Raw genomic sequence first — 171,516 nt, 5'->3', positions numbered from 1 at the left:
GGTCCCGGCTCAATCCTCGTAGAGGGCGCGGCTCACTCGTGGAAGGGGGTTCGGCGCAATCAGCAACGCCTAGTGGGTGGTTGAGCCGATGAGGAGTGTAGCGACGAGGCGTGTCGAAATCTCTGTCGGCCGGGTTGCTGAGGTGGCCACCTCTGAGGTGGTCGCCGCCTGACGTTGGCTGCGGAGATTTCGACTCGGGTCCTCGCGATGCTCGGTCCCGGCTCAATCCTCGTAGAGGGCGCGGCTCACTCGTGGAAGGGGGTTCGGCGCAATCAGCAACGCCTAGTGGGTGGTTGAGCCGATGAGGAGCGTAGCGACGAGGCGTGTCGAAATCTCCGCCGGTCGCGCTGCTCGGCCGGGTTGTGGTACTACCTCTTCTGCAGCACCACAACGAGATTCGTGGCAACGACTTCGCGTAACACTGGGACCCGCAGCACCCACCATGCCCATGCGGGCACGTACCGGGGGAAGGTGGCGACGACGTTGGCGACATCGGTGCGCGACCTCGCCCACCGGAGGCCCCCGGTGGCGGTGACCTTGAACAGTGAAGTGCCGTAGAGGTTCTTGGGTGGATGGCCGTGGCGTCGGGTGTACCAGCGAGCCGCACGATGGCCGCCCGCGTAGTGGGTCAGCCCCATCTCGTGACCACCGAACGGCCCCCACCACAACGTGTAGCTGACGATCACGATCCCGCCCGGGCGTGTCACACGGATCATCTCGTCGGCCATCTCCCATGGCCGTGAGGTGTGCTCGAGGACGTTGGACGACAGGGTGATGTCCATCGACCCGTCGGCGAACGGCAGATGCTGACCCGACGCCCGCACGGTACCGCGGTGCTCGAGACCACCGGCGTGCATCTCGGCGGGATCGGGCTCGGCCGCCAGATAGCGGGCACCCCGCGCATCGAAGGCGTCGGCGAAGTAGCCGGGCCCGCCACCCACGTCGAGGATCACCGCGCCATCGAGACCGCCGGTCGCGTCGTCGGCGGCGAAGGCCTCGACCATCCGGGCGGTGTCCTCGGCGAGCGCGCCGTAGAACCGGGCCGGGTCGGTCTGCTCGAATCGGAAGTCGGAGAGGAGGCCGACGGCCCGGCGGAAGGTGGCGATCTGCGCGAACCGTCGCGTCGAGGTCTGGGCTCTGGACACCCGGTCGAGTCTAGGGCGTGGCCGGCGACCGCCCGACACCCCACACTATCGAAAACAGTTGTCAAAAAGGTTAGGCTGCGAACAGGCCGATCACATCCGGACCAGAGGAGCGTCACCCATGACGATCGTTTCCCTGACCACCGACCTTCCGCTCTCCGCCGCGCGCGTGCGTGAACTCGCAGCCGTCCCCGAGGTCATGCAGTTCGTGCTGGCCCCCGTACTGAGCTTCTCGATGGAGCAGGCGCCGCCGCCCGACGTCGCCGTCACGCCGGGGTTCCGGGCACGCGGACGGGTGCGCTGGCTGGGGGTGATCCCGTCCTGGACACATCAGATCGAGATCGTCCGCCTCGACGACCTCGAGATCTACACCCGCGCGAACGCGGTGGTCCGGTCCGCGTGTGGAACCACCGGTTGACCTTCGAACCGACATCGGCGACCACCGGCCGCTACACCGACGAGGTGGAGGTGGAATCCGGGGCCCGGGGTCTGGTGGCCGTGACATTCGTGCGGCTGATGTTCCGGCACCGCCATCGCCGGTGGCGGCTGCCGGCCTCGGTGCTGGCTGCCGAGCGCGATCGAACCGGGGCCGGTCATCCCGGCTGACCGCCGCCCGGTTCAGTCGCGATGCGGGGGCCGGACAGGCTCGACCTGATACCGGATGAGACGAGAGCTGTTGAGCACCACCGCAACCGACGACGCATTGTGCAGCACCGCTGCCAACACCGGCGACAATGCGCCACCCGCGCCGATCGCCAGCCCGAGCCCGTTGACCGCGATCGACATGCCGTAGTTCTGCCGGATCACCTCGACGGTGTGTGCACCGAGGTCCCGGATGTCGAGCAGCTTGCGCAGATCGTCGCCGGCCAGCGCGATGTCGGCGGTCTCCACCGCGACGTCGGTACCGGCGAGACCCATCGCGATGCCGATGTCCGCGGCGGCCAGGGCGGGGGCGTCGTTGACGCCGTCGCCGACCATCGCCACCACATGCCCCAGCGACTGGAGCTCGCGCACCACGGCCAGCTTGTCGTCGGGGGTCACCTCCGCCGCCCACCGGTCGATGCCCAGTTGCACGGCGATGGTGGCGGCGGTGACCGGATGGTCGCCGGTCAGCATCGCGATCTCGGTGACACCGCTCGCACGCAGCGCATCGATCACCTCCCGCGCCTCGGGCCGCACCTCGTCGGACAGGCTGACCAGCCCCACCAGCGTGCCGTCCACGGCGAGCAGCAGCGGTGTCTCACCGGCGCGTCGCAACCGCTCCACCCAGCCCAGGGCGTCGTCGGAGATCGCCACACCATGCCGGTCGAGCAGGGACGGATTGCCGAGCAGCAACACCCGGCCGTCGTCGGCCCGGGTGCGCATACCCAGCCCGACGATGACCTCGCAGTCGGCATGGGTGGGGATCTCGATCCGCCGTTCCTCGGTCGACCGGATGACCGCCTCGGCCAGCGGGTGACGCGAGTGGATCTCCGAACTCGCCGCATACGCGAGGATCTGCTCGGGCTGCCAGTCGCCGGAGAACGACACCACATTGGTGACCACCGGACGTCCCACGGTCAGCGTGCCCGTCTTGTCAAAGACCATCGCCGAGATCCGCCCCGACGCCTCCAGATGCGAACCGCCCTTGATCAGGATGCCGCGGCGGGCGCCGTTGCCGATCGCACCGCTGATGGCGGTCGGGGTGGACAGCCCCACCGCGCACGGGCACGCGATGAGCAGCATCGTCATCGCACGACGCAGATCCCGGGTGACCAGCAATGTCAGCGCCGACAACGCGAACGAGGCGGGGACGAAGCGCCGGGAGAAGTTCTCGCCGACGGTCTGGATGGGTGCCCGGTCGCGCTGCGCCTCCTCGACCCGGCCGATGATGCGGCCGATCGACGTGTCGTCGCCGACGGCGTCGGCGGTGATCACAATCCGTCCGGTGAGCACCACCGAACCGGCCTGTACGCGGTCGCCGACATCCTTGGTGACCGGCAGGTTCTCGCCGGTGAGGGCGGACTGGTCGACCACCGCCTGACCGTCGACCACCACCCCGTCGACGGCGACGGCGACCTGCTCGTGCACGATCACCGCGTCGCCGACACGCAGCGAGTCGACCGGCACCTGGATCTCGGTGCCGTCGTCGAGCCGCATCCACGCGGTGTCCTGGGTGCCGCGCAACAGGTCGGAGATGGCGCGGCGGGTGCGGCGCAGGGTGAGATCCTGCAGGAACTCGCCGATGTTGAGTAGCCACAACACGGTCAGCGCGACGACGTTCTCGCGTAGCAGCAGGCTCGCGATGGTGGCCGCCGACACCAGGGCGTCGGTGCCGGCCCGTCCACCGCGCAACGAGCGCAGCGCGCCGCGGAGGAACGGATACCCGGCGAAGATCGTGACCCCGGTGGCGGCCGTGCGTGAGGCCGGACCGAGCAGCGGCGGGCGGCGGAAGCCGTAGCGGCGGAATCCCAGCAGGACCAGGGCGCCGGCACCGATTCCCATGCGAATCAGATCGGCGTTGGTGACATCGGCCGAGTGCGGTGCGCGGTCGGGCAGCCCGGCCCGGTCGACGACGGTGGCCGCGCCGATCGCCTGGTCGATGGCAGCCCGGTCGGTGTCGGCCCGCAACCACACGATCACCGATGCGGTGCGCGGATAGGCGTGGACGGCGCGCACCCCGGCGACGTGCGCGACGCTCTCCTCGATCGCCACCGCACGCCGGTCGGCGTCGAATCGGCTGGTCACGCGCAGCCATGGGACGGTCAGGCGTATCCGTCCGGCGGCCGCGGACCGGACCGTGATGCCCAGCTCGGCGATGTCGACCGCCGCTGATGGGGCGGGCACGGGTCAGTGATCGTGGTCGTGGGAATGGGTGATGGCGGTTCCCGGTGGGGTGGACTCCTCGCCGATCCGGTCCTTGGCCTCGGCGACGATGTCGGCGGTGTTGAGTCGCACCGACTCCGCGACCTCCTCGGCCTTGCGCGTCCCGCGCAGCCCCCACGCCGTGGCCACCACGGCCCCCTCGCGCAGCGGTGTCCGGCGCACGACGGTGCGAACCGCGTCATAGGCGACGGCGCCGACCAACCCGGTGGCGACCGCCGTACCCGCCCTGCCGATCCATGCGTGAATTGCCATGTGTGTCCTCGAATCCTTAAGGCGTACAACGGAGTTCTCGATTCTCCACGCTACTACAGGCCGCTGCCGGAACGCACCCTTCCGGTCACGTCGGATGGATCCGGGCGACGCCGGCATCCCGGTCCGCGCCGCGCGGTCCACCCGGGTGGCTACCCTGTACCCCGATGACTCCTCCGTCCCGCGTGCTGCTGCTGTGCTGGCGCGACACCGGCCACCCGCAGGGTGGCGGCAGCGAGCGCTACCTCGAGAGCGTCGGCCGCGAGCTCGCCGCCCGCGGCTCCGACGTCACCCTCGTGACCGCGCAGTACCCCGGGGCGCCACGCACCGAACACCGCGACGGCGTGCGCATCCTCCGCGCAGGCGGACGCCTGGGCGTCTACCCGCGTGCGCTGCTGACGATCCTCGCCGGACGTCTCGGCCGGGGTCCGTTGGCCGGATACACCCCCGACGTCGTGATCGACACCCAGAACGGGATGCCGTTCTTCGCCACCCTCGTCACCCGCGCGCCGACCATCCTGCTGGTGCACCACTGCCATCGCGAACAGTGGCCGGTCGCCGGCCGTGCGCTCGGGCACCTCGGCTGGTTCCTCGAATCCCGGGTGTCACCATGGGTGCATCGCCGCAACCACTACGTCACCGTGTCGGCCCCGTCCAAACGCGAACTCGTCGACCTCGGCGTCGACGACGGCCGGATCACCGTGATCCGCAACGGACTCGACCCCGTGCCCGCGGGCGTACCCCCGCGACCCGCCGAGCCCGATGGCCCGGTCCGGATGTGTGTGCTGTCCCGGCTGGTGCCGCACAAACAGGTCGAACACGCCCTGATCGCCCTGGCCGACCTGCGCCGCGCCGGTGTCGACGTGGAACTCGACGTGATCGGCGGCGGATGGTGGTCGGACGAATTGATCTCCCGTGCACACGATCTCGGCGTCGATGAGGCGGTGGACTTCCACGGCCACGTCACCGAGGCCGTCAAACACCAGATCCTGGCCCGAGCGCGTGTACACCTCATGCCCTCACGCAAGGAAGGCTGGGGGCTCGCGGTGATGGAGGCCGCCCAGCACGGTGTGCCGACCGTCGGTTACCGCAGTTCGGTGGGTCTGATGGATTCCGTCGAGGACGGCAAGACCGGTCTACTCGTCGACGGGATCGACGAATTCACCAGCGCCGCCAGAAAACTCATCGACAACCCGGATGAGGCGAGCCGGCTCGGTGACGCCGCACACCGCAAGTCGCAGTGCTACTCGTGGGGTGCGACCGCCGACGAGATGCTGTCGGTGTTCGCGCGCTTGCGGCGCTAGAAGATGCTGCGGCGCCAGGAGATGCTGCGGCGCCAGGAGATGCTGCGGCGCTGAGGATTCTTGCGGTATCGGTCCAGTGCCGCTCCGAGTACCGCACCTGCGCCGGCCACGATGAGGGTGAGCCAGACGATGTGTGCTGCCCACGCGGCGGCACGTGCGGTGCTCGACGCGCGCTCGGTCCGGGCGCCGTCGATCTGGAACAGGAGGAGATCGTCCCCGGCGAAAACCGGTGCCCGCGTGGCGAGATCGTCCGGAACATCGATGCCCTCGGAGCCCATGCGTTCCACCAGGACCCACCCGACACCGAGCCGGGCCAGCTCGGCCGGATCGCCACCGGTGGCCAGAACCGCATCCACCCGTTGCGCATGGGGGGCGGCCGGGTCGACCACCACACCGTCGACGCGGAGCTCGCCCGACTCGATCACCGGGGCGGCCAGCATCCGGGCTGCCGGATCGAGGGACACCGTGTCGGTGAATCGATAGCGGCGCACCGTATCCGACGGCCACAACGCCACCGCACCTCGATCGGCGGGGACCATCGCGGCGACCGTCGACCAGTCCGCCGGATAGCGCACCGGCGTCACCTTGCCGCCGACACCCCAGGCCAGATCGGGCAGCGGGGCGATCACCAGCAGGCCGACCGCGGCGAGGGCGAAACCGGAAGGGACATGGCGTCGGAAGACGGCGATCGCCCCGGCCGCACCCACCGCGAACGCCGGGGTGACCAGCGCCAGCCACTTCTGCGCATCACGCAGCAGACCGGCGCCCGGGATCGTGTCGATCACCGCGCCCACCACGGCACGGCCGGCTCCGGTGGCCGACAGCGACACCAGGATCACCGTCGCCACCGCCAGAACGCCCAGCGCACACAGCGCTCGACGGTGCGCCACGTCCATCGACACCCGGCCGCGCCACAACCCGACGATCCCGAGTGCGACCACCACGAGCAGGCATGCGGTGGCCACCGCGGCCCACCACATGGTGCGGCTGGTCGGGACGGCGTCGGCGTTCCAGATCCCGCCCGATCCCAGTGCGGTCCCGACCGGTCCCAGGCCCGGCTCGGATCGCAACCCGAACGCGCGGGCGCCCGCGGTGCCGTCGGAGGTCACCGACCCCGACCCTGCCGCCGCCGCGACCAACCACGGCGACGCCGAGATCAGCCACACCACAGCACAACCCGGGAGCACTCGAGGCGCCACCGCGACAGCGATCACCGCGGCCACGATCAGTGCCAGCACGGACCCGGTAGGCGTCAGCCCGGCCACCGCGAGCAGCCCCGCGAGCTGCGCCCACCGCACCCACCGCGGCGGCGGATGCCGATCCGGCGAACGCAGGCCCAGATCGAGAATTCCCACGACGATCCAGCCGAGCGTCGCCCACCCGACCAGCAGGCTCCAGTGTCCCTGCAGGAGTCGTTCGGCCACAAAGGGGTTCCACACCGACACCACCGCCGCGGCCACCGCACCGGTGCGCCCGGCCTGCGGGACGAGCCGAAAGGCCAACCGGCCGAACCCGACCGCCGCGAACACCAGCGTGACCACCAGGATCACAACCACCACGACCGCGCCGTCGACCACCGAACTCGTGACCGCCACGAACCAATCCTGCGGCACCGCACGGGGTGCCAGGTCGCCGACGCCCAGCGCGGCGTCGGTCACGAACGACCGCGGCGTCGACACCGCATCCCGGTACAGCAGGTGACCGGGGGCGGTGAGCGGCGCGAGGATCACCGCGGCCAGCACGAATCCGGTCAGGTACAGCACCGGCAGGACGCGCACGCGGGTCACGGTCGTCGATCCCTCACCGTGGCACCGCGACTCACCGATCAGTAGTGATAGGTGTCCGACGGCGGCGGGACATGCCCCGGGTCGACGTCGTAGTCGGACTCGACCACGGCGTAGGCGCGGGCCAGATCCAGGATCTTGGTGGCACGGGCGATACGCGGCAGATCCGAGCCGTTGCGGATCTCGCCGCCGGCACGCTCGAACTCGGCGAAGAACTCACGCGCCCAGGTGATGTCGTCCGGCGACGGTGAGAGACCCTCGTTGACCGGGGCGCACTGATCCGGGGTGAGGCAGATCTTGCCGGTCATGCCGAACTCCACGCTCACCGCCGTGGCCTCCGACAGCTTCAGGGCACCCGACCCGACCGTCGGTCCGTCGATCGCGCTCGGCAGGTGAGCCGCCTTGGCCGCGATGGTGAACCGGGACCGTGCGTACGCCAGGGTCATCGGGTTGTCGCCGAAGCCGGTGTCGCGGCGGAAGTCGCCGATGCCGAATGCCAGCCGGAAGGTGCCCTTGGCGGTGGCGATCTCGCTGATCCGCTCCAGCCCGCGGGCGGTCTCGACCAGCGCGACGATCGGTACGTTCGGCAGTCGCTTGGCGGTCTCGGTGACGTGGTCCATCGACTCGACCATCGCCAGCATCACGCCGCCGATCGAGGTCTTCGACAACGCCTCGAGGTCGTCGGCCCACCACGGGGTGCCGAAACCGTTGACGCGCACCCAGTCCCCGGCGCCACCGGGATGGTCGTCGGACTTCTCGGCGAGCCACCGCACGACGTTGTCGCGGGCGGTCTCCTTGTCCTTGGGGGCGACGGCGTCCTCGATGTCGAGGACGACGATGTCGGCGCGCGAGCGTGCGGCCGGCGCGAATCGCGCGTACTGCGCACCATTCACCAGCAGCCAGCTACGCGCGAGTACCGGATCGATCCGGAACCCGATGTCCGATGGATCGGTCTCGGTGGTGACGTTCTGGTCGTACATCCCTGGCCTTACCTCGTACCGTCGCCTGCCGACGATGAACCACCTTCCATGGTTCCACACCCACCTCGTGCGACGATCCCTACCCGGCGACCCGCTGCGGGGGGTCGGGCAGACTTGAGACCATGGTCGGTCCGGGGCGGGTGCGTGGTGTGATCGGCGCCCTCGGCTGGGTCGCGGTGGGGTCGATGGTCGCCAACGTCGCGGCCTACCTCGTCTATGTCGGGGCCGGACGATGGTTGCCGCCCGGCGACTACGGACAGTTCGCCCGGTTGCTGTCGGCGATGCTGATCCTCGGGGTTCCCGCCCTCGCCCTGCAGTCGGTGGTGGCCCGCGAGGTGGTCCGTGGCCGCGCGGGCAACCTGCGTCGGATGTCGGTCACCACCACCCTCGGGGTCCTCGTCACCGCTGCGATCGCGGTCCCGATCGTGGCCGCCGTCGCGCACACCGGCATTCCCGCCACCGTCGCCGCGCTGGCCGCCGCGCCGCTGCTGGTGATCATCGCGGCCGGTCAGGGCGTGCTGCAGGGCCGCCAGGAGTTCCGGGCACTCGCCTGGGTGCTCGCCGTCGTCGGTGCCCTGCGCTCGGTGCCGATGCTCGTGACGTTCGCCGCGGGTGCCGGGCCGGCGGGTGGTCTGCTCGCCGGGACGATCGGTGCCGTGGTGGCCGCGCTCGTCGTCGGCGTGACCGTCCGGGCGACGGGCGACGGGATCGGCCCCGGTCGGGTCACGGGGACCGGCGACGACGACGCCGTCGCGCGCCGACCGGTGTCACCGCTCAGCGTGCTGCGGGCCTCCCAGGTGCAGTTGGTGCTGATCGTCGCGGTGTCGATCGACCTGCTGCTCTCGCGCACTGCTCTCGACGAGGTCGACGCCGGGATCTACGGTCTGGGCGCGGTGGCCACCAAGGCGGCGTTCTGGTTGCCGCAGGCCATCGGCGTGGTGCTCTATCCGCGGCTCGCCGACCCGGCCCGCTCGCGCACGTCGCTGCGACAGGCGGTCGCGGTGGTGGCCGGGATCGGGGTGCTGGTCACCGCGGGTGCCGGGGTGGCGGCACCGCTGGTGCCGATCGTGATCGGGGAGGAGTACCGGCTGCTCGTGGGCATCCTGTGGCTGTTCGCCTACACCGGTGCGGCGATGGCGGTGCTGCAGGTGGTGCTGCTCGCGGCGATCGCCGCCGACCGCACCCGGGTCGCCGTCGGCACCTGGGTGGCGGTGGTGATCGAGGCCGTCGTCATCGTGACCGCGGTGCATTCGATCGTCGCGCTTGCGGCGACCGCAGCGATCACCGTGACCGTCGCCGCGGTGGGCACCGGGATCTACTGCCTGCGCGTCATGGCCCCGACACCGGTACCGCCGTCTGAACCGGAGACGTCAGACCTCTGACCCGGCCCGGGATTCGTCGGCGTCGGTCCCGGTCCCGTCGGTCCCGGTCCCGTCGGTCTCGGTCTGGTCGGTCTGATGGTCGGGCGCATCGCCCCGGCCCCGCACCGTCAGCACCGCCCCGCCGGCGATGGCCAGCACCCCCAGCACCCCGGCGGCGATCGGCACCACACGTCCCCAGATCACCAGTGGGTTCCCGAGTCCTTGCGCCTGGTCGGCGAGCTGGGCTCGGGTCTGCCGGTCGTAGGCGAAGGTCGCGGTGAGGCTGGTGAGCCGGTAGTCGGCGAGCGTCGGGTCGGCGATCCGGTAGGCCTGGTCGACGTCGACCCGCTCGTCGAGGATCACGCCGGTCGCCTCGTCGACGGCGATCTCCCAGCGGGAGGTCTGATGCAATGTGGCGGTCAGCGGGCGGGCCGGGTCACCGGCGACGCCGAACCACGACGCGGGCCGGGTGATCCGGGTGGCCGGGACACCGCTGTCGGGGACGCCGGCGCCGATCGCGTCGAGATCGGCGTCGGGAACGTCGGCCACGAAGCGCTGCGCCGTGCGTCCGTCCACGAGGGTCTCGCCGGTGTGGATCAGCGGCACCGACCGCCGGCTCACCGGGTCGAAGAACCGCAGACCGTCGGTGCCTGTGCCGAACGGCAGCACGTAGGTGTACCCGGCCCGGTCGGGAACCCGCACCGGCGCGGCGTGGCTGTCGTACTGGATCTCCGAATTGCCCTGTACCCCAGACGAATTAGCTCCGAGGTCGGGGAGTGCGGTCCGACGGCCGAGGGTGACGCGGTCCTTGATCGCCGACAGCGTCGCATCCGTACACGGCGGCTCGCCGTCGGCGGCCGCCTGCTCGGATCCGGGGCGCGCGGTGCCGGCGTCGACGCTGCGCCCGTCGAGCCAGATGCGTTCGGCCTGTACCGATGTCCCCGCCTGCAAGGTCACCACCCGCTTGTCCGACGGCTGCACCGCCACCACCCGCTGCTGGCGCACCAGCTCCGCGCCCACGGTGCGGGCGGTCGGCGAGTTCAGCGAGCAGCGGTCGAGGATCGTCGCATTCGGTTCGGGGCTGCCGACGCTCGTCGCGACCGTCGTCACGTCGGTGCTGAGCGGGATCAGCCGCATCTGGCCGACCAGCAGCGTCGGCAGTGCGAGGGCGGCGGCGATCAGGAAACCGCCGACGAAGATCACGGTGGGGCCGATCAGATCGCGCGTCGACCATCGGCTCGATGCGGGTGGTGCGCTCGCGGAAACGGGGCGGTCACCGGAATCGGGCATACGGCGAGGGTAGCGGCAGACGAATCGGACACTCGCTACCCTGTGACCCAGCATGACCGCAGAACAGGCCGCCACCGCAGCAACCGCCGACACCGTCGAGGAGCAGACCCCGGAGTACCGGAGGTTCTTCCCGCAGCTCGAGGGGATGCGTGCGGTGGCCGCGATCGGCGTGCTCACCACCCACGTCGCCTTCCAGACCGGCGCGGTCGGCATCCCCGTGCTCGGCCCCGTCCTGGGCCGGCTCGACCTCGCGGTGGCGGTGTTCTTCGCGCTGTCGGGGTTTCTGCTGTGGCGCAACTGGGTGGCTGCCGCGCACCGGCAGGCGCAGCGCCCCGCGGTACGCCGCTATCTGCGTCACCGCGTGGTCCGGATCTGGCCCGCCTACGTGGTCGTGGTGGTGGCGGTGCTCACCCTGTTGCCGGAGGCGCGGGGCGCCGACCTCACCGTCTGGCTCGCCAATCTCACCCTCACCCAGGTGTACGTGCCGCTGTCGCTGACCGCCGGACTCACCCAGATGTGGAGTCTGTCGGTGGAGGTCGGCTTCTATCTGCTGTTGCCGCTCCTGGGCGTGGGGCTGTTCCGGCTGCGCGGCAGCCGTATGGGTCTGCGGGTCCCGGTGCTCCTCGGGCTCGGGGTGATCAGCCTGGGCTGGGCGTGGGTGGGGCGCGCACTGCCGCTGCCCGACGGGATGGAACCCACCAACTGGGTGTTCGGGCATCTGCCGTGGTTCATCGCGGGACTGCTGCTCGCCGAGGTCTCCGGTGCCGCCGAACTCGGTGGCTCGACGCGCCTGACCCGGTCGCTCGAGCGGATCGGAGCCCGGCGGGGCGCGATGGGTGCACTGTTCGTCGTCGCCTACGCCGCGGCATGCACCCCGATCGCCGGGCCGACCGGCCTCGGTGACCTCGCGCCGTGGCAGTTCGCGGTCAAGATGGTGCTCGGCGCCCTGTGCGGATTCGCATTGCTGGCCCCGCTGGTGTGCGACGCCCCGTCCGGTCACCGCTCGACCGCCGCCCGCCGACGGTTCCGGGTGCTCACCTCGCCGTGGATGCTGGCCCTGGGACGCTGGTCGTACGGCATCTTCATCTGGCATGTCGCCGTACTCGCGGTGGTCTTCGGGCTGTTCGGGATCATCCCGTTCGCCGGCGACACACTGCTCGTGTGGTGCCTCACCCTGGCACTGAGCATCGGGGTGTCGGCGGCGAGCTATGCCTTCATCGAGGAACCGGCCCGGGACCGGTTGCGGCGCCGCGAGAGTGCCCGGATCCGGTCCCGCCAGGCGGCTGCGGATCCGTCGGGCGCAGGCGCGTCGACGACCGGGGCGAGCAGCGCCGAGACCATCACCGACGACACCGCGACCAGCGCGGGCAACTGAACCCACCAGGAGAAGCCGTGATAGCCGGTCGGTGACTGCCACGGACCCGACGCCAGGCCGACGGTGGCGAGCACCATCGCGACGAACACCGTCACCACCACCGCGGGTGGCCGGAGCACGAGTACGACGACGCCGCAGACGACGGCGACCCCGAGCCCCCACCATCCGGCGAGCAGCCAGCACGCACCCAGCCACCCGACGGCACCGACGACCAGGGACGCCGTGCCGGGAACGGTCGCCGACCCCGCGGCCGGGATCGTGTGATCGGCGGCGTCCGGCGCATCATCGGACGGCTCGGATCGACCACCGCCGACGTGGTCCCGGGATCGCCTGGGCCCGAATGCGAGGACGAACAACACTGCGAGGAGCATGAATCCGGCGACCAGCGACCAGCGGTAGAGGCTGTCGTAGCGGAACGACAGGGTCACGGTGCCGGCCTCGCCGGCCTCGACGACCCAGCCCTGCTGCCAGCCGTCGACCACCACCGGTTCCAGGGCGTGCCCGCCGAGTTCGGCCACCCAGCCCGGGTTGGTGCTCTCGGGCACCGACAGGATGCGTTGCACGGCAGCGGAATCCACGGTGACGGTACGGGCGGTGGCCGCCCAGGTGCGGACCTCGGGATGCTGCGTCCCGGCCCCGCCGGTACCGCGCCCGGACACGGGCAACCACACGGCATCGACGGTGAACGCCGACCCCGGGTTCGCCGACAGTTCCTGTTCTCCCGCACCGAGACCCACCGATGTCGGGGTGCACGGGCGGGCCACCACCGGCTCTCCGGCCCGCAGGGCCGCGGCCGTCGTGTGCACCGACATCCCGATCACCTGGCCCGACACGGTGATCCCGATGCCGGCGTCGCAACCGATGCCGATCGGCCGGTCGGCGTCGGGCGCGGGCGGCGGTGACGGGGTGATCTGCACCTCGGCGATGCCGACCGGTGCAGGACTGGCGAATCCGAGGCTGTTGACGTCGAGCAGGTCGGTGCGGTCGAGCAACCGGATGGTGATGTGGTCGGTGACCGCCGGGGTCAGGGTGACCACTCCGTCCTCGCCGACGGTGTGCTTCTGCGGTCCGGTGCCGAGATCCACCGACACCCGGGTGGGCGCCGCCGGATATCCCTCGGGCGCGACGATCCGCAGTGACTCGACGTCCTGCGGCGCCGGCAAGCGCAGCGTGAGCGTGGGCGACGCCCCCTTCTTCTCGGGTTCTGCTGCGGTCCACACGGTTCCGGGGTCACCGTCCACCGCGGCCTGCGCCGATGCCCGCGGATCGTTGACCGTCGACGCGCCGGATGCCCGGATGCCGCCCGCCGCCGACAGCAGGGCGTCGAGTCCGTCGCCGGGGTCCGGGCGCAGCACCATCGCCGGCTCCACCGTCGTCGCCGACGGCACCGACAGTGCCCGGGTCAGCACACCCGGGTTCTCCGGTGAGAGGCCGAGACCGGCGGCGCAGTGCTCGCGGGTGGTACCGTCCCCGCGGGCGGGTTCGGTCGCACATGCCGAACGCCCCGAGAGTTCCTGGGTGAGAAGCCATCCCGACACCTGGGTGTCGGCAGGCAACCCGGGCAGCACCACGCGATGGCGGATGGTGAGTGGCATCCCGGACGCGAGGTCGATCACGCCGACCTCGCCGAGCGCGAACTGGTTACCCGCGGTGCCGTCGTCGGTGGCGATCGCCGCGATCTGAACCCAGCGGGTCGGGCCGCTCGGGGCGGTGACCGTCAACGGTGTGCCCGGCTCCAGGCCGGAGGCCACCGTCGAGCCGGCCTCGGTGGTCACCAGCACCGACGTCACATCCGGTCCGAGTGCCTTGGCGGTGGTCAGACGAAGGGCCAGATCCCTTTGCGGAGAGTCGAAGTCGAGTCGCAGCCACTGGCCGACGGCGGAGGAGAGTCCACTGCTCGCCCAGGCCGTGGACGGATCGCCGTCGAACGCCGCAGCCGCCGAACTCGCCGGTGAGGTCTGTCCGGGCTGGGTGGCATCGGCCGCGGACCCCGACGTCGACACCCGCACCTCGCCGGCCCGGTTGTCGAGCAGCCATTGACCTTCGGTGAGTGGCTGACCGTCGACCGGGTAGTCCGGTGCGGCATTCTGGGTTCGCCGTGCGTCGTCGGGGGATCGGATCGCCGAACTGTGGTCGTCGACCCGGCCGAAGTCCACCTCGCGGTCGGCCGGGGTGTCGGTCACCACGACCGGGCCGGCCGACAGCCCGGCCCGGCGGGCATCGGACTCCAGCAGGACCGGGCCGAGTGCGGGCTCACCCAGTCGTGCCCGCACATCCTGCAGTGCGGCAACCGCTTCCGGTCCTCCGGCGACGCGGGTCATCTGATCGGTCGCCGCGAGGCGCGGCCCGGTGCCGGCGTCGCCGTCGACGGCATAGATCTGGACGGCGGGCATCGGCGGCCGTAACCCGTTGTCGCGCACCACGCCCTCGACCGACGCCTGGCTGACCTCGGGGCCGAACGTCGCGACCGGGTGCAGTCCCGGTGATCCGTCGAGGGCCTGCTGAGCCGCCAGCGGCCGGGCCGATCGTGACGTCTCCGGGTCGAGATCGGCGCGCAGCACCACATATCCGATCCCCTGCCCGCCCAGGGTGGCGGCCAGTCCGGGGGACGTCCGGCCGTTCGCGAGATCGCGCTGCACCGCGTCCAGTGCGCGGATCGCGCCGGGCGGGGTGAGCGGGATCGCGTCACGCACTGCCCACGGCGTCGCCGACAGCGGCTGGAGGACCTCGTCGCGGGTCAGCCCCCACAGCTGGTCGGCGAAGGGCGAACCCGGAACCACCAGAGCACGTTTCGGTGCGCCCGAGTCGGTGTCGGAGTGCGCGTCGAGCCACTGCGCGGTCTGCCGCCAGTATCCCGGCAGCGCCTGGTAGGCCCCGTGGGGGGTGAGCTGTCCGGTCCACATCAGTGAGCCGGCACCCACCAGCGCGACGACGATGACCACCGCGGCGGCGACCGGCCGGGACCGTTGCGGATGTGCGAACGCCGACAGCCATTCCCGTCGGGGTGAGGTGCCCGGGAACGGGACCCGCGCCAGCAGATGTGCCAGGCCGAGCACCAGGGGCAACCGCAGGAAGGGCTCGAATTTGTGGATGTTGCGCAGGAAGGCGCCGGGACCGTCGAGGAAGACGCGCACCGGTTCGGCGATCGGGGAGCCGAGCGTGCCGGCGTATCCGCTGCACATGAGCACCAGGCCGAACCCGAGGATCACCACCCAGCGGCGTCGGAACGGCATGTGCCGCATACACAGTCCGGCCAGTCCGGCTGCGGCGAGGGTCCCGGTCGCGAGGACCGCGGCGGGCTGCGTCACGAGCACCGCGCCGGCCACCCGCTCGGGTGAGACGAACGGCGTCCACGACGACGTACCGCGCAGCACCTCGGTCAGCGATGCCCATCGGGTGGTGACCCGCGACGACTCGATGAAGTCCAGGAACGGCGGCGACACGCGCGACAGGATCAGCAGTGGTGCCACCCACCACGTGCACGCCAGGACCGCTGCACCCGCCCAGGTGAGCCCGAACCGCCACCAGCGCCGAAGGTCCCCGCGTGCGCAGAGTACGAACCACACCACCGACACCCCGACCGCGGCGATGGTGGCGACGGCGTTGACCGCACCCATCAGCGCCACCGCCACGGCCGATCGAGCGGCATGTCGCCACAGCGGCGTGTCGTCGTCGGGGTGGTCGAGCGCCCGGACCACCGGCAGCAGCACCCAGGGCGCCAGCATCATCGGCAGTGTCTCCGACGAGATGGACCCGAGGGTGGTCAGCACGCGCGGGGAGAGGACGAACACGATGCCGGCGAGCACCCGCGAGCCGGGTGAGCCGATCCGCAGCGCCTCGGCCAGCCGCACCACACCGACGAAGCCGACGGTCAGCAGCAGCGCCCACCACAGTCGTTGGGTCACCCAGGGCGGCAGCGCGAGGAGGTCGCCGAGCGCGAAGAACGCGCCGTGCGGGAAGAAATAGCCGTACGCCTGGTTCTGCACCTGTCCGAGCGGGGCCTGCGGTGTCCAGAGGTGTGTGGCGCGCGCCAGGAAGCCGAGCGGATCGGCGGTGAGGTCGAGTTTGGTGTCGGCGGCGATCAGCCCGGGGGACTGCAGGAAGGAGACCAGCAGTGCGACGACGGCCGCGACCGTGACGCCGCGCGGCCCCAGCCGGCGGGTCACCGCGGCGGTGGATGCGCCGACGGCAGCGGTCGTGGTGACACCGGGGCGGACGGGCCGGTCACTGGGTGTCGCCGGAGCCGCCCCGTGAGCCGTAGTCGACCGAACCCTGGACAAAACCGTTGGTGGGGTTGATGTTGTTGAGGTCGGTGGACGGGCTGTTCTCCGCCGACAGGAAGCCACCGAGGAACACCGCACCGAGTCCGACGACGATGCCGGCGACTCCGGCGACGGCTCCGGCGATCAGGCGGTTGTTGCGCATGGGCTAGAAACTACCATCGCGGCACGGCGGGGCCGGCAGGTCACGCGAACACCGGTGGGTCGGCCACCTACGGCGTCACGCTGGGCTGTTGGTCGCAGGAGGCCGGGACGATGAACACCGGGCGGTGGCAGTGCCGCAGGACCCGCTCGGCCACGCTCGAGTGCAACAGTGCCTTCAGGCCGGTGTCGCCGCGGGTGCCGGTCACCAGCAGATCCACGGCGAGCGCGTCGGCGGCGGCGACCAGCGCACCCCACACCGTGGACTCCACCTCCACCAGCGTGCCGGTGGCGTCGAGTCCGGCGTCGCGGGCCATCGCCACGCCGCGGGCGTTGATCTCGGCGGCCTCGTCACGCAGCGAGTCGTCGACGTCGATCTCGAGCGGGGTGGTGTCGACGAACGGCTGGATTCCGGCCGAGAGGGTGGACATCCGGGTGGGGCCGAGCGCGCCGGGCTGCCAGGCGGTGACCACGTGGGCGATCGGGGCGCGGAGGAAATGTCCGGCGTAGGCGATGGCGCGTTCGGAGTTCGGGCTGCCGTCGAAGGCGATCATCAAGGCCTGGGCGCGCTGGGCGTCGGCGCGACCGGAGCCGGGCCGGGAAGCTGCGGAAACGGACCGCGAGTCCATGTTCCGAGGGTACATGCCAGACTCGTGCCATGGGCTCAACTCGACGACGCCGGACCCGGACCGTCCGCGACCTGCTGTGCCTGGTCACCGCGCTCGGCACGGTGACGGCGGTCCTGACCGCCTGTGACTCGGACCCGACGCCGACCGCCGGGGGGGCCTCGTCGGCGACGGCGACCGCGTCCTCGCGTCCGTCGTCGTCGATCGCCTCGGCGAGCACCCCGGCCTCGGTGGTGCCGGTGGGTTGTGGCGCCGACGAACTCGCGACGATGACGCTGCGGCAGAAACTCGGGCAGTCGATCGTGGTCGGGGTGACCGGCACCGCCGATGCGCTCTCGCTGGTCTCGAACGAGCCGGTCGGCGGCATCTTTGTCGGCAGCTGGACCGACAAGTCGATCCTCACCGATCCCGCCGCGCTGAAGAAGGTCCAGGCGCAGTCGAAGATTCCGCTGATGGTCACCGTCGACCAGGAGGGGGGCCGGGTGTCGCGGCTGTCGTCGCTCGGTATCGACAGCCCGTCGGCGCGGGAGCTCGCCCAGACGCAGAGCCCCGAGCAGGTGCGTGCCCTGGCGACCCGGCTCGGCCGGCAGATGAAGGCCAAGGGCATCACCGTGGACTTCGCGCCCGATGTCGACGTCAGTGACGAGGCCGCCGACGAGGTGATCGGCGACCGCTCGTTCTCCGACGACCCGGACACCGTCACCCGGTACGGGCAGGCCTTCGCCGAGGGACTGCAGGCCGCCGGGATCATGCCGGTGTTCAAGCACTTCCCGGGCCACGGCCACGGGTCGGGCGACTCGCACCTGGGCGTGGTGCGCACCCCGCCGCTGGATCAGCTGATCGGCTCCGATCTGGTGCCATACAAGACCCTGCTGCAGAATCCGGGCGACGCCGGGGTGATGGTCGGTCATCTCATCGTGCCGGGACTGACCGTCGGTGACACCCCGGCGAGCCTGAGCGCCAAGGCGATCGGGATGCTGCGTACCGGAAGGCCCTATGGTGGACCGGCGTTCGACGGGGTCGTGTTCTCCGACGACCTGTCCGGGATGGGGGCCATCACCCAGCGGTACCCGCTGCCCGAGGCAGTGCAGCGATTCCTGGTGGCCGGCGGCGACATCGCGCTGTGGATCACCACCGATGCGGTGCCGACGGTGCTCGACCGGCTCGAGACCGCCGTGCGGTCCGGCGCGCTGAGCGAGCAGCGGGTCAACGCGTCGGTGGTGCGCATCCTGCGTGCCAAGGGGCAGCTGACCTGCTGATAGAGTCGGACGATCGGCCTCCGGACGAAGCATGAACTTACTGCTTGGTAAGTTTGCGGGTAGGGTAGCTCGATACCCTGCGAAGAGATGTCTGGAGGCGACGGGAATGGTCGGCGGAACCAAGCGACTGCCACGTGCGGTGCGCGAGCAGCAGATGCTCGACGCCGCGGTCACGGTGTTCGCGGAGAACGGTTTCCGAGACGCGTCGATGGATTCCATCGCCGCACAGGCGCAGATCTCCAAGCCGATGCTGTACCTGTACTACGGCTCCAAGGAAGAGCTGTTCAGCGCGTGCATCGCCCGCGAGTCCGGAAGGTTCATCGACGCGATGGCGGCGGGATTCGACCCGAGCCTGCGGCAGAGCGAGCAGGCCCGCACCGTGGTCCGCGAGTTCCTCCGCTACGTCCACGAGCACCGCGAATCCTGGCGGGTGCTCTACCGCGTCGCCGTCGGCACCACGAACTTCGCCGGCATCGTCACCGAGAGTCGTGAGCGTGTCGTCGAATCCGTCGCCGGGCTGATCCGCCGCGGCACCACCGTCGAGAGCGCCCGCGACATCGACTTCGAACTGACCGCCGTCGCGCTGGTCGGTGCCGGCGAGGCCGTCGCCGACCGGATCAGCGAAGGCGACGTCGACCTGGAGACCGCCACGGACCTGCTGGTGGGCATCACCTGGCGCGGCCTGAAGGGCGTCGGCGTCCACACCCCCTGAGCACGTCACTCGCCCGGCCCGGGGCTCGCGCCGGTGGGGTCCACTCCCGCAGCGTGAGCTCGACCATCGGCGGTGCGCCGGTCCCCTCCTCGGCCATCGTGCGCAGGCGCTCCGCCCGCCGGGGATGGGCACGACCGATGCCGTCGAGGACGGCGGTGGACTCGTCGTCGGACAGCACACGTGCGTGGGCCCGAATGCCGCCACGCCGTGCGGTGGTCACCCGACAGTCGGGGTGGGCGAGCAGGTTTCGGTACCACTGGGCGGTGGTGCCGTGGCCGCTGATCACCACGAGGGACCCGGGTGAGCGGCGGACGGCGACCTGAAGGCACGCCTGGCGGGGGCGGCCCGAGATCCGGCCGGTGTGCTCGAGCATGAGCATGCCGGGCCCGAACACCCGTCCCCAGCCGTGCCGGTAGAACCAGATCGGCGCCCGCACGAGGCGGTGGTGGTGCCGAAGCCGACCGAACCGGTCGTCGACGGTCGATCGGATCGATGTCATCAGCGACGTCACCGCTGCCGGGGCCTTCATCGGATCTCCCTCTCGCACCCGCTGTGATCGGGGCCGTTCGTGTTGCCGATGGGCTCCAGGAGAGCCGGACACCCTCCGCCTGCACGTAGGCGCCGGGAGGGGTGTCCGGTCGGGTCATCCTGCTCGGGTGGTTGCGGTCAGGTGCGGATAACCCTTGCGCCGGTTCAGGATCGAGATATCGAAGCCGCCAGGTCCGCCGGTGCGGTGGGTGTACACGTTCACCTTGGCGGGCAACAGGATCGGCTTGCCCCACCGGGTGGCATAGACGACGTTGCCGGGCAGTTGGGCCTCGACGTTCGCGACAGCCGCTGCGGCACTCCACATTCCGTGTGCGATGGCCTTCGGGAAGCCGAACGCCTTGGCCGGCAGGTCGCCCATGTGGATCGGGTTGCGGTCACCCGATGCGGCCGCATACTCGCGGATGCGGTGGAGATCCACGGCCAGAACCGAATCCGGCGGGGGCGGGGTCTTCTCCCGCGGCTGCGGGCCACGCGGCGCGTCGGACAGGCTGGTGCGCTGCTGGGTGAGGAAGGTGGCCACCTGCCGGGTCACCGGCTCGGAGCCGACGGTGAACTCGCTGATCATGTCGACCACCATGCCCTTGCGATGCTCACGCAGGTTCTCCGCGTGCGTCTCGATGGTCAGCGGCTCGTCCACACCGATCGGCCGGAGCCGATGGACCGTGTTCTCCAGGTGTACCGAACCGACTGCGCCGAAAGGGAAGTCGTCGTCGGTCATGACCTTCATCGCGAGCGGGAACTGCAGCACGAACGGATAGGTGATCGGCAGTGTCGCGCCGAACCGCTGGCCGGTCGCGCGGGTGTAGGCCAGCAGCGCGTCGGGATCCACCCGGACGTTCTCCAGGCGGTAGCGCGTGTCGGGCAGCGGTGTGTCCGGGCGCACCGGACCCGACTTGCCGATCACCGGAAGCATGGCGGCGACGGCCTTGCCGTAGACCTGGACGGTCGACGGCGGGCCGTCGAGAACGATGGTCTTGCTCATCACGCCCCCAGGAAGCCCTGGCCGCACACGCGTACCACGTTGCCGGTGATCGCGTTGCTGGCCGGACTGGCGAAATAGGCGACGGTCTCGGCGACGTCGACGGTCTGGCCGCCCTGCTGCAGCGAACTCATCAGGCGGCCCGCCTCCCGGGTGGCCAGCGGGATGGCCGCGGTCATCGTGGTCTCGATGAAGCCGGGGGCGACGGCGTTGATGGTGATGCCCTTCTCGGCGAGGATCGGGGCGTAGGCGTCCACCAGGCCGATGACGCCGGCCTTGGAGGCGCCGTAGTTGGTCTGGCCGCGGTTGCCCGCGATGCCGGCGATCGACGACACGTCCACGACGGCGCCGCCCGCGCGTAGCGCGTCCTTGGCGACGAGCGTGTCGACCAGCTGCTGCGGGGCGATCAGGTTCACCGAGATCACCGAGTTCCAGCGGGCGTCGTCCATGTTGGCGAGCAGCTTGTCACGGGTGATACCGGCGTTGTTGACGATGATGTCGATGCCGCCATGACGCTCGAGGGCGTGCTCGGCGAGCTTGTCACCGGCGTCGGGGGCGGACACGTCCAGCGGGAAGGCGGTGCCGCCGACCTTGTTGGCGGTCTCGGCGAGTGCCTCACCGGCGGCGGGGATGTCGGCGCAGATGACGTGCGCGCCGTCACGGGAGAGGACCTCGGCGATGGTCGCGCCGATACCGCGCGCGGCGCCGGTGACCACGGCGACCTTGCCCTCGAGCGGACGATCCCAGCTGGCCGGGGCGGTCGCGTCGGCCGCGCCCACCCGGATCACCTGGGCGTCGACGAATGCCGACTTCGCCGACAGCACGAAGCGGAGCGTCGACTCCAGGCCGGTCAGGCCGGTCCTGGCGTCGGGGGAGACATACACCAGCTGCACGGTGGACCCCTTGAGCAATTCCTTGCCGAGCGACCGGGTGAAGCCCTCGAGGGCGCGCTGGGCGACGTGCTCGTCGGGGTCGGTGACCAGCTCCGGGGTGGTGCCGATGACCACGAACCGCGCGCACGCGGCGGTGGACCGCATGACGGGCGCGAAGAACTCGAACAGCTGCTCCAGTTCGGCCGGCTTCGTGATGCCGGTGGCGTCGAAGACCAGTCCGCCGTATTTGTCGGCGCTGCGGCCGGTGGTGGCGTTCTGGATCAGGGTGTAGTCGTCGGCGGCGAGGATCTCGCGCAGCGGCTCGACCAGCCGGCCCTGTCCGCCGAGCAGTACGGGACCGGGCAGGGGTGGCTCGGACGGCTTGTAGCGGCGCAGTCTCGGCGGCACGGGCAGACCGGCCTGCTTGGCGATGAACGCGCCGGGTCCGGAGTGGACGAAGCTCGAGTACAGGCCGGGGTTGGCGTTGGCAGCCACGTGGATCTCCTCTGTCTGATTCGCACGTCTCGTGCTGGATTGTCGGCGTCCACCCGGGTGGGCGCCGTTCGACAACGAACTTACTCTGGAGTAAGAATACGCTATAGACACCAACCGACACCCCTGGGAGTTCTCTCGTGGCCAACACACCCAAGACCCGCGCCGAGCGTCCGGTCGCGATCCTCGGCGGCAACCGCATCCCGTTCGCGCGGCAGGACAAGGCATACGCCAAGGTCGGCAACCAAGACATGTTCACCGCGGCCCTCGACGGACTGATCGGGCGCTTCGGCCTGCAGGGCGAACAGCTCGGCATGGTGGCCGGTGGTGCCGTACTCAAGCATGCCCGTGATTTCAATCTCATCCGCGAATGCGTCCTGGGTTCCGCCCTCTCGCCGTACACCCCCGCATTCGACATCCAGCAGGCCTGTGGGACCGGACTGCAGGCGATCACCGCGGTGGCCGACGGCATCGCTCGCGGCCGCTACGACGTCGCCGTCGGCGGCGGCGTGGACACCACCTCCGACGCCCCGATCGGTGTCTCGGAGGGCATGCGTCGTCAGCTCCTCGAGGTCAACCGGGCCCGCTCCACCAAGGACCAGTTGCTCGGCGTGCTGAAGGTGCTGCCGACGCTCGGTATCGAGATCCCGCGCAACGGCGAGCCACGCACCGGCATGTCGATGGGCGAGCATGCCGCGATCACGGCCAAGGAGTTCGGCATCAAGCGGGCCGATCAGGACCAACTCGCTGCCGCCAGCCACCAGAAGATGGCCGCCGCCTACGACTCCGGGTTCTTCGACGATCTGATCACCCCGTTCCTCGGCCTGATCCGCGACCAGAATCTGCGCGGCGACTCCACCGCGGAGAAACTCGCCGGGCTCAAGCCGGTCTTCGGGGTCTCCCTCGGCGACGCCACCATGACCGCGGGCAATTCCACCCCGCTCACCGACGGCGCGTCGACGGTGCTGCTGTCGAGTGACGAGTGGGCGCAGGCGAAGGGGCTGCCGGTGCTCGCCTACTTCGTCGACTCCGAGACCGCCGCCGTCGACTACGTCAACGGACCCGACGGTCTGCTGATGGCGCCGACCTACGCGGTGCCGCGACTGCTGGCCCGCAACGGGCTGACCTTGCAGGACTTCGACTTCTACGAGATCCACGAGGCGTTCGCGTCGGTCGTGCTCGCCACCCTCCAGGCCTGGGAGTCCGAGGAGTACTGCAAGGAGCGTCTCGGTCTGGACTCGGCGCTCGGCTCGATCGACCGCGCCAAGCTCAACGTCAACGGCTCCTCGCTCGCGGCCGGTCACCCGTTCGCCGCGACCGGCGGCCGGATCGTCGCGCAGGCCGCCAAGCAGATCAAGGAGAACGGCGGCGGTCGCGCGCTGATCTCGATCTGTGCCGCCGGCGGCCAGGGCGTCACCGCGATCATCGAGGGCTGAGTCCCGTCGACATGGTTCGACCGGCCCCAGCTCCTGGTAAGTCAGCTCCTGGTATGTCAGCTCCTGGTATGTCACCGCCCGGTATGTCACCGCCCGGTATGTCACCGCCCGGTATGTCACCGGAGGTGGGGTCGCCTCGTCGTTCGCCCCCGGACACCCGGTGTGATCCAGATCTCACAATACACCCGGTCGATCGTGTATGACCGCTCTGACCTGCGTAGACGCGGAGTCCTTCCGTGGGCGTCGAAGGATCGTCAATCGTTGGATATCGATTTGCAAACAGTTGTGCGTGGGGGGCTGTAACGCGTCGGGGGACCGGGTAGATATACGGGTTAGCTTCGGTTGAGCTGTCAGACCCCCGACCCGACAGCTCAGCCGGGGCGCCAACCCATCGAGGGCTTGGCCTGCGGATGGTCCGCACGCCAGGCCCTCGATCGCAATCCGGCATCAGAAGGCCGGGTCGCATTTGCCATCTTTGTTCGGTATGAGTGACATGGTGAGATCCGCGCCGCGACGCCGCATCACGACAGTGCTCCGCGTCGGCATCTGTGTGACCTCCGTCATAACCCTGATCCTCGCCGCCGACCTGCTCGTCACCGACGGGCACACCGCGCGCGGCGCGGTGACCGCCGGTCGTGACACCGGGAATCTGTCGGCCGCAGAGCTGACACCGGAACTCGCGGCGATGACCGATCGGACCGAGTCGCCCGTCTCGGTGCGCACCACCTCCGGATCCGCACGGATCGACCCCGATGAACTGGGCCTGACGTTCGACGCCGACGCCACCGCGGACCGGCTCCGGGATCAGCCGCGGAATCCGTTCAGCCGGTTGCTCGCACTCTTCGGGCGCTCCCACGACGTCGACCCGGTGGTCGCCGTGGACGCCACGGCGCTCGCGTCGGCGATCGATACCCGGCGCGGCGATCTCGAACGCGCCGCGGTCGAGGGCGGTGTGCACTACGACGGGACCGAGCCGGTCGCCGACAGCCCTCGCGGTGGATTGCGGGTCGATCGTGATGCCGCGGCGGTGGTCCTGGCCCGCGAGTGGCTGACCGGCAACACCGTCGACCTCCCGATGGAGCCGTTCTCGCCGACGGTGAGCGCCGCAGTGGTCGCCGCCACCGTCGACGGCGCAGCCGAACGCGCGGTCTCCGCCGGCGTGGTGGTGACCGGCCGTGACCGTGTGTCGGTGCGGCTGACCCCCGAACAGGTCGGCATGGTGCTCACCTTCGTCCCAGACGGTCGCGGCGGACTGGTCCCGCACATCGACCGCACCCGGGGCAAGAAGGTGCTCGCCGGGTTGGTGCGGTCGGAGTCCACACCGGTGAACGCGCGGTTCTCGCTCGCCTCCGGGGCGCCGACGGTCGTGCCGGCCCGCGACGGTGCGGCGATCGACTGGGAGCAGACCTTCACCGCGGTCGAGCGCGCACTCGTCACCACGGGCCCGCGGACCGCCGAGGTCGCGTACCGTCCATTGCTGCCCGCCCTGACCACGGCGAAGGCGAGGGGTCTCGGTGTGCGCGAACTGGTCTCGGAGTTCACCACCGGGGGTTTCTCGTCGGCGTCGGGGGAGAACATCCGGCTGACCGCCGAGGCGGTCGACGGCGCGCTGATCCTGCCCGGACGCACCTTCAGCCTGAACGGACACACCGGCCCGCGCGGCTCTGCACAGGGATATGTGACCTCCACCGTGATCGACCACGGCCGCGCCACCAACGCTGTCGGTGGGGGCATCTCGCAGTTCGCGACCACGCTGTACAACGCCGCCTACTTCGCCGGGCTGACCGACGTCGACCACACCGAGCACTCCTACTACATCTCCCGCTACCCGGAGGCGCGCGAGGCGACCGTCTACGACGGCGCGATCGACCTGGTGATCGGCAACGACACCCGGCACGGCGTCCTGATCGAGACCAGCTGGAGCCCGTCGGCGGTGACCGTGCGGATGTGGAGCACCAAGACCGTCGACGTGGAGTCGATCACCGGCACGCGGTACGCCCACACCTCCCCGGAGCTCAGGAAGGTCCCGCGCGGCGACGACTGCATCGCCGGCGGTGGCGGGCGCGGATTCACCACGTCGAACACCCGGGTGATCACCGATGCGAAGACCGGCGCCGAGATCGTCCGGCACACCCGAACGGTCCGCTACGAGCCCGAACCGAGGATTCGCTGCGTCTGAGTCGGCCGCAGACGACTCGGGAACCATCTGCACGACGCCGACGGTGGCGGGTGCACAGGGTGCGCCCGCCACCGTCCGGGATCGGATGTCAGGTCTCGGTCATCCGGTGGCCAGCGCCGGTCCGGCATCACGGTGGTGATCGCCGGCGACGGGTGCCGGTGCGGTGCCCCGGCGCGGCACCAGCAGCGTGGCGGCGGCACCGAGCAGGGCGATCCCGGCGAACAGGTAGAACGCCGAGTCCGCCGACACCCCGGCACCGATCAGCATGCCGCCGATCATCGGGCCGACGATGCCGCCGAGCCGGCCGAATCCGGCGCACCACGCCACACCCGCCGCGCGCGCCCGGGTCGGGTAGTAGTTCGACACGTAGCCGTAGATCAGCACCTGGGTGCCGATGGTGCCGGTTCCGGCCACCGCGACCGCGATCAGCAGGATGGGCAGCGGCAGACCCAGGGTCAGCCCGGTCAGGGCGAAGGTGGCCAGACAGAACGAGGTGGCGACGAGGCGCTGTGGTCCGCGCGAGTCGGCGAGCCGGGCGGCGATCAGTCCGCCCACGATCGCGCCGCCGTTGAGTACCAGCAGGAATCCCAGCGATCCCTTCGCGTCGAAGCCGGACGCCTTCATGATCTGCGGCAGCCAGGTGTTGAGCCCGTAGGTCAGCAGCAGCCCGGCGAAGCTCATCAGGCCGAGCAGCGAGGTGGGGCCGAGCAGCGGACGGCGGGCCAGGGCGGAGAACCCGATCCGCTCGGTGGCCCCGGTCTGTGCCGGGGACGCCGGTGTCAGGTCCACCGGGATGCCGGTGCGCGCGCTGATCTGGCGGGCGTCCTCGGTGCGCTCCCGGGCCACCAGCCACTGCGGCGACTCGGGCATCCTGAGCATCGCGAGGGGTAGCAGGGCGACGATCGGCAGGGCGCCCACCAGGAACAGGCCGCGCCAGCCGATGTGGTCGGCGAGCAGCATCGCCAGGACGGCGGCGAGCACGCCGCCGGCCGGGACGCCGCTGTAGACGATTGCGTTGAACAGGTTGCGTTTCGCCGGGGGCGCGAACTCGGCGACCATCGCGCCGACGGTGGCGACCAGACCACCGATACCGATGCCGGTGAGACAGCGGAGCAGACCGAAGGTCACCAGGTCGTGGGCGAATGAGGTGGCGGCCATGCCGAGGGAGAACCAGATGATGTTGGCGAGCATCAGGGTGCGGCGGCCGAGCCGGTCGCCGAGCGCGCCGGCGACGAATGCCCCGATCATGACGCCGGCCAGGGCGTAGGACCCGAGGGCGCCTGCGGTGGCCGGGGTCAGCTCACCGATCTGGGTGGGATCGTCGAGCAGCGTCGGCAGGACGGTGCCGTAGACGACGAGGTCGTAGCCGTCGAAGACGATGGCGATCGTCGCGAGGGCGACGATCCAGATCACGCTGCGGCGGTGTTCGGGGCTCGACCAGGCGGCGGGTGGTGCTGACATGGGCTGCCTCTCGGTAGACGTGTGGTAGAACACGATGATTCGCGAAACGTGGTAGGAGTCACATCCGGGCTTTGCCCGGTTCTGACCAAGGGTGTGATTGATCAGCGGGATCGCAGGATTCGTAAGCCGGGGCGCGGGGGGCGGATCACCCCACTTCAGGAGCACTGAGCGACCGCTAGCTCGGGTGGGCGTGTTGTGCAGGACACACCCGTCGTAGTCTGTCGACGTGGATATCAACGGAGCAAGTGCAATCGTGACGGGTGGGGCGTCCGGTATCGGCGCCGCGGTGGTCCGCCTGCTGGCGGCCAAGGGCGCGAAGGTCGTCATCGCCGACCTCAACGCCGACAAGGGTGCCGAGCTGGCCAAGGAGGTGGGCGGCGAGTTCGTGCCGGTGGATGTCACCGACACCTCGTCGATCGAGGCCGCGGTCAACGCGGCAGGTGAACTCGGCCCCCTGCGTGTGCTGGTCAACTCGGCCGGTATCGGTTCGGCGCAGCGCACCATCGGTCGCGACGGTGAGTTCGCGTCGGCGCACAACCTGGATGTGTACAAGAAGGTCATCGCGATCAACCTGGTCGGCACCTTCGACGCGATCCGGCTGGCCGCCACGGCGATGAGCCGCAACGAGGCCGCCGCGTCAGGCGAGAAGGGTGCCATCGTCAACATGGCCAGCGTCGCCGCCTTCGACGGTCAGATCGGTCAGGCCGCCTACTCGTCCTCCAAGGGCGGTGTCGTCGGCATGACCCTGCCGGTCGCACGCGACCTGGCCGCCGCCGGAATCCGGGTCAACACCGTGGCCCCCGGCCTGATCGACACCCCGATCTACGGTGAGGGTGAGGCGTCCGAGGCGTTCAAGGCGAAGCTGGGTGAGTCGGTGCTGTTCCCGCACCGACTCGGCGAACCGGACGAGCTGGCCTCCATGGTCGTCGAACTGGTCACCAACTCGTACATGAACGCCGAGGTCGTGCGCGTCGACGGCGGCATCCGGATGCCACCGAAGTAGTCTGGCGTCCACCACTTCTCGACGATCACATCGGCCCTCCTGGGATCTCCCGGGAGGGCCGATGCGTGTTGCGGTCGACCGTCCTCGAACATCCGGGGTCAGCCGACGGCCGTGTCATGGCGTCGTCCGACCGGGTGAACCTGAGCGGTATCGCAACCGCTCCGCCCACACCGCGGTACCGCGGCGAATAGGTTTGGGCGGATGGAGCCCCATGTGCTGGTCAAGGGTGGGAACGTCACCGTCGGTGAGGTCGCGGGCGAACCCGATCCCCGACTCGTGGTCGTCATCGAGACCGAGTCGACGGACGGCGTCGATGCCGGTATCGATGCCGGAATCCTGGTCCTCGGCGACGACGGACGCGTGCGGTCCAACGACGACCTGATCTTCTACAACCAGCCGAGCGGCGTGGGTGGGGCGGTGCAGTTGGTGTCGGGGCAGTTGGTGTCGGGGCAGTCGGTGTCGGGGCAATCGGTGTCGGGGCAGCCGGTCTCCGACGCATCGCCGGCCGGAGACTCCGATGATGGTGACGGCATCGGGGATTCGTCCGGTCACCGCGATGCTGTCGAGGTCGATCTGGCACGTATCCCGGATTCGGTGTCGCGCATCGTGATCACGGCCAGTACCGATCCCCGGAGCGAGTCGAGTTTCGGTGACACCTCCCTGGTGAGGATGTCGGTGGGGTGTGCCGATCGGCCCGATGAACCCCTGGTCGTGCATGTCATCGACGGATTGGTCACCGAACGCGCGGTGATCTTCGGTGAGATCTACCGGCGCGGTGATGCCTGGAAGATCCGTGCCGTGGGCCAGGGTTATGACGGCGGACTCGAGGCGCTGGTGTCCGACCACGGAGTGGAGGTCGACGACACCGCCGAAAACCCGGCAGACGACGACCCGGCAGACGACGACCCGGCAGACGACGACCCGGCAGACGACGACCCGGCGCACGACGACCCGGCGCACGACAAACCGGCCGACGACGACGTCCTCGTCAGGGGCGATGAACACCTCGAATCCGGGACCGTTCCGGAGGACTCGGCTCCACCGGCCGAGCAGGCCGATGCTCCACCGATCGCGGAGTCCGAGGTCGGCGACACCCGTGGCCCGGAGACCAAGGTGTCCATCGCCCGGAAGCGGCGTGCTGCACCGCTGCCCAAGGACTGGGCGCAGCGGACGTCGGCGTACCTGCCCCGCGCCGGTGGATCCGAGTGGAGACGGGCCCGGCTGTTCCCATCGGTGGGGGTCAGGTCGAACGCCGAGCAGGAGATGCGGACCACCTCGATCCTGCTCGCGACGATGGAGACGGTTCCGGAGTTCGGACGAGCGATCGTGAGCCAGATCGGCGCGCCACGGGGGCGGATCGAGACGTTCACCGAAGTCCGTTTCACGCTGTCCGGCGAGGAGGTCCGCCCCGATGGCCTGATCCGGGTCAGCCGCGGCGGACGTATCTGGCAGGCACTCGTCGAGGTGAAGACCGGACGGGCCGAGCTGAACGGCGAGCAGATCGCCACCTATCTCAAGCTGGCCCGGGCCAAATCGATCGATGCCGTGCTCACCGTCAGCCGGGACCTGATGGCCTCGCCCGACCAGCATCCCTTCAAGGTCGACGCCCGGGCGCTGAAAAGTGTCTCGCTCAAGCATCTCTCGTGGGAGGAGATCGTCGCGGAGGCGACGATCGTGCACGAGCACGTCGGTGTCGACGACCGGGTGCGCGCCCGGGTTCTCGAGGAGATGCTCTGCTACGCCGCCGACACCCAGTCCGGTATGTGGGCGTTCGACGACATGGGCAAGCAGTGGGTCACGATCCGCGAGGCGGTCAAGAACCGGACGGTCGGGGCCGCGGACGCATCGACATCGGAGGTGTGTGAGCGATTCGACCGGTTGGCCCGTCACGTGTCGCTGCACCTGAGTGCCCTCACCGGTCAGAAGGTGACGGCGCAGGCGCCGGCCAGTCGGGTCGACACGGTCAGTCGGGCACGGCAGCTGGCCGATTCGGGTGAGTTGTTCGCGCTCTTGCGGGTATCGGGTGCAGCGGGTCCGGTGGCCGTCAATGCCGATCTGGGCCGCGGTCGTATCGGCTGCTCGATGAAGTCGGCGGCGCCCCGTACCGGTAGGACCCAGACCAAGATCAACTGGCTGATCAGACAACTCGCGACCGCCCCGGACGGCCTACGGGTAACCGCACATCACGCGGGGAGTCGGGTCGAGTCGACCTCGGCTCTGCTCAAGGACATTCGTGAGGACTCCGGTGTACTGGTGCCCCCGGACGGTCGTGACATCCGGGAGTTCACGGTGACGATGGAGTCGTCGATGGGGTCCAAGCGGTCCGGTAGTGAGGGCGGGTTCATCGCTGCGGTGGTCGTGCTGGCCACCGCCTTCTATGCCGAGGTCGTCGAACGGGTCCGGTCGGGACGCGACGCGTGACGTCACGGCCCGACCGTTCGGGCGAGGTGTGCCCGTCCGACGTCAGGCGTTCAGGATCACCTTGAGCGCCTTGGTTTCCGCGGCACGTCCGAACACATCGTAGGCGTCGATGATGTCGGCGAGGTCGAAACGATGACTGATGAAGGGGTCGGGATCGATCCGTCGCTGTGCCACCAGCTTGAGCAGGGTGTCGAGGGTGTTGGTGTTGACCAGCCCCATCGTCATCACGATGTTGGTGATCCACAGATCCTGTAGCGGGAGGTCGACGGAGGATCCGTGCACCCCGACATTCGCGACATGTCCTGCGGGACGGACGATGTCGAGACACATCTGGAAGGTGGCGGGGATGCCGACCGCCTCGATGGCGACGTCCACGCCGAGGCCGTCGGTCATCGCCATCACCTGGTCGCGCCAGTCCTTCGCCGACGACACCACCCCGTCGGTGGCCCCGAAGCGGCGTGCCTGCTCGACGCGGTTGGCGTCGAGGTCGACGGCGATGACGCGACTGGGACCGTACAGTCCGGCGGTCGCGATGGCGGCCAATCCCACTGGGCCCGTGCCGATCACGGCCACCACGTCGCCGGGCTTGACGGCACCGTGACGTACCCCGATCTCATGGCCGGTGGGCAGGATGTCCGACAGCAGCGTGCCTTGTTCGGGACTCACCGTCGCGGGCAGCTTGTACACCGACGTCTCCGCGTAGGGGACGCGGACATACTCGGCCTGCGTTCCGTCGATGAGATGGCCGAAGATCCAGCCGATCCCCGAACTCCCCTCGCTGCCCAGACAATGCGAGAACACACCTTGCTTGCAGTATGAACACTTCCCACATGCCGATATGCACGACAGGATCACCTGATCGCCGACCGCGAGCGTGGTGACGGCGTCGCCGATCTCGGTGACGGTGCCGACGCCCTCGTGGCCGAGGATGCGTCCCGGTGTGACGGCGGGGACGTCGCCCTTGAGGATGTGCAGGTCGGTCCCGCAGATCGTCGTGGTGTCCATCTTGACGATGATGTCGGTGGGCTCGCTGAGCTTGGGATCGGGAACGTCCTCCCATGCCTTCTGCCCGGGGCCATGGAATACAAGAGCTTTCATCGCTACACCTACGTCTTCGTCATCGTGTGGATCGAGATGGTGGTGGATGGCCGATCCGTTTCCACGCTACGTCGCCGGTTCGGTCGCCCGGAAGGGTTGGGACACCGCCGGGCCGTCTCAACATGAGACATCGGTGGCGTTCATCCGGACACGGTCGCGTCACGCGCGGCGATCTCGGCGAGACGCCGGATCAGACCACGTCGCCCGGACCTCATCATGTGGGCGTGATTGGCACGCAGGAAAGGTCGAAGCGGCCAGAGTGGTCCCACGGCAATATGTTTGGTGAAGTCCACCTGCTGCAGGAAGTGGACGACGGTGTGCTCGGCATCCGTGTCGGCATCGGGGCGGACTGTCCATTGACTCCAGCCGACCAGGTCACCGTCGAGCCGGGCGCGGAGGACCCCGGTGGCCGGGTCGACGAGATCCCGGCGCAGCCGGACGGTGAGGGAGACCGGCAGCAGCGACCGGAAGCGTGCGCGGCCGGAGTCGGCGTCGATGCGTTGTGCATCGTGCACCTGGGGCCACCAGGATTCGTAGCCGTCGGCGTCGGCGAGAACGGCGAACACGTCGTCATGGCGGAACGGAATCCGCCACCGACTGCTCATCTGGAAGGTCCGTGACCCCACGGACCCCAGTATGCGCCGTCCGTCGCCCACAGGTGCCGAAGTCGCGGACCGCGGGTGCAGCGAACACGACACCGGCCGGGACCCGTGGGGTCCCGGCCGGTGTCGTGTGTGGATCAGATCGTCAGATCAGAACGCGGCCTCGTCGAGTTCCATCAGATCGTTGTCGACGTTCTCCACGGTGGTGCGCACCGAGGTGAGCAGCGGCAGCATGTTCTTGGCGAAGAAGCTTGCCACGGCCACCTTGCCCTCGTAGAACGACTGGTCGTCGCCGGCGCCCTCGTCGAGCTTGGCGATGGCGATCTCGGCCTGACGCAGCAGCAGCCAGCCGATGAGCAGGTCGCCCACCGACATCAGGAACCGCACCGAGCCGGTGCCGACCTTGTAGAGCTCCTTCGGGTTCTCCTGCGCACCCATCAGGAAGCCGGTGAGGGCGGCGGCCATCGCCTGGACGTCCTGCAGAGCGGTCTGCAGCAGGGCGCGCTCGGTCTTGAGGCGACCGTTGCCCGCCTCGGAGTCGATGAACGACTGGATCTGGCCGGCGACGTGTGCGAGGGCCTGACCCTTGTCGCGGATGATCTTGCGGAAGAAGAAGTCCTGCGCCTGGATGGCGGTGGTGCCCTCGTACAGCGAGTCGATCTTCGAGTCACGGATGTACTGCTCGATCGGGTAGTCCTGCAGGAAGCCCGAACCACCGAAGGTCTGCAGCGACTCGTGACCGAGGTTGGCGTAGGCCCGCTCGGAACCCACGCCCTTGACGATCGGGAGCAGCAGGTCGTTGACGCGGTGGGCCAGCGCCGCGTCGGCGCCCGAGACGATCTGGGCGGCAACCGGATCCTGGTGTGAGGCGGTGTAGAGGTACACCGCGCGCAGACCCTCGGCGTAGGCCTTCTGGGTGAGCAGCGAACGACGCACGTCCGGGTGATGGGTGATGGTCACGCGCGGCGCGGCCTTGTCGGTCATCTGGGTCATGTCGGCGCCCTGCACGCGCTCCTTGGCGTAGTCGAGGGCGTTCAGGTAGCCGGTCGACAGGGTGGAGATGGCCTTGGTGCCCACCATCATCCGGGCGTGCTCGATGACGTCGAACATCTGCGCGATGCCCTTGTGGACCTCGCCGACGAGCCAGCCCTTGGCCGGGACGCCGTGCTGGCCGAAGGTGACCTCACAGGTGGCGGAGGCCTTGATGCCCATCTTGTGCTCGACGTTGGTGACGAAGGCGCCGTTGCGCTCACCCAGCTCACCGGTCTCGGGATCGAAGTGGAACTTGGGGACGAAGAACAGCGACAGGCCCTTGGTGCCGGGGCCGGCGCCTTCGGGGCGGGCCAGCACCAGGTGGAAGATGTTCTCGGTCATGTCCTGGTCGGCGGAGGTGATGAAGCGCTTCACGCCGTCGATATGCCAGGAGCCGTCCTCCTGCAGGGTGGCCTTGGTGCGGCCGGCGCCGACGTCCGAACCGGCGTCGGGCTCGGTGAGCACCATGGTGGCGCCCCAGCCACGCTCGGAGCAGATGGCGGCCCACTTCTTCTGCTCATCGGTGCCGTTGTCGTAGAAGATGTTCGCGAAGCCCGAGCCGGCGGCGTACATGAACACCGGCGGGTTGGCGCCGAGGATCATCTCGCCGATGGCCCAGTAGAGCGACCGCGGTGCGGGCAGGCCGCCGAGCTCCTCGGCGACACCGATCTTGTCCCAGCCGCCCTCGACGATCGCGTTGTAGGACTTCTTGAAGCCCTCCGGGATGGTGACGCTGTGCTCGTCGGGATCGAAGGTCGGGGGATTGCGGTCCGCATCCGCGAAGGACTCGGCGATGACGCCCTCGGCGAGGTTCTTGACCTCGCGGAGCATGTCGACGGCGGTCTCGTGATCGAGATCGCCGAACTCGCCCGACTCGAGAACCTTGTCCAGCTCGAAGACCTCGAAGAGGTTGAACTGGAGGTCGCGCATGTTGCTCTTGTAGTGGCCCATCTGGAGTTCCTATCTGACTGCGGGCTGATGTCCCTGCGGTTGGCGTCGCCGGAAATCGTCGGTGGCGATCGGTGCGTGCCCGAGGCAGCCGGTGGTGGCAGCATTCGGTGCGCATAAGTTACTCGCCGGTAACCACAAGAATACCGCGACTGCCCGTGACGGACAACCCACGCGGGAGTGTGACCTCGGGCAAGACCGTCCGGACCGGATCCGGTCCGTCGGGTATGACGAACGGGCGCACCCCGCTCGAGGGGCGCGCCCGTTGGTCGGACGACGGGTGGGTGGGACCTCAGAGCGCCGAGCGCAGAAACTCCAGGTCGGCCGGGATTCCCTCGGCCGGGGTCTCCAGGATCACCGGGGCACCGGCGGCGCGCGCGACCGCGGCCAGTACCTCGGGATCGATGTGCCCGGCCCCGAGGTTTGCGTGACGGTCGCGACCCGAGTCGAACTCGTCGCGCGAGTTGTTCAGGTGCACCAGGTCGATCCGCCCGGTGATCTCCTTGACCCGCTCCACCAGGCCGACCAGATCCTCGCCGCCGGCCCAGGCGTGGCAGGTGTCGAGGCAGAACCCGGCCTGCTCGAAGTCGCCGACGGCCTCCCAGAGGCGGTCGATCGACTCGAGGGTGCGGGCCATCGCGTGATCGCCGCCCGCGGTGTTCTCGATCAGGATCGGGACGCCGAAGCCGCCCTTCTCGGCCTGGCGGTCGAACAGCTTGCGCCAGTTGGCGAATCCCTCTGCGGAGTCCTCGCCGTCACGCAGGTGCCCACCATGGACGACGAGGCCGAAGGCGTCGAGCTCGGCGGCCGCGGCGGCCTGCTCCACGACGGCCTTGCGGGACGGCATGCGCAGCCGATTGTTCAGGCTTGCGACGTTGATCTGATAGCTCGAATGCACCACCACGTCGACCGGCGACTCACGGATCGCTGCCCCATGCGGATGGGGTTTGGGCTTGTTCCACTTCTGTGGATCGGTGACGAACATCTGGAAGACGTCGATACCGAGTTCGTCGGCGGAGGCGAGGGGATCGGCATCCTCGCGCAGGTGTGCTCCGATGCGCATGCCTGCCACCTTAGACCCGCCCTGGCCACGGCCGGCGTCTGCCGTGGGGGCACTGCCGCCAGCACGATGACACTTGCGAAATGTGTCATATCCGGCGTGTCGCCGCTGATCAGCAACCGATCCGACCGGTGATCCGGCCTCGTGAGCGGATACCTGGCCGAGTTGGGCGGCCCCTACGACGTGGGCGCCGTCGAGGTCGGGGTGATCGTCCACGACACGCGGGTCGAGGCGGTTCCGGCGGCGGCTTCGTCCCCTGCGAGCGCGAGGATCGCGCGACGGCTACGAGACGATCGAGTGGCGGTGTCGCCGGACCGGAGCACCTGGCCGACCCGGACACTCCGGACCACGTCTACCGGTCGGCCCCGCCGCGGTCGTGGCGATCAGCGGCTCATCATGATCTGGGGCCGTGGGCGCATCTGCTGCCCTACGGTCAGCGTCGTCGGGCGGTACCGGTGACGTGGACTTCGGCGACCATGCCACCGCCCCGGTCGTGCTGACGCGACTGGTTCGACCACCATCCCAAGCATCGGCCCGCGGACTGCATGTCCACGCGTCCAGATCTTCGTCATGGGCGAGAACCGTTGGCGCGCCGAGCGGGGGTGGCCACCGGGCGACGCCGTCGAGATGCGCTGGTTCCTCCTCGGTGACCGGACCGCCGAGGGCGGTGCGTCGCTCGCGACGTCACCTCCACTCTGACGGCTTCGTGCAGATTCTGCTCGAGGGAGTCGTGCGTGCGCGGTTCCGCGCGTCGTGGAAACACCCGGAGCCGGTCGAACCCGGTCGCGTCCACCGGTACACGATCCTGACACCGATCGACCATCCGATCATCGCCGGGAACGGCTGCGGGAGAGTGTGGTTCAGTCTTCAGCGAGGGCGAACCGGTGAATGTCGGCGACGGTGAACCGGTAGAACTGCGACGCACCGTCCTTGAAGATCGAATCGGCACCGTGGGTGAGGCCGGGATTGATCCGCGAAACGACCGGGACGCCGGCGGCGTCGAGCGCACGCGCGTACGCCAAGCCCTCATCGCGCAACGGATCGAGTTCGTTGACCGACACCACGTGTGGAGGGAGTCCGGTCAGGTCGTCGGATGTGGCGAAGTAGGGCCACGCCAACGGGTTCCGTGCGTTCAGCCCATCGGGATCATAGGCATGCACCAGCAGGTCGAGCATCTCGCACTTGATGAAATAGCCGTCGTTCTCCACCAGCGACGGCAGTGCTGCCAACTTGTCGGTCTCCGACCAGTTGTATGCCCCGCTGATGTACGGCACGAGCGCGTACACCCCGTCGATCAGGTCGGTCCGGCCCTGTCGTCTGGCGCTGAGTGCCACCGCGATCGCGAGGTTGGCGCCACCGGACTCGCCCTGCAGGACGAGGCGTGAGATCCCGAGCTCCGTCCGATGCGCGTCGATCCATCGTGTGGCCGCGAGGCAGTCGTTCAACCCGGCCGGGAACGGGTTCTTCACCGGCCCATGCGCATTCCGGAAATCGACCGCGATCACGATCGCCCCGAACGAGGCGATGTCGCCACACCAGGTCCGGTGCACGTTGTTGTCCGTGTCGAGGATCGTCATGCCCCCACCGTGGATGTAGACGACTGCCGGTAGGGGCCCGGTGGCACCGGCCGGACTGAACACGTGGAGGGTGAGCTCGTTGCCGTCGTCTCCCTCGATCGCGAGGGTACGGCGGTCGATCTGCTTGTGTGGGCCGGAGGGCTGCCCGGCCGGCACCGCAGCGTAGAGCGCCTCGAACCCGGCATGTGCTCCGTCGAGGAACTCATCGATGTCGGCCGGGTCCGAGCCCCGCCCCACGGGGGGTACGCCGCTCGGCGCATCGAGATCGAACTGCGCCAGCGTGGCGAGCAGTCGGCGGTTGGTACGAGGGTCGGTCCGCAGATCGGGGATGCGACCGTCCGCGGTCCCCGGGTTGTCGAGCTCCTGATGTGCTGTCGAGGTCATCTGTGCTCCCGCTGTGGTCTAGGTCACGACAGATGTAACATATTATGAATATGTATCAGGCGTCAATCGCCGCGGTCTCCGGGCGCCCGGTGTCCAGAAAGGCGGTCAACACCCGCTCGGCGGTCTCCGGATCGGCCTCCTCGCCTGCGATCGTCGGCAGATAGTGATAGGACTCGGCGATCCGGACCGTGGCATAGGCCAACTCGTCGAGGGACAGGATCGTCGACGTCCGTCCGGACTCGACGTCGAGCGCGAGCAGATCGCGGATGGCGGCGACGAACCTGGGCTGGAACCCATGTGCGGCCAGTGTGAAGATCTTCATCGCGCGCTCGTTCTCCTCGACCAGGAATCGGCGCGCGCCCGGTTGAGCCATCACCGCACGCAGATAGCCGCCGATGACCCGGGGCACCCGGGCTCCGGGGAGGTCCTGGGCCTTCTGCCACTCCTGCTCGAGAGTGACTGCGGTCAGCGGCCAGATGACCTCGACGAGGAGGGCGTCGCGCGTACCGACCCACCTGTGCAGGGTGACGCGGCTGACGCCTGCCTCCTGGGCGATCTGGTTGAGGTCGATCCGCTCGCCGGACAGGTACTTGCTGCGAGCGAGCCGTAGGACATCCTCTCGATGGACGCGCTCCCGATGGTCACGGACTGCTGACATAGGCGCCAGCATAGGGCGTCGGCCATGCTCGATCGGCGACTCGGTCACCGGGCGGGGTCGCCGCGCCGCCGAGGGCGTCGGTGGGCGTTCGACGTCGGCCACCGGCGCCCGCGCCCGGGCTGTCGCTCGTTGGTAGGCAACGAAATCGATTGACATGCAGTGGAATCAGGGATAGAAGTCCTCGCGCAGGTGTATTCCGAGGCGCATGCCGGCACCTCGGCGGTCAGTCATTGGGCTCGGTTTCGATGGTGATCGGGACCCCGGAGGCGATCAGGAGTCGGCACGGCGCCTCGGTGCCGTGGTAGAGATTCAGCCACTGATGTCCGGCACCTTTCGCATAGACGGCGTCGAGGGCGCGGTCGAGACGCGCCTCGGCCTCCTTGTTGATGATGTAGCGCTGATCGCCGTAGCGCAGGAATCTGTTGGGCATCGTGACCTCCGGGCGCCGTACTCCGGCCCATGCGACCGGTTTTGCGGGACTTTCACAGTGTGACCGAGACCACCTCCGAGTGGGGGAGTTCGGGATGATCGGCGACCCGTAACCTGTGCCCGAACGGGACACCAACAACAGATGTTCATTAGGCTGACTTCTGGTTACGGCTTGACGGAAAGACGCAAGCCACGGCGAGGGGTGAGCGTTGAGCGTTGACGAGACGACGTCCGGCCGCTTCCCGGACCCGGATCCACCGGGTCTGGAGCCGATCCTCGACGACATCGCGGCGGCCGCCGAGATGGAGGCGGAACCGGAGACGCGTCGTGATCTCACCATGGTGCGCCGGGTGGCGATCATCGCGTGGGTCGTCTTCATGGGGCTCGAGTTCTGGCAGCACGGACTCGCCTTCGACCGCACCCGCCTGATCCTGCTGCTGTGTCTGGGTCTGATCGCCGCGAGCATCGGCCGCCGTAAGGTGATCACGGTCTTCCTCGACTGGGCGCCGTTCGCGCTGATCCTCATCCTCTACGACTGGACCCGCAACGTCGCCCAGATCATCCAGGTCCCGGTGGCGTGGCACCTCGCGCCCGACGCCGACCAGGCGATGTTCGGGGTGGTCCCCACGACCTGGCTGCAGGAACACCTCAAGCAGGCGCAGGCGCCGTGGTGGGAGGTCATCACCAGCCTCGTCTACATGTCGTACTTCATCGTCCCCTACGCGGTCGCCGCGGTGCTGTGGCTGCGTGATCGCGGCGCCTGGCGCCGGTTCGCGGCCTGCTTCGTCGCCACCACGTTCCTCGGACTGGTGGGCTACACCCTCGTGCCCGCCGCCCCGCCCTGGGCCGCGGCGCGCTGCACCACCGCCGAGGTGGCCGACGGTCCGCGCGAGGCGATCTGCATGACCACACCGGAGGCCTCCACCCCCGGCGGCATCCTCGGTCCGATCGACCCGGTGCACCACGACGCCGCACCGTATGTGGAGCGGATCTCGGCCCGGGGCTGGGAGTACCTGCACATCCACGTCGCGTCCAACCTGATCGAGATCGGACAGGGCAAGTCGAATCTCGTGGCCGCGATACCGTCGCTGCATGCGGGCCTGACCATGTTGTTGGCCCTGTTCATGTGGCCGCGCGTCAAGGCGCTGGGCAAGACGCTGTTCATGGGGTACGCGGTGGCGATGGCCTTCACCCTCGTCTACACGGCCGAGCACTATGTCTTCGACATCATCCTCGGCTGGGGCCTGGCCGCGGTGGTGATCGTGGTCTATCAGGTCATCGACCGCTCGATCGTGCAGCCGCGCAACCGGCGTCGGGAGGAGCGACGGCTCGCCGAGTCGGCGGATGCGGACCCCCGTGATGTCACGGATCCGGACGCGCCGGTTGCCTCACCAGCGAGTGGCTAATCTGGGAACATGCACTTGCGCCGTACCCGCCACCTGCCGTGGTGGGTGCGCGTCGCAGTGATCCTGACCGTCGCGCTCGCGTTGGCGCTCATGCACGCACTGGTCGCCGGACCGGCGATGCCGATGCACGACACGCAGAACGCACACGGATCGCATTCCGCGCCGGGTTCGGCCCCCACGATGACTTCGGAGTCGAAGGCCACCGACACCCACATGGGTAGCGGGGACCACTGCGACCTCGGCCACCAGTGCCACCTCGTCCGAGGCGACGACGTGCCGTTGCCGCCGGTGATCCTGGTGATCCTGATCTGGGTTCTGGCGGCGCCACCGGTGCTCGCGGGAACGTGGTCGGGGGCGGTTCGCCTCCTGGGACGACCACCACCGTGGGCCGTGCCCACTCATCTGGAACTCGCGGTGATCCGCTGCTGATCGGCAGGTTGTGCCCACACCACCGATCAACAGTCGAATTCACCTCCCAGACAGGAGTTCACGATGAACCACCTCTCCACCCGGGCCCTCGTCGCCGCGGCCGGCGCAGTCACCGCCGTCGCACTCGTCACCGGATGCTCATCCGATGACAACACCAGCGGCGATGGGCACGGCGATCACGCGCACATGACGATGATGTCGGCGACGCCGTCGGGCACCGTGGCGTCGACCGCGGGCCAGAGTGCCCACAACCAGGCCGACGTGATGTTCAACCAGATGATGATCCCGCACCACGAGCAGGCGGTGGCGATGGCCGACCTGGTTCCCACCCGAACCGACAACGCCGAACTACGGACCCTGGCGACGCAGATCCGTAGCGCCCAGCAACCCGAGATCGACCAGATGAACGCCCGATTGGCGTCGTGGGGTGTCGGTTCGGGGATGGGCTCGGGCAGCGGGGGCTCGGGCACCGGGGATATGGGCCACGAGAACATGGGACACGGAACGATGAACGGCATGATGACGCAGGCGCAGATGACCGCACTCGAGCAGGCGAACGGTGCGGAGTTCGACAAGCTGTGGCTCACCGGGATGATCGCCCACCACGAGGGTGCGATCAGCATGGCCGACACCGAGCTCGCCGGCGGCGTCAACCCTGAATCCCGGGCCCTGGCAACGCAGATCAAGACCAGCCAGCAGGCCGAGATCGATCAGATGAAGACGATGCTCGGACGGTGACGCGGCGGGCGGGTACGCCCGGTGATCCCGCCGGTCACCGGGCGTACCCGTCGCCGACCCGCGCCGTCATCGGTGAGCGCGCAGCTGCCGGTGCCGACCATCAGTGGTTCAGCCGCGCTGCAGGGGAAGTCGCATCAGGTACACCTGGTAGCCGTACGAGATCGAATACGTGAAGTACAGCATCGGTCCCGACGTCGACCACGGGTGGATGTACGGTGCGTAGCCGGAGTACGGGTCGTTCTTGGACACCACGACCCGGCCCGAACTCCATGGCCCGGCCGGGTTGTCGGCGGTCCGGAGTTTGACGCCCTCCGCGGTGGTCGACAGCGAGATGAACCTACCCAGATAGGAATTCCACGCCACCGACAGTTCCCCGGTGGGCGCGGGCATCACCGGGGTGGCGGCGCCGGGATCGTCGCGGACCCACCGGCCATACGAGAAGTACTCGTACGCACCGAGATTCTCGATCGCATGCTCGGGGACCCGGGCGAGATAGACCGCGCCGTACCGGCCGTCGGGGGTGCCATAGGTGTAGACGGTGTCACCGACCTTGAGGAACGCCGACATCTGGAACTTCTTGTTGCCGCCACCGTTGGGTCGGAATGCGTTGACCGAGTGCCAGTTCGTGCCGTTGTCGGTGGAGGCCACCAGGCCCGACCAGTTGGTCACCCAGCTGCTCGGATTGCCCCAGTGCTTGACCGACATGACACTCATGTACTGCTTGCCGTTGGCGGCGATGCCCGCGGTCGGGATGATCGTCACCTCGCGTCGCAGGTTCGGCTTGAGCAGGCGTTTGGCGTGGCCCGGCGGACCGGCGTGGCCGGTGAAGGTCATGCCGTCGGCGAGATCGTGGTCGGTGCTGCGCAACAACACATTCGAACGCCAGTAGAACAGCTGGCCGTACAGCAACGACCAGCCGTTGAGTGATTGTGTGTCGCCGAAGGCGGTGAGGATCTCGCCGTGGCCGTTGTCCCACATGACGCCGAGGTCGGTACCGATGATGTCGTGGCGGCCGACGGTGTCGTTGATCGCGCCAGGACCGGTGAGGCGGGCCACGATCGAACCCATCCCGGCGGCTGCGGGAGCTCCGGTCGCCGGTGCCTGGAGTACCAGTCCCGCGGTCAGCGCAGCGGTCGTGGCGGTGACGGCGAGGGCAGTGCGGAATCGTACGGACGATCGGCGCATGCGGTGGACCCTAGCAAACCCCGACAACGGCTGTGTGGTCGAGAACACATATCCAGGGTGTGGCGCTCGTCACGCCTCGCGATACCGTGCGCCGGAATCCACCGTGGTGAAGTCGATCTCGGCGGCGGCATTGTTCACCGCGGTGACCATCCCGGTGCCGAACATGCCGTCGACGTCGTACAAACCGGCGGTCGACACCGAGATCCCGTCGTGTTCGGTGTGTGTATCGGCCTCGACGCCGATCCGTGGTCCACGCGGCAGGCGTGAAAGTGCCATGGTCAGATCGCAATTGATGAACCCGATGCCGGTCGAACCCCAATTGCAGACCAGGCTGGTCGATTCCGCGCTGATCGCGGCCTGGACGAACGGAGTCAGCGGCTGTCCGGCGACCGCCGGTGCGGCCGAAGCCCACAGACGCTTGCGGGTGGCGGTCTGATGGGCACCGATGTCACGGCTCCAGTCACCCACCGGGCCGCCGAACGGGGCGTCGGCCGGGTCGGTCGCGAAGAAGGGCCGCCGATCGTCGGTCGTCTCCGCCGGCGGGACGAAGCTGACGGCGGAGTCCGGCCGGGTCCACCGCCGGCCCGGAGGATTCTGCGATTCGCGCAGGTACACGGTGGTGGCACGGGCTGCGAGTACCTCCTCGCCGTCGGCCGCATGTTGGAACACATCCACCTCGGCCACGCGGATCCGCCCACCCGAGCGCACCAGCCGGGATCGCATCGACGTGGGCAGGTCGCGGGCCGCCCTGAACATGTCGATGGTGAACCGTGCGGGGCGGAACCCGGTCTCGGTGAACTCGACCTCGGTGTGGTGGGCTGCGATGGCACACACGGCCGGTCCGTTGAGCGTGCCGGGCGCCCACAGGCTGTGGGAGAAGGCCGTCGGCAACACACGTCCGTCGGACTCCGGACGGAAGAAGGCGAGCTCGGTCATCGTTCCTGTCTACCGGCCGCGGTGGTGCCGTTCTCATCCGGGAGGGGTGAAACCCCACGACATCTGGGCCGAAAGCCTGCGAGCGGGATACGCTTCGACCATGACTTTCGCCGTGTACAACAAGCAGTTCCCTGATGAACTCATCGGCGCGGTGCGCACCGCACTCATCGCTTCCGCGATCGCGGGAATCGTCCTGGGCCTGATCGCGGTCATCTGGCCCGGCGTCACCGTCGTGATCCTGGGTGTCCTGTTCGGTATCGCCCTGATCGTGGGCGGCATCTTCCGTGTCTCCCAGGCGTTCGCGGCGTCGTTCCTGTCCACCGGCATCCGGGTGCTGCTCGGCCTGCTCGGCGTCCTGACCATCGTCGTCGGTGTGTTCGCGCTCTTCAGTCCGGCCAGTGACGCCGTGTGGCTGCTCGCGCTGTTCATCGGCATCGGCTGGATCTTCCAGGGCGTCAACGACCTGTTCGCCGCGGCCAGCAAGTCGGCGCACGTGCCCACCTGGTACCTCGTGTTCTCCGGCATCATCTCGGTGCTCGCCGGCATCGTGATGATCATCGCCGGGCAGTTCGCACTCACCGTCTTCGTCTGGGTCGGCGGCATCATGCTCATCGTGCTCAGCATCGCCACCCTGTTCACCCTGCCGAAGAAGGTGGACGCCCCCGCCGTCTGAGTTGTTCCGTTCGGTGTCACATCCGTGATCTCCGAATTCACGCCTCCTGGGTGTCGGGACCGTCCCGGCACCCAGTCCAGGAGGCGACCATCATGCCCAGCGCCAACAAGGCCACCACGCCCGTCACGGTCGACGCACCGAACATCGAAGGACGTTATGCCGAACTCGACGACCTGACGGTGGCGTTCGAGACATTCCCCGTCGACGTCGACGCCGCGCCCTATTTCGCCGGCCTGCCCGACGACCGCTGCCAGTGCGATCACTGGGGATACGTCGTCAGCGGTCAGGTCACCTTCCGGTGGGCCGACCACGAGGAGACCTATGTGGCCGGCGACGCCTACGTCGCCTCACCCGGACACGTCCCGCTGATCACCGGTGGCACCGAGATCATCGAGTTCACCCGGACCTCCGAGCTCGCCGCGCTCCAGGAGGTGCTCGGGGCCAACATGGAACGGATGGCCCGGCAGTAGGCCAATTCATCCCGCCTGTAGGCCAGGCCACCCCGCCGGAAACCCGCGTCCGCGCTCATCGACGGGCCTATCGTCGAATCATGGTGCCCACCGCACCGGTGAACCCCGGACGAGGGGAGACACGACGGCGACGCGCAGCGGAGGTCCACCCGATCCGGACGTGACCGACGCCCCGGCCATGCTGGCCCGCGCCCGCGCCTGTTCCGACAGCGCGCAGGCGGAGGAGACCGTGGCCTGGTTCGATGCGGCCGCGGTCCGGGCACGGGAGACCGGCGATGTCGCGACCTGGACCGCTGCGCTACTGGGTCTGGGCGCCGCGCAACGTTTCGAGACCGAGGCCGGTGTCCTGCCCGCACGCCTCTACGAGGTGTTCCTGCGGGTCCAGGACGACCCGCCGCGCCGCATCGCGGTGGCGGCCGCGATCGCCCGGAGCTGGGCGTACGCCAACGTCGCCGGCCGGGGCGTCCCGTTCGCCCAGCTGGCGGTGACCGCCGCGCAGGAGGCCGGGGTGGCCGACTGGCTGGTCGACGCCCTCGACGCCGCACTGGTGGTGCACTGGGGTCCCGACGACTTCGAGATCCGCCGCCACCTGGCCCGCGAGATCGACGATGCCGCAGCCCACGTCGCCGACGTCGACGCCCACATCACCGCACACTTGTGGACCCTCACCGTCGGCTGCGAGCGCCTCGATCTGCCGCTGATCCACCGCCAGATCCGGGCGTTGGAACTGCTCGGTGAGTCCTCGCCGCGCGCACAGTTCTTCGCCGCGTCCCGCCGACTGATGCTCGATCTGCTGCGCGGACGCACCGACACCGCGCCCTACCTGCGTGAGCGGGCGGCGGGCGCGGCCACCGAGGTGTTCATCGCCGACGCCTTTGCGATCTCGCATGCGATGACCGCCTATCCGGCCGTGATCGCCGGGGACCGGGCGACCTGCGCCGTGGAGGCCGAGCTCTACGAGGAGTTCGCCCTGACCGAGGGAGCTCGCACCATTCTCGCCGAGGCCGCGTTCGTGTGGTCGGCGGCCGGTGACACCGGCCGGGTGGCGGCGGTGGTCGGCCAGCTGGGAAGCGACCTGCATTCGGTCCCACGCGATCACGACTGGCTGCTGGTCATGCAGTGCACGCTGGAGGCGGCACTGTTCATCGACGACCGGGACGTGATCGCCACCATCGCCGAACTCCTCACGCCCTACGCCCACCGGGCGGTGATCAACGCGGGCGCGGTGGCCTTCCACGGCGTCACCGACGACACCCTGACCCGTGCACATGCGCGGATCGGCAACGATGATGCCGCACGGTCATTCCGCCGCGGTGCACTGGCCACCTACCGGAGGATCGGGGCGCGCTGGTGGTATCGGCGACTGGCGGATCGACCCGAACCCTGCTTCACCACAACCACTTTCGTGCTCCGCCCGGTGGGTGACCAGCTGTGGGAGGTGGGGTCATCCGGTTCGGTGTCGACGGTCCGGGCGATGCGCGGCCTCGACCACCTGCGGCGCCTCGTGCGCGCGCCCGGCACGCCGATCGCCGCCGCCGACCTCGTCGCCGCCGGCACCGGCATGCGGGTCGATCAGTCGGGGATCGAAACCCTTGACGCACAGGCACGCTCGGCCTACCGCCGGCGCATCGTCGAGCTCGATGCCCTCGACGCGCGTGGCCGGCTGACCGAGGCGCTCGCCACCGAACGTGCCGCCCTGCACCACCAACTCGACTCCGCCACCGGACTGTCCGGGCGGATGCGGATCACCGGCACGCACACCGAGCGTGCGCGGGTGGCCGTCCGCAAGGCGATCGTCGGCGCACTCGCCCACATCACCGAGGTCCAGCCCGAACTCGGCAAGCACCTGTACGCCGCGGTCAACACGGGCGCGTCATGTGACTACACGCCCGGCGCCGACCCGCCCCGCTGGATCACCGACGACGCGGTGAGGTGACCGACGGGAGGGGCCTCACCCGTCGCGTCAGCGTTTCTTCCACGGGGCGATCGGGTTGCCCTGCCAGCGGGTGTGCGCGGGCACGACGTCCCCGCGCATCACCAGCGAGGCCGGTCCGACGGTCGCCGACTCGCCCAGACCCGATGCGGGCAATGCCACACAGTGTGGGCCGAGGGTGGCACCCGCACCCAGGGTCACCCGGTCGATCGCCATCACGCGATCGTGGAACAGGTGGGTCTGCACGACGCAGCCGCGCTGCACGTTCGCGCCGTCGCCGAGGGTCACCAGGTCGGCCTCGGGCAGCCAGTAGGTCTCACACCAGACACCGCGGCCGATCTCGGCGCCCAGCATGCGCAACCACAGGTTGAGGATCGGGGTGCCGGTGGCCGCGTTGGCGAACCAGGGGGCGGCGACGGTCTCCACGAACGCATCCGACAGCTCGTTGCGCCACACGAACGAACTCCACAGCGGATGCTCGGAGACCCGGATCGGCCCGACGACCAGCCATTTCGCGGCCGCCGCGATGCAGCAGGCCGCGGCACCGGCAACCAGCAGGAGCAGTCCGCTGACCAGGCCGGCGACCACGAAGTTCGACTGCGAGGCGATGTACTGCAAGCCCAGCAGCATGAAGACGCCCAGTCCGAACGACACCATCACCGGGATCAGGCGCAGGGTCTCGATGATCGCGCGCGCCACCTTCAATCCGGTGGAGGGATCGAAGGTACGTGAGGTGTCGGTCTCGGCGGCGGTCCGGCGCAGGCGGACCGGTGGGCTGCCCAGCCAACTCGATCCCGACTTCGCACGGTCCGGGGCCGCCGACAACACCGCCACCAGACCGTTCTTCGGGACCTTGCGTCCCGGGCCGGTGATGCCGGAGTTGCCCAGGAACGAGCGCTTACCGATCTTGGCATCGTCGATGTGCAGCCAGCCGCCGCCGAGCTCGTAGGAGGCCACCATGGTGTCGTCGGCGAGGAACGACCCGTCGTCGATGGTGGTGAACTTCGGCAGGATCAGCGCGGTGGAGATCTCGGTGCCCTTGCCGACCTTGGCGCCCAGGATGCGGAACCAGACCGGCGTCAGCAGGCTCGCATACAGCGGGAACAGGTAGGTGCGGGCCGCGTCGAGGAGTCGTTCGGTCAGCCAGACCTGCCACCCCACGCGCGACCGCACCGGGTGATAGCCCTTGGTCAGGCCCAGCGACAGGAGACGCACCAGCACCGCGGTGATCAGCGCGAACACGAACAGACTGGCGATCGCGGCCGGCGGGATCAGGGCGAGTGCGCGCAGGCCGACGTCGCGCAGGCGATCCGCGCGCAGCGCCCACGACCCGATCACGACGAGCCCGACGGCCAGCGAGATCAGCGGGATCGCGGCCAGCAGCAGCGACGACAGCCCGTAGATCGGCACCCACATGCTGTGCCGGGCCGGACGGTGCTGGGGCCAGGGGTGTTCGGCCTTGCCGACCTTGACCGCCGGTGACCCCGCCCAGTGCTGTTCCTTCTTGACGTGTCCGAAGACCGCCGATCCGGGGGAGACCTCGGCATCGCGGCCGATCACCGCACCCGGCGCGAGGGTCGAACGTGCCCCCACCGTCGCGCCACGTTTGATCACGACCTCACCGATGTGGACGATGTCGCCGTCGATCCACCAGCCCGACAGATCCACCTCGGGTTCCACCGAGGCGCCCTCGCCGACGGTCAGCATGCCCGTGACCGGGGGGATGGTGTGCAGGTCCACCCCCTTGCCGACCGAGGCGCCGAGCGCGCGGGCCAGGTAGATCATCCACGGAGCGCCGGAGATGTTGGCCGCACCGGAGGCGTCGAGCAGACGCTCGGCCACCCACAACCGCAGGTGCACCGACCCGCCGCGCGGATGATCACCGGGCGTCACGCCGCGCAACAGCAGGCGGGCGCCGACCGCGGCGATGGCCATCCGGCCGGGCGGGGTGATGAACACGAGGAATGCGGCCAGCACGATCCACCAGTCGACCTCGATCAGCCACGGCACCGACACGTCGAGACCGTCGGCGGCCCAGGCCCCGACGTTGTTGGCCACGCCGAGCCAGGTGGCCCACTGCAAGCCGGTGAGCGTGGTCAGCGGCACCGACAGCAGGATCTGGGTCAGTCCGGCCCGGGCCGGGGTGGGGGCGACGACGCGTTCCTCGATCACCGCCGTCGGGGCCGCCGCGTCGAGCATCTCGGCGAGCGATCCCAGCCGGGGGTGATCGTAGAGGTCGGCCACGGTGATCTGCGGGTACCGCTCGCGCAGTGCGGTGACCAGCTGTGCGGCGGCGAGCGAGCCGCCGCCCTCGGTGAAGAAGTCGGCCTCGTCGCTGCCGACCGTGACGCCCAGGACATCGGTCCATCGCTGCGCCAGCCACTGCTCGGTGCCGGTCAGGTCGTCGGCCGCCTCGACGGTGGACGCCGAGCCGGGCAGCGGCCACGGCAGCGCGTTGCGGTCGACCTTGCCGGAGGTGCGTGTGGGCAGCTCGTCGACCAGTGCCAACCGCGGCACCATCGGTGCCGGCAGTTGCTGGGTCAGGGTGTGATGGGCGGCGTCGACGTCGAAGGCGGGGTCGGCGGACACCAGGTAACCGACCAGCAGGCTGTTGCCCGCGGCGGACTTGCGGACCGCGGCGGCCGCCCCGGACACCCCGGGAAGGTGCTGCAGGGCGTTGTCGATCTCCCCGAGTTCGATCCGCCGCCCGCCGACCTTCACCTGGTCGTCGGCGCGACCCTGGAAGACCAGGCCCGCCGATTCCAGGCGCACCAGGTCGCCGCTGCGATAGGCACGATCCCAGCCGAGGGTGGGCATCGGGGCGTACTTCTCGGCGTCCTTGGCCGGGTCGAGGTAGTGGGCAAGGCCGACACCGCCGATGATCAGCTCGCCGACGCCGCCCTCGGCGACCGGGTGGCCCTCACCGTCGACGACGGCCAGGTCCCAGCCGACCAGCGGCAGACCGATCCGCACCGGTCCTGGGCCGCCGAGCGGGGCGGCGCAGGCGACGACGGTGGCCTCGGTGGGGCCGTAGGTGTTCCACACCTCGCGGTCCTCGACGGCCAGGCGTTCGGCGAGCTCCGGTGGGCAGGCCTCGCCGCCGAAGATGAGCAGCCGGACCGCCTCGAGGGCCTCCGACGGCCAGAGCGAGGCCAGGGTCGGGACGGTGGACACCACCGAGATGTCGCGCTGCACCAGCCACGGACCCAGGTCCATGCCGCTACGCACCAGCGAGCGCGGGGCGGGGACCAGGCAGGCGCCGTTGCGCCAGGCCAGCCACATCTCCTCACACGAGGCGTCGAAGGCCACCGACAGCCCGGCCAACACGCGGTCACCGGGGCCGATCGGGTCGTTCTGCAGGAACATCAGTGCTTCGGCGTCGACGAATGCGGCGGCGTTGCGGTGGGTCACCGCCACCCCCTTGGGGGTGCCGGTGGACCCGGAGGTGAAGATGATCCACGCGTCCTCGGCGATCGTCGGACGTGACCCCGCCCCGCCTGATGCGTCGGGGGCGGTCTCGGTCTCGGGTTTCGGCCCGGTCGGGTGAATTCCGTCGGCGTCGATCAGGGCGTCGATGTCGGCCTCGCCGAACACCAGCTCGGCACGTTCGTCGGGGTCGTCGGCGTCCACCGGCACGTAGGCGGCACCGGCGTAGATCGTCGACAGGATCGCGGTGTAGAGATGCCGCGTCCCCGACGGCATACGGATGCCGACGCGGCTGCCGCGTCGGACGCCGATCTCGGTGAGGTTGTCGGCGCCGCGGCGGATCACCGCGAGCAGCTGCGCATAGCTCAGGACCACATCGCCGTCGTCGATGGCCGGCGCGTCGGGATGTCGGGCGGCGGTGTCATCGAGAATGTCACACAACGTGCGTGGCGCACTGGCCTGCGCCGACCGCAAGAACTGTGCTGGAATCTCCACACTCACCACCGTTTTCTCGACATAGGAACGTGAAATATATCCCGCCGTGCTCACCAGTCGGCCATGGCACGGGTGAACGTCAGGTGTCGTACTCGTCTAGTTTTCGTCGTGCGGTGACATCGCGCGCGTTGATCGCGGTACAGGCCGTCGGCCTCGGCCGCCCGGTGTAGGTTCACTTACACCGAAAGCTCGTGTGAGGTGACGAGATCAGGGAGGGGGCGATCATGCCCGTCGTTCACCACCGCAAGCCCAGCCTCGGCTCGTATCCGATATGGGTCGGGAGCAGGCTGTTCCTCAAGCCGCTGCTGTCGCTGTGGCCGCTCAACCGGCCCGGAATGGCCGGATTGTTCCTGATCGACCGGATGTTCGCGGTCGGCTCCAAACCCCGCGGGGTGGTGCGCGAGCAGATCGAACTCGCCGATCGTCCGGCCGAACTGATCCAGCCCACGGGGCCGTCGCGTCGCGACCCCGACACGGCGATCCTCTACCTGCACGGCGGTGCCTTCGTCGTCGGTGGGGTCGGCACGCACCGGTCGATCGCCGCCCGGATGGCACAGAAGTGCGAAGTCCCGGTGTTCTCGCTGGTCTATCGGCAGCTCCCGGCCGCGGGCGTGGGCACCTCGGTGGTCGATGCGGTGTCGGCGTACCGGGAACTGCTCGTCGAGCGCGGATACCGTCGCGTGGTGGTCGCCGGCGATTCGGCCGGCGGGTTCCTCGCCGCGAAGGTGATCGAAGGGGCGATCGCGCAGGGGTTCCCCGCGCCGGTGGCCTTTGTCGGATTCTCGCCGCTGCTCGATCTCGACCTGGGAACGCATCCGGACCGGTGTAGCCGTTCCGACGCCTACCTGCCCAAGGCCAAGATGGCCCAGCTCGCGCCGGCCTTCGATCGTGGCCCGCTGCAGCTGGCCGGGGTGCGCCGGATCGGTGACCTCGAGCCTACGATCTTCCCGCCCACCATCCTGATCACCGCCGAGAACGAGATGCTCGAACCGGACGTGATCGCGCTGGTCGAGGAGCTCGACGAGGCGGGGGTCGACGCTGTCGCCCACAGCTATTCTTGGCAGGTCCACGCGTTCCCCGTCTTCGGGTCGCATCACCGCGAGACGATGGAGGCGATCGAGGTATCGGCGGCCTTCGCCGGTCGCGCGATTCGAGAGGCCAAGGACACTGATGAGCGAAAGAGCCAGTGGGCAGGCTGACCCCGACGCTGCCCCGATGGTGCCCGGCGCCCCCGATGCCCGCTTCACCCTGGCCAACGAGCGGACCTTCCTGGCCTGGATTCGCACCGCGTTGGGCTTCATCGCCGGTGGCGTCGCCGTGGTCTACATCGCCCCCGACATCACCAGCACGCTGTTGGAGAGCACCCTCGGCCTGATCATGGTCGCGGTCGGGTGCGCGGTGGCCGTCCTGGGGGTGCTGCGGTGGCGCCGAACCGACCGGGTCCTGCGTGAGGGTGGTCCGATGCCGGGGCCGTCGCCCGTCCTGTTCGTGGTCGCTGCCATAGTGATGGTGTCGATCGCGTTGGCGATCTCGATCGTTGTCCAGAACTGAGGCGGTGACGAAGTGTTCGCGGCGAGTGGTCCGGGGGCCCGACGAGAGGTGATCCGATGACCAGCCATGATTTCCAGCGCACCGCCCAGGGGTTCTCCCGGATGATGGTGACCGTCGGCGCGATCATCCTGATGGTCTGCGTCGGATTCCTCACCTACACCTGGTGGCGGGACGGTCGGTGGCTGTGGGTTGCCCTCGGCATCGCTCTCATCGTCGTCAACATCGCGATGCTGGTGATGACCTACCGCAAGGCCAAGCTCGCGCCGCCGCGACCGCTCGACGACGAGGACGACGACCGGTAGATGGTGCGGTGGACGGCGTCATAATCCCGCCGTCACCAGCAGTTTCCGAACCGATTCGAGGTACGCGTCCGAGTCGAGGTCGCCGACGACGGCCTGCTGGAACACCACGCCCTGCAGCATCGCCAGCATCACCGGTGCCATCTCCTCGGGTTCCATGGGGAGTGGATGGCCGTCGTCGCCCCAGTGGCGAAGCACGGTCGTGAAGAACGCGCGCAGTCCGCTGATGATCTCGGTGGCGATCTCCCGGAACGCCGGATTGGCCGCTGCCTCACCCCACACGGTGAGCAGCAACCTGAAGTCGTCCACGCCGGGTGCGAGCCGCGCGACAATGCGCCCACCGAGTGCGGAGAGTGTCTCCGCGGGGGACAGCGCCGGGTTCACGGGGTCGCCGTCGAGGGTCTGCGACGTCGTCTCGGCGTACCCGAGCAGAATCGAGCGGGCGACCGCGGCGATGAGTTCCTCTTTGGAGGAGTAGTACGAGTACACCGCACCAGCCGACAGACCCGACTCGGCGATCACATCTGCAATCGACGTCTTGTGGAAACCTTTGCGGTGAAAGCAGATCCGTGCGGCTTCGAGGATCTGCTCGCGGCGTTCCTGTTTGCGTTCGTCGGAGATCCGGGGCATCACCCCATCCTAAAACGAAAATCCGTTCTTGATAATCGGCGTGTGGGGGCGCACACTCTAAAACGAAAACTCGTTCTTTTTGGAGGTGTGTCATGTCGACGTCCATCACGTCACCATCACCCGGCGCCACCGACGTCGGGGACACGACGCCGTCGGCGTCCGCTGCCGTCTGGGGGCGGGCGAGCGCCCTGGCAATTCTGATTCCGGTGGTGTTCGCCCTGGTCGCGGCCGGGTTTGTGGCACTGGCCGTGAAAGCCGGGCCACACGATCTCCCGGTCGGCGTGGTCGCACCGGCTCCGATCACCGAGCAGGTGGTCGCCGGGATCGAGCAGAACGCCGGTGACCAGGCGGTCGCCGTGCGCACCTACGACACCCGCGCCGACGCCCGTGCCGCGATCGCCGACCGCAGTGTCTCCGGTGCCCTCGTGATCGATCGGACCGGGGTCACAGCGCTCACCGCCGACGCGGGATCGAGCGCCGTCTCGACCGCGATCACCGCGATGGGTAAGGGGCTCGCCGAGGCCCAGGGCGTGGACTTCCACGTCGACGGGGTGGTACCCGCTCCGTCCGGAGACCCGAGGGGGACCGGTGTCGCGGCGGGGCTGTTCCCGATGATCATCGTCGGTCTCGCCCTGGGTATTTCGATCTGCCTGACCCTGCGTGGGCGGCTCACGGTGCAACTGTCCGCCCTGGTACTCGGTCCGCTCGCCGCAGGTCTCGGTTTCGCACTGGTCTGGCAGTGGCTCGGCGTGATCGACGCCCGCATGGTGGCGGTGTGGTCGGTGCTGTCGCTGGCGGTGGCGGCGATCGCCTGGTTCGCCTTCGGGGTCGGGTATCTGTTCGGCGTCCCCGGGATCGCCGTCGGCGCCGTCGTGATGATGCTGCTGGCCAACCCGCTGTCGGGCGCGGCGTCGTCGCCGTATCTGCTGCCCGCACCGTGGGGTGCGATCGGCCAGTGGTTCCCGCCGGGGGCCGGCGCGACCCTGGCACGGTCGGTCGCCTTCTTCCCCACGGCCGGGATCGGTGGTCAGGTCGCCGTGCTCGTCGGGTGGGTCGTCGTGGGTGCGGTGTGCATCGGCGCAGGGCGGCTGCGGCGGCGGTGATCGCTGCGGAGGGGCGGTGGTCCGGCTCCCACGGTCGGGCGCCTCACGCGGTCAGTTCCTCCGGGTCGCGTGGATCGTCGTCGGCGGCGCCGAACTGGGTGCGGTAGAGCTCCGCGTAGCGTCCACAGCGTGCCAGCAGGGCGGCGTGATCACCGCGTTCGACGACGCGACCGGCCTCGATCACCGCGATCTCGTCGGCGGCGCGGATCGTCGAGAGGCGGTGCGCGATCACGATCGACGTACGCCCCGACAACGCCTCGGCCAGGGCCTCTTGTACAGCGGCCTCCGACGTCGAATCCAGATGTGCGGTGGCCTCGTCCAGGATCACCACCGCCGGATGGGCGAGCAGCAGCCGGGCGATCGTCATGCGCTGACGTTCACCGCCGGACAATCGGTAGCCACGTTCGCCGACGACGGTGTCGAGTCCGTCCGGCAGGGATACGACCAGGTCCGCGAGACGCGCGCGGCGCAACGCATCCCAGATCTGGTCGTCGGTGGCATCCGGGGCGGCCAGCGCCAGGTTGGCGCGCACGGTGTCGTGGAAGAGGTGGCCGTCCTGGGTGACCAGCCCGACGGTGCGGTGTACCGACGCCGATGTGAGGTCGCGGACGTCGATGCCGTTGAGCCGCACCGTACCCGAGTCGACGTCGTAGAGACGGGTGGCGAGTGAGGCGATCGTGGACTTGCCGGCACCGGAGCTGCCCACCAGGGCCACCATGTGCCCGGCCGGAACATCGAGGTCGATGTGGTGCAACACCTGCTGCCCACCCCGGCTGTCCAGTTGCGCAACCTCTTCCAGCGAGGCCAGCGAGACCTTGTCGGCCGACGGGTAGGCGAAGTCGACGTCGTCGAATCGCACCGACACCCCGTTCTCCGGGTGCGGGACGTCGACGGCGTCGGGGGCGTCGGCGATCAGGGGTTCGAGATCGAGTACTTCGAAGACCCGCTCGAACGACACCAGCGCACTCATGATCTCGACGCGGGCATTGGCCAGGGCGGTCAGCGGTGCGTACATCCGGGTCAGCAACAGGGCCAGCGAGACGACCGCGCCGGCGGACAGGTGCTGATGCACGGCCAGCCAGCCGCCGAGCCCGTAGACCAGCGCCAGCGCGAGCGCCGACACCAAGGTCAGCGCCGTCATGAAGACCGTCTCGAGCATCGCCCGGCGAACCCCGATGTCGCGCACTCGGTCCGCGCGCGAGGTGAACTCGGCGGACTCGATCTCGGGACGCCCGAACAGCTTCACCAGCGTGGCGCCGGGTGCCGAGAACCGTTCGGTCATCTGCGTCGACATCCGCGCGTTGTGTTCGGCGGCCTCCCGGGACAAGGCGGCCATCCGACGACCCAGACGACGCGCGGGCAGCACGAACACCGGCAGCAGGACCAGGGCGAGGATGGTGATCTGCCAGCTGATCGCGATCATCACGCCGAGGGTCAGCGCCAGGGTCACCGCATTCGACACCACCCCCGACAACGTGTCGCTGAAAGCTCGTTGGGCACCGATCACGTCGTTGTTGAGCCGGCTCACCAGCGCACCTGTGCGGGTGCGGGTGAAGAAGGCGACCGGCATCCGCTGGACGTGGTCGAACACCGCGCGGCGCAGGTCGAGGATCAGCCCCTCGCCGATGTTCGCCGAGAGCCACCGTGTCACGATCGACGCCGCGGCCTCGGCGACGGCGATCACGGCGATCAGTGCGGCGAACCCGGCGATCGCCCCTGCAGCGGCGGAATCCTGCTCGGTGATCAGGTTGACCACATGTCCGGCCAGCAAGGGAGTGACCACCGTGAGAACCGCGGTGGTCACCGACAACGCGAGGAAGACGACGATCCGCCGCACGTGCGGCCGGGCGAATCCTGCGATCCTGCGCAGGGTGACGCGCCGGTCCTGCTGGCCGTGCGCGGTGCCGTCCGGGGAGGTCATCGACTTGTACATGACGTCCCAGGCCACCGATTCCATGCTCATGTGACCAGCGTAGGACTTCAAGTGAACTTGAGGTCCAATCGAGAACGGTGCTGGCATCCTCCCTCAGGCCGGGCCTGACGTCCGGTGACCTCGGTGAGTAGGTTGGACGGAGGCGTAAGAGTGCATGAACGTGAACGGTGACGGCCGGTGGCCCGGCAGTGAGGTGGCGAGATGTCTCAGGAGTTGAAGCTCGGTTTCAAGGCGTCGGCGGAGCAGTTCGATCCGCGCGAGTTGGTGGAGATCGCGGTGGCCGCCGAGGAACACGGTATGGATTCGGTGGCGGTGAGTGATCATTTCCAGCCGTGGCGGCACAACGGTGGGCATGCGCCGTTCTCGTTGGCGTGGATGGCGGCGGTCGGGGAGCGCACGTCGCGGGTGCAGATGGGGACGTCGGTGATGACTCCGACGTTCCGGTACAACCCGGCGGTGATCGCGCAGGCGTTCGCGACGATGGGGTGTCTGTATCCGGGGCGGGTGATACTCGGTGTGGGCTCGGGTGAGGCGCTCAACGAGTATGCGACGGGTTTTCAGGGTGAGTGGCCGGAGTTCAAGGAGCGGTTCGCCCGGTTGCGTGAGTCGATCGCGTTGATGCGTGAGCTGTGGACCGGCGAGGAGGTGAACTTCGACGGCGAGTACTACCACACGCAGGGCGCGTACATGTATGACGTTCCGGAGCAGCCGATTCCGGTGTATGTGGCTGCGGGTGGTCCGGTGGTGGCGCGGTATGCCGGTCGTGCGGGTGATGGGTTCATCTGTACGTCGGGTAAGGGTGCGGAGCTGTATCAGGAGAAGTTGATCCCGGCGGTCAAGGAGGGTGCGGACAAGGCGGGCCGTGATTTCGGTGCGATCGATCGGATGATCGAGATCAAGATCTCGTATGATCCGAATCCGCAGTTGGCGCTGGAGAATACGCGGTTCTGGGCGCCGTTGTCGTTGACGCCGGAGCAGAAGCATTCGGTGAACAGTTCGGTGGAGATGGAGCGGTTGGCCGATGAGTTGCCGATCGAGCAGGTGGCCAAGCGGTGGATCGTGGCCTCGGATCCGGATGAGGCGGTGGAGAAGGTGAAGTTCTATACCGATGCGGGTCTGAATCATCTGGTGTTCCATGCGCCGGGGCACGATCAGCGTCGTTTCCTGGATAATTTCGAGTCGGATCTGGCGCCGCGGCTGCGCAAGCTGATCCCGGCCTCGTAGGCGCTCGGTCCCGGCTCAATCGGCAACGGGCGGTTGGTGGTTGAGCCGATGAGGAGCGGAGGGCGGCTCGGTCTCTACTCAATCAGCAAGAGGCGGTTGGTGGTTGAGCCGATGAGGAGCGGAGCGACGAGGCGTGTCGAAACCTCTGTCGGCCGAGGTTGTGAGGTGGCTGCGATCGGAGGTTGGTTGCGGGGATTTCGACTCGGGTCCTCGCTTCGCTCGGTCCCGGCTCAATCACCGTTTGGGGGTCCTCGCGCTGCTCGGTTCCGGCTCAATCGGCAACGGGCGGTTGGTGGTTGAGCCGATGAGGAGCGGAGCGACGAGTCGTGTCGAAACCTCTGTCGGCCGATCTCGTCAACGCGACCACTTTGGTGGTGGTCACGCATCCGATGTTGGCTGCGGGGATTTCGACTCGGGTCCTCGCTTCGCTCGGTCCCGGCTCAATCATCGTTCGGGGGTCCTCGCTCAATCAGCAACGGGCTGTTGGTGGTTGAGCCGATGAGGAGCGGAGCGACGAGTCGTGTCGAAACCTCTGTCGGCCGAGTTCGTCAACGTGGCCACTTTGGTGGTGGTCACGCATCCGATGTTGGCTGCTGGGATTTCGACTCGGGTCCTCGCTTCGCTCGGTCCCGGTTCAATCGGCAACGGGCGGTTGGTGGTTGAGCCGATGAGGAGCGGAGCGACGAGTCGTGTCGAAACCTCTGTCGGCCGAGGTTGTGAGGTGGCTGCGATCGGAGGTTGGCTGCTGGGATTTCGACTCGGGTCCTCGCTTCGCTCGGTCCCGGCTCAATCAGCGGGTGGAGAGCCCTCGCTTCGCTCGGTCCCGGCTCAATCGGCGACGGGCGGTTGGTGGTTGAGCCGATGAGGAGCGGAGCGACGAGGCGTGTCGAAACCTCTGTCGGCCGGGCTCGCCGACGTGACCACCTCAGAGGTGATTGCTATTCGACGCACGCTGCGGAGATTTCGACTCGGGTCCTCGCTTCGCTCGGTCCCGGCTCAATCACCGTTTGGTGGTCCTCGCGCTGCTCGGTCCCGGTTCAATCGGCAACGGGCGGTTGGTGGTTGAGCCGATGAGGAGCGGAGCGACGAGTCGTGTCGAAACCTCTGTCGGCCGAGGTTGTGAGGTGGCTGCGATCGGAGGTTGGTTGCGGGGATTTCGACTCGGGTCCTCGCTTCGCTCGGTCCCGGCTCAATCACCGTTTGGGGGTCCTCGCTTCGCTCGGTCCCGGCTCAATCACCGTTTGGGGGTCCTCGCGCTGCTCGGTCCCGGCTCAATCGGCGACGGGCGGTTGGTGGTTGAGCCGATGAGGAGCGGAGCGACGAGGCGTGTCGAAACCTCTGTCGGCCGAGTTCGTCAACGTGGCCACTTTGGTGGTGGTCACGTATCCGACGTGGGCTGCGGGGATTTCGACTCGGGTCCTCGCTTCGCTCGGTCCCGGCTCAATCACCGTTTGGGGGTCCTCGCTTCGCTCGGTCCCGGCTCAACGGAAGATGTCAAGGTGTTTGAGACAGGTCATGGTTAGGCGCTTTGTATCAGGGCCTCCGGTTGGGGTTGGTTGATCCAGGCCGCTGTGGGGAGTTTCGGTGGGACCGGTCGCTGGTTCGCGAAGCGTTCGGGGTGGGCCTGGTACGCGGCGTCGAGGGTCGCTTGTCGTTGCCTGCGGATCTCGGTGACGGTCCCGTAGTGCACTGAGGCCGGGGTGTGCAGGCCGATCCCGCTGTGATGGTGTTCGTGGTTGTAGTAGGCAAAGAATCCTTCGCAGAACGCTCGCGCGTCGGCGAGCGAACCGAAGTGGTCAGGGAACACCGGCGCGTATTTGAGGGTTTTGAACGCGGCCTCGCTGTAGGGGTTGTCGTTGGAGACGTGCGGGCGTGAGTGGGACCGGTCTACACCCAGGTCCAGCAGCAACGCCGCCACTGTTTTCGAGGTCATCGAGGTACCGCGGTCGGCGTGCAGCGAATCGGGTTGCCCGTGCACGCTGATCGCGGCGGCGATCATGTCAGCGGCGATGGTGGAGTCTTCGCGGTTCTGGAGGGTCCAGCCCACGATGTAGCGGGAGTAGATGTCGATGATGACGTACAGGTGATACCAGGTGCCCTTAACCGGTCCGCGGATCTTGGTGATGTCCCAGGACCACACCTGCCCCGGGCCGGTGGCCAGCAGTTCGGGTTTCTTCTTCGCCGGATGGCGGGCCTGGGCACGTCGTTCCCCGGACATGTTGTGTGCTGCGAGGATGCGGTGCATGGTCGACATCGAGCACAGGTAGGTGCCCTCGTCCAGGAGCGTCGCCCAGGCTTGAGCGACGGCCTTGTCGCAGAACCGTTCGCTGGTCACAACTGCCACGACCGTGGCCCGTTCAGCTGCCGAGAGCGCGTTCAACGGCGTCGGTCGTGGCCGCCGGGGTCCCTGGACCGGGGGCAGTTTGCTGCGGTAATGCGAGGACCGCGGGCGGCCCAGCAACTCACATGCCCTGTTGGCCGGGACATGCTCGGCCAGCTCATCGACCAACGGGTTGATCACCGTGGTGACTGCTTCGGAGTGTCCGCGCTCTCGGAGAGCATCTCCAAGAGCGCGTGTGCTTTTCCCACCAGGTCTAACGCGGCCTGAGTACGGGCCAGCTCCGCTTCAGCGCGGGCCGCGCGGGCCCGTAGCTGCTCGAGTTCCCTATCGCGCGCCCGGCCACCGGCAGCAGCCGCCGGCGGGGTGGCTGCGGCTGCTTTGCGCCACTCAACGATATGGGAGGAGTACAAGTTCTCCCGCCGCAAGATCGCGCCGCGCTCGCTACGGTCGGCCTGGTCGTACTCGGCCAGGATCTGCGCCTTGTACTCCTGGGTGAAGCTGCGTCGTTTCGGGTTCTGCGCTCGCGGTCCCATCCCTGCATCATGGTCGATATCGGCTACGGTCATCGTCATCGGAACATTCCTACAATCCCCGCCCCGTGCTACGGATCAGTCGAGCTCAACGTTATGAGCCGGTGTCTCACTCAACCTTGACCCACAGGGCAATCACCGTTTGGGGGCCTCCGCTCAATCTGCCACCCGCCGTTGGTGGTTGAGCCGTGCCGAAATCCTGGCGCCGGGACGTCGGACCTTGTGAAATCGCTTGCGCACCGCGACCATGGACCGATGACCCGACAGCCGGTGAATCTCTCGGCCCTCGCGGCGACGGTGACCGTTGCGCTGTGGGCACTGGCCTTCATCGCGATCCGGTCGGCCGGGCATGCCTTCACGCCCGGAGTGATGGCACTCGGCCGGCTCGCGGTGGCCGTGATCGCCCTGCTCGTGATCGTGATCCTTCTGCGTCACAAACGCTTACGGGTGGCGTTCGTCCCACCGCGCGGTCGTGCGCTCGCGCTCGTGGTCGCCTACGGTGTTGCGTGGTTCGGGGCCTACACCGTGGTGCTCAATTGGGCCGAACAGCACATCGATGCCGGTACCGCCGCGCTGCTGGTCAACTTCGCGCCCATCCTCGTCGCGGTGTTCGCGGGGTTCTTCTTGGGCGAAGGATTCTCGCCGCGTCTCGTGGTCGGCATCGCGGTCGGATTCGCCGGCGTCGCCCTGATCACCTTCGGTGGCGGCGGCGCCCACGCCGATTGGCTCGGGGTGGGGTTGGGGCTGCTCGCCGCGGTCCTCTACGCGGCCGGGGTCTTGCTGCAGAAGGTGGCCCTCGGTGCTGTGGATTCGGTGTCGGCGACGTTCTGGGGAGCGGTCGCGGGCCTCGTCGTCACCCTGCCGTTCGTCCCCGCCGCGATCACCGAGGTCGGGCGGGCCTCCGCGGCAGATCTGGGCTGGGTGGTGTTCCTCGGTGTCGGGCCCACGGCCATCGCCTTCACCACCTGGGCGTATGCGCTGGCCCGTACCGACGCGGGCACGATGGCCGCGACGACGCTCGTCGTGCCGGCGCTGGTGATCATGCTGTCGTGGCTGCTGCTCGACGAGGTGCCGACCGGTCTGCGCATCGCCGGCGGTGCGCTGAGCCTGGCGGGTGTCGCCCTGGCTCGGGGTCTCATCGCGGTGCCGCGACGACGTTCAGGCGCCCCGCGGGCCGTCACCCGGGGCACCCGTGTCGAGAGTGAGCTGAAGGAATACGAGATCGAGCCATGACCCGAACTTGGTGCCGACCTCGCCGAGTGCGCCGACGCGGCTGAACCCGAGGCGCTCGTGCAGGCGGATCGAGCCGGAGTTCGCGCCGTCGATCGCCGCCACCATCACATGCACCCCGGCGCCCCGGGCACGCACGATCAGCGCCTGCATCAGTGACGTGCCCAGCCCCCGGCCACGCGCATCGGCGTGCAGATACACCGAGTGCTCCACCGAATACCGGAATCCGTCATGGGGACGGAACGGGCCGTAGGTCGCGTAACCGAGCACCGAGCCGCTGTCGACGGCGACGAGCACCGGGAACCCGGACCGCTGCCGCTCGGCCAGCCAGGCACGCCGGTCGTCGGCGTCGACGAGGCGGTCGTTCCAGATCGCGGTGGAGTGGGTGACGGCGTCGTTGTAGATGACGCGGATCGCGTCGGCATCGGCGGGCAGGGCGTCTCGGATCTCCATCTACCCGGCCTCCCGGCGGCGGACCATCTCGGTGATCCAGATCGGCGCGAAGGGTGAGACACAGCCACGGGCCGTCGGATAGTCCTTCAACACCTCGATGCGCTCACCGATATCTATTGCCCGAGAACGGTGTTCGGGATGGTCGATCCCGATCCGGGCGAGGCAGCCGTTCATCGCCCACTGCAATCGATCGGGTGCGCCGCCCATCTGTACTTCGATCCGGGTGAGCAGGTCGGGCAGATCGAGGCCGTCGGCACCGGCACCGATCCGATCACCGGTCAGTGCCCAGCCCGCGCTCGCGACCACCGGATCCGGGTCGTCGAACCATGCCACCCGCAGGGCATCGCCGTGCGTGCTCTTCTTGACGGCGTAGCCGACCAGCCAGGCGTGCACCTTGGGCGTCCGGGCCTCACGCAGCATGGTGTCGAGCTCCTCGGCGGTGAACAGCCGGGGCCGGCAGATCAGCAGGGCGAGCAGTCGGGCGGCGGAATCGTCGGTCGCCCACAGTTCACACGCAAGGTCGTGGTCGGTGCGCACGCGTGTGGCGACGGCCCGAAGCCGGGTGAGGTTGACCGCGTGGTCGTCACCATGGCGCTCGTTGACCGCCAGGATCGCGGGATCTGCGAGGTCGGTCAGCTCGGCCATCAGGGAGTCGACGGTGTCGGCCCGGACTTCGGTGCCCACGTGGTGTGTCTCCGTTCTGTCGGTCGGCGGTCGTGTGCCCCAAGCGTAGGCGCCGGGACCGACCGTCGTGATCGCCGTCGGCTACCGTCTTCTCCCATGGATCGCGATCGCATGGTGGATGTGGGTGTCGGCCTGGTCTCGCGGTTCGGGGCAAAGGCGCTGAGCCTGACGTCGGTCGCCCGGCACGCCGGGGTCGCCCGCGCGACGGCCTACCGGATGTTCGGCGGCCGGGATGCCCTGGTCGCCGCGATCGTCGACCGTGAGGTCGTCACCCTGCGCGTGTTGCTGCGCGAGTGGGCCGACCCCGAACCGGACGCGGCGGGCAAGATCCGCGCCCAGATCCGCAACGTGCTGCCCTACATCCGTGAGCACGAGGCGCTGCAGTACGTGCTCCGCAAGGAACCCGAGGAGATCGTCCGGGCGCTGATCACCACCGACCAGACCGAGGGGCCGTCGTTGGTGTCGCGGATCGTCGATCAGGCATTGCCGGATCTGGAGCCCGAGATCGGTGAACAGCTGGTGCCCGATCCGCGTGCGGCGGCGGAATTCCTGGTGCGGATGATCTACTCGGTGATGCTGGAACCGGAGAGTTCGCTGACCGACGAGCAGATCGCCGACCTGGTGGTGCGGGCGATCGTCCGGACCGATCCGGGCAGTGACGATCCGGGCAGTGACGGGCAGGACTGAGACGGTTCCCACCGGATCAGGCCGGCGCAGCCGCCCTGTCGGCCGCGTCCACACACTAGGCTGACGGTCATGGGCGACGACGCAGCGACCTCGACCAGTATCTACATCGCCTCCGCCGAGGGAGGCACCGGAAAGTCGACGATCGCCCTCGGCATCCTCTCGTTCCTGTCCGCCACCGGCGGTCGCGTGGGCGTGTTCCGTCCCATCTCCCGGGCGGCCGCCGGCGAGCAGGACTATCTGCTCGAGATGCTCATCGAGCACACCTCCGCCGACATCACCTACGACGACTGCATCGGCGTCACCTACGACCAGGTACACGCCGCACCCGACGCGGCGATCGCCGAGATCGTCGCCCGCTATCACGCCGTCGAGTCCCGCTGCGACTCCGTGGTGATCATCGGTTCGGACTACACAGACATCGGCAACCCGTCGGAACTCAGCTACAACGCGCGGATCGCCGCCAACCTGTCGGCGCCGATCATCTTGGCGCTCAAAGCCGCCGGACGCACTCCCGCAGAGCTCCGCGACATCGCCGATCATCTGCTCGCCGAGATCGCCGCGATGCACGCGACCACCGCCGCCGTCGTCGCCAACCGTTGCGATCCGGCCCAGATGGCGGCCGTCCAGGCGGCGTTCCTGACCCTGGATGTACCCACCTGGTGCCTGCCGGAAGACCCGGTGCTGGTGGCCCCCACCATGGCCGAGCTCAAGGAAGCACTGGACGCCAGCCTGTTCAGCGGCGATCCGGAACTGCTCGACCGGGAGGCGTTGCGGGTGATGGTCGGCGGCATGACCGTCGAACACATCCTGGAGCGATTGTCGGAGGGAACCGTGGTGATCGCCCCGGCCGACCGCTCCGACGTCCTCCTCGCCCTGGTCACAGCCAATGCCGCACAAGGCTTTCCGCGGTTGTCCGGGATCATCCTCAACGGCGGGCTACGACCACATCCGATGATCGATGCACTCGTCGGCGGGCTGGAGTCGACCCTGCCGATCATCCTGTGCCAGCACGGAACCTACGACACCGCCCGCACCGCTGCCAACACCCGCGGCCGGGTGGCGGCCGGATCGGCACGCAAGATCGAGGCGGCCCTGGAGCTGATGGACCGTCACATCGACGCCGAGACCCTCACCCGTGTCCTCAAGGTGCCGACCACCGAGGTCATGACCCCACAGATGTTCGAATACGGACTGATCGCGCGGGCACGCGCCGACCGCAAGACCATTGTGTTGCCGGAGGGCGACGACGACCGCATCCTGCGGGCCGCCGGACGCCTGCTCCGACGCGGCGTGGTCAACCTGATCATCCTGGGTGATCCGAGTCGGATCGCCCGTCGCGCACAGGATCTCGGTCTCGATCTCGATGGTGTCGAGTTGATCGATCCGGCGAACTCGCCGCTCATCGACGAGTTCGCGAAGATCTACGCCGAACTGCGCAGGCACAAGGGTGTCGATGTCGACCGGGCCCGCGAACGTATGCTCGACGTCTCCTACTTCGGGACGATGCTGGTCTACACCGGACGCGCCGACGGTATGGTGTCGGGCGCCGCGCACACCACCGCGCACACGATCCGCCCCGCCTTCGAGGTGATCAAGACCGCGCCCGGGGTGTCGACGGTGTCCAGCGTGTTCTTCATGTGCCTGGCCGACAAGGTCCTCGCCTACGGTGACTGTGCGGTGGTGCCCGATCCCACCGCCGAGCAACTCGCCGACATCGCGGTCTCGTCGGCGGCCACCGCCGCCGGGTTCGGGATCGAACCGCGGGTCGCGTTGCTCTCGTACTCCACCGGCAGTTCCGGCTCCGGTGTCGACGTCGAAAAGGTCCGTGTGGCCACCGAACTCGTGCGGGAACGGGCGCCGGAACTCCTCGTGGAGGGGCCCATCCAGTACGACGCCGCGGTCGATCCGTCGGTGGCGGCCACCAAGATGCCGGACTCGCCGGTGGCCGGTCGTGCCACGGTGCTGATCTTCCCCGACCTCAACACCGGCAACAACACCTACAAGGCGGTACAGCGCAGCGCCGGTGCGGTCGCGATCGGCCCGGTGCTGCAGGGCATCGCGCGGCCGATCAACGACCTGTCCCGCGGCGCCCTCGTCGACGACATCGTGAACACCGTGGCGATCACCGCGATCCAGGCCCAGAACATCACCGAGCCGGGTGGTCCCGAACCGGACGGTGCCGAGCACAGTGGCAACGAGTCGACGGGTACCGAGGCGGGGGAGTCGAACGGTGAGTGACGGTATCGCGGGCTCGGTCCTGGTGTTCAACGCCGGGTCGTCGTCGCTGAAATATCAACTGGTCCACCCTGAGTCGGGAGACGTCGCCGCCGAGGGCATCGCCGAGCGAATCGGTGACCACGGTGGGTCGATCACCCACTCCCAGAGGGAGGTGGAGGTGACCGAGCAGATCGAACTGCCCGATCACACCGCCGCGATCCGCCGGGTGATGACACTGTTCGCCGACGGGGGGATCGACCTGGCCGCAGCAGGTCTGAGTGCGGTGGGACACCGCGTGGTGCACGGCGGGCGCTCGTTCTTCCGGCCCACCCTGATCACCACCGAGGTGATCAGCGAGATCGACCGCATCTCCACCCTTGCGCCCCTGCACAATCCGGCCAATCTCGCCGGGATCCAGGCAGTCCGGGAACTGTTGCCGGATGTGCCGTCGGTGGCGGTCTTCGACACCGCGTTCTTCCATTCGCTGCCCGAGGCGGCCGCCACCTATGCGATCGACCGCGGAGTCGCGAAGCTCCACGCCATCCGTCGCTACGGTTTTCACGGCACCAGCCACGAGTACGTCAGTGGACAGGTTCCCGGACTGCTCGGCAGACCAGCTGGCGAGGTCAACCAGATCGTGCTGCACCTCGGCAACGGCGCGTCGGCGTCGGCGATCGCCGGCGGCGCCCCGATCGACACCAGCATGGGGATGACGCCGCTGGAAGGGCTCGTGATGGGAACCCGCAGCGGCGACATCGATCCCGGCGCCGTGCTGCACCTTCATCGGGTGGTCAAGCTCGGCGCCGACCAGATCGACACCCTGCTGAACAAGAACTCCGGACTCAAGGGTCTGTGCGGTGACAACGACTTCCGTTCGGTCACGGAGAAACTCGCCGCGGGCGATGCGTCGGCACAGTTGGCCTACGACGTCTACATCCATCGGCTGCGTCGCTACATCGGCGCCTACATGATCGAGCTCGGCCGTGTCGACGCGATCACCTTCACCGCCGGGGTGGGGGAGAACGCGACCACCGTGCGCGCCGACTCGCTGGCCGGTCTGGAGCACTACGGGATCGTCATCGATCCCGAGCGTAACGCGGTGCGCAGCAAGCAACCGCGCACGATCTCCACCGACGATTCGGCGGTGTCGGTGTTCGTCGTGCCCACCAACGAGGAACTCGCGATCGCCCAGCAGGCGGCAGAGGTGGTGGCCTCATGATCGGCGTGGCCCGCATCGGCTGATCCGGTCGACCTCATCCGGCCGGGCGGTGCAGGCACGCGGGCAAAGTTACAAGCAGTCTGGACTGTTTGTGAACTTGTGGCTACCATCACAATCATGCTCGACACCGAGACCCCGCCGACCTCGACGGCCGGCCGGACCCAAGCGCAACGTTCCGCCCTGACCAGGGAAAAGGTCCTGGATGCGGCGGTCGGCGCCCTCATCGAGCTCGGCTACGCCGGCACCACGACGCAGGAGGTCAACCGGCGTGCGGGTGTGTCCCGCGGTGCGCTGCTGCATCAGTTCCCGACCAGGGATGCCCTCGTCGTGGCAGCCGTCGCGCACCTCGTCGACCGCCGCAAGGCGGAGATCCTGTCCCGTCCCCGCACCGGTCGTGAGGATCTGAACATCCTGATCGAGGTCTTCGACGGCCCGTTGTTCTATGCCGCGCTCGAACTGTGGGTGGCCGCCCGCACCGACCCGGCGCTACGGACGGCGATCGTCCCGCTCGAACGCCGGATCGCCGACGAACTGATGGACACCGGCGCCACCCTGTTCGGCGATCGGTACACAACGGCCGAACTCGAGGTCGCCGCCGAACTCGCCCGCGGCCTCGCCATCTCCCGAATACTCCGCGATCCCGACACCGATCGGGAATTCTGCGACCACATCTTCACCACCTGGACGGAGGGACGACGTCGATGACGACCACACCCACAACCCCGGAAACCCGGTCGGCCATCGCCGCCGACGGACTGCCCGCCGAGATCGACGTACTCGTCGTCGGTGCCGGATTCGGCGGACTGGCCGCCCTGCACCGGCTGCGCACCGATCATCCGGACCTGTCGGTGCTGGCCGTCGAACGTGCCGCCGAGGCGGGCGGGGTGTGGCTGGCCAACACCTATCCCGGTGCGGCATGCGATGTCCCGACCGCCCTCTACTCACTCTCCTTCGCCGACAACCCGAACTGGTCACACACCTTCGGACGCCAGTGGGAGATCAGGCAATACGCCACCAACGTCGCCGCCGACCACGCCGACGTCATCCGCTACGACTGCGAGATGCGTTCGGCGGCATGGGACGACGCCGACAAGCGCTGGGTGGTCGACACCGCCCACGGTACCGTCCGCGCCCGGTTCCTGATCACCGCGCCCGGCGCGTTGTCGGAGCCGGTGATCCCCGACATCCCCGGTCTCGACGAGTTCGCCGGCGCGGTCTTCCACACCGCGGCATGGGATCACTCGCGGGATCTGACGGGCCGCAAGGTCGCCGTGGTCGGCAGTGGTGCGTCGGCCGTCCAGGTGGTCCCGGAGATCGTCGACAAGGTCGAGACACTGGTGTCCTTCCAGCGCACCCCGTCGTGGGTGATCCCCCGCCTGGACCGCAGGATCGGTCCGCTGGAACGAGCGATCTACCGCCGATTCCCCAAGGCGCACCGTGCCGTTCGCATGCTGAACTGGTTCACCCACGAGTTCCACGTGGTCGGGATGGCACATCAGCCGGCGGTACTCCGGGCGTTCTCCCACATCGCGAACCGGCACCGTGCCCGACAGATCTCCGACCCGGCACTGCGCCGCCGGTTGACCCCACACTTCACCATGGGATGCAAACGGATCCTGATCAGCAACAAGTGGTATCCGGCGCTCGATCACCCGTCGACCACGGTGACCGGCGCGCTGCAGCGCCTCACCGCCACCGGTGCGGTCAGCGCCGACGGCACCGAGTTCGAGGTCGACACAGTCGTCTTCGCCACCGGATTCGAGCCCACCAGCCCGCCGCTGGCCCATGTGATCACCGGCCGCGACGGCCGCCATCTCGCGGAGATGTGGAACGGCTCGCCCAGCGCCTACCGGGGTGTGTCGGTCCCGGACTTCCCCAATCTCTTTCTGCTCTACGGTCCCAACACCAATCTCGGGCACAGCTCCATCCTGCTGATGCTGGAGTCGCAGGCCTACTACATCGGTGCCGCCCTGGCGCACATGAAGGCCCGCCGGGTGCGGACCGTCGAGGTCACCCGCGATGCCCACGTCGCCTACAACGAACACCTCGACACCCGGCTGGCCCACACGGTCTGGAACACCGGCGGTTGCCGGAGCTGGTACATCGACGCCACCGGCCGCAACTCGGTGATGTGGCCGACGTTCACCTCGACATACCGAAAGATGATGTCGCACTTCGCTCCTACCGACCATGTCTTCGATGCGGTCGACGCCGCCACCGATCGCCCGCGGGACACCGGACAGACGCGTCAGAACAGGCTGTCCGGCCGGACATAGTTCGCGAGGTCGACCAGCAGGAACCGGTGATCGCGGTTGCTGCGGGTCTGGCGGGCCAGGGCCCGTAGGCACCGTTCGGTGCCCGCGCGCAGTCCACGTTCGGTGAAGGGCACCTCCAACAGACGGTCCGGACCGCCGGTGTTGTCGGGGTGCGCCAGAATCCAGCCCAGTGCGGTGCCCAGGACGATCAGCTGTAGCCGCGCCTTGCGGGGCTCGGTGTCGGGCATCACCTCCAGACGCTGTGCGGCCTCGACGATCTGGCGCCTCTCCACGTCCTTCGGATCCCGGCCGTGGACCAGGGTGAGCACGGCGGTGGCGCGCGCGGTGTTGTAGTGCCGGCTGGTCGGCGGGACCTCGTCGAGCGGTCTGATCGCCGCGTCGAAGTCGCCGCGGGACACGGCGAGTCGGGCCAGACCGAAGGCTGCGGTCACGATCGCGTGGTCGGTCAGCCACAGGTCGTGATAGTGGTGGGTGGCGACGTCGTACAGCTCCGCGACCTTGCCGTCGATGCCGTGTGTACCGTCCTCGCCGCCGTGCTCCGCCGACAACCAGCGGCCGATCAGTTCGGCGGTTCCCGCGGTGGCGAGCTTCGGGGCCACCTCGCCGGGCATCGCCTGCAGGACGTCGGTGAATCGCTGATACGCCAGTTCGGGTTCGGCGTTCATCAGCGCGCACATCCCCACGTACCATTGCACCCGCCACGAATCACCATGTTGCGCAGACACATTCCGAAGTATCTCGAGGGCGGTGTCGACGTCGTCGAGTTCGAGATGGGCACGGGCCTCCGCCAGGTCGATCTCCAGCGACGGATGGGCGCTGGTGGACCGCCGTCCCAGCAGGGATGCGAACCCCTCGGCGCGCACCGCCGTGATGGAGTCCAGGGTCTGCCGCGGATCCGAGAGCGCCGCCGAGTTCAGCAGTCCCGCAGCCGGATCGTTCGGATTGACCAGCGGCACCGGCAATGCCCGGGCGATGTCCACCGGATCGTGGAACGACCCTTCCTGTGGATCGAAGAAGCCGTCCACCGGGGCGAGCATCAGATCGGTGCCGAATGTCGACCGCTGCGGGGTGAACACCGTCGAGAGCGACGGCCGGGGCACGCCGGTGTGCACGGCGACGGTCTCCCGCAAGACGTTCAGCAGCTGGGTGGTCATCTCCTCCGCCGAGGCGAACCGGTCGGCCGGATCGGGTGCCGTCGCGCGCTGGAGTAGGAGGTAGTACGACGGATTGTCCCGGAACACCGGGGTGGTCTCGGGATCGGGGAGACCATCGACGTAGCGGCCCTTGGTCATCGGCATGTCGACGGTCAGCACGGCCAGGGTACGGCCGATGCTGTAGATGTCGGTGACCACCTGCGGTCCGGTGTGGACGATTTCCGGGGCCTGGAAACCCGGTGTGCCGTACAGATGTCCGTAACCGTTGATCGCCGACACCGCACCCAGGTCGATCAGTTTGACCTCGTCGCTGGACACCATGATGTTCTCGGGTTTGACGTCGTTGTAGACCAGACCCACCGAATGCAGGTATCCGACGGCGGGAAGCACCTCGAGCATGTACGCCATCGCCTGTTCGATCGGCATCAGGCGCGACGGCCCGTCGGTGGTGATCTGCTTGAGCGTCTGACCGCCGATGTACTCCATCACGATGTAGCCGAAGGTCTGCTCGTCGGCGGTGATGTGTTCGACGAAGTTGTAGATCTTCACGATGCCGGGATGGTTCACCGACGCCAGGAACTGCCGCTCGGCCAGGGCGACCTGCTGGGCCTCCGAATCGGAGGAGTTCAGCAGGCCCTTGAGTACCACCGGCCGGTCCGACACGTTGCGGTCGATGGCCAGATAGATCCAGCCGAGCCCGCCGTGGGCGATGGCGCCGGCGATCTCGTACTGTCCGGCGACGAGCGTGCCCGGTGCCAATCCCGGGACAAACGAGTAGCGTGCCCCGCAGTGCGGACAGGTCCCGGTGAGATCGCCGGTGTCGGAGCCGGATTCGCGTCCGACAGGGCGTCCGCAGCGCCAGCAGTTGCGTTTGCGTTCGGCGATCACCGGCACATCGAGTACGGCGTCGGCCGGTTCGATGTCGGTGACCTTGGGCAGCTCGACGAGTCCGCTGCCGAGCCTGCGGTCGTGCACGGCCGACGTCCGGCTGGGTACCAGGCGGCGGGTCTGTCCCACCGAGGCCAGGGCCTCGGTGGGGATGAGTGGACGCGACCGGATGACCGGGTCGGTCGACGCGGTCGCGGGCGTGGCCTGCGTCCCGAGCAGGTCGGTGGGATCCGATCGTTGCGTCCCGAGATCGAGGTCCGGATCGGCGGGATCCACCCGCTGCGTCCCGGGGCCGACGTCGAGATCGGGCGGGTCGACCCGCTGGGTCCCGACGTCGAGATCGAGGTCCGCCGGATTCGCTCGTTGCGTGCCCACCTCGGGCTCCCGATCCGCACTCCCGACCGGCCCGGTGCCCACGGCTTCCGGGGTGTCCTCGTCGCCGTCGACACCCGCAGGTGTGACGTCGGTCGGTTCGTGTCGGCGCACCATCGTTCTCAATCCCGGTAGACAGCTTGTGGCGGGCCGTATCCCGGTCCCAGGTTGGCCAGCCATCGGCTGTAGATCTCATACCACCGACCGCTGCTGCGCGTCTGGGCCAGGACCCCGTTGACGAACCGGACCATGTCGTCGTGGCCCTTCGGGATGCCCACGCCGTAGTACTCGGCGCCGAGTCCCGGTCCGATCATCTCCACCCACGGATCCTGCGCGGCCAGTCCGGCGAGGATCGCGTCGTCGGTGGACACCGCATCGGCCTGCCCCTGCTGCAGCATCACCAGGCAGTCGGCCCAGGTGGTGGTGGTCACCATGGTCGCCTTGGGCTGTTCGGCCTGGATACGCCCGATCGACGTCGAACCGCGGGCGGCGCACACGCGCTTACCCGCCAGCCCGTCGACGTCGGCGATCCCGGAATTGCGTGGCACCAGAATCCTCTGTGATGCAACGTAATACGGAGACGAGAAGCTCACCGATCGCAGACGGTCGCAGGTGATCGACATGGTCTTGACCACGACGTCGACGTCGCCGTGCTCCAACGCCTCACTGCGTTCGGCCGAGGTCAGCACCCGGTATTCGATCCGGTTGGGGTCGCCGAAGATGGCGGCGGCGATCTCCCGGGCGATGTCGACGTCGAAACCCTGGATGTCGCCGGTGAGCGGGTCCCGGAAACTGAACGGGTTCGAGCCGATGTCGGTGCCCACGATCAGCCGACCGCGTCGCTGGATCGCGGCCATGGTCGAGCCGGCGGGCATCTGCCCGGGTTCGGGCATCTGGGCCGGCGGCCGGAGGCTCACCGTGGCATCACAGGAGTCGGCGTTGGGGGTGGTCTCCCGGGGCACGTTGGTCTCGGCGCCCTGCGGCGACGGCATCACCGCGGTGGCGCTCGGCGGCGACGACTCGGGCGCGGTGAACCGTACACACCCGGTCGACGCCAGGACCGAGGTCAGCACCACGATCAGCCACAGCACGGATCGGGTCGCCGCGGGGTCACGACGACGCACTGCTCCCCGCGCGGCCGTCATCGGTACTCCCGGATCCTCGGGATCAGACCGAGCACGAGCGCGGCGGTCGCGAAGATGGTCAGCAGCAGCACACCGGTGCCGGTGAAGCCCAGCACGCGTTGCGCGGTGTTGATGTCGTCGCGGAAACCGGTGCGGGTGGTGGTGATGGCGTCGACGAGCGCGGAGTCGACTGCGGCGTAACTGCTCGCGGTGCTCGACGGCTGGGAGCCGACGGTGAGGGTGCGTGCCATCGCGAAGTCGCCGGTGTCCATGGCACTGCGCGTCTTCTCGTCCGACTTCTGCCACTGGCCCAGCGCCGAGGACACCGCGTCGATCTGTCGGGTGGCCAACGGCCGGTCGGAGCGGGTGGAGGTCTGCGATTGCAGGTCGTCGAGGATCGAGGTGATCCGCTGGGTGGAGGCGGCGAAGGTCCGCTCGAGATCGGTCTGGTCGCCGCGTCGGATCAGGGCGAGGGTCTCCGCCGACCGTGCCTGCTGGGTGAGGATGCGGGCCTCGGTCAGCTGGCGGAGTGGGTCGACGCCGTCGGATTTGGCCGACGACGTCGCCGCCACCGACATCAGGCCGGACGCCAGCAACCACACCAGTCCGCCGATGATCGCGATGAGCGCGAGGACGACCCCGATGTTGAATCGGCGTCGTGTGCGTCTGGCGAGATACCGTGACGTCCCGATCAGTGCCAGGGCGACGAACAACAGGCCCGCGTACACGCCGTACGGCGGGATGGTCAGCGCCTGCTGGGGGTCGGCGATGGCGGCGTAGCGCCGCTCGTAGAGGCGTTGCGCGGCGGGCAGGATCTGGCTCTGCATCATCCCCGACGCCTGCGTCAGGTAGGAGCTGCCGACCGGGTTGCCGAGTCGGTTGTTGGTGCGGGCGGTCTCGATCAGACCGCTGTAGACGGGGATCGTGGTGGCCAGGGTGGTCAGGTCGGCGGTGACCGCACGGTCGTCGGCGTCCGGATCGGTGCCGGGGACACCGGATGTGCCTGCCGCCCGGATCAGCGCGGCCGACGCCGTGGCCAGCGAATCGGAGTACCGGGCGCGTAGTTCCGGGGATTCGAGTCCGCCGGAGATGAATGCGGAGTTCGCGGCCGCGTCCGCGATCGACAGCGAGCTGTAGAGCACCTGGGATGCCTCGGCGAGGGGTTCGGCCCGGTCGACGATGGTGCGCAGGGTCGCCGTGCGGTTCTCCAGCACCATCGAGCCGTACCACCCGGTGATCAGCATCGCCGTCGACAGGGCGGCGACGATCATGATGAGTTTGCCCGGGGTGGTCCCGGCGTAGTGGCGCAGCGTGGTGAGTGGGGTGCGGCCCGGATCGCGGCCGAGGGAGACCTGCTCGCGCCGGTCGGCGAGGACCTCGCGGATGGGTGGCGCGGTGAGATCGGATCGCAGCGATCGCCCGGCACGGGTGAGCACCGTGCGCACAGGGGATGCGTCGCCGGTCACCACTGTCCCTTCCGACCGCTCGCGGTCGCTCGCGCGCCGGGTGGCGTCCACGTCATCCGGCGTTGCGATGTGCCGCGGTCCTACTCGGTCCATCGTCTTCGGCCGTCGATCTGTTTCTCAGCCTAAGACGATCTGTGCGCGCAGGTGCGTCTGGCGCGCGGAACCCGGCCATTCGGCACGCGACGGTCGGGTTCATCCCTGGCCCGCGTGGCCCTCCTCACATACGGTAGGGGCGGGGCCGGGACGGTCGGGTGTCAGGAGGCGGGTGTGCGTGGTGACGGAGACGGTTGGGTCATCGATCCGGATGGATCGCGGTACTGGGGTGTGCACGGCGCGGCCGGTCTGCTGCTGCGTGCGGCGGCCCCGGAGGGCGAGACGCTGATCCTGCTGCAGCATCGCGCGGCGTGGTCGCATCAGGGCGGCACGTGGGGACTACCGGGCGGCGCCCGGGACTCGCACGAGAGTGCCGTCGACACCGCGCTCCGCGAGGCCTGGGAAGAGGCCGGCATCGACGCCGACGACATCCGGGTGATCGCCGCGGTGGTCACCCATCAGGCGACATCCGGGTGGGCGTACACCACCGTGATCGCCGAGGCCTCCGAACCGGTCCGGACCGTGGCCAACGGCGAATCCGCCGAGTTGCGCTGGGTGGACGAGGCCGCCGTGGGCGATCTCCCACTGCATCCGGCGTTCGGTGAGGCCTGGCCCGGCCTGCGCAGCCGGATGGACTCGCTCGACCTGCCCGGATGACCCTCACCGATCGCGCCCGCGACTGGCTCGGCCACGATCCCGACCCCACCACCCGCGACGAGCTGGCCGGGCTGATCGGAGACGTCGATCGCAGTCGTCCCGGTGCACTGGCCGTCCTGGCCGACCGTTTCGCCGGCCCTCTCGAATTCGGCACCGCGGGTCTACGCGGACCGGTCGGCGCCGGTCAGTCACGGATGAACGTCGCGGTGGTGACGCGAGCCACCGCCGGTGTGGCCCGCCACCTGCTCGACACCGTCGGACCGGGCGCCCGGGTGGTGGTCGGCTGCGATGCCCGCCATGGTTCGGCGGCCTTCCGTGACGCCGCCCTCGAGGTGCTGTCGGGGGCGGGTCTGTGCGCACTCGCGCTACCACCGCGATTGCCGACCCCGGTCACCGCCTACGCCGTGCGCGCCCTCGAGGCCGACGCCGGCATCATGATCACCGCGTCACACAATCCGCCCGCCGACAACGGCTACAAGGTGTACCTCGGTGGCCGTGCCGCCGACCCCGACGCCCGCGGCGTCCAGATCGTCCCGCCCGCCGACGCGCAGATCGCCGCTCGGATCGCCGCCGCCCCGCCCGCCGACGCCGTACCCCGCAGCACCGATCACGTCGAACCGGTGTCCGACGCGGTGGTCGGCGCCTACGTCACCCGGATGGCCGCACACCGGCGCGACCCCGAACCCAGCCGGGTGCGCGTGGTGCTCACCGCGATGCACGGGGTCGGCGGGGCCACCGCCCTGCGCGTGTTCGACGCCGCACGGATCACCGATGTGCACGTCGTCGCCGCCCAGGCCGACCCCGACCCGGAGTTCCCGACCGTCGCCTTCCCCAATCCGGAGGAGCCCGGTGCCCTGGACCTCGCGCTGGGTCTGGCCGCCGAGGTCGACGCCGACGTGGTGATCGCGCTCGACCCGGACGCCGACCGCTGCTCGGTGGCCATCGGACAGGCCGGCGGGACGTGGCGGCAGCTCACCGGCGACGAGCTCGGCGCCCTGCTCGGCGATCAGGCCGCCCGCGACGACTCCCGTCCCGGTTCCACCCTGGCCTGCTCGATCGTGTCCAGCCGACTGCTCGGGCGGATCGCGCGGGCCCACGGGCTGCGCGGGGTGACCACCCTGACCGGGTTCAAGTGGATCGCCCGTGCACCGGACCTGCGGTTCGGTTACGAGGAGGCGATCGGGTACTGCACCGACCCGGAGGCGGTCCGCGACAAGGACGGGATCGGCGCCGCGGTCCGCGTGGTGACCCTGATCGAGGAACTCGCCGCGCAGGGCGCGACGCTCGGGGATCGTCTCGACGAGCTCGCGCGGCGGTACGGGCTGCATGCGACGGCGCAATTGAGCATCCGCGTCGACGATCTGTCCCGGATTCGTGACGCGATGACGCGGTTGCGGGCGCGGCCGCTCACCACCCTGGCCGGGTCGGCGGTGATCGAATCGGTCGATCTGTCGGTCGGGTCACCCGATCTGCCGCCCACCGACGGGCTGATGTTCCGGACGGCCGCCGACGACCGGGTGATCATCCGGCCGTCGGGTACCGAACCGAAACTCAAGTGCTACCTCGAAGTGGTGTTCCGGTGCGACGAGGAGGTGCCGCGTGCCGCCGCGGCGGCACGACTGGACCGGATCACCGAGGACCTGTCGGCTGCGATCCGGTTGTGACGCGGGCAGATCGCGTGCCGCAGGGTGTTCGGGTGGGGACGGTTCAGGCGTCGGTCTCGAGCAACCGATTGGCACCGGCGACGAGCGCGTTGATGTTGGCCTCGTCGGCGGTCGAACCGTCGCCGTAGACCCAGCACTGCCGATGGTTGTGCTCGCACAGCATGAACGCGGTGATGCCGTTCTCGGTCTGGCGCTGATGCACCGAGACGACCTGAACGGGCGCGCCCATGTCGTGCAGGATCGACGTCATCGCGCCGACCGGGCCGGTCGCCGTCGCCGACAGCGACATGATGCGGTCGGCGTAGGCGATGGTGGCGCGACACTCGATCATGTCGGCCGGCGCCGGGTTCACCGACCACGACCCCAGGCGGATCGCGCCCGTGCTGCCGAAGGAATCGTCGAATTCTTGCCAGGTCATGCCGTGTGCCTCCTCGCGAATGCCTCGGGGGAGCGGAGAGCCGAACCGAGCCATGAGCTCGTCGTGGACATCGGCGTCACGCTCGCCACACGAACAGGATGACTCCGAAAAGTGAAGGCTACGCATCGGGAGAACTCGTTTCGGTCGAAGAAAAGGTGACCGACGAGAACGTGCGACGACCCCGCAGCGGGGGGCCGGTCGAAGTCAGGCCCCGCTGCGGCGGGATACGAGCACGTTGTGGGTACGCATGATCGGACCACCATAGCCCTCGACCTGCGGCTGCGGCAACCATGCTCCGGGGCCCGGCACGTGTCGGGGCGGGTCGGATGCGCGGTCAGGGTTGTCCGGTACCCGAACGCAGACGCGTGGCCGCGGCGGCCGGGTCGTCGGCCGCGGTCAGGGCCCGCACCACCACGATCCGGGACGCCCCGGCGTCGACGACCTCCGGCAACCGCTGCTCGTCGATGCCACCGATCGCGAACCACGGCGTCGACGGCGCGCCGGCCGCCACCTCACGGACCAGGCCCAGACCGGGGGCGTGGCGGTCGGGTTTGGTCGGTGTCGGCCAGCACGGTCCGACGCAGAAGTAGTCCACCGCCGGGTCGGCGTCGGCGGACCGGGCCTGCTCGGGGTCATGTGTCGAGAGCCCGACGATCATCGCATCGCCGACCACCTCGCGTGCCCGGGCCGGCGGCAGGTCGCCCTGTCCGAGGTGCAGGATGTCCGCGCCGGCGAGTGCGGCGACATCGGCGCGATCGTTCACCGCGAGCAGCGCGCCGTGGGCGTCGACCCGCTCGCGCAACCGGGCGAGCAGGTCCAGCTCGTCGCGCGCCTCCAGGCTGCCGAACTGCCGCTCACCGGCAGATCCCTTGTCGCGCAACTGGACGACATCCACGCCACCGGCGAGTGCGGCGTCCACGAAGTCGATCAGATCGCTGCGTTCGCGGCGCGCATCGGTGCACAGGTACAGCCGGGCCCGGGCGAGGCGAGCGCGGGTGTCGGGGCGGGCGGAGGCGGAGGGGTGATCGGTGACCATGACCGAGAGGTTAGGCTGGACACGACAACACGGGAGTCCGGGGTTCGCCGGGCTGAGAGTGCGGGACGCCCCCGCTGACCGTCACACCTGATCCGGATCATGCCGGCGAAGGAAGGATGCGACCGACCCATGTCGTCGAGCGAAGAACATCGCACACCCCGCCATCTCGTCGTGGTCGGCGGTGGTGTGATCGGCCTGACCTGCGCACTCCGGGCCGGCGACGAGGGATGGCAGGTCACCGTCGTCGACGCCGGCGAGCATCTGCGGGCCGCCTGGGTGGCCGGCGGCATGCTCGGTTCGCTCGGCGAGGGCCATCCCGGCGAGGACGCCCTGCTCGACCTCTCCGAACGCTCCGTCGCGCGCTGGCCGGACCTCGTCGCGCGGCTCGGCGACCCGGCCGTCGTCACCGCACACGACTCGCTGTTCGTGGCGGCCGGCGCTGCCGACGCCGGATATCTCGCGCAACTCGCCGACTTCGTCTGGTCGCGACGCCCGCGCAGTACCGACCGGCTCGCCCCGGTCGACGCCGCGGCGATCCGAGAGCGTGAACCCGCGATCGGATCCCGTTTGCGCGGCGGCTATCTCGCCCGCGGTGAGGGTGCGGTCGACAACCGCCGGTTGCTGGCCGCGTTACGCGGCGCCCTGACCGCGGCCGGTGCACGGCTCGAGTCGGGCCGGATCGCCGACCTCGCCGACCTCGACCGATACCGCCCCGACCGGATCCTGCTCGCCGCCGGCGCCGGGATCGCCGATCTCTGGCCCGACGCGCCGGTGTATCTGGCCAAAGGGGAGGTACTGCGGCTGCGGGCCGATCGCTGGACCGTGCCCCCGCCCCGGCATGTGATCCGCGCGCGGGTCGACGGCCGGACGGTCTACCTGGTACCCCGGTCCGACGGGATCGTCGTCGGCGCAACACAATACGAGGGAGATGCGCACGAGTGGCGCAGCGGTACGCCGGGCGCCCGGGCCGGTGGGGTCGCCGATCTGTTGGCCGACGCCGTCGAGGTCTATCCCGGGCTCCGCGAGTACACCCTCACCGAGGTCGGCGTCGGCTTCCGGCCGTGTTCACCCGATGGGCTGCCCATCATCCGCCGCCTCGACGAGCGGGTGCTGATCGCGTGCGGTCACGGCCGCAACGGAATCATGCTGGCGCCCTACACCGCCGACGTGTTCGCCGCGCTCCTCGCCGATTCGGATGACGAAACGTATTCCACCACAACTACTTCCGATCAATCGACCACCACCGGAGGGTTAGGATGACCATCACCGTCAACGGGGATGCCACGGAGCTCGACGCCGGCGGCACCGTCCGCACCCTGCTCACCGCACTGGGCCTGCCCGACACCGGGATCGCGGTCGCCGTCGACGGCGCGGTGCTGCCGCGGCGGCACTGGGACGAGGCACTGTCCGACGGTGCCGAGGTCGAGGTGGTCACGGCGGTGCAGGGTGGCTAGTCCCGTGACCGGAGCAGGCGACGTCTTCCGGATCGCCGACCGCGACATCGCATCCCGGCTGATCATGGGTACCGGTGGGGCGGCCAACCTCGACGTCCTCGAACGTGCCCTGGTGGCCTCCGGAACCGCCCTGACCACGGTGGCGATGCGCCGGGTGAGCGGGTCGTCGACCACCGGCGTGCTGGATCTGTTGCGGCGCTTGGACATCGCACCGTTGCCCAACACCGCGGGTAGTCACACCGCGGCCGAGGCGGTCCTCACCGCGCAGCTCGCGCGGGAGGCGCTGGCCACCGACTGGGTCAAACTCGAGGTGGTCGCCGACGAGAAGACCCTGCTGCCCGATCCCGTGGAACTGCTCGACGGCGCCCGGCGCCTCGTCGACGACGGATTCGTCGTGCTGGCCTACACCAACGACGACCCGGTCCTCGCCCGTCGCCTCGCCGATCTCGGTGTGGCCGCGGTGATGCCGCTCGGCTCGCCGATCGGCACCGGCCTCGGGATCCGCAACCCGCACAACATCGAGATGATCGTCGCGGCCGCCCAGGTGCCGATCATCCTCGACGCCGGCATCGGCACCGCCAGCGACGCCGCCCTCGCGATGGAGTTGGGTTGTGATGCGGTGCTTCTGGCCACGGCGGTGACCCGTGCGGAGGATCCGGAACAGATGGCACACGCCATGCGGCACGCGGTGACCGCGGGCCGGCTGGCCGCCGGGGCGGGACGGATTCCCCAGCGTTTCTGGGCCCTGGCCTCGTCACCGGGTGTGTAGTGTCGGCCGTGTGCTGATGGTCGAGAACCTCACCAAGGACTACGGGAGCGTCCGCGCCGTCGACGATCTCTCGTTCGTCGTGGAACCGGGTCGGGTCACCGGATTCCTGGGCCCGAACGGGGCCGGGAAGTCCACCACGATGCGCATGATGCTCGGACTCGACCGTCCGACATCGGGCCGCGCGACCATCGACGGTCATCCCTACGCGGAACTGGAGAACCCGTTGCGGCAGGTCGGTGCCCTGCTCGACGCCCGCTGGGTCCATCCCAACCGCAGCGCACGCTCGCATCTGCGATGGCTCGCGGTGAGCAACGGCCTCCCGGCGCGCCGCGTCGACGAGGTCCTCGAGATGGTGGGCCTGACATCGGTGGCCAAGAAGCGGGCGGGCGGGTTCTCGCTCGGTATGTCGCAGCGTCTCGGGCTGGCCGGGGCGATGCTCGGTGACCCGCACACCCTGATGTTCGACGAGCCGGTCAACGGTCTCGACCCCGAGGGCATCGTCTGGATCCGCAACTTCATGCGGCAACTGGCCCGCGAGGGCCGCACCGTGCTGGTGTCGAGCCACCTGCTCACCGAGATGTCCCTGACCGCCGACCATCTCGTCGTCATCGGGCAGGGCAGGCTGATCACGAGCTGCTCGGTCGCCGAGTTCACCGCGTCGGCCCGCACCACGGTCCGGGTCCGCACCCCGGAACCACAGCGCCTGCACGACGCCCTGGTCGCCGTCGGTCTGACGCCGAGGCCGGAAGCCGACGCACAGGGCCGCCCGGTGGTGGCGATCGACGACGTCACCACCGACCGCGTCGGCGACGTCGCCGGGGACGCCGGTATCCGCCTGCACGAGCTGGCCGCCCACACGGCCTCGCTCGAGGAGGCGTTCATGGCGATCACCGCCGGGTCGGTGCAATACCACGGCGGGACGCCGACCACCCCGCCCCTCGGTGGACCCCCGCCGCCCTCCCCCGGACCCCCGCCGCCCTCCCCCGGACCCCCGCCACCATCGGGGCAGATTCCCCGGCAGCCACCGCACGCCGGGTCACCCCAGACGCCGGCGACACCGTTCGACGGAGGTCCCCGATGATCGGCGCACTGCGGGCCGAGCAGATCAAACTCACCACGATCCGATCTCCCTACTGGTGTGTGGGACTCGCGGTGATCTTGTCGCTGGGTGTCACCGGATTGTTCGCCGGGCTCGCCGAGAACACCGACGGGAGGCCGGTCGACGGCGAGACGCTGTTCGTCGCACTGATCGGGTTGCACCAGTTCGCCGTCATCGTGTTGATGATCATGGCGATTCTCGGCATCACCAGCGAACACCGGTTCGGCACCATCCGCTCGACGTTCCTGGCCGTCCCGAAGCGGCCGGTCGCGCTGGTCGCCAAGGCCATCGTCTACGTGGGCCTGGCCTTTCTCACCATGCTGATCCTCACCGTGATCTGCGTGCTGATGCTCAAGGCCGGGATCACCGGCATCGACCTGGGCAGTTCCGGCGTGATCCGGCAGATCTGGGGCATCCCGGTGTTCGCCGCGCTGTGCGTGTTGCTGTCGATCGGTGTGGGCGCGCTGGTCCGGCAGACCGCCGGCGCGATCTCCCTGGTGCTGGTGTGGATGCTCGTGATCGAGACGATCCTGGGCGCGGTGCCCAAGGTCCGCGACTGGGCGGCGCCGCTGCTGCCGTTCGGCAACGGAACCCGGTTCCTGTCAGGTGTGGAGGGCTCGGACTACCACTGGGGGCCGACGGTCTCGCTGGTCTATTTCGCGGCCTGGGCGATCGTGATCTTCGTGGTCGGTGTGATCGTCACCGACCGACGCGACGCATAGATCCACAGCCAACGCACAGCCGGTGTACAGCCTGATCGGCAACCGGTGTCCGTGGGCGCGGGGACACGACGTATCGAACTCCTGATCAACCGACTAAAATCCATCGCATGCCGGCGAACTGGCCTCTGGTCGAGCGCGAGAATGAGTACCGGGCGATCTCCGCGGCACTACGCGGGGAGACCTCGGTGTGCGGTGTGGTGTTGACGGGGGATTCCGGGGTCGGGAAGACCACCTTGGCCCGTCACGTCACGGCGGGAATCGAAGGTGGCGTGCGGTGGGTCGCCGGAACGGAATCGGCGCGGTCGATCCCCTTGGGCGTGTTCGCACATCTGGTGGGACCGGCGACGTCGAGCGATCCGGTCACCTACCTGGCCGCCGCCCGTGAGTCACTGCTGTCGGGGGGCAACGTGGTGATCGGCGTCGACGACGCCCACCTGCTCGACGAACTGTCGGCGACGCTGCTGCATCAGCTGGCGATCGACCGGGCGGTGCACATCGTCGCCACCGTGCGCAGTGGGGAGACCGTGCCGGATGCGGTGACGTCGCTGTGGAAGGACAATCACCTCCTGCGGATCACCTTGTCGCCGTTCACCAAGGAACAGAGCGTCGAACTGGTCGAATCGGTGCTCGGCGGGCAGCTCGAGGAGCATTCGGCCGACCGGATGTGGGCAGCATCCGGCGGCAACGCCCTGTTCCTGCGCCACCTGGTCGAGGGGGCGCGGCAGGCCAACACCCTGCGGCAGGTCAACGGGGTGTGGCAGCTCCGCGGACGCGCCGCCATCACCTCCGAACTGGCGTCGCTGCTGGAGGGGCGGATCGAGCAGCTCGACGAGTCGGTGCTCACCTCGCTGAAGTACGTGAGTCTGTGTGAGCCGCTGAATCTCGACGTCCTGGCCGAACTCGCCGGTGAGGAGGCCATCGAGCACGCCGAGATCGACGGCCTGGTGCGGATCGAGCGTGCCGGCCGCGACCTCAACGTCGGCTTCCAGCATCCCCTGTTCGGCGAGGTCATCCGCCGTCGCCTGGGTTTCGCGTCGTCGCGCCGACTCCGCGGGAACCTGGTGCGCGCGTTGAAGGGCCGCAGCCTCGACACCCCACTCGACCGGATCCGACTGGCCGAGCTGGCGTTGGAGAGCGATGCGTCGGCGGTGGATCTGAGCCTGTTGTCGTCGGCGGCCGACGATGCGCTGAACCTCGCGCAGACCCCGATGGGGGAGCGGTTCGCACGGGCCGCCCTCGAGGAGGGCGGTGGACCCGCCGAGGCGGAGCTGCTCTCACGCGCACTGATGTGGCAGGGGCATCCCGACCAGGCCGAGGAGATCCTCACCGACATCGACACCGCCGGCCTGGATTCGGCGCTGACCCTGCGGATCGGGCTGCAGCGTGTGGGCAACATGTTCTGGGTGATGAACGACGCCGAACGCGCCGCGAAGATCCTCGACGACGTCCGCACCCGCGTCGACGACGCGAACCTCATGCGCATCGTCGACGGGATCGCCTCGGCCTGTGCGCTTTTCGAGAATCGCATCGGTGACGCCATCTCCATGGCCGATTCGGTCCTCGCCGAGAAGTCGGCGCTGCCGTGGGCGGTCGAGTGGGGTGTGTTCGGCGGGATGCTCTCGCGTGCGGTCGCCGGCCGCGGCTCGGAGCTGGGTCCCATGGCCGACCGTGCCCGCAAGGCCGAGCGTTTCACCGACGGACTGCTGCGCTACCCGGCCGGCATCGGCGAGGTGCTCGGGCTCACCCTGACCGGGCGGCTCGACGACGCCGACGCGGCCGTCCAGCGGTACGTCGCCTTCGCCAACACCGCGCAATACCTGAGTTGGGCGATGTCGGGGGTCTTGGTCTCGACCATCGAACTGGCACGTGGCGACTGTGCGGCGGTGGTCCGCCGGATCGAGCAGACCCTCGCCACGCTGGACGGCGAGCAGTACTCGGCGTCCTGGAACCACCCCGCGTATGTCTTTCTCGCACAAGCACTCAGTGCACTCGGTGAGCCAGACAGGGCCGAGGCGATCCTCGACCGTGCGCGGGCCCGCGGCGGCCGGCATGTCGCCGTGTTCGACCCGATGCTCGGGATCGCCGAGGCATGGCAGGCGGCTGCCGCCGGGGTGGTGTCCAAGGGAATCGAACTCGCCCACACCGCAGCCCGATCCGCTGCGGAGACCGGCCAGCTCGCGATCGAGGCGGAGGCATGGCATTCCGCGGCCCGCTTCGGTGACACCACCGGTGCCCCGCGACTGGCCGAACTCGCCGAGCTGATCGACGGTCCGCTCGCGGGGATCTATGCCCGGCATGCGGCCGCGCTGGCCGACGGTGAAAGTGTCGAACTCGATGTCTGCGCAGCCGAACTCGAAGAACTCGGGTTCAAACTGTCGGCGGCCGACATCGCCGCCCAGGCCAGCAGCATCCACGACGCCGCGGGTAAACGGTCGGCGACGGTCGCGTCGTCGTCGATGGCCAACCGGCTGGCCGCGGCCTGCGGTGGCCTGCGTACCCCGGCGCTGCTGGAGGCGGCACAACCGCTGCCGCTCACCTCGCGGGAACGCGAGATCGCCAACCTGGTGGCATCCGGTCTGAGCAACAAGCAGATCGCCGAACGCCTGACGGTGTCGGTGCGCACCGTCGAAGGTCACATCTACCGGGCGTGCGCCAAACTCGACGTCACCGATCGGGATGGAATCGCCGCACTCATCATGCGGGAGAGGTGATCTCGCGGCGATCCGGAGTCGGCCCGGGGGATCGGGTCAGCCCTTGCGCCGCGTCCCGGGCAGCACTCCGGCGTCGATGAGGGTCTTGACGAACGGACGGAGCTGCGCGACGACATCATCGAGACCTGTTGCCGCCCAAAGTGGTTCGGTCAACGCGTCGGTGGTCGCCTCGATGTCGTCATACCGGGCTGCGCCCTCGGCGGTGAGCCGGTGCCCGGTGTCGATGCGTTCGGCCAGACCGCGGTCGATCAGCCGGTCGACGCTGTCCTCCCACTGCCGTTCCGACCACTGCCGGGTGAGCAGGGTCATGTCGCGGCCGAGGACGCGGCGCCGGACCGTCGGGTCGGGCAGCTGCGCTTCGTGGAAGGTACACGCCTCGATCCCGTTGATCCCCTCGACGACCAACGCCGCGATGTGGTTGTCGCCGCGCCATTCCCGTGCAACGGCCAGCGCATGCCACAGGCGTACGGCGGGTTCGTGGGGTGGTTCGGCGGCGAGCCAGGCCGCCCCGAGCGGCCGTCCCGATGTCGGCAGGCCGGCGGCTGCGGTCAGGATGCGGTCGGCGGCCTCGGTGAGGAATGGGTGGTCGGCGGCATCACCGAGGATCGCGTGATACTGCTCGTCGAGCATCCGGTAGCGCACCTCCGACAGCCGGTCCAGGCCGACGGCGCGGGCGCTGTCCCAACTCGCGCGCAGAGGTTCCGGATTGAAGTTCACGAAGGCGGCGGCGACCACAGCCGACGAGCAGTCCCCGAGCGGTGCCCCGCGCGTGCCGGTGTAGAAGGCGAACTGGTCGAGACCGGTCTCCCGGGTGGCGGCGCCCAGCCCGCGGTTGAAATACGCCAGGACGTGGAACGGCTCGAGGGCGTCGTAGGCACGGCGCGCCCGAGACGGCGCAGTCGAGGTCATGCCCCCACCTTGTCGGTGGGCATCGAGACCTGTCAAGGACGGGCGCGGGGCCTGCCGGTATCGATCGGCAGCACCGGATCGGTCAGCGGGAGCGGCGGCGGCCGAGGCCGTTGCGCACCGGACCCCGGTCGGTCTCGTCCTCGGTCTCGTCATCGGGCCGAGCGTCGGGATCGGGGCGGGACCCGAGGTCGCGACCGGCGCCGAGATCCGATACGAGGTCGCAGCTGAGTGCGGCGGCGTCGTCGGGGACCGGCGGAATGCGCGGCACGTCGGGAGCCGTCTCGTCGATGGTCTCGAGCTCGTCGAACTCCACCTCGTCGTCGGGTTCCTCACGTCCGCGACGCCAGCCGCCCTTCATCGGCGGGGCCTCACCGAAGTGATCGGGATCGCCCGAGCCATACCAGGCGACGAGTACCGCGCCGACGAATGCGCCGATGAAGCCGACCACCGCCAGCCAGCCGAGACCGGCCTTCGCGGTGTCGCCGAGAAAGACCACACCCACCAGGCTCGGGCCGGCCGTCTCGCCGACCACGAGGGCGGCGGTCACACCGTTGACCGCACCGAGCTGGAGTGCGACGGTCTGCACGAAGAAGCCGACCGCACCGGCCACCGCGATGGTCCAGGCGGCGGGGTCGAGGAGCAGCGTCGTCGGCTGGAAGGGGTGGACGCCGTCGAGGATGCGCACCGAGATCGCGATGATGCCGAACAGCAGACCCGACATCGCGCCGCCGACGATGGCCCCGTGCCTGCCGAGCTTGTAGACGGCGGCGAGTGCCAGTCCGGCCACGACGAGCGTGGTCATGAACAGGCCCCAGTGGATCGAGGCCTCCTCACCCTCGCCGGTGGTGGTGGACGAGGAGAAACCGAGCAGGCACAGCGACAGCACCACCAGCCAGATCGCCACCCAGTCGCGGGTGTGCAGGGCGATGTTCAGCATGATCGTGCCGAGCAGGGCGGTGACGATGAGGTTCGCCGACACGATGGTCTGCGACAGGAACAGCGGCAGGAATCGTGCGGCGATGGCGCCGCCGGCGAAGCCGATCACCACCATCACCGTGCCGAGGATGAACGACGGGTCGACCAGCGTCGACATCGTCGAGGTGAGGGTCGGGCCTCCGGCGGCATTGGTGTCGTCGACGCCGCGTTCACGGTCGGCCTGGGCCACTCGGCGTGCACCGAGGGCACGCAACACCGTCGACATTCCGTAGGCAACCGCGGCAAGACATGCGGACACCACTCCGATGAGAAAGAGCATCCGTGCCTCCCGAAGACCTCGTGCCGCCCGGTCCACCCCAGTCGGCCCGTTCGGCGCCGGTCCTCCTGTGCGACCGGCAACCACAACCTAACAATCAGCTAAGACGAACACCGATTGCCGCCCGGCTATTCCGACACTGCCATCGTGTCGGGGCCGGAGTCGGCCGGTGTGCTGCGTCGGCGGTGGCCGGTGGCCGGAGCACTACACTCACCGGGGTGACCTCTTCCGGCAAACACGTGCTCATCACTTTCGGACGGTCGTTTCTCTCCCTGAACCTGGCACGACTGCTGGCGGCCGGCGGGCATCGGGTGACCACTGTCGACAGCATCCCGGTGGCGATCACCCGGGTGTCGAATGCGGTCACCGGGTTCCACAAGGTGCCGCCACCCAAGTTCGCACCGCAGGAATACTGCCGTGAGCTGGCTCGGATCGTCCGGGCCGAGGCCGTCGACATGGTCATCCCGATCCATGAGGAGACCGACGTGCTGTCGATGATGCAGGGGCTGTTCCCGGCGGAATGTCAGCTGTTCCTCTCCGACTTCGAGCTGGAGAACCGGCTGCACAACAAGTTCGAGTTCCAGGCGATGCTCGAGGAGCAGGGTGTCCCGACGCTGAAGTACGCACAGTTCGCGTCGCGTGCGGAGATCGCCGCGCTGGACTTCGACGGCCCGTTCGCGGTCAAGCAGGTCTATTCGCGTGGATCGCAGAAGGTGCACAAGGTGTACCCGGGCGATCCGATGGACTGGTTGGAGTTCGACGCCGACAACCCGTGGCTCGCGCAGCAGTGGTTGCACGGTGACCGGTACTGCACGTACTCGGTGGTGCGGGACGGCAGGATCTTCGCCCATGCCACCTATCCGGTGGGCTACGCCATCGGCGGCAGCTCATGCCTGTCGTTCACCAACGTCCACCACCAGGGCATCTTCGACTGGGTGTCGGACATCCTGGCCGGGACCGGCTTCACCGGGCAGGTCGGGTTCGACTTCATCGATCACCCCGACGACGGGCTGTACAGCATCGAATGCAACCCGCGCGCGACCAGCGGGATCATGATGTTCCGGCCACACAATCGCGTCGACCGGGCGTTCTTCGGCACCAACGACGAGCTGATCACCCCCGACGACGACGTCGAACGCATGATCAAGGTGGGGATGGCGCTCTACGGGTGGAGGGCAGACGCCCGCCAGGGCCGCACCATGGGGCAGTACTTCCACGACATGCGGACCTTCGACGACGTGATCGGCGTGCCCGGGGATCGCAAGCCGGGGGTGTTGCTGCCCGCCGCCTACGCGGGAATCCTGCGCAGTTGTGTGAAGTACCGGGTGGGACTCGCGGAGGGTTTCATGCACGACCACGAGTGGGACGGTCACACCATCTGAGTGTGGCGTCGGGTGCTGGGCGTGCCGAAACGCCGAAGTTGTGCTTCGGTTGTGTAGGTGAGTACTCATGTTCACCTCGGGCACATCATCCACATCGCGGGCAGCCCGGCTGTCGGCGAGGCCGCCGCCGCACTCGTCGACATCCCGACCGGCGCGCTGGCCTACGACAACGAGACCGGTGTCATCGAGTTCTGCGGTCCGCGTACCGAACTCCCGTTCCCGCTGACCGATGTGCCGGACCGCGACGTCCACGATCACGGTTCCGCCTACATCATCCCGGGGTTCGTCGACGCCCACATCCACTTCCCGCAGACCTACTCGCTGGACGCCTACGGCGGCGGCCAGCTGCTGGAATGGCTCAACACGTGCATCTTTCCCGCCGAGGCGCGACTGGCCGACGCCGGTTTCGCCGAGATGGTCGCCCGCGACTTCACCGCCCGCCGGGTATCGACCGGTACCACCGCGGCGATGGTGTTCGGGTCGGCGTTCCCCGGTGCGCAGGACGCATTGTTCGGCGAGAGTCTGACGGCCGGTCTTCGCACCGTGAGTGGCCGTGGCATCCAGACGGTCGGCCCCGAATCGGCTGCACCGCTGCTCACCTCGGAGGCCGACGCGATAGCGCTGACCCGCGCGGAGATCGCGACCTGGCACGGAAAGGGTGAGCGCCGCGGGCGGAGTGCTCTGCTGCACACCGCGATCGTGCCCCGGTTCACGTTGTCGGTCACCACGCAGACGCTGACCTCGCTCGGCGAGCTGTACGGCGAGGTCGCCGACGCCGGTGTGTACGTGCACACCCATCTCAACGAGAACAATCGGCCGGGAACCGGCGAGATCGACACGGTGAAACAGCTTTTCGAGGTCGACTCGTACCTCGACACCTACGACGGCAAGTTCCTGCCCGGATCGGCGACCGGTGGCAAGAGTCTGCTCGGCCGGCGCACCGTGCTGGCGCATGCCGTGCACTGCACCGACACCGAACTCGCCCGGATGGCCGAGACCGGAACTTCGATCGCACACTGCCCGACCTCTCAGCTGTTCCTGGGGTCGGGCACCATGCCCTGGCTTCGCACGGTCGCCTCCGGGGTGACCGTCGCCGCCGGAACCGATTGCGGTGCGGGTGATGAGTGGTTGATCTCGCGTGTTCTGTCCGACGCGTTCAAGGTGCACATCTCCGAGCCGGGTGACGCCGGTTACTCGATGAATCCGGCGGAGTTGCTGTTCACCGGCACCCTGGCCGGTGCCCGTGCCCTCGACGCCGAGGACCGGTTCGGCAACTTCGACGTCGGCAAAGAGGCCGACTTCCTGGTGATCGAGCCCGACCGCTGGCTGCCGCTGGCGAGATCTCTCGACTGCGGAATCCGTTCCGACGACGAGCAACTCGCCCGGGATCAGGAGCTGTTCACCTTGCTGATGGGTCTGCGTGAGCCCGCTATCGCCGAGGTCTACGTCCAGGGTCGTCTGGTCGACTACGAGGGCCTCGAGTCGACGTAGTCACCCGTCGAGATCGGCCGGCAGAGGTTTCGACACGTCTCGTCGCTGCGCTCCTCATCGGCTCAACCACCATGTGCCCCAACGTCGATCGGTGGTTGAGCCGGGACCGAGCCGCTCCGGTTGGTGGTTGAGCCGGGACCGAGCCGCTGGGCGAGGACCCGTGTCGAAGCCTGGTGAGAGGGGGATGTTCGTAACCGCTGTGCTGGTGGGCGTTGTTGGGTGCCGGTCGACCGGGGTTTGTCTCGCTTTGTTGCGTTTGTCGTCGGTTCAATCACGCTGTGCTGGTGGGTGGTTGGGTGAGGTACTCCGGTTGGTGGTCGATCCGCGACGTGGGTCAAGCTGGGCGCACAACGGTTTGTGTCAGACCTGCAACTTATGATGGAACACAAGATCGAGCCACTCCGGGGGAGGAACACATGGCCGCCGATACCGCCGCAACCGCCGACGTCGTGTTGATGTTCACTCTCACCGATCCGGTCACCGATTACGCTCGACTCCAGCACCTTTCATCGACCGAGGTGGGAGCGGTGGCGGAATCGCTGCAGCGTGATGAGTATCGTTTGATGGCGCGTAAGGTGTTCGCCGCGAATCGGATCGCCGAGCACACGCTGGACCAGATGCTCGTCACCGCGCCGATCGGCACGCCACACATCGCGCGGCAGGTGGACAAGACCGCGGCGTCCCAGATGGCCATCGCGCTGAGTGTGCCGGTGAAGGTCGCGCGTGAATGGATGTGGCTGGCGCTCACCCTGGCCGACTGGCCGAGCGTGCGTGTGGCATTCTTGGACGGTCGGTGGAGTTTCTCCCGCACCTCGGTCATGGTGTCCGAACTCGCCGTGTTGACCGACCCGGAGGTACGGGCCTTCGCCGAGATCAGGGCGATCGCATTGGCGGATCGGCCGACCGCCGACCGCACCCTGCGTAACCAGATCGCGGAGATGGTCATCGCCTTGGATCCCGATGCCGCGGCCGACCGTCGGAAGGATTTCGCGGAGGCAGAACAGAACGTCACGGTCACCGACGAGGCGCACGGTCACGTGAACGTGCATGCGACGGTGCCGGCCGAGGTCGGCCTGTTTCTGGCCGGCCGCATCCGTGATCTGATCACCGAGCGCGTGTGCTCCCGCGACCCGCGACCGTTGGGACGGCTGCGCGTCGCGGCGCTCAAGGAGATCCAGGGCATGCCGGGTGAGATTCTGGAGTGCGCGTGCGGAGACGAGTTCTGCAATCGGGGGATTCCGCTGCCCCCGGTCCCTCAACGGGATCCCGAACTGGATCTGGACCATGTACCCCGGTCCGATGTCCAGACCGAGAACGAGTCGGAATCAGGGCAGGAAGCCGCCGCCGACACCGACGACGATCCGCCGGTGGAGCCCGAATCCGATCCGGATCGGGCGCCGGAGGACGAGGAGCCGTCGCCGCGGCTCCCGGTCGCACTCATCCCGCCGCACCCGCCACTGCCTCCCCAGTCGTCCCTCACGGTGATCACCGATCCGGCGGGCATCGCGTCGCCCCGGTTGGTCGGGTACGGGGCGATCGATCCGCAGCACTGGCACGACATCGCGGACGGGCAGCTGGTGACGAGAATGGATGTGCCCGAGCTCGATCTGCCCGAACTCGGGGACCCCGGTATCGGTCTCGTCGCGATCGGCCGGAATCTCGCTGCCTGGCAGACCGTCGACCTGGCCTCCGATCGCGGCCCTGCACCACCGGCCGATCCATCGGGACACGGCGGGTACAGGGTCCCGCCGAAGTGGGCGCTGAGGTATCGGCCACCGGAGTGGCTGCGAGACAAGGTCGTGGCGCTGGACAAGATCTGCCGCTATCCCGGCTGTGGCCGGGATGCCTCGGACTGCGAGCTCGACCATGTCGTGAAGTTCGACCATGCCGACCCGATGAGCGGTGGATGGACCGTCGAGTTCAACCTGATGCCGTTGTGTCGTGCCGATCATCATCGCAAGCATCTGGGGTTGTGGATTCCGACGATGCTCATCGACCGGGCGATCGTCTGGCGCGACCCACTCACCGGGAAGACGGTCACCACATATCCCGGGTAGTGCGGTCCGAGATCGACCGGTCCGAGTTCCGTCGATTCGAGGATCGCCGAGAACCCCCACTCGTGCCGGAAGGCATGGCACTGGGGTCGGAACCCCACAAAACCCGCGCGAACACGCTGGTCAACGTACGCTCAGCGGGTGACCACCACGGACACCCGGACCAATGACGATCGGGCCCCGGCCCGCGCCAAGCTGGTACTGGCGGCACTGATCCTCGTCGCCGGCGTCGCCAACATCAACCTGGCCGTCGCCAATGTCGCCCTGCCCGACATCGGTCGTGCCCTTGACGCCAGCTCCACCCAGCTGAACCTGATCGCCGTCGGATACTCGCTCGGTCTGGCGGCGTCGGTGCTGTACTTCGGTGTGCTCGGCGACCGGTACGGCCGCAAGCGGCTGCTGGTCGCGGGCATGCTGCTCACCCTCCCGGCGTCGCTGATCGCCGGGTTCGCGGGTGACCCGAACGTGCTCTTCGGCGCCCGTGTCCTCGGTGGCGTGGCCGCCGGTCTGGCATATCCGACGACGCTGGCGATCATCACCGCGCTGTGGGGTGGCGCCAAACGAACGTCCGCGATCGCGGCGTGGTCGGCGATCGGCGGCGCCATCTCGGCGATGGGCCCGGTGCTGTCGGGTGCGTTGCTGGAGCAGTTCGACTGGAAGTCGGTCTTTCTGGTCACCATTCCGCTCGCGGTGATCGCCTTGGCCGCGGCGTGGTTCCTGGTTCCGAAAGACGGCGGCGACACCGCGGTCGGCGTGGACAACTTCTCCGGCGTGCTGTCCATCGTGCTCGTCGGTGCGACCGTCCTGGCCATCAACTTCGCCCCACTCGGCGACATGGGTACGGCGGTCTGGACCCTCACCGCTGTCGCGGTGATCTCGACACTGGTCTTCGTGTGGCGCCAGCTACGGATTCGCGTACCCCTCTACGACTTCCGTATCGCATCCCGACCGACGTTCTGGGTGGCCGCGCTCGGCGGCATCATCATCTTCGGCACACTCATGGGCGCCATGTTCATCGGCCAGCAGTACCTGCAGAACGTGCTCGGTTACTCCACGCTCGCAGCCGGTGCGCTCGCATTGCCGGCTGCGGCCGCCATGGTGATCGTGGCCCCGCAGTCGGCCAAGATGGTCGAGTCGATCGGATCGCGGTACACGCTGATCATCGGCTATGCCTTCATCATCGCGGGACTGGTGGTGGCACAGGTCTTCTGGCGTGACTCGGCGTCACTGTGGGCGGTGATCGGCACCTACATGCTGATCGGTGTGGGTGTGGGGTTCGCGGGAACGCCGGCGTCGCATTCGCTGACCGGATCGGTGCCGGTGTCACGTGCGGGTATGGCGTCGAGTACGTCGGATCTGCAGCGCGACCTCGGTGGGGCGATCATGCAGTCGGTGCTCGGCGCCATCCTGACCGCCGGGTACGCCAAGGCGCTCACCGAGACCATCCATGATTCGCCGAACGCAGCCCAGGTGAGCTCCGAGACCCAGGCGGCGTTGACGAAGTCGTTCGCCAGTGCCGCCGACCTGGCGGAACGCTATCCCCAGTACAGCGAACAGATCATCAGTGCCGCACGGGATGCCTTCGTGCAGGGGGATACTCGCGCCTACACGGCGGCGATCGTCATCGTGGCGACCGGAGCGTTGCTGGTGTGGCTGTTCTATCCGAACGCGGCCGGCGAGCGTGAGGACATGGCGCGGTACGCTGCCGAGCGTGAGGACACTGAAGTCGGTGATACACCAGCCTGATTCGCGGAGGTCACGGTGGCGTCGCCGACAATGGACGGCGACCTTCGCGGTGGTCGGTGCGGCAGTGGTCGCCGTCGGCGGAGTCGCCGGGTGCTCACGCCCCATATCCGGTGAACCGATCGCCACCAACGCGGGTGTCGGCTATGCGAACCCGGCGGAGCACGGCGCTTCCACCACAACAGCGTCTGGCCCCACCACATCCGCCCCGTCGAACACGCCGCGGAGCTTTCCGACGCGGACGACGCCGGGCACTCCCCGTCCCCAGCTGCGTGACCACGTCCTGCCCAGCGACTGCCTGCTCACCGGCGCCCAGATGTCCGCGCTGGCCGGGGTGACCCTCGACGACGGGGACGACACCCGGCTGATCAACCCGGGCCGACCCGACTCGTACAACTGCAGCTACTACCTCACCGCCGGTGGCATCCTGTCGTTCACCGGGACCATCAAAGTGCAACAGCCACAGTCGGGTCCGATCACCGACAACCTCATCGCAGGCTTGAGCGAGCCGGGATCGACGACGGTGCCCGGGATCGCCCGCGAGGTGATCATCACCCCGCCCGACGACTACCCGCAGATGTGGGTGGTCACCGACGACCATGTGGTCAGCGTGGTGCTGGTGGGCAGCAACCTGCCTGCCCAACCGTCGACCGCCGCGTGGACCACTGCTGCCCGTGAAGTGGTTGCGGTGCTGCCACGATGAGGCCGTGTGGCGTGACATGTGACGCCGGGACGGTTCATGACGGGTCGGCGGGGTCGGGCCGATTCTCGAGCATCAGTCGTTGCTTCCGGCGAATCGGCTCGACGTAGCAGTCGATGGGACTCCCGCCGAAACGGGCGATACACCCGTTGTGGTATTCGCATACCGGCGCATCCAGCTGGGGACGGTGGATGTTCTGGTACAGGTAGGGATCTGCGATCATCGCACGCGCCACCGAGATTGCGTCACATCGCCCGCTCGAGATCGCATCCTCCATCGCCGCTCGGGTGTGGAAGCCACCCACACAGATGACCGGGATGTCGAGGGCCGCGGTGAACAGCGCCGCTTGTGGAAGGTTGAATCCTTCGTATCCCGGTGCCAGATGCTGTGCGGCATATTCGATCACCGGTGCGGCAGCAAGAAACGACAGTCGCCGACGCCGGGTCATGTGGACACCTGACCCTTCGTGGATCTGGCCACTGATGAATCCCTTGTACCGTCCGAGGACCATTCCCGGCCATGACTCGTAGTGGGCGCGCGAGATCTCGATCCCGTCGATCCCGTCGTCCCGGAGAACCTGGGCCACACGGATCAGTTCTGTTGTGGTGGCACCCTTCCGCAACGGAAGCATGTCGGTTCCGTTCAGCTTCAGAATGATCGGATACTCGTCGCCGACCCGTTCACGGATCGCGCGGTACACCTCGCGGAGCAACCGCATCCGGTTCTCCAGGCTGCCGCCGTATGCGTCGGTGCGGTGGTTGGTGTGTGGGGTCAGGAACTGACTCAGCAGGTACCCGTGCGCGGCATGGATCTGGATCCCGTCGAAGCCGACGTCTCGCGCGCGTTCGGCCGCATCTGCGAAATCAGCTGTTACCGAAGGGATCTCATCGCCACGCAGTGGGCGAGGCCGGACTCCGTACAGTGGTTCTCGAACCGCTGAGGCAGACACCGGGGATTCGCCCGGAACGGCCGAGGCGACCATCTGCCGCCCGCCGTGGTTGAGCTGGGCGAACAACCGGCTTCCGCCGGAGTGGGCGAGATCCACCCACTCGCGGAGGCCCGACTTCTTGTCGTCGGAGTCGATACCCGCCTGGCGTCCGGCAGATTTCGACTGCAGTGACACATAGAGATTTCCCGTCATGATGAGCGGGGTTCCGGCCCGGACCATGGGCCGGTAGAACTCCAGCAGTTCGTCGGTGACGTGACCATCGTGGGTTGCGCGGGTCTCACTGGTGGCCGACTTGACGAGGCGGCCGGGCACGGTGAGCTGTCCTATCCGTAGCGGCGTGCGAAGCGGATTCGAGAGGGGTTCGATCACCTGCGGATTCCTTTGCTGATCTAGACGGACGGCATGGCTTGTTCGGTCGCCGTGCGCTCGGGTGCGGCGGTGTCGTCGGCGGCTGCGGGTGTGCGTTCGGCGCGTCGGGCAATCCTGCACACCACCAGGTTGATCGCCAGCGCCGACACCGCGATCCCGACGATCCATGTCAACGCCGACGAGAATCCTTCCGCACCATTGAATGCCGCGATCAGACCGTCCCGGAAGTAGGTCATCGGACTCACCGGGTGCAACCAACGGAACGGCGCCGGAAGGGTTTCCACCATCCACACCCCGCCATAGGAGAACAACTGCAGCATCATCCACGCGAGTGACGTCAGCGCACCGGCCGCATAGCCGAAGAGCGTGAACAACAACGACGTCACCGCGACATTCATGACGGTCGCCGCCGCGACGACGACGATCACCTGACCGAGCGATGCGGGATCGGGGGACGGGGTGAGGACGTGCCAGACGATCACACCGAGGGCGGCCATCACGGCGAGGCTGATCCCGGTCACGGCGACCGCCCTGCGGATCATGGTGCGCCACGATAGTGTCCGATGGCTTCCGGCGACGTAGTCGTGGGCACGGAACGACATGAAGACGACGATCACGACCAGTGCAGACGCCACGATGAGCAGGGTGGGAGCCGCTCCCGGACCGAAGAACTGGGCGCGGGCGACGAACTGTTGGTCGCTGGTGACCGGTGTGCTGAGGAGTTCGGCGAGGCTTGCTCGCTTTTCGGGGCTCTGCAGGTCCGGCAGGCCCTGCGTCCCCGCGCGGAGGCCGTCGTCGAGTTGACCGGCTCCGTCACGGAGCCGGTGGCTCCCGTCCTGGAGCCGCACGACACCGTCGACGGCGTCGCGCACACCGGAGTCCAGCTGCCCCAGTCCATCCGACAGCGATGCTGCGCCGGCGTCGAGCTGTCGGCCGCCGGTGACGAGTTGTTCGAGTCCACCGCGGTACGGGGCCGCCGGATCGGTCAGCTCGGTGGCGATCTGCCGGCTTCCCTGTCGTAGTTGCTCGAGTCCGTCGACGAGGGTGGTGACCTGGGTGAGCTGGGACCGGAGTGGGGCGAGTGCAGGGCTGCCGGGCGGAAGCACGCCTTCGGCCTGTGCAACGGCGGTTTTCAGCGCTCGGATGTCGAGACCACCGACGAGTGTGTCGATCCCGTCGGCGAGCTGTGTGGCTCCGGCACCCAACTGGTCTGTGCCGTCCCGGAATCGGGTCAGTCCGGTCGCGAGTTGGGCAGACCCAGCGGCGAGCTGCCGGCCACCGTCGGCGGCCTGGCTCATCCCGGGTGCGAGTTGTCCGCCGAGCCCGGTCGACAGCTGGTCGAGCCCGGTGCTCAACTGGTCGGTGCCGTCGGCCAACCGTCCCGATCCGTCGGCGGCCTGCCGCAGACCCTGTCCCAGATCATCGACGCCGTCGACCAGGGTGCCCACGGTGGTGCTGGATACCCCGCGGAGTACGGCCGCGTTGATCTGACTCATCGCGGCGGCCCCGATGCTGGAGGCCTTGAGGGTGTTGTTGTCGTTGTATCTGACGGTGATGAGAGCGGGGGCCACCGTCGACGAACCGATGAGTGAGAGGGTCGAACTGAAGGTCTCGGGGATCTCGACCACGAAGTAGTAGTCGCCGTTCGCGAGGCCGGCGTCGGCGGTGCGGGCATCGACGAGGTGGAAGCCGAGGGGCTTGGTCTCGACGAGATTTCGTGCGACATCTGCGCCCGCGTGGATGCGCTGCGGGCCTTGTCCCACCGGGCGATCGTTGTCGACGATCGCGACGGGCATGTCACCGACGGTCTCGGTGGGGTCCCACATCATCCACATGTAGATCGCGGATGCGACCAGCGGAACGGTGATGAAGACGGCAACGAGCATCCGCAGGGCGCGGGAACGCTGTACCCGGGAGAGATGGGAGGCGACGGGCGCCATCGGCGGGTCCTCTCTTCGGCGAAGGAGTCGTGGGCGTCGCGGCCGAACTGGTCGGGCGATCACGGCAGGCCCGGTGCGCGTGGCATGTCGGATGGTCACGGGGAAGGGCGTGCGTAGACGTGGTTCGGGCCGGTGGCGGACGATGCGTGGAATCGATCGGCGCAGTGCCGTGCATCACACTAGAACACAAATGTTCAAAATCTGTCAATTTTGTTCAAGTTGTGAGCTGCGCACACATGTGTCGGCGGTGGCGGGTCCCGGCCAACTGAACATTGGTGTTCGTATGTTGATCACTCTGTGTCATTGCATTGATGCCCGGGTCAGGTCGTACAGTTGTGTGCACTGTCCGCGCTTGACGGAGCTCATCGCTGAAAGAGGCAACCGTGTCATCTACAGAGCAGAGGATCAGCGACGCCGCTGCACGATTGTTCGTGGAGAAGGGGCCCACCGGGGTGACTTTCAGCGAACTCGCCGTTGCGGCCAACGTGGCGCGGGGAACCCTGTACCGCAACGTCGGCTCGATCGAGGACCTGTTCCAAAAGGTGGTCGGCAGTCTCAGCGATGACCTGCACGAACGGGTGGCGAACAGCTTCGTCGGGATCGAGGACCCGGCGGCACGCCTGGCCACCGGTATGCGGCTGTGGATTCGGTACGCGCACGAGAACCCGACGCTGGGACGGTTCGCGGTGAAGTTCGGACTCAACGAGGAAGTGCTGCGGTCCTGGATGGCCGGGCCTGCAAAGGCGGATCTGGAGGACGGGATCTCCACCGAGCGCTATCAGGTCTCCGACCTCGATGTGGACAGCGTGGTCTCGTTGATCCTGGGTACCACGATCAGCGCCATGTGGATGGTCCTGGAAGGCCATCAGACCTGGCGGGACGCCGGAGCCGAGGCCGCCGAGCTGACGCTGCGGGCGCTGGGTATCGATCCCCCGCAGGCGCGGACCATCGCACGGGCGGACCTGCCCCGACTTCAGCACTGAGTCGTGGGTGGGCGGAGAGCTCCTGGTCTCCGCCCACCCACGGCGAACCGGCGCCGGGTGGCCGATACGGCCGGTCACCGTGACCCAGGTCGTGGCGGGGTGCCGTCAGACTCGTCCACGGGGTCCGGTGGAGAGGTCTTCGTCGGAGGGCTCGTCGGTGGCCGGCTCGGCGCCGGTCCGCGTGGTGGTCCTGAATGCACGGTCGTAGTAGTCGGCGCGGGCCGTGGGTTCGACCTTCTCGGCGATCTTGTCGACCCGGGTGGCGAGGAGAACCCGATCGCGAATGCGCCGGCCGACGATCTGGGACAACTTGATGGAGAATCCCAGATCGCCCGGCGCCCAGACATTGAAGATGTTGTGCTGCACGGCTTTCACCACCGCATCGGCGCAGTCGTCAGGGGTTGCGGCCGGCACGAGTGGGGAGGGCCGCGACGTGCCCTCGGTCATCGCCGTGTCGATGTAGCCGGGATGGAGCAGCGAGAACCGGACCCCGCTCTTGCGGTACTCCAGGTCCAGACACTCGGTGAGGCCGACGACCCCATGCTTCGTCGCGGTGTACACCGCGCTGCCCGGCTGGGGGAGCCGACCCGCACCGGAGGCGACGTTGACGATGTGCCCCTGCTGCCGCGGGAGCATCCGCCGTAGCGCCAGGCGTGATCCGATCACCGGTCCCATCAGGTTCACCGAGAGCTCCCGCCGGGAGATGGCGTCGTCGCCGTCGTGGAACACTCCCATCCAGTCCACCCCCGCATTGTTGACCAGGACCCCGAGCGGGCCATGCGTCTGCTCGGCGTGGTCGAGGAACGAGGTGAACGAATCGGTGTCGCTGACATCGAGGGCGACGCCGACGGCCCCGTGACCGATGTCGGCGGCGGCCGCTGCGGCCTTGTCGCCGTCGAGGTCCCCGAGGGTGACCCGTGCGCCCTGTGCTGCGAAAGCGGTGGCGATCGCCTTGCCGATCCCGCCCGCGGCACCCGTGACCGCGACCGATGTTCCGGTGAGTTGGATGGGGCTCTTGCTGCGTCCGAAGGTCATTGCTGTATCTCCTTGATTGCTGACGGATCGGGGTCGGGGGACTCTGCGGCGAGCAGCGCCAGCATGCGATCGCGGCGTCCGCGGATGGGTTCGCTGTAGCAGGTGATGGGCATACCGCCGTGCCGGGCGATGCACCCGTTGCAGAAGCCGCACACCGGGGCGTTCTGGTCCGGGGTGTCGAGGTGCTGGTACAGAAGCGGATCCGCGACGAAGGCACGCGCGACGGACACCGCATCGCAGCGACCCGTATGTATCGCGGCGGCCATCGCCGCCGCGGTGTGGAAGCCGCCCACACAGATCACGGGAATCGAGAGCGACGCCGTGAACCGCTCGGCCTGGGGCAGGTTGAAACCCTCGGTGATCGGGGCGATCCGGTCGGCGACCCGTTCGGTCACCGGTGCGGTGGCCCGCATGGCCCAGCGGCGGTACGCCGGCAGACCCATCGCCGACCCCTCGGCCACCTCCGCCTTGACGAATCCGCCGAACCGGCCGAGGACATTGCCCGGCCACGATTCATAGTGGCCGCGGGAGATCTCGATCGCGTCGAGACCCTCCTCCTGCATCACCTTGCCCACGTGGACCATGTCGTCGAGGGATGCTCCGCGCCGCAGGGGCAGCGCGTCGGTTCCGTTGACCTTCATCAGGATCGGGTACTCGTCGCCGACGCGTTCGCGGATCGCGCCGAACACCTCGCGGAGCAGGCGCATCCGACGGTCGACCGTGCCCCCGTAGGCATCCGTGCGTCGGTTGGTGTGTGGTGTGAGGAACTGGTTGAGCAGGTAGCCGTGTGCGGCGTGGATCTGCACGCCGTCGAATCCCGCCTTGTGCGCGCGCTCTGCGGCATCGGCGAAAGATCTTGCTATCAGCGGCATCTCGTCGAGCCGTAGGGGTCTTGGCCGGGAGCCGTAGAGAGGTTCGCGGACCGCCGACGCCGAGACGGTGCGCTGGTTCGGGATCGCGGGAACGGCGATCTGACGACCACCGTGGTTGAGCTGCGCGATGATCGCGCTCTCTCCGCGATGGGCGAGTTCGGTCCACTCTCGCAGGCCGGCGATCTTGTCGTCGGCGTCGATCCCGCACTGACGATTCGCCGACTTTCCCTGCAGCGACACGTAGAGGTTGCCCGTGATGATCATCGGCGTGCCTGCACGGACCATCGGTTCGTAGAACTCCAGGAGCTCGTCGGTCACGAAACCGGTTTCACTGGAACGTGTTTCGCTGGTGGCCGACTTGATGACGCGTCCGGGTACGGTCAGGGTGCCGATCTGCATGGGTGTTCGCAGAATCGTTGTGGGGGCGGTCATCGCTGGGTTTCCCGGATCGGTCTCGGTTCATCGTCTGCGGTTGGGGTGGGTGCGGGCTGCACTGTCATCGGCCTCGACTCCTGCCGGATCACTATCGGGCGGATGCGTGGGCGGCATCCATCGGACGCCGTTCAGTGAACAATATTGTTCGAGGTTGAGCAAGTGTGTACTTTCGCTGCCTGTCAAGACTGAGTCGAGTGTCAATGAGCATGATGTCGACCACTCTGGGCCCATCTGTGAGACATTCTTGACCCGGATTGAACATATGTGTTCAAATCGAAGTCGATCGTTGTGATCCGGCGAATGTGATCCACGTCTACGAGAGGCCTTGGCATGACTCATCCCCTGGTGATGGCAGAGGGAGCCGACGCGCGACCGCGTCCGGAACTGCCCGACCGGACCTCCGTGCTGGTGGTCGGAGGCGGGCCGGTGGGCCTCACCATGGGGCTCGAACTCGAGCACCATGGGATCGACGCCGTCGTGATCGAGCGGAACACCGACACCACCCGCCATCCCAAGATGGACATCACCAACGGGCGGAGCATGGAACTGTATCGGCGCCTCGGCATCGCCGATGAGCTGCGCAAGGTCGCCATCGCCTCCGATCGGCCGACCACCGTGTCCTGGGTGACGAAAGCGGCGGGATGGCAACTGGCGTCGTTCGTCTACGGCAGTGTCGACCGGACCCGCGAACGGATCGAGGGCTGCGCCGACGGCACTCTGCCCCTGGAACCACCGATGCGCGTCTCGCAGGTTCTCCTCGAGCCGGCCCTTCGCGATCTCATCCAGGCACGTTCGCGCCGTGTCCATCTGCAGTACGGATGGTCGCTGGAATCGATCGACGAGACCGCCGACGGTGTGGTGGCGTATCTCCGCAGCACCGCCGGTGAGCGGCACACCATCACCGCGCAATACCTCGTGGGTTGTGACGGCGCGGGCAGTCTGGTGCGTCGCCACCTGGGCATCGAACTCGACGAGGTGGACTTGCGCACGCTGGTGTGCAAGGAGATCGGCGTGCGACGTGTCGTCGGAAACATCGTGCGGCAGTACGCCGCTCGCCGAGAGCTTCCACCGGACGGCCGGTTCTACCTGGTGCACTTCACCACCTCCGACCGAGGAGTTGCCGAACTCCTCTCGGCGGCCTGGCATCTGCAGTCCCCCGAGGGCTGGGCGCTCATCTCCCAGAACGACGAGGACATCTTCACCCTGCACGCGCCACTCGGGGTCGGGGTCGACGCCTCGACGATCGATCCACGCGAGTTCGTCCAGGAGCGTCTCGGACTGCGATTCGACATGCACGTCCTGGTGGCGAATGCGTGGACCCCGCGGCTGACCGTGGCCCGATCCTATGGCAGAGAACGTATCTGGCTCGCCGGAGATGCAGTTCACCAGGTGACTCCCACCGGTGGATACGGGATGAACACGGGCGTCGGAGACGCGGCCGGCCTGGCGTGGGCGCTGGCTGCCCGACTCCAGGGGTGGGGTGCGCCCGGGCTGCTCACCGCATACGGCGCCGAGCGCAGACATGTGGCACTGCGCAACCGCGAGGCGGCGAGCCGGCACAGCCTGGTGCGCGCGGCGATCATGTCGACCTTCCGCAGCGCCATGCACGGTGAGGGGTGGAGCGGTGAACGCACGCGCCGTCGGATCGGACGGGAGATCAGCGATCTGGGCAACCTCGAGAACGAGGCGATGGGAATCGAATTCGGCTACCGCTATGACCGATCACCGGCGATCTGTCACGAGCACGGTTCCTCTGCACCTGCGTACCGGACCGATGTCTACGTGCCGGGAACCAGACCGGGTGTCCGTCCCCCGAGTGTCTTCCTCGAGGACGGGCGCGCGATCTTCGACCTGTTCGCCTCGGGTTTCACACTGCTGCGCTTCGCCGATGTCGACACCGACCCGCTGATCGCCGCCGCGACCGAACGCGGTGTTCCGGTCACCGTGGTCGACATCCGCGACCCCGGGGCCCGCCGGCTCTACGAGCGCGATCTGGTGCTGATCCGACCGGATCAGCACGTGGCCTGGCGGGGGAACGAGATCCCGGCCGATCCGTTGCGGGTCGTCGACACCATCCGCGGAGCCTGTGTCCGGTGAACCAGCGCAGTTCCCGAAGCGACGGGGTGATGTCGTGAACGCGGCCCTGTGGACCGTCCAGATCATCCTGGCGATCGTCTTCGCCGGTACCGGAATACTCAAGCTGGTCAAGCCGATCGGAGCACTCCGGGACACCCTCGGAGAATGGGTCGACGAGTTCGGACCGGTCGGCGTACGGCTCGTCGGGCTCGCCGAACTGGCCGGTGCGATCGGACTGGTCGTTCCCGCCGCGACGGGCGTCCTGCCCGGTCTGACCATCCTCGCCGCCGGCGGGATCGCGGTGGTGATGGCCGGCGCCACCGTCGTCGACCTCCGGTACCGCGAGTTCGTGAAGGTCCCGGTCACGCTCGTGCTCGTCGCGGCCGCGGTCTTCGTGCTGTGGGGCCGACTCGACCTGCAGCCGCTGTAGAAACCCAGGAGGTTCGAATCCCATGGCGGAGTTCATCCACACCACCTCGGCGGTCATGCCCGTCCGACTACGCCAGGACATCGCACGTCCCGCCGCGCAGGAGTACTGGCGAGGAACGCACCGCGACATCGTCCGGCGACTCCCGTTGATCCTCGAGTACAACCAACACCACTTCTCCACCTCTGATCGCGGATTCTGGCCGGCAACAACGGGAGTCGGTACGCTCATCCCGTCGGACTGGGAGCTCGACGGGATCGCGGAGACCCGGTTCCCCGGTGCACTCGGTGCGGTGCGGGTACCGCGCCACATGGGCGAGGTGTTCCGTGACGAGCAGAATGTTTTCGAGCATGTGATCGGCCTGATGACCGGAAGCGGTGGCGGCCGGTGGTGGACAACCGGACTCGACGAGGACATCTCCACCCGCACCGTCCTGTTCCTGCGGCGGCGCCGGCTCACCCGGTCCCGCGAATTCCGGTCGTTCGTCCACGAACGGCTGGGACCCGCCCTGTACCGGGCGGGTGCGCGCGACCTGCGCACCTACGGATTCCTCCGATGGTCTCCCTATCTCCACCCCACCCCCGGTGTCTCACACCGACATCCGTCGTACCGGGCCTACAACGGCGCGGTGGTCTTCGGCGCGGACGATCGCGATCACCTCCAGGAGATCATCCACTCCGACGAGCTCGCACCCGTCGTCGCCGAACAGAGCAGCTATGTCACCGGCGTCCACGCCTTCGGCGTCGAGCAGACGGTGCCGGGTATCCGAATCTCAGAACGGAGCGCACGATGACCGTGCCCGCGACAACCGATGTCCACGCCGGTCTCCACAGTGACGAGGGTGCGCTGCGAGGCGAGCGCGCCGATCGCGATCCCGACCCGGTGATCAAGGCTGTCGACCTGGCCTGGCTCGAATTCGAGAAGCCTGACCTGAATCGGGCCGAACGTTTCGCGCGTGACTTCGGGTTCGGCATCGCCTATCGGACCCAGACCGAGTTGCACCTGCGGGGCAGCCGTGCGGGATCGATCTGCGCGGTCATCCGGAAGTCGTCACGATCGCGGTTCGTCGGACCGGCATTTCGTGCAGCCGATGTCGCCGATCTGCACCGGGTCGCCCGCGCGAACGATGCCACGGTACGCACCGACGTCGGACTGGGCTGTCGGCACGTGCTGCTCCACGATCCGGACGGCACCCCGGTTCGCGTGGTGGCCGACGTCGCCGAACTGTCGGCACTGCCCGAACGAGAACCGTTGATCCTCAACCAGGCCGGACTCGCATCGAGGGTGAACCGCGTGCAGCGACCCCCACGGGCACCGGCCACCGTCGAGCGGCTGGGACACCTCGTCATCGAATCGCCGCGCTTCATCGGTGTGCTCGACTGGTATCTGCACAACCTCGGGCTGATCGTCAGCGACTACCTGTTCTTCCCCGGACAGCGCGAACGGGGACCCAGCATGGCATTCGTCCGCTGCGACCGTGGATCGGTTCCGGCCGATCATCACACGATCGCCATCACACTCGGTCCGCGCTCCCGGTACGTGCATTCGGCCTATCAGGTCGCCGACCTCGATGCGGTCGCCGCCGGCGGTGCCCATCTCGCCGATCAGGGCCACCACCACGCCTGGGGGATCGGTCGGCACAACCAGGGCAGCCAGATCTTCGACTACTGGCGGGATCCGGACCGCCTCATGGTCGAGCATTTCGCCGATGGGGACCTGTTCGACAACACGGTGCCTGCCGGATGGGCACAGATGGGTGCCGGCGGCCTCGCACAGTGGGGCCCCGCGGTGACCATGGACTTCCTGGAGGCGACGCCCTCACCGCAGATGCTGCGTGAGGTCATCGGCGCACTCCTCCACAGCGACAACGAATTCGACGTCAACCGTTTGCTCGGACTACTGAAAGTTGCACGCTCATGACTGTGACGATCCTGCGCACCGCCGACCGGTGGTGGATGGAGACCGCCGACGGGGCCCTACCCCTCGACACGGATGCGACGACGACTGGGGAACTGTTGTCCGCCGACGTCTTCGCCACCGGTGACCTGCCGGCCGCAGCGGGGGAGGCCGTCCCTGTCGGTGACCTCGATCTGTGCTCACCGGTGACCGCACCGTGCCGCGTCGTGGCGCAGATGACCAACTTCGCCAGCCATGCCCGCGACGCCGGGATCGACCCCGACCACCTGACCCCGACCTTCTTCCGGAAGTCGTCCGGGTCGATCTCCGGTCCGTTCGACGACATCGTGAAGCCCTCTCATACAAGGCTTCTCGACTACGAGGTGGAGATCGGCATCGTGTTCGGACGGACGGTCCCCGTCGGCACCGCGATCACCGCGGAGAACCTCGGGTCCTATGCGGCCGGGTTGGTGATCACCGACGACGTGAGTGCACGGGACATCCAGCTGCCGAAAACGCAGTTCTACGAGGCGAAATCGTATCCCACGTTCACGCCGGTCGGGCCGCGACTGGTGTTGCTGAGCCGGGACGAATGGGCGAGGTTCGACGACCTGCGCCTGCAGCTGTGGGTCAACGGCGAGATCCGTCAGGACGGGATCGTGCGTGGGGACATGGTGAGCAGCCCGGTCGAGACCCTCAACGTCCTGTCGGGATTCCAGCGCCTCGACCCCGGTGATCTGCTGCTGACCGGTACACCGGTGGGTACGGCGTTGTCGGCACCGCCGAAGCCGATCGAGATCATCGGTTCGTTGCTTCCGGCGCAGGCGAAGTGGAAGGCGTTCTTCCGCCGCCAGGCCGCCAATCCCGACTACCTCGCGGACGGGGACGTCGTCGAACTCCGGATCGCCACGGCGGACTCGTCGATCGATCTCGGCCGCCAGCGCACCGTCGTCCGATACCTCGACTGAAACCATCCGCCCGACATCTGGGAGCGACCACATGACCACAGCCACCGACATCGTCTGGCCGACGTACGACAGCTACACCGATCTTCCGGCCATCGAGGAGATCCCCCTGTCGGCACGAGGTCTGCCGAACTCGACATATGAGCTCCTCGCGCGTGCCGCGGCGCTCTGGCCCGACCGGGTGGCGGTGTCCCATCTTCCCGACGCGGACCAGTGGACCGAACCACGATCGCGCACATTCGGCGAGTTGCTCGGGGACGTCCACGCGATCGCCCACCTGCTGGCCTCCTTCGGAGTCGGCCGTCGCGATGCGGTGACCCTGCTGTCCCCCAACACCGCCCAACTGCAGGTATGTCTGCTGGCCGCGGAGGCGGTCGGCATCGCCGCGCCGATCAACCCGGCGATGCACGCGGCCCATGCGCAGGCGCTGATCACCGCTTCGGGGAGCAGTGTGATCATCGCGTCCGGGCCCGACCTGGATTCCGCGGCATGGGAACTGGCCCGTGAGCTGGCGGCGACGACGCCGACGGTCACCGCACTCCTTGCCCTGACGCCGACAGCTCCACATCCGGATCGCACACCGCTCGAGCCGGTCGGCGGCATCGTCGTGGGCCATCTCGACGACTTTCTGCAGGCCGGCACCCGTGACCGACTGCCCGGACCTGGTCCGGTCGCCACCGACCATGCCTCCTACTTCCACACCGGCGGGACCACGGGTGCACCCAAACTCGCCGTGCACACTCACGGCAACGAGGTCGCCAACGCCTGGATGATCGCGGCCAACACCGACCTCGACGCGGACGCGAACATCTTTGCCGCGCTGCCACTGTTCCATGTCAACGCACTGATCGTGACCACCCTCGCACCGCTGTACAAGGGGCAGCACGTGGTCTGGGCCGGGCCGCTCGGATTCCGGGATGTGCCCCTCTACGGGGTCTTCTGGAAGCTGATCGAGCGGTACCGGATCGCCACGCTGTCGGGAGTCCCCACGGTGTACTCGGTGCTGGCGCAGATCCCGGTCGATGCCGACATCAGCTCCCTGCGATTCGCGATCGTCGGCGCGTCGGCGCTGCCGGCCGCCGTGCGGACCGCATTCGAGTCGAGCACCGGTGTCCCGCTGTGTGAAGGCTACGGACTGACCGAGGCCACCTGCGGCAGTGCACGGAACTTCCCGGGATACATCAGGGATCGTTCGGTGGGGCAACGATTTCCGTACCAGGATCTCAAGATCGTCGATCCGGCCACAGGTGTCGATCTGTCCGGACCGGATGCGGTGGGTGAGCTCTGCATCGCCGGTCCCACGGTGTTCCCCGGCTATCTCTCCACCGGATCGGACGGGGGGCGAGGCGTCGACACCGAGAAGCTGGTGCAGGGTTGGCTGCGCACCGGGGACCTCGCGCGGATCGACGACGACGGCTTCGTCTATCTGGTCGGCAGGGCAAAGGATCTGATCATCCGCGGCGGACACAACATCGATCCCGGGGGGATCGAGGACGCCGCCCTCGAACACCCTGCGATCAACGGCGCCAATGCGGTGGGACGCCCCGATGAACACGCCGGTGAGGTGCCGGTGCTGTTCGTGACCCTGACCGAGCATGTCACCGAGAGCGCCCTGCTCGAATGGCTACGCGAACGCGTTCCGGAGAAGGCGGCGCTGCCCAAGGCGGTGCATGTCGTGGATGCATTGCCGGTCACAGATGTGGGCAAGCCGTACAAGCCTGCGCTGCGCAGGGATGCGACCGAACATGTTGTGGTGGAACGTCTTCGGGAAGCCGGCTTGAGTGGGGTCGCGCGGACGGTCGTCGCCGATGTCGCTGACGGCGCGATCACGGTCACGGTCGCCGCTGCGGCGGACATCCGGCCCGCGGTGCACGAGGTACTCGACAGGCTTCCGCTGCACTGGGGCTTCGCGTAGTCGGGCGTCCCGGCGCCACCGCGCGGTGAACCGACGCATCGACTCCTGGCCCCCATGAGCGATCATGGGGGCCACGGTGTCGTCGGTGATGGTCAGCCGACGCTGCGGCGTCGGGCGAGCCCGACGAACAGCGATTGGTAGCCGGCCGGTGCAATGCGTGAGATCAGGTCGTAGAAGCGTGCATCCGGTCCGATGAGGACACGGCGTCTCCGGCGGGCGACCCCGCGGAGGATGGTCTGCGCAGCACGCTCCGGACTGGTGATCAGCAATCGGTTCATCTCGGCGAGGGCGTCCTCGTCGGACCTCCCGGTAGCCGCCGATGTGCTGGGATCGATTCTGGCGGAACGGTTCATGTTCGTCTTGATGCCGCCGGGGTAGACGCATGTCGCCGAGACCCGTGAGCCGGTGAGCTCGAGATCCTGGCGCAAGGCGTCGGTGAATCCCCGCACCGCATATTTGCTCGCGTTGTATCCGCTCATCAGGGGTAGCGCGGTGAGGCCCCAGACACTGGACGTGTTGACCACCTGGCCACCGGTCACTTCCAGATACGGCAGAAAAGCCTTGGTGCCGAACACAACCCCCCAGAAGTTGATGTCCATGATCCACCGGTACTGATCGATGCCGAGACCGGCGACGGTCCCCGACAGGCCGACACCCGCGTTGTTGAACACCGCGTCGACCCGACCGTGCCGGTCGACCACGTCCGACGCCCACAGCTGGACTGCGGTCTCATCGGCGACATCGAGTACCGTCGTCGTCACGCTCACCTCGCGACCTCGCAGGGCCGCGGCCGTCTCGTCCAGGCCGGCGCGGTCGACGTCGGCGATCGCGAGATGGCATCCCTGCGCGGCCAGTTCGACCGCCAGGGCGCGGCCGATCCCGGAGCCCGCTCCCGTCACGGCCGCGACCTTTCCAGAAAATGTCGTCACTGTCGTTGTGCTCCTTCTGTGGCCATCTGTCGTGTTCACGGTGTGGAGTTCGGCCGAGTTGGCGGCCGGGCTTCTCGCCGATCCGATCCCGGGTGGGAGATCTCGTGCCCCGCCCCATGTCCGGTGCGTGTCTCAGACCCGGTGCCCGTCTCGTGGGTCGTGGACGGTCTCGTTCCACACGACCGGGTGGCCGCCGCGAAAGGTCCTGTCCCCGAGCTGTTCGAAGTAGTGGAAGCCGGTCTCCTTGGTTCCCCACCCCCAGCTCGAGGTGATCTGGAGCCGCTGGATACGCCAGGTGTACGCGGTGTCGAGGCGGAACCCGACCTCGTAGAGACCGCCCTGCACTCCGCCGGGGAATGCGGTGATGAAGTAGCTCGAGAGCTCGGCGTGATCGGCGCTCGGCGACACGTCGACGGCGGTGTTCGCGATGTGATGGCGGAACCAGCCGAACGGTAGTCCCCGGTAGTGGGTTTCGATCTCGTCGCGGCCCTGGAGGGACTTCGATCCGCCGGTTCCCGGAGGTTCGTTGGTGGACAGGAATCGCGCATCGTCCATGAAGAGTTCCATCAGGTCGTCGATCAGCCCGGCATCCATCAGCTGGGTGTATCGCGTGATGGCGCAACGGATCTCCTCTGCCGCTTCGAGTCGCCGCAATCGGGGCTCGGGGTCGGACGCGGATACGGTGCCGGCCATGGATGGCTCTTCGGGGTGGGTCACGGGCGCTCCGCCTCGTTCATCTGCCCCACCGTGCCCGGGACGACCGGGACGGTTCGTTCGACGCCGTAGGCGTGAGCGGCGGACAGGACGCATGCCTGCCGGTCCACGATCGGTGCGACGTCCTGTGATTGCACGAGGTCGTGGAAGTGCTCTCGACTGTCGGCGCCGATGATCAGGGCGGCGTGGAATCGATGCTGTACCGGATAGTCGTGGCTGACGCCAGGGGAGACATTTCCCAGTTTGGTGTAGGGCGTGAAGACATAGGCGCGCAGATCACGTGCCCCCGCGGAGTGAAGCGCCGGTGCGAGTGTGTCGTAGACGTGACGACGGAACGTCAGGCTGCCCACCCCTCGGCGTCGACGTAGCCACACCACGGTGCGGTGGCCGACGGCGGTGTCGTGTCCGTCGGTCCACCAACGGCCGCCACTGGGTACGGTCATCTGGCCGACGACGCGCTCGAATGCGTTGTGCTCGTCGAGGTACACCGGACGTGCCTTCACTCCGGTCCGAGCGCAGCCGAGGGTGCTGGTGAACCGGAGTTCCGAGCATCCGTCCACACGCCAGTCGGAAGGGACTACCGTCCCGACCGTGTCGGTCGCCGGCCAGTAGCCGTGGTCGGTTGCCGAGAAGTGGAGTTGGTTGTACTCGACGACGTGGGGAAGCCTGCGGACGAGATCGGCGTGTCGGGTGCGCCAGTGGGTGGTCGCGTGCTCGCGTGTCAGGTCCTTGCGGAGCATCAGCGGCGACACCATCGATGTGGTGCGGTGAACATGTGACATGGCTTTCCTGCCCTTCGCGGTCGGCGATGATCGAGTACCCGGGCGCTGGCGGAAGCCCTCGGGCGGCTGCAGGTGTGACCCGATGCCGACAATTCGCTGGATGTGACTGATTACATTGAACACTGGTGTTCAATAAAGAGCAATAGTGGTCGATCTCCGACTTAGCATCGATAGTGCGTCGAAGCGTTTGAACGCTTGGTCTATTGATGGGAGTCCAGATGTCCACCGCACCGAACCGCCCGGTTGTACAGAATCCGCTCGGCAGCTCGTTGACGCTGCCGTGCGGCGTCGTGACGAAGAACCGGTTCTTCAAGTCCGCGATGAACGAGGCATTGGCCGGGCGCGACGCCGCACCGACGGAGTATCACATCCACCTGTACGAGCAATGGGCGCGCGGCGGCACCGGCATCGTCGTCACCGGCAACGTGATGGTCGATCGCGACCACCTCGGTGAGCCGGGCAATGTCGCGGTCGACGACGAGCGCGACCTGGATCTCCTCCGGCGGTGGGCGCAGGCGGGGACGGCCGACCGGACCCAGTTGTGGATGCAGCTCAACCATCCGGGTAAACAGTCTCCGCGAACGATCAACGACCATCCCGTGGCGCCGAGCGCGGTTCCCATCGGTGGACGGCTCGCACCGTACTTCGTCCCGCCGCGTGAACTCACCGTCGACGAGATCGGCGGTGTGGTCCGACGATTCGTGACCAGCGCCGGGATCGCCAAGAAGGCGGGGTTCACCGGAGTCGAGATCCATGCCGCCCACGGCTATCTCGCCAATCAGTTCCTGAGTCCGAGGGACAATCGTCGCACCGACGAGTACGGCGGAAGCCTGGAGAACCGGATGCGTTTCCTCGTCGAGGTCTACCAGGGGATCCGCACCGAGGTGGGGCCGGAGTTCCCGGTGGGCGTGAAGCTGAACTCGTCGGACGGCGTGGACGGTGGTCTGTCGGAGGAGGATTCGCTTCGTGTGGCCACCAGGTTGTCCGAACTCGGTGTCGACGTCATCGACATCTCCGGCGGCACCAGCGAGCGGCCGACCATGCAGGGCGCCAATGGTGGGGCCACGGCAGGTCACGGGGCATTCTTCCGCTCCTATGCGCGGCGGCTCGCGGAACTCGTCGACACGCCGATCGCGCTGACCGGAGGGTTTCGCTCCACCGCCGACATGGAGCAGGCCGTCGTGGAGGGGTACTCGGGCCTGGTCGGTCTGGCCCGGCCGCTCGTCCTGATGCCCGACCTGCCCAATCGTGTGCTCGGACAACAGTGGCACGGCACCGTCGACCTGCCCTGGATCACCACACACATCCCGGCGCTGGACCGATCGATGGGCAAGATCCTCGCCAACAACTGGTACGAACTGCAGATGTACCGCGTGGGCCGTGGGAAGAGCCTTCAGAAGGCGAGTGGCATCGCGTCGCTGGTGTTCACCATTCGGCGGCACGGTCCGGGGGCGCTGGTCCCGCGCCGGGCCTGACCGGCCCGCACCGAGCCGTCGACGGACGCCGGGTCGACCCGGCGTCCGTCGGCATCACCCGTTCTTGAACCAGCCCTGACTTGCGATGTACCAGATCTCTTCTTCCCAGTACCCCCACGCATGCGTCCCGGTTGCCGGGAAGTGGGTCCGCAGCGTCACGCCGCTGTCGAGTCCCGTTGACAGATCGGCGAAGTTCTTCGACTGGGCCTTCGCCAGCAGTTCGATGGCCGAGGAGTCCAGGCCGGTCTTGTAGTAGGTCAGGGCGTCGTCGGATCGGGGCTGGTGGTCTCCCCACACGCCGTTTCCCGAGTAGACCCAGAGGTGGAGTCCGCGCAGCTTCCCTTGCAGGAGTTGCAGAGTCGGATCGTTGTCGAGTGCACGGGTGTTGGGATAGAAGCCCCACATGTCGTCGAGGTTGTATCGGCCGGCGTCCAGTGCGGCAAGGCGTAGCAGTCCTTGCATGCCCAGCGCGCAGATCTTCAACTGGGACATCGTGTAGGTCACCGCATCCCAGCTGGTGACCGAGCTGATCGGACACGTCGCCGTGGGATGCAGCATGCCCGCGATGGACACGGCCCGCGCGTACTTGTCCCGATGGTCGTTCGCGATCATCACGGCCTGTGATCCCGACATCGACAGCCCGACGAGTGTCCGGTTGTGGAAGCCTCGTTTGTCGAGGTATGCCGGAAGGCTCTTGGTGAGAACCGATTCCCAACGGTAGGCCGATTTCTGACCTGCCGACGTGCTCGCCCGGGTCCAGTCGGCGTAGAAGCTCGACTCTCCGCCCACCGGCATCACGACGTTGTATCCGCGCTTGGAGAGATAGGCGACGTTGGTGTCGATCTCCCAGCCGTTGAAGTCGTTTCGAGCGCGAAGGCCGTCGAGGAAGACGATGGTGGGTGCCTTCGACACGTCGACCCCGACGGCCGCCCACGTCCGGACCAGGGGATCGCCCATTCCGTAGCCGTCGATGCGGTCCTGGCGAAATGTCTTGGCATCCTTGGGTGGGGGACCCCACGCCCGTGCCGCGCCGGGATGGATGGAACCGGCCACCGCCATCAAGACGATCATCGTCAGAAGGATCAATCCGGACCGGCGTGCGGTCCTGGCCGGTCGATGCACCGGGTATGGCGACCCGGTGATCGGAGTCTGATTCACCACGTGCTGTTCCTCGCTGTACATGCCGACGGATACGACGTGTGCGCACCCGGCGACCACGGAGTCGGTTGGCGCCGTCGGCATCCCGGTCTCCGGTCGTCCGGGAGGGATGCGCCCGGCGGCGCTCCAAGTAGGGTCGGGCATCCCGAAGGATATGTCAAACAGTTTCGACGCTTCTACACTGGGAAGGTGCGGACGACGTGACGTAGCCGACGCGGCATGCGGAAAGTGGCCTGTTGCGCGTCGCGTAGAGTACGCGGAACCGACATGGACGGATAGGGTGACCAACGTGGCTGATGGTGACGTCGACATCCCTCGTGTAGCCACGACCCCGGTTCGACCACGGGGTGCCGATCACGTGGGAGGGGCGGATGCGGCCGGATCGGCCTCGGATCTTCCCAGCATGTCGTTGCTGAACGAGTGCATCCCGCTGTTCGAGACCCTGCGGGACCCTCATCGGCAGGCGATTCTGGTGACCTTGGTGGCCGGTGGGCCGCTCACGGTGAACGAGGTGGCCGCGTCGTCGACGCTGTCCCGTCCGGCCGTGTCGCACCACCTCGGCCTGCTCGCGCGCGCGGGTCTCATCGAGATCACCAAGGTGGGTACGCGCCGGATGTGTGAGGCGCGCACCGGTTTTGCGCTCGATCTGTTGACGCGCCTTGTCGGAGCCCTCGAATCGGATATCTCCGGCGCGCAGCGCTGTCGCGCGGAATCGCCGGAATCGGCGGGATAGCGCGACATTCCACACCCTGCTGTCTGTTGTCCGGGTGCCCTCGCCTGATGGCTGTCCTGTGCTCTGATCGTGTACGTCCGTACCGGTTCGGTCTCGGAACCCCAATTGCCTCTGATGAACGGTATTGACATTATTTGAACAACTATGTTCAATCTGTTGTCAGTGACCGTGAAGCCTCCAGTTCGATGGCCCATCCGGTCCCCAACTCGAGTCCGTTGACCGACGGCGATGGCCCGGTTGTCCGGGGCGCCTGTTCCGGTCGGTACGCCAGAAGAGAATCCGTAGGAGACCGCACGTGGGGCACTATCGAAGCAATGTTCGTGATCTCGAGTTCAACCTCTTCGAGGTGCTGGGGCTCGGCGACGCGTTGGACTCGGGGAGTTGGGGCGATCTCGACCCCGACACCGTTCGCGCGATGCTGCAGGAGATGGCCAAGATCGCGGAAGGGCCACTCGCCGAACCGTTCGCGTCGGCCGATCGCAACCCGCCGACGTTCGATCCGCAGACGCACTCGGTGACCTTGCCGGATGACTTCTCGAAGGCGTTCAACACTTTCTGGGACGCCGGCTGGTCACACCTGGCAGTCGACCCTCGCCTCGGTGGCACGCCTGCACCACAAGCGGTGCGCTGGGCGATCGCCGAACTCGTTCTCGGTGCACAGCCGGCGGCCTTCATGTACGCATCGGGGCCCACCTCGGCCGACATCTTCTACCGCCAGGCCACCGACGAGCAGAAGAAGTGGGCCCAGATCATGGCCGAGCGGAGATGGGGATCGACCATGGTGCTGACCGAACCCGATGCGGGTTCGGATGTCGGTGCGGGCCGGACCAAGGCGATCCGGCAAGACGACGGATCGTGGCATATCGAGGGGGTCAAACGGTTCATCACGTCGGCGGATTCGGGCGACCTCTTCGAGAACATCGTCCACTTCGTGCTCGCCCGCCCGGAAGGCGCGGTGGCCGGAACCAAGGGCTTGTCACTGTTCTTCGTTCCGAAACACCACTTCGACGCCTCGACGGGTGAACTCCTCGAGCGCAACGGGGTCGTGGTCACCGGTCTGGAACACAAGATGGGCCTGAAGGTGTCGGCGACCTGCGAGCTCACCTTCGGCGCTGACGGTGTGCCGGCCAAGGGATGGCTGGTCGGCGAGGTCCACAATGGGATCTCCCAGATGTTCGACATCATCGAACATGCACGGATGTTTGTGGGTACCAAGGCAATCGCGACGCTGTCGACCGGCTACCTCAACGCCTTGGAGTATGCCAAACAGCGCCTGCAGGGTGCCGACATGACGCGTATGGCCGACAAGGACGCCCCCCGCGTACCGATCATCCGGCACCCGGACGTCCGTCGTTCGCTGGCCCTGCAGAAGGCATATGCCGAAGGGCTACGTGCCCTGTACCTGTACACCGCGGCACATCAGGATGCCGTCGTCGCGGCTGCCGTGTCCGGTGCCGACGACGAGATGGCAGCCCGTGTCGGCGATCTGCTGTTGCCCATCGTCAAGGGTGTCGGGTCCGAGCGGGCGTCGCAATATCTCAACGAGAGCCTGCAGACGTTGGGCGGTTCGGGATTCTTGCAGGACTTCCCGATCGAGCAGTATGTGCGTGACGCCAAGATCGACTCGCTGTACGAGGGAACCACGGCGATCCAGGCCCAGGACTTCTTCTTTCGGAAGATCGTCCGCGATCAGGGCGTTGCGTTCGCCCACGTGAGGAGCGAGATCGAGGCGCTGGTCGGCGACACCGGCGCACACCCCCGTACCGCGAGGGCCCGCGCGGCGCTCGGGGAGGCGCTCGACGCCGTCGAGGAGATCACCTCCACGCTGGTGGCGCATCTCATGGCCGCGCGGGATGCACCGACGGAGCTGTACCGGATCGGGTTGGCGTCGGTGCGCTATCTGCTCGCGGTGGGCGACCTGGTGATCGGATGGCAGCTCCTGCGGGGAGCCGATGTCGCGTTGCGGGCGATCGATGCCGGCGGTGCGGAGGATCGCGACTTCTACGAAGGGAAGGTGTTCATCGCCAACTACTTCGCGGAGAACGTGCTGCCCGGTGTCGTGGCCGCGACGGGGGTGCTCAGCGCTCCTGACCTCGACATCATGCAGACCGATGACGCGGTCTTCTGATCATCGACCGAGCAGCCGGATGGAACTCGCCGGGGGCGGACATGATGACGTCGGGGGTCATGTCCGCCCTCGGCGGTCGCCTCAGCCCACCTCGAACGCCGGACTGACGCCGGTGAACGACGACACCCGGCCCGACGCCGACTTGGCGTCACCGAAGTAGCGGATGCGGTGACGGCCACCGGTGCCCTTGGGGATTCGCCAGGCGATGGTCACCACCGACGCGGATGTGCTGCCGTTCGGGCGTTTCCAGGTGAGTTCGCTGTTCCAGCTGTTGTCGTCGGCCGAGGTCACCCACGATCCGTTCTCGTAGCGTTCGATCACGAAGTAGCCGTCGGCGGGTCGGGTTCCGCCGGGGGCGGTACGGCGCACCCGGTTGGCGGGATGGGCGCCGGAGAACGACACCGACACCGTTTGTCCCGCAGCATACTTCGCTTTGGGTGCGGCGGTGACGTCACCGAATCGGGTGCCGCGCACCGGGGTGTCGGCGGGCACGGGTGTCAGCAGGTCGGGTTGCAGGCCGCTGTAGTCGGACGGCGTGGGTCCGCGTCCGGCCCGCGGGCCGCTGGCCATCGATCGGGCGAGCGTGTCGAACTCCTGCATGTACGCGCACAGTGTGTAGCGGCCGAACAGGGTCTCACCGCCCTCGTACTGCTGCGACAGATACTCCTCCGGGGTCGTCACGTACTGGCTGTATCCATTGGAATATCCCTGTAGCAGAACATTTTCCAGAGGAACCCTGAGGGTGTCGGCGACGATCCGGCGGATGCGGAGGCCGGCGACGATGGTGAACTCCGCCGGGCCCGCCGCGAGGACCAGATCGCCGATCCGGATGAGCTGGATCGGCAACACCTGCTGGATCCACGGGCGCGGCGGGAGCAGGCCGAGCGGGAACAGGTCCAGTTTGGGGGCCTGGATCGCCTGTACCCACGCGGGCGGGGTGGCCGAGGTGGTGGCGCCCAGTGCCGCGGCGAAGGGCAGCACCATGCCTTCTTTGAGGAAGCTCAACTGGCTACGGGTGTTGTCCTCGGTGCTGGTGGCCGCGGCACCGGCACCCATGATCGCCGGGCTGGTGCGGGCCGGCTTGCCGTCGGGGGTGTAGCGCCCGTCGATACGGACATCCGACAGGTCGACGAAGCGGTAGGCGTAGTCGATCGACCCGGTCACGGGGGTGGTGGCGCCGAGTGCCCGGGCCCCCGCCCGATGCTGCCGCTCGCCGATGATCGCGCAGTTGGCGCGACGATCCTCGGTCGGGCCGCCCGGATTCATCTTGCGCACCCACAGATTCGGCGTCATGTCGCCGGCATTGGTCTGCGGGAACGCGGCCACGACACCCGGATTCTGCAGTTCGGCCAGATACGAGGCATAGCCCTTGTTGTCGGTGGAGATCAGGGTGTTGGCATCGGTCAGTGACGTGCCGTGGGTGGCGAACCAGGTGATCTCGCCGATCGTGGTGCCGCCCTGCCGAAGTCGCAGTGCGGTGACCTGCGGGTCGATGTGCTGCGGGAAGTGGTTTCGGTCGGCGTCGGGATTCTTCTGGAAGGCCTCGAGCGAGCGGTTCGCGCTGGCATCGTGCAGCTCGGTGTGGCCGATCTCCAGCGTGCCCGGGGCGAGCGACTCGTGCGCGGCGACGATCGCGTCGACGATGCCGTCGACCTCCGCCCGATACGAGTTCTCGCGATGTCCCAGCGCGGCGAGCACATACGCGTAGTCCCAGGCCGTCCCGCCGCACGAATTGTGGTTGTGCGTGGCGTTGAGGTTGACGTTGTCCTCGGAGTACAGGTTGCCGAACCGCTGTCGCAGCGCCTTGACGACACCCACGCGATGCGACTCGAAGATGATCGCCAGGTCGGCGTTGACGAAGACCACACGCTTGCCGGTGGCGGCGTCGGCGATGATGTAGGCACGCGCCCAGACCCGTTGCAGCAGACCGGTGGCCACCTGTTCCAGGTCGGAGTAGCCCATCATGCCCTGGCCGGCGATCACGCCGGTCACATCGCCACGTCCGGCGCCGACCAGATATCCGCCGGCCGGGTCGGCCGCTGCCGGGCCGGAGCCTGCCGCAGCGGCGCCCGCGATCCCGATGCCGACCGCTCCCGCGACCGCGGCCCCGCCGAAGAATCCTCGGCGTGACACACCCGGGCGATGTTCTGATGACGTGCTCACGTTGCGATCCCCAGTCCCCTCGGCTCCGCGCACAGGTCACCCTGACCCGACACCGTCGGTGGTGGCGTCAGACGGCGTTGGCGTGGAGTTGATCAAATGGTCAACTACTCGTCAGGTCAACTATGCACCACCGCGGCGATCATGTCATCGAGAACGCCTGACCCGAGAACCGGGAGTGGTGAACCCTGCCGGGGCCGGTGTCCCTCGACTACGGTTGGACCCATGCCCTCAGGTCCTCCTCGCACGATGACCGTCGCCCTGTTCGCCACCTGCTTCAACGACACGATGTGGCCCGGTACGCCTCGCGCGACGGTCGTGTTGCTCGAGCGTCTCGGCGTGCGCGTCGAGTTCCCGGAGGCCCAGACATGCTGCGGGCAGATGTTCACCAACACCGGCTACGCCGACGAGGCGATCCCCGGGGTCCGGCAGTTCGCCGACGTCTTCGCCGGGTATGACGCGGTGGTCGCACCGTCCGGATCGTGCGTCGGATCCGTCCGTCATCAGCATCCGGGACTCGCCCGCCGCTCTGGCGATCCCACTCTGCAACGCGCCGTCGCCGAGTACGCCCCGAAGGTGTACGAGCTCAGCGAGTTCCTCGTCGACGTGCTCGGCGTGACCGATGTCGGGGCCTACTACCCGCACCGAGTGACCTACCACCCGACCTGCCACTCGCTGCGGATGCTGCGGGTCGGTGACAAACCGCTGCGGCTGCTGCGCGCGGTGAAGGGGATCGATCTGGTGGAACTACCTGCCGCGCAACAGTGTTGCGGGTTCGGTGGGACCTTTGCGATGAAGAACGCGGACGTCTCGGTGGCCATGGGCTCGGACAAGTCCGCGCACGTGAAGGAGACCGGCGCAGAGGTCCTCGTCGCGGGCGACAACTCGTGCCTGGCCCACATCGGCGGCCTGCTCACCCGTGAACGCGCCGGGATTCGCACCATGCACCTCGCCGAGATCCTGGCCTCGACCGAGGGGGAACCGGCATGACCCCGGTCCCGGCCACCACGACGACGGGATCGGCGGTTTCCGGACACCCGCACGTCGGGGTCACCGCCACCTTCGTCGGGATGCCGAAGTTCCCGAAGGCTGCCAAGGCCGAGCTCGGCAACACCACCCAGCGCCGAAACCTGGCCCACGCCACCGGGATCATCCGGACCAAGCGGGCGAATGTCGTCGGCGAGCTCGACAACTGGGAGGAGCTGCGGCTCGCAGCCGAGGCCGTCAAGAACCGCGCCCTGCGCAACCTCGACACCTACCTGCTGCAGTTCGAGGAGAAGGCGACCGCCGCCGGTGCCACGGTGCACTGGGCGCGCGATGCCGCGGAGGCCAACCGGATCGTCGTCGACCTGGTCCGGCGGACCGGCGCCGACGAGGTGGTCAAGGTGAAATCCATGGCCACACAGGAGATCGAACTCAACGAGGCGCTCGCGGAGGCGGGCATCGACGCCTGGGAGACCGATCTCGCCGAACTCATCGTGCAACTCGGCGACGACTGGCCCAGCCACATCCTGGTGCCGGCCATCCACCGCAACCGCAGCGAGGTCCGGGAGATCTTCCTGCGCCGCATGAAGGAAGTTGGTCGCGCCGCGCCCGACGATCTCACCGACGAGCCGAAGCGCCTCGCCGAGGCAGCGCGTCTGCATCTGCGGGAGAAGTTCCTGCGCGCGAAGGTCGGGATCAGCGGGGCCAACTTCGCCGTCGCCGACACCGGCAGTCTGGTGGTGGTGGAATCGGAGGGCAACGGCCGGATGTGCCTGACCCTCCCGGAGACCCTGATCTCGGTGGTCGGCATCGAGAAGATCCTGCCCACCTGGGCTGATCTCGAAGTCTTTCTGCAGGTGCTGCCACGGTCGAGTACCGGGGAGCGCGAGAACCCGTACACCTCGATGTGGACCGGTGTCACCCCCGGCGACGGTCCGCAGAACGTCCACATCGTACTCCTCGACAACCACCGCACCGATGTCCTCGCCGATGAGGTGGGCCGAGATGCGTTGCGCTGCATCCGATGCTCGGCATGTCTCAATGTGTGCCCGGTGTACGAGCGGGCCGGCGGACACGCGTACGGCTCGGTCTATCCCGGCCCGATCGGCGCGATCCTCACCCCACAACTGCGCGGGACGTCGTCGGCGGTGGACAAGTCCCTGCCGTACGCGTCGAGTCTGTGCGGGGCGTGCTTCGACGTGTGCCCGGTGCGCATCGACATCCCGGACATCTTGGTGCACTTGCGAACCCGCGTCGTCGACGAGAGTCGCGGGGGTTTGCCGTCGGGGGAGGCCGCGGCGATGAAGGCGATGTCCTGGACCTTTGCCGATCACCGTCGCCTCGAGGCCGCGCAGAAGGCCGCCACCACCAGCCACCGGTTCTTCGGCAAGCGCACCACCATCGGGGCGCTGCCGTGGCCGCTGTCGGCCTGGAGTTCGGCCCGCGACGTCCCCGTCCCGCCGGCGGAGTCGTTCCGCGACTGGTGGAAACGGGAGCGCGGCAACCGGTCCCAGGGTGACGGTGCGCAGCCGTGAGCACCGCACGTGACGAGATCCTCGCCCGTATCCGCAGCGCTCTCGACGACGTCGACGCCGAGTCCGCCGACGTCACCGTCGACTGGACCTACGGCCGGCCCGTCTCGACCGGAGAACTGGACACCGTCGCCCGGTTCGCCGAACGGGTTGCCGACTATCGCGCCGCCGTCGACCGAATCACCGAAGATCAACTGACACAGGCCATCACCGTCGCACTCACCGGAATCACCGGGCCGGTGATCGCCGATGATCGGGTCCGGCAACGGATCACCACCGATCTCGACTGGATCGACGACGACGCCCTCACGCCGGACCGCCTCGATGGGGTGGGTGGGGTGATCACCACCGCCGCGGTCGGAATCGCCAACACCGGCACCATCGTGCTCGACCACACCGCCGGTCAGGGGCGGCGGGCGGTGTCCCTGGTTCCCGACGTCCACGTGTGCATCGTCGACGCCGGCCAGATCGTGAGCGATGTCCCGGAGGCGGTGGCGCGGCTGATCGCCGCCGGCGCCGACACCCGGCCGCAGACATGGATCAGCGGCCCGAGTGCGACCAGCGACATCGAGCTCGACCGCGTGGAGGGCGTGCACGGCCCGCGCACCCTGCACGTCCTCGTCGTCGACGGGTAGGCGGCGGGACGGCAGCCCGGTGAATCGAGGCCGGGCGAATCGCCGATTCGAGTGGATCGGACGAGGAGACTGAGACGGAATCATCTGATAGTCTCATCGCCGGTGTCGGGGGGCTCCGTGTTGCGCCTGGAACTTACCTGCCGGTAGGTTCCAGCGCATCGATGCTCGTCCCGAAGGGGGAATCGTGTCCGCCACCACGCCGCGTCTGCGCTGGTCAGCAATAGTTCTCGCGCTGCTGTCGGCGCTGATGGGAATCGTCGTGCTCGCCGGTCCGGCCCGGGCCGCCGACATCGACCGCTACCTCGATCTGCCGCTGACCAACCGGTTTGCCGACAAGTCGGCAGGTGGCGTCAACGCGGCCCTGCCCACCGGCGTCACCGTCCTGGCGAAGCTGGTCGGACAGGCCCGGGCGAGCGGCATCGATCCCCAGCGCTACCAGGCATTGCTGTTCCAGTGGCGGCTGGCGCAGGCCACCTCGACGGCGGGTATCGACCTGGCCGCGTGGAATCCGCAGAAGGGGTTCGAGGCCAACCGGTCCAACATGATCAAGTCGTACCGCCTGTACGAGGATCTGCAGATCGCACACAAGAACCTGCAGTGGGCGGGGATGGCCGGCCTCGTCGGCGCCGACTTCGGCGGCGGTATCGCCGACGTGGTGATGATGGGTGACATCTACGCCATCCGTGGTCTGCAACCCCTTGCCGCACAGATCATCGAGGCCACCACGAGCGTGGCCGGACCGGGATTCGTCGGGATCTTCCCGAAGGGGCTGCAGACCCTCGCCTACGGTGCCGACAAGATCACGCCCGCCGACCTCACCTGGTTCACCAACCGGATCCTGGTGATGCAGAAGGCCATCTTCGGCGACCTGATGCCCCTGCACATGGCCTACGTGCACGACGGCATGGACGGCATCACCGAGATGCGCCGCGCCGGCGTGATCGACGATCAGGTCCTCGACGCCTGGCGCGACATCGACTCCCACGACCCGGCACGCGTCGGGCGCGGCAATGCCACACTGCTGCACCGCGAACAGTACGACGTGGTCGGGTGGCAGTTCGACGATGTCCGCAACCACCGCAAGGCCGACGGTGTGGGCGCCGCCCTGACCTATGCGATGACGCTGGCCGGGTCGCCGTCGATCGCCGGGGTCCCCGCTCTGCGTGACTTCATCCCGTTCACCTACACGGCCCGCCTGGCCGACGGCCGCACCCTGTCGGTCAAGACCCCGATCGCCGACTGGGACTGGTCGGTGTTCGATCAGCGCTGGAAGTACGTGACCACCGAACTGCTGCCGCGCTACCAGAACATGGTCACCAACCACTGGGGTGAGCTGGTCGCCACCATGAAGGTGCCCTACGAGACCCAGTTCGAGTCACACCGTCCGGTCTGGAACCTGCACAAGATCCTTGGTGACGCCGCGGCGAACACCGTCGTCACCGTTCGCTGATCGAGTGAGTTGTTGCTGCTGCGCCGGATCGAGGGTGTCCAGGATGCCGGTTCCGCGGAGCAGTTGCTCGATCGGGTTGCTGCCCAACATCGCCGAGAACAACGACGTCACCGGTGGCAGGTCGGCCACCCGGGTCGCGATGTCGGCGGGGACACCCTGCTGCTGCAGGCCCGCCGACATCGTCGCCGGTAGACGCTCGGAGATCCCGACGATGATCAGCGAGAAGAACACTCCGATCGACAGTGCGGTCCCGGAGTTCCGGGATGTCGCCCGCGTCCCGGACGCCACCCCGCGACAGCGTGCGGGCACACTGCCCATGATCGACGCGGTGTTGGGTGCGGCGAACATGCCGGTACCGATCCCGTTGAGGGCGATCAGGAGGGCGAAGGCCCAGTACGGGAACATGATCGGCAACAACAGCAACCCGACGAAGCTCGAACCGAACAGCAGCATCCCGATGGTCGCGAAGACCGGTGCACCGAAGCGGTCGGAGAGCGCACCGGTCAGCGGCCCGGAGATGACGAAGCCGATGGTCGACGGCAGCAAGAAGATCCCGGCCCACGGTGGGGTGTCGGCGTAGTCGTATCCGTGCAGCGGCAACCAGATCCCCTGCAGCCAGATGATCAGCACGAACTGCAGGCCACCCTGCGCCGGCGAGGCGCACAGTGCGGCGATGTTCCCGGCACTGAACGCGCGAATCCGGAACAGGCCCAGGTCGACCATCGGGTCGGCGACGCGCATCTCCACGCCGAGGAAGCCGGCCAACGATGCGACGCCGATAGTGAGGAGCAGGATCACCGCCGGACTCGTCCAGCCCATGGTGTGTCCGCCGCACGGTTGCAACCCCATCGTGATGGCGATCAGGATCGCCCCGAGTCCCAGGGCGAACAATCCGTTGCCCCACCAGTCGATCCGCCCGGGGTGCCGCTCACCGGTGTCACGCAGTTTGCGATGGGCCCAGACGGTGAAGAACAGTCCGATGGGGACGTTCACCCAGAACACCGCCCGCCGGTCCCAGGCGGCGAGGGGCCCGCCGAGGACGAGTCCGGTCAGCTGACCGGCCAGTGCCGCAACCTGATTGAGGCCCAGTGGGAACCCCCGTCGATCGGCCGGGAAGGCATCGGTGAGGATGGCGGCGGAATTCCCGGTGAGCATCGACCCGCCGAACGCCTGTAGCAGGCGCCACGCGATCAGCCAGACGGCGGCCCCGGATGCGTGAAAAGGGTCGAAGGACAACAGGATCGATGCGATGGTGAACACCACGAAGCCGGCGTTGTAGATCCGGACGCGGCCGTAGATGTCGCCGAGCCGGCCGAGCGTGGTGACCGCCACCGCCTGCACCAGGCGATAACCCATGATCATCCACAGCAGGAAGCCGATGTTGTGCGGTGCCAGCGGATCGAGATCGATACCGCGGAAGATGGCGGGCAGGGCGATGATGACGATCGACCCGTCGAGTGCCGACATGAACACCGCGGCGGTGGTGTCGGCAGTGCGACCCACCGGTAGCCGTCGGGCGGCGGCGGGGCCGAGACATCGGGGGTTTCGGGGACTTTCGTGAGCGGGGTGTTCGTGGCTACCTCCTGGGGTGGGGTGTGGGCGGCACCTGCAGTGCGTCGACGGCGCGGGTCAGGAGTGGCAATGCCGCGGCGACGGTGTCGAGCTCGTCTTCGGTGAGGGCGGTGCTCAGGGCGTCGGCGAGGGTGCGGGTGCGGGTGTTGCGGCGGTCGGTGAGGGCCGCGCGGCCGGCCGAGGTCAGGTGTACCAGTACCCGTCGGCCGTCGTCGGGGTCGGGTTGCCGGGTGATCAGCTCCCGGCCGAGCAGTCCGGTGATGGTGGCCCCATCGACTGCGGGGTGACCTGCTCGCTGCGCGCGAGGTCAGCGGCGGTGGTCGGACCCTCGCGGTCGAGTCGTGCGAGCACCGAGGTCTCCGGGACCGACGGGTCGTCGGGGGAGCGGATCGTCCGGAGTCGCCGGATCAGTCCACCCAGCGTGAGGCGCAGGTCGGAGGCCACGTCGAGGACATCGGGAGACGCCATGACCATCAGTCTCGGCTTATCAGTCAAGACTGATGATCCTCTACGGCGCTCGCCGCACAATCCGCGATGTTGACTAATGGTCGTACCATTAGTAACTTCGGAGTCAGTCGCCGATATCGCGTGCCGGACGACGTCCGGACAGGCCGAGTCGCGCGGGGAGCAGGTGATGTGATGAGCGAGATCGTGGTCAAGGACCCGGCCGACAGCGGTGCGCTGATCGTCGGCGGGACCGCCGGGATCGGGCTGCACAGTGCGTTCGCGATGGCCGACGTCGGGGTCCGGCGGATGGTGATCGTCGGGCGGACGCAGGCCCGTGGTGACGATGCCTGCGCACGGCTCCAGGAGCGCGGGGTCGACGCGAGGTTCGTCGCCGGGGATGCGCGCAGTGTCGAGGGGGCAACGGCCATCGAAGCGCAGGCCTCGGAGTTCCTCGGCGCCATCGACATCCTGATGTGTACGACGGCCGCCGACGTCCGCCCCGAACTGTTCGGCAACATCCCGGCCACCGAGATCGCCACCACGCTCGACGACCTCGTGCTGCCCTCCATGCTGATGGCGTCGGTGGTGCTTCCGGGTATGCGCGAGCGGCGTGGCGGCGTCGTGATCAACGTCGCCTCCGACGCGGGAAAGACCGCCACCCCCGGTGAGACCGTCATCGGGGCGGCGAAGGCCGCGATCATCATGTTCACCCGAGGCCTCGCCATCGAGGAGAAGCGGTGCGGTATCCGGGCCAACGTCCTGACGCCGTCATTGGTGTACGGCACCGCCTCCACCGAGCGGATCACATCCGACGGGTTCAGCGCGAAGCTGTTCGCGAGTGCGGCCAAGCAGGCACATCTCGGGGTGGCGACCGCCGACGACATCGGCGCGCTGGCGGGATTCCTGGTCACCCGCGCCGCGGCCAAGCTGACCGGACAGGCGATCAGCGTCAACGGCGGCATCTCGGCCGCGTGAGGCGGCCGGTGCCGTGACCGTGCTGGTCGTGAACGGGACGATCGGGACGCGGTGGCCGACACGACCGACGAGACGTCAACGAGACAAACAACTGGAGGTGGCGACATGCCCGGAGTGTGGTTCGACGAGCTGACCGTGGGCCGGCGGTTCGAGCATCCGATTCGTCGGACGGTGACCGAGACCGACAACGTCCTGTTCACGGCGATGACGCACAACCCTGCGTTGCTGCACCTGGACGAGGAATACATGAAGGACACGCCGTTCGGTCAGCGGATCGTCAACAGCGCGTTCACCCTCGGCTTGATGGTGGGGATCTCGGTGGGCGACACCACGCTCGGGACCGCGGTCGCCAACCTGGGGTGGGACGAGGTCCGCTTCCCGAAGCCGCTGTTCCACGGCGACACCATCCACGTCGTCTCCGAGGTGATCGAACTGCGTGATTCCAAGTCCCGTCCCGACCAGGGGATCGTGACCTTCCTGCACCAGGCGTTCAACCAGAACGACGAACTGGTCGCCTCGTGTAAGCGCAGCGGCCTGCAGAAGAAGAATCCGCAGCGATGAGCGCGCCGATCCGATCCTTCCTCTTCGTCCCCGGTGACAGCGAGAAGAAGCTCGGCAAGATCGCCCAATCCACTGCTGATGCGGTGATCCTCGACCTCGAGGACTCGGTCGCCGAGAGTCGCAAGGCGCTGGCCCGGGACATGGTGTCGGAGTTCGTGGTCGCACAGCTCGGGGAGGCCGGCGGTCCCCAGTTGTGGGTCCGGATCAACCCGCTCGACGCCGAGCATGCGCTGCCCGATCTCGCCGCGATCACACCCGCGGTGCCCGCAGGCGTGATGATTCCCAAGATCACCGGTCCCGCCGACGTCGCGCGGGTCGACCACTACCTCGAGGCGCTCGAGGTGGCCAACGGCATCGCGCCCGGCACGATCCGGGTGCTCCCGGTCGCCACCGAGACCCCGCTCGCGCCGTTCCGCCTGGGCGACTTCGCCTCGGCCGGCATCGCACGCCTCTATGGATTGACCTGGGGTGCCGAGGATCTGAGTGCTGCCCTCGGGGCATCGACCAACCTGGGGCCCGACGGTCGGTGGGCCACCACCTATCAGCTCGTGCGGTCACTGATGCTGATGGGCGCACATGCCGCAGGCGTCGAGGCGGTCGAGACGCTGTATGTCGACATCCGTGACGACGCCGGACTCGCGGAGTCGTCGCGTCGTGCCCGCGCCGAGGGATTCAGCGGCCGGATAGCGATCCATCCGGCGCAGGTGGATACGATCAACGCCGCCTTCACCCCCTCCGCCGACGAGGTGGCCTTCGCCGGCCGCGTGGTGGAGGCCTTCGCCGGCGACGTGGGGACGGTTGCGCTGGACGGCAAGATGCTCGACCTGCCGCATCTGAAGCAGGCGCAGCGGGTCCTGGCACTCGCCGACCGCTGAGTCGGCACGGCAGGTGTTCGCCTGTCGAATCCCCCCTTCTGACGAGACCGCCGGTGTGACAGAGATTGTCACACCGGCGGTCTCGTCGATTTCGAAGTGGATCAGAATGCGGTGGAACCGCGCTTGTAGATGTCGCCGGAGATGATGCGCTTCTGGATCTCGGCGCTGCCGTCGGCCGCCACCAGGTACGCCATCACGTCACGGTAGCGGGCCTGATGCGGGAATTCGGCTGCGTAGCCGAGGTTTCCGTGGATTCGCATGGCCACCTCGATGGCCTGCCGAGCGACCTGCGGCGGCCACCACTTGCTCATCGACGCCAGCGCCGTGTGGGGGAGGCCGGCCTCACGCGACCACAGGGCCTTGTAGCAGAGCAGGCGTGCGGCCTCGACCAGGGTGGCCTGCTCGGCGATACCGAACGAGACGCCCTGGTAGGTCGAGATCGGCTGACCGAAGGTCTCGCGCTGCTCGGAGTAGGTCACCGCCTCGTCCAGACTCTGCCGGGCCGCACCCAGACACATCAAACCGATTGCGGCGCGGCTGAAGTCGAAGTGGTTCATCACCGCTGCGAATCCACGGCCCTCCTCGCCGACGAGGTGGCTGGTGGGGATGAAGACGTCGTCGAGGTGGATCGACCCCCAGCCGATCGGCAGGCATCCCATCCCCAGCATGTGATGGCGGGTCACGCCCTCGGCGTCCATCGGGACGACGAAGCAGCTCACGCCCTTCGAGCGGCTGGTGCCCGGGGTCCGGGCATAGACGAGCGTGGCCGAGGCGTTCATGGCCCAGCTGATGGCGGTCTTCTCGCCGGAGAGCCGCCAGCCCCCGTCGACCGGGGTGGCGGTGGTCCTCAGGGCGCCGGCATCCGAGCCGGAGCCGGGCTCGGTCAGCGCGATGGCCAGGGTCTCCCGGCCCTCGATCAGTGCGGGCAGATACCGTTCCTGGACTTCGTCACTCGAGTGGACGAGCTGGGAGCCCACCAGCCCGACCTGGATGGGCGCCGACGCCAGATTGATGTCACCCTCGGCCAGGACCTCGGTGGCCAGGCCGAGCAGCAGTGGATCCTCGGTGCCGGTGCCCCCGAACCGCTCGGGAAGCCCGATGCCGAGCACCCCCAGCTCCCCCAGTCGCGCGAACGCCTCGTACGGGAAATCGGTGCTCGCGGCACGTTGGGTGTAGTGGGGGAGAAGCTCTTTGGTGCTGAAGTCACGCAGCACCTTGGCGAACTGCTGTTGTTCCTCGGTGAACTCGAAGGAGATCATGCGCATCCTGACGTCGTGGCGAGAGTCCCGCCGATTGGCGTAATGATCGAATGGTACGACCAAACAAGAGAATGAGCCACGTCCGCCGCGGATAGGGTCGCGTGCTTGACCGTCCCACATATTTGGTCATACCATACACACGACGAAAGGAGGGCGAGATGCCGACCTCGCAGACCTCAGCCGCTTCCGCCGAGATGGTGCGGTTCGCCCTGGCATGGGCGCCGTTCGACACCCCGGAGGAGGAGATCTTCCTGACCTTCGGGATGCCGCCGTCGGCGTTCTACACCCGGGTGCGTTCGGCACTACGGGCGGGCCTGGTCCGCCTCGACGTCGCACAGTCGGCCGCCCTCGACGAGCACTGCCGTCGGCGGATCGGCTCGAGACTCAATCATCAACTGCTGCTGGCCCTGTAGATGGGTCGCCCGGCGGAGGTTTCGGCTCAACCATTCACTGCCGCCACCCCTTTCGATGGTTGATCCGGGACCGAGCATCGCGAGGACCCGTGTCGAAACCTCTGTGGGCCGTGTGGGGTGGTGACCACCTCGAATGTGGTGGCGTTAGGCTGGTCGGCCGGCGGAGGTTTCGACACGTCTCGTCGCTTCGCTCCTCGTCGGCTCAACCACCAACTGCTGCGGCACCGTTCGATGCTTGTCGGCTCAACCACCAACGGCCGCTGAACTATTCGATGGTTGAGCCGGGACCGAGCATCGCGAGGACCCGTGTCGAAACCTCTGTGGGCCGTGTGGGGTGTGGTGACGACCTCGAATGTGGTGGCGTTCCGGGGTTGGCCGGCGGAGTTTTCGACACGTCTCGTCGCTTCGCTCCTCGTCGGCTCAACCACCAACTGCTGCGGCACCTTTTGGTGGTTGTCGGCTCAACCAGCAACTGCTGCGGCACCTTTTGGTGGTTGTCGGTTCAACCACCAACGGCCGCTGAACTGTTCGATGGTTGAGCCGGGACCGAGCATCGCGAGGACCCGTGTCGAAACCTCTGTGGGCTGCGCGGGGCGGACGCGGGTCAGTCGAACATCAGCACCGGCTTCACCACGCCACCGTCGTGCTGGATCTTCACCGCCGAATTGATCTCGGAGAAGGGGAAGGTCGTGACGAGCTTCTCCAGGGGCAGGCGGCCGGCGAGATGGTGCTCGACCAGCTCGGGGATGAACTCGTCCGGCGTGGAATCCCCCTCGATGATCCCTGTGACGGTGAGACCGAGGGTGAGCACGGCGATGATGTTGAGCTGGATGGCCGCGGTGGCATCTGCGGGCACCCCGATCAGGCCGACCGAACCGCGAACCGCGGTGGCGCCGACGAGGGCCATGACCACCGCTGGGATTCCGGTGGTGTCGATGACGTGGTCGACGCCGCGTGCGATGATCGCCCGGATCTGTTCGGTGACGTCACCTGCCGCGGGATCGAGGGCATGGGTGGCGCCGAGCTCGCGCGCCAGTTCGCGACGCTGCTCGTTGGGTTCGACGACGATGATGGTCGCACATTCCGCGAGCACCGCGCCCATCACCGCCGCCAGCCCCACCGAACCGCCACCGGCGATCGCGATAGTGGATCCCTTCTGTGCCTTCAGGGATCGGGTCACCGCGCCCACGCCGGTCTGGATACCGCAACCCAGCGGGGCCAGCATCTCGAACGGTATGTCGGCGTCGATCTTCACCGTGTTGCGTTCGTTCGCCAGCGCGACGGTGGCGAACGAGGACTGACCGAAGAACATCCCACCCACCGGTCGGCCGTCCCGGCTGAGCGGCTTGCTGCCGTCGGCGCGGACCCCGCCATAGTTCTGCGGAGTGAAGTTCTCACAATAGGATTGGCGACCGGTGGTGCATGTCTGGCAGTGACCGCAGCTGTTGAACGTCAGGCTGACCCGGTCGCCGACGCAGACCTTGGTGACGCCCTCGCCGACCGCGATGACGGTGCCCGCGCCCTCGTGGCCGACGACCCCGGGGTATTCGATGGGCAACACGCCATCACGTGCGGCGAGGTCGGTGTGGCACAGTCCGGCGGCGGCGAGCTTCACCAGTACCTCACCGGGGCGCGGACCGTCGATGTCGATCTCGGCGATCTCGAAGTCGCTGCCGACGCCGGTCAGCAGGGCTGCAGTGGATTTCATCGTTGACTCCTCGTGGGTTCGATATCAGGTGGAATGCGGTCGGTCGGATCGCGGTGAGGGGGTCGGCCGGTTCACGCGTGGGCCGCGCTGCGGGTGATGAGTCGCTTCAGCGGCACCGATGGATCGGCAACGGTCGCCGGGTCGATCGGGGACTTCGCCTCGATCAGCTTCTTGCCCGCCATGAAGTCGGCCGGTGCGTCGACCGCCTCGACCGCGCCGACGGTGCCGTCGGGTCGGAGGTGGAAGAACGACACCGCCGTTCCGGTCGGCGACCGGCGGGTGACGACCTGGTCGTCGGGCATGACGAGGCCGGCGATCTTCAGTTTGAGATCGAACTGATCCGACCAGAACCACGGCACGTCGGGGTGAGAGCGTTCGAGTCCGAGGATCGTCGCCACCGCCTGCTTGGCGTGTTCGGTGGCGGCCGGAATCGATTCGAGGCGTCGCAGACCGTCATACCCGGCGACCGGTCGACGGGCGACGTCGCCGATCGCGAAGATACGCGGATCGCTGGTGCGGCCGTCGTCGTCGGTGAGGACGCCTCCATCGCACGCCAGTCCGGCGGCTGCCGCCAGGTGGTCGGAGGCGACGGCACCGACTCCGACGAGCACTGTGCCACAGTCGATGACGGTGCCGTCGTCGAGGGTCACACCGGTGACCTCGGTTCCCACCCCGCGAACATCCGCGACCGATCGCCCGGTCACGATGCGTACGCCGTGGCGCCGATGGTGTCCGGTGAGCAGCGACGACAACTCGGGCCCGGCGACGCGAGCGAGGATTCGGTCCTCGCGCTCGATCACCGTGACGGCGATACCTCGATTGCGGGCGACCGCGGCGACCTCCATACCGACATAGCCACCGCCGATGATCGCCAGATCGCCACCGCGGGACAGCGATCGATGCAGTGCGTGCGCATCGTCGATGGTGCGCAGGGTGTGCACGTCGGACCGCGACGAGCCGTCGACCGGCAGAACCCGGGGTCGAGACCCGGTGGCCAGCACCAACGTGGCGTAGGGGATCTCGGTGCCGGTCTCGGTCACCACGACCTGCTCGTCCCGCCTGATATCGCGCACGGTGACCCCGAGCCGCAGGTCGATCGCGTTGTCGGCATAGAACTGCGGAGGACGGAGGAGGTGTCGGACGGCGGCGTCGTCGAACTTCTTCGACAGTGGCGGCCGGTGGTAGGGGTGATGCTCTTCGGTCCCGAGGAGGGTCACCGGACCGGTGAAGCCGGATTGTCGCAGCAGTGCCGCGATCCCGGCGCCACCGTGCCCGGCGCCGACGATCACGATGGGGCCCTCGGACGCGGTCACCGCTGCCTCAGGGTGAGCCGGACCGGCATGTTCTTCAGGCCGCCGACGAAGTTGGTCTGGATGAACCGTGCGTCGCCGCTGAGCTCGACTGCCTCGAGATGCGGCAGCAGGGTCTCGAACATGATCTTGAGTTCGAGCTTGGCCAGATGTTGGCCGATGCACATGTGTGGCCCGTACCCGAACGCGATGTGTTTGTTGGGGCGGCGATCGATGTTGAACACGTCCGGGTCGTCGAACACGTCGGTGTCGCGGTTGCCACTCTGGTAGAGCAACATGAAGCGGTCGCCGGGGTGCAGGTCGACACCGCGAAGGGTATAGGGCTGCAAGGCCGTTCGCATGAAGTGCTTGACTGGCGACGCCCACCGCAGCGACTCGTTGACCAGGTTGGGGACCAGTGACAGATCTCCCTGGAGCCGCTGGAGAAGTCCCGGATTCTGCGCAATCGCACGCACCCCGCCGGCCAGCGTCGACGAGGTGGTGTCGTGACCTGCCGTGGCGATCGCGATGAAGTATCCGTACGCCACCTCCTTCGGGAAGTAGTCCCCGTCGGCGGTGGTCGCGGTCGCGATGATCGACGCCAGGTCGCCGGTCGGGTTGGCCCGCCGGTCCATCAGCAGTTCGTCGAAGTAGGCGTAGAAGTCGTTGATGGTGGCCACCCACTGCTGGGCGGCGGCATCCGGTGTCAACGGTTCCACGTCATCGCGTGCCGCGTCGGGGTCGGCGGTCCCGAAGAACTCCTGGGTGAGGGTCATCATGCGCGGCTCATCGGACTCCGGGACGCCGAACAGGCTCATGATCACGTGCAGCGGATACTGCAGGGCGAAGTCCTTGACGAAGTCGATCTCGCCGTCGGTGGCGAGAAGTCGGTCCACCGACTCGCGGGCGAGCACCCGGATGGCGTCCTCCCACTGCTTGAGGTTGTTGGGTCGGAACCACTCGGCGGCAATGTCCTTGACGACGGTGTGTTCCGGAGGGTCGAGATAGGTGAGTGTCTCCAGGATGCGAAGGCTGCCGTTGTTGATCGACTTGGTGAACTCGTCACCGGCGCGGTTGGCGAGGATGGGGTTGAAGGCGCCCTTGTGCTCACCACCGGCACTGGTGAAGATGTCGGGCTGACGTTCGATCTCCATGATGTCGGCATGCTTGCTCACGAGGTAGACCGGGTCGTACCCGTCGACGGATGCCAGTCCGAGCGGCTGGTTGTCGCGCAACCAGCGGTAGGCCTCGAAGAGGCGGTCGTCGTCACGATGGCCCTCCGGGAGGACGATCTGTGCGGCGACGTCGTCGGGGACGGTGGTGGGCGACTCCGGCCGGATCGTTGAGGTCATGGGAACTCCTGCGTCGAATGGCTGTGACAGGACCAGTCTCTGTGACGAGGGAGTGACACTCGTCACCCTGGAGTGGGGGACATGGTGACCTCCGGAGGGATATCGGTGCCGTTGACGCACAACGGTGACGGCGGTCGGAGGGCAGTTCACCCCGATGGGGGATGCCGGTCCCCCGCCCTGGTGATGAACTCCACGATCGGTGCTCCTCAGAATCGATGTCACGCAACCGATCCCAGTCCTTCTCATCAGTACCGCCGGGTGGTCGCCGGTCCGCGATCCCCCTTCAACACCAGGAGTTCCCATGGCCAAGGTCACCTATCATCTTCCCGACGGCGAGGCGCGAACCGTCGAGGTCCCCGCGGGTCAGAGCGTGATGGACGGATCCGTTCGCAACAATCTTCCTGGCATCGTCGCCGAGTGCGGTGGCAGTTGTTCGTGCGCGACCTGTCATGTGTACCTGCCGACGAGTGCGCACGGAGTGTTCGACCAGCCCACCGATGAAGAGCTGGAACTCGTCGAGTTCCTCGATGGCGCGCAACCGAATTCACGGTTGGCATGTCAGCTGATCATCTCCGATCAGGACGAGGTCCACGTGGAGGTGGTGGATTCGGGTCTGTGACCGTCGATCCGAGCCCGCCGTATCTGGCGATCAGCTCGGATCTGTTGGCGGCATTGAGTTTCCGGAGGATCCGTTTGACATGCGACTTCACGGTCTCGATGGAGATCGTGAAGCGCTCGGCGATCTGGGAGTTGGATGCCCCGGAGACGACCACCTCCAGGATCTCCCGTTCGCGGTCGGTGAGATCGGCGGTGGTCGTCGCGTCGTCGTGCTCGAGTCGGGCGAGGGAGCCACGATCGTCGTCGATGCCCGTGTCGGCCAACGTCATCAACTCCGCTCCGAGTGCATGGAGGTTCTCGGAGTGAAGGCGCAGTGAGCGCCGGGCGGCGAGATCGTCGACGGCGGCGGCAGCGACCTCCGCCAGCAGGGTCGCCTCGTCGACTCCCTCCCGGGAAAGAGTGCCTGCCAACAGAAGTGCCGAGCGCGGCACTGCTCCGGGGAAGGCAGACACACCGACGAGAACGGGTCCGTCGGTGAGCAGCGGTGCACCCGAGAGCGTCGGGACGGGGACACACAGGACGTCCCGGGCGCTCCCCGACGCGGCTGCGGCAGTCGAAGCGACAGCCGTCGGGCCTGCCATCGCGCCGCCCGCCAGGCGTGACCAGTCGTCGGCGCCGAGGCGGCTGTGGAGGTCAGGGCAGGGGAGCGGATGCGCCAGGCATCGGGCGCCCTCGTCGCCGACCTGGACGACCTCGGCGGTGTTCGCCCCGCTCAGCGTGGCGCCGTACTCGACCAGCAGGCCGGCGATCTCGGTCTCGTTGCGCGCCTGCGTGATCGCGGCGATGGCCATGTCCAGGCGGACGGAGCCGCCGTTACCGCTCACGAACGTCGCCACCACTCACGGACCCCGGGCGGGGATCGGTGGAGCAGGGGGAGTGCGGCACTCACGATGCCGACGACTGGGATGCCGACGACTGGGATTGCAGAGACCGGTACAGCGCTGCGGCCTGTGCTCGCGTCTGGACACCGGCCTTTCGGAAGATTCGACGCACATGCGACTTCACGGTCCCGTCGGAGATGTACAGGTGCTCGGCGATGGAGCGATTCGATGCGCCGGTCGCCAGCAGGCGGAGCACCTCGTGCTCGCGGTCGGTGAGTGACCCGATGTTCCCCGCCGACCCCACCGGCGTCGACGGTGTACGGGACTTGTCGAACAGGGGATCATGTCCGGACAGGGAGCCGGGATCGATCTGGTCCGGGTGGTCGGGCAGCGGCCCCGACATCGCCGCCAATGCTGCGCGGACCGCGATCCGCTGCTTGTCCACCCGTGCCCGGCGCTCCAATGTCGAGTAGCTCAGGCCGCACAGGTGTGCACTGCGGGCCAGCAGGGTCAGATCCTCGGGACCAACGGCGTCGGCATGGTGATCGACGTGCAGGATCGCGATCGTCCGTCCGAACGCCACGATGGGTGCGGCGGCATACGCGGCGGGATCGGAGAGGTCGATGAGTGGCCGATAGGAGTGCCGATAGTCCTTCTTGCCGAGGATGAACGGTCGGCGGTGCCGTACCAGGTCGGCTTCGCGAGGCGCCCGGAGAAGTGGTACCGCCGACCCGTCGACCGCATCGATCAGGTCGTCGAACACCGTGTCCAGGGTGGGGGAGATGAACACCGACGCCGGACGCCACGCGGGACCGTCCACCCACGAGAACATCGCCTTGCAGAACCCGAGATCGGTGCATGCCGATGCCACGGTGGTCGAGGCGAAGCTGTCCAGGTCGGCGCCACGGAGATTCCGCAAGAACGCGGTCAGCGCACGTGCTTGCGAATCCGGTGGCTCCGGATTCCGCATGGAGTCCCCTCCTTCGGGGCGGGCTGTGAGGTGGCACACAGTGTACACGGTGTCCGACGACCCTCCGATCAGCCCGCCGGCGGGAGGTAGACGGTGTGCAGTTGCTGGAACGCGTGCAGTCCCTCGGGTCCCAGCTCGCGGCCCATCCCGCTGTTCTTGATCCCGCCGAACGGTGCGACCGGGTCGTTGGAGTAGTGGTTCACCCCGACGGTGCCCGAACGCACCCGGCTCGCCATCGCCGACGCGCGCTCGATGTCGGACGACCAGACGGTGCCGCCGAGGCCGTAGTCGCTGTCGTTGGCGATCGCCAGGGCCTGTTCGTCGTCCTCGAACGGGATCACCGAGAGGACCGGGCCGAAGATCTCCTCACGCGAGATGGTCGCGGTGTTGTCCAGATCGGCGAAGACGGTCGGTTCGACGAACCATCCGGAATCGAGTGCCGGACGGCCGCCGCCGGTGGTCAGCCGAGCGCCCTCGGCCCTGCCCTTGGCGATGTACCCCTCGACGCGGTCCCGCTGACGGGACGAGACCAGCGGGCCGATCTTGGTGGCCGGATCGAGCGGGTCGCCGATCTCCAGCGACGATGCCAGGGCGGTGATCGCATCGACGACCTCGCCGTAGCGAGACCGGGGTGCGAGTACGCGGGTGTTGAGCCAGCAGATCTGGCCGTTGTTCAACAGCGTTGCGGCGAAAAGGGATTCCATCGAGGCGCCCAGGTCGACGTCGTCGAGCAGGATGGCAGCCGACTTGCCGCCGAGTTCGAGGGTGACCGGCCGCAGCAGTCGGCCGCAGGTCTCGGCGATGGCGCGCCCGGCCGCGGTGGAACCGGTGAACGACACCTTGTCGATGCCGGGATGCTCGACCAGGTAGGCGCCGAGTTCGCGCCCACCGGGCACGACGTTCAGCACGCCGTCGGGCAGGCCGGCGGCGAGTGCGGCCTCGGCCATCAGGAAGGCGTCGAGGACGGTCTCCTCGGCGGGCTTGAGCACCACGGTGCAGCCTGCGGCGAGCGCGGGCGCGAGCTTGAGGAAGGTGATCGCCTGGGGCACGTTCCAGGGCACGATGGCGCCGACCACACCGATGGGCTTGCGCGAGACGAGTGCCGTCCCGCCCAGCATCCCGGGACGGGAGTCGACGTCGGCCGAGTTCACCATCATGTCGCTGAAATAGCGCACCAGGACCGACGGGAAACCGCCCTCGAACTGCTCGGCGAGCCAGATCGGCATCCCGTTCTGGATGGTCACACGACGGGCGGTCTCACCCGCCCGGGACTCGAGTTCGGTGGCGAATCGTTCGAGGACCTCGGCGCGCTGCTTGGGATGCCAGGACGCCCAGCCGGTCGGGTCGTCGAAGGCGTTGCGGGCTGCGGCGACGGCGTTGTCGATGTCCCCGGGGGCGCCGGCCGGGACCGAACCGATGGTCTCCTCGGTCGATGGCGAACGCACCTCGATGCGGTCGGCGGTGGTGGGCTGTTGCCACGCTCCGCCGAGGTACAGCTCGGGATAGTCGATGGTGGTCATGGGGCTCCTGTCTCGATTCCGGGTGTTGTGCGCGGGGTCGTGATCATGGGGAGTCGTGGCTTCTCCGACGGCCTCGGATCGGGCCGCTCGGGCTCCGGGAGAGCCGCGGGTCCGCGGGACCGCTCCCCGATGACTGTGAACGGTGTCACTCCAGGATCGTCAGATGCGCCCCTCGGCGCAATCAAACTTTCGGTCTGACCAATGAAGATGCCCCCTACGGGGGATCGAAATCCCCCGGAGGGGTGATCTTCGCGCCGGGCCCGAATCGGACAACCGGACACTATTGATTTTTCGGTCAGACCTTTTTAACCTTTGGACGTATGCGAGACGATGAGATGGAGGCCACATCATGAGCGGTGGACGGAACCTGGGTCGCTACACCCGGGAACAGATCGACGGGTACTACACCGCCGGCCAATGGGCCGACGAGAACTTCACCGAACTGCTGCGTTCGCGGGCCGAGTCGAAGCCGGACAAGGTCTTCGTCACCGACGGGGTCCACGCCCTGACCTTCGCCGAGTTGTACGCCTCGTCGCAGCAGCTGGCCGTCGGCCTGCACCGCGATGGGGTCCGGGCGGGTGCCCGGGTGGCGGTTCAGCTGCCCAACTGGGCGGCGTTCATCGTCGTCGCGGCATCGCTCGCGCGGATCGGTGCCGTGATGGTCCCGATCATGCCGATCTACCGCAAGGACGAGGTCGCGCATGTGGTCGCCGATGCCGAGGTGTCGGTGGCGATAGCTCCGTTCGAGTTCAAGGGATTCGACTACGTGGGCATGTTCGAGGAGATCCGCAAGGACTCGCCGACGCTCCGGACGATCGTGGCGGTCCGGGCACCGGAGTCGGCGGGGCCGGACCTGGCCGAACGTGACATCCGGGTCCTCGAGGACCTCATCATCACCGGCGTCGACCCGGCAGCCGTCGACGCCGAAGTCGACATCCGGGTTCATCCCGACGATCCGTTCGTCATCGTCTACACCTCCGGGACCACCTCGCGGCCGAAGGGATGCGTGCACACGTTCAACACCTACGCCTCCGGGGCCCGCATGCTGGCCGTCGCCTTCGGTCACACCGAGGACGACGTGCAGTTCGGCCCGTCACCCATCACGCACACGACCGGCCTGGTGACCAGTGTGCTGATCCCCCTGATGGCCGGTGCGGCAACCCACGTGATGGCCGAATGGACACCTCAGGCCGGGCTCGCCGACATCGCGCGGTTCGGCTGCACCTCGGCCGTCACGGCGACCACCTTCCTGCAGACGCTGATCGCCGCGGCCGACGAGGATCCGACCGCGGATCTGTCGACGCTGCGGATGTGGACCTGCGCAGGCTCGCCCATCCCGGCCGCGGTGGTCGAGAACGCCACCGCGAAACTGCCGCAGGCGCGCATCCTCTCGCTGTACGGCCGTAGCGAGAACCTGTCGACCACCACCTGCACCATCACCGACGACCCGGCCCGCGCGATCACCTCGGACGGCTCCGCGCTGCCCGGCGCCGAGGTCAAGGTGGTCGGTCCCGACGGCTATGAGGTCCCGCGAGGTACCGAGGGCGACATCGCCTATCGCGGTCCGTCGCACATGATCGAGTATCTGAACCGGCCCCAGGACACCGCCGAACTGTTCACCCCCGAGGGGTTCTCCCGCTCCGGCGACCTCGGCGTGATGGATGTCGACGGATTCGTCCGGGTCACCGGCCGCACCAAGGACATCGTGATCCGCGGCGGGATGAACATCAGCGTGCGTGAGGTCGAGGACAAGCTCGCCGGGCATCCCGACCTGCTGGCGCTGGCCGTCGTCGGCATGCCCGACGAGAAACTGGGCGAGAAGGTGTGCTGCTACGTCGTCGCCAAGGAAGGTCACACCGCTCCCACTGTCGACGAGCTGCGGGCATTCCTCACCGATCGCGGTGTCGCGATCCAGAAGACACCCGAGCGCGTCATCCCGATCGATTCGTTGCCGATGACGGCGACCGGCAAGATCCAGAAGCACGTGTTGCGCAAGCAGATCGCCGACGAACTGCACCAGCCCACAGCAGCAGGAGCACGCTGAACACATGACGACCACGACATCGACGGAGTTCGTGGTCTCCGGCGCGGAGGCCCTCCTGCGGGTCGATCCGGTGCACTTGTCGGCGACGTCGGCGGAGCTGTCGATGGCCGTCGGGCCGTGGCTGACCGATCCGGTGGCCGGCATGTGCCGGGGAGCGTTCGGCGTCCCGCTGGACGATGTCACCGGGTATGTCATCGCATCCGGTGCGCCGCAGGGTAAATGGCCGGTCAGTCTCGGCATTCGCGTCGACTTCCTGGCCGATCCGCACGTCGACGGTCGGGCGGTGTCGGTCACCGGTGAACTCGTCGCGCGGGACGACCGGGGCGGGACGACCCGCGGATCGGTGGTCGATGCCACCGGGGCCACGATCGCCCTGATCACCCAGCGATCACATCTCGTCGCGGTCGACCATCCGCCCACGAGCACGGCGACCACCATCGCAGCGCCGTCGTCGACGGTGACAGTCCGTGAGGCGTTGGGCGTCCGGGACCTCGGAGCCGGCATCGTCGAGATGGCGCCGACGCCGTTCGTCGCCAACGGCATGAGGAACATCCACGGCGGAATGCTGATCGTGGGGTCGGAGCTGGCCGCGATGTCCGCGGTGGATGCGCACGGCGAACTGCGGACCACCAGCATCGACATCTCCTATGTACGGCCGGGAGATGCGGGCGACGTCACGACGTTCCGCTCGGAGGTGCTCCATCGCGGGCGGTCGCTGATGGTCGTGCGGGTGGCCGCGGCGAACTCGTCGGGTAAACCGTGTGCGCTGGCCACGGTCGTTCTCCAGCGGTACGAGTCATGAAGGCGATCGTGATGTCGGAGTTCGGCGATCCGGGGGTGCTCGTGTCCACCGACGTCGACCTGGAAGACCCCGGGCCCGGATGGGTGACCGTCGAGATCCGTGCCGCCGCGCTCAACTGGCACGACGTGTTGGTCCGTCGGGGCCGGTACGCCTCACCGCTGCCGCACACCCCGGGGGCCGACGGCGCCGGGGTTCGCACCGACACCGGCGAGGAGGTCCTCATCCTCCCGTCCCTCTTCTGGGGGGACCGGACGGACGCGCCCGGCGCGGGGTTCCAGATTCTCGGCGACTCCACGCCGGGCACCTACGCCCAGTATGTGACCGTGCCCGAGGAATGCCTCGCGCCGAAACCCGCGTCGTTCTCGTGGGAGCAGGCCGCGGCACTTCCTCTGGTCGGGGTGACCGGCTTCCGTGCCCTGGTGACCCGCGCCGGACTCCGGGCGGGTGAGTCGCTCCTCATCATCGGGGCGGGCGGGGGCGTCTCGACGATGGCGCTGTCGCTGGCAAAGGGGATCGGGGCGCACACCCACGTCACGGGTTCGTCGGAGGAGAAACTCGCGGGTGCTCGCGCCGCGGGTGCCGCCGGCGGCGTGCTGCACACGCGGGACACCTGGCCCGAAGAGGTGAAGGAACTCTCGCCCGGCGGAGAGGGTTTCGACGTCGTCCTCGATCCGGTCGGCCTGTGGGACCATTCGCTGCGGGCCCTGCGACCGGGCGGTCGGCTCGTCGTCCTCGGCGCCAACGTGGCCGAGCACGTCACCCTCGACGTACGCAAATACTTCTTCGGACAGTTCAGTCTGCTCGGCACCACCATGGGCGGCCCCCAGGACTTCCGGGGGCTGCTGGACCTGGTCGCGGCCGGCGACGTCGCACCGCCACCGGTTGCCGCGACCTATCCGCTCGCCGACGCCGCCGTCGCACATCGCCGGCTGGAAACCGGCGGCGAGTTCGGCAAGATCGTCCTGATCCCCTGAGTGAGGGTAATTATCAACCGGCACTGCATGGTTGGGTGGTTGAGCCGGGACCGGGCCGTGAGGCGAGGACCCGTGTCGAAACCTGGTGGGGTGATTGTGTTCGTGTTCACTTCTGGGGTGGTGGCGTTGGTGAGTTCGGCCGGCGGAGGTTTCGACTTGTCTGGTCGCTGTGCTCTTCGTCGGCTCAACCATCAACTGCCTGTTGGTGGTTGAGCCGGGACCGGGCCGTGAGGCGAGGACCCGTGTCGAAACCTGGTGGGGTGATTGTGTTCGTGTTCACTTCTGGGGTGGTGACGTGGGTGAGTTCGGCCGGCGGAGGTTTCGACTCGTCTCGTCGCTGCGCTCCTCGTCGGCTCAACCATCAACTGCCCGTTGGTGGTTGAGCCCGGACCGAGCCGTGAGGCGAGGACCCGTGTCGAGATCTGGTGAGATGGTTGTTGTTCGCGACCAATAGTCAACTGCCCGTTGGTGGTTGAGCCGTGACCGAGCCGTGAGGCGAGGACCCGTGTCGAGATCTGGTGAGATGGTTGTTGTTCGCGACCAATAGTCAACTGCCCATTGGTGGTTGAGCCGGGACCGAGCCGATAGGCGAGGACCCGTGTCGAAACCCGGTGAGGCGACGATGTCCGTAACCATCTCCGACGTCGGCTCCCGGGCTTCGACGGCCGGTACTCAGGCCGCGGACTCCGATGCCGTCCGTACCCGGGCTCTTCCGGAGATCACCACGCGATCACCGACCTTTGCCTCGAGGGTGAGCGCAGCGATGTGGTCGGTGGGGTCGACGTCGTCGACCCGGCCGGTGAGCACGAGGTGGTCCCCGATCGTCAGTGGTGAGGCGAAACGCACCGAGTACGTCACGAGATTCTCCACATGCACCAGATCGGTGACCCACGCGGCGAGCATTCCCGCCTGCATCTGTCCCATGGCGATCACATCGGGGAGCCCGGCCCGGCGTGCGTATCCGGCGTCGTGGTGCAGGGGGTTGAAGTCTCCGCCGGCGCCGGCGAATCGGACGATGTCGGTCTGGGTGATCGGGCCGATCTCCCGCGAGTCGAGTTCTTGTCCGGTGGTCAGGACGATGGGCGTGCGCGTCATCAGGCGCCCCGCTCGATCAGAACCTCGCGCTGGGTGACGGCGACGTCACCGGCGGCGTCGACCCAGGCCGTCTCCAGGGTTACCAGGCGCATGGTGCCGCCGCGCTTTCCTACTCTTGTCGCGTCGTCGACGACCCGACGGGCGCCGGTCAGGCGATCACCAGCGAGCAGTGGGCGCGCGTAGTCCCATTCGACCGAGCCCACCACCACGCGTTCGATCGCGAGTCCCAAGGTCTCGACGAACTGTTTCTGGTCGCGGTGATGACCGGCGACCACCACATGTGTCGGGGTGGCGGCGACGGCCGTCAGACCGGCCGCGCGTGCGGCGTCGGCGTCGGTGTGGACGGGGTCGGCGGCGTGTGTGGCGCGCGCGAACTCACGCACTTTTCCGGCCTCGACCTCGAACGACACGACGTCGAGCACGGTGTTGCCGGAGTCGATCTGCGCCGTGGAATTCGGCATGAGAACCTCCTGGATTTTATGGTCAGACCTATTGTAACGTTGGTCCTAATGAACTGGAGGTTCGAATGGATCTGAGCGATTCGCCTGACGAGGCACGGTTCCGGGATCGGGTCCGCGGCTGGCTGACCGACACACTGCCCACGCTGCCGTGGCCCGAACCGGCGCGGCTCGAGGCCAAACGCGAGTTCTGGTCGGTGTGGCAGCGGATGCTGTTCGACGCCGGGTTCGCGGGCTTGTCCTGGCCCCAGGAGTTCGGTGGGGCCGGTGCCGATGCCAAGACCAAGGCCATCTTCAACGAGGAGATGGACCGGGCCGGGGCGCCGGACCGCCTGAACATCATCGGCGAGGACTTCGCCGGGCCGACCATCGTCGCTTTCGGCAACGACGAGCAGAAGCAGCGGTATCTGCAGCCGATCCTCACCGGCGACGAGATCTGGTGTCAGCTGTTCTCCGAGCCCGAGTCGGGATCGGACCTCGCGTCCCTGCGGACCAAGGCCACCAAGGTCGACGGCGGCTGGTCGATCCAGGGGCAGAAGATCTGGACCTCACGCGCCCAGATCGCCGACAACGCGATCCTGCTCGCCCGCACCGGTGGCGGCGACCGGCACAAGGGCATCAGTTACTTCCTGCTGCCGATGGACACACCGGGCATCACCGTCCGGCCGCTCGAACACATGCTGGGCGAGGCCGAGTTCAACGAGGTCTTCCTCGACGACGTCGTCGTGCCCGATTCGGCGCTGGTCGGCGAGGTCGACGGCGGCTGGAAGGTCGCGATGGGCACGCTCGCCTTCGAGCGGGTGGGTATCGCCACCGGCCGCGTCAACACCACGCGCGCCGTCGCCGACCTGGTCGAGCAGATCGGCCGCTCCACCGACGACGACGGTGCGCCGCTCGCGGGCAAACCGGCGATCCGGCAGCGTATCGCCGATCTCTACGGCCGTGCACTGACCCACTACCTCATCGGTCAGCGCGTGATCACCGGAGCCGCATCGGGACAACCGCCGGGTCCGGTCACCTCGATCGGCAAGCTCTACTTCTGCCCGCTCGTCGAGGACATCGCCGACTTCGGTCTCGAACTCTCCGACTTCGGTGGACAGTTCGGCCTCGCCGACCCGTCGGAAACGGGCGAGCACGACGTCGACGCCGGGCACTCCGACCAGCAACGGTGGCTGCGTCTGGCCTACCAGGCCCGCGGTACCGCCATCGCCGGCGGTTCGACCTACATCCAACGCAACATTGCTGCCGAGCGTGTGCTCGGCATGCCCCGAGGCCGAGAGTGATGCGATGAGTACCTACGTGTGGAATCCGACTGCCGAGCACCTCGCGAACGCCAACGTGTTGCGCCTGGGCCGCAGGCATGGGATCGACTCGATCGCCGAACTGCGCCGTCGATCGACCGAGGACGTGGCCTGGTACTGGGATGCCGCGATCACCGATCTGGGTATCCCGTTCGCGACCCCGTACGAGCAGGTCCTCGACACGAGCGCCGGTGTGGAGTTCCCCGAGTGGTTCGTCGGCGGGACGTTCAGCGCCGTCGAGGCGTGCATCACGCGTTGGCTCGACGACGGTGCCGACCGTCAGGCGATCATCCATGAGGCCGAGGACGGTGCGGTCCGCACCCTCACCTACCGCGAACTGGCCGATCAGGTCGGTCGCGTGGCCGCGGGGCTGGTCGAGCTGGGGATCACCGAGGGAGACGCCGTCGGGATCTATCTGCCGATGATCCCGGAGGCCGTGGTCGCATGTTATGCCGCGGCCGGGATCGGTGCGGTCCTCGTCCCGTTGTTCTCCGGGTTCGCCGCTCCGGCAATCGCTTCCCGGCTCGCGGACGCCGACGTCAAGGCGGTCGTGGTGGCCGACGGCACCGTTCGCCGGGGCCGCACCGTCGACATGATCGGCGAACTCGCCAAGGCCCTCGGCCGGACACCGTCGGTGACCTCGGTCATCACCATCGACAATGTCGGCAGCCCAACAGATCTCGACGGTCTCGATGCGGCCGTCACGCGCTGGGACACACTGATCTCCGACGATCGCGTCCCCTACACGTTCCGTCCGTTCCCGGCGATGCAGACGCTGATGCTCGGATACACCTCCGGCACCACGGGAAAACCCAAGGGGGCGGTGCACACCCATGCCGGGTTCACCGTCAAGGTGGCCACCGAGGTCGCGTACTCGTTCGATGTGAAGCCGGGGGAGACCTTCTGCTGGATCACCGACATGGGCTGGGTGATGGGGCCGTTGGCGGCCTTCGGCACGCACGCCAACGGGGCCACGCTGGTGCTCTACGAGGGATCGCCCGACGTCCCCGACGCCTGTCGGCTCTGGGATCTGGTGCAGCGACACCGGATCACCATGCTCGGTGTCTCACCGACCCTGATCCGGGCGCTCAAGGCGACACCGCTCGACGAGATCGCCGCATACGATCTCGATTCGGTCCACGTTCTCGGGTCGACGGGAGAGCCGTGGGATCCGGACTCCTATGACTGGCTGGCGCGCGACGTCTTCGGCGGAGCCGTCCCGGTGATCAATTTCTCCGGCGGTACCGAGGTGGGCGGATCGTTCCTCGCCCCCTATCCGGTGGAACCGATCCCGAGCTGCTCGCTGGGCGGGCCATCACTCGGCATGGATGTCGACGTCGTCGACGACGAGGGGAAGTCGTTGCGCGGCAGCATCGGTGAGCTGGTCTGCCACCAGCCCTGGCCGGCGATGACGCGGGGCGTGTGGGGTGACCGTGAGCGGTACCTCGAGTCCTACTGGTCGACCTTCCCCGGCCTGTGGTGCCACGGCGACTACGCCCTGGTCGACGACGACGGACAGTGGTACATCCTGGGCCGCTCGGACGACGTCATGAACGTCGCGGGCAAACGGCTCGCACCGGCCGAGGTGGAGTCGGTGCTCACGACCCATCCAGCGGTGGCCGAGGCCGCCGCGGTGGGTGTGCCCGACCCGAAGAAGGGCGAGACGGTCTGGGCCTTCTGGGTTCCCCGCCCCGGCGTCGACACGACCGGGGTATCCGAGCAGTTGCGGCGGCTGGTTGCCGACGGTGTCGGAAAGCCGTTCGCACCGGCGAAGGTGTGGGCGGTCGATGCGCTCCCGAAGACGCGTTCGGCCAAGATCCTGCGTCGCGCGGTGCGTGCGGCCGCCATCGGCTCCGACCCCGGTGATCTGTCGAGTGCGGAGAACCCCGAGGCGGTCGACGCCATCCGAGATGTCGTGCACGGCGCGAACGTGAGCTGAGGAGAAACCATGCATTGGGAACTGTCCGACGAACAGGAGATGTTCGCGTCCTCGCTGCGGGAGTGGATCACGGCGAAGTTCCCCACCGAGACGGTGCGGGAACTCCAGGACGCCTCGTCGACGAGCCCCTTCACCGACGCGCTGATCGGCGAGGGCTGGTGGGGGGTGGGATACCCCGAACAGGCCGGTGGTCAGGGCGGTGGCGTCCTCGAACTGGCCTTGGCCGCACGAGAGTTCGGTAGGGCCGCGGTACCCGACTCGGGGTGGCTCGCCGCGGCGATCGTGGCGCCGGTGCTCACCCATGCCGACCTGACGGCGCTGGTCGAGGGTCAGCGGCGCACAGTGCTCGCGACCCGGGCGGATCGGCCGCCGGTGACGGAGCTCGGTGCGATACGCGCCGAGACCGCCGGCGACACGCTGAGCCTCGCCGTGCCCCATGTGCTCGGTGCCGCCGAGGCCGAGGTGTTCGTCGTCCCCGTCCGCGGCCCGGACGGACCCGCACTCGCGCAGGTGGCCGCGGCCGACGCGGTGATCGCCGCCGACGATCTGCTCGACCGCTCCCGGTCGACGGCGACCGTCGAGTTCCGTGACGCACCCGTCGCGGGTCTGGTCCCGGTGGATGCGGAGTCCCTGGCGGCCTCGGCACTGCGTGCGCCGGTGCTGGTCGCCGCCGATGCCCTCGGCGCCGCCGAACGCATGCTGGATCTCGCCGTCGGCTACAGCAAGCAGCGTAAACAGTTCGGGCAGTTGATCGGTGGATTCCAGGCGGTCAAACACGCCTGCGCGCAGATGCTGGTGACGGTGGAGGCGTCGTACTCGAGTGCGCTGTACGCCGCGGCCGCCGCGGACGCCGCACTCGCCGATGCCCCGACGATCGCCGCGGTCGCCAAGGCCCAGGTGACCAGGTCGGTCGCCGATCTCGCCGACACCGCGCTGACCGTGCACGGGGCCATCGGCTACACGTGGGAGCACGACCTGCACCTGTTCTACAAGCGGGCCAAGCTCGACCGCACGCTGTTCGGCACCCCCTCGGCGTGGAACGAGCGCATCGCGGCCGCCTTGCTCGGCCCCACACACAGTCTCAGCTGACCCCTTGCGTTATTTGGTCAGTCCATTGATATAGTTGCCTGACCGGAGAGATGGAGAACCGACGTGGATTTCGCACTGACAGACGACCAGATCACGATCCGTGATGCGGTCGCCGAACTGGCCGCCAAGTTCGACGACCAGTACTGGCAGGAGAAGGACGAAAAGCACGAGTTCCCGCGGGAGTTCTACGATGCCTTCGCCGCCGGCGGATGGCTCGGCATCACCACGCCGGAGGAGTACGGCGGCCACGGCTACGGCATCACCGAGGCCTCCATCCTGCTCGAACAGGTCGCGGCATCGGGTGCCGGGATGAACGGCGCGAGCTCGATGCACCTGTCGATCTTCGGCATGCACCCGGTGATCGTGCACGGCAGCGAGGAACTCAAGCAGCGCACGCTCCCGCGGATCGTCAACGGTGACCTGCACGTCTGCTTCGGTGTCACCGAGCCCGGCGCCGGCCTCGACACCACCAAGATCACCACCTTCGCCAAGCGCGAGGGAGACAAGTACATCGTCAACGGGCGCAAGGTGTGGATCTCCAAGGCCGTGGAGTCGGAGAAGATCCTGCTGCTCACGCGCACACAGAAATTCGACGAGTCCCCGCGCAAGACCGACGGCATGACGCTGTTCCTCACCGACCTCGACCGCAGCAAGGTCGACATCCGACCGATCAAGAAGATGGGTCGTAACGCGGTCACCTCCAACGAGCTGTTCATCGACGGCCTCGAGATCCCGGTGGAGGACCGCGTCGGCGAGGAGGGCAAGGGCTTCACCTACATCCTCGACGGGCTCAACCCGGAGCGGTGCCTGGTGGCGGCCGAGGCCCTCGGGATCGGCCGGGCCGCCATGCGGGCGGCGGTGCGCTACGGCAACGACCGCGAGGTCTTCGGCCGGGCCATCGGCAAGAACCAGGGAATCCAGTTCCCGCTCGCCGATTCCCTCGCCCGCCTCGATGCCGCCGAACTCATGCTGCGCAAGGCCACCTGGCTCTACGACAACGGGCAGCCCTGTGGCCGTGAGGCCAACACCGCCAAATACCTGTGCGCCGACGCCGGTTTCGAGGCCGCCGACCGCGCCCTGCAGACCCACGGCGGCATGGGCTACTCGGAGGAGTACAACGTGGCCCGCTACTTCCGCGAGGCCCGACTGACCCGTATCGCACCGATCAGTCAGGAGATGATCCTGAACTACCTCGGCTCGCACGTCCTCGGCCTACCCAGGAGCTACTGATGACCGACAACACATCCCTTCCCGACGGCATCGCGGTCTTCGGCCTCACCGGCCTCACCGCGATGGTCACCGGTGCCGGCGGCGGCGTCGGTGCCGCGGTCGCCGAGGCATTCGCCGCGGCCGGAGCCCGTGTGCTCGTCACCGACATCAACAAGGACGCCGCAGCCGAGGTCGCCGAGCGCATCATCGCGAAAGGCGGAGCGGCCGAGGCGTTCGCGCTGGACGTGTGCGACGCCGACAACGCCCGGGACGCGGCCGCGGCGGCCGCCAGGCTCGGCGACGGCACCGTGCACATCCTGGTCAACAATGCCGGCGTGATCAAGCCCGCGATGTTCCCCAAGATGGACGAGGCGACGTTCCGCGCGGTCCTCGACACCCACCTGATGGGCACCTACCACTGCAGCCATGCGGTACTCGACCACCTGCCCGACGACGGCACCGGCCGCATCATCAACGTCACCTCGGCGGCCGGCCTCACCGGCACCATCGGACAGGCCAACTACGGCGCCGCCAAGGCCGCGATCGTCGGATTCACCAAGTCGCTGGCGCGGGAGCTGGCCCGCCAGTCGGTGACGGTCAATGCGATCGCCCCGCTCGCCGCGACCGCGATGACCGAGAACATCCGCAGCAACGAGAAGCTCGCGGAGAAGACCTTGGCTCGGATTCCACTGGGACGCTGGGCATATCCGGACGAGATCGCCCCGTCGTTCGTATTCCTCGCATCCGGGGCCGCGGGCTACATCACCGGCCAGGTGCTGCCGGTCGACGGCGGGACGGTGATCTGAGATGGCGTCACGAGTGTCGGGTCCGTTCACCCAGGCGGGCCGCGAGGTCGTCATCGCCGAGGCCGTCCGCACCCCGATCGGCCGGTCGCATCTCGAGAAGGGGTGGTACCGCGACGTCCACCCCAATGCCATGCTGGCCGCCTGCTATCAGGATCTGGTGGCGCGCAGCGGGATCGACCCCGCCGTCGTCGAGGACCTGGTCATCGGCTGCACGGCACCGTTCGGCGAGCAGTCCCGCAACATCGGCCGCAACGCCTGGCTGCAGGCCGGATTCCCGGCCGAGGTCCCGGCCACCACCCTGGACCGCCGCTGTGGGTCGGCACAGACCTCGGTGAACTTCGCTGCGGCTCTGGTCTCCTCGGGTGTGCACGACATCGTGATCGCCGGCGGCGTCGAGCACATGGGTCATGTGCCGATGAACTCGCCGGCCAAGATCAGCGAACTCTACGGCGAGCCGTGGCCCGCGGAACTGCGTGAACGCTACGACTTCGTCACCCAGGGCGAGAGCGCCGAGCTCATCGCCGACCGCTGGGACATCTCGCGCACCGAGATGGACGAGTTCGCCGTCCGGTCGCATGCCCTGGCCACCGCCGCCATCGAGGCCGGCCGGTTCACCGACGAGATGGTCCGGATGGAACTCGACGGCGAGATCCGCCTCGGCGACCAGACCGTGCGTCCCGGAACAACACTCGAGACGCTGGGCAAGCTCAAGCCGGTGTTCCGGCCGGAGAATGGTCGGATCACCGCAGGCACCTCGAGCCCGATCTGCGACAGCGCCGCCGCGGTGCTGCTGTGCACCCGGGAGGCCGCCGAGCGGTACGGGCTGCGGATCCGGGCGCGGATCGCCGACCAGACGACCGTCGGTGTCGATCCGATCATCATGCTGACCGGTCCGATCCCCGCGACCCAGAAGATCCTGGAACGGAATCGACTGGGCATCGACGACATCGACCTGTTCGAGGTGAACGAGGCGTTCAGCTCGGTGGTGCTCGCCTGGCAGCGCGAGCTCAAGCCGGACGAGGACAAGGTCAACGTCAACGGTGGTGCCATCGCGCTCGGCCATGCGGTCGGCGCGACGGGTTCACGCCTGATCGCGAGCATCCTGTCCGAGATGGAACGGCGTGACAGTCACCTCGGATTCGTCACCATGTGCTGCGGCGGAGGCCTCGGTACCGGCACCCTGATCGAACGGGTCGAGTGATGGTGGACTTCGGTGGGCTGCTGAAGCCGGGTATGGGGGTGTGGTGGAGTCAGGCGGCTGCCGAACCCCGCCCGCTCGTCGACGAACTCCTCGCCCAGGCACCCGCCGTCGGTCCACTACGTCTGTTCACCGGCCTGAGTTGGAATGACCAGCTCGCACAGTCGATCTCACCGTCCGACACCATGGTGTCCTACGGCGGTCTCGGTGCCCTGCGCGCATTGGGCAAGACCGATCAGCTCGAAGTGGTCCCGTGCCACTACTCGGCGTTGCCGAGGATGTTCGCCGAGCACCGGCTGCCCAGCGATGCCGGGCTGCTCGCGGTGTCGCCGCCCGACCGGGACGGCATGTGTTCGCTCGGGATCGGCGTCGACTACATGGCCGATGCCATCGAGCACACCTCATTGCTGTTCGCCGAGGTCAATCGGCAGATGCCGGCGCTGCCCGGCTCGCCGCGGATACCGTTGCGACGGTTCGCCGCCACCATCGAGACCGATCGGCCGCTGCAGGAGGAGACGACCCGTCCGCCGGCCGACATCGATCGTGCGATCGCCGGGCACATCGCCGGACTCGTCGACGACGGCGACACCCTGCAGGTGGGTATCGGTTCCATGGGCGCGGCCGTGCTCGACGCATTGTCGGGACACCGCGACCTCGGCTTCCACGCCGGGATGATCACCGACGACGTCATGCACCTCATCGACAAGGGTGTGGTCACCGGCCGGCGCAAGCAGGTCGACGTGGGGTTGTGTGTCGCGGGCACCGCACTCGGTTCCGCCGAACTCTACAACCGGGTTGCCGACCTCCCCGTCGTCTTCCGCCCGACCAGCTATACCCATGCGCCACAGGTGCTCTCGCAACTGAGCTCACTGGTGGCCGTCAACTTCGCCATCGAGGTGGACCTCACCGGACAGGTGGGTGCCGAGGTCAGCCGGGGCACCTACCTGGGTGCCGTGGGCGGCCAGGTCGACTTCGCGCGGGCTGCCGCGCTGACCGGCAAGCGGTCGATCATCGCCCTGCGTTCCACCATGCGCGGGGCCTCGTCCATCAAATTCGCCCTCGACGAGGGGGTGGTCACCACCGCGCGCGCCGACGTCGACTGCGTGGTCACCGAGCATGGGGTCGCGCACCTGCGCGGGCAGCCCCTGGCCGAGCGGCGTCGGCGTCTGATCGCCGTCGCGGCACCCGAATTCCGTGACGAACTGGCCGGTGCCGCGCGCGCAGCATCCTGAACACGCAGAACATCCCGAAACACACTGGGCATCCTGAAACACACTGGGCATCCTGAAACACACTGGGCATCCTGAAACACACTGAGCAACAGCAGAACATCGAAAGGAACCATCTCATGAGCAATCGAGTAGCACTGGTCACCGGCGGAGCACAGGGAATCGGCGAGGGCATCTCCCGTAAACTCGGCGAGGCCGGGTTCCGGGTCGCCGTCGCCGACCTGAATCTCGAAGCCGCACAACAGACTGCCAAGGAGATCGTGGCCGCCGGCGGCCAGGCGATCGCCGTGCCGATCGACGTCACCGACACCGCATCGGTCAAGGCCGCCGTCGAGCAGATCACCGCAGAACTCGGACCCGTCGAGATCGCGGTCAACAATGCCGGGTGGGACGACTTCATGAAGTTCCTCGACACCACCGAGGAGTTCTGGGACAAGATCCTCGACATCAACTTCAAGGGTGCACTCCGGGTCAACCACACCGTGGTGCCCGGGATGATCGAGCGCGGCTTCGGGCGCGTCATCAACATCGGCTCCGACGCCGGCCGCGTCGGATCGTCCCTGGAGGCCGTGTACTCCGGCGCCAAGGGCGGGATCATCGCATTCACCAAGACCCTCGCACGCGAGGTCGCCACGAAGGGTGTCACCGTGAACACCGTGTGCCCCGGCCCCACCGACACCCCCGCGCTGCGGAAGTTCGCGAACAACTCCGGCCAGGACGCCGACAAGGTGCTCGGCGGGATGACCCGCGCGGTGCCGATGAAGCGTCTGGCCGATCCGTCCGACATCGCCGCCGCCGTGGCCTTCTTCGCCTCCGACGAGACCGGATACATCACCGGCCAGACGCTGTCGGTCAGCGGCGGCCTCACGATGGCCTAGCGGTATCGAGCCCAGCAGTACCGAGTCCAGCGGTATCGAGCCACGATCCGAGGAGAGAACAGTGTCCGACACCGCCGTCGAGTGGTCGACCGTCCGTCGCTACGACGACGTCGACTACTCCCGCACCGACGACGGGATCGCCAAGATCACCATCTGCCGGCCGGAGGTGCACAACGCCTTTCGCCCGCAGACCCTGATGGAGATCTCCGACGCCCTGACCCTGGCGCGCGAGGATCCGTCCATCGGCGTGATCATCCTGACCGGAGAAGGGGACAAGGCGTTCTGCTCGGGCGGTGACCAGCGGGTCCGTGGCGACACCGGCTACCTCACGGATCCCGACGATCCCCAGGCAGTCGGCCGCTTCCACGTCACCGATCTGCAGGTGCAGATCCGGCGTCTCCCGAAGCCGGTGGTGGCGATGGTCGCCGGATATGCGATCGGCGGCGGGCATGTCCTGCAGATCGTGTGCGATCTGACCATCGCCGCCGACAACGCCCGGCTCGGACAGGTCGGGCCGCGGGTCGGTTCCTTCGACGGGGGCTTCGGCGCCGGACTGCTGGCGAACCTGGTGGGACAGCGCAAGGCCAAGGAGATCTGGTTCCTGTGCCGCCAGTACACCGCGGAGCAGGCACTCGAGATGGGTCTGGTGAACACCGTCGTACCGCTGGCTGATCTGGAGGCCGAGACGGTCGGATGGTGTCGCGAGATGCTGGCCCTGTCGCCGCTGGCGCTGCGTCTGATGAAGGCGAGCTTCCACGCGGCCGAGGACGGCCTGGCGGGTATCCAGCAGCTCGCGCACGACACCAACCTGCTGTTCTACTCCACCGACGAGGCCAAGGAAGGCCGGGAGGCGTTCAAGGCCAAGCGCACTCCCGAGTTCGACCGATTCGCGCGACGCGCGTGAGCGGGATTCGAGAGGATCACTGACATGACGACATTCGGGGTCAACGCATTCGGCGTCGGAACCGGCCGCGACAGGTTCACCACCATGGTGGAGCTCGCCCGCGAGGCCGAGGAGATCGGTTGCGCGGCAGTGTGGACGAGCGAGCTCTACAGTCGCTCGGCGACCGTACCGATGGCCATGCTCGCCGCCGGGACCGAGACCATCTCGATCGGCACCAACATCGCCTACGGGGTGGGCCGCAGCCCGCTCATGTGGGCGGCGGAGGCCCGTGACCTCGACGAGTTGTCCGGCGGGCGGATCATTCTCGGTCTCGGTAACGGGACACCCAAGATGATGGAGGCCTGGCACGGGGTGAGCGGTGAGGCCCCGGCCGAGCGGATGGCCGAGCTGCTCACCGTACTCAAGAAGCTGTGGCGGCTGCACGAGGGACCGGTCCACCACGACGGCCGGTTCTATCACGTGCATCTCTCGCCGACATCCGATGTCCCCGAGCCGGTTCGGGCAGAGATCCCAGTATGGATCGCCGGCGTCAACACACTGATGTTGCGCACTGCGGGACACCATGCCGACGGGCTGGTCGGACATCCGATGTTCACCGCCGAGTACGTCCGCGGGCCGGTCGCCGAGGAGGTGGCCCGCGGCGCCGCGCTGTCGGGGCGTGATCCGTCGGAGATCACCATCATGGGAATCCGCATGTGCGCCATCGACGACGACGTCGACACCGCCCGTCGCCAGGCCGCCTACGCCATCGGCCAGTACGCGGCGTCACGGGTTTATGACCGGCTGTTCGCCATCCACGGGTGGAGCGCCGAGCAAGAACGCATCCGTCAGGCCGCACGTGACCGTGATACCGACGGCGTGATCGCCGCGGTGACCGACGACATGATCGATACCATCGCCATCGCCTGTACCCCAGGAGAATTCCCCGATGCGCTGGCCCGCATTCCCGACGGTTTCGATCACCTCGATCTCATCGCACCGCCCTGGGGTCTGACCGATGAACAGACTCGCGCCATCAACACCCGGATCCTGGCCGGACTCCGCCGCCATCTGAAGGTGCCGGCACAGATCTGAACGTCCCTGGCAAGCTCGATCCCGAATCGAACAGCAAGGGGCTGTTGGGGGTTGAGCCGATGAGGAGCGCAGCGACGAGGCGTGTCGAAACCTCGGTGGGCCGGGCTCGCTTATGTGGCCACTTCGGAGGTGGTCGCTACCCGACGTGGGCTGCGGGGATTTCGACTCGGGTCCTCGCGCTTCGCGCTCGGTCCCGGCTCAATCATCGAGTGTTGCAAGGTGGTTGAGCCGTTGAGGAGCGGAGCGACGAGGCGTGTCGAAACCTCAGACGGCCGACTCGGGTCCTCGCTTCGCTCGGTCCCGGCTCAATCATCGAGTGTTGCAAGGTGGTTGAGCCGATGAGGAGCGGAGCGACGAGGCGTGTCGAAACCTCAGACGGCCGACTCGGGTCCTCGCGCTTCGCGCTCGGTCCCGGCTCAATCATCAACAGGTGGTGTGTTTTTGGTGGTTGAGCCGTTGAGGAGCGGAGCGACGAGGCGTGTCGAAACCTCGGTGGGCTGAGTTGCTGACCTGGCCACCTCGGAGGTGGTCGCTATCCGGCGTGGGCTGCGGAGATTTCGACTCGGGTCCTCGCGCTTCGCGCTCGGTCCCGGCTCAATCATCGAGTGTTGCAAGGTGGTTGAGCCGATGAGGAGCGGAGCGACGAGGCGTGTCGAAACCTCGGTGGGCTGAGTTGCTGACCTGGCCACCTCGGAGGTGGTCGCTACCCGGCGTGGGCTGCGGGGATTTCGACTCGGGTCCTCGCGCTTCGCGCTCGGTCCCGGCTCAATCAGCAACGAGTGGTTGGGGGTTGGAGTGTATTGTATCTGTTCCGGCTCAATCGTCGAGTGTTGCAAGGTGGTTGAGCCGTTGAGGAGCGGAGCGACGAGGCGTGTCGAAACCTCAGACGGCCGACTCGGGTCCTCGCTTCGCGCTCGCTCCCGGCTCAATCAGCAACGAGCGGTTGGGGGTTGGAGTGTATTGTATCTGTTCCGGCTCAATCGTCGAGTGTTGCAAGGTGGTTGAGCCGACGAGGAGCGGAGCGACGAGGCGTGTCGAAACCTCTGTCGGTTGATGTCGGGTGGTGACCACCTCGGAGGTCCCGTTCCTACTTACGGATCTCGATCTCCGTGCGTTCTTCCACTTGGACGACCGCCTCTGCGTAGCCGTGCACGTGCTTGGTCATCCGTCGCGTTGCGGCAGCCGAGTCGCCGGCCTTGATGGCGTCGGTGATGGTCTTGTGGGCCTTGTACGTCGTCTTGCGGACCTCGTCGTCGACGAACGCCTTGTTCTCGGTGGAGCTGTAGATGGCGTTCGACAGCGCTGTCATGAAGCCGGTGAGCAGTTCGTTGTGACTGGCGACGGCGACGCCGATATGCCAGTCGACGTTGGCCTGCAGGAACGCCTCGAGTGAGATGTCGAGGTCGTTGATCGTCTGGTTGGCGGTCTCCAGGGCGGCGATGTCCTCGTCCTGGCGGTACTTCGCTGCCAGTCCTGCGCACGCAGGCTCGATGGCCTCACGGGTCTCGAGGAGGTCGATGAGACGAAGCTGCTGGCCCCGGATCAGGAGGTTGACCGACGTCGCCACGGAGTCGCCGCCCGGCTGCTGGACGAACGCTCCACCGGAGCGGCCGGTCTTGATGGTCACCAGGCCTTGCACCTCGAGGATGCGCAGTGCCTCACGGACCGTGGTGCGACTCATCCGGGTCTGGGTGACCAATTCGCGCTCCGGCGGCAGCGCCGTCCCCGAGGGGAACTCTCCGCGGAGGATGCGTTCGCGCAGATCATTGGCGAGGACGTCGGATGCCTTCGGTACCTGCATGGGCTGCAGCTGAACCGGGTGTCGTGCGACTGCGCTCGACTCGGGCATGAACAACCTGCTTTCTCCTGCATATGGTCATACCTAATTTACCAGCACCCGTGCGGCTGGGGCGAGATGACCACGCGTGGAGTCGGAGGTTCACCCCGGAGCGGCAGCCGACCACCCCGATCGGGGGAGTGGCGAGGGGATAAAGGGGGGAACTTCGCCGCTGGACCTGACGCAACCGGATGTGACCTACCTAACGTCGAGGCAGTCCGTCGGATCACCCTGCCGACATCGACCGAAGGAAGACGATGACCACATTCGCGACGCCGACCCACACCCAGGTCCCTGACGAGATCGCCCGCCGGATCGTGCTGCCGGAGGGCCACAGTGACAATTCTGAGTTGTACGAGGCCTATCGATGGCTGCGGGAGAACGCACCGTTGGCCAAGGTGACCGTCGAGGGCTACGACGACCTCTGGCTGGTCACCAAACATGCCGACCTGATGGAGATCGAACGTCAGCCCCAGATCTTCAGTGCCGGTGGCGGTGAGGAGAAGGGGGCACACAATCCGATGTGTGCGAACCAGGCCGGTGATGCGTTCACCAAGCAGCTGACCGGTGGGTCGCTGCGGATTCTCGATGCGCTGCCGTACCTGGACCCGCCGGAGCACGGCATGGTGAAGGACGTCGCGTTCGACTGGTTCCGGCCGGCGAACCTCAAGAAGTGGGAAGACCGGATCCGGGTCATCGCCAAGGATGCGGTGACCCGATTGGCCGACGGACCAAGGGATCTCGACGCTGTGCAGGACTTCGCGGTGTACTTTCCGCTGCATGTGATCATGACCCTGTTCGGGGTCCCCGAAGAGGACGAGCCGCGCATGATGGCCCTCACCCAGGATCTTTTCGGCACCGCGGACCCGGATGCCGCACGCTATGATGTCGAGCACCAGTCCGCGGATGCCGCGGCCCAGCAGTGGGCGGCGGCCATCGCCGACTTCTATGCCTACTTCGACACGCTGGTCGAGGACCGTCGCGCGAACCCGAAAGAGGATCTCGCCACCCTGATCGCCGTGGCGCGGCAGGAGGACGGCGAGTACTTCCCGAAGACCTTCGCCTACGGGTGGTTCGTCGCGATCGCCACCGCCGGACACGACACCACCGCGAGCACCATCGCGGGCATGTTCGAGCAGTTCGCGTTGCGTCCGGAGCTCCTCGAGACGGTTCGGGACGATCTCTCCCTGATCCCCAACCTGATCAACGAGGCTCTCCGAATCGTCTCCCCGGTCAAGCAGTTCACGCGTATGGCGGTGGCCGATACGGAGGTGCGCGGTCAGCGGATCGAGGCGGGCGACCGGCTGATGCTGTTGTTCCAGTCGGGCAACCGGGACGCCGAGGTCTTCGACGATCCGGATACCTTCCGGCTGGACCGACGTCCGAACAAGCAGATCGCCTTCGGGTACGGCCCGCACATGTGCATCGGACAACACCTGGCGAAGCTGGAGATGCGTGTGTTCCTGGAGGAGTTGCTCCCGCGACTGACCAAGGTCGAACTCGCCGGCGAACCGAAGATGATCCAGACCAATTTCGTCGGTGGACTGCGTCATCTTCCGGTGCATCTGACCCTCCGATGACATCCGTATCGATCTCGAGCCCGACAAACCAGAGGAGGCACCCATGCCGATCGTGACCTACCACCTCCCAGACGGAACCGTGACCGACGTCGACGTCCAGGTGGGGCAGACCATCATGGACGGGTCGACCCGCAACAACCTGCCGGGAATCGTCGCGGAATGCGGGGGTAGCTGTTCCTGCGCGACCTGCCATGTCCATCTCGATGCGGCGAGCAACGATCTGTTCACCGAGCCGGCCGACGAGGAAACCGAACTGCTGGAGTTCCTCGACGGCGCATGCGACCGGTCACGGCTGTCATGTCAGCTCGTCGTCCCCGACACCGACGCGCGGATCGAGATCCACGTCGTCGACAGTCGTTGAGTACAGGGAGAATCACGTTGACCACCGACTCGATCGTCATCATCGGCGCCGGCCATGCCGGGGCCAATCTCGTTGCGTTGCTGCGGCAAGAGGGTTTCACCGGTGATGTGGTGCTGGTGGGTGACGAATCCCACCAGCCCTACCACCGGCCGCCCCTGTCGAAGAAGTTCATGAGCAGCGGTGTGCGGCAGGATCTGCGCGCCGATGACTTCTACGACGAGATGAAGATCGACCTGCGCCTGGCCACCGTCGTCACCGAGATCGTTCCCGGCCGAAAGGAAGTGATCACCGAATCGGGTGAACGTATCGGTTATGGATCCTTGGTCATCGCCACGGGCTCGCGGCCGCGGGCACTGGCGCTGCCCGGCGCGGATGCGCACGGTGTGATGACACTGCGGACCCTCGACGACGCGCGGGCACTGCGGGCCGCGGTCGAGCGCGGCGGCCGACTGGTCATCATCGGCGGGGGATACATCGGTCTCGAGGTCGCCGCCGAGGTCGGTAAGCACGGGCTCCCGGTGACGATCCTCGAACGGGAGGACCGGGTGCTGGCCCGGGTGGCCGGCCGGGAGTTCTCCGAAGCGCTGACCGCCCACCACCGACAACTCGGCACACAGGTCCTCACCGGGGTCGACGTCACCCGCGTCGTCGTCGACGGTGAGACCGTCACCGGGGTGGAACTTGCGGACGGGCAACAGATCTCGTGTGATGCCGTCCTGATCGGTGTCGGTGCGATACCCAATGACGAGCTGGCGATCGCCTGCGGCATCGCCTGCGACGGCGGCATCATCGTCGACGACGACGGGCGGACCGGCGTCCCGGACATCTTCGCCATCGGTGATGTGACCCGCCGTCCGGTCGGCGGTGAGACGATGCGGTTCGAGAGCATCCCCAGCGCACTCGAACAGGCGAAACATGTTGCAGCCCATCTGTGTCTGTCCGATCGACCGGGTGCCGAGGTCCCGTGGTTCTGGTCGGATCAGTTCGATCTCAAGCTCAAGATCGCGGGGCTCGTGCACCATGGTGTCACCACGGTCGTCCGGGGCGAACCGGGCGCCGGGAAGTTCGGGATCTTCCATCTCGACCGTGCCAATCGCGTGGTGGCTGTGGAAACGGCCAATGCCCCGGCGCTTTTCATGGCCGGCAAGCGGTTCATCGCCTCCGGGGTCGAGATCGACGCGGCCCGACTCGGGGATGCCGACACCGACATCCGTTCCTGTGTGGTGGGTGCCTGAACCGTCGATGATCCGGGGTTGATCGCACCGTGTGTGCGGTCAACCCCGGTCGACGTAGAGCGAGATCGCCTCGGATCTGTTCACCGCGCCGATCTTGCGCAGGATCTTCTTGACGTGCGACTTCACGGTTTCGACGCCGATGAACAGCCGGTCGGCGATCTCGGCATTGGATGCGCCGGCCGCGATCAGCCGCATCACCTCCGTCTCCCGGGTGGTGAGCAGCTGCTCGAGCGCCTCGTTGACCGGCAAACGGGAAAGGGGCTGCTCGGGGGGAGGTGAGACGACATCCCCACCGATCTCGAAGTCGGTGTGGGTGACCCGTACGGCATCCTCCACCATGCGCGCCACCGCCTGCCGGATGGTCTCCTGGTGCTGCTGCGCCTTGTCCGTCCACCGCCGGCGGGTGACGATCGCCGACACCGCGCTCTGGTACAGCGCGACGAAGCCCAGGTCGAGGTCGTCGATCGGCGACCGATCATGATGTCCGACATGCAGGATCGCCACCGGCGTCTGCTCGACGACGACGGGGGCGAGTACGACCTCGGCGGCGCCCAGGGCATCGGCCATCCTCGGGCTGATACGGTCGCGGGTCGCGACCGCCGGGCGGGTGTTCGCCGAGGCGAGACAGTCGGATTCGGCGCCGCGCGGGTCGAGATCGGTGTCGAACGGCGCGGTGCCGGTACGGTCGGTGCCGGCGATCGCCAGCACCGACAGCCGCTTGCCCGAGACCGAGGAGAACGCGGCCACGGCGAAGTCGGTATGTCCGACCAGCTCGGTGCAGACCTGGTGGGCCAGGCCGTGCCCGTCGGTCGGAGAACCCAGCCGACGGAGTGATGCCGACAGCGATGCCGCGGTGGGGTCTCGCCGCGCGGCGAGGGCCGTGCGCAGGTCCAGTTGCACTCCCAGGGACTGCGCGACCAGGGTCGTCACCTGCCCGAGTACGGCGTCGTCGGCCGCTGTCCGCTCCACCGTCATGGCGGCCTCGATGGTCGATGACGCAGCCTCGAGAAGGATCTCCGGCGTGGGCGTCTCCGGTGGTGAGGGCAGTGCCAACAGTGTCCGAAGCTGCCGGTCGACACCTGCGAGCCGGATCATCAGTCGCGAGGTGCCACCGACGGTCACAGGGTTTGGAGGGTTCACAGGGTCTGCAGGGAGGTCCGGCTGCCCAGTTGCGCGAACCGGGCGACCGCTGCGGCGCGGCTCGTCGTGCCGAGCTTCTTCGAGATCTGCTTGAGATGTGATTTGACCGTCTCCTCGGAGATCACGAGTGCATGCGCGATCTGGGCATTGGTGGCCCCGGTGGCCATCTGGATGAGCACCCCCCGTTCACGAGGGGTGAGGAAGCCGGTGTTCGGGTTCGCCGACGACTCCGCAGCCCGGGTGAATGCCGGATCGATCTCCGGGCGGCGGTCGAGGGCCGGTGTACCGGAGATGTCGGAGAGTTCGGCGGCGATCTCACCGAACACCTCGTCGACCCGGGCCGAGCTCTGCCGCAGGCGTTCTTCCAGGATGGCGCGCTCGAACACGAGCGACAGGCACTCGCCGAGTGCGCTCAGGATCGCCAGGTCGGAGTCGCGGACACGACTTCTGCCGTTCGGACGATCGGCGTGCAGGATGCCGATGACCCGGCCGCGCGACATGATGGGTGCGGCCACATATCCGTTCGAGTGGGATACCTCCACGATCGTCTTGAAGGTACGGCGATCGTCGTCGGGGCATGCACTCATCGCCGAGGTCCGTGAACGGACGATCTCGGTTTCCAGGGGTGCGTATGCGAGCGGAATCCGGGCGCCGTCGACGTAGGACAGGAAGGCGGAGTTCTCTGGGCTGTCGTCGCATTCGATGTGCAGGTGCCGGGGGATCCAGACCGCGGTCGCGATCGACGAGATCATTGCACGGCCGAACGAGAGGTTGCGGCAGATACGTTGCGGCACCTGGTCTATGAGACCGTGTGTGTCGGTCTCGATGAGGTCTCCGACGATGCGGCGGACCTCGTCGGCGGCGTGTGCGGTCCGGACCGTGTCCTGGTGCAGCCGGCGAGTCTGTTCCTGGTGGACGCGGAAGAGGAGGCGGCATGCGTCCATTCGCCGGTCGTCGTCCGGTCCGGTGTCGGCGAGGAACCCCTCGAGCCGACGGCGAGCGTCACCGAGCATGACCGCCGGGTCACGCCTGACGTCGATGGTCCGGGAGTCCTGGAGGAAGGCCAGGCTCTCGGCGATCAGCTGCCAGGTCGTGTCGGCAGGCGCCGGGTGGACGGTCACGGGCGGTCCTTTCGATTGAGACGTGGATCACTCGATAAACCATAGTGCACCCCCTCACGGCACGTGCGCAAATGGTTGGACCAAGACGTGGTGGTCGTCGCGATCACCCCGTCGGGGGAGCAAGGGGTGGTCTTCGAGTGATCCTTCGGCAGAGCCCTCGTCCGCTGCGATGCGACGTCCCTACCGTCGGCCCATGCGGAGTTCCCAGGGGCTCCGCGTACTGCCACCACACCCGTTTCCACCAAGGAGCCAGTCCCCATGGATGTAACCGCTGTCGTCGTGCCGTCGGTCGGCGCCGAGTTCGAGCTGTCGACGGTCGACCTCGCCGACCCCGGTCCGGGTGAGGTCCGGATCAAGATCGCCGGCGTCGGACTCTGTCACACCGACCTCGCCGTCAAGGAAGGACACCTGCCGTTCCCGCTGCCGGGTGTGCTCGGTCATGAGGGCAGCGGGGTGATCGAGGCCGTCGGCGTCGGGGTGACCACCCTCGCCGTGGGCGACCGGGTCGCGGTCAGCTTCAACAGCTGTGGCGAGTGCAAATGGTGCCAACGGGACGAGCCGGCCAGTTGCGCGGCCTTCATGCCGCTGAACTTCGGCGGCGTGCGACCGGATGGGACGTCGACGGTGACCATCGACGGTGCGCCGGCCGGCGGCAACTTCTTCGGGCAGTCGTCGCTGGCCACCCATGCGATCGCCAACGTGCGCAACGTCGTCAAGGTCCCCGACGACGTCCCGCTGGAACTGGTCGGCCCGCTCGGCTGCGGTGTGCAGACGGGTGCGGGGGCGATCCTCAACTCCCTCGACGTCGAACCGGGCTCGAGCGTGGTGATCAGCGGTGCGGGATCGGTGGGGTTGTCGGCGGTGATGGCCGCCGCGGTCCGCAAGGCCGCCCACATCGTGGTGGTCGAGCCCAACGCGGACCGCCGCACGCTGGCGATCGACCTGGGTGCCACCGCCGCGATCAACCCCGTAGACGGTCCGGTGACCGAACAGCTGCGGGCCATCGTGCCCGACGGCTTCGACTACGCCGTCGACACGACCGCGATTGTCGGAGTACTCGAGGATCTGTTCGGGGCCATGGCCATTCGCGGTGTCATCGGGCTCATCGGCGTCCCCGCGGACCCGACGGCCGCGTTCGCCCTCCCGCTGGTGCCGGCATCGGTGCTCGGGATCGGCGTCCGCGCGATCATCGAGGGTGATGCCGATCCGCAGACCTTCATCCCGCACCTGCTCGACCTCTACAAGCAGGGCGTCTTCCCGTTCGACAAGCTCATCACCACGATGCCGCTCGCCGAGGCCAACGAGGCGGTCAAGGCGCAGTTGACCGGCGAGGCCGTCAAGGTCGTCCTGCTCGCCGACTGAACGCCGGCACCCACAGCGCATCGAAGGAGAACCACATCATGACAAGCACCACCGAGCACAACGCATTCTTCATCGGCGGGGAGTACCGGGCCCCCGCCGGAACCGGTCGGATCACCGTGATCTCGCCGAACACCGAGGAGTCGATCGGGTCGGTACCCGACGGAACCGAGGCCGACATCGACGCGGCGGTGGCCGCGGCGCGGCAGGCGTTCACCGACAAGAGCGGCTGGGGCGGATGGTCCCCGGGACAACGGGCCGACGCGATGGAGCGGCTGGCCGACGAGCTCGACAAGCGGGCGGCCGATCTCGCGCAGGCGGTCAGTGCGCAGAACGGGATGCCGATCGCCATCGCGCAGCAACTCGAGGCGGTCTTCCCACAGCTGCTGCTGCGCTACTACGCCGGCCTCGCCCGGGAGTACCCGTTCGAGGAGACCCGCGCGGGACTGCTCGGTGGTTCCACACTCGTCACCGCCGATCCGGTCGGCGTGGTGGGGGCGATCGTCCCGTGGAACTTCCCGCAGGCGCTCGCGGCGTTCAAGTACGCCCCGGGTCTGGCCGCCGGTGCGACGTTCGTGTTCAAGCCGTCGCCGGAGACCGTGTTCGACGCCTATATCCTGGCCGATGCCGTTGCGGCCGCGGGCATTCCGGACGGTGTCATCAACATTGTCCCGGGTGGCCGGGAGGTCGGCGCCTACCTGGTGGCGCATCCGGGTATCGACAAGGTGGCGTTCACCGGGTCGACCGCCGCCGGTCGCGCCATCTCCGAGGTCTGCGGGCGGCTCCTGCGTCCGGTCACCCTGGAGCTGGGCGGGAAGTCGGCGGCGATCATCCTCGACGACGCCGACCTCGACCTGACCAAGGTCGGTGAGCAGATCTTCTCGGCGACGCTGCTCAACAACGGCCAGACGTGCTTCCTCGGCACCCGAATCCTGGCTCCGCGCAGCCGATACGACGAGGTGGTGCAGACCTTCGCGGGTCTCGCCGGATCACTGCAGGTCGGCAGTGCCCTCGAGGCGACCACCCAGATCGGGCCGATGGTCTCGGCCCGTCAGCGTGAACGTGTGGAGTCCTACATCGCCAAGGGCAAGGGTGACGGTGCCACCGTCGCGGCCGGTGGCGGGCGCCCGCAGGCGCTCGACCGTGGGTGGTTCGTCGAGCCCACCGTGTTCGCCGGCGTCGACAACAACCATGCGATCGCCCAGGAGGAGATCTTCGGCCCGGTGCTGTCGATCATCTCCTACGACGGCGACGACGACGCGGTGGCCATCGCGAACGCCAGTGACTACGGGCTCGGTGGATCGGTGTGGACCTCCGATCACGACCATGGCGTCTCGGTGGCGCGGCGGGTGGAGACCGGCTCGATCGGGATCAATGCCTACCTGCCGGACCCGACCGCGCCGTTCGGCGGTGTCAAGTCGTCCGGTCTGGGCCGTGAGCTGGGGCCGGAGGGGTTGGCCGCGTATCTGGTGAAGAAGTCGGTGTATCTGTGAGTGCAGGGTCTGCTGTGAGTCGTCGGCGATAGCGGGGCGGCTCTCCGGAGGTATCGATGCGGGTGAGGAGTGCGGATGCGCACCTCGCCCGCATCGTCGTATCCGGCGTAGCGATAGAGGCTTTTGGTATGACCAAAATAATGGTTGACTATCTTTGGACGTCGACGTTAGCGTCGACACAGGAGTCGCAGTGGACTCGGGCGCGACCGGCGAGATGCAAAGGATGAACATGGCAGATCAGGCACACGAAGTGGTCACGTGGCAGTCGGCTTCCCCAGGGATTCTGGCGGTCACCCTGCAGCGCCCGCCGGCCAATGCCCTCGGCATCCCGCTGCTCGACGGCCTGCACCTGGCGATGGATGCCGCCGAGAAGGCCGGCGACGTCAAGGTCATGGTGATCTCGTCGGCGAACCCGGGCTTCTTCGCGGCGGGCGCCGACATCAAGCACCTCTCGTCGATCGACGCGGCGAGCTTCACCGCGTACGGGGACAAGATGCGTGAGGTCAACGACCGACTCGCGGGCTCGCCCTGGATCTCGATCGCCGCGATCGACGGTGTGGCCCTCGGCGGCGGCCTCGAACTGGCGATGGCCTGCACCCTGCGTGTGGCGGGACCTGACGGCAGGTTCGGCCTACCCGAGGTCAAGCTGGGACTGATCCCGGGTGCCGGTGGCACACAGCGACTCCCGCGTCTCGTGGGTCGGGGGCGTGCCCTCGACATCATGCTGACCGCCCGCCAGGTACCCGCCGACGAGGCCTACCGGATCGGCCTGGTCGACCGGCTCACCGACGGCGACGTGGTGGTCGCGGCGAACGAACTCGCCGACCAGCTCGTCGGCCCGTCACTGCCCGCCCAGCTGGCGGTGGTGCGGACCGTCGACGCCGCCTTCGACCTGCCGCTCGAGCAGGGAGCCCGATACGAGGTCGAGCAGATCCAGGCGCTGTTCGAGGACGGCGAGGCCGCCGAGGGCATCCGGGCGTTCGTGGACAAGCGCGCGCCGCAGTTCCGCTGACCCGATCACATACCGATTCGCCGTCCTGACAAGGAGTCCGAGGATGAAGACACTCGACCGCAGTTTCGATACCCTCCGCGCCGAGGAGGTCAAGCCGGGCATCGTGCTGGTCACGCTGAACCGTCCCGACCGGTACAACGCGATGACCAACTCGATGTTCGTGGAACTCGAACAGCTCGCGTGGGGCCTCGGCGACGAGGACGACCTGCGCGTGGTGATCCTCACCGGTGCGGGCAAGGCATTCTGCTCCGGCTACGACCTCGCCGATGCCGACGACCTACCCCATCTCGGGGCACTGGGCATGCTCGACCAGCAGGAGCGTGCCGCGCGTGCGCTGTCGGCGATCCGCTCGGTGCGGGTCCCGGTGATCGCCGCGGTCAACGGTGCCGCGGCCGGTGGTGGCTTCTCCCTGGCACTGGCCGCCGACATCCGGATCGGCAGCCCGCAGGCGAAGTTCAACGCGGCCTTCGTCCGGATCGGCCTGTCCGCCGGCGACCTCGGCACGTCCTGGCTGCTCACCCGGCTGATCGGGCCGGCCAAGACCAGCGAGATCTGCTTCACCGGCCGGATCGTCGGCGCGCAGGAAGCCGCCGATCTCGGGTTGGTGAACTGGGTCAGCGAGGACGACGTGGTCGCCGACGCGCTGGGTCTCGCCGAGCAGATCGTGGCCAATTCGCCGGGTGGGGTACAGCTGTCCAAGCGTGCGCTGCAGGCCAACCTCGAGGTCGGTTCGTATGCCGCCGCACTCGAGCTCGAGAACCGCGGGCAGGCGCTGCTCACCCGCAGCGCCGACATGCCCGAGGCGCTGGCCGCCTTCAAGGAGAAGCGTCCTCCGGTCTTCCAGGGCAACTGACGCAGACCACACTCCACCCCTCCCAGCAGAGCAGGCGCAGATGACCATCGACTTCCCATCTCTCGACACCCTCACCTTCACCGAGACCGAACCCGGTATCGGCATCCTGCGGATGAACCGCCCGCAGCGGATGAACTCGCAGACGGTCGCGATGTTCCACGAGTACCTCGCGGCAGGTCGTGCCCTGCGGGACAGCGGACTCCGTGCCCTGATCGTCACCGGTGCCGGTGAGCGAGCGTTCTGCGCCGGATTCGACCTCGACGAGATCTCGGTGATCACCGAGATGGGGGTTCGGGAGTTCCTGAAGTTCCAGGAGACCGCGACCGGCGGCATCCAGGCCATCCGCCACCTTCCGTTCCCGGTGATCGCCGCGATCCACGGTCCGGCCACCGGCGGTGGCTTCGCCCTGGCACTCGCCGCCGACATCCGGCTCGCCGCGCCGACGGCGAAGCTCAGCGCCGCGTTCGTCAAGGTCGGACTCTCGATGGGCGAATTGGGCACCTCCTACAACCTCGCCCGGTTGGTGGGCCCCGCACGTGCCGCCGAAATCGGTTTCACCGCACGCCTCGTCGAGGCGGAGGAGGCCCTGCGGATCGGCCTCGTCAACAAGGTGATCCCCAGCGAGGACCTGCTCGACGAGGCGCTGGCCATGGCGCGCCTGATCGCCCAGAACTCTCCCGGCGGAGTCCGGATGTCGAAGCGGGCGATTCAGCGCAACACCGAGATCGGCTCGTACGAGGCGGCGCTGGAACTGGAGAACCGCGGGCAGGCGCTGCTCACCCGCACCGACGACATGCCCGAGGCGTTGGCGGCGTTCAAGCAGAAGCGCGCGCCCGAGTTCACGGGGCGGTGATCCGGTGAGCTGGGACTGGAGCGAGACCGATCTCGCGCGCCTGCAGGACTTCCTCTCCGAACGGGGAATCCTGAACGGCGCCATCACGACCCGCCGGATCGGTGACGGGCATTCGAACCTCACGTTCCTGGTGACCGACGGGGACGCTCACGTCGTCGTGCGTCGTCCGCCGCCGCCGCCGATTCCGCCCGGTGCCAACGACATGTTGCGCGAGGCGCGCGTGATGACGGCGTTGGGTGGCACCGCGGTACCGGTGCCGCAGGTCCTCGCCGTCGCCGAGGAGGGGGAGGTGCTCGACGTCGCGCTCTACGTCATGGGCTTCGCGCCGGGGCCGGTCGTCACCACCTCGACCCCGGCGCCGTTGGACACGCCAGAACAACGTCGGTCGGTCGCCCACGATCTCGTCGACACGCTCGTCGCCCTGCATGAGGTCGACTGGCGTGCTGTGGGTTTGGGCGATCTCGGCCGGCCCGAGGGCTTCAATGCGCGCCATGTGGCGCGCATGCGTCGGCTCGTCGCCGACGAGAACGGGGATGCGCCGCCGGAGTTCGCCGACATCGATACGTGGCTGTTGGCCAACACCCCACCCGAGTCGGATGCGACCCTGATCCACTGCGACTTCCGGATCGGCAACGTCGTCCTGGAACCCGGTGCACCGGGACGTATCGCCGCCGTGCTCGACTGGGAACTGTGTACGCTCGGTGACCCGCTCCTCGACATCGGCTACTTCCTCGCCACCGTCCCCGAGGCCGGCCACACGCCCAACCCCACCGCCGAACTGGGAACCGCGATGCTCGAGGACGGCTATCCGACGCGAGCCGAGCTCCGCGACCGCTACGCGCAGAGCAGCGGACGTGATCTCACCCATCTCCCGTGGTACACGACGCTGGCGTTGTGGAAACTCGCGGTGCTCTACGAGTACAGCCGCCGACGTGTCGACGACGGGATCGGCGATCCCTACTACGCCGACCCGGCGCTGGTCGCCGCCTTCCTCACCGACGCACGGCGCGAGGCCGGACTCCCCACACCCGTCGTGGCCGACGCCTGACCCATCGATCGACCAGAACTCCGACACACAGGATGGACCCTGCAGTGACTGGCAATCAACCCTTGGTACGCAACGACTTCCATGATCGTCTGGTCACCCCCGGGCAGGCCGGACTCCCCGACCGGTTCTTCGACCGGTTCGTCTTCAACCTGCACGCCCAGGATGCACGGTCGCCGTCGGTGCTACTCGGATTCGGCATGTACCCGGCCAAGGACACGGCCGACGGGTTCGTGGTGGTCTCCGATGTCACCGAACAACGCAACCTGCGGTACTCGACCGAACTCTCCGCCACCGAAGGGGACGGCGCCGGACCCTTCCGGTTCGAGGTGGTCGAGCCGAACTCTGTGTGGCGATTGTCCTTGGGCGACAATCCGATCGGGGTGGGGTTCGATCTCACCTGGCGGGCTCGCACACCCGCATGGTTCGGCACCGTCGCCGTGGCCAACGCGAGCGACGAATCGACGGAGTTCGAGCACCTCTTCCAGTCCGGCCGGTACGACGGGACGCTCACCATCGATGGCGTCACGCAGGACGTGGACGGATGGTACGGCCAGCGCGATCGTTCGAGGGGTGTTCGTACGATGGCCGGCGGGCAGGGTCTGCACATCTGGTATCAGGCCCAGTTCCCCGACTACTCGATCGGGTTCCTGCTGGTCGAGACCCGCGGCCACGATCGGCTGCTGCTCGAGGGCGCCGTGATGCACGAGAGCGGACTGGTCGACCCGATCATCGATGTCCGGCATCGCCTCGCCTTCGACGAGAACCGTGATCTGGTGGAGGGGATCGTCGTGGTGGACACCGAATCCGGGAGTTCGTTCGAGGTCGCCGCGGACGCCCGGGCAGGTGGAGGCTACATGGCCGGAGCCGGATACGGCGGACACCACGGCAAGCAGCTCGGGATCGACCATGTCGAGTCCGATCGGTATCCGCTCGACGGCTCGATCAATCCCGCAGCCCTGGATTCTGCACTCACAGATCGCCTGTGCACCTTCGTCTGTGACGGACAAGAGGGGAGCGGGATCTTCGAGTTCGCGCTCACCCGAAGCCGGTCGTATCGATACACGCCGTCGGTGTGATCAACGTGGCCGTCTCCCCTCGGGCGATGGCCACGCCGTTCGCCGTGGCCGGGTGGGCCCGTATCAACGTGCTCTCGCCGACCGGGGCGGTGTCCATGTCGGTTCGGGGCGTTTCAGCTCGGGCCCTACTCGGGATCAACTTGCTCGGGATCAACCAGCTCGGGGACAACTGCCGGGCGAGGTGACCCGCATCCCAGTACGCCGCAACGGATATCGACCTGCCGTGCTCGTCGACTCCTCAGGCGTCCATCCCGGCGACCTCGAAGCTGCGCCCTGACGGGGCCTCACCTGGTCGGTACCCGACTCCCGAATCGGAGCCGGTCATGATCCATTCCCGGACCTTCGGTTCGAGCGACCTCGTCGACCAGGGGCCGGCCGACGGGTTCGAACCGAAGGTCCGGGAATTCCTCCCACCCGAAGACGAGGAAGCCTCGGGCTCCCTCTCGGGAAGTCAGGGGAGCGGGCAGCAACGGGTTGGTCCATGGCAGCGTCGGCGCGAACGGATCACGGGCCTTCTCGATATCCCGTTGATTCCAGCTCGCGAAGTGGCGGTTCGGATGGATTGCGAGATCTGTTGTGGCAGTACTGATCATCCCTCCGTTCTTCGATTCGGTGACTGATTGTCTCGTGCGATGTAGTACTCGTCGGCAATCTGGGGTACTGGTGAATTCAAGCATTTCGATACGTTTCCCACATCACACGGTGAGGGTTCCCATGCCCCACATCAGGGGGATCGGAACACAGGTTTCTGTTTGGCGGCAATCGGATATTCTCGTGGCCGATGCGATGAAGTGATGTAACATACTGTCAATCGGTCATATCGGATCAGTCTGATTTCTCCACGATGTGTTCGTACCCGATTGTGGTGCTATGGCCGCTCTTTCACCCTTCAGCGATAGGACTCTGATGAATCCGCTCGGTCTGGCGACATGGCTTTCTGCACGTGCGCAACGTGATCCGCACAAACCGGCTCTCACGTTCGACGACGAAACTTGGAGTTATGCCGAGTTGCAACGACGGATCGAGGAGCAGGCCTCATTCCTGGCCTCGACCGGAGTGTCTGCGGGTGATCGTGTGGCATATCTGGGGATGAACCACAGCAACTTCCTGGTCGCCCTGTTCGCGGTCAATCGCCTCGGCGCGACCTTCGTGCCCTTGAACTACCGGCTCGTCGACGACGAGCTCACCTACATCCTCGATGACGCCGGCGCCACCGCGTTGATCGCCGACGAGCAGCATGTCCCGATCATCGACCGCATCCGCGGTTCGCTTGCCGTGCAGTCATATCTGTCCTTCGATGGCGAGTTCGACGGCTGGCTGCGACACGGTCCCACCGATGGGGGTTCGGTGCCGGAGGTCGAGGTGGCTCCCGACGATCCCGCGGCGATCCTCTACACCTCGGGAACCACCGGCCGCCCGAAGGGCTCGGTTCTCACCCATCGCAACATCTGGACGGGCAATGTCAACTGGATGCTGGCGGTGAACTATCACGGTGAGCACATCGCCTTGACCTCGGCGCCGCTGTTCCATTCCGGTGGACTGTGCGTGATGACCCTTCCCGTCCTCATGGCCGGCGGGCACGTCATCATCCATGAACGATTCGACGCGGCGCGGGTTCTCGCCGATGTCGAGAGCTATCGGGTGACCTCACTGTTCCTGGTTCCGACGATGATGCTGTACCTGACCCAGGAGGCTGCGTTCGAGTCCGCGGATCTGTCGTCGCTGCAGATCATCGTCGCGGGTGCCGCGCCTGTGCCCAAGCACCTGCTGGAGTTGTTCGGTTCGCGAGGGATTCCGGTCAGCCAGTGCTGGGGAATGACCGAAACCTCCACCGGTGCCACTTTCCTCGGTACGGAGCGGGCATTGGACAAGCTGGGATCCTGCGGCACGCCGGGCATGCTCAACGAGGTTAAGCTGATCGACTTCGACGGCAACGACCTCGACACGCCTGATGTCCCCGGTGAACTGTGTGTGCGGGGTGACACGGTGACTCCTGGATACTGGAATCTGCCGGACGCCACCGCCGCGGCGCAACTCGATGGAGGTTGGTTCAAGACCGGTGATGTCGCCTACCAGGATTCAGATGGGTTCTACTTCATCTGTGATCGACTGAAGGACATGATCATCTCGGGTGGTGAGAACGTCTATCCCGCAGAGGTCGAGAGTGCCATCTACACGCACTCCGCCGTTGCCGAGGTCGCAGTGATCGGCATGCCCGATCCGGAATGGGGCGAGCGTGTGGCGGCGGTGGTCGTGACAAAGAAGGGCGCAACGATCGAACTCGACGAACTTCGGGAGTTCCTGGGCGGAGCCCTGGCGCGGTACAAGCTCCCGCGTGAGCTCGTGGTGGTCGACGAACTGCCGCGCAACACGACGGGCAAGATCCTCAAGCACGTTCTCCGCAAGGACGTCGGTGCCGTCCGCTCGTGACTCGGATCGTCGGGTCAATCATCAACTGATCGTAGGTGGTTGAGCCGAAGAGGAGCGTAGCGACGAGGCGAGTCGAAACCTCTGTCGGCCGAGCTCGCCAACGTGACCACCCTGGAGGTGGTCACCACCCAGCCCGCGCTGCGGAGATTTCGACTCGGGTCCTCGCTTCGCTCGGTCCCGGCTCAATCATCGTTCGGGGGTCCTCGCTTCGCTCGGTCCCGGCTCAATCAGCAAGAGGCTGTTGGTGGTTGAGCCGATGAGGAGCGTAGCGACGAGGCGTGTCGAAACCTCTGTCGGCCGAGCTCGCCGGCGTGACCACCCTGGAAGTGGTCACCACCCAGCCCGCGCTGCGGAGATTTCGACTCGGGTCCTCGCTTCGCTCGGTCCCGGCTCAATCATCGTTCGGGGGTCCTCGCTTCGCT

At 67.9% G+C, this 171,516-nt stretch carries 141 protein-coding genes, 3 pseudogenes and 1 riboswitch; of the genes and pseudogenes, 84 read left to right on the top strand and 60 right to left on the bottom strand.

From position 1 onward, the window contains the following. Nucleotides 1-368: 368 nt before the first annotated feature. Nucleotides 369-1,145 carry a class I SAM-dependent methyltransferase gene (locus tag ACWDUA_RS00900; protein ID WP_449749124.1) on the bottom strand — a complete coding sequence of 259 codons (777 nt, stop codon included), beginning with the start codon at nucleotides 1,143-1,145 and terminating at the stop codon, nucleotides 369-371. Nucleotides 1,146-1,263: 118 nt separating this feature from the next. On the opposite strand from ACWDUA_RS00900, the pseudogene ACWDUA_RS00895 reads away from it, so the two are divergent. Next, nucleotides 1,264-1,748, top strand: a pseudogene (locus ACWDUA_RS00895) (hypothetical protein). Between the two features lie 12 nt (nucleotides 1,749-1,760). Here the strand turns inward: ACWDUA_RS00895 and ACWDUA_RS00890 are convergent. After that, nucleotides 1,761-3,968, bottom strand: coding sequence for a heavy metal translocating P-type ATPase (locus ACWDUA_RS00890; protein WP_449749123.1), 2,208 nt, complete (start codon nucleotides 3,966-3,968; stop codon nucleotides 1,761-1,763). A 3-nt stretch (nucleotides 3,969-3,971) separates the two neighbouring features. Continuing rightward, nucleotides 3,972-4,259 carry a DUF1490 family protein gene (locus ACWDUA_RS00885; protein ID WP_449749122.1) on the bottom strand — a complete coding sequence of 96 codons (288 nt, stop codon included), beginning with the start codon at nucleotides 4,257-4,259 and terminating at the stop codon, nucleotides 3,972-3,974. A 164-nt stretch (nucleotides 4,260-4,423) separates the two neighbouring features. Here ACWDUA_RS00885 and ACWDUA_RS00880 point away from each other — a divergent pair, with 164 nt between their 5' ends. Further along, a complete protein-coding gene (locus tag ACWDUA_RS00880) occupies nucleotides 4,424-5,560 on the top strand; it encodes a glycosyltransferase family 4 protein (RefSeq protein WP_449749121.1) in 1,137 nt (378 codons plus the stop codon). On the opposite strand, the gene ACWDUA_RS00875 is transcribed toward ACWDUA_RS00880, so the two are convergent. Beyond that, nucleotides 5,557-7,347 carry a hypothetical protein gene (locus tag ACWDUA_RS00875; protein WP_449749120.1) on the bottom strand — a complete coding sequence of 597 codons (1,791 nt, stop codon included), beginning with the start codon at nucleotides 7,345-7,347 and terminating at the stop codon, nucleotides 5,557-5,559. The genes ACWDUA_RS00880 and ACWDUA_RS00875 overlap by 4 nt on opposite strands. A gap of 38 nt (nucleotides 7,348-7,385) precedes the next feature. Continuing rightward, nucleotides 7,386-8,324, bottom strand: a complete 939-nt coding sequence (locus ACWDUA_RS00870) for an HpcH/HpaI aldolase/citrate lyase family protein (protein ID WP_449749119.1) — start codon at nucleotides 8,322-8,324, stop codon at nucleotides 7,386-7,388. A 122-nt stretch (nucleotides 8,325-8,446) separates the two neighbouring features. Here ACWDUA_RS00870 and ACWDUA_RS00865 point away from each other — a divergent pair, with 122 nt between their 5' ends. Next, a complete protein-coding gene (locus tag ACWDUA_RS00865; RefSeq protein ID WP_449749118.1) occupies nucleotides 8,447-9,706 on the top strand; it encodes a lipopolysaccharide biosynthesis protein in 1,260 nt (419 codons plus the stop codon). Here ACWDUA_RS00865 and ACWDUA_RS00860 read toward each other — a convergent pair. Further along, on the bottom strand, nucleotides 9,695-10,975 hold the full coding sequence (locus tag ACWDUA_RS00860) for a DUF3068 domain-containing protein (RefSeq protein WP_449749117.1): 1,281 nt from the start codon (nucleotides 10,973-10,975) through the stop codon (nucleotides 9,695-9,697). The genes ACWDUA_RS00865 and ACWDUA_RS00860 overlap by 12 nt on opposite strands. 52 nt (nucleotides 10,976-11,027) lie before the next feature. Between ACWDUA_RS00860 and ACWDUA_RS00855 the strand changes: the two are divergent. Continuing rightward, a pseudogene (locus tag ACWDUA_RS00855) lies at nucleotides 11,028-12,170 on the top strand (acyltransferase family protein); the annotation flags it as partial. 11 nt (nucleotides 12,171-12,181) lie between these two features. Here the strand turns inward: ACWDUA_RS00855 and ACWDUA_RS00850 are convergent. The 3 genes from ACWDUA_RS00850 to ACWDUA_RS00840 all read right to left on the bottom strand — a co-directional run bounded on the left by ACWDUA_RS00850 (nucleotide 12,182) and on the right by ACWDUA_RS00840 (nucleotide 17,400). Further along, entirely contained in the window at nucleotides 12,182-16,516 is a 4,335-nt protein-coding gene (locus ACWDUA_RS00850; protein WP_449749116.1) for an alpha-(1->3)-arabinofuranosyltransferase domain-containing protein, read from the bottom strand. A 58-nt stretch (nucleotides 16,517-16,574) separates the two neighbouring features. Then, on the bottom strand, nucleotides 16,575-16,775 hold the full coding sequence (locus ACWDUA_RS00845; protein ID WP_449749115.1) for a DUF2613 domain-containing protein: 201 nt from the start codon (nucleotides 16,773-16,775) through the stop codon (nucleotides 16,575-16,577). Between the two features lie 67 nt (nucleotides 16,776-16,842). After that, nucleotides 16,843-17,400: a universal stress protein gene (locus tag ACWDUA_RS00840; RefSeq protein WP_449749114.1), complete on the bottom strand. Its 558-nt coding sequence runs from the start codon at nucleotides 17,398-17,400 to the stop codon at nucleotides 16,843-16,845. A gap of 29 nt (nucleotides 17,401-17,429) precedes the next feature. Between ACWDUA_RS00840 and ACWDUA_RS00835 the strand changes: the two genes are divergently transcribed. Together ACWDUA_RS00835 and ACWDUA_RS00830 are read left to right on the top strand one after the other, a co-directional pair. Beyond that, nucleotides 17,430-18,656 (top strand): glycoside hydrolase family 3 N-terminal domain-containing protein, encoded by a 1,227-nt coding sequence (locus ACWDUA_RS00835; RefSeq protein ID WP_449749113.1) that lies wholly within the window; start codon nucleotides 17,430-17,432, stop codon nucleotides 18,654-18,656. Nucleotides 18,657-18,762: 106 nt separating this feature from the next. Next, nucleotides 18,763-19,368 carry a TetR/AcrR family transcriptional regulator gene (locus ACWDUA_RS00830; RefSeq protein ID WP_449749112.1) on the top strand — a complete coding sequence of 202 codons (606 nt, stop codon included), beginning with the start codon at nucleotides 18,763-18,765 and terminating at the stop codon, nucleotides 19,366-19,368. On the opposite strand, the gene ACWDUA_RS00825 is transcribed toward ACWDUA_RS00830, so the two are convergent. The 3 genes from ACWDUA_RS00825 to ACWDUA_RS00815 all read right to left on the bottom strand — a co-directional run bounded on the left by ACWDUA_RS00825 (nucleotide 19,325) and on the right by ACWDUA_RS00815 (nucleotide 22,263). Beyond that, a complete protein-coding gene (locus ACWDUA_RS00825) occupies nucleotides 19,325-19,897 on the bottom strand; it encodes a nitroreductase family deazaflavin-dependent oxidoreductase (RefSeq protein WP_449749111.1) in 573 nt (190 codons plus the stop codon). The two genes, ACWDUA_RS00830 and ACWDUA_RS00825, sit on opposite strands and share 44 nt — an antisense overlap. 114 nt (nucleotides 19,898-20,011) lie before the next feature. After that, nucleotides 20,012-20,899, bottom strand: a complete 888-nt coding sequence (locus tag ACWDUA_RS00820) for a MaoC family dehydratase (protein ID WP_449749110.1) — start codon at nucleotides 20,897-20,899, stop codon at nucleotides 20,012-20,014. Next, the gene (locus ACWDUA_RS00815; RefSeq protein WP_449749109.1) at nucleotides 20,899-22,263 is read right to left on the bottom strand and encodes a 3-oxoacyl-ACP reductase; all 1,365 of its coding nucleotides are present in this window, start codon (nucleotides 22,261-22,263) and stop codon (nucleotides 20,899-20,901) included. The genes ACWDUA_RS00820 and ACWDUA_RS00815 overlap by 1 nt, the downstream gene beginning before the upstream one ends. A gap of 137 nt (nucleotides 22,264-22,400) precedes the next feature. Here ACWDUA_RS00815 and ACWDUA_RS00810 point away from each other — a divergent pair, with 137 nt between their 5' ends. Both ACWDUA_RS00810 and ACWDUA_RS00805 read left to right on the top strand, forming a co-directional pair. After that, entirely contained in the window at nucleotides 22,401-23,696 is a 1,296-nt protein-coding gene (locus tag ACWDUA_RS00810; protein ID WP_449749108.1) for an acetyl-CoA C-acetyltransferase, read from the top strand. A gap of 493 nt (nucleotides 23,697-24,189) precedes the next feature. Beyond that, a complete protein-coding gene (locus tag ACWDUA_RS00805) occupies nucleotides 24,190-25,875 on the top strand; it encodes a VanW family protein (protein WP_449749380.1) in 1,686 nt (561 codons plus the stop codon). Between the two features lie 99 nt (nucleotides 25,876-25,974). Here the strand turns inward: ACWDUA_RS00805 and ACWDUA_RS00800 are convergent, their stop codons facing one another. Then, nucleotides 25,975-27,336: an MFS transporter gene (locus ACWDUA_RS00800; RefSeq protein WP_449749107.1), complete on the bottom strand. Its 1,362-nt coding sequence runs from the start codon at nucleotides 27,334-27,336 to the stop codon at nucleotides 25,975-25,977. Nucleotides 27,337-27,562: 226 nt separating this feature from the next. Between ACWDUA_RS00800 and ACWDUA_RS00795 the strand changes: the two genes are divergently transcribed. Together ACWDUA_RS00795 and ACWDUA_RS00790 are read left to right on the top strand one after the other, a co-directional pair. Further along, nucleotides 27,563-28,339 (top strand): SDR family NAD(P)-dependent oxidoreductase, encoded by a 777-nt coding sequence (locus ACWDUA_RS00795; RefSeq protein WP_449749106.1) that lies wholly within the window; start codon nucleotides 27,563-27,565, stop codon nucleotides 28,337-28,339. A 201-nt stretch (nucleotides 28,340-28,540) separates the two neighbouring features. After that, complete coding sequence (locus ACWDUA_RS00790) at nucleotides 28,541-30,760, top strand: TerD family protein (protein ID WP_449749105.1); 2,220 nt, start codon at nucleotides 28,541-28,543, stop codon at nucleotides 30,758-30,760. A gap of 42 nt (nucleotides 30,761-30,802) precedes the next feature. Here ACWDUA_RS00790 and ACWDUA_RS00785 read toward each other — a convergent pair whose 3' ends face one another. The 4 genes from ACWDUA_RS00785 to ACWDUA_RS00770 all read right to left on the bottom strand — a co-directional run bounded on the left by ACWDUA_RS00785 (nucleotide 30,803) and on the right by ACWDUA_RS00770 (nucleotide 35,503). After that, complete coding sequence (locus ACWDUA_RS00785) at nucleotides 30,803-31,858, bottom strand: zinc-dependent alcohol dehydrogenase family protein (protein ID WP_449749104.1); 1,056 nt, start codon at nucleotides 31,856-31,858, stop codon at nucleotides 30,803-30,805. 140 nt (nucleotides 31,859-31,998) lie between these two features. Continuing rightward, entirely contained in the window at nucleotides 31,999-32,484 is a 486-nt protein-coding gene (locus ACWDUA_RS00780; protein ID WP_449749103.1) for an SRPBCC family protein, read from the bottom strand. A 126-nt stretch (nucleotides 32,485-32,610) separates the two neighbouring features. Further along, nucleotides 32,611-34,443, bottom strand: a complete 1,833-nt coding sequence (locus tag ACWDUA_RS00775; protein WP_449749102.1) for an acyl-CoA dehydrogenase — start codon at nucleotides 34,441-34,443, stop codon at nucleotides 32,611-32,613. A gap of 289 nt (nucleotides 34,444-34,732) precedes the next feature. Further along, nucleotides 34,733-35,503 carry a deoxyribonuclease IV gene (locus ACWDUA_RS00770; protein WP_449749101.1) on the bottom strand — a complete coding sequence of 257 codons (771 nt, stop codon included), beginning with the start codon at nucleotides 35,501-35,503 and terminating at the stop codon, nucleotides 34,733-34,735. A gap of 567 nt (nucleotides 35,504-36,070) precedes the next feature. On the opposite strand from ACWDUA_RS00770, the gene ACWDUA_RS00765 reads away from it, so the two are divergent. Continuing rightward, nucleotides 36,071-36,199, top strand: a complete 129-nt coding sequence (locus tag ACWDUA_RS00765) for a hypothetical protein (protein ID WP_449749100.1) — start codon at nucleotides 36,071-36,073, stop codon at nucleotides 36,197-36,199. A 161-nt stretch (nucleotides 36,200-36,360) separates the two neighbouring features. Here the strand turns inward: ACWDUA_RS00765 and ACWDUA_RS00760 are convergent, their stop codons facing one another. The 3 genes from ACWDUA_RS00760 to ACWDUA_RS00750 all read right to left on the bottom strand — a co-directional run bounded on the left by ACWDUA_RS00760 (nucleotide 36,361) and on the right by ACWDUA_RS00750 (nucleotide 38,549). Beyond that, entirely contained in the window at nucleotides 36,361-37,461 is a 1,101-nt protein-coding gene (locus ACWDUA_RS00760) for an alpha/beta hydrolase fold domain-containing protein (protein ID WP_449749099.1), read from the bottom strand. A 55-nt stretch (nucleotides 37,462-37,516) separates the two neighbouring features. Continuing rightward, a complete protein-coding gene (locus ACWDUA_RS00755; RefSeq protein ID WP_449749098.1) occupies nucleotides 37,517-38,119 on the bottom strand; it encodes a QsdR family transcriptional regulator in 603 nt (200 codons plus the stop codon). 223 nt (nucleotides 38,120-38,342) lie between these two features. Further along, nucleotides 38,343-38,549: a hypothetical protein gene (locus tag ACWDUA_RS00750; protein WP_449749097.1), complete on the bottom strand. Its 207-nt coding sequence runs from the start codon at nucleotides 38,547-38,549 to the stop codon at nucleotides 38,343-38,345. A 208-nt stretch (nucleotides 38,550-38,757) separates the two neighbouring features. Here ACWDUA_RS00750 and ACWDUA_RS00745 point away from each other — a divergent pair, with 208 nt between their 5' ends. From ACWDUA_RS00745 to ACWDUA_RS00735, 3 genes are all read left to right on the top strand, one after another. Then, nucleotides 38,758-39,954 carry a phosphatase PAP2 family protein gene (locus ACWDUA_RS00745; protein ID WP_449749096.1) on the top strand — a complete coding sequence of 399 codons (1,197 nt, stop codon included), beginning with the start codon at nucleotides 38,758-38,760 and terminating at the stop codon, nucleotides 39,952-39,954. A 9-nt stretch (nucleotides 39,955-39,963) separates the two neighbouring features. Then, complete coding sequence (locus ACWDUA_RS00740) at nucleotides 39,964-40,383, top strand: DUF6153 family protein (protein ID WP_449749095.1); 420 nt, start codon at nucleotides 39,964-39,966, stop codon at nucleotides 40,381-40,383. A gap of 63 nt (nucleotides 40,384-40,446) precedes the next feature. Further along, on the top strand, nucleotides 40,447-41,121 hold the full coding sequence (locus ACWDUA_RS00735; RefSeq protein WP_449749094.1) for a DUF305 domain-containing protein: 675 nt from the start codon (nucleotides 40,447-40,449) through the stop codon (nucleotides 41,119-41,121). Between the two features lie 108 nt (nucleotides 41,122-41,229). Here the strand turns inward: ACWDUA_RS00735 and ACWDUA_RS00730 are convergent, their stop codons facing one another. Both ACWDUA_RS00730 and ACWDUA_RS00725 read right to left on the bottom strand, forming a co-directional pair. After that, nucleotides 41,230-42,306 (bottom strand): DUF4185 domain-containing protein, encoded by a 1,077-nt coding sequence (locus ACWDUA_RS00730; RefSeq protein ID WP_449749093.1) that lies wholly within the window; start codon nucleotides 42,304-42,306, stop codon nucleotides 41,230-41,232. A 69-nt stretch (nucleotides 42,307-42,375) separates the two neighbouring features. After that, complete coding sequence (locus ACWDUA_RS00725; RefSeq protein WP_449749092.1) at nucleotides 42,376-43,242, bottom strand: acyl-CoA thioesterase domain-containing protein; 867 nt, start codon at nucleotides 43,240-43,242, stop codon at nucleotides 42,376-42,378. A 100-nt stretch (nucleotides 43,243-43,342) separates the two neighbouring features. Between ACWDUA_RS00725 and ACWDUA_RS00720 the strand changes: the two genes are divergently transcribed. The 3 genes from ACWDUA_RS00720 to ACWDUA_RS00710 all read left to right on the top strand — a co-directional run bounded on the left by ACWDUA_RS00720 (nucleotide 43,343) and on the right by ACWDUA_RS00710 (nucleotide 46,321). Further along, nucleotides 43,343-43,915 carry an HdeD family acid-resistance protein gene (locus tag ACWDUA_RS00720; protein WP_449749091.1) on the top strand — a complete coding sequence of 191 codons (573 nt, stop codon included), beginning with the start codon at nucleotides 43,343-43,345 and terminating at the stop codon, nucleotides 43,913-43,915. Nucleotides 43,916-44,007: 92 nt separating this feature from the next. Continuing rightward, nucleotides 44,008-44,385 (top strand): cupin domain-containing protein, encoded by a 378-nt coding sequence (locus tag ACWDUA_RS00715; protein ID WP_449749090.1) that lies wholly within the window; start codon nucleotides 44,008-44,010, stop codon nucleotides 44,383-44,385. 160 nt (nucleotides 44,386-44,545) lie between these two features. Continuing rightward, entirely contained in the window at nucleotides 44,546-46,321 is a 1,776-nt protein-coding gene (locus ACWDUA_RS00710; RefSeq protein WP_449749089.1) for a hypothetical protein, read from the top strand. A 27-nt stretch (nucleotides 46,322-46,348) separates the two neighbouring features. On the opposite strand, the gene ACWDUA_RS00705 is transcribed toward ACWDUA_RS00710, so the two are convergent. Continuing rightward, a complete protein-coding gene (locus ACWDUA_RS00705; RefSeq protein WP_449749088.1) occupies nucleotides 46,349-50,293 on the bottom strand; it encodes a Pls/PosA family non-ribosomal peptide synthetase in 3,945 nt (1,314 codons plus the stop codon). Between the two features lie 170 nt (nucleotides 50,294-50,463). Here ACWDUA_RS00705 and ACWDUA_RS00700 point away from each other — a divergent pair, with 170 nt between their 5' ends. The 3 genes from ACWDUA_RS00700 to ACWDUA_RS00690 are packed head-to-tail and all read left to right on the top strand — an operon-like array spanning nucleotide 50,464 to nucleotide 52,092. Next, nucleotides 50,464-51,438 (top strand): alpha/beta hydrolase, encoded by a 975-nt coding sequence (locus ACWDUA_RS00700; RefSeq protein WP_449749087.1) that lies wholly within the window; start codon nucleotides 50,464-50,466, stop codon nucleotides 51,436-51,438. Further along, nucleotides 51,410-51,790 (top strand): YidH family protein, encoded by a 381-nt coding sequence (locus tag ACWDUA_RS00695; protein ID WP_449749086.1) that lies wholly within the window; start codon nucleotides 51,410-51,412, stop codon nucleotides 51,788-51,790. The genes ACWDUA_RS00700 and ACWDUA_RS00695 overlap by 29 nt, the downstream gene beginning before the upstream one ends. 56 nt (nucleotides 51,791-51,846) lie before the next feature. Continuing rightward, the gene (locus ACWDUA_RS00690; RefSeq protein WP_449749085.1) at nucleotides 51,847-52,092 is read left to right on the top strand and encodes a hypothetical protein; all 246 of its coding nucleotides are present in this window, start codon (nucleotides 51,847-51,849) and stop codon (nucleotides 52,090-52,092) included. An 18-nt stretch (nucleotides 52,093-52,110) separates the two neighbouring features. On the opposite strand, the gene ACWDUA_RS00685 is transcribed toward ACWDUA_RS00690, so the two are convergent. After that, nucleotides 52,111-52,719 (bottom strand): TetR/AcrR family transcriptional regulator, encoded by a 609-nt coding sequence (locus ACWDUA_RS00685; protein ID WP_449749084.1) that lies wholly within the window; start codon nucleotides 52,717-52,719, stop codon nucleotides 52,111-52,113. 92 nt (nucleotides 52,720-52,811) lie between these two features. On the opposite strand from ACWDUA_RS00685, the gene ACWDUA_RS00680 reads away from it, so the two are divergent. Next, nucleotides 52,812-53,822, top strand: coding sequence for an ABC transporter permease (locus ACWDUA_RS00680; RefSeq protein ID WP_449749083.1), 1,011 nt, complete (start codon nucleotides 52,812-52,814; stop codon nucleotides 53,820-53,822). Between the two features lie 43 nt (nucleotides 53,823-53,865). On the opposite strand, the gene ACWDUA_RS00675 is transcribed toward ACWDUA_RS00680, so the two are convergent. Continuing rightward, a complete protein-coding gene (locus tag ACWDUA_RS00675) occupies nucleotides 53,866-55,785 on the bottom strand; it encodes an ABC transporter ATP-binding protein (protein ID WP_449749082.1) in 1,920 nt (639 codons plus the stop codon). 171 nt (nucleotides 55,786-55,956) lie between these two features. On the opposite strand from ACWDUA_RS00675, the gene fgd reads away from it, so the two are divergent. Then, a complete protein-coding gene (gene fgd, locus ACWDUA_RS00670; RefSeq protein WP_449749081.1) occupies nucleotides 55,957-56,979 on the top strand; it encodes a glucose-6-phosphate dehydrogenase (coenzyme-F420) in 1,023 nt (340 codons plus the stop codon). Between the two features lie 1,519 nt (nucleotides 56,980-58,498). Here fgd and ACWDUA_RS00665 read toward each other — a convergent pair. Beyond that, nucleotides 58,499-59,500 (bottom strand): IS3 family transposase, encoded by a 1,002-nt coding sequence (locus ACWDUA_RS00665; protein ID WP_305950331.1) that lies wholly within the window; start codon nucleotides 59,498-59,500, stop codon nucleotides 58,499-58,501. Then, nucleotides 59,497-59,892: a transposase gene (locus tag ACWDUA_RS00660; protein ID WP_187343542.1), complete on the bottom strand. Its 396-nt coding sequence runs from the start codon at nucleotides 59,890-59,892 to the stop codon at nucleotides 59,497-59,499. Before ACWDUA_RS00660 ends, ACWDUA_RS00665 begins: the two co-directional genes overlap by 4 nt. 213 nt (nucleotides 59,893-60,105) lie before the next feature. Between ACWDUA_RS00660 and ACWDUA_RS00655 the strand changes: the two genes are divergently transcribed. Beyond that, the gene (locus ACWDUA_RS00655; RefSeq protein ID WP_449749080.1) at nucleotides 60,106-61,083 is read left to right on the top strand and encodes a DMT family transporter; all 978 of its coding nucleotides are present in this window, start codon (nucleotides 60,106-60,108) and stop codon (nucleotides 61,081-61,083) included. Here the strand turns inward: ACWDUA_RS00655 and ACWDUA_RS00650 are convergent. Together ACWDUA_RS00650 and ACWDUA_RS00645 are read right to left on the bottom strand one after the other, a co-directional pair. Continuing rightward, nucleotides 61,009-61,533 carry an N-acetyltransferase family protein gene (locus ACWDUA_RS00650; protein ID WP_449749079.1) on the bottom strand — a complete coding sequence of 175 codons (525 nt, stop codon included), beginning with the start codon at nucleotides 61,531-61,533 and terminating at the stop codon, nucleotides 61,009-61,011. The two genes, ACWDUA_RS00655 and ACWDUA_RS00650, sit on opposite strands and share 75 nt — an antisense overlap. Further along, nucleotides 61,534-62,178: a DNA alkylation repair protein gene (locus ACWDUA_RS00645; protein WP_449749379.1), complete on the bottom strand. Its 645-nt coding sequence runs from the start codon at nucleotides 62,176-62,178 to the stop codon at nucleotides 61,534-61,536. It abuts the gene before it with no gap. Nucleotides 62,179-62,313: 135 nt separating this feature from the next. Here ACWDUA_RS00645 and ACWDUA_RS00640 point away from each other — a divergent pair, with 135 nt between their 5' ends. From ACWDUA_RS00640 to ACWDUA_RS00620, 5 genes are all read left to right on the top strand, one after another. Then, a complete protein-coding gene (locus ACWDUA_RS00640; protein ID WP_449749078.1) occupies nucleotides 62,314-62,904 on the top strand; it encodes a TetR/AcrR family transcriptional regulator in 591 nt (196 codons plus the stop codon). Between the two features lie 69 nt (nucleotides 62,905-62,973). Continuing rightward, on the top strand, nucleotides 62,974-65,142 hold the full coding sequence (gene pta, locus ACWDUA_RS00635) for a phosphate acetyltransferase (protein ID WP_449749077.1): 2,169 nt from the start codon (nucleotides 62,974-62,976) through the stop codon (nucleotides 65,140-65,142). Beyond that, nucleotides 65,135-66,340, top strand: coding sequence for an acetate kinase (locus tag ACWDUA_RS00630; protein WP_449749076.1), 1,206 nt, complete (start codon nucleotides 65,135-65,137; stop codon nucleotides 66,338-66,340). The genes pta and ACWDUA_RS00630 overlap by 8 nt, the downstream gene beginning before the upstream one ends. A 117-nt stretch (nucleotides 66,341-66,457) precedes the next feature. Beyond that, nucleotides 66,458-67,045 (top strand): TetR/AcrR family transcriptional regulator, encoded by a 588-nt coding sequence (locus ACWDUA_RS00625; protein ID WP_449749075.1) that lies wholly within the window; start codon nucleotides 66,458-66,460, stop codon nucleotides 67,043-67,045. After that, the gene (locus tag ACWDUA_RS00620; protein WP_449749074.1) at nucleotides 67,042-68,616 is read left to right on the top strand and encodes a flavin-containing monooxygenase; all 1,575 of its coding nucleotides are present in this window, start codon (nucleotides 67,042-67,044) and stop codon (nucleotides 68,614-68,616) included. Before ACWDUA_RS00625 ends, ACWDUA_RS00620 begins: the two co-directional genes overlap by 4 nt. Here ACWDUA_RS00620 and ACWDUA_RS00615 read toward each other — a convergent pair. From ACWDUA_RS00615 to ACWDUA_RS00605, 3 genes are read right to left on the bottom strand one after another with little or no spacing between them, the layout of a single operon-like run. Further along, nucleotides 68,589-71,147, bottom strand: a complete 2,559-nt coding sequence (locus tag ACWDUA_RS00615; protein WP_449749073.1) for a serine/threonine-protein kinase PknG — start codon at nucleotides 71,145-71,147, stop codon at nucleotides 68,589-68,591. The genes ACWDUA_RS00620 and ACWDUA_RS00615 overlap by 28 nt on opposite strands. A gap of 5 nt (nucleotides 71,148-71,152) precedes the next feature. After that, nucleotides 71,153-72,175 (bottom strand): glutamate ABC transporter substrate-binding protein, encoded by a 1,023-nt coding sequence (locus ACWDUA_RS00610; RefSeq protein ID WP_449749072.1) that lies wholly within the window; start codon nucleotides 72,173-72,175, stop codon nucleotides 71,153-71,155. Then, nucleotides 72,172-73,620: a hypothetical protein gene (locus tag ACWDUA_RS00605; RefSeq protein WP_449749071.1), complete on the bottom strand. Its 1,449-nt coding sequence runs from the start codon at nucleotides 73,618-73,620 to the stop codon at nucleotides 72,172-72,174. Before ACWDUA_RS00605 ends, ACWDUA_RS00610 begins: the two co-directional genes overlap by 4 nt. A 267-nt stretch (nucleotides 73,621-73,887) precedes the next feature. Between ACWDUA_RS00605 and ACWDUA_RS00600 the strand changes: the two genes are divergently transcribed. Together ACWDUA_RS00600 and ACWDUA_RS00595 are read left to right on the top strand one after the other, a co-directional pair. Beyond that, nucleotides 73,888-74,370: an NUDIX domain-containing protein gene (locus ACWDUA_RS00600; RefSeq protein ID WP_449749070.1), complete on the top strand. Its 483-nt coding sequence runs from the start codon at nucleotides 73,888-73,890 to the stop codon at nucleotides 74,368-74,370. Beyond that, nucleotides 74,367-76,034: a phospho-sugar mutase gene (locus ACWDUA_RS00595; RefSeq protein WP_449749069.1), complete on the top strand. Its 1,668-nt coding sequence runs from the start codon at nucleotides 74,367-74,369 to the stop codon at nucleotides 76,032-76,034. Before ACWDUA_RS00600 ends, ACWDUA_RS00595 begins: the two co-directional genes overlap by 4 nt. Before the next feature lie 43 nt (nucleotides 76,035-76,077). Here the strand turns inward: ACWDUA_RS00595 and ACWDUA_RS00590 are convergent, their stop codons facing one another. Next, complete coding sequence (locus tag ACWDUA_RS00590) at nucleotides 76,078-76,452, bottom strand: hypothetical protein (RefSeq protein ID WP_449749068.1); 375 nt, start codon at nucleotides 76,450-76,452, stop codon at nucleotides 76,078-76,080. A 334-nt stretch (nucleotides 76,453-76,786) separates the two neighbouring features. Further along, a complete protein-coding gene (gene thiE / locus ACWDUA_RS00585; protein ID WP_449749067.1) occupies nucleotides 76,787-77,488 on the bottom strand; it encodes a thiamine phosphate synthase in 702 nt (233 codons plus the stop codon). A gap of 19 nt (nucleotides 77,489-77,507) precedes the next feature. Further along, a riboswitch (TPP riboswitch) is annotated at nucleotides 77,508-77,620 on the top strand. Here thiE and thiO point away from each other — a divergent pair. The 6 genes from thiO (at nucleotide 77,618) to ACWDUA_RS00555 (ending at nucleotide 84,243) form a co-directional block, all read left to right on the top strand. Beyond that, complete coding sequence (thiO, locus tag ACWDUA_RS00580) at nucleotides 77,618-78,748, top strand: glycine oxidase ThiO (protein ID WP_449749066.1); 1,131 nt, start codon at nucleotides 77,618-77,620, stop codon at nucleotides 78,746-78,748. It overlaps the preceding riboswitch by 3 nt. Further along, nucleotides 78,745-78,942 carry a sulfur carrier protein ThiS gene (gene thiS, locus ACWDUA_RS00575; RefSeq protein WP_449749065.1) on the top strand — a complete coding sequence of 66 codons (198 nt, stop codon included), beginning with the start codon at nucleotides 78,745-78,747 and terminating at the stop codon, nucleotides 78,940-78,942. The genes thiO and thiS overlap by 4 nt, the downstream gene beginning before the upstream one ends. A 4-nt stretch (nucleotides 78,943-78,946) precedes the next feature. Further along, nucleotides 78,947-79,711, top strand: a complete 765-nt coding sequence (thiG, locus tag ACWDUA_RS00570) for a thiazole synthase (RefSeq protein WP_449749064.1) — start codon at nucleotides 78,947-78,949, stop codon at nucleotides 79,709-79,711. 10 nt (nucleotides 79,712-79,721) lie between these two features. Further along, on the top strand, nucleotides 79,722-80,792 hold the full coding sequence (locus tag ACWDUA_RS00565; protein WP_449749063.1) for an ABC transporter ATP-binding protein: 1,071 nt from the start codon (nucleotides 79,722-79,724) through the stop codon (nucleotides 80,790-80,792). Beyond that, complete coding sequence (locus tag ACWDUA_RS00560; RefSeq protein ID WP_449749062.1) at nucleotides 80,789-81,532, top strand: ABC transporter permease; 744 nt, start codon at nucleotides 80,789-80,791, stop codon at nucleotides 81,530-81,532. Before ACWDUA_RS00565 ends, ACWDUA_RS00560 begins: the two co-directional genes overlap by 4 nt. Nucleotides 81,533-81,639: 107 nt before the next feature. Beyond that, nucleotides 81,640-84,243 carry a LuxR C-terminal-related transcriptional regulator gene (locus tag ACWDUA_RS00555; RefSeq protein ID WP_449749061.1) on the top strand — a complete coding sequence of 868 codons (2,604 nt, stop codon included), beginning with the start codon at nucleotides 81,640-81,642 and terminating at the stop codon, nucleotides 84,241-84,243. A gap of 36 nt (nucleotides 84,244-84,279) precedes the next feature. On the opposite strand, the gene ACWDUA_RS00550 is transcribed toward ACWDUA_RS00555, so the two are convergent. Further along, nucleotides 84,280-85,152: an SCO6745 family protein gene (locus ACWDUA_RS00550; RefSeq protein ID WP_449749060.1), complete on the bottom strand. Its 873-nt coding sequence runs from the start codon at nucleotides 85,150-85,152 to the stop codon at nucleotides 84,280-84,282. A gap of 82 nt (nucleotides 85,153-85,234) precedes the next feature. Continuing rightward, nucleotides 85,235-86,407 (bottom strand): EamA/RhaT family transporter, encoded by a 1,173-nt coding sequence (locus ACWDUA_RS00545; protein WP_449749059.1) that lies wholly within the window; start codon nucleotides 86,405-86,407, stop codon nucleotides 85,235-85,237. A 215-nt stretch (nucleotides 86,408-86,622) separates the two neighbouring features. On the opposite strand from ACWDUA_RS00545, the gene ACWDUA_RS00540 reads away from it, so the two are divergent. The 5 genes from ACWDUA_RS00540 to ACWDUA_RS00520 all read left to right on the top strand — a co-directional run bounded on the left by ACWDUA_RS00540 (nucleotide 86,623) and on the right by ACWDUA_RS00520 (nucleotide 93,777). After that, on the top strand, nucleotides 86,623-87,786 hold the full coding sequence (locus ACWDUA_RS00540; RefSeq protein WP_449749058.1) for a carboxylate--amine ligase: 1,164 nt from the start codon (nucleotides 86,623-86,625) through the stop codon (nucleotides 87,784-87,786). A gap of 57 nt (nucleotides 87,787-87,843) precedes the next feature. After that, a complete protein-coding gene (locus ACWDUA_RS00535) occupies nucleotides 87,844-89,277 on the top strand; it encodes an amidohydrolase family protein (RefSeq protein WP_449749057.1) in 1,434 nt (477 codons plus the stop codon). 416 nt (nucleotides 89,278-89,693) lie between these two features. Next, on the top strand, nucleotides 89,694-91,334 hold the full coding sequence (locus tag ACWDUA_RS00530; RefSeq protein ID WP_449749056.1) for an HNH endonuclease signature motif containing protein: 1,641 nt from the start codon (nucleotides 89,694-89,696) through the stop codon (nucleotides 91,332-91,334). A gap of 138 nt (nucleotides 91,335-91,472) precedes the next feature. Beyond that, nucleotides 91,473-93,077 (top strand): MFS transporter, encoded by a 1,605-nt coding sequence (locus ACWDUA_RS00525; RefSeq protein ID WP_449749055.1) that lies wholly within the window; start codon nucleotides 91,473-91,475, stop codon nucleotides 93,075-93,077. Then, nucleotides 93,043-93,777 (top strand): hypothetical protein, encoded by a 735-nt coding sequence (locus ACWDUA_RS00520; protein ID WP_449749054.1) that lies wholly within the window; start codon nucleotides 93,043-93,045, stop codon nucleotides 93,775-93,777. The genes ACWDUA_RS00525 and ACWDUA_RS00520 overlap by 35 nt, the downstream gene beginning before the upstream one ends. 34 nt (nucleotides 93,778-93,811) lie before the next feature. On the opposite strand, the gene ACWDUA_RS00515 is transcribed toward ACWDUA_RS00520, so the two are convergent. Both ACWDUA_RS00515 and ACWDUA_RS00510 read right to left on the bottom strand, forming a co-directional pair. Then, the gene (locus tag ACWDUA_RS00515) at nucleotides 93,812-95,092 is read right to left on the bottom strand and encodes an oxidoreductase (protein ID WP_449749053.1); all 1,281 of its coding nucleotides are present in this window, start codon (nucleotides 95,090-95,092) and stop codon (nucleotides 93,812-93,814) included. A gap of 20 nt (nucleotides 95,093-95,112) precedes the next feature. Next, nucleotides 95,113-97,032 carry a YhgE/Pip family protein gene (locus tag ACWDUA_RS00510; protein ID WP_449749052.1) on the bottom strand — a complete coding sequence of 640 codons (1,920 nt, stop codon included), beginning with the start codon at nucleotides 97,030-97,032 and terminating at the stop codon, nucleotides 95,113-95,115. Nucleotides 97,033-97,415: 383 nt separating this feature from the next. Here ACWDUA_RS00510 and ACWDUA_RS00505 point away from each other — a divergent pair, with 383 nt between their 5' ends. After that, nucleotides 97,416-98,015 carry a TetR/AcrR family transcriptional regulator gene (locus tag ACWDUA_RS00505; protein WP_449749051.1) on the top strand — a complete coding sequence of 200 codons (600 nt, stop codon included), beginning with the start codon at nucleotides 97,416-97,418 and terminating at the stop codon, nucleotides 98,013-98,015. Between the two features lie 105 nt (nucleotides 98,016-98,120). On the opposite strand, the gene ACWDUA_RS00500 is transcribed toward ACWDUA_RS00505, so the two are convergent. Both ACWDUA_RS00500 and ACWDUA_RS00495 read right to left on the bottom strand, forming a co-directional pair. Further along, nucleotides 98,121-99,050 (bottom strand): SDR family NAD(P)-dependent oxidoreductase, encoded by a 930-nt coding sequence (locus tag ACWDUA_RS00500; RefSeq protein WP_449749050.1) that lies wholly within the window; start codon nucleotides 99,048-99,050, stop codon nucleotides 98,121-98,123. Next, nucleotides 99,047-100,354: an oxidoreductase gene (locus ACWDUA_RS00495; protein WP_449749049.1), complete on the bottom strand. Its 1,308-nt coding sequence runs from the start codon at nucleotides 100,352-100,354 to the stop codon at nucleotides 99,047-99,049. The genes ACWDUA_RS00500 and ACWDUA_RS00495 overlap by 4 nt, the downstream gene beginning before the upstream one ends. 333 nt (nucleotides 100,355-100,687) lie before the next feature. On the opposite strand from ACWDUA_RS00495, the gene ACWDUA_RS00490 reads away from it, so the two are divergent. Genes ACWDUA_RS00490 through ACWDUA_RS00465 form a run of 6 tightly spaced genes read left to right on the top strand, consistent with a single transcriptional unit; the run spans nucleotide 100,688 to nucleotide 107,636 of the window. Further along, nucleotides 100,688-102,454, top strand: coding sequence for an FAD-dependent monooxygenase (locus ACWDUA_RS00490; protein ID WP_449749048.1), 1,767 nt, complete (start codon nucleotides 100,688-100,690; stop codon nucleotides 102,452-102,454). Between the two features lie 34 nt (nucleotides 102,455-102,488). Continuing rightward, the gene (locus tag ACWDUA_RS00485) at nucleotides 102,489-102,863 is read left to right on the top strand and encodes a DoxX family protein (protein ID WP_449749047.1); all 375 of its coding nucleotides are present in this window, start codon (nucleotides 102,489-102,491) and stop codon (nucleotides 102,861-102,863) included. Between the two features lie 22 nt (nucleotides 102,864-102,885). Beyond that, complete coding sequence (locus tag ACWDUA_RS00480; RefSeq protein WP_449749046.1) at nucleotides 102,886-103,653, top strand: hypothetical protein; 768 nt, start codon at nucleotides 102,886-102,888, stop codon at nucleotides 103,651-103,653. Beyond that, nucleotides 103,650-104,780 (top strand): VOC family protein, encoded by a 1,131-nt coding sequence (locus ACWDUA_RS00475; RefSeq protein WP_449749045.1) that lies wholly within the window; start codon nucleotides 103,650-103,652, stop codon nucleotides 104,778-104,780. Before ACWDUA_RS00480 ends, ACWDUA_RS00475 begins: the two co-directional genes overlap by 4 nt. Continuing rightward, nucleotides 104,777-105,724, top strand: a complete 948-nt coding sequence (locus tag ACWDUA_RS00470; protein WP_449749044.1) for a fumarylacetoacetate hydrolase family protein — start codon at nucleotides 104,777-104,779, stop codon at nucleotides 105,722-105,724. Before ACWDUA_RS00475 ends, ACWDUA_RS00470 begins: the two co-directional genes overlap by 4 nt. A 31-nt stretch (nucleotides 105,725-105,755) precedes the next feature. After that, on the top strand, nucleotides 105,756-107,636 hold the full coding sequence (locus tag ACWDUA_RS00465) for an acyl-CoA synthetase (RefSeq protein WP_449749043.1): 1,881 nt from the start codon (nucleotides 105,756-105,758) through the stop codon (nucleotides 107,634-107,636). A gap of 92 nt (nucleotides 107,637-107,728) precedes the next feature. On the opposite strand, the gene ACWDUA_RS00460 is transcribed toward ACWDUA_RS00465, so the two are convergent. The 3 genes from ACWDUA_RS00460 to ACWDUA_RS00450 form a co-directional block, all read right to left on the bottom strand. Beyond that, entirely contained in the window at nucleotides 107,729-108,565 is an 837-nt protein-coding gene (locus tag ACWDUA_RS00460) for an SDR family NAD(P)-dependent oxidoreductase (RefSeq protein WP_449749042.1), read from the bottom strand. Nucleotides 108,566-108,697: 132 nt separating this feature from the next. Next, nucleotides 108,698-109,258, bottom strand: coding sequence for a nuclear transport factor 2 family protein (locus tag ACWDUA_RS00455; RefSeq protein WP_449749041.1), 561 nt, complete (start codon nucleotides 109,256-109,258; stop codon nucleotides 108,698-108,700). A gap of 20 nt (nucleotides 109,259-109,278) precedes the next feature. Continuing rightward, nucleotides 109,279-110,061, bottom strand: coding sequence for a hypothetical protein (locus tag ACWDUA_RS00450; protein ID WP_449749040.1), 783 nt, complete (start codon nucleotides 110,059-110,061; stop codon nucleotides 109,279-109,281). 218 nt (nucleotides 110,062-110,279) lie between these two features. Here ACWDUA_RS00450 and ACWDUA_RS00445 point away from each other — a divergent pair, with 218 nt between their 5' ends. Beyond that, nucleotides 110,280-111,536: an NADH:flavin oxidoreductase/NADH oxidase family protein gene (locus ACWDUA_RS00445; protein WP_449749039.1), complete on the top strand. Its 1,257-nt coding sequence runs from the start codon at nucleotides 110,280-110,282 to the stop codon at nucleotides 111,534-111,536. Between the two features lie 54 nt (nucleotides 111,537-111,590). Here the strand turns inward: ACWDUA_RS00445 and ACWDUA_RS00440 are convergent, their stop codons facing one another. After that, the gene (locus tag ACWDUA_RS00440; RefSeq protein WP_449749038.1) at nucleotides 111,591-112,607 is read right to left on the bottom strand and encodes an alpha/beta hydrolase; all 1,017 of its coding nucleotides are present in this window, start codon (nucleotides 112,605-112,607) and stop codon (nucleotides 111,591-111,593) included. A gap of 490 nt (nucleotides 112,608-113,097) precedes the next feature. Here ACWDUA_RS00440 and ACWDUA_RS00435 point away from each other — a divergent pair, with 490 nt between their 5' ends. Both ACWDUA_RS00435 and ACWDUA_RS00430 read left to right on the top strand, forming a co-directional pair. Beyond that, nucleotides 113,098-113,427: an ArsR/SmtB family transcription factor gene (locus ACWDUA_RS00435; RefSeq protein WP_449749037.1), complete on the top strand. Its 330-nt coding sequence runs from the start codon at nucleotides 113,098-113,100 to the stop codon at nucleotides 113,425-113,427. A gap of 295 nt (nucleotides 113,428-113,722) precedes the next feature. After that, nucleotides 113,723-115,555, top strand: a complete 1,833-nt coding sequence (locus ACWDUA_RS00430; RefSeq protein ID WP_449749036.1) for an acyl-CoA dehydrogenase — start codon at nucleotides 113,723-113,725, stop codon at nucleotides 115,553-115,555. 81 nt (nucleotides 115,556-115,636) lie between these two features. On the opposite strand, the gene ACWDUA_RS00425 is transcribed toward ACWDUA_RS00430, so the two are convergent. After that, nucleotides 115,637-117,718: a neutral/alkaline ceramidase gene (locus ACWDUA_RS00425; protein WP_449749035.1), complete on the bottom strand. Its 2,082-nt coding sequence runs from the start codon at nucleotides 117,716-117,718 to the stop codon at nucleotides 115,637-115,639. 246 nt (nucleotides 117,719-117,964) lie between these two features. Here ACWDUA_RS00425 and ACWDUA_RS00420 point away from each other — a divergent pair, with 246 nt between their 5' ends. From ACWDUA_RS00420 to ACWDUA_RS00405, 4 genes are all read left to right on the top strand, one after another. Then, nucleotides 117,965-118,705 carry a (Fe-S)-binding protein gene (locus ACWDUA_RS00420; RefSeq protein ID WP_449749034.1) on the top strand — a complete coding sequence of 247 codons (741 nt, stop codon included), beginning with the start codon at nucleotides 117,965-117,967 and terminating at the stop codon, nucleotides 118,703-118,705. Next, complete coding sequence (locus ACWDUA_RS00415) at nucleotides 118,702-120,234, top strand: LutB/LldF family L-lactate oxidation iron-sulfur protein (protein WP_449749033.1); 1,533 nt, start codon at nucleotides 118,702-118,704, stop codon at nucleotides 120,232-120,234. Before ACWDUA_RS00420 ends, ACWDUA_RS00415 begins: the two co-directional genes overlap by 4 nt. Next, entirely contained in the window at nucleotides 120,231-120,866 is a 636-nt protein-coding gene (locus tag ACWDUA_RS00410) for a LutC/YkgG family protein (RefSeq protein WP_449749032.1), read from the top strand. The genes ACWDUA_RS00415 and ACWDUA_RS00410 overlap by 4 nt, the downstream gene beginning before the upstream one ends. 247 nt (nucleotides 120,867-121,113) lie before the next feature. Continuing rightward, on the top strand, nucleotides 121,114-122,316 hold the full coding sequence (locus ACWDUA_RS00405) for a hypothetical protein (RefSeq protein ID WP_449749378.1): 1,203 nt from the start codon (nucleotides 121,114-121,116) through the stop codon (nucleotides 122,314-122,316). A gap of 3 nt (nucleotides 122,317-122,319) precedes the next feature. Here ACWDUA_RS00405 and ACWDUA_RS00400 read toward each other — a convergent pair. Both ACWDUA_RS00400 and ACWDUA_RS00395 read right to left on the bottom strand, forming a co-directional pair. Then, nucleotides 122,320-123,827 (bottom strand): annotated as a pseudogene (locus ACWDUA_RS00400) (MFS transporter); the annotation flags it as partial. Nucleotides 123,828-124,122: 295 nt separating this feature from the next. Further along, entirely contained in the window at nucleotides 124,123-124,356 is a 234-nt protein-coding gene (locus tag ACWDUA_RS00395; RefSeq protein WP_449749031.1) for a hypothetical protein, read from the bottom strand. Nucleotides 124,357-124,527: 171 nt separating this feature from the next. On the opposite strand from ACWDUA_RS00395, the gene ACWDUA_RS00390 reads away from it, so the two are divergent. The 3 genes from ACWDUA_RS00390 to ACWDUA_RS00380 all read left to right on the top strand — a co-directional run bounded on the left by ACWDUA_RS00390 (nucleotide 124,528) and on the right by ACWDUA_RS00380 (nucleotide 126,746). Next, a complete protein-coding gene (locus tag ACWDUA_RS00390; RefSeq protein WP_449749030.1) occupies nucleotides 124,528-125,310 on the top strand; it encodes an SDR family NAD(P)-dependent oxidoreductase in 783 nt (260 codons plus the stop codon). A 105-nt stretch (nucleotides 125,311-125,415) separates the two neighbouring features. Next, a complete protein-coding gene (locus tag ACWDUA_RS00385; RefSeq protein WP_449749029.1) occupies nucleotides 125,416-125,871 on the top strand; it encodes a MaoC family dehydratase in 456 nt (151 codons plus the stop codon). Beyond that, the gene (locus ACWDUA_RS00380) at nucleotides 125,868-126,746 is read left to right on the top strand and encodes an HpcH/HpaI aldolase/citrate lyase family protein (RefSeq protein WP_449749028.1); all 879 of its coding nucleotides are present in this window, start codon (nucleotides 125,868-125,870) and stop codon (nucleotides 126,744-126,746) included. Before ACWDUA_RS00385 ends, ACWDUA_RS00380 begins: the two co-directional genes overlap by 4 nt. 101 nt (nucleotides 126,747-126,847) lie before the next feature. Here ACWDUA_RS00380 and ACWDUA_RS00375 read toward each other — a convergent pair whose 3' ends face one another. Further along, a complete protein-coding gene (locus tag ACWDUA_RS00375) occupies nucleotides 126,848-128,005 on the bottom strand; it encodes an acyl-CoA dehydrogenase family protein (protein ID WP_449749027.1) in 1,158 nt (385 codons plus the stop codon). A 158-nt stretch (nucleotides 128,006-128,163) separates the two neighbouring features. Between ACWDUA_RS00375 and ACWDUA_RS00370 the strand changes: the two genes are divergently transcribed. Continuing rightward, nucleotides 128,164-128,418, top strand: coding sequence for a hypothetical protein (locus ACWDUA_RS00370; protein WP_449749026.1), 255 nt, complete (start codon nucleotides 128,164-128,166; stop codon nucleotides 128,416-128,418). A gap of 604 nt (nucleotides 128,419-129,022) precedes the next feature. On the opposite strand, the gene ACWDUA_RS00365 is transcribed toward ACWDUA_RS00370, so the two are convergent. The 3 genes from ACWDUA_RS00365 to ACWDUA_RS00355 all read right to left on the bottom strand — a co-directional run bounded on the left by ACWDUA_RS00365 (nucleotide 129,023) and on the right by ACWDUA_RS00355 (nucleotide 132,767). Further along, nucleotides 129,023-130,126: an NAD(P)-dependent alcohol dehydrogenase gene (locus tag ACWDUA_RS00365; protein WP_449749025.1), complete on the bottom strand. Its 1,104-nt coding sequence runs from the start codon at nucleotides 130,124-130,126 to the stop codon at nucleotides 129,023-129,025. Between the two features lie 71 nt (nucleotides 130,127-130,197). Continuing rightward, on the bottom strand, nucleotides 130,198-131,439 hold the full coding sequence (locus ACWDUA_RS00360) for an NAD(P)/FAD-dependent oxidoreductase (RefSeq protein ID WP_449749024.1): 1,242 nt from the start codon (nucleotides 131,437-131,439) through the stop codon (nucleotides 130,198-130,200). Next, nucleotides 131,436-132,767 carry a cytochrome P450 gene (locus ACWDUA_RS00355; protein WP_449749023.1) on the bottom strand — a complete coding sequence of 444 codons (1,332 nt, stop codon included), beginning with the start codon at nucleotides 132,765-132,767 and terminating at the stop codon, nucleotides 131,436-131,438. Before ACWDUA_RS00355 ends, ACWDUA_RS00360 begins: the two co-directional genes overlap by 4 nt. A 301-nt stretch (nucleotides 132,768-133,068) precedes the next feature. On the opposite strand from ACWDUA_RS00355, the gene ACWDUA_RS00350 reads away from it, so the two are divergent. Continuing rightward, nucleotides 133,069-133,386: a 2Fe-2S iron-sulfur cluster-binding protein gene (locus tag ACWDUA_RS00350; RefSeq protein ID WP_449749022.1), complete on the top strand. Its 318-nt coding sequence runs from the start codon at nucleotides 133,069-133,071 to the stop codon at nucleotides 133,384-133,386. Here ACWDUA_RS00350 and ACWDUA_RS00345 read toward each other — a convergent pair. The 3 genes from ACWDUA_RS00345 to ACWDUA_RS00335 all read right to left on the bottom strand — a co-directional run bounded on the left by ACWDUA_RS00345 (nucleotide 133,334) and on the right by ACWDUA_RS00335 (nucleotide 136,696). After that, nucleotides 133,334-134,209, bottom strand: coding sequence for a helix-turn-helix domain-containing protein (locus ACWDUA_RS00345; protein WP_449749021.1), 876 nt, complete (start codon nucleotides 134,207-134,209; stop codon nucleotides 133,334-133,336). The two genes, ACWDUA_RS00350 and ACWDUA_RS00345, sit on opposite strands and share 53 nt — an antisense overlap. Before the next feature lie 61 nt (nucleotides 134,210-134,270). Then, nucleotides 134,271-135,176: a helix-turn-helix domain-containing protein gene (locus ACWDUA_RS00340; RefSeq protein ID WP_449749020.1), complete on the bottom strand. Its 906-nt coding sequence runs from the start codon at nucleotides 135,174-135,176 to the stop codon at nucleotides 134,271-134,273. 68 nt (nucleotides 135,177-135,244) lie between these two features. After that, nucleotides 135,245-136,696, bottom strand: a complete 1,452-nt coding sequence (locus tag ACWDUA_RS00335; protein ID WP_449749019.1) for an aldehyde dehydrogenase — start codon at nucleotides 136,694-136,696, stop codon at nucleotides 135,245-135,247. Between the two features lie 349 nt (nucleotides 136,697-137,045). On the opposite strand from ACWDUA_RS00335, the gene ACWDUA_RS00330 reads away from it, so the two are divergent. From ACWDUA_RS00330 to ACWDUA_RS00320, 3 genes are read left to right on the top strand one after another with little or no spacing between them, the layout of a single operon-like run. Further along, on the top strand, nucleotides 137,046-138,740 hold the full coding sequence (locus tag ACWDUA_RS00330) for an AMP-binding protein (protein WP_449749018.1): 1,695 nt from the start codon (nucleotides 137,046-137,048) through the stop codon (nucleotides 138,738-138,740). Between the two features lie 4 nt (nucleotides 138,741-138,744). After that, nucleotides 138,745-139,542, top strand: coding sequence for a PaaI family thioesterase (locus ACWDUA_RS00325; protein ID WP_449749017.1), 798 nt, complete (start codon nucleotides 138,745-138,747; stop codon nucleotides 139,540-139,542). Further along, nucleotides 139,539-140,516 (top strand): quinone oxidoreductase family protein, encoded by a 978-nt coding sequence (locus ACWDUA_RS00320; RefSeq protein ID WP_449749016.1) that lies wholly within the window; start codon nucleotides 139,539-139,541, stop codon nucleotides 140,514-140,516. The genes ACWDUA_RS00325 and ACWDUA_RS00320 overlap by 4 nt, the downstream gene beginning before the upstream one ends. 672 nt (nucleotides 140,517-141,188) lie before the next feature. Here ACWDUA_RS00320 and ACWDUA_RS00315 read toward each other — a convergent pair. Both ACWDUA_RS00315 and ACWDUA_RS00310 read right to left on the bottom strand, forming a co-directional pair. Then, complete coding sequence (locus tag ACWDUA_RS00315) at nucleotides 141,189-141,611, bottom strand: MaoC family dehydratase (RefSeq protein ID WP_449749015.1); 423 nt, start codon at nucleotides 141,609-141,611, stop codon at nucleotides 141,189-141,191. Then, nucleotides 141,611-142,072 (bottom strand): FAS1-like dehydratase domain-containing protein, encoded by a 462-nt coding sequence (locus tag ACWDUA_RS00310; RefSeq protein ID WP_449749014.1) that lies wholly within the window; start codon nucleotides 142,070-142,072, stop codon nucleotides 141,611-141,613. The genes ACWDUA_RS00315 and ACWDUA_RS00310 overlap by 1 nt, the downstream gene beginning before the upstream one ends. Nucleotides 142,073-142,137: 65 nt before the next feature. Here ACWDUA_RS00310 and ACWDUA_RS00305 point away from each other — a divergent pair, with 65 nt between their 5' ends. The 10 genes from ACWDUA_RS00305 to ACWDUA_RS00260 all read left to right on the top strand — a co-directional run bounded on the left by ACWDUA_RS00305 (nucleotide 142,138) and on the right by ACWDUA_RS00260 (nucleotide 153,696). Beyond that, nucleotides 142,138-143,352 carry an acyl-CoA dehydrogenase family protein gene (locus ACWDUA_RS00305; RefSeq protein ID WP_449749013.1) on the top strand — a complete coding sequence of 405 codons (1,215 nt, stop codon included), beginning with the start codon at nucleotides 142,138-142,140 and terminating at the stop codon, nucleotides 143,350-143,352. A gap of 4 nt (nucleotides 143,353-143,356) precedes the next feature. Next, entirely contained in the window at nucleotides 143,357-145,309 is a 1,953-nt protein-coding gene (locus ACWDUA_RS00300; RefSeq protein WP_449749012.1) for an AMP-binding protein, read from the top strand. A gap of 9 nt (nucleotides 145,310-145,318) precedes the next feature. Beyond that, nucleotides 145,319-146,398, top strand: coding sequence for an acyl-CoA dehydrogenase family protein (locus ACWDUA_RS00295; protein WP_449749011.1), 1,080 nt, complete (start codon nucleotides 145,319-145,321; stop codon nucleotides 146,396-146,398). 63 nt (nucleotides 146,399-146,461) lie between these two features. After that, nucleotides 146,462-147,628 carry an acyl-CoA dehydrogenase family protein gene (locus tag ACWDUA_RS00290; RefSeq protein WP_449749010.1) on the top strand — a complete coding sequence of 389 codons (1,167 nt, stop codon included), beginning with the start codon at nucleotides 146,462-146,464 and terminating at the stop codon, nucleotides 147,626-147,628. Then, nucleotides 147,628-148,413: an SDR family NAD(P)-dependent oxidoreductase gene (locus ACWDUA_RS00285; RefSeq protein WP_449749009.1), complete on the top strand. Its 786-nt coding sequence runs from the start codon at nucleotides 147,628-147,630 to the stop codon at nucleotides 148,411-148,413. The genes ACWDUA_RS00290 and ACWDUA_RS00285 overlap by 1 nt, the downstream gene beginning before the upstream one ends. A 1-nt stretch (nucleotide 148,414) precedes the next feature. Continuing rightward, nucleotides 148,415-149,614 carry a thiolase family protein gene (locus ACWDUA_RS00280; protein WP_449749008.1) on the top strand — a complete coding sequence of 400 codons (1,200 nt, stop codon included), beginning with the start codon at nucleotides 148,415-148,417 and terminating at the stop codon, nucleotides 149,612-149,614. Then, nucleotides 149,614-150,843, top strand: a complete 1,230-nt coding sequence (locus ACWDUA_RS00275; protein WP_449749007.1) for an acetyl-CoA hydrolase/transferase family protein — start codon at nucleotides 149,614-149,616, stop codon at nucleotides 150,841-150,843. The genes ACWDUA_RS00280 and ACWDUA_RS00275 overlap by 1 nt, the downstream gene beginning before the upstream one ends. A 116-nt stretch (nucleotides 150,844-150,959) precedes the next feature. Further along, nucleotides 150,960-151,718: an SDR family NAD(P)-dependent oxidoreductase gene (locus tag ACWDUA_RS00270; RefSeq protein ID WP_020789840.1), complete on the top strand. Its 759-nt coding sequence runs from the start codon at nucleotides 150,960-150,962 to the stop codon at nucleotides 151,716-151,718. 61 nt (nucleotides 151,719-151,779) lie between these two features. Then, nucleotides 151,780-152,622, top strand: a complete 843-nt coding sequence (gene menB / locus ACWDUA_RS00265; RefSeq protein ID WP_449749006.1) for a 1,4-dihydroxy-2-naphthoyl-CoA synthase — start codon at nucleotides 151,780-151,782, stop codon at nucleotides 152,620-152,622. Between the two features lie 24 nt (nucleotides 152,623-152,646). Further along, complete coding sequence (locus tag ACWDUA_RS00260; RefSeq protein WP_449749005.1) at nucleotides 152,647-153,696, top strand: LLM class flavin-dependent oxidoreductase; 1,050 nt, start codon at nucleotides 152,647-152,649, stop codon at nucleotides 153,694-153,696. 1,087 nt (nucleotides 153,697-154,783) lie between these two features. Here the strand turns inward: ACWDUA_RS00260 and ACWDUA_RS00255 are convergent. Then, nucleotides 154,784-155,545: a FadR/GntR family transcriptional regulator gene (locus tag ACWDUA_RS00255; protein ID WP_449749004.1), complete on the bottom strand. Its 762-nt coding sequence runs from the start codon at nucleotides 155,543-155,545 to the stop codon at nucleotides 154,784-154,786. 245 nt (nucleotides 155,546-155,790) lie between these two features. Here ACWDUA_RS00255 and ACWDUA_RS00250 point away from each other — a divergent pair, with 245 nt between their 5' ends. The 3 genes from ACWDUA_RS00250 to ACWDUA_RS00240 are packed head-to-tail and all read left to right on the top strand — an operon-like array spanning nucleotide 155,791 to nucleotide 158,709. Beyond that, nucleotides 155,791-157,113, top strand: a complete 1,323-nt coding sequence (locus tag ACWDUA_RS00250) for a cytochrome P450 (RefSeq protein WP_449749003.1) — start codon at nucleotides 155,791-155,793, stop codon at nucleotides 157,111-157,113. Between the two features lie 43 nt (nucleotides 157,114-157,156). Next, nucleotides 157,157-157,474, top strand: a complete 318-nt coding sequence (locus tag ACWDUA_RS00245) for a 2Fe-2S iron-sulfur cluster-binding protein (protein ID WP_449749002.1) — start codon at nucleotides 157,157-157,159, stop codon at nucleotides 157,472-157,474. Between the two features lie 17 nt (nucleotides 157,475-157,491). Continuing rightward, entirely contained in the window at nucleotides 157,492-158,709 is a 1,218-nt protein-coding gene (locus ACWDUA_RS00240) for an NAD(P)/FAD-dependent oxidoreductase (RefSeq protein WP_449749001.1), read from the top strand. 39 nt (nucleotides 158,710-158,748) lie between these two features. Here the strand turns inward: ACWDUA_RS00240 and ACWDUA_RS00235 are convergent, their stop codons facing one another. Both ACWDUA_RS00235 and ACWDUA_RS00230 read right to left on the bottom strand, forming a co-directional pair. Then, nucleotides 158,749-159,804 carry a response regulator transcription factor gene (locus ACWDUA_RS00235; protein ID WP_449749000.1) on the bottom strand — a complete coding sequence of 352 codons (1,056 nt, stop codon included), beginning with the start codon at nucleotides 159,802-159,804 and terminating at the stop codon, nucleotides 158,749-158,751. Nucleotides 159,805-159,845: 41 nt separating this feature from the next. Next, nucleotides 159,846-160,970, bottom strand: a complete 1,125-nt coding sequence (locus tag ACWDUA_RS00230) for a LuxR C-terminal-related transcriptional regulator (RefSeq protein ID WP_449748999.1) — start codon at nucleotides 160,968-160,970, stop codon at nucleotides 159,846-159,848. Nucleotides 160,971-161,228: 258 nt separating this feature from the next. On the opposite strand from ACWDUA_RS00230, the gene ACWDUA_RS00225 reads away from it, so the two are divergent. The 7 genes from ACWDUA_RS00225 to ACWDUA_RS00195 all read left to right on the top strand — a co-directional run bounded on the left by ACWDUA_RS00225 (nucleotide 161,229) and on the right by ACWDUA_RS00195 (nucleotide 168,664). Continuing rightward, nucleotides 161,229-162,332: an NAD(P)-dependent alcohol dehydrogenase gene (locus tag ACWDUA_RS00225; RefSeq protein ID WP_449748998.1), complete on the top strand. Its 1,104-nt coding sequence runs from the start codon at nucleotides 161,229-161,231 to the stop codon at nucleotides 162,330-162,332. Nucleotides 162,333-162,370: 38 nt separating this feature from the next. After that, nucleotides 162,371-163,822: an aldehyde dehydrogenase gene (locus tag ACWDUA_RS00220; RefSeq protein ID WP_449748997.1), complete on the top strand. Its 1,452-nt coding sequence runs from the start codon at nucleotides 162,371-162,373 to the stop codon at nucleotides 163,820-163,822. Between the two features lie 229 nt (nucleotides 163,823-164,051). Further along, a complete protein-coding gene (locus ACWDUA_RS00215) occupies nucleotides 164,052-164,834 on the top strand; it encodes an enoyl-CoA hydratase/isomerase family protein (RefSeq protein ID WP_449748996.1) in 783 nt (260 codons plus the stop codon). Nucleotides 164,835-164,877: 43 nt separating this feature from the next. Beyond that, nucleotides 164,878-165,687, top strand: coding sequence for an enoyl-CoA hydratase/isomerase family protein (locus ACWDUA_RS00210; RefSeq protein ID WP_449748995.1), 810 nt, complete (start codon nucleotides 164,878-164,880; stop codon nucleotides 165,685-165,687). Nucleotides 165,688-165,727: 40 nt separating this feature from the next. Next, on the top strand, nucleotides 165,728-166,540 hold the full coding sequence (locus tag ACWDUA_RS00205) for an enoyl-CoA hydratase/isomerase family protein (RefSeq protein ID WP_449748994.1): 813 nt from the start codon (nucleotides 165,728-165,730) through the stop codon (nucleotides 166,538-166,540). Nucleotides 166,541-166,544: 4 nt separating this feature from the next. Next, nucleotides 166,545-167,588: a phosphotransferase family protein gene (locus ACWDUA_RS00200; protein WP_449748993.1), complete on the top strand. Its 1,044-nt coding sequence runs from the start codon at nucleotides 166,545-166,547 to the stop codon at nucleotides 167,586-167,588. A gap of 44 nt (nucleotides 167,589-167,632) precedes the next feature. Then, nucleotides 167,633-168,664 (top strand): hypothetical protein, encoded by a 1,032-nt coding sequence (locus ACWDUA_RS00195; RefSeq protein ID WP_449748992.1) that lies wholly within the window; start codon nucleotides 167,633-167,635, stop codon nucleotides 168,662-168,664. A gap of 284 nt (nucleotides 168,665-168,948) precedes the next feature. On the opposite strand, the gene ACWDUA_RS00190 is transcribed toward ACWDUA_RS00195, so the two are convergent. After that, the gene (locus ACWDUA_RS00190; protein WP_449748991.1) at nucleotides 168,949-169,257 is read right to left on the bottom strand and encodes a nuclear transport factor 2 family protein; all 309 of its coding nucleotides are present in this window, start codon (nucleotides 169,255-169,257) and stop codon (nucleotides 168,949-168,951) included. A gap of 313 nt (nucleotides 169,258-169,570) precedes the next feature. Between ACWDUA_RS00190 and ACWDUA_RS00185 the strand changes: the two genes are divergently transcribed. Then, the gene (locus ACWDUA_RS00185) at nucleotides 169,571-171,094 is read left to right on the top strand and encodes an acyl-CoA synthetase (RefSeq protein WP_449748990.1); all 1,524 of its coding nucleotides are present in this window, start codon (nucleotides 169,571-169,573) and stop codon (nucleotides 171,092-171,094) included. Nucleotides 171,095-171,516: the final 422 nt, after the last annotated feature.

This window comes from Gordonia sp. NPDC003376 (assembly GCF_053589235.1).
The sequence above is the reverse complement of the archived record's forward strand: the minus strand, read 5'-3'. Positions and strand labels throughout refer to the sequence as shown.

What these genes read in the sequence shown, in the direction of transcription:
- ACWDUA_RS00720 (WP_449749091.1), top strand. Translation starts at nt 43,343, where the DNA reads ATGACTTTCGCCGTGTACAACAAGCAGTTCCCTGATGAACTCATCGGC.
- ACWDUA_RS00660 (WP_187343542.1), bottom strand. Translation starts at nt 59,892, where the DNA reads ATGACGATGACCGTAGCCGATATCGACCATGATGCAGGGATGGGACCG.
- ACWDUA_RS00590 (WP_449749068.1), bottom strand. Translation starts at nt 76,452, where the DNA reads ATGACCTGGCAAGAATTCGACGATTCCTTCGGCAGCACGGGCGCGATC.
- pta (WP_449749077.1), top strand. Translation starts at nt 62,974, where the DNA reads ATGGGCGACGACGCAGCGACCTCGACCAGTATCTACATCGCCTCCGCC.
- ACWDUA_RS00370 (WP_449749026.1), top strand. Translation starts at nt 128,164, where the DNA reads ATGCCGACCTCGCAGACCTCAGCCGCTTCCGCCGAGATGGTGCGGTTC.
- ACWDUA_RS00750 (WP_449749097.1), bottom strand. Translation starts at nt 38,549, where the DNA reads ATGCCCAACAGATTCCTGCGCTACGGCGATCAGCGCTACATCATCAAC.
- ACWDUA_RS00770 (WP_449749101.1), bottom strand. Translation starts at nt 35,503, where the DNA reads ATGCGCATCGGAGCACACCTGCGCGAGGATGCCGATCCCCTCGCCTCC.
- ACWDUA_RS00690 (WP_449749085.1), top strand. Translation starts at nt 51,847, where the DNA reads ATGACCAGCCATGATTTCCAGCGCACCGCCCAGGGGTTCTCCCGGATG.
- ACWDUA_RS00510 (WP_449749052.1), bottom strand. Translation starts at nt 97,032, where the DNA reads ATGGCGCCCGTCGCCTCCCATCTCTCCCGGGTACAGCGTTCCCGCGCC.
- ACWDUA_RS00475 (WP_449749045.1), top strand. Translation starts at nt 103,650, where the DNA reads ATGACCGTGCCCGCGACAACCGATGTCCACGCCGGTCTCCACAGTGAC.
- ACWDUA_RS00455 (WP_449749041.1), bottom strand. Translation starts at nt 109,258, where the DNA reads ATGGCCGGCACCGTATCCGCGTCCGACCCCGAGCCCCGATTGCGGCGA.
- ACWDUA_RS00830 (WP_449749112.1), top strand. Translation starts at nt 18,763, where the DNA reads ATGGTCGGCGGAACCAAGCGACTGCCACGTGCGGTGCGCGAGCAGCAG.
- ACWDUA_RS00215 (WP_449748996.1), top strand. Translation starts at nt 164,052, where the DNA reads ATGGCAGATCAGGCACACGAAGTGGTCACGTGGCAGTCGGCTTCCCCA.
- ACWDUA_RS00390 (WP_449749030.1), top strand. Translation starts at nt 124,528, where the DNA reads ATGAGCGAGATCGTGGTCAAGGACCCGGCCGACAGCGGTGCGCTGATC.
- ACWDUA_RS00385 (WP_449749029.1), top strand. Translation starts at nt 125,416, where the DNA reads ATGCCCGGAGTGTGGTTCGACGAGCTGACCGTGGGCCGGCGGTTCGAG.
- ACWDUA_RS00865 (WP_449749118.1), top strand. Translation starts at nt 8,447, where the DNA reads ATGGTCGGTCCGGGGCGGGTGCGTGGTGTGATCGGCGCCCTCGGCTGG.
- ACWDUA_RS00790 (WP_449749105.1), top strand. Translation starts at nt 28,541, where the DNA reads ATGGAGCCCCATGTGCTGGTCAAGGGTGGGAACGTCACCGTCGGTGAG.
- ACWDUA_RS00615 (WP_449749073.1), bottom strand. Translation starts at nt 71,147, where the DNA reads ATGGTGCGCCGACACGAACCGACCGACGTCACACCTGCGGGTGTCGAC.
- ACWDUA_RS00250 (WP_449749003.1), top strand. Translation starts at nt 155,791, where the DNA reads ATGACCACATTCGCGACGCCGACCCACACCCAGGTCCCTGACGAGATC.
- ACWDUA_RS00735 (WP_449749094.1), top strand. Translation starts at nt 40,447, where the DNA reads ATGAACCACCTCTCCACCCGGGCCCTCGTCGCCGCGGCCGGCGCAGTC.
- ACWDUA_RS00675 (WP_449749082.1), bottom strand. Translation starts at nt 55,785, where the DNA reads ATGAGCATGGAATCGGTGGCCTGGGACGTCATGTACAAGTCGATGACC.
- thiO (WP_449749066.1), top strand. Translation starts at nt 77,618, where the DNA reads ATGTCGTCGAGCGAAGAACATCGCACACCCCGCCATCTCGTCGTGGTC.
- ACWDUA_RS00300 (WP_449749012.1), top strand. Translation starts at nt 143,357, where the DNA reads ATGAGTACCTACGTGTGGAATCCGACTGCCGAGCACCTCGCGAACGCC.
- ACWDUA_RS00755 (WP_449749098.1), bottom strand. Translation starts at nt 38,119, where the DNA reads ATGTCAGCAGTCCGTGACCATCGGGAGCGCGTCCATCGAGAGGATGTC.
- ACWDUA_RS00685 (WP_449749084.1), bottom strand. Translation starts at nt 52,719, where the DNA reads ATGCCCCGGATCTCCGACGAACGCAAACAGGAACGCCGCGAGCAGATC.
- ACWDUA_RS00695 (WP_449749086.1), top strand. Translation starts at nt 51,410, where the DNA reads ATGAGCGAAAGAGCCAGTGGGCAGGCTGACCCCGACGCTGCCCCGATG.
- ACWDUA_RS00625 (WP_449749075.1), top strand. Translation starts at nt 66,458, where the DNA reads ATGCTCGACACCGAGACCCCGCCGACCTCGACGGCCGGCCGGACCCAA.
- ACWDUA_RS00885 (WP_449749122.1), bottom strand. Translation starts at nt 4,259, where the DNA reads ATGGCAATTCACGCATGGATCGGCAGGGCGGGTACGGCGGTCGCCACC.
- ACWDUA_RS00435 (WP_449749037.1), top strand. Translation starts at nt 113,098, where the DNA reads ATGTCGTTGCTGAACGAGTGCATCCCGCTGTTCGAGACCCTGCGGGAC.
- ACWDUA_RS00560 (WP_449749062.1), top strand. Translation starts at nt 80,789, where the DNA reads ATGATCGGCGCACTGCGGGCCGAGCAGATCAAACTCACCACGATCCGA.
- ACWDUA_RS00415 (WP_449749033.1), top strand. Translation starts at nt 118,702, where the DNA reads ATGACCCCGGTCCCGGCCACCACGACGACGGGATCGGCGGTTTCCGGA.
- ACWDUA_RS00610 (WP_449749072.1), bottom strand. Translation starts at nt 72,175, where the DNA reads ATGACGGCCGCGCGGGGAGCAGTGCGTCGTCGTGACCCCGCGGCGACC.
- ACWDUA_RS00375 (WP_449749027.1), bottom strand. Translation starts at nt 128,005, where the DNA reads ATGATCTCCTTCGAGTTCACCGAGGAACAACAGCAGTTCGCCAAGGTG.
- ACWDUA_RS00255 (WP_449749004.1), bottom strand. Translation starts at nt 155,545, where the DNA reads ATGCCCGAGTCGAGCGCAGTCGCACGACACCCGGTTCAGCTGCAGCCC.
- ACWDUA_RS00840 (WP_449749114.1), bottom strand. Translation starts at nt 17,400, where the DNA reads ATGGACTCGCGGTCCGTTTCCGCAGCTTCCCGGCCCGGCTCCGGTCGC.
- ACWDUA_RS00270 (WP_020789840.1), top strand. Translation starts at nt 150,960, where the DNA reads ATGAGCAATCGAGTAGCACTGGTCACCGGCGGAGCACAGGGAATCGGC.
- ACWDUA_RS00765 (WP_449749100.1), top strand. Translation starts at nt 36,071, where the DNA reads ATGGGCGAGAACCGTTGGCGCGCCGAGCGGGGGTGGCCACCGGGCGAC.
- ACWDUA_RS00595 (WP_449749069.1), top strand. Translation starts at nt 74,367, where the DNA reads ATGACCCTCACCGATCGCGCCCGCGACTGGCTCGGCCACGATCCCGAC.
- ACWDUA_RS00490 (WP_449749048.1), top strand. Translation starts at nt 100,688, where the DNA reads ATGACTCATCCCCTGGTGATGGCAGAGGGAGCCGACGCGCGACCGCGT.
- ACWDUA_RS00205 (WP_449748994.1), top strand. Translation starts at nt 165,728, where the DNA reads ATGACCATCGACTTCCCATCTCTCGACACCCTCACCTTCACCGAGACC.
- ACWDUA_RS00380 (WP_449749028.1), top strand. Translation starts at nt 125,868, where the DNA reads ATGAGCGCGCCGATCCGATCCTTCCTCTTCGTCCCCGGTGACAGCGAG.
- thiE (WP_449749067.1), bottom strand. Translation starts at nt 77,488, where the DNA reads ATGGTCACCGATCACCCCTCCGCCTCCGCCCGCCCCGACACCCGCGCT.
- thiS (WP_449749065.1), top strand. Translation starts at nt 78,745, where the DNA reads ATGACCATCACCGTCAACGGGGATGCCACGGAGCTCGACGCCGGCGGC.
- ACWDUA_RS00320 (WP_449749016.1), top strand. Translation starts at nt 139,539, where the DNA reads ATGAAGGCGATCGTGATGTCGGAGTTCGGCGATCCGGGGGTGCTCGTG.
- ACWDUA_RS00405 (WP_449749378.1), top strand. Translation starts at nt 121,114, where the DNA reads ATGGGAATCGTCGTGCTCGCCGGTCCGGCCCGGGCCGCCGACATCGAC.
- ACWDUA_RS00825 (WP_449749111.1), bottom strand. Translation starts at nt 19,897, where the DNA reads ATGAAGGCCCCGGCAGCGGTGACGTCGCTGATGACATCGATCCGATCG.
- ACWDUA_RS00315 (WP_449749015.1), bottom strand. Translation starts at nt 141,611, where the DNA reads ATGACGCGCACGCCCATCGTCCTGACCACCGGACAAGAACTCGACTCG.
- ACWDUA_RS00820 (WP_449749110.1), bottom strand. Translation starts at nt 20,899, where the DNA reads ATGAGCAAGACCATCGTTCTCGACGGCCCGCCGTCGACCGTCCAGGTC.
- ACWDUA_RS00185 (WP_449748990.1), top strand. Translation starts at nt 169,571, where the DNA reads ATGAATCCGCTCGGTCTGGCGACATGGCTTTCTGCACGTGCGCAACGT.
- ACWDUA_RS00325 (WP_449749017.1), top strand. Translation starts at nt 138,745, where the DNA reads ATGACGACCACGACATCGACGGAGTTCGTGGTCTCCGGCGCGGAGGCC.
- ACWDUA_RS00295 (WP_449749011.1), top strand. Translation starts at nt 145,319, where the DNA reads ATGCATTGGGAACTGTCCGACGAACAGGAGATGTTCGCGTCCTCGCTG.
- ACWDUA_RS00465 (WP_449749043.1), top strand. Translation starts at nt 105,756, where the DNA reads ATGACCACAGCCACCGACATCGTCTGGCCGACGTACGACAGCTACACC.
- ACWDUA_RS00845 (WP_449749115.1), bottom strand. Translation starts at nt 16,775, where the DNA reads ATGCGCAACAACCGCCTGATCGCCGGAGCCGTCGCCGGAGTCGCCGGC.
- ACWDUA_RS00530 (WP_449749056.1), top strand. Translation starts at nt 89,694, where the DNA reads ATGGCCGCCGATACCGCCGCAACCGCCGACGTCGTGTTGATGTTCACT.
- ACWDUA_RS00650 (WP_449749079.1), bottom strand. Translation starts at nt 61,533, where the DNA reads ATGGAGATCCGAGACGCCCTGCCCGCCGATGCCGACGCGATCCGCGTC.
- ACWDUA_RS00655 (WP_449749080.1), top strand. Translation starts at nt 60,106, where the DNA reads ATGACCCGACAGCCGGTGAATCTCTCGGCCCTCGCGGCGACGGTGACC.
- ACWDUA_RS00700 (WP_449749087.1), top strand. Translation starts at nt 50,464, where the DNA reads ATGCCCGTCGTTCACCACCGCAAGCCCAGCCTCGGCTCGTATCCGATA.
- ACWDUA_RS00310 (WP_449749014.1), bottom strand. Translation starts at nt 142,072, where the DNA reads ATGCCGAATTCCACGGCGCAGATCGACTCCGGCAACACCGTGCTCGAC.
- ACWDUA_RS00470 (WP_449749044.1), top strand. Translation starts at nt 104,777, where the DNA reads ATGACTGTGACGATCCTGCGCACCGCCGACCGGTGGTGGATGGAGACC.
- ACWDUA_RS00340 (WP_449749020.1), bottom strand. Translation starts at nt 135,176, where the DNA reads ATGCGGAATCCGGAGCCACCGGATTCGCAAGCACGTGCGCTGACCGCG.
- ACWDUA_RS00645 (WP_449749379.1), bottom strand. Translation starts at nt 62,178, where the DNA reads ATGGCCGAGCTGACCGACCTCGCAGATCCCGCGATCCTGGCGGTCAAC.
- ACWDUA_RS00800 (WP_449749107.1), bottom strand. Translation starts at nt 27,336, where the DNA reads ATGTCAGCACCACCCGCCGCCTGGTCGAGCCCCGAACACCGCCGCAGC.
- ACWDUA_RS00190 (WP_449748991.1), bottom strand. Translation starts at nt 169,257, where the DNA reads ATGATCAGTACTGCCACAACAGATCTCGCAATCCATCCGAACCGCCAC.
- ACWDUA_RS00730 (WP_449749093.1), bottom strand. Translation starts at nt 42,306, where the DNA reads ATGCGCCGATCGTCCGTACGATTCCGCACTGCCCTCGCCGTCACCGCC.
- ACWDUA_RS00210 (WP_449748995.1), top strand. Translation starts at nt 164,878, where the DNA reads ATGAAGACACTCGACCGCAGTTTCGATACCCTCCGCGCCGAGGAGGTC.
- ACWDUA_RS00275 (WP_449749007.1), top strand. Translation starts at nt 149,614, where the DNA reads ATGGTGGACTTCGGTGGGCTGCTGAAGCCGGGTATGGGGGTGTGGTGG.
- ACWDUA_RS00305 (WP_449749013.1), top strand. Translation starts at nt 142,138, where the DNA reads ATGGATCTGAGCGATTCGCCTGACGAGGCACGGTTCCGGGATCGGGTC.
- ACWDUA_RS00860 (WP_449749117.1), bottom strand. Translation starts at nt 10,975, where the DNA reads ATGCCCGATTCCGGTGACCGCCCCGTTTCCGCGAGCGCACCACCCGCA.
- ACWDUA_RS00445 (WP_449749039.1), top strand. Translation starts at nt 110,280, where the DNA reads ATGTCCACCGCACCGAACCGCCCGGTTGTACAGAATCCGCTCGGCAGC.
- ACWDUA_RS00870 (WP_449749119.1), bottom strand. Translation starts at nt 8,324, where the DNA reads ATGTACGACCAGAACGTCACCACCGAGACCGATCCATCGGACATCGGG.
- ACWDUA_RS00545 (WP_449749059.1), bottom strand. Translation starts at nt 86,407, where the DNA reads ATGCTCTTTCTCATCGGAGTGGTGTCCGCATGTCTTGCCGCGGTTGCC.
- ACWDUA_RS00225 (WP_449748998.1), top strand. Translation starts at nt 161,229, where the DNA reads ATGGATGTAACCGCTGTCGTCGTGCCGTCGGTCGGCGCCGAGTTCGAG.
- ACWDUA_RS00740 (WP_449749095.1), top strand. Translation starts at nt 39,964, where the DNA reads ATGCACTTGCGCCGTACCCGCCACCTGCCGTGGTGGGTGCGCGTCGCA.
- ACWDUA_RS00775 (WP_449749102.1), bottom strand. Translation starts at nt 34,443, where the DNA reads ATGGGCCACTACAAGAGCAACATGCGCGACCTCCAGTTCAACCTCTTC.
- ACWDUA_RS00220 (WP_449748997.1), top strand. Translation starts at nt 162,371, where the DNA reads ATGACAAGCACCACCGAGCACAACGCATTCTTCATCGGCGGGGAGTAC.
- ACWDUA_RS00350 (WP_449749022.1), top strand. Translation starts at nt 133,069, where the DNA reads ATGGCCAAGGTCACCTATCATCTTCCCGACGGCGAGGCGCGAACCGTC.
- ACWDUA_RS00355 (WP_449749023.1), bottom strand. Translation starts at nt 132,767, where the DNA reads ATGACCTCAACGATCCGGCCGGAGTCGCCCACCACCGTCCCCGACGAC.
- ACWDUA_RS00285 (WP_449749009.1), top strand. Translation starts at nt 147,628, where the DNA reads ATGACCGACAACACATCCCTTCCCGACGGCATCGCGGTCTTCGGCCTC.
- ACWDUA_RS00550 (WP_449749060.1), bottom strand. Translation starts at nt 85,152, where the DNA reads ATGACCTCGACTGCGCCGTCTCGGGCGCGCCGTGCCTACGACGCCCTC.
- ACWDUA_RS00365 (WP_449749025.1), bottom strand. Translation starts at nt 130,126, where the DNA reads ATGAAATCCACTGCAGCCCTGCTGACCGGCGTCGGCAGCGACTTCGAG.
- ACWDUA_RS00680 (WP_449749083.1), top strand. Translation starts at nt 52,812, where the DNA reads ATGTCGACGTCCATCACGTCACCATCACCCGGCGCCACCGACGTCGGG.
- ACWDUA_RS00835 (WP_449749113.1), top strand. Translation starts at nt 17,430, where the DNA reads ATGGGCTCAACTCGACGACGCCGGACCCGGACCGTCCGCGACCTGCTG.
- ACWDUA_RS00450 (WP_449749040.1), bottom strand. Translation starts at nt 110,061, where the DNA reads ATGTCACATGTTCACCGCACCACATCGATGGTGTCGCCGCTGATGCTC.
- ACWDUA_RS00235 (WP_449749000.1), bottom strand. Translation starts at nt 159,804, where the DNA reads ATGATCCGGCTCGCAGGTGTCGACCGGCAGCTTCGGACACTGTTGGCA.
- ACWDUA_RS00420 (WP_449749034.1), top strand. Translation starts at nt 117,965, where the DNA reads ATGACCGTCGCCCTGTTCGCCACCTGCTTCAACGACACGATGTGGCCC.
- ACWDUA_RS00725 (WP_449749092.1), bottom strand. Translation starts at nt 43,242, where the DNA reads ATGACCGAGCTCGCCTTCTTCCGTCCGGAGTCCGACGGACGTGTGTTG.
- ACWDUA_RS00555 (WP_449749061.1), top strand. Translation starts at nt 81,640, where the DNA reads ATGCCGGCGAACTGGCCTCTGGTCGAGCGCGAGAATGAGTACCGGGCG.
- ACWDUA_RS00245 (WP_449749002.1), top strand. Translation starts at nt 157,157, where the DNA reads ATGCCGATCGTGACCTACCACCTCCCAGACGGAACCGTGACCGACGTC.
- ACWDUA_RS00330 (WP_449749018.1), top strand. Translation starts at nt 137,046, where the DNA reads ATGAGCGGTGGACGGAACCTGGGTCGCTACACCCGGGAACAGATCGAC.
- ACWDUA_RS00395 (WP_449749031.1), bottom strand. Translation starts at nt 124,356, where the DNA reads ATGGCGTCTCCCGATGTCCTCGACGTGGCCTCCGACCTGCGCCTCACG.
- ACWDUA_RS00260 (WP_449749005.1), top strand. Translation starts at nt 152,647, where the DNA reads ATGACGACATTCGGGGTCAACGCATTCGGCGTCGGAACCGGCCGCGAC.
- fgd (WP_449749081.1), top strand. Translation starts at nt 55,957, where the DNA reads ATGTCTCAGGAGTTGAAGCTCGGTTTCAAGGCGTCGGCGGAGCAGTTC.
- ACWDUA_RS00500 (WP_449749050.1), bottom strand. Translation starts at nt 99,050, where the DNA reads ATGACCTTCGGACGCAGCAAGAGCCCCATCCAACTCACCGGAACATCG.
- ACWDUA_RS00620 (WP_449749074.1), top strand. Translation starts at nt 67,042, where the DNA reads ATGACGACCACACCCACAACCCCGGAAACCCGGTCGGCCATCGCCGCC.
- ACWDUA_RS00335 (WP_449749019.1), bottom strand. Translation starts at nt 136,696, where the DNA reads ATGACCACCATCGACTATCCCGAGCTGTACCTCGGCGGAGCGTGGCAA.
- ACWDUA_RS00785 (WP_449749104.1), bottom strand. Translation starts at nt 31,858, where the DNA reads ATGAAAGCTCTTGTATTCCATGGCCCCGGGCAGAAGGCATGGGAGGAC.
- ACWDUA_RS00480 (WP_449749046.1), top strand. Translation starts at nt 102,886, where the DNA reads ATGGCGGAGTTCATCCACACCACCTCGGCGGTCATGCCCGTCCGACTA.
- ACWDUA_RS00760 (WP_449749099.1), bottom strand. Translation starts at nt 37,461, where the DNA reads ATGACCTCGACAGCACATCAGGAGCTCGACAACCCGGGGACCGCGGAC.
- ACWDUA_RS00805 (WP_449749380.1), top strand. Translation starts at nt 24,190, where the DNA reads ATGGTGAGATCCGCGCCGCGACGCCGCATCACGACAGTGCTCCGCGTC.
- ACWDUA_RS00280 (WP_449749008.1), top strand. Translation starts at nt 148,415, where the DNA reads ATGGCGTCACGAGTGTCGGGTCCGTTCACCCAGGCGGGCCGCGAGGTC.
- ACWDUA_RS00640 (WP_449749078.1), top strand. Translation starts at nt 62,314, where the DNA reads ATGGATCGCGATCGCATGGTGGATGTGGGTGTCGGCCTGGTCTCGCGG.
- ACWDUA_RS00440 (WP_449749038.1), bottom strand. Translation starts at nt 112,607, where the DNA reads ATGATCGTCTTGATGGCGGTGGCCGGTTCCATCCATCCCGGCGCGGCA.
- ACWDUA_RS00880 (WP_449749121.1), top strand. Translation starts at nt 4,424, where the DNA reads ATGACTCCTCCGTCCCGCGTGCTGCTGCTGTGCTGGCGCGACACCGGC.
- ACWDUA_RS00715 (WP_449749090.1), top strand. Translation starts at nt 44,008, where the DNA reads ATGCCCAGCGCCAACAAGGCCACCACGCCCGTCACGGTCGACGCACCG.
- ACWDUA_RS00495 (WP_449749049.1), bottom strand. Translation starts at nt 100,354, where the DNA reads ATGACCGCCCCCACAACGATTCTGCGAACACCCATGCAGATCGGCACC.